Raw genomic sequence first — 193,585 nt, 5'->3', positions numbered from 1 at the left:
GATTGGCCCACGGCCGCGAGCGCCGCCGCGCCGGCGGCCAACAGCGCGGCGGCCGCCCCATACGCGAGGGCGCCGCCGCCGGCAATGCCGCCGCCGAGGCGGCCGGCCCGCGCATCCGTGCCGGCCGCCTTGGCCTCGTGACGCTCGCGCAGCTCCGCCAGCTCCAGCTCGCGCCACGCGTCCTCGAAGCCGCGCGCGGCATGGCGGAGCGCTTCGGCCGTCTGCGGCCGCAGCCGGAAGATCGCCGCGAGCGCTTCGCCGCCCGCTTCCGCGGACCAACCGCCGTCGGCTTCATTCGGCGAGAAGCCGGCAGCGTCATTGGATTCGCTCCGCGCCTCGTCCAACTGGGCGGCCGCTTCCTGCTCCCGTTCGGACGTCGCGCGGTGCTCGGCATCTGCCAGGCCGAGCGCCTTCTCCGCGGCCTGCAGCGCCGCCCGGTGGACGCGCACGGCTTCGCGCTCGGCGACGCCCGCCTGGAAGCCGATCAGCTCCGCCTCCGTCCACCACGGCGAGATCCGGCGCAGCAGCCCTCTGGCCGCGTCGCCGTGCTCGGCCGCTTCCGCCTGCAGTTCGGAAGCCGACTGCCGGGCGGCCGCGATCTGCTCGGCGGACAGCAGCAGCGACTCGATGTCCGTCTTCCGCGCCAGCAGCTCCGCATCGAAGACGAGCCGTTCCAGCCGGGCTTCGAGCATCGCGGCTTGCTTCTCCGCCTCGCGGCGCTCTTCGCCGGCGCGGCGCAGCTCGGCCGCCAGCGCTTCCCAGCGGATGCGCGCGTCGGCCGCGAATCGCGGCGTGTCAGCCAGCGTCTCCCGTTCGCGCTGCAGCGCCGAGCGCGTCAACCAGCGCTCCCGGAGCTCCGCGGCGCGCGCGAGCAGCACGCTCCGTTCCCGCAGCGGACCGATTGCCCGTTCCGCCTCGGCAAGCGCGGCCTCCGCCTCCGCGATGCCGGCCGTCGCCGCGTTGAACGCGTCGATCCCGTCCTCCAGCCGGCGCAGCTCGTTCTCCTTCTCCTCCAGCGCCTTCAGCAGTTTATTCATCCGCTGGTTGCTGCCGCGCGGCCTGAACAGCTCGTCCAGCTCGCCCTGCAGCCGCTTCTCCGCGCCCGCGATCGCGCCGCCCCCGCTCCAGCCTGCGTGATACAGCTGCCGGCCGAGCTCGTCGCCCTCCAGCATCCCGATCGCCTGCAGCTCCGTGAGCGTAATGGCGAACAGCTCGCGGAATATCCGCTCAGCGACGCCGCCCAAGTACTGCCGCTCCCATTGCGCCTGCGAGAGCGTGACATCCAGACCGCCTCCGACCGCTTCCTGTTCGCGCACGAGCACTTTGCCCGGCGCGCTGCCGTACCGTTCGGCGACGTACGTCCGGCCCGCGCCGTCGTCGAACGTCAGCCGGCCGCCGTGCCGGCCGCCGTTCACCGGCTCCTGACGTTCCGTCAGACTGCCCCGGTTGGCGAAGCCGTACAGCATGGCGCGCACGAACCCGAGCATCGTGCTTTTGCCGGCCTCGTTCGGCCCGTAAACGACCGTCATCGGCGCGTCCAAGTCGCAGGCCAGGCCGCTCAGCTTTCCGAACCCTTCGACGTGCAGCTCCCGCAGCTTCATCGCGCATTCCCTCCTTGCGCCGGCCGATCCAGCACCTGGGCCTCCGTCTCGCCCGCCAGCAGGCCCGCGGCCAGCTCCCTGGCCCGTACCAGCCAGTCAGGTCCCCGCCGCGCCATCGCTTCGCGGACCGCCCGGCGCAGCTTGGGATGGCCGATCAGCGGCTGAAGCGCCTCCTCCGCCAGGTCCTCGAGCGATTCCTCGCCGCGCTCGATCCGCAAGCTAGCTCTTATCAATTCCCCGGCGAAGCTGTCTTCTTCCGCCAGCGCGGCCGGGTCGGCAGCGGCGCCGGCCGCCGATTCCAGCGCCGCGACCCAGCACCAGGCCGACTCCCCTGCCTCGGCGGCGCGGGTCCCGTAATCGCTTTCGGACAGGCGGTCCCGAAGGCCAGCGAGCAGCTCGGCGAGCCGCTCCGCGTCCTCCAGCTGGCCGTGAAGCGGACCTCTGCCGGTCAGCTTCAGGCGCGCCATGAGCGAACGCCCTTCGCTCGCGGCGGCGGCTTCGAGCACGCTCCGCTCCATGGCGTCCAGCAGCGCCTGCTCCGATGCCAAGCCGTTGATCGGCGTATCCAGATTCGCCCAGCGGACCGTGTCGAGCGCCAGGAACCGCAGCGTCGTCTCGTGGTTCGCCGCTACATCGACGACGTAGCAGCCCTTCGCGCCCGTCTCTCTGGCATGCCTGCCCTGCGCGTTGCCCGGATAGACGACGTGCGGATAGGCATGCAGTACCGCCCGCTGGTGGATATGCCCGAGCGCCCAATAATGAAAGCCCGCCCCGGTCAGCTCGTCCAGCCGGCACGGCGCGTACGGATCGTGATCCGCATCGCCGTCAACGTTGCCGTGCAGCAGCGCGATCTCGTAGGTGCCGTCCCGCCGCGCTTCGTAACCCGCCGCCAAATTCACCGTCACCGAACGCGACGCGTACGAGACGCCCGTGACGTAAGCCGCCAGCTCGCCGCGCTTAGTATAGGCCGGAAACCGTTCGGCGCGCTCCGCCCCGAAGAACCGGACGGATGCCGGCCAGCGCAGCTTCGCCTGGCGGCCCGACAGCGGGTCGTGGTTGCCATGAATAATAAAGAGCTGCACGCCGTGGGCATGCAGCCGTTGCCATTCCTTCTGCAGCGCGAGCTGCGCGTGCAGCGAGCGGTCCGCGGCGTCGTACAGGTCGCCCGCGATCACGACGAAGTCGGCCGCCTCTTCGATCGCCGCGTCCGCGAGCCTTCGCGCCGCCCGGAACGTCGATTCCCGGAGCGCCTCGCGCACCGCGGGCGGCGCGTCCGTCAAGCCGCGGAACGGGCTGTCGACGTGCAGGTCGGCCGCGTGGATGAAGCGAAACGGCGCGCCCATGCTACTCTCCCCGCTCCGCCGCGTCCGCGGCCGGATTCAGCTCCGAGTAAACCTGCTTCAACTGCGCGATGACGCGCTGCAGCGAATACACCTTCTTCGCCTTGCTCCAAGCCGCGCGGGCCATATTGTAACGGTAGTCCTGATCCGACACGACCTTCTCGAGCGCGTTGCAGAGTGCCGCCGGATTGTCGGGCTCGACGAGCAGGCCGTTCACGCCGTCGTCGATCTGCTCGGAGATGCCGCCGACGTTCGTGCCAATGAGCGCGAGCCAGCACAGCGCCGCCTCGGCGAATACGGATCCGAACGCTTCCGCCCGCGACGGGAGCACGAACACGTCGAAGAACGGCATGAATTCCTCCGGGTGCAGCATGTACCCGTAGAATATGATGTCGTCGTACAAGTTCAGGCTCTGCGCCAGCCGCTCGAGCTCCTCGCGGCTCGGTCCGTCGCCGATGATGTGCAGGACGAAGGGATGCCCCTTGGCCTTCAGCAGCGCACATGCCCGAAGCAGAACGTCCAAGCCTTTCGCGGGCACCAGCCGGCACACGGTGATGAGCTGCACGACGGCGTTTTCGTGGGAAATCGGCTTGAAGCGCTTCTCGTCGAAGCCGTTCGGAATGACTTGGATCCGGTCCGCGTCGTTCATGTACGGGCGGAGATATTCCCGGAACGAAGCCGACGGCGTCAGGATCCGGTCGGCCTTCGCTTCCAGCTCCCGGTAGATCGAGGTCAGGAACCGATGCTCCGTCCCGCCTTCGATAATCCTGCCGTTCAGGATAAGCTCGCGCTCGAAACTGGAATGGATCGTCATGACAAGCGGCGTATCCGGAAACAGCTGCTTCATGACGAGCGCGGAAATCGGGTGGTGCGCATGGATGATGTCGTAGCTTTTCTTGATCCGCAGCTTCGTCCACCAGACGTAGTCGCGGTAGGTTTGCACGTATTTATCGACGATGGCGTTGCCCTCGTAATTCGTCAGTTCGATCGTCTCGAAGGCTACGGGCTCCTGACCCTTGCCCCGTACCCGCTTCGGCAGCGAGAACAATTCCATCGGCCAGCCGAGTTTGCTGAACCGTTCTTGAATGTATGGAACCATGGAGGACACGCCGCCCGGCTGTTCCGGGGGGAAAAACAGTGCCTGCAAAATGTTCATGTCAAGCCCTCCCAATCCGAGCCTGTTGCTTCTCGGCTCGTAAAAAACATGATATACTAGAACATATGTTTCTGTAAAGCTCACGGACAGCGGCCTTCCAGCCGATATCAACCCTATACATACTCTCATCCTAGGTGGTCAAAACATGACGTTCATTCATTGGCTTGCCGGCTTATCCGGCCAGATTTTCGCTTCCGCCTGCGCGATGACCATCCTTATGCTGATGCTCTTCATGGCGGTGAAGCTGTACAAGAGCTACCGGAGAAACCGAACCTACCTCCTGCTCGTCGTCATCCTCGCGGTCGCGCTGCTCCAGAACGCCGCCGCGCTCGGCATCGCCTGCTCCGCCTGGACGGTCGCGCCGTACTGGCAGCTCGCGCGGACGTTTTTGGATTTGCTTACGTTTATTATTATAAACTTTGTGTTCATGAAATTATATACCGGCCCGGCGGCCAGATTGCGGGGGTTTCCGTTCCTGCTCATGTTCGTCGGCCTCGCGCTCGTCACCGCGGCCCAGGTCGCGTTCACGCCTTCGATCGCGGATCCCGCGGCGGGCGCGGACGGCGCACAGGCACTGGCGGTAGATTTCTACGGTCTGGCGCTGACTCTCGTCGTGCTGCTGAACGTGCGCGGCATCGACCATCGCTTCAGTTATTCGGCCAGCTTGATCGTCTACTTCATGAGCCAGATCGCCGGGCTGGCGGACAACTACGTGTTCCACGGGGACGTGCCGATGCTCGTCATCCTGATCAGGCTGCTGCCGGTCGTCTATTATACGCTCTTGTTCCTGCTCTTGTTCGAATGGGTGCTGGAGCGGCTGCTATTGACGTTCCAGTCGTCCATCACGGACGGCCTGACCAGCCTGTACAACCGCCGCCATTTCACGAAGAAGGCGGAACAGCTGCTCCGGGCGAACAAGCGGGTCGCGATCATCTTTTGCGATATCGACAACTTCAAGAAGCTGAACGACGCGCAAGGCCATCATAAGGCGGACGGCGTCCTGAAGCAGGTCGCGGACATTTTGCGGGAAGAAACCGCGGGCATCGGCATGGCCGGGCGCTATGGCGGCGAGGAGCTGCTCGGGCTCGTGGCCGCCCCCGGGGTGAAGCCGGAAGCGGTCGCCGAGACGATCCGGAGCCGGGTGGAGAAGGAGACGATGGTGACGGTCAGCGTCGGCGTCAGCCTGACCCGCGACGGCTCCTCCATCGCCGAGGCCGTCCGGCAGGCCGACGAGGCCATGTACCAAGCCAAGACGACGGGCAAGAACAAAGTGACGCTGCACGCCTCCGTACGTGCGTCCAGATCGCGCCAGGCGGATCCGGCGACGAAGCAGAACGCGCAAGCCTGAATGCCGCGTACAGTCCCCCTTACTTCCCGATTGAAGTCATGCAAAAAAGACAGCTCCGTGCGGGCGATGCCCGCGGCGCTGCCTTTTTCGTCTCTGCTGGCCCGATTAACGCTGCTTGTACGGAATCGGGTCGGTCGTGCCGGCCTCGGCGAAGCCCTTCAGCCGCAACCGGCAGCTGTCGCATTCGCCGCACGCTTCCTTCTCCCCATTATAGCAGGACGTCGTCAGGTGGTACGGCACGTCCATGCGCAGCCCTTCCGCTACGATCCCCGCCTTCGTCAGATGGATGAGCGGCGTCTCGATGGAGATCGGCTTTCCCTCCACGCCGACCTTCGTCGCGAGGGCGATCACGTCCTGCACCTTCGCGATGAATTCAGGCCGGCAGTCCGGGTAGCCGCTGTAATCGAGCGCGTTCACGCCGATGTAGATCGCCTCCGCGCCGACCGTCTCCGCGTACGACGTCGCGATCGACAGGAACAGCAGATTGCGTCCCGGCACGTACGTGACCGGAATTTCGCCCGGCTCGTCCGGCACGGGCTCCGCGCCCGTCTTCGGCACATCGATGCTGTCATCGGTCAAAGCGCTGCCGCCGAACTCCCGCAGGAATCCGAGCTGCACGACCTTATACCGGTCGAGCGTGCCGTAATGCTCCGCCACGGCGCGGGCATTCTCGAGCTCGATGATATGGCGCTGCCCGTAGTTGAAGGAAATCGGATAAAGCTCGTAGCCCGCTTCTTTGGCATAGCCCATGCACGTCGTGCTGTCGAGCCCTCCGCTTAAAATGATGACTGCTTTTTTCGTCAACTCAAACACCTCTCTTGGCCGGATCCCAAATGATTTTGTGCAGCTGCATGTTCAGCTTAACGCCGGTCAACCCCGCGGCAAGCATCTTCTCAACCAGCCTAGCCGGCGGCATGCTCTCCCAGACCGGGCTGAACAGCGCCAGTGCCTCGGTCGGGTACTCGGCCAGCACATGCACCGCGAAGTCGAAGTCCGCGTCGCTCGCGATGACGAATTTAACTTCGTCTTGCGGGCGAAGCAATGCGAAATTGCCGTGCAGCATCGCCGCGTTCTCGCCGGAATCCGGCAGCTTGTAGTCCATAATGTACCGCGCCTTCGGCGAACGGACGTCGCGCAGAAACGGCGCCAGATCGATCGCGCCGTTCGTCTCGACGTGGACGTCCTTGATGCGTTCGATCGCGCACAGCGCTTCGAGCAGCGCCGCGGACCGGCTGCCGTACAGCAGCGGCTCGCCGCCCGTCATGCAGATATGCTCCGCTTTGTATTCGCGTTCCGCCTTTGCGGCAATCTCTTCGACCGTCATCGTAAATTCCGCTTCCGCCGGCGGATAGCTGTATGTGGTATCGCACCAGACGCAGCGGAGGTTGCAGCCGAACAGACGAACAAAAACGGTCGGGAACCCGGCACGCGTGCCTTCGCCTTCGACCGTTTCGAAAATTTCCACCATCGGCAGCCGAATGGCTCTCGGCTCCTTCTCGACCGGTTCAGTCTGCATGATCGTCCGCCTCCATGAAGGCCCTCGTGACCGCCGCGTAGCTCGACGGCGTCTCCCAGAGCCGGATTTCCTCGATGCGGACGTTCGGATAGTGGCCTTCCTCGACCAGCGCCGCATGGATTTGCTCGTACATCCAGACGACCATGTTCTCCGCCGTCGTGTTCATCGGCGGGAGCGCCTCGTTCAGGTAGCGGTGATCGATCACGTCGATCACCCGCTCTTTGGCGATCCGTTTCATATCGGCGAAATCGATCGTCAGTCCGCGCTTGTCGGTCGTTCCGGATAGGATCGTTTGAAGCTTATACGTATGGCCGTGGAGGCTCTTGCACTTGCCTTCGTACAGATGCAGATGATGCGCGCTGTCGAAAGTAAACTCTTTGGAAACGAGCACCCTTCGGTTATGATACCGAAGCTGCCGCTCCTCAATATCGGTACCGAGCTGCTGGATGCGCTTCGGAATCTCGTATGTCACGTTTACACCTTCCTCGTAGTACGACTGCAAGTTTCGATTATAGCACAAGGAGGCGTTCTAATCTAGCCTGGCGGCCGCCGCTCACACCTCTAGCCGGCCGTTCAGCACCGTGACGGCCCGGCCCGTCAAGCGTACGCGCTCCTCGCGAACGGATACGCGAAGCTCCCCTCCCCGCGCCGACGCTTGGTAGGCGCGAAGCTCGTCCTTCCGCAGCCGGCGCTGCCAATATGGCGCGAGGGCGCAATGGGCGGAGCCGGTCACGGGATCTTCGTCGATGCCGGCGGCCGGGTAGAAGGCGCGCGAGACGAAGTCGTATCGCGGCTCAGCGTCGTCCGAACCGCGGCTCGTCACGATGACGCCGCGAGCGTTCACCCGCGCGAGCAGGGCGAAATCCGGCCGCAGCTCGCGGACCGTCTCTTCGCTGTCCACCTCGACCAAGAAATCCATGCGGTTGCGGCCGGTGTAGCGCGGAATGAGACCCAAGCCTTGAATCAGCTCCTCCGGCGCCGTCGCGGGCAGGGCAGGCTCCGCCGGGAAATCGAGCGTGATGCCGTCAGCGGATCGGTCCGCCGTCAACATGCCGCTCAGCGTATGAAACCGCGCTTGCCGGTCCGGCGCCAGCAGGCCGTTAGTCCATAGGTAATGCGCGCTCGCCAGCGTTGCGTGTCCGCACAGCTCCACTTCCTGAACCGGCGTAAACCACCGCAGTCCGTAACCGTCCGCCCCGTCGCGCAGCAGAAACGCCGTCTCCGGCAAATTCATTTCCGCGGCGACCCGCTGCATCCATTCGGCGTCCCGCTTCTCCTCCAGCAGGCATACCGCCGCCGGATTGCCGCGAAACGGCTCGGATGCGAACGCATCGATGACCGCGATCGATATCGTCATGATTCATTTCCTCCTCGCAGAAATAAGGATTGCACGCAAATCGCATGCGTCGCAAGCCCGGCCATTCATCGCGCTCCGCCGGCGATTGCACCAAAAACACCCTGCCGCTCGGCTCGGTGGCCGACGGCAGGGCGTTCTCGTCCTGGCGTTATGGTTCGTCAATCGGAATCAGCAGCTCGACCTGCTCCTCTTCCAAATGCTCGTCAATGTAAAAGATTTCGAGGGAAACGGCATTCTCCCGCTTCGCCAGCTTCTGTTCGTTCATCCAGCCCGTCAGCTGCTCGTAGCCTTCGCCGATCCGTTTGTTCGTGCAGACGGACATGGCGTACGTCCGCTGCGGTATCGTGAATTGCACCATGCCCTTAGGCACTTGCTCCAAGTGGGGTACCTCGAAGCATGCCCAGTACGTCGCGAACACCTCGTTGCCGAAATACGGACTGTACAGGACGGTCGTCTTCACGTCGCCTTCGATTTCGTGCTTTCTGGAGAGAAACTCACTCTGCAGATGAATCGCTTCGTCCGGAAACGTCGAGTATGGACCGCAATAACTGATGCCGACCATATTCATCGCCGGCTTGGTAATCGTGGAGCAATTATTCATCGCGAATGACCCCCCGCACACAATTTCGCCGCTAAAAGGTTGACCCGATACCAGTGTACCATGTCTTTCCATCCGTTGGAATGGATTTGTTGCGAAGCGGCCGGATTTCTGGGAGGGGAGCGCGACAAGCCGCGGCACCCTTCGCGGGCGGCGCGGCTTGCGGATCGAAAGCGGATTATCGTCTGATCGAGCCGTGAGGGTCGATGACGAATTTCTTCGAAGCACCTTGGTCGAACGCCCCATAGGCTGCCGGAGCTTCTTCCAGCGAGATGAGCGTGGCGTTGACCGCCTTGGCGATTTGTGCCCGGCCGCTCAGAATCGCGCTCATCAGCTCGCGGTTATACTGCATGACCGGCGTCTGGCCCGTCACGAACGTATGGGACTTCGCCCAGCCGAGGCCGAAGCGGATCTTCAGCGTGCCGATCTTCGCCTCTTCGTCGACAGCGCCGGGGTCGCCCGTCACGTACAGGCCCGGAATGCCGAGCCGGCCGCCGGCGCGCGTCACTTCCATGATCGAGTTCAGCACCGTCGCCGGCGCTTCGCCGTGGCCTTTGCCGTGGCCGTGCGCCTCGAAGCCGACGCAGTCCACGGCGCAATCCACTTCCGGCACGCCGAGAATCTGTTCGATCTGCTCGCCCAGGTTCGGATGCTCTCGCAGATTGACGGTCTCGCAGCCGAAGCTTCTCGCTTGCGCCAGCCGCTCGGCATTCAAGTCGCCGACGATGACAACCGAAGCGCCCAGCAGCTGCGCGGAATGCGCGGCGGCCAGACCGACCGGGCCCGCGCCCGCGATATAGACCGTCGAGCCGGGTTTCACGCCCGCGCTGACCGCGCCGTGATAACCGGTCGGGAAGATGTCCGACAGCATCGTCAGATCGAGGATTTTTTCCATCGCCCGGTCTTTATCCGGGAACTTCAGCAGCTGGAAGTCCGCGTATGGAACCATCACATACTCGGATTGGCCGCCGACCCAACCGCCCATGTCCACGTAGCCGTACGCGGAGCCCGGACGGTCCGGATTGACGTTCAGGCAGACGTTCGTGTTGCGTTCCTTGCAGTTCCGGCACCGGCCGCAAGCGATATTGAACGGCACGGAGACGAGGTCGCCCTTCTTGATGAATTCCACGTCGCGGCCGACTTCGATGACCTCGCCCGTGATTTCATGCCCGAGCACCAGCCCGCTCGGCGCGGTCGTGCGGCCGCGGACCATGTGCTGGTCGCTGCCGCAAATATTCGTCGTAATGACTTTCAAAATAACGCCATGCTCGCATTTCCTGCCGACGTTGAGCGGATTCACGCCTGGACCGTCGCGCAAAATCAGCTCCGGGTACGAAATGTCGCGCACCTCGACCTTGCCGGTTTCCACGTAGACTACCGCACGATTTCCTGCCATTGGATCAGCCACTCCCTTAATCATGGATTAAATGAAGACGAGCAATCACCTCTTCATTGTAATCGCTTGCAGAACGAAATGCTATCCATGATTTGGGCCGGATACGCCAAGCGCCGGCGTGCTACAGGCCGAAATGGGACCGTATGGCAAACGCGGTCTCCTCAGGACTAAGCCCGGTATTGTCGATGCGCAAATAATTCGGGCGCACAATTTCGCCGGGATTCGAGTTAAGCCGATACAAGTCCAAGCTCCTGAGCAATTCCTGCTCCGACTTCGCGACGTCCCGCTTCGTCGGTTTGTGTGCCAATCGGTTCGGCGTTCGATTGCGCGCCAGCCTCGACGCGAGCGCCGCTTCAAGCTCGACGAAGAACATCTCGCCGCCGGCTTCTTCAACGATGCGGCAAATCATTTCCACGTAGTCCCAATCCTCCTGCTCGTTGAACGCCCAGACGTACGTGAAGATCATGCCCTCCATGCCGCTGATCGCCGCGGCTTGGAAGATTTCCATCCGAATCAGGTTCGTCAGCCGCCAAGCTTCCGCGCTGAAGCCGAAATACGGATAGACGAGCTCGATCGCCATATGATTATGAAACAGCTTTAAGCCGGTGATCTTCTCGAGCTCTTGGCCGACCGTCATTTTACCGACAGCCTGCGGGCCGAAGACGAGCACGAACTTCATCGGTATCCCCTCCTCCTAATTTGGAAGATTATTCCTCCGTTCGCACAGTTCGGACAAGAGGAAGCACCCAAAAAAACCAGCCGTGCGATCCGCGCGGCCGGCGATTCCGATCCGGTCTGAGTCTTCTCTATCGGCCGCAGTATTCGACAACGCCGGCGTACGGAAGCTCCCCGCCGAAAATATCGAGCGCACTGCCGACCGTGATGTCCAGCTTGCCCCGGGACAGCACGCGGAACTGCTCCAAATCCGCGAAAGAGCGGGCACCGCCCGCATACGTCGCCGGGATCGTGACGCCATCCGCCAGCTGCTCGACGAGGCTGCCGAGAATCCCGGTCCGCTTGCCCTCCACGTCGACGGCGTGCACGAGGTATTCGTCGCAGTACGCCTCCAGCTCGCGCAAATGTTCCCGGTTCACGACGAAGCTGCTGAACGTCTTCCATTGGTTCGTCACCACGCGCCATTCGCCGTCTTGCTGCTTGCAGCTGAGGTCGATGACGAGCCGCTCCTTGCCGACCTCGGAGACGATGCGCCGCAGGTTGTCCATGTCGAGCTCGCCGTCGCGGAAGATATACGAGGTAACGATGACGTGCGACGCGCCCGCCTCGAGATACCGCGCCGCGTTGTCCGCGCGGATGCCGCCGCCGATCTGCAGCCCGCCCGGGTATGCCCGAAGCGCCGCCAGCGCGGCTTCTTCATTGCCGGGACCAAGCATGATGACATGCCCGCCCGTCAGCCCGTCTCTTTGGAACATCTCGGCGTAATAAGCCGAATCGTGCGCGGAGACGAAGTTTTCCACTACCTGCTTATCGCTGTCGCCGAGCGTTTCGCCCACGATTTGTTTGACTTTGCCGTTGTGCAGGTCAATGCAAGGCCTGAATTTCATCGCTGTTCCTCTTCCCTTGATATGATCGCTTCCAGCTCGAAGAGCGCGTGAATCGTATAATCGGGCGTACTGTCGCCGTCCGCCGGCTTGCGGCCGGGATTGTAATAACAGAAGTCGATGCCCGCCGCGCGAGCGCCTTCGTAATCATCCTTCAGATTGTCGCCCACGAACAGAATATCCGCCTGCGGGACGCCAAGCGAGGCCACGGCCTGGTCGAAAATCAGCCTGTCCGGCTTCGCGGCCGGCACGCCGTCGTACCCGAGCTGCAGCAGCGTATCGCGGAACGAATATTCCAGTACCTGCGAGATATGGAGGTTCCGCCTCATTCGTTCGCTCCAATACGTCCAATTGATCGGAGCGAACGCCGCCCAGAACGCCTCCCACCGAAACCCTTCCCGATCCGGCAGTCCGAAACGGCGAATCGCGCGCCGCATGGATTCCCGTTCGCTGGCATCATAGCAGCGTGTTGTCTAGGTCGAATAAGATCGCCTTGTAAGCCTTCATGCGGACACCCGCTTCCGAATGAACCGCAGCGTCGCGTACCCGAGCAGCGCGCCCAGCGTATTCAGTAAAATATCGTCGATGTCGAAGCTGCCGCGCTGCAGCAGCAGCTGGAACGTCTCGAGCAGGAACAGCACGCAGACGAAGAACGCCGTGAACGAGAACAGCCGCATCCGGAACAAATACGGGATCGACAGGCCGAACGGCGCGAACACCGCGACGTTGCCGATGATGTTCACGGCCCAATAGGCCGGCCGGAAGCTGTCCGCATGGACGAAATAGAGCCGGATCGTATGAAGCGGCATGACGTTGTAATGATAACCGGGCAGCTGCGGATTCGTCCGTCCGAAGCCGATGAACATCCAATAGAAGAGCAGCAGGGCGTATGCCGCCGTAATAAGCGCGATCGCCTTTTTCATGTTTCCCGTCAGCCCCTCCGATCCTTGGCGGCCTCTGAATCAGGCGCGCGTGATAGATCGCTTCCAAGAGACCCGCCGCGTCCCGAACTCGCAAGCACCTGCATGCGCCGCGCGTCGCGTCGAACACGCCCGTCCCTCTTCCAACTATGGCTATTCCGCACGCAGCCGTTTCATGCTATTACCGCAGCGCGTTTCTTGCAAATGAATGCTAGGAATCAGTTCAATATCTTCTGCAGGCACACCAAATCCAGCCAGCGGCCGAATTTATAGGCGATTTCCACATAATGCGACACCTGCTTGTAGCCAAGCTTCGTGAAGAGCGCGACGCTGCTCTCGTTCTCCGTGCAGATGGTCGCGATGAGCGAATGGAAGCCGAGCTCCCGCGCCGTGTCTTCAAGGAACAACATCGCTTCCCGGCCGATCCCCTTGCCGGTGAACGCCGGTTCGAGATAGATCGTCATTTCCCCGGTGACGTTGAACGCGGGACGCTTCTTGTGCTGCGTCAGCATGATGTAGCCCGCGTATTCGCCATCGTAGAGGACGACATACGATCGGTAAATGTCGGCGAGCGGTTCGATCAAGGCTCTCATTTGTTCCGGGGTGTAAGGATGTAAATCGAACGATACGGTGGTATGGATCACAAAATGATTATACGTTCCGCGTACCTGCTCCAAATACCGTTCTTCGTACGGCACGAACGCCGTTCTGTTCGACATGGCTGCACCTCTTGATTCATAGGGTTGGCAAAACGGGCAGACGGCGCCCTTCTAGCGGCTCCGCCTGCCCGTCGCTTGGTTCGGATTGAACGCGCGCCCGCGCGGCTATTCCCAACGCTCGATGCTGAAAACCTTGAACGCGCTCGTGGCGGGATGCTGCGTGACGGTGTAGATCCACTGGTATTCGTTAACCGTCGATTTGCCTTCGGGGTAATAAATGCCGATTTTCTCGACAATGTAGAACTTGTATTGACCGTTGATCTTCTGGATGTTCATGATCTGAAAGTTGATTAGCTTCTCCTTGATATTCAGACCGCTCAGATGGCGGACGAGGTTTTCCTGCTCCTTGTACAGCGGCCCTTCCGGGTCGAGCAGGCCTGCCACCAGCGAGAAGCGGTTCTTGTTGATCGCTTCGACCATCGATTCTTCGTAGGCGTTCATGACGTCGGTCGCGCCTGTAGAATCTCTATAATCAATCTGTTCGCCGGCGACGGGATCCTGCGGTGGTGCATCCTCGCTCGCCGAACAGGCGTTCAACAGCACGGCCAGACATAGCAGCACGCCGAGCATCGCTATTCTGTACATTCGCCTAATCTCCCGTCTTTATGAAATGCAGTCGTCCCCGCCCCGGACAAAACGCTCGTAGATGACGATCGGCTTGCCGTCGGGCAGAACGGCGGGTTTGACTTCCGAGGCGCCTTGACTGCGCCAAAACGCGTGCGCGGGTGCATTGCCCGCCAGCACGCCGAGCCTATGCACGGCTACGCCGCGCTCGCGCATCAGAGCGTCGAACCAGGCGAGCGCCTGTTTGCCCAATCCTTGGCCGTGGCTCTGCGACCGGATGACGAGCAGTCCGATCCACGTGCGGGCATCGTTCGGATTAATCATTAGAAATTCAAGGATGCCGACGGGCTCCGCGTCCGCGAAGAGGACGTACCGCTCCGCGCCGGCGGCTTCGGCATCCCGCTGCTCCGCTTCGACGTCGGCGGCCGTCAGCCGCTCCTTATCCTTGGACAGGCGGTTGAAAAAAGGATTGGCGTTCAACACCGCCAGCTCCGCCGCAATCAGCTCGCGCGATGCGCGTCTGAAGGAAAGTTCCATGGGTTGCGCGCTTCCTTTCGCAGGCCGAATCCGGGATACGTCTTCTAAGCTAACGAACGTTGACTTTCCACCTTCTAGTGTACGCCTTCTATCTTACCATGAAACCCGAACGCGCATAAATGCCTGAGAAAAGGTTAATGATCCTCGAGGCGACGGCTATCGTTCCGACCAGGACGGATTCAGCAGCACCATGTGGACGTGATCCTCCCACACGCCGCGGATGCGCAGATATTGGCTCGCCACGCCTTCGCTGCGGAAGCCGAGCCGCTCGACCACCTTCAAGGAAGGCGCGTTCCGGGGCATAACGTTGGCCTCGACCCGGTGCAGGTTGAGCCGCTCGAACGCGAATGCCACGACATGCGCGAGAGCCTCGGTCATGTAGCCTTTGTTGCGATGCAGCACATCCATCCGGTAGCCGAGATGGCAGGACTGGAACGCCCCGCGCACGATATTGGATAGCGACGCCGTGCCGATGATGTCGCCGTCCGGATCTGCGGCAGCCGTCAGCCAAAACCGCACGCTGAGCCCATTGTCCATGCTCTGGCGTTCCTGTCGGATCAGCTGCCGCTGCGTCTCCAGCGTGTAATACGTCTCGTCGCGGCCGGGCTCCCATTCGGCCAGCGCTTCACGGTTCCGCAGCACGAACGCGAGCACCCGCTCGGCGTACGACTCGTCGATGACCTGCAGGACCAGCCGCTTCGTCCGCAGCTTGAGGCGGTGCAATTCATGGATTGGCAGCATGATTCGTGCCTCCGTTCGTGACTTGGTTCATTGCTTCCCCGTCCCTGCGGCGGCTTGACGAAGGAAGCGCAAGGGTTCGCAGAGCCGCCGCTTCGCAGTCAGACGCGGTCATGCGCGGATGGGCCGGATATCCCCCGTACTTGCCTCGCGTACGTCCATCCCATTTCCCGGACGTTTCGCCGGGAGCGAATGCCCAAATCTCGGGGAATCGGGCAGATGTCCAATCCGCGTCTACCGATTTTCATATAATACAGTATACCGGGTGCCGAGAACTACACGACAAACATGATGCCGGCGCCGGAAATACCTTTCAAGGGAGGCATTCGCATGTCCGGTGCATTGGGATTCGGAGGAAGTTTCGTTGGCGTGATTCTGGTACTGTTCATTCTGCTGGTCATCGTATCCCGCGGAGTTTTGATCTAACCTACACGCTCTACTAGCCGATAATGATAAAACCGTCGAGGGTTTTCCTTCGACGGTTTTTCATCTTGCCGCGGTCCGGCTTGCGGTCCGCGGCTCCGGGCGCGCGCATTCGGATGCTCCCAGGACGCGCTTTTCGCAAACGTTAAGCCAGCGCGAACTCGCGCAGGGCATGCGCGACGCCGTCTTCTTCGTTCGACCGGGTCAGCGCGTTCGCCGCCTCCTTCACCGCTTCGGGCGAGTTGGCGACCGCCACGCCCATGCCCGCGAACGTCAGCATGCCCACGTCGTTGAAATAGTTGCCGATCGCCATGACGCGGTCCCGGTCGATCCCTCTCAGGTTCGCCAGCTGCCGCAAGGCGTGGCCCTTGCTCGCATCCTTATGCTGCACGTCGATAAAATAATCGCCGCTGCGAATATGCTGCAGCCCGTGCGTCCAAGTACTCCATTCCGCCTCGACGGCGTCCAGCTGCGCAATGGCCCCGAATAGCGTGAACTTCACAAGCCCTTCCGGCAGCGGCGCGTTCGGATCGCGCAGGACGGGACGGGCGCCGTATAGGCCGTACATCTTCTCCGCGTCCGGCGTCAATCCCTCGATCCACATCTCGAACGGCGTGTTCAGGTCGAAATGCAGCTCTTTCTGCAGGCAGTAGTCCCGGAAACGCGCCACCTCCGCGGGATCGATGCTGTACTGGTGCAGCACGCGGCGGCTGGCCGAGTCGACCGTGGCGGCGCCGTTATGCGTAATCATTGTGCCGGCGAGGCCCAATTCCTCCAGGACGGGCAGCGCGTTCACCGGCCCTCTTCCCGTGCAGAGCACGATTTCCGCCCCGCGCCGATGCGCTTCGCGCACGGCGTCCCGAACGGCCGGGGTCAGAATGTGGCTGTCGTTGAGCAGCGTTCCGTCGATGTCGAGCGCGATCAAATCATAGTTGATGTTCCCCATGGCAGTAGGTCTCTCCCGTCTCCTGGTTGATCTCTTGTCTCTCTAATGGCCTGTCACGCGTTGCGTCCGGCTCCGGTTTGGACAGTCAGCAGCGCGTCCAGCTCCGCCTCCGTAAGCGGGCGGTATTCGCCGAGCTTCAGCGTCTCGTCCAGCCGAAGCGGTCCCATGGATACCCGCTTCAAGTAGACGACCTGCTTGCCGACCGCCTCGAACATCCGTTTCACTTGATGAAACTTGCCTTCGCGGATCGTGAGCAGGATCCGGCTGTGGATCCCCTCCGGCCGCGCTTCCTTGTCTCCGATCGTCAATTCGGCGGGCATCGTCTCGTAGCCGTCCTCGAGCGTCACGCCTTGCTTAAACGCCGCTTGATCCTCGGCGTCCACGTCGCCGCGCACGAGCGCCTCATACGTCTTCGGGACATGCTTGCGCGGCGACAACAGCTCGTGCGCGAGCTTGCCGTCGTTCGTGAGCAGCAGCAGTCCTTCCGTGTCCTTGTCGAGCCGTCCGACCGGGAACGGCTGCAGGATCCGGTCCTCAGGATCGAGCAGATCGATCACCGTGCGGTCCCGCGCGTCCTCCGTCGCCGAGACGACGCCCTGCGGCTTATTCAGCATGACGTAGATCGTCTCGCGGTACACGACCGCCTCACCGTCGAACCGAACGTCCGACGACTCCGGATCGAGCGTCATGCCGAAGTCCTTCACCACCGCGCCGTTCACCGTCACGCGGCCCTGCTTCACCGCGCGCTTCACTTCGCTGCGCGTGCCGAAGCCCATATTCGCCAGCAGCTTGTCCAGCCGCATCCTTTTCGCCATCCGTCGTTCAACTCCCTCCACCATTGTACCTTAAAGCCGCGGCCGGACCAACCTTTCGCCCTTCTGCCGTGCCAGCCGCATACGCGCCGCCATCTGACAAAAAAACGCCGACGGGAGCCGGTCTCTCGCGGAGACCCGGCTCCATCGGCGGCCGCCGCGCTGCGGCCCGGGGCCAGCGGCGATTCGTTACTCGTCGCGTCCGAGCCGCTCCGAAGCCGGCAGCGCGGCGAGCGCGTCCGTCAGCGACCGGAGGCGCTCGTCGGTCACGCGCAGGCGGAACGGCCGAAATGCCGGCGGCGCCGCTGCGTCCGTGCCGGCGCTTGCCGCGTACGGACGCAGCAGCGCCAGGCTGTCCGCGATATCGGCGCGAAGCTGCCCCAGGTCGAGGCCCGACGTCTCGTCCGGATAGGCCGCCAGCTTACTCTCCCCTTGGGCGAACAGCTTCGCCGCGCCTGAGAAGTTGTCGTTGCGCCAATGATGAAGGCCCACCGCGGCCTGCAGCAGCCCCTGATACAGGGTGCTCCGGCCTTCCTCGAGCCACAGCTCCTCCATGACTTCATGGCATTCGAAGTAATCCTCGTCGACGTTGAAAAGCACGATGAAACGGACGAATTTCTCGTCATACGGATGCGCCGCTGCCATTCAGTTCGCTCCGCCCTTCTTCGCGCGCTGGATCGCCGACTTGATCTCGTCGGACAGCATGCGGATCGCGAACGCGTCTTCCTTCTCCCACACTTCGTTGAACTTCAATTGAAACTGGACCGCCTCGCGGACGCGCCGGAAGAAGTACAGCTCCTGAATGTCGCTCAGCACGCTCGAATACATGTTGGACTTCTCTTCGAAATCCCGCTGCGCATCCAAAATCTCGTTGCGGATGCTCGACATCTCGGTATCGAGCTGCGCGGCCGCCTCGGCCGCTTTCTTCAGCCGGTCGCGCACGTCCTCCGGCAAGCTTTCTTTATACTTATAGTTCAGCGAGTGCTCGATCGTCGCCCAGAAATTCATCGCCAGCGTCCGGATTTGGATTTCCGCCAGCACGTGCTTGAGCCCGATGGCCGTCTGAACGGGATATTCGACGATCATATGATAGCTGCGGTACCCGCTGTCCTTGAAATTCGTAATATAGTCTTTCTCATAAACGAGCTTCAGATCCTTGCGCGAACGAATGAGCGCCGCGACCCGGTGGATGTCGTCGACGAATTGGCACATGATGCGGATGCCCGCGATGTCCTCGATGCCGGTATCGATCTTCTCCATAGGCACCGACAGCCGCTTGGCCTTCTCCAAAATGCTCGAAATCTTCTTGACCCGCCCCGTGACGAACTCGATCGGCGCGTACGCTTCCCGATTCTTCAGTTCGGCCCGGAGCGTCTTCAATTTGACCTTCAATTCTTCCACTGCCTGCTCATATGGCTGCAAAAATAGTCCCCAGTCTCTTCCGTCCATCCGGCCGCCTCCTGTCTAAGACCGATGATCTGCTCCTATGGCTTCCACGATCGATGTATATCCGTCTTTCTTCAATAAAGCTTTAAGTCCTTCCGTGAGCTCGCGGAGAAGCTCCGGCCCTCTGTAAATGAGCGCCGTATAAATTTCTACAAGACTTGCACCCGCGCGAATTTTATCGTATGCATCCGCCGCCGTAAAGATGCCGCCGGAGCCAATAATGGGCAGCCGTCCGCCCGTCAGCCGGTACACCTCGCGCACGATTTCCGTCGAACGTTCGCGAAGCGGCCTGCCGCTCAGGCCGCCGGTTTCTTTGGCGTTCGGATGGCGGAGTCCGTCGCGGCCGATGGTCGTGTTGGTGGCGATGATGCCGTTCACTCCGCTCGCGACGATCGTCTCCACGGTGTATCCGAGCTGTTCCGCGGTCATGTCCGGCGCGATCTTGACCAGTACCGGCTTGCGGGCCGCGCCGCTCTTCGCCGCCTGGGCGCCGGCCTCCTCCATCACCGCCGACAAGAGCAGCTTCAGTTCGTCGCCGTGCTGAAGCGCCCGCAGGTCCGGCGTGTTCGGCGAGCTGATGTTGACGACGAAGAAGTCGCCATATGTATAAAGCTGCCGTAAGCAGGCCCGGTAATCCTCGTGGGCGAGCTCGTTCGGCGTCGTTTTGTTCTTGCCGATATTGACGGCGATCGGAATGCGGTGCAGGCCCAACCGGCCGAGCCGCTCCGCCATCGCGGCGGCGCCGTCGTTATTGAACCCCATCCGGTTGACGAGCGCTTCGTCTGTCGGCAGGCGGAACAGCCGCGGCTGCTCGTTGCCGGCTTGTCCCTTCGGGGTCACCGTGCCGACCTCCGCGAAGCCGAAGCCGATGTTGGCGAACATGTCGACAGCCTTCGCGTTCTTGTCGAGTCCCGCCGCGAGGCCGATCGGGTGCGGGAAACGCAGCCCGAACAGGCTCGTCTCCAGCTCCTTCGCATCCGCGACCCCATACATGGCGCGCATCACGGCCTGAACGCCGGGCACCCGCCGGGCCGTGTGCAGCCCGTCGATGACCAGATGATGGGCTTTCTCGGCGTCCATGCGGAAGAAATAAGGCTTGGCAATTTTCGTGTATAACAAGTCGAAGTCACTCCGTTCTGCGTCTTTAGCTCTATCGAACAGTTTATCAAGTCGGGGGCGAAAAAGAAAGAGTACCGGCCGCCGCCCTCCCCGCCGCGGCGGCCGTTCGCTGCGCGCGAAGCAGTTGTTTCGGCGGCGGAAACCGATTACAATAAAGACATATCCCTATTTCCCGAGAAAGGTTGATCCGCATGAGCCACGCTAAAAAGAAACCGCCCATCATGAAAACGAAACAAAAGGAAGAGGTCAACAAAAAAGCGCTCATCTGGATCGGATCGGTCTTCGTCGTCATCGTCGCCGTCATGGCCGTTCTTCTTATTGTGGACCAGTAATCGGTCCAGTTAATCAAGCCATTCGTATACGACGGCGGGGTTCGTCTCGTCCTCGGCCGGCTGCAGGCGGAATAGCGCCACGGCCGGCCTGGAGGAAGCGAGAAGGACGCCGCTTTTTATCGTCACTCCCAAATCCAGGCTAATAGCCGATCTTCTATTCTAATAGATCTTTACCAGAATTGGCTCTGCCGAATTATCGAAGAAACAGGAAAAACCCCATCCCCTGTCGAAACAGGGAATGGGATCTCCGCCGCTACTATGCGATTGGATGTATTAGTTATTGAAAGGCGTGTCAGCGATTTTGATGGAGTCCGTCGGGCAGCCGTCCGCCGCATCTTGCAGATCGTCGTACAAATCTTCCGGAATTTCGGTATTGCCGTGGTTACCGTCGTTGCCGAAAATAACCTCAGCCAAGCCTTCGTCGTCGTAGTCGTAAATGTCCGGTGCCGTTGCTCCGCAAGCTCCGCAAGCAATGCATGTATCTTTCTCAACCCAAGTAAACTTCGACATCGTGGTTCCCTCCTATTAATGGTAAGTTTCAAAAACTTACGGAAGTGCTTTCATTTCCCAAGTATACAACCTTCAATCATCACTATATAACATATGCTCGTCCCTTTGCAAGGATGTCCCGCGAATTCGTTTATTGCGAATTAACGCCGACGGATCGTCCCCTAGCATGCCCGCGGTAAGCACCGCATCCTCGCCGAATTTGTCCCGCAGCATGTCCATCGCGCGCGTCAGCGCCTCCTTCTTCGGCTGCTCGCCGTAGCTGAACAAATCCAGCTGCACGGCCGTTTCCGCCTGCAGCGAGAGGTTCTGGAGGGTGATACCGAGCAAGCGCACCGGCTCTCCGCGCTTCCAATGCTTGTCGAACAGCTTGCACGCCTCGCGGTGGATATCGGAAGCGGCGTCCGTCGGGACCGGCAGCGTGACCGAACGGTTGATCGTCGTCATGTCCGGCCGCCGGATGACGATCTGAATGGTCGACGCCATCATCTTCTGATGGCGCATCCGCCTCCCGGTCTGGTCCGCTAGGTTGAGCAGGATGCGGTGGGCTTCCTCCGGATCCGTCACGTCCCTCGGCAGCGTCGTCGTATGGCCGATCGACTTGTTCCGCTCGCGCTCGGCATGGACCGGCGCGTAATCGTAGCCGTGCGACGCGGACTTCATCCAAGAGCCGACGACGCCGAAATGCTTGACGAGCATCGCCTCATCGGCCGAGGCAAGCTGCCCGATCGTGCGGATGTTCAGCTTCGTCAGCTTGTCCGCCGTCTTGCGCCCGATGCCGAAGAGCGTGTCGCACGGCTTGTGCCAGAGCAGCTCCGGCACGTCGCGGATGCGCAGCACGGTGAAGCCGTTCGGCTTCTGCATGTCGGACGCCATCTTGGCCAGCAGCTTGTTCGGGGCAATGCCGATGGAGCAAGGCAGGTTCCACTCGGTTCTGATCCGCTGCTGAATGTCCCGCGCGATCTGCAGCGGTTCGCCTAAGGCCGACGAGCCCGTTATGTCGAGGTAGCATTCGTCGATCGACACGGCCTCCACGAGCGGCGTATACTGCCGCGCGATCGACATGAAGCCGCGGGAATACGTCCGGTACAGGTTGAAATCCGGCTTGATCAGGATCAGTTCCGGACAGCGGCGTTGTCCTTCTCGCACTGTCATGCCCGTCTTGACTCCTTTCGCCCGCGCCGCGTACGAGGACGTCACGATGATCCCCCGCCGCTGCTCCACGCTTCCGGCGACCGCCGTCGCCTTTCCTTTATATAACTGCGGCTCCTCCGCTTCATGGACGGAGCAATAGAAGGCATTCATGTCCAAATGAAGAATGACCCGGCGTTTGGGAGGCGCCGTTTCCCGCTCCTTCGTCATCGCGGCATTCATCCTTCCCGGTTGGAATAAGGCGATCATATGATCGTATGACCAGCATACCAATCGCCCCGCCGGAACGTCAACCTGCCGCCTGGAAAGCTCGTTCTGCGATCGTTTACGCGCCCTGCTTCTAATGGTATAATGATAAAATTATGATTGCTTTAAAGGGATAAAGGAAGGGGGCTACCGCATTCATGGGAAACACGATCTCCATTTTCGACACGACGCTTCGTGACGGCACGCAGGGAGAGGGCATCAGTCTTTCCGCAGAGGATAAAATCAAAATCGCCCAAAAGCTCGACTTGTTAGGCGTTCATTATATTGAAGGCGGGAACCCGGGCAGCAACAGCAAGGACATCGAATTTTTCCAGAGGGCGAAAGGCTTGCGGCTGAACGCCAAGCTGACCGCGTTCGGCAGCACTCGGCGCAAGCACAGCACCGCTGAGCAGGACAACAGCCTCGTACGCATCGTGGAATCCGGCGTACCGGCCGCCACGCTCGTCGGCAAGTCGTGGGACTTCCACGTACATACGGCGCTGCAGACAACGCTCGAAGAGAATCTCGCGATGATCTACGATTCTTTCGCGTACTTGAAGCAGAAGGGCGTGGAAGCGATCTTCGACGCGGAGCATTTCTTCGACGGCTACAAGCATAATCAAGACTATGCACTGGCCGTGCTGCGCAAAGCCCAGGAGGCGGGCGCCGACTGGATCGTGCTGTGCGATACGAACGGCGGCACCCTTCCGTCGGAGATTCACGCGATCGTCTCCCGCGTCGCGGCGGAGATCGGCGCACCGATCGGCATCCATACCCACAACGACTGCGAGCTCGCGGTCGCCAATACGCTGGCCGCCGTGCAGGCGGGCGCGCGGCAGGTGCAGGGCACGATCAACGGCTACGGCGAACGGTGCGGCAACGCCAATCTCTGCTCGATCATCCCGACGCTTCAAATAAAAATGGATTACCGCTGCGTCAGCGACGGTCAGCTCCAATCGCTCACTCAGACGGCCCGGTATATCAGCGAAATCGCGAACGTGCACATGCCGGTCGCTCAGCCATACGTCGGGAATGCCGCGTTCGCCCATAAAGGCGGCATCCACGTGTCCGCGATCATGAAAGATTCCAAGACGTACGAGCATATCCGGCCGGAGCTCGTCGGCAACAAGCAGCGGGTGCTTGTCTCCGAGCTCGCGGGACAAAGCAACATCATCTCCAAAGCGCAGGAGCTCGGTCTCGACATCAACGCGAACAACGAGAAGACGAAGCGCATCATGGAACGCATCAAGGATCTCGAGCACCAAGGCTATCAATTCGAAGGCGCCGATGCCTCCCTCGAGCTGCTGCTGCGCGACGCGTTCGGTGAAATGAAGGAAATCTTCAAGCTGGAATCGCTTAAGATGCTCGTCGAAAAAACGAACGGCCACGCGATGAACGCCGAAGCCATCGTCAAAGTGAACGTCGACGGACACCCTGTCTACATGGCGGCCGAAGGCAACGGTCCGGTCAATGCGCTCAACAACGCACTGCGCAAGGCGCTGGAGCAATTTTACCCGAGCATCAACGACTTCCATCTGTCCGACTACAAGGTTCGCGTCATCGACGAGAAGGACGCGACGGCCGCCAAGGTCCGCGTATTGATGGAAACGACCGATTTCAAAAATACGTGGAGCACGGTCGGCGTCTCGAGCAACGTCATCGAAGCGAGCTGGGAAGCGCTCGTCGACAGTATTCGCTACGCCTTGCTCACCAAGAACAAAATCGAGATGCAAGACGAACCCCGGGAAGAGCTCGGGCTCATCAATCATTAACCGCATCCGCATGCAAAACGCCGGAGCCCCTAGGCTCCGGCTTTTATGGCATCGCGCGTCAGGTGCTCGAACCGGCTTTCTGCTCGCTTTCGGCGTCCAGCCACTTGTCGATGAAGCCCTGCCATTTCGCTTTCGTAATGACGCCTTCGATCCGCTCCCGGACGATGCCATTGCTGTCGATCAGCAGGCTGATCGGGAATGAATTGACCTTATACAGCTTCTGGGCGTCTCCGTCGCGGTCCATCAGAATCGGGAACGACAGCTTCTGCTGATCGACGAACTCGCGGGCTTGCCGCTCCTTGTCGGCGCTGGTCGCGTTAATGCCGAGAATCTGCAGCTTGCCCGCGTATTGCTTCGAGAGCGCCTGCAGATCGGGCGCCTCCATTTCGCACGGATAGCACCACGACGCCCAGAAATTAACGAGCGTGAGCTGCTCCTTCTTCCCGCCGATGGTGACCGGCTGCTCCTTGAGGTCGGGGAGACTGAGCGTCGGCGCCGTGTAGCCCGGCTTCGGGAGCATGTCGGACGAAGCGGCAAGCGCATCGTCGTGCTTGCCTTTATTTTGATAGACTGCGGCACCTGCCAAAATCAGCACGATGACGAGCAATACGATCGATCGTTTCATGATGCGCCTTCTTTCAACGAATTTTGTCGATAGCGATGCCTGGGCACGCTCCCTCCATGTTACCATGTTCAGGAATGGAAGCTCAAGTTAGGGGGAACATTAACCGTCGAGACCGGACGGTCATCCTCGATCGCTTGGAGGCATTCATCAATGAACGGTTCAACGAAATCACGCGGCGCGGGAAGCAAGCCCGGCAAGCTCCGCACGGCGTCGAATGGCGGCGGATCGGCAACCGCGAAGCGCCCGAGCAAGGAGAAAGGCGGCGGCAAATGGCTGGAATACGCCGCGCTCGCCACGGTGCCGCTCGTACTCGTGCTGGGCAATTCCATGTTGGTGCCTATACTTCCCGATATGGAGAAACAGATGCACATCTCGACGTTCCAAGCCAGCCTCGTCATTACGTTATTTTCCGTTGCCGCCGGCCTCATTATTCCGCTATCCGGCTACCTGTCCGACCGCTTCTCGCGGAAAGCCGTCATCTTGATCTCGCTGGCCGTGTACGGCATAGCGGGCATCGGCGCCGGTATCGCCGCGGTCGTGAATTCCTATGGCTTCCTGATCGCCGCCCGGGCGCTTCAGGGCATCGGCGCCGCGGGCACGTCGCCGATCGCGATGGCGCTCGTCGGCGACAAGTACAAGGACGGCGCGGAGAGCGAGGCGCTCGGGCTGATCGAAGCGTCCAACGGCGCCGGCAAGGTCGTAAGCCCGATCATCGGCTCGCTGCTTGCGCTCATCGCGTGGTACATGCCGCTGTTCGCATTCCCGATCTTCTGCGCCGGTTCGTTCTTCGCCATGATGTTCCTCATCCAAGAAGCGCCGAAGGAAGGAAAATCCGAACCGCTGCCGCTCGGGCAATACGTCAAGGACATTGGCAAGCTCTTCAAGGAGAAGGGGCGCTGGCTGATCGGCGCGTTCGTCTCGGGCTCCCTCGGCTTGTTCATCCTGTTCGGCGTGCTCTTCCGCCTCTCGGACTTGCTCGAGGAGGCGCCCTATCGCATCGACGGCGTCGCCAAAGGCGGCGTGCTGGCGATTCCGCTTCTATTCCTGGTCATCACCGCCTACGTTACGGGACGCCAAATCAAAAACAACGGCAAACTGATGCGCGCGCTCATGCTCATCGGCCTGGCCGTCATGAGCGTGGCCCTCGCTGCCGCCGCGCTATGGCACCGCAACCTTTACCTGCTGCTCGGGTTCGCCTCGCTCAGCAGCCTCGGAACCGGCCTGCTGCTCCCGTGCCTGAACACGCTCATCACCGGCGCGGTCGACCGGCAGCACCGCGGCATGGTCACATCGCTGTACAGCAGCCTGCGCTTCCTCGGCGTCGCCTTCGGCCCGCCTTTGTTCGGCTGGATCGCCGGCTACTCCGATGCGCTGCTCTACGGCATCGTCGCGGGCTTGTCCGCTTGTGCCCTGTTCATTATCTTCTTCCTCGTTCATCCGCCCAAGCAGGCGGGGGACGCGGCGAAGGCCGAGTGACCGCGCTTGCAGCGCGCCCCGGTGGTTCACGCCCTCGTTCTGCGCTATACTGAAGGCACGCGCTGCGCCAGCAGTCGAGATGCAAGAAGGGAAGGACCGACATGGACGACATGCCGATGAAGGCGGAACTGACTGCGGAAGCCTATCAGGCCCTGCTAACGCTGACGATGGACGCGCTGCCCTTTGAGACTTGCGGCGTCCTGACCGGTCAACGGCTTCGCATCGCCGGGAATGGCGCACGTGTAAGCGCACGTCCGGCGGACGTTCTGCGCGTCACCGGCGTCCTGCTCGTCAAGAACGCGGCCGCGCGGCCGGAGACGCAATTCGCGTTCGATCCGCATGACTGGGTCCGCGCGATTTACGACATGCAAAAAAACCGACAATCGCTTGTCGGTTTCTTTCATTCCCATCCCGGTTCGCCGCCCGTGCCCAGCAGGGCCGACCGTGACGGCTTCCCGTTCGGCACCGCCGATAACGGGAGCGGGACGTCTTATTGGATTCTGTCGCCGGACGCCCCCAATCGGACCCTCGTCATCCAGCCATACTGGGTGCGCGGCGAATCGTTTTTACCTTTAATGCTTGCTCAGATATGCGTATAAGTCCCCTAGCGTCACTACGTTCCGGTCCAGCATCCGGCGCAAATAATGCAGCCACAGCTTGGCCGTCATGCGGGAATCCTCGAGCGCGTGATGCCGCTGCGTGATCTCGATGCCGTTGCGTTCGAGCAAATCGTCCAGGCCGTACCCGGTAAGCTCGGGCTCCAGCCATTTCGCTACCATGATCGTGTCGAGCACGCGGTGCGTCAGATTCACCTTCGACGTGCGCCAGAGCGCGCTGTTCAAAAACTGCTTGTCGTGGCCGCTCGCGTGCGCGATCAGCAGCCGTTTGCCGACGAATTCCATGAAGTCGTGCAGCACCTGCATGAGATCGGGGGCGTCTGACACCATTTCGTTCGTGATCCCGGTCAATTCCGTAATATGCTTCGGCACTCTCCGCTTCGGGTTGACCAAGCTGTAAAACGACTGCTCCTCTACGATCCGCTCGCCTCGCAGCAGCACCGCTCCGAATGAAATGATTTCATCCCCGTTCGTCGGGTAAAATCCGGTCGTCTCCAGATCAAACACCACGACCTCCATTTCATCGAGCGGCTGATCCATGACGGAATCCTTCCGCTGCTCCTTGGACATGGAGCGGATGAACGCCATCTGCTGCGCGTTCTGCGCGCCCATCATAGAAGCCAGCGCCGGCGTGAGGCCGCCCATCTTGTACAGGTGCCACATCCGGCCTACGCCTTTTTGCTCCTTCATGCTACTCCCCTCCGGAATGCTCAGAACCTGCCGGACGCCCGTCTCCGCACGTACTTCTGCAGCTTCTTGACCGCGCGAAGCCCCGTCTTCAGTTCTTCGATGAGCTTTTTGGTCAGACGCGCTCCGGACAGTTTACCGTTATTCGTATAGAAGCCGCCTTCGAGCTTGGACGTCGTCATGAGACGCAAGCGTAGAAACAAGCGGAACGCCTCGGCGTACGCGCCGCCGTCCGCGGCCGAGAACACGCCGGCGCGCGTCAGCTCGCCGATTCGGGCCAGCGTCGACGTGTCCCGCACGTCCGCTTGGATCGCGAGCAGCCGAACGGCGTTCACCATCGGAATATAGGCGCCGTACTTCAAGTCCAGACTCCCCGCATCTTCCCCGTAATGTTCCTTAAACAGCTGCCCGAATACGCCGACGAGCACTTTATGCCGCATCGTATTGTTCAGCATGCGCTCGACGATGTCCGGACGAAGTGTCTTGTTCGCGAAAAAATAGTCCTTCAACGCCTCCCAAGGCGGCGCCGCGCCAGCGACGAGCCGGCAATCGGCGACGATGAGCAGGTAGCGCACCCGCTCCCAATCTGGTTCCCCGAACCAGAGGTCCAGCTTGGTCTTCCAAGTCGACAAGGACTGACACCACTGCGGATTGGCACTGACCACTTCACCTTCGCACCGCGGATAGCCCAGCTCCTGCAGCAGCACGACGACGGCGCGGGCGAATTCGCCGAAATAATCCGCCACGGCCTCCCGCTGTGAAGGGTCCGCCGGATCCTCGTAGACAAGCCCGCTGTCCTGATCACTTGTTAACGTTTGTTCCTCTCTGCCCCCGCTGCCGAACAGCAGATATGCGTAAGGCACGGGCGGTGGACCGTGTCCCATCTGTGCCATCCGCGCTTCGGAGAGGACGACCGCACGCCGAATGAAGGCGTCGTGAACCTCGTTCAGCTCCGTATTGAAAAGCTCAATCGGCTGTGCAGATGGCAGCTTCTCCATGTGCGCGTGGATGTGATCCCGCAAGCTGCGCAGCGCCGCCGCATCGTTCGCCGCCTCGATGCGCGCGAGCAGCGTCGCACGGACCGGGTCGCTCATGCTGCGTTCACCTCAATGTTCTGAATATCCGGATAACGTTCGCCCCGCCGGCTGTCGTCGGCGGGGCGAACATGCGATACTTCTATTTTACATTGTTTGCTGTGCTTTTTTCATTTGTTCCGGATAGCCGAACGTGCCGTGCTCGGACAGGTCGAGACCGATGATCTCTTGCTCTTCCGTAACGCGCAGGCCCATAACCACTTTCATGATGCCTAGCAGCAGGAAGGAAGCGATCAGAACGTAAGCGCCGCAGACGACGACGGATTCGAGTTGTACCCACAGCTGGTGCCAGTTGCCCGTATCGATGATGCCGCCTTGGCCGACGCCCAGCTTCTTGGCCAGCTCGTCGGTCGCGAAGATGCCGTTTGCGAGCGTTCCCCAGATGCCGGCCGCGCCGTGTACGGAGAGCGCGAAGATTGGATCGTCGACTTTGATCTTTTCGAAGAATTTAGCGCTGAAGTAGACGAGCACGCCTGCAAGCAAACCGATGACGACTGCCGCCCATGGCTCGACGAACGCGCAAGTCGCGGTGATAGCGACGAGACCGGCAAGAGCGCCGTTCAGCGTAGTCGTGATATCAGCTTTGCCGTTCATGAGCCAGGAGATGAGCAGCGCCGCTACCGCGCCGCCTGCCGCGCCCAGCTGGGTATTGAACGCCACGTAGCCGAAGAAGCCGTCGCCTACGCCGAGCGCGCTGCCCGCGTTGAAGCCGAACCAGCCAACCCACAGAATAAGAACCGACAAGGCTCCGAACACTTGGTTATGACCGAGAATTTCGTTGGCGGAACCGTCTTTGTTGAAGCGGCCGATCCGCGGTTTCAAGAGCACCGTGGCCGCGAACGCCGCGATGGCACCCGTCAAGTGAACGACCGTCGAACCTGCGTAGTCTTGCGCGCCTTTGGAGAACAGCCAGCCATCCGAGCTCCAGATCCAGTGCGCGATGACCGGATAGATCAGAGCCGTGAAGAGCACCGTAAAGACCAGGTAAGCGGAAAGCTTGGCTCGTTCCGCGAAGCCGCCCCATGCGATGGACAGCGATACGGCCGCGAACGCCAATTGGAAGGTGAAGAAGATTGCGGGAGGAAGACCTACGCCGTCGCCCGCTGCTTTATCCGGCGAGAAGAAAAAGTCGCCCGAACCGATGATGTTGCTGATCGCGGTGCCGGTGTTGTCGGCGCCAAAGGCGAACGCGTAACCGATCGCCCAGTAGATCAAGGTACAAAGACCCAGCGTGAAGACGGTTTTGCCGGCGATGTGACCGGCGTTCTTCATCCGCGTCGAACCCGATTCCAACAGGATGAACCCGCCTTGCATGAGGATGACCAGGATCGCCGCAACGAGCACCCAGATCGAGTTCAAGCCCATGTTCAGCGTTGCCGCGGACGGGTCGTCCGCGAAAGCCATTGCCGGGAACAACAGCAATAAAGCTCCTAACGAGACAATCAATTTTTTGACCACAACGACCACTCCCTAATGTAATGTTTCATGACATGATAGGAAAGACTTAATGCCATTATAGTCAGAAGTGCCTGATTTGACAATATGGTATTTTGATTTCTACGAAAAATATCTAACATTCAAGTCCGACTAAAGGACGAATGTTAAGTTTTTTCACGGTTTGCCCGATAAAACGGTCTATTCCCCTTCCCATCCTTCGCCTTTTTTACAGTTGGTTCCAAGCGCCATCTAGCAAATTGACCCTGCTCGCCCCCTCTTTTTCGCAGCCAATGTTTCCCATGTCAGCTTTCTTTCAAACAACAATTGTCAAAGCATTACGTTTGACTGTATGGTTCAGGATTTGTATCATAGTGACATAGGATCTTATGTACATACCCGTCTTATAATGAAAGAGGTGATTTCGATGACCGAACCCGTGTTGTACCGGATCGGCGAATTAGCCAAACTTGCTGGCGTCAGCCCGCGCACGATCGACTTTTATACCTCCTCGGGACTGATCGAGCCGGAACGCCGCTCGGCCAAAAATTATCGGTTGTACAGCGATGAAACCTTAGCGCGATTGAAACGTATCGTAGAGATGAAGAAAGACAAATATTCGCTGGATGAAATCAAGGCAAGTCTGTCCGGTTGGGGCAAACTATCCTCAAAAGAGGAAGTCTCCGGCCAGCTGATCGAGCTGGAGATTCATCTGGGGCAGCTGCAGCGCGAGGTCATGGCGATCGAACCCGTCATCAGCCAATTGAAGCCGGGACAGGCGAAACAGGTATTCAAACGGCTTATTCCCCAGACGGCCGCTTGCGTCGAGGCGTTGATGCTGCTGCTGAACAAAGGCGGATTCATGTAGCATTTCATGAAAACGGAGGGAATCAGTCATGTTTTTTCATCCCATGGACTTTCTGATCATCATCGCCTTCATTTTGTCGGTTTGGGCGCAATTTCGCGTACGCGGCACGTTTAACCGGTGGGCGGAAGTGCCTACGACCAGCGGGCTGACGGGCTATCAAGCCGCTCGGATGATGCTGGACCGGAACGGCCTCCATGACATCCCGGTCGAGCCGGTTCCGGGCACGCTCTCCGACCACTACGACCCGATTCACCGCGTTGTGCGCTTATCGGAGCACGTGTACTACGAAAACTCGATTTCGGCCGTCTCCGTGGCTTGCCACGAGGTCGGGCACGCAATCCAGCACAAAGTACATTACCCGATGCTGGCGCTGCGTCACCGCATCTTTCCGGTCGTCAATTTCGCTTCCGGCTTCGCGCCCCTGCTTCTTATCGCGGGCTTCCTGTTCCACGCGACGGGGCTGATCGGGCTTGGCATCGTCTTCTTCTCCTGCGCGGTTGCCTTCCAGCTCGTCACGCTGCCGGTCGAATTCAACGCCAGCAACCGGGCGCGCGACATCATGGTCGCCGAAGGCTTCATCACCAACGAAGAAGAACGCGGCGTGGGGAAAGTCTTGAATGCGGCGGCGCTGACATACGTAGCCGCGGCGTTGATCTCGCTCCTCGAGCTGATCAAGTACATCATGATTTTCAATCAAGAACGCGAATAATGATCGCGAGCATGCATTAAAGGCGGGCAGCCAATGCCCGCCTTTTTGTCGTTCTTTGCGCCGCCCGCTCCTTGCCACAGATACAAAATAGGCCCGGCACCTCGTATCGGTGCCGGACCGGAATTGCTTCTCGCCGAGCCTTACGTCCGGAAGCGGCTCAACGTTTCTTTCAAGCCGGTCGAGACGGTTTCCAACTGTTCGGACAGCCGGACAAGCCCTTCGCTGATGTTCGTCTGCTCGCTGCTGAGCGAAGCGACTTCTTCGGAGGTCGCCGAAGACTCTTCGGCCACGGCGCTGACATTGCTCATCGCCTCGGACAGCACGACCTGCGAGCTTTCGAGCATGCCGATGGCATCCGTCACAGTGCCGAGCCTGCCGACGAAATCGCCCATCTGACCTTGAACAGTCAGGAAGATTTGGTTCGCCTCCTTGACCGCTTGGATTTGCTCCTGGAAGATAGGATACGCGTCCGAAAGCACGCTGACCGTCTCGTCGATCTCCCGCTGGATCGTCTCCGTGATCTGACCGACGACGTCGATCGATTGACGGGACTGGTCAGCCAGCTTGCGGATTTCGTCCGCGACGACCATGAAGCCTTTACCGGCGGTTCCCGCGCGAGCCGCTTCGATGGTCGCGTTCAAGGACAAAATATTCGTCTGCTTCGTCATGTTGTTCAAGACGTCCAAGATTTTGCGGATCGAACGCGTCGATTCCTTCAAGCGGTCGACCTTCTCCACCATGGAGCGCGTCATTTCTTCCGTCATGCCGGTTTTTTCGATCAGCGTGTTCATATATGCGGTGCCTTGACGGCTCGCCTTCTCGACTTCGGCCGCGGCCTCGCCCATCTCTTGGTTCGCTTCCGTAACCTTCGCCATCTGTCCGCCGATCTCGCTCGTCAAGTCGCTGCCCTTCTCCGCTTCGACGGCGAGGCTCGTCGCCCCGTTCGCGATTTCTTCCGTCGCGACGGCAATCTCCTTGGCGGAGATCGCGGTTTTCTTGGATGCGTCGGACAGCTCCCCCGCCGTCGCCAAGACGTCCTGCGCCGACTGGTTGGTCTGGTTTACCAGCACCGTAATCTGCGTCATCATTTGATTAAAGCTTTGCGCCAGCTGACCGATTTCGTCCTTCTTGCTGATCGTGGAGCGTACAGTCAGGTTGCCGCGCTCGCCTTCGTTCATCAAATTGCGCAAACTAACGAGCGGCATCGCGACGATTCGAATGACGAGGAGCCCGATCCCTATGGCGAGCAGCGCGGCGATGCCCGCGATGATATACGTCGCATTGCGGATCTGCTTCGCGTCCTTGAACAGCTCGGATACCGGTACCGTGCCGACGAGCTCCCAGCCCGTGCTCTCGAACTCGTTGTACATGGCCAGCACCTGATCGCCGTCGGAATCGGTCGTCGTCTTCGACCCTCCTTCCGCCTGTTTGCCTTCGGACGGCAACGTGACCGGGGAGGCCTGTTCGAGCTGCGCGTTATTGGCACTGTAGATGACCTTGCCATTACCGTCTTGGATCAGCACTTCACTGCCGTTGCCGAGTTTCAGGTCTTTCAACTGGTCTCCAACTTCCTTCAGACGGATCTCGATCAGCAGCACGAAGCTGCCTTCGTTGCTGATCGTATTCTTCATGACGCGGCCCATCGCGAACGTCGGGTCGGTCGCCGCGGAGGAGCCGTATCCCTTCACTTTGGTTGGCAGCCACACCAAGCGGCCCGCGCCGTCGGTAATGCTCTTCAACCATTCGGACTTCTGCGCGTCCGCCGTCGTCATGCTCGTGCCGCCCATCGTGACGGTGGACGAATCGCCGGAGATCGGAACGATCGCCGCGCCGATGATCGACTGATTGCCGAGAATGTACGATTGGACGGTATCGCTCAGTTTTTTCATCAGATCGAATTTATCGTAGTCGTCCGTCGTCCCCTTATACTGCGTCAAATAATCCTGAATGTTCTTGTCGAGCAGGATCTGCATGGACAGCGCCTCGTAGTTTTTGAACATCAGGTCCAGCTTGCCGTTCGACTGCGCGATCGCGACGGAGCTCGATTGCGCGACTTTCTCCTTGATGATCGATTTCGACGTGGAATAGGAGAAGAGCCCGACGACGAGTACGCATACCACGATCGCGCTGAAAATAATCAAGAACAACATCAGGCCGACGGATTTGATCGGATTCTGAAACTTGACGTTCTTCAGTCCGTTGACGGATGATGCATACAGCGACTTTACGCTGCCGTTCAACCCGTTATCAGCTGTTTCCTTCCCTTGTTTGCCCCTCTTCAATTTCCCCATTGCTTGACACCGCCTGGTCTAGTGATAGATTTTCCGATTCGGATGCGTTGCGGGCTTGCGTCGCCGGCAGGCCAATCTAGATCGAAACTCCCGTGCCGATTGGCAGAAACCGTTCTCGCAAGATGTTGCAATACCCAATTTATCGGTCCGGGGAAATCGTTTTGTTAGCCAAAATGGAAAATCGCACACAAAAAAACACCTTGCCGCAAGCGGCGAAGGTGTCGAATAGGTCTATAGGCATTTAGCGGACTCGCTTGCGCATCATGTCCATCGGCTTCACCGGCGAATCGGTGCGCATGACGATGTGCTGCAGCGGGTGTCTGGCGGCATCGAGCGGATGGCCTTCCGTATCCGCGATTTCGCCGACCGTTTGCTTGAAGAACGTCCCGTTCGGGCCGAAAAACTCCACTTCCTGACCCGGCTTGAAATGGTTGCGCTGCTGCACGACGGCCATTCCCGTCGCTTCATCGTACGAGACGACGACGCCGGCGAAATCGTAAGGCGCGGCTTTCTCTTCCGGCTCGTAGATATGATCCTCCGCGCCCGGCGTGTCGTAGAAAAAGCCGGTATTGAGCGGACGGTTCGCGGCTTTCCGGATATCGTCGAGCCATTCCTGCCTCAGCTCGTAATGCTCCGGATCGGCCATATACGAATCGATGGCTTGACGATAGGCATTGACGACGGTGGCGACGTAATGCAGGCTCTTCATCCGGCCTTCGATTTTGAAGCTGTCGACGCCTACGTCGATCAGGTCCGGAATATGCTCCAGCATGCAGAGGTCTTTGGAGCCCATCGTGAATTTGTCGGCGTCCATGCCGACCATCGGCAGATCGTCCTCGTAGATGTCGTACTTCCACCGGCACGACTGGCAGCAGCCGCCGCGATTGGAGTCGCGGTCCGTGAAATGGTTCGACAGCACGCAGCGGCCGGAATACGACGAGCACATAGCGCCGTGAATGAACGCTTCGATTTCAATGTCGACATGCGCTTTGATCTGCTCGATCTCCTCGAGACTCGCTTCCCGGGCCAGCACGACGCGCGGCAATCCTTCTTCCTTCCAGAACTGCACGGCCTGCCAGTTCATCGTCGACTGCTGCGTGCTCAGATGCACTTCGAGCTTCGGCGCCACGCGCTGCGCGGTCTCGACGATGACCGGATCCGCGACGATGATCGCCGCGATGCCTGCCCGCTCCAGCTCGCGCAAATAGTCTTCCAAGCCGGCGATATCTTCGTTATGCGCGTAGATATTCGTCGCGACGAATACTTTGGCGCCGTACTGCTTGGCGAACTCGACGCCTTCTTTCATTTCCTCGAAGCTGAAATTGTCCGCGTTGGAACGCAGCCCGTATTTTTGACCGCCGATATACACGGCATCCGCGCCGTAATGAACGGCGAATTTCAATTTCTCCAAATTGCCTGCCGGAGCGAGCAATTCCGGCTTTGCCAGCCGATTGCGTTTCCCCCGATAACGCCGAGGGGCTGTTTCCGTGGTCGTCACCGCATTCACCTCCACTACCTTCAAGGGTGACCTTGTCACTTTAATACACTTGCTCTTTATAGAAAAACCCGTAGGACAGCTCCCGGTCCGGATCCTGCTGTTTCACGATGGAATCGAGCCAAGCTTCGTCGAACGCATACCCGAGCGGGTCCGCGATGTACGCGTCAATCGCCGCGCGATAGGCACGCACGACGGTTTCGTTATACGTACTTGATTTTAACAGTCCTTCGATCCGAAAGCTATCGATATTCGCTTCCATCAGCTCATGCAGATTCTCAATCATACATATATCGTCGGAGCTCATGATATGGGTACCGTAGACGTCTTCATAGATCGGAAACCGCTCGTTCGGTCGTTCCGCCTCGATCAAGTAAAGGCCGTCCTCGCGCTTGCCGTGCACCGGCACGTTCTCGACGGATCCGTCCTTGCGCTGATGCTCGAAGTAATTGTGCACGAGCGGCCGCTTAGAATGATAAATGTTCGTCATGCCGTGCACCTGAACCTGAACGGCCATATCCGTGTTCCGCTTCACGTCCAGGACTTGATCCATATTCAGCTCGCGCGCGAGCACGACGCGGGACGCGCCCCGCCGTCCCCAATAATTCGCGGTCGCGTAGTTCGTCGACGTCATCTCGGCGTTCCAGTGCAGCTTCATCTCCGGCGCCGCCGCGCGCGCAGCCATCAGCACGGCGGGGTCGCCGAACACGACGGCGTCGATGTTTGCCGCCGCGAGTTCCCGGAGATATTCCGGCAGCGACGCCACCGTCGCGTTATCCATGACGTTGTTCAGCGACGCGTATACGGCCGCGCCGTGCCGATGGGCCAGCTTTGCGGCTTCGGCCATTGCAGCGGCGTCGAATTCGCCGGGGAGCCGCATACCGTACCGGGAATCGCCGATAACGAACGCATCGGCGCCCGCTTCGATCAGCCGCTCCATATCGGCAAGAGAAGCTGCGTCGATGAGCAGCTCCGGCTTTGTTGCCATTTTTCAAATCCTCCTAAAAGTTTTGTGAGCGAAGCCTGGCTCCAGTTTACCGGCAAAGAAACCAAAACTGCTTCGAATGCATTATCTATTGCTTCGCGGTCTGATTGCTCTTCGCGATGTTCTCGTTGTGCTGCTTTAGCGTCTCGGCAAACAAATGCTCGTGACTGCCGTCTTTCTTCGTGACGTAATAATAATAGTCCGTCTTCTTCGGATACAGCGCCGCTTCGATCGACTTGAGACTCGGCGACGAGATCGGACCGGGCGGCAAGCCTTTAACCTTGTACGTATTGTACGGGCTCTCCACCTGGAGATCGGACTGCATGAGCCGCTCCTTCTGCTTGTCGAGCAAATATTGCACGGTCGCGTCGATCTGCAGCGGCATGCCTTTTTTCAACCGGTTGTAAATAATCCCCGCCACGATCGGCCGTTCTTCGTCGACGACGACTTCCCGTTCGACGAGCGAGGCGATCGTCAGCATGCCGTGAATATCGACGCCGTTCGCGGCGAGCTGATCTTCCCAGGTTTCCGGCAGGCTGTCGAGCTTGCGGTCCAGCTCCTGAAGCATCCGGTCGATGATCGCCTCCGGTGTGCTGTCCTTCGGCAGCTCGTACGTCTCCGGGAACATGTACCCTTCCAGCCGGTGGCGGAGCTTCGCGTTCTTCGGAATGTTCTTGGACGCGTCGGTATCCGGCCAAGCTTGATCCTTGTCGGCCAGCGCGAGGAACGCGGATTTGTCGGCGATGCCGTCTTTCGCGAGCGTGTCCGCGATCTGCTCGACCGTGAAGCCCTCCGGGATCGTGAATCGGATCGTCGGCGCTTTGACCGTCTCGCCCGCGTTGAGCTTTGCGATGATCGCCTGCTTGTCCATGCCCGGCTTCAGCTCGTACGTGCCGGCTTGAAAGCGGGGACCCTCGTCTTTGTAACGCAGGTAGTATTTGAACAGAAACGCGTTCCGGATAATGCCGTTCTCTTCGAGCGTCTCGGCGAATTGAAACGGGGAAGCCCCCTTCTTCAGCTCTACCTGCACGGTATCGCCGGCGCTCGTCGGACGCAAGCAGTTCCAAATATACAGATACGTGCCGCCCACGACCAAGATCATAAGGCCTAAAATCACGGTAATGACCCAAAACGTAATGCGTGCTCTTCCCGGTCCCGGCGGACGCTCTTCCTCGTCCGTCCACTCGCGACCCGGCAGCTGCTCTGATCGACTCAAACCATGCTCCTCCGTTTCTCGACTATCGACGCGAATCCGCGCGGAAAGGGGCGGTCATCGCCGCCCCCGTTCCGTGCCGTATGTCTTTCCGGGCGCAACCGCCTTTAAGGACGTTCGTCGCCTTCGAACAATAAATCGTCGTACGCTTCCGCGACGGCTTCCCATTCCTCGTCGGCTTCGATAGACTCGAGCTCGGGTTCTTCCTCGCCGTCGATCAGAATCCGGAAGAAGGCGATCTCATCGTCCTTCCGCATGCTCTGCGACTGCAAGCCCGCATAAGCCCGATCGCCCAGCTGAAACTCGGCCAAAATACGATAAGGCTCCGTCTCACCTTGCTCGCCGATCAAATCGACTTCCGTACCGAAAACGGGCTTCAATATGGCAATGCGCTTCACTTCGGACACGTCCAAGCTCCCTTCGGCCCGCCAGGCAAACCGTTAGTCGTTATCGTCAATCTCGGCGAGAAGCGTGTTGAAGGTCTCTTCGACCATGTTCCACTCTTCCTCGTCCTCGATCGTATACAATTTCAAATCGTCGCCGTCTTCCTCGTAGCGGAACGCGTATACTTCGTCCGCTTCCTCGTCCTGCTCGTCTTCGGCGTCGGCGTTCAGCGGAACGACCATCATATATTTCTGATCGGAGCCGTCTACCTCGAATTTCATGACTACCTCGAACTCTTCTTCGTTGCCTTCTTCATCCGGAATATAGATGATTTCCGGCTCTTCGAACGGCATGCTGTCCTTTGTCATCGTTACCCTCACCTTTTCGTTTTAGAATCGAGATAATTTTGCAAAATGAGCGTCGCCGCCATTTTGTCCACCACTAACTTTCGCTTCTTACGGCTAACATCCGCCTCGAGAAGCGTCCGCTCCGCGGCGACGGTCGTCAACCGTTCGTCCCAAAGGTGTACGGGTACATTTAGCTTTTGCTGTAAATGTTGCGCGAATGCGATGCAAATTTCGCCACGCGGCCCGATGGTGCCGTTCATGTTCTTCGGTAATCCGACTACGATCTCAGATACTTCATGCTCCTGCACAAGCTTGGCGATCGCTTCATCTTCGCCGTTGTCGCGCCTTCGCTCCACGACGCCGATTCCTTGCGCGGTCCAGCCGAATGCATCGCTGACGGCAACGCCGATTCTGCGGTCGCCGTAATCCAATCCCATAAGACGCATGCGACGGGAGCCTCATTTCTGTTTCCGATTATTTGCTGTGCTGACTTAAGTATGAGCGTACCAGCTCTTCGATCAATTCGTCGCGCTCTTTCCTGCGGATCAAGCTCCGTGCATTGTTATGCCGCGGAATGTAGGCCGGATCTCCCGACAACAAATACCCGACAATCTGGTTGATCGGATTGTAATCCTTCTCAAGCAGAGCGTCGTAAACGGAAAGCATGATCTCTCTCGAGGAAGCTTCCCCTTCCGCCTTCACGTCGAACTTCATTGTCTTGTCCATTGAAGTCATCGCCAGCACCTCGCTTTCCAAGCCGCTTGACAGCCTTTTAATAGCTATATCATATCACATTTGACTGCGCAAGAACCAGTTCCTCGGCAATTTGGAGCGCCGCGGCCAGCTTCGACGGGTCTTTGCCCCCGGCCTGCGCCATATCGGGACGTCCACCTCCGCCTCCGCCGCACACCGCCGCAGCTTCCTTCACGATCTTGCCGGCGTTGAAGCCCTGCTTGACCAGATCCGGCGACACGGATGCGACCAGATTGACTTTGCCTTCCGCCGCGGCGCCGAGCACGATGACGGCGCTCGCCAGCTTCGCCTTCAGCTCGTCGGCGATGCCGCGCAGGGCATCCATCGACGGCGCGTTCACTTCGGCCGCCAGCAGCGTCACGCCGCCCACGGTCTTGGCCTGCGTCTCCAGCGAGCCCGCTTCGATACGGCTCAATTTGCTCTGCAGCGACTCGTTATCGCGGGTCAAATCCTTCACCTGCGCGTGCAGCGCTTCGATGCGCTTCGGCACGTCGTGCAGGTTCGACTTCAGCAGCGAAGCCGACTGCTTGAGCAGGTCGAGCTGGCCTTCCATGTGCAGGTACGCGTGGCGTCCCGTCACCGCTTCGATCCGGCGCACGCCGGAGCCGATGCCGCTCTCGCTCACGAGCTTGAACAGACCGATCTGCGATGTGTTCGCCACGTGGCAGCCGCCGCAAAGCTCGAGGCTGTAATCGCCGACGCGCACGACGCGCACGACGTCGCCGTATTTCTCGCCGAACAGCGCCATCGCGCCCATCGCCTTCGCTTCGGCAAGCGATTTGTAGTCAATGTCCAGCGTCGTGCCGAGCCAGATCTGCTCGTTGACGCGGCGCTCGATGTCCGCCAGCTCTTCCGGGCTGATGCTGCCGAAGTGCGAGAAGTCGAAGCGCAGCCGCTCCGGCTCGACCAAGGATCCCGCCTGGTTGACGTGCTCGCCGAGCACGTCCTTCAGCGCGCGGTGCAGCAGATGCGTCGCCGTGTGGTTCTTGATCGTATCCTCTCGCGTCTTGGAGGTAACTGCGGCTTGCACGGCATCGCCGACTTTCAGCGTGCCGTGTTCGACGACCGCGTGATGAAGCGGCTGCCCGTGCGGCGCCTTCGTCACGTTGTCGACGGAAAGCGCAAAGCCGCTGCCGGCGATCGCGCCGTTGTCGCCGACCTGGCCGCCGCTTTCGGCATAGAACGGCGTGCGGTCGAGCACGACCAGCACATGGCTGCCGGCTCCGGCTTCCTGCACGAGCGCGTCTCCTTGAACGATCGCGATGACCTTTGCGGCGTCCACCGTCAAGTCCTGATACCCCACGAACTCGGACTTCTCCGTGAAGTCCGCGAGCGGGCCGCCCTGCACGTTCATGCCGCCCGTCTCCTGGCGCGCCGCGCGGGCGCGGGTGCGCTGCTCTTCCATGGAAGCGTCGAAGCCTTCGCGGTCGACCGTCAAGCCTTGTTCGGCCGCGTAATCTTCCGTCAGGTCAAACGGGAACCCGTACGTGTCGTACAGCTTAAACGCGTCCGAACCGCCGATGTGCTTGCCGCCCGCCGCTTTGGCCGCTTTCACCAGCTCGCCGAGTAAGGACAGCCCGTCGGACAGCGTCTCGTGGAAGCGCTCCTCCTCCGTCTTGATGACCTTCTCGATGAACTCGCGCTTCTCGACGATTTCGGTGTAGTGCGTGCCCATGATGTCGCCGACGACCCCGACGAGCTCGAACAGGAACGGACGGTCGACGCCGATCGTCTTCCCGTAACGGACGGCGCGGCGAAGGAGGCGGCGGATGACGTAGCCGCGGCCTTCGTTCGACGGCATGACGCCGTCGCCGACGGCGAACGCCACGGTGCGGATATGGTCGGCGATGACCTTCAGCGCGACGTCGTGATCCGCGTTGACATGATACGAAACGCCGGCGATCTCGCACGTCCGGTCGATGATCGGACGGAACAGGTCGGTATCGAAGTTGGAGTCGACGTTTTGCAGGATCGACGTGAACCGCTCGAGACCAGCGCCGGTATCGATATTTTTGTTCGGCAGCGGCGTGTAGCTGCCGTCTTTATTATGATTATATTGCGAAAAGACGAGGTTCCATACTTCGAGGAACCGTTCGTTCTCGCCGCCCGGCCAGCATTCCGGGTCGTTCAAATCGCCGAACGCGTCGCCGCGGTCGTAGAAGATTTCCGTGCACGGGCCGCAAGGGCCTTCGCCGATGTCCCAGAAGTTTTCCTCCAGCTTGTAGATGCGCTCCGCCGGCAGGCCGATCTTCTCGTTCCAGAAGCGGTACGCCTCTTCGTCCTCCGGGTACACCGTGACGGACAGCCGCTCCGGATCGAAGCCGATCCACTTCGGGCTCGTCAGGAATTCCCATGCCCATGTGATGACTTCTTCCTTGAAGTAATCGCCGATCGAGAAGTTGCCCAGCATTTCGAACATCGTGTGGTGACGGCGGGTTTTGCCGACGTTCTCGATGTCGTTGGTGCGAATGCACTTCTGCGAGTTCGCGATGCGGGGGTTGTCCGGTATGACGCGGCCGTCAAAATACGGCTTCAGCGGCGCCATGCCTGCGTTGATCCACAGCAGGGACGGATCGTTATGCGGCACGAGCGAGGCGCTCGGCTCGATTTTGTGGCCTTTGCTTTCAAAAAACGCGAGCCATTTGGAACGGATTTCACTAGCTTTCATTCGGTTCAGCCTCCACATTGTCAAATGAAAATAAAAAAACGCCCCTAAAAGCAGGGACGAATCGTTCGCGGTACCACCCTGGTTATCGTCCGCCCGCACTCGCTATCCGCCGAAACGGCGCAGCATGCGGCCAAACAATCTCCTTCTCAGAACGGTAACGGGTTCATCCGGCGAAGTTCGTTCGCACTCCGGAACCAGCGTTCGGCCATCCTTCGCCCTTAGAATTTTTTCAGCCGACGCGCTTCCCTTGCGAAGCGCGAAGAAATTCTTTCTCTGGGTGGCGGTCTATGGCGTACTTCGGTTCCATCCACGTTTTCATATCATGCGTTTGACCTAGATAGATTTAGAATATCAGGAAACTGCATGCGCTGTCAAATCGTCTTTCTCCGGACATAATACGCGAATATATGCTGCACGATGACTTTGAGCGCGGCGAAGATCGGAACGGCTAAAATCATCCCCACGATGCCCGCGAGCTCCCCGCCGACCAGCAGCGCGAAGATGATCGCCAGCGGATGCATGTGCAGCGTCCGGCCGACTACCTGCGGCGACACGACGTTGCCCTCGAGAATTTGGCAGACGGTGTTGACGATGACGACCATCAGCATCATTTTCACCGAAACGGTCGAGGCCATGACGAGCGCAGGGGCCGCCCCGAAGAACGGGCCCAAGTACGGGATGATGTTCGTCACTGCGACGACGCTGGCGAGCAGCAGCGGATACGGCATTCCGATAATGAGATAGCCGACGTAAGCGAGCGTGCCGACGATGACGCAGACGAGGAATTGTCCGCGGATGTAACTCCCGAGCGCGCTGTCGATGTCTTTCAGCAGGCGGACTGCATGCTTGCGGTGGGGCTTGGGGACATAGGTCAGCAGCGTCCGCTCGAACACGTCGAAATCCTTCAGGATGTAGAAGGCGAGGAACGGAATGATGAACGCGATGAACACGACGTTCAGCATCGCCCCGATATTGTTGATGAAGGCGAAGATTGCTTCTGAGCCCTGCTTCTCCAGCTTGTACAGCGACTTATTGATCCCCGAGCGGATGCTCTCCGGCAGTAACGACGAATTGTTGAAATCGTCGACGATGTTCTGGGCTTTCATCGTCAAGTCCGGCATATGGCGGCTCAGCTCCTGCAGCTGCTCCAGAAACATCGGGATGGCATTCATCAGAATGACGGTAAGCGCCGCGCAGAACACGGCATAAATCAGCAGCACGGCCATCGTGCGCGGCACTTTGCGTTCATGAAGCATGCTGACGATCGGATTAAGCACGTACGAAATGATCATGGCGATCAGGAAAGGCGCCAGTACCGCCCGCAGAAACACATAGATATGGATGAAGATCGGCTTGAGCAGCAGCAGCAAATACAAGGCGGCCAGTCCCATGATGAGATAGACGAGCCATGTAAATATCCGGTTGTTCGTAAACCGTTCCACGGCCGTGTCCCTCCCTTGAATCGGCTTGCGCGTTCCGCGGCGTCTCGCGCGAGCCGCGTCGATATCCCTAGTACTACAGTATATGTACAAGTCGCCGCAATCATCCCGCACCGAAGAAAGCTCTTGCTCCCAAAGGCTGTCTTCGCGCCGAACCCCTCCATTCAACCTTGCGCCCGATTCTGTGCGCTATCCGAGCGTTCCCTTGCCGCCCGCACGTTCCCGGCAAACACAAAAAAGACGGCCTTCATCAAGGCCGTCCTTCGCCAGCGGCGGTTAAGCGCGTCAATTCGCGTGAACCTGCGGCATTTCGTCTTCGAAGAACAAGTCGTCGAGCGAGCTCAGCGTTCCGTCTTCTTCCACTTGATACACTGACATTTTCTCGCCGTTCACCGTCAATTCGATGAAGCAGCCCCAGCAATAATACTGATGGGATCCGATTTTACCGATATCTTTAGAACTGCAGTTTGGGCATTTCATAGCTCATTTCTCCCTATATCCGTCTCTGAACCCGCGACCGGCGAGAGGTTGTCCTCGCTTCCGGCCGGTACGATGATTACATCGTTGCCAAGCATGACTTCATCAGCTTGCAGCGGAGCGGGAAGCCACTTGCGGCCTTCCATGATATCCGCTATGAAACCGTCGGTCAACTCATAGCCTATTATTTGTGTACCCTGTAAGTCGTTAAAATAAACATCCGATACGCGGCCAAGTTGTTCGCCATGAGCGGTAATGACGGGTAAATCCTTCAACCGTACGATTCCGGTCAAAAAAGAACGCTGTACGTCCGCTTGTTTGGTCCGCTTCACGGATGCTTCGTCCATAATGATCACGGCGTCTTCCCCGCAGACCAGAACTTCGTTCCACCGCACGGCTTTCATCGAAGTGAGAAAGCGCCGTCCGGCGTCCAAAATGATGCCGCCGAGCTGCCAATGCTCGTCGAACCACGCATCCTTCACGTGCCCGACATGCTTGCCGGCGTTCATTTCGATGACAGGCAGTCCAATCAGGTGCTGTAGTCGCAGCAAGGTTTGGGAGCCTCCTAGGCATTAGTACGAACGCGGCTCATAAAGGTTTCAACTTTTTTTGCCGCCAGTTCGAGTTCATCCATAGTATTTCCCAATCCGAAGCTAAACCGAACGGCCGAATTGCGCCGTTCTTCCGAAATGCCCATCGCCTGGAGCACGTGCGAAGGCTCGAGCGCGCCCGCCGTGCAGGCCGAGCCGCTGGAAGCCGCGATGCCCGCCAAGTCCAAATTCATCAGCATCGTCTCCGAACCGATTCCGAGAAAGCTGAGGTTGACGATATGCGGCGCATGCAGTTCGGGATGGCCGTTCAACACGACCCGGTCTTCGCCAGCGATGGCTTTCATCCGTTCTATCCAAGTATAACGAAGCTGATCAAGCAAAGGTTTCCGTTCCGCGGCCGATTTCACACAACGTTCATACGCGGCCGCGAAACCGGCGATGCCGGCCACGTTTTCGGTGCCCGGCCTTCTCTTCCGTTCCTGGGAACCGCCGTGGAGGAGCGGTTCGAGCTGCGCGCCCTTGCGCGCGTACAGCGCGCCGACGCCTTGCGGCCCGTTAATCTTATGCGCCGAGAAGCTCATCAGATCTACGGGCAGTTCGCGGAGATCGATCGGCAGCACGCCAAGCGCCTGAACGGCATCGACATGGAAAACAGCGCCGCGAGACCGGACGATCGCGCCGATCTCCTCGATCGGCTGAATCGTTCCGGTCTCGTTGTTGACGTACATGACGCTCACGAGCGCGGTATCGTCCGTCATCGCCCGTTCCACGTCCGCGGCCGTGACAAGTCCCTGCTCGTCCACCGACAGCACGGTGAGGGCGAAGCCCTCCCGCTGCAGGAACTCGCAGGCATGCAGCACCGCGTGATGCTCCGCCGCGTTCGTGATGATATGGGATTTGCCGCGCTTGCGGGCGGCCCGGGCGGCGCCGACCAGCGCCAGGTTGTCGCTTTCGGTTCCGCCGCTCGTGAAGACGAGCTCCGGCGGCGCGCAGCCGATGCCCGCGGAGATCGCGTCCCGCGCCTGGTTCAGCACCGCCCGCGCCTCACGGCCGAAGCCATGCGTGCTCGATGCGTTGCCGGCAGCGCCGGAATAGACGTCCATCATCGCCGCGGCGGCATCCGGATGCACCGGAGACGTGGCCGCGTGATCGTAATAAATGCGTACCATTAGGCAATCATCCTTAAATATAGAACATATAGGAGTCCTGCTGAACCTCTTCCTTGTACGTGACGAGGTCCGCAAGCGTCGTCGAATCCAAAACTTCCGCGATGCTGTTGCGAATGCGCAGCCACAGGTTGCGCTTGGCCGGATCGTCTTCCTCCGTGAAATCGACCGGCGAAATCGGCCCTTCCAAAATGCGGATAACGTCTCCGGACGTTATCTGCGCCGGGTCCTTCGACAGAATATAGCCGCCGTATGCGCCGCGGATGCTCTTGACGAGCCCCGCGTTCCGCAGCGGTGCGATCAGCTGCTCCAAGTAATGCTCCGACAATTGGTTGCGCTCCGCGATGCTCTTTAGCGACGTCGGTCCTTCGCCGAATTTGCCCGCGAGCTCCATCATAATCGTTAAGCCGTAACGGCCCTTAGTTGATATTTTCATTTCGAACACCTCTTCTCCGACGGGACGATCGTTTATTTAAAGGTTGCGATTGTAAAATGTTTACAATTCATGGTATTCCCATAACACATCTATGTTAACATACTCGCGGCCGAATATGTTGAAAATTCGTTGACACTTTCATGAAAATCATTCAAGAAGTGTGCTACAATAAAAACTTAAGCCCTGCCATGCCTTCAAACACGGATTAGGGCAGAAATCTTGAAGGTGGTGGATATGTACCCATGAGCAATTCCAATACGCGCGTCGTCGTCGGGATGTCCGGCGGCGTCGATTCGTCTGTGACCGCGCTGCTGCTGAAGCAGCAAGGCTACGACGTCATCGGCATTTTCATGAAAAACTGGGACGATACCGACGAATTCGGCCATTGCACGGCCGAAGAGGACGCGGAAGATGTGCGCCGCGTCTGCGACCAGATCGGCATCCCTTATTATACGGTCAACTTCGAGAAGCAGTATTACGACAAAGTCTTCGCGTACTTTCTCGCCGAATACCGCAACGGCCGCACGCCGAATCCGGACGTGATGTGCAACCGGGAGATCAAATTCGGCGACTTTCTGCAAAAAGCCCTGGAGCTCGGCGCCGATTACTTGGCAACCGGTCATTACGCCCGCCTCGAACGGACGGCGGACGGGGAATCCAAACTGCTGCGCGGGGTCGATGCCGGCAAGGACCAAACGTACTTCCTGCACGCGCTGCGTCAGGACCAACTGGCGAAAGCGATGTTTCCGATCGGCCATTTGCCGAAGCCGGAAGTCCGCCGCATCGCCGCCGAGTTCGGTCTCGCGACCGCCAAGAAGAAGGACAGCACCGGCGTTTGCTTCATCGGCGAACGCAATTTCAAGCAGTTCCTGAGCGGGTACCTACCGGCGCAGCCCGGCCCGATGATCGACATCGCGACCGGCGAGACCAAAGGCCGGCACGACGGTCTCATGTATTACACCCTCGGCCAGCGCCAAGGACTCGGCATCGGGGGATCCGGCAGCGGCGAGCCTTGGTTCGTGGCCGACAAGGACTTGAAGGAAAACATTCTGTACGTCGTGCAAGGCGACGCGCATCCGAGCCTGTATTCGACGGGCTTGATCGCGACCGGCATCAATTGGATCTCGCCGGTCCGGACGGACGGCGAATTCGCCTGCACCGCGAAATTCCGGTACCGCCAGCCCGACCAAGGCGTCAAGCTGACGTTCCGTCCGGACGGCACGACGGCGGACGTCGTCTTCGACGAACGGCAGAAGGCCATCACGCCCGGACAGGCGGTCGTATTCTACGACGGCGACATCTGCATCGGCGGCGGTACGATCGACGCCGTGAACAAAAGCTGAAACCCGCAAGCCGCGACAAGATGAAAAAAGAGGCATTCGACAATGTCGAACGCCTCTTTTCGCGTTTAGGTTGATGCTTACGCGTCGTCGTTACGCTTCCGGCGTAACGCGGCTTTGCGGGTTCAGCCCGTCTCGGCCTGTATTTGTTCTTCCATCAGCAGTTCTTCCTCGACTTCCTCGACCGTCCGCTTGCGGATGTGAATCCGCGAGATGCGCAAATGGTCGGTCTCTTCGATAATGAACTCGAACCCGACCGGATAGACGATCCGTTGGCCCGCCGAAGGCGGATTCTCGATCTGGGCGTACATCCACCCGCCGATCGTATCGTAGTCGTCGCTTTCTATCTCGGTGCCGAAGTAGCTGTTCACTTCCTCGATCAGCATCATTCCGTTGATGGAATGCGTGCCGTCTTCCTTCGGCTCGATGTCGGGACGCTCTTCGTCGAATTCATCCTGGATCTCGCCGACGATTTCTTCCATAATGTCTTCCAGCGTAACCAAGCCCGACGTGCCGCCGTATTCGTCGATCAGGATGGCGATCTGCGTCTTCTTCTTCTGCATCAGCTTCAGCAGCGAGCTGATATGCATGGAGTCAGGCACGGTCGTCATCGGACGAGCGATCTGACGGATGTCGTGAATCGTTTGATTCGTCACCTTGAGCAGGTCTTTTATATGAATGAATCCGATAATGTTGTCTTTGTCCTTGTCGCAGACGGGATAACGGGTATGCATTTCCTTGAGCGCGATCGCCCGATTCTCTTCGAACGACAGGTTGGCATACAGACAAATCATTTCGGTACGTGGAATCATGATTTCTCGGGCATGGGTTTCGGCGAACTCGAAAATGTTGTCCACGAGCGTCAGTTCCGTATTGTCGATCAATCCGGACTTATGGCTCTCCTTCATGAGAATGCGGATTTCCTCTTCCGTGTGGGCCGATTCATGCTCGGCGGCAGGCTCGATGCCGATGGTCTTCAGCATAAGGTTCGCCATGCCGTTCAGCAGAAAAATAAACGGGTACATGATTTTGTAAAACGCGATCAGCGGGATCGCCGTCCAGAGGGTGACCGGTTCCGCCTTGCGGATCGCGTACGTCTTCGGCGCAAGCTCGCCGAGCACGATATGAAATACGGTAATGAGCGAAAAGGCGATGATAAACGATACCGTCGAAATGGCGACGGGACTGAAATGCAGCTTCTCTAACAGCGGCTCCAGCACATGCGCGATGGTAGGTTCCCCTACCCAGCCCAATCCGAGCGAAGCCAGCGTGATGCCCAATTGACAGGCCGACAGATACGCATCCAAATTGTTCGTGAGCGCGGACGCGAAACGTGCCCGGCGGTTGCCGTCTTGGACGAGCGTGTCGATCCGGCTGCTTCTCACTTTGACCATGGCGAACTCGGCGGCGACGAAGAAGCCATTCAAAAACACGAGCGCCAAAATTAAGAGAAAGCTCAACAATATGGGTAACGGGTCACTACTCAACGATTCCCTGTTCGCCGTCCGCGCCTTAAGCCGCGATCACGACCAACAGGTGCACCTCCTTCAGGGAATGAAATTATAAACTTCTTTTATAATCTTACATTAGACGATTAGGTCTCTTTGCGTCAAATGCCGCCATCCCACCTTCTGGCCCGAAAATCGGGTTTTACTCATGTTTATTCTGTAAAGGTCGCCTTTTATGCGCCGTTTTCGCGCTCCTGCTACCGTTTATAAAGGCAGCGAGGCGGATTTGCCTATTTTCGCCGCTCCTGGTTTTGTCGAATTTTATCTTCCATGCCCTGTCGAGTCGCGCTATAGAATTTTTTGTGGACGATCCGTTCCGGGAGATACGCCTGCTTCACGTAATGGCCGGGATAATCGTGCGGATACAGGTAACCCACGTGGCCGAGCTTCGCGGCGCCGCTGTAATGGGCGTCGCGCAAATGCAGCGGCACCTCGGCGTTGCCGATGTTCTCGATCGTCGACATGACGTTGCCGATGGCTGCGGCTGCGGCGTTGGACTTGGGGCTCTCCACCGCGAACAAAATTGCCTGGGCAATATTGTACTTGGCTTCCGGCCAGCCGATCTTATGGTAGGCGTCCATCGCCGTGACGGCCTGCACCATTGCCTGTGGGTTGGCCAGGCCGATATCCTCGCTGCACGCCACGATCAGCCGGCGCAGGAATGTCATCGGGTCCATGCCCAGCCGCTCGACGGCGTAGAGGAACCAAAACAGCGCGGCGTCGCTGGATCCCCTCACGCTCTTATGGAACGCCGACAGCACGTCGTACTGCGTCGATTCGTCGGCGCGGATCGTCGGCTTGCGAATGGACTCTTCCGCGACCTCGAGCGTGATCGCCACGGTGCCGTCCGGCTGCGACGGCGTTGTCACCGCAGCCAGCTCCAGCGCATTCAGCGCCCGGCGGATGTCGCCGCCCGCCATGGACGCGATATGCTGCAGCGCCTCTTCGTCCGCCTGCAGCTTCATGAAGCCTAGCCCCTTGACGGAATCGGCGAGCGCGCGGCGCATCGCTTCGAGCGCGTCCTCGCGTGTCAAGGCTTCAAGCTGGAACAGCGTCGAGCGGGACAGCAATGCCCCGTTGACGTAATGAAACGGATTCTCGGTCGTCGCGCCGATAAACACGATGATGCCCTGCTCGACGGCCGGCAGCAGCGCGTCCTGGCGGGAAGCGTTAAAGCGGTGCACCTCGTCGAGAAACAGGATCGTTTTGCGGCCGTACATCGACTTGGTCAGCTTGGCGCGTTCGATGACCTCCCGGACGTCTTTCACGGAAGCGTCGACCGCGTTAAGCTTCACGAATTCGCCCTGCGTCCTTTGGGAGATAATATGCGCGAGCGTCGTCTTCCCGCAGCCCGGCGGGCCATAGAGCAGAATCGAGGATACCTGGTCGCCTTCGATCGCCCGGCGCAGCAGCTTGCCGGGACCGACGACTTCGCGTTGACCGATATAATCGTCGATCGTCTGGGGACGCATCCGGTCCGCGAGCAGCTTAGCCTGCGGCTGGCGCTCTTCCTCATGATAGGTAAACAAATCCATCCGAATCACGTTCCTTTCCGGTCCATCATACCATACAAGCACACACGTTCGCCATGGCTGACCGCAGCGTGGCGATGTGCCGTCCATAAAAGCAGACTCTATGAGAAAAAGCCCTCCCCCTGCGGGGACGGCTTCTCGGAATCGGTTACGGGTCGTTATCCCGTAAACGTCTGGTACAACAAGTAAATGTTCAGAGCAGCGATGACGATCGCCACGAACCAGGCCAGGATTTTCATCCATAACGGATTCGCGAAGCTGCCCATCTTCGCCTTGTCGCTCGTGAATTTCACGAGCGGAATGACCGCGAAGGACAGCTGCAGCGACAGGATGACCTGGCTCAGAATGAGCAGATCCGCCGTACCGCTCGCGCCGTACAGCCAAGTGACGATGACGGCCGGCACGACGGCGATCATCCGGGTGATCAGGCGGCGCAGCCATGGCTTCAGCCGGATGTTGAGGAAGCCTTCCATGACGATCTGGCCGGCCAGCGTGCCCGTCAGCGTGGAGTTCTGGCCGGAGGCGAGGAGCGCCACGCCGAACAGGATGCTCGCCGCGGTCGTGCCGAGCATCGGCGACAACAGGTGGAACGCATCGCCGATCTCGGCGACGTCCGTGTGGCCCGTCGTATGGAACGTCGATGCCGCGATGATCAGAATCGCCGCGTTGATGAACAGGGCGAAGAACAGCGCGATCGAGGAATCCCACGTGGCGTATTTGATCGCCTGCCGTTTGCCGAGCTCGGTCTGTTCGTACTGCCGCGTTTGAACAATGGAAGAGTGCAAATACAAATTATGCGGCATGACCGTCGCGCCCAGAATGCCGATCGCGATGTAGAGCATGGCAGGATCCGAAACGATTTCCGTGCTCGGTATGAACCCTTTCATGACTTCGCCTACTTGCGGCTGAGACCAGAACATCTCGATCAGGAAGCAGCCGCCGATCGTCACGATCAGCACGATCACGAGCGACTCGATGAACCGGAAGCCTTTATTTTGGAGCAGGAGCACGAGGAGGACGTCGAGCACCGTCAGAATGACCCCCGCGATCAATGGAATGCCGAACAGCAGGTTGAGCGCGATCGCCGAACCGATGACCTCGGCCAGGTCGCAAGCGGCGATGGCGAGCTCGCACAGCACCCACAGCCCCATGGCGACCGGCTTGCTGTAATGGTCTCTGCATGCCTGCGCCAGGTCGCGTCCCGTCACGATGCCCAGCTTGCCGGCCAGCGCCTGAAGCAGGATCGCCATCAGGTTCGACAGCAGGATGACGGCGAGCAGCGTATAACCGAATTGAGAGCCGCCGGCGATGTCCGTTGCCCAGTTGCCGGGGTCCATGTACCCGACGGCGACCAGATAGCCGGGACCCGCGAAAGCCAAAAATTTACGAAACCATGAGCCGTGCTTCGGGATCTTCATCGAACGGTAGACTTCCGGAAGCGAGTTCTGGGCTCTCTTCTGTCTCCAGCCGGTTTCTTGCGCCAGCGGTGCCGATTGATTGGTGCTCATTTGTCATTCACCTCTTCGTGTTCGTCATGCCACTACGTTATACCTAGAAGTATGCTAGGGGGAAACCATTGTTTCCTATTTTCATTGTACACCACCAAAAAAGTTTCATCAAGGAAACTTTTATTGATTGGGACAAAATACATGGCCCAGATAAAAAAAAGCAGGATTACCGTTTTTCCGGTAATCCTGCTTTTGCGATTGCTTTCGCGGGCTTCTTGGAAGCTGCGCTTGGCGCGATTCCGCTACGCCTGCGGCTTGTCCGACGGGCGCTTCAGCTGCTGTGCCAGCTTCGCCGTCATCTCGCCGATGCGCCTCGCGCGGGTGACTTCCTGCTTCGCTTCGTTGATCCAGCGCACGTATTCCTTGCGGTGCGACGGCGCGAGTCCCGCGAAGAACGCTTCGGCTTCGGGATGCGCGGCAAGCGCAGCCTTGACGTCATCCGGCACGACGAGCTCCTTCGAAGCGCCCGTGCCCGCTTCGCGGACGGCGTCCGCCGCCCGCTTCGCCCGCGCGCTCGTCTGTACCGCGCCGACGGGACGGAACCGCATCGCCGACCACGTGTCGTCGACCGATACAAGCGAGACGGCTTCCCAGCCTTCGTCGCGGACCGCTTTCCAGCCGCGGTCGCGGTTGATGTCGGTTTTGATCCTCGACGTGCCCTTCGGATAACAGATCCACAGCAGACCGTCTTTCTTCACGGCTTTGAGCACCTTCGGCGCGTGCTCGTTCAAGCTTGCGATGTCTTTCGCGAACAGCATGACGAAATCGTATGTGCCGGCGTCCATCTCGCTGAACGGCTCGGCGTTCTCGGCGCCGAGCGCCTCCTTGTACGACGCGTCCGGCGCTTCCAGCAGCGCGACGCGCATGTCGAGCGACAGCCGCAGCTTGTTCATCAGTTCCACGTTCATTCGGCCTGTCCTCCCGCTTCGAGCAAATCTTTGACCACCGCGCTGACCATGATGAGGCCGGCCGTCGGCGGCACGAACGCGTTGCTCGCCGGCGGCTGCTTCGCCTTGCGGATTTCCGGCGCGTTCTCCGGCACGATGCGCTGCGTGACGTCCTCGCGCGGCTTGATCGGTTCCTCCGTCGAGAAGACGACCTTCACGCCGCGCTTGATGCCTTCCTTCCGCAGCTTCTGGCGGACGACGCGCGCCACGGGGTCCATCGACGTCTGCGAGATGTCCGCGACGCGAAACCGCGACGGATCCATCTTATTGGCAGCCCCCATGCTGGAGATGACCCGAATGTTCCGCTTCAGGCATTCCATAATGAGATGCACCTTGTAAATGATCGTATCGGACGCGTCGACGACGTAATCGAGCTTGTACGCGAACAATTGCTCGTACGTCTCCTCCGTGTAAAACATGCGCAGCGCGATGGCGTCGCAATCCGGATTGATCAGCTTGATGCGGTCGCGCATCAGCTCCGCCTTCGGCTGCCCGACCGTCGTCGTAAGCGCGTGAATCTGACGGTTGACGTTCGTGATGTCCACGACGTCCTTATCGATCAAAATGATCCGGCCGACGCCCGTGCGCGCCAGCGCTTCCGCCGCCATTGCGCCGACGCCGCCGATGCCGAGCACCGCGACGGTACTGCCTTTCATAATAGCCAATCCCTCCGGGCCGAATGCCAGCTCCGTCCGGGAAAATTGATGAAGCATCCTTCCTTGCACCTCCAAAGGCGATAGATAACGAATCCGGCTTTCGCCGCGCGGAGCGGTCGAAAGCCGGGAAAGAGCTTAATTTTGGGCTGTTGGCGCCGAAGCCGCCGCCGCGGCCTCTTGCTGCTTCAAAGGCTTCTGGATCGTACGGATGTGCAGCTGCTGCAGCTGGGCGATGTCGACTTCGGACGGCGCGTCGCTGAGCAGGTCGGTCGCGCTCGCCGTTTTCGGGAACGCGATCGTCTCGCGCAGGTTCGTGCGGCCCGCAAGCAGCATCACGAGACGGTCGAAGCCGAACGCGATCCCGCCGTGCGGAGGCGTGCCGTAGTCGAACGCGTCCAGCAGGAACCCGAACTTCTCGCGGGCTTCCTCCAGCGTAAAGCCGAGCGCCTTGAACATCATCTCCTGCACGTCGCGCTTGTAGATTCGCATGGAGCCGCCGCCGACTTCGTAGCCGTTCAGCACGAGGTCGTACGCCTGCGCGCGAATCTCGCCCGGGTTCGTCTCGAACAGATGCAGGTCGTCTGCGTTCGGGCGCGTGAACGGATGATGCTCCGCCACGTACCGCTTCGCTTCCTCGTCGTAGCCGAGCAGCGGGAAGTCGACGACCCATTCCAGCTTGAACTGGGATTCGTCGATCAGGCCTAGCTGCTTGCCGATCTTAAGGCGCAGGTTGCCGAGAACGTCCGCCACGACCTTCTTCTTGTCCGCCGAGAACAGCAGCAGGTCGCCTTCCTCGACGCCGAGCCGCTCCGTCAGGGCAGAGATTTCCTCCGGCTTGAAGAACTTCACGATCGGTCCGCGCCATTCGCCTTCCTTCACCGTGACCCATGCCAGGCCTTTGCCGCCATAGCGCGCCGCGAACGGCTGCAGGTCATCAAGCTCCTTGCGGCTCCAGCTCGCGCAGCCCTTGGCGTTCAGTGCCTTGACGACGCCGCCGCCAGCCGATACGGCCGCGAACACCTTCACATCGCTCGATGCCACGATATCCGTGATGTCTTCCATCTCCATCCCGAACCGAAGGTCCGGCTTGTCGGAACCGTATTTGTTCATCGCGTCCGCGTATGTGATGCGCTGGAACGGACGCGCGATGTCCACGTTGATCGTTTCCTTGAACAGCTTCGCGACGAGCTCTTCCATCATCTCCAGCAGTTGGTCCTGGGACAAGAAGGACGTCTCGATGTCGACCTGCGTGAACTCCGGCTGACGGTCCGCGCGAAGGTCTTCGTCGCGGAAGCAGCGCGCGATCTGGTAATATCGCTCGAGACCGCCGACCATCAGCAGCTGCTTGAAGATTTGCGGCGACTGCGGCAGCGCGAAAAATTCACCCGGGTGCACGCGGCTCGGCACGAGGTAATCGCGCGCGCCTTCCGGCGTGCTCTTCGTTAAAATCGGCGTTTCTACGTCGATGAAGCCTTGTCCGTCGAGGAAGTCGCGGAACACCTTCGCCGCCTTGGAACGAAGAAGCAGCGTCTTCTGCATTTCCGGACGGCGCAGGTCAAGGTAGCGGTATTTCAGGCGAAGCGACTCGTCAACTTCGACGCCGTCTTCGATTGGGAACGGAGGCGTCTTCGCCGCGTTCATGATTTCGATCTCGGTAATGCGCACTTCGATCTCGCCGGTCTCGAGGTTCGGGTTGACCGTCTCGGCATCGCGTTCAACAACTTGGCCGCGGACGGCCAGGACGTACTCGCTGCGCGCGCGGTCGGCGATCGCCAGCGCGTCGCCGGAGAAGGTCGGGTTGAAGACGATTTGCACGATGCCCGTGCGGTCGCGCAGGTCGATGAACAGCACCCCGCCGAGGTCGCGGCGGCGCTGCACCCAGCCGTTCAGCGTCACGGTCCGGCCGATGTCCGCCTTCGTCAATGTTCCGCAAGCATGCGTTTTAAGCATCTCCATGTTCATGTCTCCTTTATGATCGTGAATGAATGAAACTACCCCTTGACTCCTTGCAAAATCGCTTCCGCCAGGGCATCTAGCGCGATGAACGTCTGCTCGCCCGTCGCCATGTTTTTCAAGGCGATTTCGCCGCGATCCAGCTCGTCGTCGCCGAGAATCGCCGTGAAGCGCGCCTGCAGGCGGTCGGCCGATTTCAGCTGCGCCTTCATTTTGCGGCTCTGATAATCCCGCTCCGCCGCGATGCCGCGCAGGCGCAGGCCGTGCAGCAGCCGCGTCGTCTCGCGCTCCGCCGCTTCGCCGAGCCCGACCAGGTACACGTCGACCCGGTGCAGATGATCGAGCTGCACGCCCTGGCTCTCCAGCAGCAGCACCGTGCGCTCCAGGCCGATGCCGAGGCCGACGCCGGGCTGGTCCGGGCCGCCGATGTCGGCGACCAGGCCGTTATAGCGCCCGCCGCCGCCGATCGTATCGATCGCGCCGATGCCTCCCGCCTTGTACTCGAACGCGGTGTGCGTGTAGTAATCGAGGCCACGCACGAGTCGAGGATTGATGAGGTACGGAATGTTCATGTCCGTCAAGTGGAACTGCAGCGCCTCGAAGTGCGTCCGGCACTCCTCGTCCAAACTCTCCAGAATCGACGGCGCGCCGTCGAACCGGTGCTGGTCGGTCTTGCAATCGAGGACGCGGAGCGGATTGCGGTCCATGCGCGCCTGGCAGTCCTTGCAAAGCGACTCGCGCATCGGCTCCAGGAACGCGAGCAGCCGCGAGCGGTAAGCCGCGCGCACGGCCGGCGTGCCCACGGAGTTGATTTCCACCCGGACGTCCTTCAGGCCGACCTCCGCGTAGAACGTATAGCCGAGGGCGATCACTTCCGCGTCCAGCGCCGGGTCGACCGCGCCGAGCGCTTCCACGCCGAATTGGTGGAATTGCCGGTACCGGCCCGCCTGCTGGCGCTCGTAACGGAACATCGGACCAATGTAATACAGCTTCGATACGTCCGGTTCGCCGTACAGCTTGTTCTCCACGTAAGCGCGGACGGCCCCGGCCGTGCCCTCCGGACGAAGGGTCAGACTGCGGTCCCCGCGGTCAGTGAACGTGTACATTTCTTTCTCGACGATGTCCGTCGTCTCGCCGACGCCCCGTTTGTACAGCTCCGTCATTTCGAAGAGCGGGGTGCGAATCTCGCGGAAATTAAACCGCCGGCAAATATCGCGCGCCACGCGTTCGACGTACTGCCATTTCTCTACGGCGCCCGGCAAAAAATCCTGCGTGCCCGGAGGCTTCTGAAAAGCCATGCCCATTCCCTCCCAATTGATAATGGTCCTTGAACCTGCTCCCGGTAACCGGGGATTAAAAAAGCTCCCGTCCTCCGCCTATACAGGCCAAAGGGACGAGAGCTTGTCGAAAACGAAGCTGTCGTGGTACCACCCACATTCCGGAACGTCCGCCGTGATCGGCCTTCGTCCCGCTTTATCCGGTTAACGCCCGGCTACGCAATACGGCTACTGAACCGGCTTCAATGACCGGCAGGTTCGCCGCATGTCCTCCAGGATGTCCTCTCGCTCAAGCACGCCAAGGATTCTTCCAGCCATGGAACCCCTCTCTGTATCGGTGCGGGTAGAACGAAATCTTCCTATCGACGGATCAACACTTTATCTCATCAATAATAGCATTCCGGTTTTGAGGTGTCAATATACCTCGAAGACTCAGGCGAAAGTCACAAAACAAAGAAAAAAACCTACAAACGAGTTGTAGGTCCATCAAATATATTCAAAAAAGGGGGTCGACTATCATTATAGGCACGCGATGTTAGAGGAACATTGAAAACAGGTTACAGTTCCGTTACAAAAAATGAAGCGGTTACGCTTCGTATGCGTGCACATGCCTCCCCTGCCGTGCCGTTAACACGCAGCCTTGCACAGCGCCGTGCCGCGAATCCGTTCGCGCTCAAGGCATTCTGGGCGGAAGGACCGCGGCCCGGCCCAATTCGCCGCCCGCCTCGATGCCGGACTCTTCCCGGGCCAGCATGATCGCTTCCCGGCGATCGGCGAACAGCAGCCGTTTGGCCGTTCTCTCGATGCCTTGTTCTTTGCGTGATTGATGCATTCCGTTCACCCTCCGCTGATTCGCGCCTGTCGATGGCGCATGGTCAGCCTTAGTGTGCCCGCCATCTCCGTTTTCAACACACGCCCCGGTCCCCCGTCGGCACGAAATTCGCGTCCTCATGAAGGCGGCTGCTTCGAATCTTCCGGGAAGCAACGACAACAAAAAAACGGCATGCCGTATGCCGCTTGTTTCGCTTATCCTGCCGTCAGCGATCCTTATGCTTTGCTGTCGACGATCAGCGTGACCGGTCCCCAGTTGGTGAACGTCACGTCCATCATAGCGCCGAACCGGCCGGTCTCGACCTTCAGTCCGGACGCGCGAAGCGCATCGTTGAACGCCTCGTACTGCGCCTCCGCCTGCTCCGGTCTCGCCGCGGCCATGAAGTTCGGCCTCCGGCCCTTGCGGCAGTCCCCGTACAGCGTGAACTGCGAGACGGACAGGATTTCGCCGCCGACGTCCGACACGGATAGGTTCATTTTCCCGCTCTCGTCCTCGAAGATCCGCAATCCCGCGATCTTGTCGGCCATCCACCGAATGTCCGCATCCGTATCCTCGTGCGTGAGGCCCACGAGCAGCACGAGCCCTTTCGCGATGGCGCCTACCGTCACGCCGTCCACGACGACGGACGCTTCCTTGCTTCGCTGCACGACTACCTTCATTTGTCCGCTTGCTCCTCCGACGCTTTAAGAATGATTACTGCATGATCCGCTGCACGGAATAAATGTCCTTCACCCGTTTGATACGCTCGACGACCGATTGCAAATGCTCGATATTGCGGATCATCACCGTCATATGAATCATGGCCAGCTTGTTTTTGTCCGATCGGCCGGATACGGCCGAAATGTTGGTCTTGCTCTCCGAGACCGCCTGCAGCACTTCGTTCAACAGCCCGGGCCGGTCGTGCCCCGTAATCTCGATGTCGACGCTGTAATTCGCCTCGACCGAGTCTTCCCACTCCACTTCGATCATGCGCGCCGCTTCTTCCCCGTCGACGCTCGTCGTTAAGTTCGTGCAGTCCGCGCGATGCACGGACACGCCGCGGCCCCGCGTGATATAGCCGACGATGGCGTCTCCCGGCACGGGATTGCAGCAGCGGGCGAAGCGCACGAGCAGATTGTCCACGCCTTTGACGGATACGCCGTGCGTCGGCCGTGTCTTGCGCATCGCGGGGGACGACTTCATTTCCTTCATTTCGTTCGTGAGCTCGATCTGGCTCGCCTCTTCGGCTTCCTTGCGCATTTTCTCCGACAGCTTTGTGCAGATCTGGGCTGCGGTGATGCCGCCGAAGCCGACGGCCGACAGCATGTCGTCGATGTCGTTGAACGTGAATTTATACGCCGCTTCCTGCAGCTGCGCGTCGGACGTGAAGCTGGACGGTTCGAGGCCGAGCCGCTTCAGCTCTCGCTCGATGGCGTCGCGGCCCTTGATGACGTTCTCCTCGCGGCGCTCCTTCTTGAACCATTGCTTGATCTTGCTGCGCGCGTGCGACGACTGCGCGATCTTGATCCAATCCTGGCTCGGTCCGTATGAGTGCTTCGACGTGAGAATCTCGACGATATCGCCCGTCTTCAGCTTATAATCGAGTGGCACGATCCGGCCGTTGACCTTGGAGCCGATCGTCCGGTTGCCGACCTCCGTGTGAACCCGGTACGCGAAATCGAGCGGCACCGCGCCGGCGGGAAGCTCGAACACTTCGCCCTTCGGCGTGAACACGAAGACGAGATCGGAGAAGAAATCCATCTTCAGCGACTCGACGAATTCCGACGCGTCGCTCGCTTCGTGCTGCAGCTCGATGATCTCGCGGAACAACGTCATCTTGTCCTCGAACGAACCGCCCGGCACGACGCCGCCTTCCTTGTATGCCCAGTGGGCCGCGATGCCGAACTCGGAGGTGCGGTGCATCTCCCACGTGCGGATCTGCACTTCCGTCGGTTCGCCGGTGGGACCGATGACGGTCGTGTGCAGCGACTGGTACATATTCGCCTTCGGCATGGCGATGTAATCCTTGAATCGGCCCGGCATCGGCTTCCACAGCGTGTGGATGATGCCGAGCGTCGCGTAGCAGTCTTTGATATTATCAACGATGATGCGAATCGCGAGCAGGTCGTAGATTTCGTTGAACTGCTTGCTCCGCGCGGTCATCTTCTTATAGATGCTGTATATATGCTTCGGCCGTCCGGAAATGTCCCCGTCGATACCCATGTCCTCGAGCTTCTCGCCAATGCGGCCGATGACGTCGGCGATATATTGTTCGCGCTCCGCGCGTTTCTTCTTCATGAGATTGGCGATCCGGTAATACTGCTGCGGATTCAAATACCGGAGGGCGATGTCCTCCATCTCCCACTTGATCGCCGAAATGCCGAGCCGGTGCGCGATGGGACAGAAAATCTCCAGCGTCTCGTACGCGATCCGCCGCTGCGCCTCCTCGGATTGATACTTCAGCGTGCGCATGTTGTGCAGCCGGTCCGCCAGCTTGATCAGGATAACGCGCATGTCCTGGGCCATGGCCACGAACATTTTGCGGTAATTCTCGTTCTGCTGCTCCTCCTTGGAGCGGAATTGGATCTTCTCCAGCTTGGTCAGTCCGTCCACGACGGCCGCGCATGCCTCGCCGAACCGGGAGCGGACTTCTTCCAGCGGGACGGTCGTATCCTCAACCACGTCATGAAGGAGCGCCGCGATGATCGACAATACGTCCATTTGCATATTGACGAGAATTTCCGCGACGGCGACCGGATGCAGAATATACGGCTCGCCCGATTTGCGGACCTGCCCGTGATGGGCCTGATCGGCAAATTCGTAAGCTTCTTTGATCCGGTTCAAATCTTGTTCCTTCAAATAGGTGGATGCTTTATCAAGTAGCTGCTCTATGCCCATGAATGTCCCTTTCCGGAAAAGCGCGCGTCCGATTGGCGCCTGCTTTCCAAATCAATGAAAATCCTGCCAGGTCCAGCGTGACCGTTCAGCCCGAGTTTTCCTACTATTATGCCTGTTTTCAAGCCTTTCCGTCAACTCCGCGATTGCAGAACGCCGGACGACGGCTGCTTTCGCTTCCGTGTCCGGCGCTGGTTGAAGCTATCTTCTAGTATGAGACGAGCGAGAATATATCGATGCCGTCCAGCTTGCTGCGGCCGTCCAGATAACCCAGCTCGATCAGGAATGCCGCCCCGACCACTTCGCCGCCGAGCTGGCGGATCAAGTTGACCGTCGTGGCGATCGTACCGCCCGTTGCGAGCAGGTCATCGGCGATCAGCACCTTCTGGCCGGGCTTGATCGCATCCTTGTGGATCGTCAGCTTGTCCTTGCCGTATTCCAGGTCGTAACTCGCTTCGACGACTTCGCCGGGCAGCTTGCCGCTCTTGCGAATCGGCACGAAGCCGAGGCCCATGGACACGGCGAGCGGCGCGCCAATGATGAAGCCGCGCGCTTCCGGCCCCGCGATCAGGTCGATCTGCTTGTGCTGCACCGCTTGGCGGATGTCGTTGATGGCCGACGCGTACACGGCGCCGTTGTTGGTGAGCGTCGTAATGTCCTTGAACCGGATGCCCGGCTGCGGGAAATCGGGAATGACGCGAATATGTTCTTTATAGTTCATGAGATACCTACTCCTTCGTTTTCTTGTTCGATGGTTCGATTGTGGATCAGGCCTGCCTGCACCGTCAGCCAATCCGTCAGCTGCTTGACCGGCAGCGCGAGGATCGCGTTCGATTCCGCGCTTCGCTGGCCGTCGCGGTAATGCCGCGACAAGGACAGCTCCTTCTTGCCCGACACCGCGCTGAGCGTCAGGCTGCCTTCCGACTCCTCGACGAAACGCAGTTCCTTGAAGACGTCCAGCATGAACGCCACGCGGTCAGCCGGCTGCCGGAGCTTGGCGGCCAGTCCGGCTGCGGCGCCGGCTTCCGGCAGCGGGCATTCGCGCCGCAGCAGCTGATAGAGCTGCCCGAACTGCTCCCGCGTCGGAAACTCGCCCGATTCCCGGTCCGCGGCGTACAGCAGATGCACGGCTTCCAAGTCCGAGCAGGAAGCGATCGCCGCGGCCAGCTTCTCGGCCGACGGCGGCTTGCCGAAGACCGCCAATCTGCGGCACGGCACGCGCTGTCCGGCAAGGGCTTCGTACGTCAGGAGCCGGAAACGTTCCGGCAGCTTCAGCTGATCCGGCGCCGTCGCAGCTTCCAGCCAAGCCTCGTTCGGCACAAGCAGGACACCCTGGCTCTGCCGCATGACGTCCGTCGCGAGCAGCCGCTCCGCCGTCCGAAGCGATTCGCAATCGGGCTCGCTTCGCAGGTCGAACAGCTGGATATGCGGCACGCGGAGATCGCTTACCATGAACTGGGCTTTGCGCTGGCCGTTCCACTCGTTCACGGCCAGTTCGCCGACGACCTCGACGGCCGCGCCGTTCGACAGGCGCTCCGCCAGATGGCCGCTGCCGAAGCCGACGGCGTCCAGCAGCTTGCCCTGGCCGGCGAGCGCCAGCTTCAGGTGATTCTTCTCCTTGCCCATCGTCTTGCGCTCGGCGAGCGTCACGCCGGTAAGCAGCAGCTTCGGCGCGACGTTCCCTGCGCCGAACGGCTCCAGCTTGGCGAGCTGCTCGCGTACCTTCAAGGTGGCGTCCTCCATCTTGCACGTCAGATCGATCGTCAGCTTCGGGATCCAATCCTCTTCCGTCAGCCATTCGTCCGCGAGACGGCACAGCCGCTCCTCGAAAGGAGCGAGCTTGTCGCGGTGCAGCGTCATTCCGGCGGCGGCTTGGTGCCCTCCGTAATGATCGAGCCATTCCTCGCACACCGTCAGTGCCGCGTGCAAATCGTAGCCGTCGATCGAGCGGGCCGAGCCCTTGCACGCGCCCGTCTCCGGGTCGATGCCGAGAACGATCGTCGGCTTGTAATGGCGCTCGATCAGCTTGGAAGCGACGATGCCGACGACGCCGGCGTTCCAGCCTTCGCCCGCGACGACGATGACGGACGGACGGCGCGTGCCGGCCTTGTCCGCGGCCTCGCATTTCGCCGTCCACTGCGCCTCGGCTTCCCGCAGGATATCCTCGACGATGCCCTGGCGCTCCTTGTTCAGCTCGTCGAGCCGGAACGCGCCGGCCGCCGCGGTTTCCTCGTCGACGGCCGTCAGCAGCTCCACCGCTGCGTTGGCATGGTCGAGGCGGCCGGCGGCATTGATGCGCGGCGCCATGCCGAACGCGATATGCGTCGCCAGGAGCGACGGCAGTTCGATTCCGCACACGTCGGCGAGCGCCCGGAAACCGGGCTTGTCCGTCGCGCGCAGCTGTTCCAGCCCGAGGCGCACGAGCACGCGGTTCTCGTCCGTGAGCGGCATGAGGTCGGCGATCGTCCCGAGCGCCACGACGTCGGTCCACTCGACCGGTGGTTCCCCGAGCAGCGCCGTCGCCAGCTTGAACGCGACGCCGACGCCCGCCAGTCCCTTGAACGGATAGCCGCAATCCTCCTGCTTCGGATTGACAATCGCGTACGCGGCTGGCAGCTCTTGCAGCGGCTCGTGGTGGTCGGTCACGACGACGTCGATTCCAAGTCCGGACGCGTAAGCGATTTCCCGGGCGGCGCTGATGCCCGTATCGACGGTGACGATCAGCGTGACGCCGGCCGCCGACGCCGCGTCGAGCGCTGCAATATTCAACCCGTAGCCCTCACGCGTGCGGTGAGGTATGTAATGGTCGAAGTCAAGCGCAAGCCGCTTGAATAAGTACGTCATCAAGGTCGTCGACGACACGCCGTCCGCGTCATAATCGCCGTAGATCCGGACGCGCTCGCCGCGCTCGCGGGCCAGCGCGATCCGGTCCGCGGCTTCCTTCATCCCTTTCAGCAGGAAAGGGTCGTGCAGACATTCGAGGCCGCCGGTCAAAAATTGCCTGGCCGCTTCGATGCGGTCGTAGCCGCGCTGTACGAGCAGCCGGGCGACGAGCGGCGGGAGCGACAACGCCCGCGCCAGCGCGGCCGCGCGCGCTTCCCCTTCGACGTCCAGCGCGGCGAGGCGCCAGCGTGTTTTCGATTGCAGCAACCCGTCACCTCTCTTCTCAAAAAAATGAACGCTGCTGCTATTGCAGTAGCGTTGTCACGTGTTCCGGATTGGACTCATGATTGGTTTTGTACGGATAACCGGGATCGTAAGGTTCGACGTGAACCGTAACCTCCGTCATGTGGTTGAACCGCTTCATTATGAATTCTCGGACCCGCTTGGCGATCTCGTTGCCTTCCAGCACCGAGATGCGCGGGTTGACGCTGATGACGACTTCCGCGACGGCGTAATGGCCATGCTCTCTCGCGCGCAGCAGCTCGACGCTGATGACGCCTTCCATGCGCAGGACGACGGCCTTCAGCTCCGATAGGTCCGCGGGCTCTACTTCCAGGAAACGGCTCCGCATCACGGATGCCGAAGCGACGCGATACCCGCTCGTGAACACAATGACGACGATAATGAGCGACGCCGCGGGATCCAAGTAATAGAGCAAGTGCAGGTTCAGCGGCCTGCCGAGCATCGAGCCGCCGGTTCCGACAAGCGCAGCGAGCGACGCGTAGAAGTCGGCGCCCCGCTCCTTGTTCGAGAAGCCCGCTTCCTTCAGAAGGAAGGCGGCCAGCACGACCGCGGCCGCCGGCCAGCTCGGACTGTCGTCGACGCCGTCCGCGATCGACTTGATCGCGGCGATGCCGATCTCGAGGCCGGCGATCATCAGCAGAATGGACGCCAGCACGCCCGTCGCGGCTTCCGAGCGCCCCCGGGCCGCCGGCACCGGCGCGTACGGCGAACCGAGCTGCCGGCACCGGCGGATGCCGGTCAGCGAAACGAACGAGGCGGCCGCTTCGGAGGCCGAACGGCAGGCATCGGCCAGCAGCGACTTGCTGCCCGTCATGACGCCGACGCCGCCTTTAACCGCTGCGATACAGACATTGCCGATAAGCCCGGTCCATGCTGCAGACTCCGCTCTGGCGTAACGATGGTTCGCTGTCATGGATGCCTCCTGTTATAGCGTTGTACTCCCTATCTTACTACGATGCGGGCGAAGAATTGACATTCGTCTTCGGTTTTTGTTTGCTCTTCAGCAGCAGCCACAGCGGGCTCGCGATGAAGATCGACGAATACGCGCCGCTGATTAGGCCGAATAAAATCGCGATCGAGAACAAGCGGATCGATTCGCTGCCGAAGATGAGCAGACAGACCGTCGCGAACAATACCGTCATGACCGTGTTGATGGAACGGGACATCGTCTGCCAAATGCTGTCGTTGACGACTTTGGCGATGTCCGTGATCGACTTGAGCTTCGCGAACCGGAGATTCTCGCGGATCCGGTCGAAAATAACGATCGTATCGTTTATGGAATAACCGATGATCGTCAATACCGCCACGATAAACGGCAGATTGACCTCGAGCCTGAATATCGAGAACAAGCTGATAACAATAAACGCGTCATGCAGCAGCGCGATGATCGCCGCCACGGCGAACCGCCATTCGAACCGGATGCTGACGTAGATCACGATACCGATGCTGGCGATCAGCACCGCCTTGATGGCGTTGCCCTGCAGCTCTTTCGCGATTTCGACGTCGACCGTGTTTACTTCCATCGAAGCGCCTTTGTCGAACTTGTCGGCGATCCCCGTTTTCAGCGCTTTTTCCTTCGCATCGGACAGGACATCGTCGAAGCGGAGCGTGACGCGCTTCGCGCCGAACGTCATGCCCGGCGTGCCGAAATCATTGTCCTTCAAGTACTGCTCGAACTCGGCCTTCTTGCTGCTGATATCCTGCTTAAACGTAATGTCGACGCTTGAGCCCGCTTTGAAATCGACGCCGTAATTCAACCCGAAAATGCTAAGCGTCAGAATCCCGACGAGCGTAATCACAATCGATAATATAAAGAAGTAACGGGCCGTCTTGACGAAGCTGAATTTCTTCTCGTCCACGTTGTCGAATGCCTTATAGTGCACGTACTTCACTCTCCTTCACACCGAAGTTGGTTTTCTTCTTGACCACACCGCTGCGGACGAGAAGCGAGAGGAGCAGACGCGAGAAGAATACGTTCGTAATGACGCTCATGACGATACTTAGCAATAGAATGACGGCAAAGCCTTTAACCGACCCCACGCCGATGAAGAACAGCACGAGCGCGGCGATAGCCGTCGTGACGTGCGAGTCGACGATCGTGCGGAAGGAGTGGCGCGAGCCGGCCTTCTGCGACGACATGATGCTCTTGCCGCTGCGGAGCTCTTCGCGGATCCGTTCCGCCATGATAATATTGGCGTCGACTGCGATCCCGATGCCGAGAATGAACGCGGCGATGCCCGGAAGCGTCAGCGTGGCGTGAATGAGATTGAACCCGAGCAGCAGCAGCCAGACGTACACGATGATGGAAATGCTCGCGATGACGCCCGGAAGCCGGTAGAAAATCATCATGAACAACAGGATGACGATCGTGGCGATGACGCCTGCTTCTACGGTTTCGTCCAGGGACTTCTTGCCGAGCGTCGCGCCGACGCTCTGCGTGTACTTCTCCGTCAGTTTCAGCGGCAGGGCGCCGAGGTTGATCGTGTTTTTGAGATCGTACGCTTCCGCGCGCGTGAAGCTGCCCGTGATGGAGGCGTCCGTGCTGTTGATTTCGCCCGATACGTTCGGAGCGGACAGCATTTTATCGTCCAGGTAAATGGCCAGCTGGTTGTTCGGGCTCAGCTTGGCCACTTCGCGGGTAATCTCGGCGAATTTGCTGGCGCTCTTCATCTTGATCGTGATTTCGTACTCGTTCAGCTGCGTTTGGCGAACGTCGGCGCCGTTCTGCTTAAAATCGCTGCCGTGCAGTTCGATCTTACAGTAGCCTTTGTCGGCCGCGCAGCCGCGAGCGCTGCGGAACGTCAGCTCGGCGGGCTTCTTCAGGATGTCCCGCACTTTGGCTTCGTCCGTTACGCCGGCGATTTTGACGCGGATGCGGTTGGTTCCCTCCGTCGTCACTTCCGGTTCGGCCACGCCTGTGGCATTGGCGCGGGCTTCGAGGCTCTTCGCCGTTTCCGTCAGGGACTCCTTCGTCACCTTGCCTCCGGCTTCGATCGGCTCGGCTTCGTACAGGATTTCGAAGCCGCCCTTCAGGTCCAGTCCAAGTTTGACGTCATCCACCACCCACTTGAACAAGCCTCCTACAACGCCGAACGATACGACGACGATGAGGATAAACGCTAACAGTCGACGATTCATGATTCCTACAGTTCCCCCTTAAGTGCAATGCTCAATAGTCCTATTATAACGATGGCTTAAAATCGAGTCAAAAAAAAGAGCCCATCCGTTAAAAATGGGTTCCTTTAAACGCGCTGAGCGTCATAAAGTTCATGAACTTCGTCACTTTTAACGATAATATGTCGTTGACGACCTGATGCCGCTGCGGCTGCCCCGTCTTGGCGTATTTCTCGCTGACGCACAGCCATATCTCTTCTCCCGTCACGTGCTCGTAGCCGAACAGGTGAAACTCCTCCGCTTTACTGTTGCACAAGTATTCGATGGTCGCGACCCACTCTTCCTCCGTCATCGGCTTGTCTTCCGTCTCCATTCCACGACCTCCTCGCCTGGCTGTTTGCTGTACTCATTCGCCGTCCCCTTCCGTCATTCCTGCAATTCCTGCAAAAACACCCGCTCGGCAAAAATTGACTGCATGGAAGCGGACATGCCGCGCATAAGCATGGAGATAGGACATGTTCACGGTAGAGGGAGAGGAACGCATTGACCAAGCAAACGTTCATTAAGGGCGCCTTGATTCTGCTTGCCGCCGGCATCGTTAACCGGATCCTCGCCTTCGTGCCGCGCATCGCGCTGCCCCGCATTATCGGACCCGAGGGCGTAGGCATCTACCAGCTCGGCTATCCGTTTCTGATCGTGCTGCTGACGCTAATTACGGGCGGCATCCCGCTCGCGGTTGCCAAATGGATCGCCGAGGCGGAATCCCAGGGCGATGCCAAGCGCGTGAAGCATATCTTCCGCTCGGCCATGGCGCTTACATTGATGCTCGCGGCCGCGCTGACCGCGCTGTTCGTCTGGCTGACGCCGTGGATCACGGTCCACCTGATGACCGACCCGCGCGTGCTTCAGACGTTCCGGATGATGAGCCCGCTGCTCTTGATCATCGGCGTTTCCGCCGTCTACCGCGGCTACTTCCAAGGCAAGCAGAACATGATTCCGACCGCGCTGTCGCAAACGGTGGAAACGGTCATCCGGATCATTTTCGCGCTGCTGTTCGCGAAATGGCTCCTGCCGCTCGGCCTCGCATGGGGCGCGGCGGGCGCGATGCTCGGCGTCGTCGCGGGCGAAGTAGCCGGCTTCGCGGTGCTGCTGCTCCAGTACGCCAGGGAGCGGAGAAGGCGGTCAGCGGCGTCTTCCGCGCCTGCGGACGAGCAGGCCTCCGATCAAGCGGCCCGCGTGCCCGCTTACGGCGGACAGGCGCCCACGGAACGCATCCCCGTCATGCGGCGTCTCGTCAGCCTGTCCGTTCCGGTGACGGCCAGCCGCATGATCGGTTCGTTTTCCTACTTGCTGGAATCCATCTTCACCGCCCGCGCGCTCTTGATGGCCGGCATCGCCACGGGCGCCGCGACGGCGCAATACGGCGCGCTGCAGGGGATGATCATTCCGATTCTGCTCCTGCCGACGGCGCTTACCTATTCCCTGGCCGTCTCCCTCGTGCCGTCGCTGTCGGAAGCCGCGGCCAAAGGGGACAAAAAAACGATCCACATCCGGCTGCACCAATCGATGCGGCTCTCGCTCGTGACCGGCGCCCCCTTCGTTGTGGTCATGCTCCTGTTCGCCGAGCCGATCTGCCGCGTGCTGTACGATCATGCCGAGATCGCGCCCATGCTGAAGTGGATCGCCCCGGTCGGGCTCTTCATCTATTTGCAGGCTCCGCTGCAAGCGGCGCTGCAAGCGCTCGACAAACCGGCGACCGCACTCACGAACACGTTCATCGGCGCCGTCGTCAAGCTCGTGCTGATCTTGAAGCTCGCCTCGATGCCGTCGCTCGGCATCTACGGCGCCTTGATCGCGATCAACATTAACATCGTGCTCGTTACCGTGCTTCACTGGATCAGCGTAATGCGCTTCGTCGGCTTCCGCATGCAGTGGCTCGATTTCGCGAAGGTCGGGGCAGCGATGATGATCATGGGCGCCGCGGCGCTCTGGGTCATGAATCTCCGGTCTCTCCCCGCCCTGTGGCTGAACCTCGCCGCCGCCTGCGCCGCCGGCGTCGTCGTCTATCTGATCCTGATGGTCGCGCTGCGCATCATCGACCGGTCCGACGCCGCGAGGCTGCCGGTCATCGGACGCTGGTTCCGGACATGACGACAGCACCGGCTCGCGCGCCGGTGCTGTCGCTCTTATTCGGATACGGGCTGAATTACGGCGTTGGTTTGCCGCGATGCTTCAGATCGATGAACAGCTTGCCCCGATGGTCGATCGTGCACAGAAACACCTGCTTCGAATCGACGATGCCGCGCTGCCGCAGCTGGTTGTTGAGCCAGAAGCGGTCTTTCTCGAGCATTTCCAGATTATGCTTCTGAATTTCGCCGTCCATGATCAACGGAACGGGCAAATTCTCGAACCGATAGTTGCGGGGAAACATCTTGGGCAGCGGCTCTTCCCGATTCCCCGTTTCCTCCTCTATGGCCGATGACGGATCCATCGCTTTGTCTTTCTGAATGATGGACAGCTTGCCCGTGGACTCGAGAATCGCAAATTCGACGTCGGCGATATTCGTTTTATTCTCCCGGAATTGCAGCAGCAGGTCGTCCAAATTGTACCGCTGCTTACGCATGGCCTCGCGATTCAGCTTGCCCCGCTCGACGATAATCGTCGGTTCGCCGTCGATCAAGGTGCGCATCCGGCGGAATTTGAGCGAGACGAGCGCGATTCCGATTTGGATCACGAGCAGGATCGCCATAGGAAAGACGCCGTCCATAATGGGCCGATTCGTATCCTCGATCACGAAAACGGCGATTTCCGCGATCATGACGGAGATGACCAGATCGAACACCGACAGCTTGCCGATTTCCCGCTTTCCCATCAGCCGCATGATGACGAACACGACCAAATAAATGAGAAGCGTACGGAACAACAGACTCCAGTATTCCATAAGGACTGCCCTCCCAGCGTAAGGTACAACTATTGTCACCGGATGGTCATCCCAACATACGAAGGGGACGATTCGAAATTATGGAATCCGCCGGCGCCGCCAATCGGTCCGAAAACGGCCCGTTCGCCTGTACTAATCCCGCCGGCTTGGCCATATGTTGTAGTAATTGGACAAGAAGCGAAGATGAAGGGAGATTACGGATGAAACCGATGAACGCGATGAAGAACGTTCCGAAAGTGCACATGTCCTCGCCGCTGCTGTCCGGCATCCTGTACGCGGCAATGTGGCTGGCCGCGGGGGCGCTGCTGCTGTCGATGATGCTGCGGTGGGGCAGCATGCAGGAGAGCGACCTGCCGACGTACAGCCTGTTCGTGCACGGCTGCTCCGCCTTGGCCGGCGGGTTCGTCTCGGGCCGGCGCTCCAGGCAGCGGGGCTGGTACTACGGCGGGGCGCTGGGCTTGGTCTACGGCCTCCTTATTTTGCTGATCGGCTTTCTGGCCAGCAATACCGGCTTCGGCGGCAAGACGCTCACGATGATGCTTGAAACGCTGCTGTGCGGCTCTTTCGGCGGCATGATCGGCGTCAATACGAAACGTTCCTGAGAGCCGCGCGCCTATCGCTTACGGTCCGCATCCCCGGTATATCGCAATTGTAATCATCCCTGCGAAATGTGTTATACTAGATCGGACCGAAACGACGCAACGCCTTAGGGGGATTATTCGAATCATGATCTTGTTCAACAATATGACGACGGTCGCCGTCTACACGGCGCTGACCGTCGTCGTTCTTATCTGGTATGGAGCCGCGGCCAATCCATTCAAAGTCGCCGGACTGTTCCTGAAAGAAAATCTCTTCAACCGTAAATATAACGCGCATTTCGTGCTTCTGATTCTCATCCTGTTCTGCAACAAGTTCGAGCTTCGCATCGAGAAAGGCATGTCGAACACGCATGATTTCGCCGGCTTCTTCCAATCCATCGAAGGCAGCTTCGTCGCGAACTTCCAGCATACGTTCCAGAGCGACTGGCTGACGCCGTTCCTCGCGTTCATGTACGTCGTCGTCTTCCAAGCGCTGCTGATCGCCTCCGTCGGCATCTATACCTTGCGGAGCCCGAACAAAACGATGTTCTACGCGACCTGCTACGCGATCATGATCAACTACGCGGTCGCGATTCCGTTCTACCTGTTCTTCCCGGTCAGCGAGGTCTGGTACCACGATCCGAACGTCAGCTTCCTGATGCTGCAGGCGTTCCCGAACTTCGAGCACCAATACCGCGCCTTATCGGGCTTGAACAATTGCTTCCCGAGCCTGCACACATCGATCTCCGTGACGCTTGCGATTCTAGCCGCGAAGTCCGGGATCAAGCGCTGGGCTTGGTTTTGCGGCATCTGCGCCGCGATCGTCATCTTCGCGATCTTCTATCTCGGCATCCACTGGCTCATCGACATGTGCGGCGGCCTCGCGCTCGCGACCTTCGCTTCGCTCATGGGCATCCGGCTCAGCAAGGCAACCTGGCCGCTGCGCGGACGCCGGGGCACGGTCGTCCCGCCAGCGCCAGCAGGTTATCTGCAGGAGGACGCCAAGTAAGCGAAGGGGCGGCAAAAGAAATCGGCCTCCATCTATTCAACCGATTCGACTGTTCGCCTCCGCGACAAAAGACCGCTGCGGCGGGGCTCACGCCCCGGGCAGCGGTCTTTTTTCGTGCGCGTCGGTCATTGATAAATGAGCGGCCGCACGTCGTCGATCAGCTTCTGCAGCTGTTTCGCGCATGCCGCGTACTGCACTTTCTCGCGCTCGTCCCCCGACAGCAGGCCGTACATCTCCATGTCGGCTTCGCATTTCTTGAGCGCCGCGAGCAGACCGGCTTGGCCGTTCGGATTTTTCGGCAGCTTCGCCTTGTCGTCGAAGAGATCGACGTACAGCGAGCCGTTGTCGTCGATCTGCGCCAGGAAGACGTCTTCGATTGAGACGTCCGACTTTTTCAATTCCTTCTTCAGCCAGTTCTCGTTGTAGCCGGTAGACCGGAGCGGATCCGGCAGAATCTTGCCGTCCATGATGACGACTTGCGGCTCATGCTCCGGCTGCACCCGAAGCCCGAGCGACTTCGGCGTGATCGGCTGGTTCTCCGCCTTCAGCATGACATTGATGGCGCCGCTCACTTCCATGACGGCAAATTCGACGTCGGCCGCCTTGAACACGTCCTTTCGGCGCAGGCTTTCCATCAGCTCGTCCGTCGTGACGCGTTCCTTCTTCAGGTTGCCCTCCAGGATTTTGCCGTTCTGGATCAGCACCGTCGGCTGGCCATCGATCCAATCGCGCGCTTTTTTGCTCTTCATTTGCAGCAATTCGATGGAGAGCGACACCGCTGCCCAGACCGCCAGCGAAATCATGCCCAAATACCACGTATTTTCCGCTTCCAAAGACACGTAGCCCGCGAGGTTACCGATCGTAATGCCGGTAATGTATTCGAAGACGGACAGCTCCGTCACCTGCCGTTTGCCGAGCACCTTCGTCAGCAGCAGCAGGAACACGACCGCGGACAGCGTGCGCAGGATGATCTCCACCCATAAGTACATGGATTACTTCACACCTCGATCCCGTTATCGTCGCTATAGTATTCGCCCGCTGGCTGGAAACTATGAGTTTCGGGACGGGACCGGCGCGCAACAAAAAAAGCGGCACTCGAAAGCGCCGCCCAGTCCTGCGTTCTAGCCTTTGATGTCTTCCGGCTTCTCTTCCTTCACCATCGCCGGTGCCGTCGCCGGCGCGGCGGTCACAGCCGCGCTGGAGGAGACGACCGTGTTGATCGCGCTGCGATCGAACGTAATCTTCGTGGCATCGTTCACACGAAGCACGACCGTGTCGTCGGTCAGCTCCACGATCGTGCCGTGCATGCCGCCGATCGTGACGATTTTATCGCCCTTTTTGATCCCGCCTAGCATGAGGTTCCGCTGCTTCGACTTGCGCTGTTGCGGACGAATCAGCAGGAAGTAGAACACCGCGAACATCAGAATAAACGGAATTAAGGATGCAGCTCCTGACATTTCATTTCACCCCTTTCGTTAAAATCCTTTGTCGTTCTCGTTCAAGCCGTATTTGTCGAAGAACGCGTTCCGGAAATCGAGCAGCCGGTCCTCCATGATCGCTTGGCGAACGCCCCGCATGAGTTCCAGCAGGAAATGCAGGTTGTGGATCGTCGTCAGGCGAATGCCGAACGTTTCGTCCGCCTTGATGAGGTGGCGCAGATAGGCGCGCGAGTAGTTCGTGCACGTGTAGCAGCTGCACTCGGGGTCGAGCGGACCGAAGTCTTCCGCGAACTTGGCGTTGCGGATCACGAGCCGGCCGGAGCTGGTCATCGTCGTGCCGTTGCGCGCGATGCGGGTCGGCAGCACGCAGTCGAACATGTCCACGCCGCGGATCGCGCCGTCCAGCAGCGCATCCGGCGATCCGACGCCCATCAAATAACGGGGCTTGTTCGCCGGCAGCAGCGGAACCGTGCATTCCAGCATGCGATACATCAAATCCTTCGGTTCGCCGACGCTCAGGCCTCCAATAGCATACCCCGGAAAATCCAGGGAAGTCAATTCGGTCGCGCTCTGGCGGCGCAAATCCTCGTACATGCCGCCCTGCACGATCGCGAACAGCGCCTGGTCGTGCGGCCGCGCGTGGGAGGCCAGACAGCGCTCCGCCCAGCGGGTCGTCCGTTCCATCGATTGCTTGACGTAATCGTACTCGGCCGGATAAGGCGCGCATTCGTCGAACGCCATCATGATGTCGGGACCGAGCGCGTTTTGGATTTCCATTGCTTTCTCGGGCGAGATGAACATTTTATCCCCGTTCAGATGGTTGCGGAATTCCACGCCTTCTTCCTTGATCTTGCGCATCTCGCTCAAGCTGAACACCTGAAAGCCGCCGCTGTCCGTCAGTATCGGGCGGTCCCAGTTCATGAACTTGTGGAGCCCGCCGGCTTTGCGGACGATCTCGTGTCCGGGCCGGACGAACAGGTGGTACGTGTTGCTGAGAATGATTTGGGCGTCGAGCGTCTTCAGCTCTTCCGGGCTGACCGTCTTGACGGTCGCCTGCGTGCCGACCGGCATGAACGTCGGCGTCTCGATGACGCCGTGCGGCGTATGGACGCGGCCGAGCCGGGCGCCTGTTTGCTTGCACGTCTTCAATAATTCGTAAGTAATTGCCACTATGTCTGCCTCTTTCCGCTAGTGCTAGTAAATAAACATGGCGTCGCCGAAGCTGAAGAACCGGTATTCCCGGTCGACCGCTTCCTTGTACGCCCGCTTGATCGCCGAACGTCCGGCCAAGGCGCTGACGAGCATCACGAGCGTCGACTTCGGCAGGTGGAAATTCGTCAGCAGCGCGTCCACGAGTTTGAATTCGTAGCCCGGAAAAATGAAGATATCGGTCCAGCCGCTGCAAGCCCGTAACTCTTCATACGCATATCGGGCTGCAACGGTTTCAAGCGTTCGCGCCGAAGTCGTGCCGACCGCGACGATACGCCCGCCGCCGGCTTTCGCTTCGCGCAGCAGCGCCGCCGTCTCTTCGCTCAGCTCGTAATATTCGGCATGCATCGTATGCTCCTCGACCGTATCGACCGACATCGGCCGGAACGTGCCGAGCCCGACGTGCAGCGTGATATAGCCGATCCGCACGCCTTTGCGCGCCAGCTCGTCCAGGAAATCCTTCGTGAAATGCAGGCCTGCGGTCGGCGCGGCGGCGGAGCCTTCGTGCTTCGCGTAAACCGTCTGGTAGCGCTCACGGTCGTCCAGCCGTTCCTTGATGTACGGCGGCAGCGGCATCTCCCCGAGCCGGTCGAGCAGCTCGTTAAAGATGCCCGCGTACCGGAATTCCACGATTCGCGCGCCCTGCTCGCCTTCGGCTACGATCTCGGCTTCCAACAGCGGCCGCCCCTCGCCGTCGTCCCCGAAGTTCAGCTTGGCGCCGGCTCTCAGCCGCTTGCCGGGCTTCGCCAGCGTCTCCCAGCGGTCGCCTTCGAGCTGCTTCAGGAGAAGCAGCTCGACCTTCGCGCCGGTGTCGGCCTTGACGCCGAGCAGCCGGGCCGGCATGACGCGGGTATCGTTCAAGATCAGCGTATCGCCGGCATTCAACAGCTCGGCCAGCTGGGTGAAGCGCTCGTGCCCGATATCGCCGGTCGCCTTGTTCAGCATCAGCAGCCGGGACGACGTGCGGTCGGCCAGCGGCGTTTGTGCGATCAGGCGTTCCGGCAGGTCGAAATCAAATTCGTTCACATTCATGGCGTTCTTGTCATTCCTTCACGATCTTCGCGTCTTTATAGTAGTATTGCATAATATATTTGTAGTCATACCCAAGTTCTGCCAATCCGCGGGCGCCGTACTGCGAAAGCCCGACGCCATGGCCGTTGCCGGAGCCGACGAACCGGAAGGACGGGTCCTTCGTCGCGGCCCGAACCGTGCCGGTGCCGTTCAGGATGAAGAAGTTGGCGGCCTTGAGCTCCTGCGTCCGACCGTCGGCGCCGACCGCGTAGATCGCGCCGCTGTCCGCGGGGCGTTCGCGGGTGGCGCCGCCGGCACCGGCGATCGTCATCCGCGCGGTCTCGTCGATCGTGAACAGCGTGCTCGGCAGCCCGCCGAAGGCGGAACGGAACGCGTCCGGCGTCTTGACGGAGACGGCTTGACCGTTGGCCAATATTTCGGTCGGGCGTCCGGACGGGCCTGCTTTGCTGATTTCCAGCGTCCGGATCGGGCCGCTGATTGGCTTGCTCAGCTTGCCTTGCGTCAGCTTGAGCAGCTCGGCCGCGGAATACGAGCCGCGCACCCACGACATCTCGTTGGACTGGGTCACCTTCTCCAGCTGAACGACGAGCGTGCCGCGGTTCACCGTGTCCACGACCGCCACGTTGTCTTGCACAAGCGGAATCGGGCGGACTTTCGTACCGTCGCCCTTCACGCGCAGCACGGCTTGTCCAGCCGCGGATTGTTGGCCCGTGTCCTCGAGCAGATCCTCGCGGATATAGCCGACGAGGCTGTTCGGCAGGACGACGCGGTACCATTTATACAAGCCCTTCTCCGAGGAGGCGTCCGGGCTCTCGACGCTCTTCAAATAATCGACGCCGCTGCCCCAAATCTCCTGCGCGTCCGCCGTGAAGCCGCCCGCGCTGGACGAGAAGACGGCATTGATCACATTGCCGTCGTACGTGGCCACCTCGCCCTTGGTCGCGTCGACGGCCGCGATCGTCGTCGGCTTCTCCGCGCCGATGCCGCCGTAGGCCTGGCTGAGCGTCGTATCCACGACGTGGGCGATTTGGAAGCCGAAGCCCTGGTACAGGGCGTATGTACGCGCGGCGACCGCTTGGGCTTTGAGCGCCTCCGCCGGCCAAGACGCCGGCATCTCGCCGCCGACGACGGAATAGATGTACTGCTCGAACGGCAGCTCGTTGATCACGGTCAGCTTGCCGCCTTGCCCGCTGACCTCGAACGACCCGCGATAGCTGCGGTTGTACCGCTCCGTCAGCTTAATGCCGCCCGCAGCCGAAGTATCCAGCCACAGCTTCGCGCCGGTCGCCGGCACGCCGATCAGCGGCACGGCCGGCTTGGAGGCCGATTCCGCCGTCGTGTAGTCGTCGCGGATGATGAAATACGATGACTTGGCATCCGTCGGGCCTAGCGTTCCCCCTGCGCCGGCTAGCAGTGCTTGCGCTTTAACCGCGGCCAGGGCGGTCTGGTCGGCCGCAGCGCCGACCAGCACAGTGTAGAAGCCGGCGGCGGTTCCCGTCTGCTTCAGCGCCGCATACGCGTCGACGCCCGCTTCGCTTAGCTTCTGCGCGGCCGCGGCCGCATCGCTCCGGGACGCGTACTTCGCCCCCGTGTCCAGATGCAGCGGACCGGTCAGCCCCAGTTTCTTGGACGTACCGGCGTAACCAGCGATCGCCCCGTCCTTCATCCACTTGTCGCCCGCGGCGCTGGCCAGCTCGGCCGTCGCGTAGGAGCCCTCCAGGATGCGGTACAGCTTGCCGCCGGGACCGGCCGCCGCCGTCATGAAGCCGGACGCGCCGAGTGCCTTGAGCCGTTTCATGACGTTCAGCGCCATCAGGTAATCTGTCGTTTCCAGCAGCAGCGGCTTATAATCGTCCAGCGTGAACCGGACGGATTCGCCGCTGCCCGTCTGGAACAGCGGCACGACGTCGGACGGGGTCCGAACGCCGACAGCGAGCGAACCGGCCGCGTCAAACGTGGCTGCGGCCGTGCTGAGGCTGTATTTGCTCGTATTGAGGAATATGCCGACTCGGATCGTATCCAGCGCCGGTACGGCAGCGCCTTGGGACGGGTGCGAAGTCCACACGGACAGCGCGATCGCGCCGGCCGCGATGACCGCCAGCGTCCGCTTCGCCCGCGGCATCGCCGTCAGCCTTCGTTTCCCGCTTCGCTTCCCGTCGTGTTGCACGTGTTCGCCTCTCATCGGCTTTCTATGTCCTCCTTATGGCTTAATCCCGCTTGGGCAGCGCGCAGAGGCCGTCATGGCAGCTCTCGTCGGACCTGCCAAACCACTCGTAGCGCCTGCCCGCGATGACCCGGTAAAGCAAATCGGCTACCCCGCGCAGCCCCGGTACCCGGTAGAGCGGCGCGAGCCATCTCCAGCCGCGCACCGTCCGCAGAATGCGTACGACGCCGGCCGCCCCGGCATGCACGGTGCCGTTCATTTCCACGACATGCATTTTCGTCAAAAGCTGTTCCTCGGTTACAGTTGAAAGCTCGGGAATCGTTTCATACGTGTCCTCGAGCGATTGGACCGGAATGAACCGCAAAATCGCGGTCGATTGAAGCTCCTTCAAACGGCGGACGCTGGCCAAGCACAGCTTGCACGTTCCGTCGTAGAGGACGATCAGCTTCTCCCGCCTCTCTTCTTCAGCCTGTTTCCTTCTAGAGCCCATTAGACGAAGCCGCCTCCTTCTTCCTCCGCTTCCGCCGCATCGCTTGGTACGGCGTTTTCCTGAGGGACCGGCAAGCCCAGATGGCGGTAAGCGGCCGGCGTCACCATCCGGCCGCGCGGCGTCCGCTGCAGGAATCCGATCTGCATCAAATACGGCTCGTAGACGTCCTCGATCGTCTGGCCCTCCTCGCCGATCGTCGCCGCGATCGTATCGAGCCCGACGGGGCCGCCCCGATAAATCGAGATCATCGCCCGCAGCATCTTATGGTCGATGCTGTCGAGACCGAGCGGATCCACTTGAATCAGTCCCATCGCGATGCGCGCCAGCTCATGCGTGACGATGCCGTCGCCGCGGACCTGGGCGAAATCCCGCACCCGCTTCAGCAGCCGGTTCGCGATACGCGGCGTTCCGCGGGAACGCATCGCGATCTCCTGGGCCGCCTCTCCGATGACGCGAACGCCGAGAATTTCCGACGCGCGCGACACGATGTACGCCAGCTCGTCGGTCGTATAGAACTCCAGCCGGCTGACGACGCCGAAGCGATCCCGCAGCGGCGCGGACAAGAGGCCCGCGCGCGTCGTCGCGCCAATCAGCGTGAACGGCGGCAGCTCCAGCCGTACGGACCGGGCGCTCGGCCCTTTGCCGATCATGATGTCGAGGGCGAAGTCCTCCATCGCGGGATACAGCACTTCCTCCACCGAGCGGTGAAGCCGGTGAATCTCGTCGATGAACAGCACGTCGCCTTCCTGCAGGTTCGTCAGCAGGGCGGCCAAATCGCCCGGCCGCTCAATCGCGGGGCCGCTCGTGGTGCGCAGGTTGACGCCGAGCTCGTTCGCGATGATGTTCGACAGCGTCGTCTTGCCAAGGCCCGGAGGACCGTACAGCAGCACGTGGTCGAGCGCCTCTTTGCGGAACTTCGCCGCCTCGATGAAAACTTTCAAATTGTCCTTCACTTGGGACTGACCGATATATTCGGACAAGTAGCGGGGACGCAAACTAAGCTCCACCGCTTGGTCATCCATCATGAGGTTGGCGGAAATAATCCTCTCGTCCATTCGCCTCGCCCCTCCTCCTAGCCCTTAAACAATTGCTGCAGCGCCCGTTTCATCAGCGCGTCGACCGATTCGTCCGGCGCGGCCGAGGACTGCATCGCCTGCCAGGCGCGGTCGAGCTCCGCCGCCGTATAGCCGAGCGTCATCAGCGCCTCGCGCGCTTCGCGCCAATTCTTGCCGCCCTGCGCCTCGGCTGGGCCGCTTCCGCCATCGTCGAGTGCGATGCCCGCCGCCGCGAAGCTGAAGCCGCCCGGAATCGCGTCCAGCTTATCCTTCAAATCCAGCACCATGCGCTGCGCGGTCTTCCGGCCGATGCCCGGCAGCTTCGTCAGGAAGGTCAAGTTCTCCTGCTGGATCGCCGCCGCGATCGTCTCCGGCTTCCCGCCGGCCAGGATGCCGAGCGCCACGCGCGGGCCGATGCCGGACACGTCCAGCAGCTTGCGGAACATCGCCTGCTCGTCGCGGGTCGCGAAACCGAACAACAGCGCCGCGTCCTCGCGGACGTGATGATGCGTATAAATCGTGATCGGCTCGTCGCTCTTCGCGAACGCGTACGGATTCGGCGTGAACACGCGATAGCCGATATCCCGCACGTCCACCACCACGAATTCCGTGTCCAAATGGACGACCCGCCCTTTAACGTAATCGATCATGAGCGGTTCACCTCGTTGATTTTGTTGACCAGAACCGCCGAATGCGCATGGCAAATGGCTACCGCCAGCGCGTCCGCGACGTCGTCCGGCTTCGGGATGGCGCTCAGCTTCAGAAACATCCGCACCATCTCCTGCACCTGCCGCTTCTCCGCTTTGCCGTAGCCGACGATGGCCTGCTTCACTTGCAGCGGCGTATATTCCGCCACCGGAAGGCCGCGCTGCGCCGCCGCCAAAATAATGACGCCCCTCGCCTGGCCGACCGAAAACGCCGTCGTGACGTTGCGGTTGAAGAACAGCTTCTCCACCGCGACGGTGTCCGGCTTGTAGCGGTCCATTAGCGCGCAGGCGGACTCGTACACCTGTTTCAGGCGCTCTTCCTGCGGCGTCTTCGCTTCCGTCGTAATGCAGCCGTATTGCACGGGAACGAGCCTGCTCCCGATTTTGTCGATGAATCCGAAGCCCACGATGGCGATTCCCGGATCAATGCCTAGCACCCGCAAAGGTTCTTCTCTCCCCGAGCCACCCGATATGATTGCCGCTAGTAGCGAATAATGGCTTCCTCTCATTATATCAAATCACGGGTCGAATGAGAACACGCGTTTTGTCCCGCCTGCGTTCGGCGGGCAAAACGAAAGACGGCCGCCCGGGGCGGCCGTCCTTCGATGTCGTGCGAGCGCCTGCGACGGCGCTAAAACGTGCGCTTCATGACTTTCTCGGTTCGCTCCACCGCATAGTCGCTGAAGGTCGACAGGACGCTGTTGAAGTCGTCCTTGTCCGTCACGCGGATGCCTTTGACCAGCTCGTCGATCCGCTCGCGCGGCAGGCTGCTCTCCATGTAGTTGACGTCCAGCTGGAAGAAGGTCCGCATCACCTTCTCCTTCTTCGGCTCGCCTTCGAACAGCGACAAGCGGCCCAGCTTGTCCAAGCCGAAATAAGCGCTGCGCTTGCATGCCTCCGACAGGTCGTCGATGCGCTGCTCCATCACGACGGCGCCCTGCTCGTCCAGCATTGCCGTCCATTCCGGATGCTCCTTCATCATGCGCAGCGCGTCGGCGGAGCTCAGGCTGCCGATCGTCTCCGATTCTTCGCCGCAAATGTACACGCGGCGAAGCTTGACCATGACCGTCGCCCGCATGTCGGACAGCGCCCCGATAACGCTTCGGCTGCCGTCGTCCGGTTCGCGGGACGGCCCGGCCGCCGCCGCGGAAGCGCCCGGACCCGCGGCCGCCGAACCGGCATGCGTACCGGACAGCGCGAACAGGCCGACCGCGAGCCAGAAGCAGGCCAACTGCCACATCGGCCGCCGGCCGCGCCGCAGCCTCTGTTTCACTTTGCGCCAAACGTTGAATGTCATCATATGGGTTCCCCCCATTTGCCTTTTTTGTTAGTTTGGCTCGCAGATTGGCGAAATATGCATGTACACCGGGCGCATAAGAAAAACCCCGCCCGGCATCGGCCATCGATGCGGACGGGGCGCGTCCCTCCGGTGTTACCGGTTAATCCAAGGCAGGCTGTCGCGGCGCTTCGGCTTCACCGCATTTCTCTGGCGGACGGCGGGTTTTTTGGAGGGTTTCCGGGCCGGCGCCTTGCTGACTTTGGCGTTCGCGGACTCGAACGGCTCATCCAGCGCTTCGATTCCGTCTTCGTCCCGCTTGTCGTGGCAGCCGCAGCTGCCCGTTTTATGGCCGCCCATGCTGACCGGCGATACCTGGCCGCCGCCCATGTAGCCGTAGCTGTACGGCGCCACGCCGGCAGGAGATACCATGGACGGATGGAAGGAACTGTAACCGGCCATCGGACCCATGCCGGCCGGCGAGACGACCGACGGATTAAAGCCGTAACTGCCCATCGGGCCCATGCTCTCCGGCGAGACCATCGACGGGCTCATGCCGTAGCCGCCCATCGGACCCATGCTCTCCGGCGAGAACATCGATGGGCTCATGCCGTAACCGCCCATCGGACCCATGCTCTCCGGCGAAACCATGTTCATACCGTAGTCCTGCGTGCTGGCCGGGCTGACCATCGGCGAACCCCAGTCATAGCTCGGCGCTCCCCAAGGCAAGCTGGATTCCGGCGACGTTTCCGCGGGGCTCACCGCCGTCGGCATGTAACCGCCCGTCGATGCCGGCGATACTGCCGTCGGCATGTAACCGCCCGTCGATGCCGGCGATACCGCCGTCGGCATGTAGCCGCCCGTCGATGCCGGCGATACCGCCGTCGGCATGTAGCCGCCCGTCGATGCCGGCGATACCGCCGTCGGCATGTAGCCGCCCGTCGATGCCGGCGATACCGCCGTCGGCATGCCGTAGCCACCCGTCATTGCCGGCGACACCGCCGTCGGCATGCCGTAACCGCCCGTCATTGCCGGCGACACCGCCGTCGGCATGGCGTAACCGCCCGTCATTGCCGGCGACACCGCCGTCGGCATGCCGTAACCGCCCGTCATCGCCGGCGACACCGCCATCGGCATGCCGTAGCCGCCCGTCATCGCCGGCGATACCGCCGTCGGCTGGCTGTAGCCGTAGCCGCTGTGTACCGGAGCGGCCGGCAGGTCGTGCAGCGAGATGACTTCGGTCGCGGGAATGCCGTATTGCTTGAACAGATCGACGTTATGTTCGTAAGTCGGATACGTCGGGTATTTTTTCTCTGCGACCGGAAGCTGCGTAGGTATCGGCATCGGCGCCGGCGTCGGTTCCGGCATTGGCACCGGTGTCGGCACGGGCGCCGTGATCGGCTTCTGACCGGTCGGTTTTTTGCCCGTCGGGATCTTTCCGGTCGGGATTTTGCCCATAAGTCCTTGCACGCCATGCATGACGGAAGACGGATGGAGCGGATGATGGCCCGTTCCCGACTTGTGGCCGTGATGGTGATGCCCCCCGTGCGTTTCCGGCATCGCGCCGGACATGCCCGGCTTCGGAATATTCACGACTTCACCCGTCAGCAGCACGTTCGGGTTCTTCAGCTGCGGATTCGCCTTGATCATATCGCCGAGCGGCACGCCCCATGCCTTGGACAGTTTCCACAGCGTATCGCCCTGCTGCACGACGTGCTGGTGCATGATGTCCATGTCGCCGCCCGTGCTCGCGGGAACTTTGATCTTCATGCCGACGTCGATTTCGTCCGGATTCGTAATCGAGGGGTTCAGCTTTAAAATCTCTTCAAGCGACACGTTGTACTTTTGCGCGATCATGTACAGCGAGTCGCCTTTTTTTACAATATGAATTTTCACCCGCCAAAAACCTCCTGTCACGTTTTTACGTCTGGGGCAGACGCGGCAAACGCCCGTTATCAATCCCTACATCCTATGCAGGAGATGGGCGAGTGTCACCCATGTTCACAAAAAAAAATTGAAGCTTCCCGCGGGCGGACGCCCTTGGAAAGCTTCAATAGATTCGGGTCGAAACGGCTTAGTCGTAGACTTTCACGCCGTCGATTTCGACCGTCTTGCGGAACTCCGCCAGCAGCTGCGACGTGATTGGACCCGCCTTCCCTTCGCCGATCGTGCGGCCGTCCACCTCGCGCACCGCGATGACTTCCGCCGCCGTACCCGTGAAGAACACCTCGTCCGCCACGTATACGTCGTGGAGCGTGAACGGTTCTTCTTTCAGCGCGTAGCCCAGCTTCGCGCACAGCTCGATGATCGTCGCGCGCGTGATGCCTTCCAAGGCGCCGACGTAGCAAGGCGGCGTGTAGACGACTCCGCGCTTGACGATGAAGATGTTGTCGCTGGAGCCCTCGGCGACGTAGCCTTGGGCGTTCAGCATGATCGCTTCGCCCACGCCGGCCAGGTTCGCCTGGATTTTCACCAGAACGTTGTTCAAGTAATTCAGCGATTTGATCTTCGGATTGAGGGCGTCCGGCAGGTTGCGGCGCTGCGAGACCGATACGGACACGAGGCCGTTACGGTACGCTTCCTCGGAGTAGATCGCCAGCTGCTCGACGATGATGATGACCCAGGCCGCCGGACAGCGCGTCGGATCCAGGCCGAGGTTGCCGGGACCGCGCGAGACGACGAGCCGGATGTAGCCGTCGCGCAGCTCGTTGCGGCGAATCGTCTCGACGAGCGCCGCTTCCATCTCCCCGTAGGAGAGCGGGATGTCCAGCATGATCGACTTCGCGGAATCGTACAGCCGGTCAAGATGCTCCTTGCATTTGAAAATATTGCCGTTGTAGATTCGGATGCCTTCGAATATGCCGTCGCCGTAAAGGAAGCCGTGATCGAACACCGACACCTTCGCATCCTCTTTGCTCACGTAGTTTCCATTGAGATAAATCACTTGTTCCGCCATGATGGTACGGTCACCTCCGAATATAGGTTCGTATTCATCGCCGCAAAGCTTCGAACGAAAAGCTGGGATAGCTGCCGAGCACGCGCACTTGGCATCCGATCGCTTCGATTTCGGCGATGGCGGACGGCAGCAGCACTGTGTCGGTCGACATTTCGATATCGATCAGAAAATAATAATTGCCAAGCTTCTTCTTGGTCGGCCGCGATTCGATGCGGGATAGGTTGATGCGGCGCCACGAGAATGCGGACAGCACCTGATGCAGCGCGCCCGGGTAGTCTTCTGGCAGCGTCACCAGAATGGTCGTCTTATGCTTCTCCGACGTGCGCAGCTCGAACGGCTTCGGGCCGACCAGCAGGAACCGCGTGTAATTGTTGTCATGGTCGGTGACGGCCGATTCCAGCACCTCGAGGCCGTTGTCGGCCGCGGCGGACACTTGGCCGATCGCCGCCCAGCCGCGTCCTGGGTTGTCGCGGACGATGCGGACCGCCTCCGAGGTGCTCCCGACATGCTCCAGCTCGGCATGCGGCAGATGGCGCTTCAAGTACTGCGTGCACTGGGCCATAGCCACCGGATGGCTCATGACCTTCACGATGCGCCCGTACGCCAGGCTGCCGTCTGCCTCGGTCAATTCGGCGGAGGCTCCGATCAAGTTCTGAATGGATGGATATACCCATTCGGCCTGAATCGGGAGGTTCACTTCGTCCACGAGCCAGTCGGTATGTAGACTGACGGAGCCGTCAATCGTATTCTCGATCGGAATGACGGCATAATCCGTCCGGCCTTCCGCCGTGGACAGGAAGACGTCCGCGATCATGCGGTGGTACTCGTACCGGATGTCGGCGCCGAGGCCGCTTAGCATCAGCCGCGCGGCTTCGTCCGAGGTCGATCCTTTGGTCAAACACGATGCGCTTATCATGCCCTGACTTCTCCTTTGATCCGTTCCATGAAGGAACCTTGGTTGGCGGCCGTTCCGACGGTCAGCTCTGGTCCGTTCGCGTCGGGCGTCAGCCACTTCGTCTCCGATTCGATGCCGTGCGCGCGCAACGTATCGACCAGGAACGCTTCGAGCTCCGCCTTCCGCGTGCTCTTGCGGTCGACGAGCGCGAGCAGCGTCGGACCCGCGCCGCTTAGGGCAGCCCCGAGCGCGCCGTGCTCCGTCGCCCGCTCCAGAATGACCGACATGCCCGGCACAAGCGGCGCGCGGTACGGCTGATGCAGCTTGTCCCGCATCGCGAACGGAATGAGGTCCAGCCGGCCGCTCGCGAACGCCGCCACGAGCAGCGAGCTGTTCGCGACGTTGTAGACCGCGTCCTTCAGATCCAGCTTCGCGGGCAGCGCGTGCCGCGCCTTCTCCGTCGGCAGCTGGAACGCTGGAATCGCGACCAGCACCTCCAGGTCGTCGTGCGGCGCGAAACGCACCTTTTCGGCGCGTTCGCCGTCCCAGGCGGAGACGACGATGCCCCCGAACAGGGACGCGCCGACGTTGTCCGGATGGCCTTCCAGCCGCGAGGCGATCTGGAACAGCGCGTCCTCGCTCAGCTTGCCGCCGGCCAGCGCGTTCGCCGCCACGAGCGCCCCGACGATTGCCGTGGCGCTGCTGCCGAGCCCGCGCGTCAGCGGGATGTCGCTGTACATCGCGATCCGCAGCTCCGGCATGTCGACGCCGGCTTCCGCGAAAACCATCTGCGCGACCTTGTAAATCAAATTCGTCTTGTCCGTCGGAATGCCGTCCAAATCGTCGCCGTACAGCTCGACGACGGTAACGCCTTCGACCGGCTCCATCTCGATCCACGAGTACAACGACAAGGCCATGCCAAGCGTGTCGAAGCCCGGGCCGAGATTCGCCGTGCTGGCCGGAACCTTCACCAAAACCTGGCCGTTTCTCATTACAGCACCCTCCATATTGACGGATGGCGTCCTTAACGCTGCTGCCCTGTCAGGTCTGTTCATCCGCTGCGTATTGTCCTGCTTGCGCGTGCAAGCCTCGCCGGTTAGCGAAGCCGCATTATCCTTCCACGCGGTACACGCTCTTCACCGTCTTCACGACGTCCATCCGTTCGAGCGACTTCAGCACGCGGTTTGCGGCCGCTTTGCTCGCGTCATGCGTGATGATGATGATTTCCGCCTCCGGAATGGTCGGATTCGGCTGCTGCACCACGGATTCCAGGCTGACTTCGTATTCCGCGAACGCCTGCGTGATCTGGGCGAGCACCCCCGCGCGGTCGGCGACATGCAGCAGGATGAAGTACTTCGAAGCGATCTGCTCGTCGGTTTTGAGCTTCTTTTCTTTATAAGCGAGCTGCTCCTGCTTGCCGTTCACGCCGAGCTTGAGGTTCTTGACTACCGCCACCAGGTCCGCCACGACGGACGTGGCCGTCGGCAGCTCCCCGGCGCCCGGACCGTAAAACATCGTCTCGCCCACGGCTTCGCCGTAGACGTATACCGCGTTGTACACGCCGTTCACCGAAGCGATCGGGTGCGACGTTTTTACCATCGTCGGCTGCACGCTAACGCTGATGTAATCGTCCTGGCGTTCCGCGATGCCAAGCAGCTTCACTTCGTAGCCGAGACGCTTCGCGTACAGGATATCTTCTCGGCTGATCGCCGAGATTCCTTTGACATCCACATCCTCCAGCGCCACGTTCGCGCGGAAGCCGAGCGTCGCCAGAATCGTCATTTTGCGCGCCGCGTCCAAGCCTTCCACGTCGGAGGTAGGATCGGCTTCGGCATAGCCGAGCTCCTGGGCTTCCTTCAGCACGTCGGCATACGCCGCGCCCTCCTGGCTCATCTTCGTCAAAATATAGTTCGTCGTCCCGTTCACGATGCCCATGATCTTCATGATCCGGTCGGACGAGAAGCCCTCGATCAGCGTGCGAATGATCGGTATGCCGCCGGCCACGCTCGCTTCGTACAGCACGTCGCAGCGGTTCTCCTGCGCGGCGGCCAGAATTTCCGGGCCGTGCAGCGCCATCAGGTCCTTGTTCGCCGTCACGACGTGCTTGCCGCGGGCCAGCGCTTCGAGAATGTACGTCCGGGTTATTTCGATCCCGCCCATGACTTCGACGATGACGTCGATGTCGGGATGATGAATGACGTCCCAGGCGTCATCGGTCAATTTCGCGGGATCAATGCTGACGGATCTCGCCTTGCTTTTGTTTTGCACGAGTACCTTCTCGATGATGATCGGGGAGCCGACCTGGCTTTGCAGGTCCGTCTGATGGCCCTCCACAATGCGCACGACGCCCGTTCCCACGGTGCCGAGTCCAAGCAATCCTACTTTAATCGGTTTCATTCCGTTACCCTCCAACGTTAAAATCTATCCTTGGCCGATGATGGACGCCTTGCGGACGCCGTCCTGCCTGCGGAGCGACTCCAGAACATCGGACAGCGCGCCGCGCATGAGCGAGGTATCAACGGAAATGATGACGGTAGCCAGTCCCTGAAGCGGGATCGTTTGATGGATCGTCAGGACGTTACCTTCGGAGCCGGCCACGAAGCCGAGCACTTTGGAGAGGACGCCCGAGCGATGGTCCAGATCCATCGAGATCGTGACAATCGTCTCGCGCGCGAGCTGGTTCTGCGCATAGACGCCGTCCTTGTACTTATAGAAGGCGCTTCGGCTGAGGCCGACCCGTTCGGCGGCTTCGTGAACGGTGGCTGCCTCGCCCCGGCGAAGCATTTCTTTGACCTGCATGGTCTTTACGATCGCTTCCGGCAGCATATCCTCGCGAACGACGAAATATCGCTCCTCCACTGGCCGTCCTCCCATCAGAGACATCTGTTCTTCCATAGAGGACATTATACGCAATAAACGGAGACGCGGCAATAGTCAGTTCTACACCATTACTTCCGTTCTCCGCGTTTATGCGAAAGGTTATGTAAAACCTTGATGTTGCGTTCAGGTAAAAAGATAACCGCCTCCTGAGGAGGACCGTTAATTGAGCCAACGTTCGATAGTTGCGACCACACCGGCTTACTATTGAGCCAATTTCAGGATAAACTCTTCCACTTCCTCGGCTCGTGAATTGGCGTACCCCTTGTCTTCCCCTTCTATCTCAAAGCCGCACTTTTCTAATACGCGAATGGAAGCAATGTTATCCTTCGCCGCACGAGCATAAAGAGGGCGAATAGGTATCCCCCTCAGAAACTGAGAGAGTGCTTCAGTCGCGACACCCTTCCCCCAGTATTCGCGTCCGATCCAATAGCTGACTTCCCGTTCACCGAACTGTTCGAAGCTCGAGACATGTCCCGCCACCTTTCCATGATATATGATGGTCTTTTTTATTATCGTCTCATTGTTTAAAATCTTTGCCCAATGCGCCTTAAAAGCGGCTTTATCCGACGGGTCCTTCGCAGTAAAGGCAGCCATGAAATTGGCAGTCGCGTCCAACTGCTGTTCAAAGAAAATCGATAGGTCGTCTTCGATTACGTCACGCAGCGTCAGCACTTCCATATTACACCTCATTCAGGTGAAAATTATAGCATCCGCTATTCCTTCTATTATAGAACATATGTTCGAAATAATCAAAACCGCACGAAAAAAGCCGCCGCGAGCCGCGCCTGCAGCAGGCAGACACGGCTCCGGCAGCCGGGCTCCGGACGCTATTCGTGGTAATAGAAGTCGCTTCCCTCGAAAAATTCGAACGAATAATCCCCGATGCGGACGATATCGCCGTCCTTCGCGCCGATCTTGCGAAGCGCCGCGTCGACGCCCATCATCCGCAGCGTCCGCGCGAAGCGCATGATAGCGTCGTACGAATTGTTCAGGTTGACGCGCTTCATGAACTTCTCGATGTAGAGGCTCTCCACGTAGAAGCCTTCATTCTCTTTGCCGACCTTGAAGGATCGGTCTTCTTCCCGGTCCAGCCGGAACACCTTGCGTTCGGCCACGTCCCGCACTTCCTCGATTTGACGGGTCTCCGGCACGGTCTCGAGCAGGTCCGCCGCCTTGTACAGCAGCTCCTGCACGCCTTGCTTCGTCAGCGAAGACATCGCCACGATCTGATGCTCGGTCTCGTCGCCGCGCGCCGCCAGCTGTTCGCGGAACCGAGCGAGCTGCTCCTCCGCTTCCGGCATGTCCATCTTGTTCGCGACGATGATCTGGGGCCGCGTAGCCAGCGCGGCGTTGTACAGCTCCAGCTCCTGGTTGATTGTGATCCAATCCTGATACGGATCGCGCCCCTCGGAGCCCGACATGTCCAGCACGTGCAGGATGATCCGCGTCCGCTCAACGTGGCGCAGAAAATCGTGGCCGAGGCCGACGCCTTCGTGCGCGCCCTCGATCAAACCCGGCAGGTCCGCCATGACGAAGCTGCGTCCGTCGCCGACGTCGACGACGCCGAGATTCGGCGAGATCGTCGTGAAGTGATAGGCGCCGATCTTCGGCTGCGCCGCCGAGACGATCGACAGCAGCGTCGACTTGCCCACGCTCGGAAACCCGACCAGCCCGACGTCGGCCATGACCTTCAGCTCCAGGATGATCCAGCGCTCTTCGCCTTCCTCGCCGTTCTCTGCGAAATCCGGCGCCGGGTTGCTCGCCGTCGCGAACCGCGTGTTGCCGCGTCCGCCGCGTCCGCCGCGGGCTACGACGAGTTCGGAGCCGTGCGTCGTCATGTCCGCGAGAATCTCGCCGGAATCGTCGTCGATAATGACCGTGCCCGGCGGAATCCGGACGACCATGTCCTCCGCGTTCGACCCATGCATCGTCTTCACTTTCCCGCGCTCGCCCCGCTCGCCCTTGAAATGCTTCTGGTAGCGGAAGTCCATCAACGTCCTAAGTCCGCTGTCCACGCGGAAGATGACGTCGCCGCCTTTGCCGCCGTCGCCGCCGGCCGGACCGCCCTGCGGCACGTATTTTTCCCGGCGGTACGAGACGATTCCGTTCCCGCCGTCGCCGCCTTTTACGAATATTTTCGCCTTATCGACAAACATGTCTTTGCTTCCTCCGTTTACTTCCCAAGCTGCGCCTCAAGCATGAGCGTCCCTTTGTCCGGGTCCCATTCCGTCGCCTTCAGCGGGGCACCCTTAAGCGCCAGCTCGCAATTCTTCTTCCATGCCTCGCCGGACTCCAGCTCGCCGTCGAAGTAAAACGCCAGCGTCAGAAGCTCTTCGTCCGCGGACAGATCCACCAGCAGCCTAGCCGGTTCTCCGCCGTTCGATACCGCAGCTTCCCGATAAGCCCGGATCAGTTCTATGACCGCCTGCGCCGCCCGTTCGCCTTCCGGGCCCATTTCGGCCAGGTTCACTTCGCCGTCGATGTCCATATCGATGACCATGGCACTGGTCGTCGTGCGGAACGATTGCAAGAACAGAACCAGCGCGGGAACCCCGAGCTTGGCGATTTTGCTTTCCGTCTGCATCCGTTCCCTTATCTGTTCCACGCACTGGATCGTCTTATCCGTCTTGCCCATCCGAATGTAGCCGTAGACGATCTGCAGGTCGTTCATCCAATCATGCCGGTGGTGATTGAGCGTCGCGATCGCGGTCCGCTGCATCGCGCGCTCCATATCCTTGCGCCGCTCTGCTTGCTCGGCCGAGAGAGAGCGGTTCCACATGACCGCCGCGCCCGCCGTCCACGCCAAAAAGATTGCCAAAAGCCATCGCTGCATGGGCCAAACCAGAACCGCAGCCGCCGGCAGAAGGACGGAAGCGGCCGCGTAATATCGGATGCGATTCATGACGACCGAGCCTACTTTCCTATTCTTTCCTAACCTTAACAGTATAGCATACCGCTACACGGCTGTCGCCGTTTAGCGGTGCCGGCTCTCCCGCAAAAATAAAGAAAACCCCGGCCTGCGAGCAGACCGGGGAGTGTTGCTTATTCCGCCGCAGCGATCGCTGCCGCTGCAACCGGGTAAACGCTGACTTTCTTACGGTCGCGTCCCCAACGTTCGTATTTCACGACGCCTTCCACTTTCGCGAAGAGCGTATCGTCTTTACCGATACCAACGTTGTTGCCCGGATGAACTTTCGTTCCGCGTTGACGAACAAGAATGCTTCCCGCCGTTACCGTCTGGCCGTCGGCACGCTTGGCGCCGAGACGCTTCGATTGGCTGTCGCGTCCGTTCTTCGTCGAACCTACGCCTTTCTTCGAAGCGAAGAGCTGAAGATTCAGTTTCAACATGGATGTTCCCTCCTTCATTGACGAAATTGTTGATGGATGACGACAAACTTGCCGTACGAGGCCGCGATGGATTCGAGCATCACGATCATGCCCTCCAGCAGCAGCTGCATCTTCGCGTCGGAATCCGCATCCGCTATGGCGGGAATTTCAGATCGAAGCCAGCCGCTCTTCATCGAAGCCGGGAGCTCGACGCCCGCCAGTTCTTCGATCGCGTTCACCGTGCCGACCGATACGGCCGACACCCCGGCACAAACGATGTCTTTGCCCGGATTGGCGAACTTGGCATGTCCCTCTATCGCGAACGATACGATCCGTCGATCGGCGGCGGACTGCCGCGCAATGGTGACCGTAATCATCGTGCTGCCTCTTACGCTTCGATCTTGCCAATCGTTACTTTGGAGTACGGTTGACGGTGACCTTGCTTACGACGGTAGTTTTTCTTCGCCTTGTATTTATAAACAACGATTTTTTGGCCTCTGCCGTGCTTCTCGACCGTTGCCGTTACTTTCGCACCGGAAACGACCGGCGTGCCCGTAACGAACTCTTCGCCTTTGGAAACAGCCAGTACGCGGTCGAACGTGACGCTCGTACCTTCTGCGGCATCCAGTTTCTCGATGTACAGTACGTCGCCCTCTTGTACTTTGTATTGCTTTCCGCCCGTTTCAATGATTGCAAACATGTGTTGCACCTCCTTATATCGAAGACTCGCCTGATTCAGGTGCCGCGTAAGCGGAGCTCGCGCGAGCTTCAAAACCTGTTCTGTGCGGTTAACGCGTATGCAATTCGCCCATCTCAATCGCAGACACCATAACATAATAACACACATCAAGTCCGATAGCAACGCATAAATCCTGCATTTGTCCGGCCATTCTTGGCGCGGCCGCGCCAAGAAGCGATCCGCCTCCAGCCGTTCCCCCGCATCATCGTGCGTTCGCGCGTCCCGTTACTCCTTGCTCCCCGCTGCTTCCTTCGCCGGCAGCGCCTTCTGCTCGCGGACCTTCTTGCGCGTCATCTCGAGCAGGCCGAGCCTTGTCCAGCCGACGACCTGGCACTTGGTCCGGTCGGAGCGGATGCTGCGCTCGAGCAGCCCCATGACCTGTTCCCGGTGCTGCTCCTGTTCCATGTCGATGAAATCCACGATGATGATGCCGCCGACGTCCCGGAGCCGCAGGAGCCGGGCGATCTGCTCGGCCGCCTCCAAATTCGTCCGGAATACCGTGTCCTCCAGGTCGGAGGTGCCGACGAAGCGGCCCGTGTTGACGTCGATGACGGTCAGCGCCTCGGTCGCGTCCCAGACGAGATCGCCCCCGGACTTGAGCCGGTAACGGCGCTGGCACGCTTCCTGCATCTGCTCGTGTATGTGCGCCTGCTGGAAGAGCGAAGCGCCGCCGATGACGGGCTCGAATAACCGAAGCCGCGGGAGCATAGCAGGCGCCAGCCGCTTCATCATGGACTTCGTCTTGCGGAAGACGGCGCCGTCGTCGATCCAGATCTCGTCGATCTCGGCCGTCAGCAGATCCCGGACCAGCCGGTGCACGAGATCGGCGTCGCGGTGGAGCAGCATCGGCGCCGAAGCCGCTTCGCCGCGGTGGCGAATCTCCTGCCAGAGCTCGCGCAGAAACCGCACGTCCCCCTCCAGCGACTCCACGCTCTCGCCTTCGGCGGCCGTCCGCATGATGACGCCTTCTCCGGACAGCCGGATGCGCTCCCCGATCGCGCGCATGCGCGAACGCTCCGCTTCCGTGCTGACTTTCTTCGAGACGCCTATGTAATCGGCGATCGGCATATAGACGAGGAATCGGCCCGGCAGGGAGAAGTGCGTGGTGACCCGCGCGCCCTTGCCGCCGAGCGGTTCCTTCATCACCTGCACGAGCAGTTCCTGGCCGGGCTGCAGCAGCCGATTGATCTGCGGCTTCTCCTTCGGCTGACGGTCCAGATGCGGATGCAGCACGTCGTCGATGTACAGAAACGCGTTCTTCGGCAGCCCGATGTCGACGAAGGCCGCCTGCATGCCGGGCAGCACGTTCACGACGCGCGCCTTATAGATGCTGCCGACGAGCTGGCCGGCGTGTTCGGTTTTTTCCATATAATATTCCTGCAGGACATGATCATCGACGATAGCGATTTGCAGCATGTCTTTCTGACCGTGAACGAGCATTTTTTTCATTCCATGACCTCCTGCCTCGGTCGGTCTCCACGGATACCTATTTTACATGAAAAGCTCCAAGACTGCACGGTCCGCTTTTCCGTCCGATAGAAATCCGGTCACGAGCCGCTGCTCCGGCAGCACGCCCAGCACGTCCCCCTGCTCTTCCATCACGACGATCAGATGGTAGGCGTCCCGCTTGAACAGCCGCAGCGCGCCGAACACCGTGTAGCCCTTCGGCACGATGATCGGAAACGCCCACGTCCCACGGGTCACCGATTGGGACGCCGATGCCGCGCGGCTTGTCAGAAAGCGGAGAAAGAGGAACGGGATGTTGCGGCGGGTCGTCCAATTGCTGAGCAGCAGGAAGACACCCACGGCGATCAGGTTCAGATGCAGATGAACCGCGTTGCCGCTCGTCGCGGCGGGCACGATCGCGCTTGCGATCATCAGCGCGCTGAAGAGCAGACTGATTCTCGTCCCCCAGACGAGCGTGGCATGAAACGTCAGCGTACGGCTGAGGGCCGCCTGCATGAGCTTCCCGCCGTCGAGCGGCAGGATCGGCAGCAGATTGAACAATCCGATCATCAGGTTGGCTTCGCACACATAAGCCGCCCAGGCCGGATCCCATAGGCCCGTATACCCGAGCAGCCAGGCGGCGCCCGCCATCCACGCGTTCTGGAGAGGGCCGGCGATCGCCACCAGCGCCTCCTCCCTGGCCGGAAGCCCGCTCCCGTCCTCGACCTCCGCCACCCCGCCGAAGGGCAGCAGCTTCACCTCGCGCACCGTCCAGCCGAACCCCTTCGCCGCAAACACATGGCCGAGCTCGTGAACGAGCACGATGGCGAACAGCGTCAGGAGCTCTGCGAAATAACCCGTAACGACGGAAGCGAGCATGACGAGCACGAAGAGCGGATGAACGGACCACCGGATGCCGCCAAGTTTAATCAATCGGAACGACGTCCGCGGGATCGACGTATCGGCCTTTCTCCTTCACGGCGAAATAGAGCAAGCTCTGTCCGCCTTCCTCATTAGCCTGCAGCTTGCCGAGCGTTTTGCCGGCTTCGACCCAGTCGTTGGCCGCGACGATCACGCCGCTCAAGTGACTGTACACCGTCACCCGTTCGTTGGCGTGCTGCACGACGACGGTGTCGCCGCCGTCCGCGTCCTTCGAGACGAGGATGACGCGGCCTGTCTCGGCCGCAACCACTGTCTGTTCCGGGCTGCCCGCGATATCGACGCCGCTCAGCGTCTCCGCGAACGAACGCACGAGAGTGCCGGCGGGCAGCGGGGAGACGATCGGCAGCTCCACGCCGCCTTCCGCGAGCCGCGATTCCTCGCCGCTGCCGTTCCCGAAGATGGGGATGAACGAAGGCGCTCCGGCGAACCATTTCTTGTATAAGGACGAGGCGGCGGCGTAATCCATGTTTTCCGTCAAGGCGGCGGTGACGGCTTCCTGGCCTTTCTTAGCGACGGGCAAGTCCGATTTGAACATCGCGAAGACGATCGCGAACACCGCCGCGGCGATGGCCGACTGAATGAAAAGCCCCCGAACGACGAAACGGTAGCCGCCCGGGCGCTCCGGCGGCGGGCCGCCCCGCTTGGCGGCCTTGACGTCTTTGCTCGGCAAAGGGGCGATGCTCCAGCCGGCGGTTTCCCACGGGTTCGGATTGGCTTTCCACACCCGCTCCGGATCTTGCTCGTCCCGCTGCCCGGCGGGCAAAGCGGGCAAGACGGGCAGCCTGTCCGGCATGCCGGCGCCGTTCCCGGGGTGCGGCGCTCCGGAAGGCAGCGCGAAAGGCGCGTCCGGCCGCGGCGGCCATTCCTGCCGCAGTTCCGCCGGCCGGTGCGCGGCCTGTCCGGCCTGTCCGGCGTGTTCTTCCAAAATACGGCGGATGCGCTCCTGCCGGCGTTCGCGAATGCTGTTGCGGCTCCTCATAACCGATCCCTCCACCTATACGGCTTGTTCATTCCAGTATATGAGCGGCCGGGACGGGTTATGAGTTGGGCCGAGGGCGATCGCCCGCTACAGGACGCCGAGGATCCAGCCTTCCAGCGGTACGATCTCCTCGCGCGTCTCGGGCGTCAGCGTCGGCAGCGCGAGATACAGCGGCAGCGTGCCGGCGGCGTCCTGCTCGCGCAGCCAGAGGGACACCGCGTACGCGTCGCGTTCGTCCCGCTTCGCCAGCTCCGCCGGATACCCGTACCGGTTGTAGAAGAGCGACGGGTACGCTTCGGCGAGCACGCTCTTGCCCGCTTCCGGCTGCAGCCCGTCGAACGGCCAGACGTGCAGTACGTCCGAGAAATCCCGGCGAAGCTCGTACAGCCACGGAAGGCCGGCATGCGTCGAAAACGCGACCGAGATGAGCCTCGGATCGAGATTCAGCACGCTCTTGGCCGAAGACGTGAATTTCTCCGTCAGCCGCAGCTCCGTCGGCCGGCCGTACGGCAGCGTCGGCGCGGCGACGGTCGAGACCGGCCGTTCCTTCGCCGCGCCCCACAGCGCGTGGAAATGCTGCAGGAAGTCATGCCACGAGGCGAAGGCGGGCTTGACCGGCGTCGCCTCCCGGAAATACGATAGCGGGAACGACAAGCCGTGGTCGATGACGACGATCATCGGCCCGCGTCCGCCGGCGCGCTGCTCCATTAGCCGCTCCGCCAAATACCGGTACGCGCCCTCCCGCGACCAGCTGCTCCTCTCCAAAGCCCGGACCGGCATGCCGGCCGGGTCCGACTCGAATATCTGAATGGCGGTATGCCGCTGCGTGGGCAATCCTTTGCCGGAATAATCGATGCCGACGTAATGCGCGAACATGGTCTTTCCTCCTTTGATTGCGAATCATGGCATCCGGCCGCGTTAATGCGAAAAAACCGCCCGGGGATGCCGGACGGTCACGCGTTCAATTCGTATTTCTCCTGGTGCACCTTCACGCTGAAGACGATGCCGATGCACAGCATGTTGAGCAGCAGCGACGTGCCGCCGTAGCTGATGAACGGCAGCGTGATACCGGTGATCGGCATTAGCCCGATCATCATGCCGATGTTCTGGAACACTTGGAAGACGTACATCGAGACGATGCCGATGATGATGAACGATCCTCGCATGTCGTAACATTGGAAGGCGATGATGATCATCCTGTAGATGAGCAGGAAATAGAGCATCAGCACGACCGCGGCGCCCTGGAACCCGAACTCTTCGCCGATGACGACGAAGATGGCGTCGGAGTACGGATACGGAATGAATTTACGGTTTTTGGACTCGCCCTTCATGTACCCGTCGCCGGTCAACCCGCCGGAACCGATCGCGATCTTGGCCTTCTGCGCCTGATAGACTTCCTTGTCCGAGGCCGTCTCCGGGTTAATGAAGCCGTTGATCCGCTCATACCAGTGCAGCTTGTGCTGGCTTTCCGCGTAATCGTGAATTTGCTGGTTATACGTATTGAACAGGAACATGAACACCATGAGGCTGCCGACGACGATCGTCAAGCCGAGCAGCACATGCGTGTACCGGACGTTGCCGATCCACAGCATGCCGAGCACGATGACCAAATAAATGATGGCATTGCCCAAGTCAGGCTGGATCATGACGAGCGCGAACGGCACGAACGAGAATGCCGCGATGACGAACAGATCCTGCCGTACCCGCAGCGGATCGCCCTGCCGCCTGCCCATCAGGTACGCGACGGTGATGATCAAGATGATCTTCACCATCTCGGCCGGTTGGAACTGCAGGCCGCCCGGCAGCTGAAACCAGCTCTTCGCGCCGTTGATCTCGGGCGCTGTCAAATAGACGACGACCAGCAAAATCAAGCCGAACCCGTACAGCACGAACCAGGCTTTCAAGTACAGCCGGTAATCGAACAGCGCCGCGACCAGCGCCACGAAAAAGCCAAGCACGTAGAAAATGACCGTCCGCAAGTCGTAGTTGGCGTAGTCCGGATTGCCATAGGTCGCGCTGTGCACGAGCAGCGTGCTGACGACCGCGAACGCGAGCAGGATGAGAATCATGCTCACGTCGATTTTTTTCAGTTTATTCAGCACTTCCGAATCATCCTATTCCAAGAAACTTGCGGAATCGCTTCATGACGCCCGTCTTCTCTTCGAGCGGCATGAGCGGCACCATGTCGCCGAGCATCCGTCTCGCGATGTTGCGGTAGGCGATGGCGGCGCGGGACGAAGGATCCATGACGGTCGGCTCGCCGGCGTTCGCCGCCTTGATGACCTTCTCGTCGTCCGGGACGATCCCCAGCAGATCGATGGCGAGCACCTGGCAAATCTCGTCGACGTCCAGCATTTCTCCCGAACGGACCATATTGGCTCGGATTCGGTTGATGATGAGCCGCGCGGGCACCTGCGACTGCTCCAGCAAGCCGATGACCCGGTCCGCGTCGCGGACGGCCGCGTTCTCCGGCGTCGTCACGATGATCGCGCGGTCGGCGCCGGCGATCGCGTTGCGGAAGCCCTGCTCGATCCCCGCCGGACAGTCGATGATGACGTAATCGAATTCCTTCTTCAGTTCCAGCACGATGTCCTTGACCTGGTCGGGCGTAATATCGCTCTTATCCTTCGTTTGCGCGGCCGGCAGCATGTACAGCTCTTCGAAACGTTTGTCCTTCACCAGCGCCTGGTTCAGCCTGCAGCGGCCTTCGGCAACGTCGATCAAATCGTAGATGATGCGGTTCTCGAGCCCCATGACCACGTCCAAATTGCGCAGGCCGATGTCGGTATCGACCATGCAAACCTTTTTGCCAAGCAAAGCGAGCGCCGTACCGATATTGGCCGAAGTCGTCGTCTTACCGACCCCGCCTTTACCCGACGTGACTACAATCGCTTCTCCCATGACTTTCACACTCCCCCGCTCAAGCTCTAAACACGACCGGCAGCCTCCGCAGGCGCTGCAGCTGCGCGATTTTATCGATTTTCATGACGCCTTCGCTCAAGAACGCATACTCCATCATCGCGTCTCCCGTGATCCACTCGTCCGGCGGACGGCTGATGACGTCGTCGATGCGCAGCTGCGTCGGCTTCAGCAACGAGGCCGCGATGACGGTATCCCTGCGACCCTTGTACCCGGCATGGGCGAGCCCGCGAAGAGCGCCCAGCACGTAGATATCGCCGGTGCAGAGGACCGTGCCCCCGGGATTGACGTCCCCCATGAGCAGCAGATTCCCGTCGTGCTCGACGGTCTGCCCGCTGCGGACGATGCCCGTCAGCAGCTTCAGGTTGTTGCCGTCCTCGGGCTGCGGCTGCGGCCGGGCTTCGCTCTCGATCGACTGCACGAGCAGGTTGCCCTGCTGGCGGATCGCGGCCTTGATCCGTTCCTTCTCGTCTTCGTTGATTTGACGGGTGCCGAGCTTCACTTGCACGTGGACGATGGGGCCAGTCAGCAGCTGTTGATGCGACTTTTCCAATTTGTATTGCAGCTCGTTCATCAGATCGGAAAATTCGCAATTGTCGTCGAGTAGGAAGATCAGCCCGTCCTTGACGCCTTTTATGGTAATATGCTGCTTCTCGGTCACGCTCGCCCCACCCCTCTCTGTATACGATTCTTGCAATGGCGCGCGTATTCCTGCTCGCGGGCGCGTCAATCTTCGTCTTCTTCCGTCTTCGGCTTGAGGCTGCCTTCGAACCACCGCCGAGCCGGTACGTACAGCGCGAGTGCGAACAGCAGCTGCAGGAACAGGCTCGGAATGATGTGCTGCGACAGCGCCCATTCATACGTTTGGTCCGTCAAGCGGAACACCTTGTAGACGAAATAGACGACCGTATCGTAGACGAGAGTGGACAGCCCGATCATCGACAGCGCCATGAGCAGCGTGCTGCGCTTGCGCTCAATGAGCAGGCCGGTCAGGTAACCGACGAGCCCCATCGAGAAGGAGTGGACGCCGAGAATCCGGCCGTAGAACGCCAGGTCCTGCAGCAGGCCGAACGACAGGCCGAGCAGCAGCGCGGAATGCCGGCCCCGGTAAAGGGCGGCGAACAGCACGAAGGCCAGCGTAAAATGCGGCACGATGCGGCCGACCATATCATCCGGCACGAGCCAATAGAAGAGCGTGCCTTCCGTCAGGAAGAACAGCAGCATGACCCCGATGATCCGCTGCAGGCTCATGGCGTCTCGTCTCCGAGATCAGGCGTCTGGACGACGAACACTTCCGTCAGGTGATCGAAATCGGCCGCCGGCGTGATCGTCGCCGTGTAGGTCAGGCCGAAATCGCCGACCTGGCTGCTGTCGACCGTGCCGATGACGACGCCGCGCGGGAACACGTTGCCTTTGCCGGACGTAATGACCGTGTCGCCCTTCTTGAGCGGGTCATGCTCGGAAATCTTCGACATCGACAGCTTGCCGGTCTCGGAATCGTAGTTGTCGACGATGCCGAACGACTCATTCTCCTTGCCCAGCACCGTGGCGGCGATCTGCTTCGTGTCGGTGGAGTTGACGTTGAGCTTCGTAATCGGCATGACGGACGAGAAGAACGGATCGACGCGGGTGGTCAAGCCCACCAGGCCTTTGTTCGTCACGACGACCATGTTCGGCTTGATGCCGTCCTTGGAGCCGAGATTGATGCGGATCGTCTCGTCGTACGGATCGTTGTTGACGGCCACCACTTGCGCGATGAGGTACTTGTAGTTGTTCAGCTTCTTCTGGTTTTCCGTGAAGTTCAGATCGTCCTGAAGCTGCTTCAATTCCGCTTCCATGAAGTTATACTTGATGCTATCCCGCGCATAGGCGGCGGCAGCGATGCGCAGCTGCTCGTTCTCCTTGTAAACCTCCCGCAGATGGGTGAGATCGTGCACCAGGTTCGACACGTAGCCGGCCGGCCGGTACAGCCATTGCTGGAAGAAGCCCGACGTGTCAAGCGCGAAATTCTCCGGCCAGGTCAGCTTCTTCCGGTCGCCGATGGAGAAGCCCATCACGGCGACGAATAAAATAAAAACGATCATGAGCACAAACATCCGTTTGTTGCGCATCCAATTAAACAATTTCGTTTCACCCGCCCATTTCGCTCATCCGTTTTCCCCGACTGCCATTACCGGATTACTTCTTGGAACGGGATACCGGGCCTCCGCGCGTCTTGAACAGGTCGATGTTGTCGAGCGCTCTGCCCGTTCCGATCGCCACGCAATCCAGCGGGTTCTCCGCCACGATGACCGGCATGCCCGTCTCCCGCGCGAGCAGCTTGTCCAAGTTCTTGAGCAGCGCGCCCCCGCCCGTGAGGACGATGCCGCGGTCCATGATGTCGGCGGACAGCTCCGGCGGACACTTCTCGAGCGTAATCTTGACGGCGTCCACGATCGCGTTGACCGTGTCGGCGAGCGCGTCGCAAATTTCGTCCGACGAAATCGGCAGCGTTTTCGGAAGGCCCGACACCAAGTCGCGGCCGCGGATTTCGATCGACTCCTGCTGCTCCAGGGCAAGCGCGGAACCGATTTCCATCTTCAGCTGCTCCGCCGTCCGTTCGCCGATCATGAGGTTGTACATCCGCTTGATGTATTGGATGATCGCTTCGTCCATCTCGTCGCCGGCGATCCGGATCGAACGGCTCGTCACGATGCCGCCGAGCGAGATGACGGCCACTTCCGTCGTGCCGCCGCCGATGTCGACGACCATGCTGCCCGTCGGCTCCCAGACCGGCAGATCCGCGCCGATCGCCGCCGCGAACGGCTCCTCGATCGTGAACGCTTCGCGCGCGCCCGCTTGGACCGTCGCGTCTTTAACGGCGCGCTGTTCGACTGCCGTAATGCCCGACGGCACGCATACCATCACGTTCGGATGGCGAGGGAACAGCGAACGGCTCTTCTGCGCTTGGCGAATAAAGTACTTGATCATCGTGGAAGTCGTGTCGAAGTCGGCGATAACGCCGTCCTTCATCGGGCGGATCGCGCGGATGTTGCCCGGCGTGCGGCCGATCATCTTTTTGGCGTGCTCGCCGACGGCTTCGATTTTTTTTGTATCGGTACGCAGAGCGACCACGGAAGGTTCTCTAACGACAATTCCTTTTCCTTTGACATAAACGAGCGTGTTGGCTGTGCCCAAATCGATTCCGAGATCTTTCGAAAACCCACCAAACATAAGCTGTATCTTCCTTTCTACGTAAGACAATCCCTCTTATTATATTACAGGTGACCTTGCTCCTTCAAACTGATAAAGCGATTGTCACCTATTACCAAATGATCGAGCACGTCGATGCCGACGAGCTCTCCGGCTTCGGCCAGGCGTCTGGTAAGGGCAATGTCTTCGGGGCTCGGCGTCGGATCGCCGCTGGGGTGATTGTGCAGGCAGATCAGCGAGGAGCTGCTGCACTTGATGGCCGCGCGAAACACTTCGCGAGGGTGGACGAGCGTCGCGTTGAGGGTGCCGACGGATAACGTTTCGGTTAGGATGACTTGATTTTTCGTATTGAGGTATAGACAGACGAAGTGCTCCTGTTTCAAGTAACGGAGCTCTTCCATCATAAGATTCGCGGCGTCCGCGGGCTTTCGGATCGTCGGCAGGTCTCCCTGCCGGCTGCGGGCGATACGGCGCCCGAGCTCGATCCCGGCGCGCAGCTGCGCCGCCTTCGCGGGACCGATCCCGCGGATCCGGGTGAGCTCGGCGACGCTCATGTCCACGAGCCCCCGCAGGCTGCCGCATTGTTGAAGGATGCGCGTCGCGAGAAGGACGGCGGATTCGTTGTTCGTTCCGGTGCGCAGCAGAATCGCGAGCAATTCCGCATGGCTGAGTGCGTCGGCCCCGACGGTCATCAGGCGTTCTCTAGGTCGGTCTTCGTTCGGGATGCCGCGAAGCACGTAGGGCTGTTCGGCTTCCATGGAGGTTCCCTGCTTTCTGAATGGGTGCGTAAGCGGTTTACTTAAATGACGCGGATGCCGAATTCGGACAGCATGTCCGCGAGCAGCGCGACCGGCAGGCCGACGACGTTGAAGTAGTCGCCGTCGATCCGATCAATGAGCACGGCGCCGCGGCCTTGAATCCCGTAGCTGCCGGCCTTGTCCATCGGCTCGCCGGAGTCGACGTAACGCTCGATCAGCGCGGCGCCGAGCGGCTTCATGACGACTTCCGTCCGGCGGTGGGCAACCCGCTCCGCGCCGGTGCGCGCGTCGACGCACGCGACGCCGGTATACACCTCGTGCGCGCGCCCCTGCAGCCGGCTCAGCATGCCGATCGCGTCAGCGCGGTCGCGGGGCTTGCCCAGCACCTCGCCGTCCAAGACGACGACGGTGTCGGCGCCGACGATCAGCGAAGACGCGGCATCATCGGCGGCCAGCATCGCGGCGGTCGCCCGCGCTTTGCGCAGGCCGAGCTGCTCGACGATGCGCGGCGGCGCCCAATCGGACGGCGTGCTCTCGTCCGCGTCGCTGGATAAAATGAGAACCGGCAAGGAAAGGCCGAGTGAAGCGACCAATTCCCGCCGGCGGGGAGAAGACGAAGCCAGCACCAGCTGGCGTAAATGTTCGGTTGGCTTGGTTGAGGATCGTTCCATGATGGCAATGCTCCTTTGGCCCTCTTGCGGCTGCCTATAGTTTGCGGTACAGCCAAATGGCGATCGCGAGGCCGATGATGCTCAGCAGACTGACATGGAGCCGCAGCGTAAAATCGTAGCTGAGCACGAGCAAGTCCGCGGCGGGCGTCCAAACGATCGGATAGGTTCTCGTCAGAAACGAAAGTCCGGGAACCGTGGCCAGCGAACGCGCGATAAGCGCTCCGGCCATCAGGCCGATTACGATGAACAGCAGCAATACCCAGAAATTTTTCTTCATCTTCCAACGTCCCTCGCCATTTTTTGACACGTACGTTTTATTATACGCGTCCCGGGAACGCTTTACAATGATTCGATCGATTCAAACCAGGCTTTCTGGATGAACACCGCGTTCATGAGCGCCGTCTGCATCGACCACAAATGCGCTTCCGCCGGTTTCTTGCCGTATTCGCCGGCGGAGACGGCCGCTGTGTTGACGGCTTGCACGAGCTTGTGCAGCGCGTCCTTGTTCGTGCCCGCCGGCATGCCGGACTCGACGCGCGAGGCGGACTCCGTCCATTGCTGGTGCAGCGCCGCCCAGTCGCCTCCCGAGGCGGGCTGGCCGCTCAGGCCGGCAACGGTCATGGCGTCCAGCTGGGTGAGCAGCTCCGCCGTATCCTTGAAGAACGTCTGCGCTTCCGCCGCTTTGCCGCCGTACGGGATCGCGCGCAGAGCGGGCAGATCGACCTGCTTCACGTACACGTCCATGCCGGTCAGCGTCTGGCCGAGCAGCTCCGCTTCGCTCCGGTTCGACGACATGCCGACGTAGATGCGGTAATCGTCCTGCGACGTCAGCGAAGCGGCGGCAAGCCCCTTCGCACGGAGCTCCGCCGCGGCCGCGTCGAGTCCCTCCTTGCTGCTGAAGACGCCGTACTGCAGCATGAAATACGATTCCGCGGGCACGTCGACCTTCACGGTCGCCGCGGACCCGGCATTCGCCGCACCGCCAGCCGTCTTGCCGGCGTCCTTTGCTCCTCCGGCGCTCGCTGCAGGCGGCGAGTCACCGTTCGCCGCGGACGACGCGCCCTTGCCGTCGCCGGCCAAGCCGCCGCTGACGGCCGGCACGGAACCGGCGTCCGTGCCTCCGGCATCGGTTCCCCCGCCGCTCGTGAACAGCGTCAGCACGAAATAGCCGAACAGCGCGCCCGTGGCGATCGCGCCCGCGACGGAAGCGAACACTTTGAACCAGGACGGGCCTTGGGCCGGCCGTCTGCCCGAGCCGAGCGGGTACGCGGCGGCGCCTTTCCCCTTGCCGTGCCGGCCGGCGTAAACGTCTTCGTCGATTTCGATCTGGGGATACAGATCGATCACCGGCGCCGGACCGCGCTTCGCATAAGCCGCAGGCGGTCGGTCGGCCAGTTCCCGCGCATCGTTCTCATCGCCGAGCAAAATCGCATCCTGACGCCCAAACGCGTCGTCCGGATGGAAAGCGGCCGGCTCCGGCATCGGCGGCAGCACGGCGTCATGCGCGAGCGGCGCGGCGCTCCGCAGCGGGGATGCGGCCGACTGCCCCGCGCGCCCCTGCGGCTGACGGAGCGCGAACTGCCCGTCGGCTTCGCGGATAAGCCGCTCCAGCGCCCCGGCATCGTCCTGGAAAGGACTGTTCCAGGCGCCGACGTCGGCGGCGAACGTCAGCTCTTCTTGGAAATAAGAAACGGCATCGTTTTCCGATGCGCGCGTTTTTTTCGGCTGGGCCGGCTCCACGAGAGCTCCCGTCCGTTGATCGAAACGATAGGTAATGCGTCCTTTCGTGCTCATGGCAATCTCTCCTTGTCCGCGTACTCTAGTACAAGTCTATGAGAGCGTTGAGAGAATTATGACGAGCCTGCCGCGAATCGTTTCCATTATATTCCTTTACAGGCATATTCCCTTTGGGGTATATTAAAAACATGAACGCTACTTTAAGCGCGCTTGCCGAGCCCAATCGGCTACACATCGTCGAGCTGCTGCGCGACGGCCCGCTGCCCGTCGGCGATATCGCCGATAAGCTCCAGCTTCAGCAGCCTCAAGTCTCGAAGCATCTGCGCGTGCTGCACGATGCCGGACTCGTCGGCGTCCAGCCTGCCGCCAACCGGCGGATTTACAAGCTGGAGACCCGTCCGCTTCAGGAGCTGGACGCCTGGCTCGGTTCGTTCCGCCGCGTCTGGGAGGACCGCTTCGACCAGCTCGACGACTATCTGCAGGAACTTCAAAACAAGCCCAAGCAGCCGGACGGCGATTAGGAGGGCCGGGCAGAACCAGCTGCGCCTTCCCGAGCAGCGGAACGGGCGGCGATTCCCCGCGCGGGGTTTTCCTCCGCTTCCGCGAACGCTCGCGAGCCTCTCTGCTCCGATGCGAACACGAATCGAAATATAATGGCTCTCTCTCGTCCGGCCGGATGATGGGAGGGCTTTTTTTGTATGACAAGCGGCAGCGGCCCGTTCATGCGGGCCGCTTCGGGGTTCTGTCCGCCGTGTGCCGTTATGCGTCCGCCATCGCAGGCGATATTCAAGGGAACTTCCGGTTTTTGTCTCTCTCTCGCGCGAACGTCCGGACATCACGAAAGCCGCCCCCCGGTCTCGGTACCAGGAAGCGGCTTTTGATCCGCATATCGGAATGTCCGCTGCACTTCAGCCCGCAGCCTCGCTCCTATCCGCCGGCGCTCGTCACGCTTTGCCGCGCAGCGTCTTCGCCAACGCGTCGGCGACCTTCCAGATGTCGCCGGCCCCCATCGTGATGACGAGATCGCCCGGCTTCACCCGTTCGGTCAGCACCGCGAGCACCTCTTCCTTCGTCGGATAATAGCGCGTGTTGGCGTTGCTGTTCTTGATGATCAGCTCCACGAGCCGCTTGGAATTGACGCCTTCGATCTGCTGCTCGCCGGCCGGCGAGTAGATGTCGGTGATCAGCACCTCGTCCGCCTCGGCGAACGCGCGGCTGAACTGCTCGAGCAGGAAGAACGTCCGCGTATAGCGCTGCGGCTGGAATACGGCCACGATCCGTTTACCGGTCGATTTGGCCGCGCTGATCGTCGCTTGAATCTCCGTCGGATGATGGGCGTAATCGTCGATCACGAGGATATCGTTGATTTCGCCCAGCACTTGGAACCGCCGCTTCGCGCCGCGGAAATCGACGATCGCCTCCGCGATGGCCGCGAACGGAATGCCCGCTTCCAGACACGTAATGACGGTCGCCATGGCGTTGTACACGTTGTGGAGGCCTGGCACTGAGAGCTCGATCCGGCCGAGCGGCTGCCCCTGCTTCGTCATGTCGAACGCGACCTTCCGGTCGCCGAGCTCGATGTTCGCGGCCCGGTATACGGCATCCCGATCGATGCCGTACGTCAATACGCCGCTCTCCCCGAGCGGTCCCGCTACGAGCTCCGGCAGCATCGCCTGGACGTTCTCGTCGTCCGCGCAGACAATGGCGCTGCCTCCGTGCTTCACCTGGCTCAGAAACTGGACGTACGCCGCCTTCAGCTTGTTGAAATCGCCGTCGTAATTCTCGAGATGATCCGGCTCGATGTTCGTTACGATGGCGATCGCCGGATGATACTGCAGGAACGAACCGTCGCTCTCGTCCGCCTCGGCGACGACGTACTCGCCCTTGCCGGCTTTGGCGTTCGTGCCGACATTGACGATTTCGCCGCCGATGATGAACGTCGGATCCTGTTTGCAGGTTTCCATGACGAGCGCGATCATCGACGAGGTAGTCGTCTTGCCGTGCGCGCCCGCTACCGCGACGCCTTTGCCGTTGTTCATCAGTCTGGCCAGCATTTGGGCGCGGTGCAGGATCGGGATGTTTTGCTCCTCCGCCGCCCTGCGCTCCACGTTGTCCCGCGACAGCGCCGTCGAATAGACGACGAGATCGGCACCCGCGACATGCCCCGGCTCATGGCCGATAAATATCCGCGCCCCTTTGGCCGCAAGCTTCTCCGTCAGCTCTTGTCTCGCAACGTCGGAGCCGCTCACCTTGTAGCCCATTTCCAGCATGACGCGCGCGATCGCGCTCATGCCGTAACCGCCAATTCCGATGAAATGAACGTGTTCTGCTGTATTCAAAGACGGTTCACCAACCTTTTTCAGAATCCTGATTATAGAGCAATTGGGAGCGGACGTCGGCAATCAAATAGAGCGTGCCCGTCACGACGGCCAGATCGCCTTCGGCGGCAGTCGATTTCAACCGTTCCAGCGCTGCTCTCCAGTCCGGTTCCACGATGAGCTCGAAGGCGTAGCCCGCCTCATCGCGAAGCTCCCGGACCAGCTCGGCAAGGTCGGCGGCCGGCAGCGCCTTGCGGAAATCCGCCTCTGTCACGACAAGCGTATTCACTAGAGGTAGTATATGCCGCAGTGTATCGCGATGATTCTTATTCGCGAGCATCGCGATCATCATGTGAAGACGCTCGTACGCGTACGTGTCCCGCAGCGCTGCAGCCAGCACCTGCGCGCCTTCGGGATTGTGGGCGCCGTCGACGAGCACGCGCGGCGATTCGCCGAGCATCTCCAGCCGTCCGGGCCACGCGGCGGCGCGCAGTCCTTCCCTCAAATCCTCGTCATCCACGATCAGTGCGTAGTATTGGCGCATCACTTCCAGCGTCATGACGGCCACGGCCGCGTTCGTCCGCTGATGCGCGCCGTTCAACGTGATGGTCAGCTCGTCGATGGAACGGAACAGCCCGTCGAAACGGAACGTCTGCGCGTTCTCGCCGACGTGCGACGCCGTCTCGCGGAATTGCTCCCCGAGCAGGTAGAGCGTGCTGTTTCTCGCTTGCGCGGTGTCGCGGATGACGGCCGTCGGCTCCGGCTGGTCGACCGCGCTGACGACCGGCACGCCAGGTTTGATGATACCGGCCTTCTCGCGCGCGATGGCCTCCAGCGAGTCGCCCAGGATGTCCATGTGATCGTGGCCGACGTTCGTAATGACCGAGACGAGCGGCGTGACGACGTTCGTCACGTCCAGCCGGCCGCCGAGTCCCGTCTCCCAAACGACGAAATCCGGATAGGCTACGGTACCGTAGTAGAGAATCGCAAGCGCGGTCGCCACTTCGAACATCGAAGGCGACCCAAGCTCCGTCCCCGCGATCTCCTCGACGAGCGGCTTCAGCCGGTTCGCGAGGGCGAGCAGCGTCTCTTCCGGAATGTCGGTGCCGTTATATTGAAAACGATTCGTAAACTTCGTGATGTATGGGGAGGTAAACGTCCCGACGTCGTAGCCGCAGCGCAGCAGCACGCTCGTCAGGTAGGCACAGACGGAGCCCTTGCCGTTCGTGCCGGCCACGTGAATGAACTTCAGCCGGCGCTCTGGATGGCCCGTCAGCTCCATCAGCTTCCCGATCCGTTCGAGACCGGGGCGGATGCCGAACGGCACCAGCCCTTCGATCCATTGCCGCGCTTCCTCGTAGGTTGCGAGCGTTCCCGCCGCGCGTGCGTCTTGATGTTCGCTCATGTCGCTCAGCCTCTCAATTCCGCGATCCGCGCCTTCACTTTGTCGCGCTTATCGGCATAGTCGGCCATTTTCGCCTTTTCTTCCTCGATGACTTTCGCCGGAGCCTTCGCCACGAAGCCGGCGTTCGCGAGCTTCTTCTCGACGCGCGACACTTCGCTGTCCAGGTGCTGGATTTCCTTCTCCAGCCGGGCGATTTCCTGCTCGATGTCGATCAGGCCGGCCAGCGGCAGGTACAGCTCGGCCCCTGTCACGATCGCCGTCATCGCCTTATCCGGCGCCGCCAGCTCGAGGCTGATGTCCAGCTTGGACGTGCCGCAGAAGCGGACGACGAACTCTTCGTTGCGGGTCAGGATGCCCGCTTCCGCCGGGCTCGACGGCTTGATTTGCAGCTCGATCTTCTTGCTCATCGGCACGTTCACTTCGGCGCGGATGTTGCGCACCGAGCGGATCAGGTCCATCAGCAGCTCCATCTCGGCGACAGCGTCCGGCGCTTCCAGGGCGGCGTCGTACACCGGCCACGGCGCGAGCGAGACCGTCTCGCCTTCATGCGGCAGATGCTGCCAGATTTCTTCGCTGATGAACGGCATGAACGGATGAATGAGCCGCTGCGTGCGGTCGAGCACGTAGGCGAGCACGGACTGCGTCGCGCGCTTCGCTTCCGCGTCTTGGCCGTACAGGCTCAGCTTCGCGAATTCGATGTACCAGTCGCACAGGTCATCCCAGATGAAGTTGTACAGCACGCGGCCCGTCTCGCCGAAATCGTAAGCGTCGATCAGGCGGGTCGCGTCGGCAACCGTCGCGTTCAGGCGGTGCAGGATCCACCGGTCGGCCGTGCCGAGCGTCACGTTGATGTCGATGTCCGACGCGGCGATGCCTTCCAGGTTCATGATCGCGAAGCGCGACGCGTTCCAGATCTTGTTGGCGAAGTTGCGCGCCTGCTCGACCCGTTCCCAGCGGAAGCGCAGATCGAGCCCCGGCGTGCTGCTCGTGGAGATCATGTAGCGCATCGCGTCGGCGCCGTACTTCTCGATGACATCGAGCGGATCGACGCCGTTGCCGAGCGATTTGGACATTTTCTTCCCGTTCTCGTCGCGGACGAGGCCGTGCATCAGGACGTCCTTGAACGGAATTTCGCCCGTGAACTCGAGCGCCGTGAAGATCATCCGCGCAACCCAGAAATAAATGATGTCGTAGCCCGTGACGAGCACGTCCGTCGGATAGAACCGCTTCAGGTCTTCCGTCTGGTCCGGCCAGCCAAGCGTGGAGAACGGCCACAGGGCCGAGCTGAACCACGTGTCCAGGACGTCCTCGTCCTGACGGAGCGATCCGCTGCCGCACGCGGAGCACGTCGTCTGATCCTCAAGCGCGACGTGCATCGCGCCGCAGGCGTCGCAATACCAGGCCGGGATGCGGTGGCCCCACCATAACTGGCGGGAAATGCACCAGTCGCGCACGTTCTCGATCCATTGCAAATAGGTGCGCTCGAACCGCTCCGGTACGAAGTTAACGCCCTTGCCGCCGCGCTGCGCTTCGATTGCCGCTTCGGCCAGCGGCTTCATGTCGACGAACCATTGCGTCGACAGGTACGGCTCGACGACGGCGCCGCTGCGCTCGCTGTGGCCGACCTGATGGACGTGGTCCTCGATCTTGACGCAGACGCCGCTCGCCTGCAGGTCGGCGACGATCCGCTTGCGGCATTCCGCGCGGTCAAGACCGTTGTACGGACCGGCTTCCGCGTTCATCGTCCCGCTTTCGTCCATGACGACGATTTGCGGCAGCTGATGGCGCTGGCCGACCTCGAAGTCGTTCGGGTCGTGCGCCGGGGTGATTTTGACCGCGCCGGAGCCGAAATCCTTCTCGACGTATTCGTCGGCGATGATCGGAATTTCGCGGCCGATGATCGGCAGCACGATCAGCTCGCCGATCAGGTGCTTGTAGCGTTCGTCTTCGGGATGGACCGCGACCGCCGTGTCGCCGAGCATCGTCTCCGGACGCGTCGTCGCGACGGTGATATGCCCCGAGCCGTTCTTCAGCGGGTACTGCAGATGGTACAGGTGCCCGTTCACTTCTTTATGTTCGACTTCGATGTCCGAGAGCGCCGTGCGGGCCGCCGGATCCCAGTTGATGATTTTTTTGCCGCGGTAGATCAGGCCCTTCTCGTAGAGCCGGACGAACACTTCGCGAACGGCGCGGGAGAGGCCTTCGTCGAGCGTGAAGCGCTCGCGCGAGTAGTCCAGGGAGAAGCCCATCTTCGCCCACTGCTCGTGAATCGTCGCGGCGTAGCTGTCCTTCCACTCCCATACCTTCTCGAGAAACTTCTCGCGGCCCAGGTCGTAGCGCGACTTCCCTTCCTCGCGCAGCTTCTGTTCGACCTTCGTCTGCGTCGCGATGCCGGCATGGTCCGCGCCCGGCAGCCAGAGCGCGTCGAAGCCCTGCATCCGCTTGGTACGGATCAAAATATCCTGCAGCGTGAAATCGAGCGCGTGCCCGATATGCAGCATGCCGGTAACGTTTGGCGGCGGAATCACGATCGTGTACGGCTTCGCGTCCGGGCGTTTGCCCGCTTCAAAATATTTGCCATCCATCCAGTACGGATACCACTTGGTTTCCGCAGCCTTCGGGTCATAGGTCGTCGGCATTTCAGTCGTCGTCAATTTTTGCGACATCTCAATTCCTACCTCCATCGTTATGTCCTCGTCCGGTTTCGGCGCGTTCCGCACCGCCGGTCGCGTTTCGCCCATCCTTAAGACAAAAAATAAACCTTCCGCCCTTATAGCAAAGGACGAAAGGTTTTGGCTTCCGCGGTACCACCTTTGTTCCGAAGCGGCGACTGGCGCCGGTTCGACAACTCGTTGCAGATAACGGCTGCGGCCGGCCGCAACTAGACGAATCGCTTCGCTTCGTTCCGGCGACTCCGGGGCGACCCGTCGCAGTCTCGTTCCTGCGGAACCTCGCAGCGCCAGCGGTTCCGCTCTCTGAAGGACTTCCTGCCACTCTTCCCCATCCCTGTCGTTTCATTTAAATCAATTATTGCCCTATTTTTTCTATCATACACGTTTTTCTTGGAAAACGTCAATCCCGGCAGGGCAATCCCGCCGCCCATTTGCTGGAGGGAGTTGGAGGCGCGGCCCGAAACGCCGAAAAGCCCGCCGGAAGCCTCGTAGAGGCTTTCGCTGCGGGCTTTGCGCATGCGCGGGTTATGGAATATAGAGGACTTGCCCTTCGCTGACGCTCTGGTCGCTCAGCCGGTTGTACAAGGCCAGCTCCCGGGGCTGCAGCTGATATCGGCCGGCGATGACGTCGAGCGTCTCCTCGCGCTGGACGATGCAGATGCGCACCTTGCGGAACGCGTTATCGTCGCTCGGACGGCCGAAAAACAGGTTTTGCCATTCGATTTCGTCGCCCGAGGATTTGCGGTTTTGTTCGGCTTCGCGCTCCGCGTGCTCCTCCGCGGCCGCCTTCGCTTCCTGCTCGCGCCGGCTGGACTGCAGCAGCGACCGGAAGCTGACGTTGCCGGCGCCCTGCTGGGCTGCTTCCTCCTCCGCAGGCTTGCCGGACAGCGCGACGCGAAGCGGCTTCGGCTCCGCGTCGGCCTCCGGCACGGACACTTCCCCGAACGGATCCGAGGCGGCGGACGGCGCAGACTGGCGAATCGCCGGTTCGGCTTCGGCATGAATGAAGACGGCCGGATCTTCCAGCGGAGCGGATGCTTCCGGAAATGAAGGCGTCTGCCACGGCGGAGGCGCGGCGGCTTCCACCGGTACCGCCGGCGCTTCCGGCTGGAATACCTCCGTGCGATCGGCCTCCTGGGCGATGTCCTGCTGTTCCGCCTCTTGCTGCGCGGCCTCCTGGGCGATGTCCTGCTGTTCCGCCTCTTGCTGCGCGGCTTCCTGGCGGGCAGCATCGAGCCGCGCGGCCTCCTGGCGGTCGGCTTCTTGGAGCGCTTCTTCCTGACGGGCTGCTTCCTGCCGGGATCCCTCTAAGCGGGCGGCTTCGAGCAGCTCCCGCTCTCTCGCGATCGCCGCGCGCGCCAGCGCTTCCCGGGCTTCCTCCGCCTCCGACTGGAACGACGCGTAGCGGAGCGCCTCATCCTCCGCCGTCTCGCGCTGCGGCTCCGGCTGCCAGAACTGCGGCTGCTGCGCGAAAAACGGCGCCGACGCGAACGGAACTTCCTCCTCCTCGCGGCTGTGCACGACCGTGTACGGTTCTTCCTGCTGCCATTCCCCCTGCGGGTTCGACTGCTCGATTTCGATGCCGTACAGCGACAGCACGCCCGTAATGTTGAGTGTCCGCGTGGACAACACGTCCACGTCGAAATTGTCTATTTCGACGGAGATGTCGTCCAGACGGTGAATGCGGTTCAGCGGCAGCGTGATTTCGACCGGGATCCAATGCTCCAGCGATTGTTCCGACAGCGGCTGCTCCTCCGACCGGTACACCCCCGAGAGCAGCAGATGGCCCTTCAATAGCACCTGCTCCTCCTGCTGTACGATGCCGATGCGGGGCACGAGCTCGATTTCGTCCAGCTCGTCGATCGCCGCCACTTCGTCGGGCAGGTGTACCCGCTCGTAAATATCGAATCGCAAACCGTTTGACTGGCTTGACACGCTAGTCGTCCTCCTTTCCCCTCCTACGCAAGCTAGGCTGCAGCTTTCTGCAAATACAAGAAAGCCTAAGTTTCCTTACGCTTTGCTTATATTTCGAATGGTTCTTGCCTATTTATCTATATGGCCGGAGGTGGGCAGGCATGACTATGATTTTCACGTAGCAGCCAAACGGCGGCGCGCCTCGGCGAACCACGGCGGCTCCGGCGAAGCCAGCGTGACGGCTTTGCCGCTCCACGGATGCGCGAAGCTCAGCCGTTCGCCGCGCAGCGCCTGATGCCGCAGCTTGACGTCGCGTCCGTCGTATAGCGCGTCGCCGACGAGCGGGTGGCCGAGATGGCTCATATGGACGCGGATTTGATGCGTGCGGCCCGTCTCCAGCCATAGCCGGAGGAGCGCGGCGTCCTTGTAGACCTCCAGCGTCTCGTAATGCGTGACCGCCGGGTCGCCGCCGGGCGCGACGCGCCGCCTGGACGGATGGTGGCGGTCCTTGCCGATCGGCGCGTCCACGGTGCCGCGCTTGCGCTTCGGTACGCCGTGTACGAGCGCGGCGTATTGCCGGCCGATCGCCTTGCCGCGCATCGCCGCGTCCAGCCGAAGCTGCGCCAGCTCGTTGCGCGCGTACAGCACCGGCCCGGCCGTGTCGTCGTCCAGCCGGTGAATGTGCTTCGCCGGCTGAAGCTCGCCGAGCGCCGAGCCCGCGCGGACGGCCGCCTCGTCGAGCGTGCCCCGCTGGCCCGGCGCGGACGCGTGCACCGGCATGCCGGCCGGCTTGTCCATGACGAGGCACCAGTCGTCGGCGTATAGCACGTGAGCCGCCTCCGAGTCCGGCCGTCCCGGTGCCGCGGCATCTGCCGGCGCCGTCTGCGCCAAGCGGTACGCCGCGTCCCGCGCCGGGTCGCCAGGCACGAACGTCCGCAGCAGGATGTGGTCGCCGTCCATGCGGATGCCGCCGGTCGAGAACAAACGGCCGAGCCATTTCTCCGGAAATAAACCAAGAGCCAGCAGCCATTGCCGCACATGATGCGGATGGCTCCCGGCTTCGATCGGGGAAATGGCGCCGCCTGCGGCTTGCGCGAACGCGAAGAGCCGCGCCGCGGACAGCGCCAGCCATTCTCCGTTCCGTTCGTAAGGCAGTGCGGGGTGATCCAAGTTCGGTCACGCTCCTTCTCCCGTTAAATGTTCGGTTGAGCTATTCTTCGGTCGGATGCGCGAAGCGCTACAGCCTGCGAAGCGCCTCGTCGTGCGCCTCGATCGTCGCGTCGATCGCCGCTTCGTCGTGCACGCCCGAGACGAACATGCCTTCGAATTGCGACGGCGCGACACTCACGCCCAGGTCGAGCATGGCGCCGAAATAAGCCTTGAACCGTTCCAAATCGGCGGTTTTGGCCGTCTCGTAGTTGATGACGTGCGTCTCCGTGAAGAACGGGCAGACCATCGAGCCGACGCGGTTGATCGTGCTCGCGATGCCATGGCGCTCGGCGTTCGCCTCGAAGCCGAGCTGCAGGCGGACGGACATCCGCTCCAGCCGTTCGTACGTCTCCGGCGTCAACAGGCTGAGCGTCGTGTAGCCGGCCGCCATCGCGAGCGGGTTGCCGGACAGCGTGCCCGCCTGGTAGATCGGACCGCTCGGCGCCATCATTTCCATGATTTCGCGCTTGCCGCCGTACGCGCCGACGGGCAGGCCGCCGCCGATGACTTTGCCGAGGCAGGTCAGGTCCGGCGTAATGCCGTACAAGCCCTGCGCGCAATGATAATGCACACGGAAGCCGGTCATGACTTCGTCGAAGATGAGCAGGCTGCCGTATTGCGTCGTGACTTCGCGCAGCCCCTCCAGGAAGCCGGGCAGCGGCGGCACGACGCCCATGTTCCCGGCGACAGGCTCGACGATGACGCAGGCGATCTCCTCGCCGAACCGTTCGAACGCGTACTTGACGGATTCCAGGTCGTTATACGGCACCGTGACCGTGTGGGAGGCGACGCTCTCCGGGACGCCCGGGCTGTCCGGCAGCCCCAGCGTCGCGACGCCGGAGCCGGCCTTGATCAGCAGGCTGTCGGCATGGCCGTGGTACGAACCTTCGAATTTCAAAATTTTGCTGCGTTTCGTATAGCCGCGCGCCAGCCGCAGCGCGCTCATGGTCGCTTCCGTGCCGGAGTTGACCATCCGCACCACTTCGACGGACGGCACGCGCTCGCAGACGAGCTCCGCCATGCGCGTCTCCAATTCCGTCGGCGCGCCGAAGCTCGTCCCTTTCTCCGCCGTCGTCTTCACCGCTTCGACGACCGCCGGGTGGGCATGCCCCATAATGAGCGGCCCCCACGACGCCACGTAGTCGATATAGCTGTTTCCGTCGATGTCGAAGACGCGGTACCCTTCCCCGCGCTCCATGTAGACGGGGGTGAGGCCGACCGACTTGAACGCGCGGACCGGGGAGTTGACGCCGCCGGGAATGACCGTCTTTGCCTGCGCGAACGCCGCCTTGGACCGGTCGTCGGACCGTTTGCGGTTTTTTTCCAACATGGTTGACACCTGCCTGTCTCGATAATTGTCGTCTGCCGGGCGGCCGTCCAGCCGCTTGACCGGCTTATTCGCCTTGCAGCCAGCGCGCGGCGTCCAGCGCGTGATAGGTGATGATCAGATCCGCGCCAGCGCGCTTCATGCCCGTCAGCGTCTCCAGCACGATCGCACGCTCATCGATCCAGCCGTTCGCCGCGGCCGCCTTGACCATCGAATACTCCGCGCTCACGTTGTACGCCACCAGCGGCAGGTCGTACTGCTCCTTCATGAGGCGGATGACGTCCATATACGCCAGCGCCGGCTTGACCATCAGCATGTCCGCGCCTTCGAGGACATCGGATTCCGCTTCGCGCAGCGCCTCGCGGACGTTCGCCGGATCCATCTGGTACGACTTGCGGTCGCCAAACTGCGGCGCGGATTGCGCGGCTTCGCGGAAGGGCCCGTAGAATGCCGACGCGTACTTCACGGAGTAGGACATGATCGGCACCATCTCAAAGCCCGCCGCGTCCAGTCCTTCGCGGATCGCTCCGACGAAGCCGTCCATCATGTTCGACGGCGCGATGATGTCCGCGCCAGCCTTCGCTTGCGAGACCGCCGTCCGAACGAGCAGCTCGAGCGAAGCGTCGTTGTCCACCTCGGCGTTGCCGGTGCGGGGATCGTGATGGATCATGCCGCAGTGGCCGTGATCCGTGAATTCGCACAAGCACGTATCCGCGACGACGAGCAGGTTCGGAGCCCATTCTTTGATCGCGCGCGTCGCCTGCTGCACGATGCCGTCGTCTTCGAACGCCGACGTTCCGATCGCGTCCTTGGTGGCCGGCAAGCCGAACAGCAGCACCGCTTTAATGCCGGAAGCGACGACGGCGTCGATCTCGGGCTTCAGCAGATCGATCGAGAGCTGATAGACGCCGGGCATCGACGAGATTTCGACTTTCACATTCTCGCCATGGGACACGAAGAGCGGATAGATGAAATCGTCGACGTTCAGATGCGTTTCGCGGACGAGGCTTCTCATGGCCGCGGTTCTGCGCAGCCGGCGATGTCTGGTAATTGGAAATGCCATGGGTCAAATGCCTCCTATATCTTAGCGCGAGCGATCCGGGACTCCGCGATGGCCGCGATGAGCCCGTCGATCGTCGCGTCTTCGGGTTGTATCGTAACGGTTAAGCCGGCTTCGGCCGCGGTCTTGGCCGTGACAGGGCCGATGCAGGCGATATCGACGCCGTTAAGCAGCTCGAGCGGCCGTTCGACGCCCATCCGCCGCAGCACCTCGAGCAGATTCGTCACCGTCGAGGAGCTGGCGAACGTAACGACGTGCACCTCGCCGCTTCGCAGGTACTCGAGCACTTCCTCGTCCTGGTCCTGCGCGAGAATCGTCTCGTAGACGTCGATCTCGACGGGGAGCAGGCCCTTGGCTTTCAGCTCGCGGGGCAGCACTTCGCGCGCCAGGTCGCCGCGCGGGAGCAGCACGCGCTGTCCCGGCCGCAGCCGGTCCTCCAGGCTGGCGAGCAGATCGTCCGCCTGAAACTTCACCGGCAGCGCGTCGACGAGCAGGCCGCGCCGCTCGAGCGCCTCCGCCGTCTTCGGCCCCACCGCCGCGACGCGCGCCCGATGAAACCGCCTGACGTCGATGCGCAAGGACTTCAGCCAGTCGAAGAAATAATCGACGCCGTTCACGCTCGTGAACATCAGCCAGTCATACTGCTCGGCTTCGCCGAGCGCCGCTTCGACAGCGGCGATCGTCTCAGGCTCCGAAGGCCGTCTCGTCTCGATGACGGGAAATTCGCACGGTTCGCCTCCGAGCTCCTCGATCCGCTCGCTCAGCTCGCTGCTCTGCGCACGCGCCCGCGTCACGAGCACGCGCGTTCCGAACAGCGGCTTGCGCTCGTACCAATTCAGCTTCTCGCGCTGCAGCACGACGTCGCCGACGACGATGACCGCCGGCGGCTTGAAATCCGCCGCCTTCACGACCGCCTCGATCGTCTCGAGCGTCCCGGTCACGGTCCGCTGTTCGACGCGCGTGCCCCAGCGGACGAGCGCGACCGGCGTATCGGCCGGCTTGCCGTGGTTCATCAGCTGCTCGGCGATATACCCGACCTTGGCTACGCCCATCAGGAAGACGAGCGTGCCCGTGGCGTGCGTCACCTTGTCCCAATGGATGGAATGGTCGAGCTTGTCCGGGCTTTCATGACCCGTCACGATCGACACGGACGAGGCCAAGTCGCGGTGCGTCACCGGAATGCCCGCATACGCGGGCACGGCGATCGCGGACGTAATGCCCGGTACGATCTCGAACTCGACGTCGTACTGCCGAAGCAGCTCCGCTTCCTCGCCGACGCGCCCGAAGATCGTCGGGTCGCCGCCCTTCAGGCGGGTGACGACTTTGCCCTCCAAGGCCAGATCGACGAGCAGCCGGTTGATGTCCTCCTGCTTCATCGTATGGCGGTCGGGCAGCTTGCCCACATAAACCTTCTCGGCTCCCGGCTTCAGATGGCGAAGCAGCCGCGGACTCGCGAGCCGGTCATACACGATCACGTCGCACGACCGGATGCATTCCAAGCCGCGAACCGTAATCAGCTTCGGGTCGCCGGGACCCGCTCCCACCAGGTAGACCTTTCCTTTGCTCTTCCCCGTCAGCAAATCGATCATCCCCTCACATCCGCCAGTATGCGGTCCGCTCCTTTGGCTTTCAATCGATTCGCGGCTTCGGCGCCGAGCGCGGCCGGATCTTCCCCGCGAACCGTCTCCTTCAGCAGCACGCTGCCGTCCGGCGAACCGACGATGCCCGTCAGCTCCAGTACGGGCGCGCCTTCGCCGCCCGGCTTCACCACGCGCGCATGCGCGCCGATCGGTATTTGACAGCCGCCGTTCAGCTCGCCGAGGAAGCTCCGCTCCGCGGCGACCGTCATGGCCGTCTCTTCATCATTCAACAGCGCCAGCAGCCCGCGTACGTCGGCGTCGTCTTCGCGGCACTCGATGCCGAGCGCGCCTTGGCCGACGGCCGGCACGCACAGCTCCTCGGACAGGAAGGACGAGATCTTGCCTTCCCAGCCCATCCGCTGCAAGCCGGCCGCCGCCAGCACGATGGCGTCGAAGCCTTCCGTCTCGAGCTTCTTGATGCGGGAATCGATATTGCCCCGGATGGACTCGATCACTAGATCCGGCCGCGCGTGCAGGAGCTGGCTGGAGCGCCGAAGGCTGCTCGTGCCGACCTTCGCGCCCGCCGGCAGTTCCTCGAACGACGCGCCGCCGCTCGCAATGAGGCAGTCGCGCGGATCGACGCGCTTCGGCACGGCGCCGTTGATCAAGCCTTCGGGCAGCTCGTACGGCATGTCCTTCATGCTATGTACGGCCAAGTCGATCTCGCCGTCGAACAGCGCCTGCTCGATCTCCTTGACGAACAGCCCTTTGCCGCCCACCTTGGACAGCGTCACGTCGAGAATCCGGTCGCCCTTAGTGACGATTTTGCGGATTTCGAACGCATACGGCAGCCCATGCTCCGCGCACAACGCTTTCAATTGGTCGATGACTTGCCCCGTCTGGGTCAGCGCGAGCGCGCTCTGCCGCGTGCCGACGACGATCACTCGGCGTCCGTCTACGATATATGCCATGTCCTACCGTCCCCTCTCGGCCGCATCCCGCAGCCTGCTCATCCATTGTTCGATTGATTCCATAGATTCGATCGCTTCGATTGTCCCGAGTGCAGCGAAGTCCTTTCCTTCCCGAGGCGCGGAAAGGCGTTCCGCCTCGCGCATCGCTTCCTCCGCCGCAAGCCCTAGAACGGCCGTCCGAAGCGCCGCGTCCGCGATGTCGGCCAGCGCCAGCTCGCGCAGCAAGCGCAAGCGGCCGACGCACGCTTCGTACGCCGGCCCGAACTGCCCGGCAAGCCGGCGCTTCAGCAGCGCCGCAAGCGCGGGGCTCGCGCCGCCCGTCGTCAGGGCGATCGCCAGCCCCCCCCGCCGGACGACGGCAGGCGTCGCGAAGTCGCCTTCGCCGCCGGCATCCGCCGTATTGACGAGCGCGCCGAAGCGCGTCGCGTCGGCCGCGATCCGGCCGTTCAGCCGCCGATCGCCGGTGGCCGCGAAGAGCAAAAACGCGCCGGCCGCGTCACTCTCCATATATTCCCTTCGTTCCAGCGCAATAGACCCGGATACAGCCAGCTCCGCGAGCTTGGCCGTCACCCGGGGGGCCACCACGATCAGCTCGCCGGCGCCGCCTTCCAGCAGACCGAGCGTTTTCCGTTCGGCCACGGGACCGCCGCCGATCACGACGCATCGCCGGCCCGTGAGATCCACCATCATCGGATAGTACGCCGCCATCGCCGGCTCCCCCCATCATATCGCCGCCGCGGCCGAATCACGACCAGCCGTGAAAATTCGACGCCTGATTCATGAAGACATTCAACAGCAGCACGGCGTAGCTGATCAAATTGAACCGCGCGAACTTCCAGCCCGTTCCGTCAAACCATTGATGCTTCATCACGTTCCAGATATAAAGGCCGAGCGCGATGAAAGACGTCAACACCTTCCAATCCAGCAGCAGCCCGTATCGGCCTTCGACCAGGATGGACGTCACCGCGATCGCGAGCGACAGCATCAGGAGCGGCGTGCCGATCAAGGATACGCGGAACATGAATCGGTCCGCCACGTCCAGGCTGGGCAGGCGCTGCATCCGCTTGGTCCACTGCTTGCCTTTCAACCGTGCGAACAGGAACAGATACATGCCGGAGAAGATCCCGCTGACCGTGAAGGCGGTATACGCGAGAATCATCAGCGCGATGTGCACGATCAGCATGTCGTTGGCCAGTTCCCACCGCGCCAGCGATGTCCCCGCCCCGATTCGGAACAAATTCAGTGTAAGAACCGCGAACCCGATGACGTTGACGAAGAAGACGATGAATTCCATTCGGAAAAACCGGCTCATCGCGAGCGATACCGTGACGAGCAGCCATGAAAAGACGAGCAAATATTCGAATAGCGTCATGAGCGTCATATCCAGATGGGAGATGATCCGATAGACGAGAAACCCCGTCTGGAGCACCCAGACGAAAATAAGCAGCCCTGTTCCCACTTGTTTCGCTTGCCGGTTTCGATCGACGAAATCCGAGAAGTAAAACAGGAGGCTCAGGGCGTAAACATAAAGTATACCATCATAGAACCAATTATGTGTAACCATAGCCGCCTCCGCAAACCGCCAGGCTGAACGAGGTCAAAATGCCGGTACCGGACCCGTGCCCAGCTTGGCCATGGATTCTTTGGCTTGCGCCGCTTCCGCCCGGACGGACGATTTCGCGGTCTCGCCTTTGCGCTCGGCCCGCTCGATTTCCTCCTCGAGCGCGAACAATTTGACGAACATGTCCATCGCTTGATCGGCCTGCTTCTCGCCGGCCATTTCCTTGATGCGCAGAATCGGATCGTGCATCATTTGGTTCACGATGCTTTTCGTCAATTTATGAATGATCTTGAGCTCACGGTCGCCGAGATCCGGCAGCTTGTTCGCGAGGCTGTCCATCGTTTCGGCGTGGATCGCCGACGCCTTCGTCTGCAGCGCCTGAATGAGCGGCGCGACGCCGAGCGTCTTGTACCATTGACGATACGCGTCGAGCTCGGCCGCGATCAGCGTTTCGATCTTGGCGGCTTCCTGACGGCGCTGTTCCAGATTGCTCTCGACGATGCCTTCCAGGTCGTCGATGTCGTACAGGAAGACGTTCTCGACGGCGGCGATAGCGGGATCAAGGTCCCGCGGAACCGCGATGTCGATCATGAACAGCGGACGCGATTTCCGTCTGCGCATCGCTGCTTCGACCTGCTCGCGCTTCAGCACGAAGCCTTCGGAACCCGTGGAGCTGATGATGATGTCCGCCTCGTGCAGACGCGCGACGGCATCCTGCATGTTAAGCGGTGTGCCGTTGAACTTGTCCGCGAGCTGTACCGCGCGGTCGTACGTCCGGTTCACGACGAACACGCGCTGCGCGCCGCTGGCGTACAGATGCTTGGCCGTCAGCTCGCTCATCTTGCCCGCGCCGACGATCATGACCGTCTTGCCCCCGAACTGCCCGAAGATCCGCTTGCCGAGCTCGACCGCCGCGTAGCTGACCGAGACGGCTGCCTCGCCGATTGCCGTGTCGGAGTGAGCTTTCTTCGCCAGCGTCACCGCCTGCTTGAAGAGAGAATTGAACAGGGTTCCCGTCGTCTTCTGTTCCTGCGCGAGCAGGAACGCGCTCTTCACTTGCCCGAGGATCTGGGTCTCGCCGATAACCATGGAATCCAATCCGCTGGTCACGCGGAACAGATGCTCGATCGCACGTTCGTCTTCGTACATATATAAATCCGAGGTAAACTGCTGCCTCGGCGTGCCGAACCATTTCTCCATAAAAGTGCGAATATAGTGGCCGCACAGATGCGGACGATCTACGACGGCGTATAATTCCGTACGGTTACAGGTCGCGACGATGACACATTCCATGATGCTCTTGGTCTGCTGCAGCTGCTTCAAGGCTTCGGGCAAATCCCGTTCCGCGAACGTAAACCGTTCCCTTACCTCAACTGGAGCCGTCCGATAATTCAGTCCGACAACGATAATGTGCATGTGCGTTCACCTGCCCTTCTTCTTGGTTTCCATCACTTAGTATAGCACAGTTCGACAAGCCATACCCCTGCAATTATGAAAATTGTTTGAAATAGCGCCAGACGTTTCGAGGCATACAAAAAGGCTGCGGACGCATCCGCAGCCTTGCATTTTTCATCGATGAATAAGTTAGTTACACAAGCTCCGCTTGCTTCATGTCGGCTTCCATGACTTGCAGTTCGCCCATGCCGCGAACGAGCTTCTTCGCATGCATGACTTTCGGCTTCAACACGGACATCATGTAGTCGATCGCGAGCTGTGGGTCAACCGTTTCTCCACAGGTATAACAATCAAGAGCAGCGAACCCTCTCTCAGGATACGTGTGAATGGAGAGATGACTTTCAGACAGCAGTACGAGCACTGTTGCGCCTTGTGGTTCAAATTGTTTGGCTTGCACGGACAATACGGTAGCGCCGCATGCTTCGGCTGCCTCTACCATTTGGGCTTGTAAAAACTCCGAGTTGTTCAGCAGGTCAAAATCCACACCCCAAGTATCAACCGCAACGTGTCTTCCGAAAGTTGAATATTCCATCTTTCGGTTCCCCCTTCCTAGGAACAAAATGTTTAGTAATTTCATCCGCTAGGACCTACGTCATTCACTGCCCGAGGGGACTTTCCTCTCGCAACATTACCATGTCCTGAGTGAATCCTGGTTCCTAATAGTTCATTGCAACGAAAATAAAAATAACATCTATCGCTGATAAATGCAACAGTTTTTTTTGGGCGAAAACCGAACGTTGGACGTGACGCGAACTCCAATTATAAACGTATGTCGCGCACCCCGATTCTGTGTTCGTCCACCCCGCCCGAAAGGACAAAAAAAGCCGCAATCGCTGCGGCTTTCGGGTGTGATGTCAGGCTGGCCGTTCACGCTTCCAGCATGAACAACTGCCTTGTATAAGAAGCTAAACGCTCGTCGATAAGGGCAATTTGCGCGCGGTCGCTGCATTGATTCCGCAAGTCCAAGAGCTGGTCGATCGCGCCTTGCGCGACTTGGATCTCATGTTCGATGTCCATGATCCGGAACGCCGCTTCCAGTTGGCCGACCGTGTCCTTGAACTCAAAGATCACTCTCGCTTCCTTGTTTTTATGTTCGACGATTTTGCGAACGTTGCCTTGCTCGTAGTGATAGGTCATCGTATAGGTCGGATAAATGCGGTTGACGATCGCGTCGCCTCGGAACGCCGCTACAGCCTTGCGCATGGCGTTCGTCAGTTTGGGATGCATGATGCGGCAGGAAAGCAAGCTTACAAACCGGTCTTGCTGACGCTCGAAAGTTAAGCGGACCTCTTCTCGTCCTGCGTCGTCCTCGAGAACCATCTCGTGATTGCCGTTATCCAGTACCCGCACTTGATGCTTGACATGCTGGTCTTCGAAAAACCGGACAAATCCCGCCATCTCTTCAGCCGTTAATTGCAGAGAAGCACTCACATACTCGGTGGCTATCCGCTGAGCCATAAAAATCTCCTCAATTCTTTAAAGTAACGCAATTGTAAATCCACTACTTAGGTATATTATAACCGATCGAGGTCTTTTATTCCTGCCGCCCAGCCGCGATATTCTCGCATATTTCAGAAAAATGAAGGAGATTCTACAATGAGTCCGCGCTTTTATGCGTAATCCTCGCTATTCGATCGAAACTTCTTCGGTTTCTGCCGCTTCTTCTTCGCTTTCCGCGATCCTCTCTTCCATAACGGCCCACAGCTCGTCGCGGCCGAGCCCCGTCTCGGACGAGAACAGCACGTGGCGGTCCGTCGGACGGAAGCCCAGCGCTTCCTTAATGATCTTGACGTGCTTCGGCCACTGGCTCTTCGGAATCTTGTCCGCCTTCGTCGTGACGACGCAAACCGGGATGTCGTAATGCTTCAGCCAATCGTACATCAGCACGTCGTCCTTCGACGGCGCGTGCCGGATATCGATGATGTGCAGCACCATCTTGAGCGGCTCCCGCTTGCTTAAGTACGTCTCGATCATCTCGCCGAACTGCTGCCGCTGTACCTTGGACACCTTGGCATAACCGTAGCCGGGAAAGTCGACCAAATACAAGCGGTCGTTGACGCGGTAGTAATTCAACTGCTGCGTCTTGCCCGGCTGCGAGCTAGTGCGGGCCAGAGCCTTGCGGTTGATTATGCGGTTGATGAGCGACGACTTGCCGACGTTGGAGCGCCCTGCCAGAGCGAACTCCGGCAAGGCGTCGTCGGGGTATTGATCAGGCCTTACGGCACTGATGACGAATTCCACGTTCGATATTTTCACGAATGAACAACCTGCTTTCTCTTGCTTGCTAATGCGTCTCGACCGGCGCTTGCGCTTCCCGGCCGGCCAGGGCATGGGTCAGCACTTCGTCCATCGTCCCGACCGGCACGAATTCCATGTCGGCCTTGATGCTGTCCGGGATGTCGCGAAGATCGCGCTCATTGTCCTTCGGCAGCAGTACTTTCTTGATGCCTGCGCGGTGCGCGGCCAGCGACTTCTCCTTCAGGCCGCCGATCGGCAGCACCCGGCCGCGCAGCGTGATTTCGCCGGTCATCGCCACTTCCTTGTACACGTAACGGTTCGTGAGGGCCGAGATGAGCGCCGTCGCCATCGTAATGCCCGCGGAAGGACCGTCCTTCGGAATGGCGCCTTCCGGGATGTGGATGTGAATGTCGTTCTTCTCGTGGAACAGCGGATCGATGCCGAGCTCGGCCGCGCGGGAACGCGTATAGCTGAAGGCGGCTTGCGCCGATTCCTTCATAACGTCGCCCAGCTTGCCCGTCAGGGTCAGCTTGCCGCTGCCCGGCAGCACGGTCACTTCGATGACCAGCGTGTCGCCGCCGACTTCCGTCCATGCGAGACCGGTCACCGCGCCGACCTGATTTTCGATCTCCGCCGTGCCGTACCGGAACTTCGCGGGTCCGAGCCATTCCTTGACCTTCGCTTCATCGACGTTGATCGGCCCCCCGCCGCTCTCGGATACGATCGCTCTCGCGGCCTTCCGGCAAATAGCCGCGATCTGCTGCTCCAGGTTGCGGACGCCCGCTTCGCGGGTATACTCGCGGATCACCTGCAGCAGACTGTCGTCGCCCATCCGCATCTGCTCCTCTTCGAGTCCGTGCTCCTTCTTCTGCTTCGGCAGGAGGTAGCGGGAGGCGATTTGCAGCTTCTCCAGCTCGGTGTAGCCCGGAATGTAGAGCACTTCCATCCGGTCGAGCAGCGGACGCGGAATGTTATGGATGGCGTTCGCCGTCGTGACGAACATGACCTTGGACAAGTCGAACGGCACTTCGATGAAGTGGTCGCTGAACGTGTTGTTCTGCTCCGGATCCAGCACCTCGAGCAGCGCGGAGGCCGGGTCGCCGCGAAAATCCATCGCCATCTTGTCGATTTCGTCCAGCAGGAACACCGGATTGAGCGAGCCCGCCGTCTTCATGCCCTGGATGATGCGGCCCGGCATCGCGCCGACGTAAGTACGGCGATGGCCGCGGATTTCCGCTTCGTCGCGCACGCCGCCGAGCGAGATGCGCACGAATTGCCGGCCGAGCGACTTGGCGATCGACCGCGCAATGGACGTCTTGCCGACGCCCGGAGGGCCCACGAGGCACAGAATCGGGCCTTTCAGCTTCTTGACCAGCTGCTGAACCGCCAAATATTCCAGCACGCGTTCCTTCGGCTTCTCAAGCCCGTAGTGATCCTCGTTCAAAATCTCCTCGGCTTTGTTCACGTCCAGATCGTCCTCGGTTTTCTTGTTCCAAGGAAGGGTAAGTAACCAATCGATATAATTGCGGATAACGCCGCCTTCGGCCGACGTGGACGGCATCTTCTCCAGCCGGTCGATTTCCTTCTCGACCTTCTCCCTGACCTTCTCCGGAATGCCGGATTCGGCCATTTGGGTGCGGAGCTCCTCGGCTTCGCCGGCTCGTCCTTCTTTCTCCCCGAGTTCCTTCTGGATGGCTTTCATTTGTTCGCGGAGATAGTATTCCTTCTGGGTCTTCTCCATCTGCTTCTTGACGCGCTGGCTGATCTTACGTTCCAGCTCCAGCACCTCGCGCTCGTTGTTCAAAATATCCAGCAGCCGTTCCAGCCGCTCGCGCACGTCGACCGTCTCCAGAATATCCTGCTTGTCTTTGATCTTGAGCGACAGATGGCTCGAAATGACGTCCGCGAGCCGGCCGGGCTCGTCGATGTCCGATACCGCGGCCAGCGTTTCGGGCGTCACTTTCTTCGAGAGGCTGATATAGTGCTCGAACTGGGTCAGCACCGTGCGCATAAGCGCGTCGATCTCGGGATCCGTCGACTCCGACTCCGGCAGCTCGCGGATCGTGACTTCATAGTAATCGTCGTTAGGCAAATAATCGACGATCTCGGCGCGCACGACGCCTTCCACCAGCACCCGAATCGTACCGTTCGGCAGCTTCAGCATCTGGCGCACTCTCGCCACCGTGCCGACGCGGTAGATGTCCTCTTGCGAAGGTTCCTCGATGTTCACTTCCGATTGGGAACAAAGCAGGATCATATGATCGTCCAGCATGGCGCGATCGAGCGCGCGCACGGATTTTTCCCGGCCTACGTCCAGATGCAGCACCATGCTCGGATATACAAGAAGCCCCCGTAAGGGAAGCAGGGGCAATCGACGACCTTTCCATTTAGCAGGTCCCATTCCAGCACCTCCGTCGTTGACGTTTCGCGTTCACCCTATCGTGACCGAAAACTTCGGGCTTCAGTCTTAAAGCCTTTCTCCATTTTATCACTCTACGGAATCCGCCTGCAAATAAGGCAGGCCGGTCGCGATGAACACGTCGGCCGATTGGACCGGCGCCGATGCCGGCGTCTCCATGTACTCGGCCCCGAACACATGCCGGAATACTTCTTCGACGTGGTCGACCGGAATGACCCGGACGCCCTGCAGATCCGCGAAAATCGCCTGCCAGTTCTCGCGCGGAATGATCACGGTATCGGCGCCTGCCTGGAACGCCGCTTCGACTTTCGCCAGCACGCCGCCGACCGGCTTCACATTGCCGTGGATGCCCATCTCGCCGGTCATGGCCAGCTTATTGTTGATCGGCTCGCCTTTGATCGCGGAGGCGATCGCCGTCGCCATCGCGATGCCCGCCGAAGGGCCGTCGATCGGCGTGCCGCCCGGAAAGTTGATATGCAGGTCGTAATTCTCCGGCTTCATGCCCATCCGCCGCAGCACGGTCAGCACGTTCTCGATCGAGCCTTTCGCCATGCTTTTGCGCCGCAGCGTCCGGCTGCTGCCGCCTCCGAGCTCCTCCTCGTCCACGACGCCCGTGATGGTATAGACGCCTTTGCCCGGACGCGCCGCGATGGCGCTGACTTCGATCTCCAGCAGCGTGCCCATATTAGGCCCATACACGGCAAGCCCGTTCACGAAACCGACCTGCGGCGTAGCCGGCACCTTCCGGTCCGGACGCGGCGGGATTTGGCTGCTGTTGACAACCCATTCCACATCCGACGCCGTGATCGAGTCCCGCTTCTCCGACAGCGCAAGGCCGGCGGCGAGCTGGATGACGTTGACCGCTTCGCGGCCGTTCGTCGCGTAACGCGTGACGACGTCGACCGCCTCCTGCGACGGCGGCAAGCCGATCTTCTTGAGCGCGTTGACGGCGATTTCCGAGATTTCGTCCGGTAGAAGCGGACGGAAATAAATCTCCATGCAGCGGGAGCGAAGCGCCGGTGGCAGCTCCTGCGGCGAACGCGTCGTAGCCCCGACCAGCCGGAAATCCGCGGGAAGCCCGTTCTGAAAAATATCGTGAATGTACATCGGAATGTTGGTGTCTTCCGAATTATAGTACGCGCTCTCCAAATACACCTTGCGATCTTCCAGCACTTTTAACAATTTATTCATCTGGATCGGATGCAATTCGCCGATCTCGTCGATGAACAGCATACCCCCGTGCGCTTTCGTCACGGCGCCCGGCTTCGGCTGCGGAATGCCCGCGACGCCCATGGCTCCGGCGCCTTGATAGATCGGATCGTGCACGGAGCCGATCAGCGGATCCGCGATGCCGCGTTCATCGAACCGGGCTGTCGTCGCGTCGATCTCGGTGAACTTAGCGTCCGCCAAAAACGGGGAGGCCGGATTTTTTTTCGCTTCTTCCAGGACGACGCGGGCCGCAGCCGTCTTGCCGACGCCCGGAGGTCCATATATGATGACATGCTGCGGGTTGGCGCTGCACAGCGCGGCTTTCAATGCCCGAAGGCCGTCCCGCTGGCCGACGATGTCGTTGATCGTCTGCGGGCGCGTCTTCTCAGACAGCGGCTTCGTCAGCGATACGGAGCGCAGCTTGCGCAGCTTATCCATCTCCTTGCGCGACTCCCGGTCGACCGCCGTCCGATTCGTCTTCTGATTGCGCAGCAAATTCCAGAAATACAAGCCGATCACGATCGCGAAAAACACTTGAATGAACATCAGAACCACACTTAAACTCATATGCGTTACTCCTCCCGTTACAGAAAGGACAGCTCTGCCGTTCTTCCCGTACCTAAAAAATCCGGCCTCTACAGGGCGTATACTGTTCAGTATTGCCCCGGGCCGGATGGAATAATCGCGCTATTGCACTAAAGTTTGATGGTTAAACGTTCGCGTGCGCCCCCGGCTGATGCTTGCGGCCGGGAATTTCGCCCGTCGCTTCGAAGACGCGGACGATTTCGTCGATTTCCTTCTTCAGCTCGGCCAGCAGCTCGGCTTCCGGCACTTTCCGGATCATTTCCCCGTACCGGAACAGCATGCCTTCGCCCCGCGCGCCCGCGATGCCAATGTCGGCCTCCCGCGCTTCGCCCGGTCCGTTGACCGCGCAGCCCAGCACCGATACTTTAATCGGTACCTTGATCTTGCTGATATAGTCTTCGACTTCGTTGGCAATCGAGAAGAGGTCGATGTCGAGACGTCCGCAGGTCGGGCAGGAGACGAGCGTCGCGGCGTTCGTGATCAGCCCGAACGTCTTCAGCAGCTCGCGTGCGACCTTCACTTCCTCGACCGGGTCGGCGCTCAGGCTGATGCGCACCGTGTTGCCGATCCCCATGGCAAGCAGGGCGCCGATGCCCGCGGAGCTCTTGATCGTGCCGGAATGCAGCGTACCCGCTTCCGTGATGCCCAGGTGCAGCGGATATCGGATCTGTTCGGCCGCCATGCGGTACGCCGCGATGGCCATCGGCACGTCGGACGCTTTCAGCGAGACGATGATGTCGCGGAAATCCAGCTCCTCCAAAATTCCGATATGAAAGAGCGCGCTCTCGACCATCGCTTCGGGCGTCGGATAACCGTACTTCTCGAGCAGATGGTTTTCCAGCGAGCCGGCATTGACGCCGATCCGGATCGGAATATTGCGCTCCTTGCACGCCTTCACGACCGCTTCGACTTTCTCGCGGCGGCCGATGTTGCCGGGATTGATCCGCACCTTGTCGACGCCGTTCTCGATGGCGGCCAGCGCCAGCCGGTAATCGAAATGAATGTCTGCGACGAGCGGAATATGAATCCGTTTCTTGATTTCCTTGATCGCTTCGGCCGCTTCCTTGTTGTTGACAGTGACGCGGACGATCTGGCAGCCGGCTTCCTCAAGACGCAAAATCTCGGCGACGGTCGCTTCGACGTCCGCCGTCTTCGTCGTGCACATGCTCTGAATGATGACCTCGTCGCTGCCGCCGATCGTCAGCGGACCGACTTTGACCGGAACCGTATCCTTGCGCAAAAACATATGGTAACCTCTCCCATGAACGTCAAAGTTCCACCCCTGCAAACCGCGAAAAACCGGCGGCAGGCAGAGGTGGAAACGTTTGAAGTGTTATTTAGTGGATCAGGCGCTTTCTTCTTTCTTCTTGCCCTTCTTGGAGACCAGTTCCGGCATGATCCGGTCCTGCACGACCTTCTCCGTGATCAGGCAGCTGCTCACGTCGTCGCGCGACGGCACTTCGTACATCACGTCGAGCATCAAGCCCTCGATGATCGCGCGCAGGCCGCGGGCGCCGGTGTTGCGCTTGATCGCTTCTTTGGCGATCGCTTCGAGCGCGCCCATTTCGAACTCCAGCTTCACGTTGTCCATCTCGAGCAGCTTCTGATACTGCTTCACGAGCGCGTTCTTCGGCTCGGAGAGAATGCGGACAAGCGCGCCTTCGTCAAGCGGCTCCAGCGTCGAGATGACCGGCAGACGGCCGACGAATTCCGGGATAAGCCCGAATTTCAGCAAGTCTTCCGGCAGCACCATCGACAGGTATTCCCCTGCTTTCAGGTCCTTCTGCCCGTCGCCGGACGCGTTGAAACCAATCACTTTTTTGCCGATGCGCCGTTTGATCAACTGCTCCAGCCCGTCGAACGCTCCGCCGCAAATGAACAGGATGTTCGTCGTGTCGATTTGGATGAACTCTTGGTGAGGATGCTTGCGCCCGCCTTGCGGCGGGACGGAAGCGACCGTGCCTTCGAGGATTTTGAGCAGCGCTTGCTGCACGCCTTCGCCCGACACGTCGCGCGTAATCGAAGGATTCTCCGATTTGCGCGCCACTTTATCGATCTCATCGATGTAGATAATGCCGCGTTCGGCTTTCTCCACGTCGTAATCGGCCGCTTGGATGAGCTTCAGCAGGATGTTCTCGACATCCTCGCCGACGTAGCCCGCTTCCGTGAGGGAAGTCGCGTCCGCGATCGCGAACGGAACGTTCAAGATCTTCGCCATCGTCTGCGCGAGCAGCGTCTTGCCGGAGCCCGTCGGGCCGACGAGCAAAATGTTGCTCTTCTGGAGCTCGACGTCTTCCAGCTTGTTCTGCGAATTCACGCGCTTGTAATGGTTATACACCGCGACGGAGAGCGATTTTTTCGCCTGCTCCTGGCCGATGACGTACGAATCCAAAATATTGCGGATGTCGCGCGGCTTCGGAATGTCCTTCAGATCGAGCTCTTCCTCGTGGCCGAGCTCTTCCTCGACGATTTCGGTGCACAGTTCGATGCATTCATCACATATATAAACGCCCGGTCCGGCCACAAGCTTGCGCACTTGATCCTGCGACTTGCCGCAGAACGAGCATTTCAATTGGCCTTTTTCGTCGTTGAATTTAAACATGGATTTCACCCCTTCTTGTTGGTTCGACTGTACGGAGAAGCTTACAGGGACGTAACGACTTTATCGATCAGGCCGTATTGCAATGCATCTTCGGCGCTCATGAAATTGTCGCGATCCGTATCGCGGTCGATACGTTCGTACGGCTGGCCCGTACGGTCCGCCAGAATCTGGTTCAGCTTCTTCTTCGTCTTCAAAATCCAGTCCGCATGGATGGCAATGTCGGAAGCTTGGCCGCGCACCCCGCCGAGCGGCTGATGAATCATGACTTCGCTGTTCGGCAGCGCGAAGCGCTTGCCTTTGGCGCCGGCCGTAAGCAGGAGCGAGCCCATGCTGGCGGCGAGTCCGACGCAAATCGTCGACACATCCGGCTTAATAAACTGCATCGTATCGTAAATACCCATTCCTGCAGTTACGGAACCGCCCGGTGAGTTAATGTACAGATGAATGTCCTTCTCCGGATCGTCAGCCGCGAGGAACAGCAGCTGCGCGATGACGGCATTGGCTACGTCGTCGTCGATCGCACTACCAAGAAAGATAATCCGATCCTTCAAAAGACGGGAGTAAATATCGTAAGAACGCTCTCCCCGATTCGTTTGCTCAACGACCATAGGTACCAGATTCATGCGACCAACCTTCTCTCGTTATCGACTTGTAAAGCACTTCTTATTCTAACATGTTCCGAATGCAATGTCATTTTTCTGAATACTACATTATACGATACGGGCAAATACATATGTACGCGACAGCGCGCCGAAAAACGCGCCGAGGATAAAATAAGGCACGTATGAACGTGCCTTATCCGTATATAGAGGTTCAGTTGTAATGCCGATTAGGCAACGACCGTCTCCGGCTTGCTGTTCTCGAGCAGGAACTTGATCGTCTTGCGAAGCACGAGGTCTTCCTTGATGTTGTCAAGGTTGCCGTTAGCTTCGAAGATGCCGCGCAGCTCGGCAGCCGGGCGGTTGTACTGCGTCGAGAGGTTCTCGAGCTCTTCGTTCAGGTCCTCGTCGCTCGCCTCGATGCCTTCGTTCTTCGCGATTTGCTCCAGCACGAGGTTATTGAGGACGCGCTTCTCGGCGTCGCCGCGCATTTGGCCGCGCAGAGCCGCTTCGTCTTGGCCGGAGAACTGGTAGTACAGCTCCAGGTTCATGCCCTGCATGCGCAGGCGGTTCTCGAAGTCGCGCAGCATAAACGTCGTTTCGGACTCGATCATCGCTTCCGGAATGTCGACGGTTGCCGCAGCGGCCGCTTTATCGACGACGGCCGCTTCGCGCGCGGATTCGTTTTCTTTCGCTTTGCGCTCAGCAAGCTTCGTCTTCAGGTCGGCTTTGTACTCATCAAGCGTATCGAACTCGCTAACGTCCTTCGCGAACTCGTCGTCCAGGGCCGGCAGGTTTTTGCGCTTGATCTCATGCAGCTTCACCTTGAACACAGCTTGCTTACCCGCGAGATTCTCGGCGTGGTAGCTTTCCGGGAACGTGACTTCGATATCCTTGAAGTCGCCCGTCTGCATGCCGACGACTTGCTCTTCGAAGCCCGGGATGAACGAGCCGGAGCCCAGTTCCAGGGAGTGGCGTTCGCTCTTGCCGCCTTCGAACGCTTCACCGTCCACGTAGCCGTCGAAATCGATGACCGCGATGTCGCCGTTCTCGGCCGCTCCCTCTTCGAGGACGGTCAGCTCGGCATGGCGCTGCTGCAGGCGGTTAAGCTCGGCCGCGACTTCTTCGTCCGTGACTTCCGCTTCGGCCGCAGGCACTTCCAGGCCTTTGTATTCGCCAAGCTCGACTTCCGGCTTGACGGTGACTTTGGCGGTGTACTTGAACGTTTCGCCTTTGGCGAACTGCTGTACGTCAATCTCCGGACGGTCGACTGGGAAGATGCCCGTCTCCTTCACGGCCGCCGAATAGGAATCCGGAAGCAGGATGTCGATCGCGTCTTGGTACAGGCTCTCGACGCCGAAGCGCTTCTCAAAGATGCCGCGCGGCACTTTGCCTTTGCGGAAGCCCGGAACGTTCACTTTTTGAACGACCTTTTTGAAGGCTTTGTCGATCGCTTCGTTAACTTGCTCCGCCTCGACCTCAACGCTGATCGAGACCAGATTCTTGTCTATCTTTTCCCAAGTTGCTGTCATGTTATGCTTTCCCCTCCAAATTAAATAACGCTTCTGCGTCAGATCTTACCCGTAATAAACCATTCTATTATACTCTACAATAAGCCGGATATCAAGACTTGTCCCCGCCGTCCTCCAGGCGCAGCTGGACCGTCTGGCGGAGGGTTCGGCACGCCTGCTCGTAGCGAAAGCGAAGCGCGTCCGTGATGCCGTAAGTTTCCCGGATATCGTCGTCGTCAGCCCGTCCGTAGAGCGACAGCTCCAGCACCTGATGCAGCGCCGCGGCGAAGCAGTCGACCGTCTCGTCGTCGTCGCTGCGCAGCCGCTCGTACGCCGTCGTGCCGTAAATGCACTGCAGGCATTCCTTCCACAGCTCGCGGGCGAAATGGGGCAGCGAAGCGTCGACGACCTCGGTCACGGACTCGACGCGCTCGGCGACGCGAACCGCCACCGGCGGAAATTCGTCCAGGGAAAGCGGCGTCTCCTCGATCTCCAGTTCCGCGAACTCGCCCATCCGCTCCAGGCCGACGGTGCCGGTCACGCCGCGCTTCTTTAAGCATTGCAGCGCCTTGAACTGCAGCTCCGGGTGCAGCTCGGTGCCCGTCAGCCAGGTCAGGATCTCTTCGTCCACGCCGGGATGCGTCAAGTACGCTGCGCGTTCGAGCGCGAGCAGCTGCTGGTCCGCGACGGGGTGGTGCTTCATGACGTAGAGCACCTGCTGCACGTAATCCTCGTCGTAATCGGCCGGGCTTAAGGCTTGCTCGCGTATGGTATCTTCGTTTTCTTCGTCTTCTATGTAAGATGGATTGCCGTTTCCTTTGCCCTCGTAACCGGGGAAAGCGACGTCGAGCCAATTGAGCAGGTTGCTCCACTCGTCGTAATGCCGCTTCTCCTCGCCCTGGCAGTGCAGCAGAAACCGCAGCAGCTCCTTGGCTTCGCCGTACTGCTCCGATTCCAGCAGCCGGGTCAGCTGATTTTGATACTCGTCGAGCATATTGGGAAATAAATACACGTTCTCTCTATTTTCATCGGGGGTAGAATTGGACGTCGTAATAGAATCACCGCCTTGTATGCCGCGCTTCCGGCCGGCCTGATGTTCGGGTAGAGCTCGATTATAACATTCCCTGCCGCCCATTTCCATTTTGGCCGAAGCCGTTTTTTTTGAAACGCCGCCGGCGGTAATTTACTAGAGTCAGGCGGCAAGCGGCATGCCGGGCAAAAAATAAACATTTACCTGTTGCATATCGGCCGTTCCCATGCTATGATATTTCCTACGTGTCCCAGTAGCTCAGTTGGATAGAGCACACGCCTTCTAAGCGTGTTGTCGGGGGTTCGAATCCCTCCTGGGACGCCATTTAGGAAGCCAGAGATCACGGTTATGTGAATATCGATACAGAAGACGCCTCGATCCCGGTCATGACCGGATTGAGGCGTTTTTGTCATGCTTTCAAAGCCGCCGGCTCAGAGCTTGACCGAGGTGTAGATTCGAGGGCGGCCTCCTGCCTGGCGGAAGCCGCCTGGCTCCCCGAGGGCGGCTAGCTTGTCCTCGAGCGCGGCCAACTTGACCATCAGCGCTTTAATTTGCCGGTCAAGCCGTCTCAAATCGTGCTTTAAGGAACGCAAATCGCAATTGTTATCCGATTGCTCCATTTTTGCGATAACCCCTTCTATGCAAAATCGCCTCGCCTCATTCCCGCTTCATTTGCGATACATATTGCACCATAAATTGGGAGGTTCATTCATTCATTCGTTAGCGCCGCGGACGCCCAAAGCCTGCCCGAACCGGCAGCCCTCTTCAGGGATCTCCGGGATTTTTTTCCTTATCGCGTGAACAATCCGGATGGGCGCGGTTAAATAAATAGGGATCGCCGCACTATATAGGCATACTGCATGGGTCCATTCGCGCGAAGCATGCTATTTCCGAAGGAGTGAGTCCAGTATGACGCAACAACCAGCCAACCGCCCGACGACGTTTCCGCCGCAGCACCAGAACCGGCAGCCCGGCTTGGAGAGCGACATGAATCCGCTGCCGCAGTTTCAAGCCGCCGGGTACAAGCCTGCCGGCAAATTGGCCGGCAAAGCCGCGGTCATCACGGGCGGGGACAGCGGCATCGGCCGCGCCGTCGCGCTCATGTTCGCCAGGGAAGGCGCGGACGTCGCGATCCTCTACCTGAACGAACACGACGACGCCGGCGAGATCAAAGGCCTCATCGAGGATCTCGGACGCAAGTGCGTGACGATCGCGGGCGACGTCGGCGATCCGGCGTTCTGCAAAGACGCGGTCGAGAAAGCCGCCGACAAGCTCGGCGGGCTGGATATCGTCGTCAACAACGCCGCGGAGCAGCATCCGCAGAATAAAATCGAACAGATTACTCCGCAGCAGCTGGAGCGGACGTTCAAAACGAACATTTTCGGCATGTTCTATATTACGCAGGCCGCCATGCCGCACCTGAAGGCCGGCTCGGCCATCGTCAACACGGCATCGATCACGGCGTATCACGGCAGCCCGACGCTGCTCGATTACTCGTCCACGAAGGGCGCCATCGTCGCGTTCACGCGTTCGCTGGCCATGAACCTCGCGGCGCAGGGCATCCGGGTCAACGCCGTCGCGCCCGGGCCGATCTGGACGCCGCTTATCCCGTCCACGTTCGACGCGCAGCAGGTCGCCCAGTTCGGCGCCGACACGCCGATGAAGCGCGCGGGCCAGCCGGAAGAGCTGGCGCCGGCTTACGTATACTTGGCGAGCGGCGACTCGTCGTACGTGAGCGGCCAAGTCATTCACGTGAACGGCGGCGAAATCGTCAACGGTTGACCGCGGCCGGACCCGAATAAAGCCGGGAACGCCCCATGCCTACGCGGCATGAGCTGGCATTCCCGGCTTTTCCCGTTCATGGCGGACGTTCAGATGCGCTTGAGCAGCCGGGCGATGGAACGATCGGCTTCGCGCAGCACGTTCCGCTTGTCGACCGTCTTCACCTTGCCCCGCTCCACGACCAGCTTGCCGTCGACCCAGACGTACGAGACGTTGCTCCGCGACGCCGCGTAGACGATCCGGGAGTATGGATCGGCGCCGTACGACGGGAACGTGTGAAAGTCCTCCAGGTCGAGCAGCACGAGATCCGCCTTCTTCCCCGGCTCGATGCTGCCGATCACATGATCCAGCCCGAGCGTCCGCGCCCCGCCGATCGTCGCCAGGCGAAGCACCTGCTGCGCCTTCATCGCTTCCGGCCCGAGGCGCACCTTATGCAGCATCGCGGTCAGGCGCATCTCGCCGAACATGTCGAGCGTATTGTTGCACGGCGCGCCATCGGCGCCGATGCCCATCTCGATGCCCTGCTCCAGCAGCTCCGGCACGAGCGCCACGCCCGACGCCAGCTTCAGGTTCGAGCCCGGGCAATGGGTCATGCGCGTCCCCGTCTTCCGCAAGATCTCCCGTTCCTCGTCGTCCAGCCAAATGCAGTGAGCCAGGATGAGCCGCGGCGACGTCAGGCCGATATGGTCCAGATAGGCGATATTGCGCATTCCCCGCTGGCGCCGGACGAGCTCGATCTCCTCCCGGTTCTCCGCCGCGTGCGTATGCACGAGTACATTATGCCAGGCCGAGAGGTCCCGCACCTCCTTGAGCAGCCGCTCCGAGCAGGAGACGACGAACCGCGGGCAGTACGCGTACTGCAGCCTGCCGTTGTCGTGGCCGTGCCATTTCTCGAGCAGCGCGGTGCTCTCGGCGATCGAGCGGTCCGTGTCCTCCCGCAGCCCCTTCGGCACGTCGCCGCCCGCGTCCATCATCACTTTGCCGGATATCGCCCGGATGCCGCCCGCCGCCATCGCCTGAAACGCGAAATCCGTATGGCTGACGGTTTCCATATCCAATATCGTCGTCGTCCCGCTGCGCAGCAGCTCGCCGATGCCGAGCATCGCGGAATAATAGATCGACTCCTCGTCGTGCGCCGCTTCGAGCGGCCAAATCCGCGTCCGGAGCCAATCCATGAGGGCCATGTCGTCGGCTTGCCCGCGAAAGAGCGTCTGGCAGAGGTGGATATGCGTCTGGACGAAGCCGGGCAGCAGCAGCTTGCCCTTCGCCTCCACGACGGTCGCCGTCGCCGGGTCGTACGCCGGAAGCGGTCCCCCGACGGCCACCAGCCGATCGTCCTCGAACAGGACATCCCCGGTCAGGATCTCGCCCTTGTCGTTCATCGTGACGATCGTCGCATTGCGCAATACAGTCGTTCCCATGGACTACCACGCCTCCTTCGTCAGTCGCCGTAAGCATCAGAACCGCTATGCTCATATTGTAGCATGGAGCCGCAGGCAATTGATTGAACATTCAAAAAAAAGAAACGGCTCGCCCCGCCTCCCGCCGAAGGGTTACGGTCGAACTCGTTTCCGCTGCGCGGCCGCGCGAACCGATCAATCAGGACCAGTCCATCAGCCGCCGGATGTCTGCGCGCACGCCGGGGTACGACAGCACCTGCTCCTTGAACGATTCCCGCTCGCCCCAGTCCGTCTTCATCGTCGGCGTATCGAACAGCTCGTCCGTGACGTCGGCGTAAGCCTGGTGCAGGCTGTTGCCGTACCAATCGCCGTCCGGACGGGCGCCGCTTTGCACGACCGCGATCATGTCGTAGTCGTTGTCCGCCGAAGGGCCGAAATACGCCAGCAAATCGGGATTGTGCGCGTCGCTCGTCCGCACCTCCACCTCCGCGCAGTGCAGGCCGTCCCGGTCCGCCGCTCCCTTGACATGCGCTTCCGTCACGATCACTGCAAGCTCCCTTCGGGAAACAGCCCCATCGTCGCCACGTGGCGCTTCGTTTCGTCGGTGCCCAGCTCGTAGAGCAGCCGGTATATATCTTCGAGGAGCCCGTCGGTGCCCGCATTGATCTGCTTGTCGGACGCGGAACGGAACGGGCTGAGCGCATATACGGACGCCTGCGCCTCGTCCATCGACGCATACTCTTCGAGCAGCTCCTGCAGGCGGTTCAATTCCTCTTCGTTCGCGGTGATCGCCAGCTCGTAGCCGGTGACCGTCGGATCTTCCACGATCGACCCGGCCTGGACGGAGACGTAATAGGGTTTGCGGTCGTAATAGGATGCTTCGTGCTCATTGGCCATGATGGACTACTCCCTCCTTCATATCGTTCTAGCCTCCCCCGGCGGACAGACATTTTATCCATTCCCGGGGCATAACCATGCTAGTATCGCTGTTTTTAACCCCGCATCAAGAAAGGAATGAGAACCATGTGTGGATTCACGGGCTGGATCGATTGGACCTCCGACCTGACGAAGCAATCCATCATTCTGGAGAAAATGACCGGCACGCTGGCGAACCGCGGCCCGGACGCCTCCGGTACCTGGATCTCGCCGCGCTGCGCGCTCGGCCATCGCAGGCTCTCCGTCATCGATCCCGCGAACGGAGCGCAGCCGATGGTTCGCACGTCCGACGACGACACGTACGTCCTCGTCTACAACGGGGAGCTCTATAACGCGCCCGAGCTGAAGCGCGAGCTCGAAGGCCGCGGCCGGCGGTTTACGACGACCTGCGACACCGAGGTGCTGCTGGTCGCTTATATGGAATGGGGACCGTCCTGCGTCGAACGGTTCAACGGCATCTTCGCCTTCGCGCTGTGGGATGCCCGGGAAGAGCAGCTGTTCATCGCCCGCGACCGGCTCGGCGTCAAGCCGTTCTTCTTCGCCCGCCAGCTCGGCCGGTTTATATTCGGTTCGGAGCCGAAGGCGCTGCTCGCGCATCCCGAAGTGAAGCCGGAGGTCGGACCGGAGGGCTTGGCGGAGATCTTCATCAACGGCCCCGCGCGCACGCCCGGCGTCGGCGTCTACCGCGACATCTCGGAACTGCTGCCCGGCCAATGCGCAACGGTGAACCGGGCGGGTCTGCACGTCTCGCATTATTGGAAGCTGCAGAGCCGGCCGCACGCCGAGAACGTCGAGCAGACCGCGCGCACCGTCGGCGGGCTGCTGAAGGATACCGTCGAGCGCCAGCTCGTGTCCGACGTGCCGCTCTGCACGCTGCTCTCGGGCGGGCTCGATTCCAGCGCGCTCACGACGCTCGCGGTCAATTACTATCAGGAAACGGGCCAGGGCACGGTCCACACGTTCTCGGTCGACTACTTGGACAACGACAAGCATTTCAAAACCCACGCGTACCAGCCGAATGCCGATACGCCGTGGATTCACCGGATGTCCTCGCATCTCGGCACGATTCACCACTCGGTGGTGGTCGATACGCCGGAGCTCGTCGGCGCGCTGCACGAGGCGATGACGGCGCGGGATATGCCCGGCATGGCCGACGTGGACTCCTCGCTGCTCCTGTTCTGCCGGGAGATCAAAAAGGAAGCGACCGTGGCAATCTCCGGCGAGGCGGCCGACGAAATTTTCGGCGGCTACCCGTGGTTCCACCGCGAGGACGCGCTGAACGCCGGCACCTTCCCGTGGGCGCTCGCCGCGGGCATGCGGGCGGAGCTGCTCTCGCAGGACGTCGCGGCCTGGATCCGGCCGCTCGAATATATCGGCGACCGCTACCTCGACGCCGTCGCGGAAGTGCCGCATCTCCCGGGCGAAGACGCGCAGACGCGCAAAATGCGGCAAATGTCGTACCTCAACATTACCCGGTTCATGCCGACGCTGCTCGACCGCAAGGACCGGATGAGCATGGCGGTCGGCCTCGAGGTGCGCGTGCCGTTCTGCGACCATCGCCTCGTCGAGTACGTCTTCAACATCCCGTGGGACATCAAGACGGCAGGCGACCGGGAGAAGGGCATCCTGCGCAAAGGACTCGAAGGCGTGCTGCCCCACGACGTGCTGTATCGCAAGAAGAGCCCCTATCCGAAGACGCATAACCCGAATTACCTGAACGCCGTGCGCACGCGGCTGCTCGACGTCATTAACGAAGGCAACTCCCCGCTGCTGCCGCTCATCAACGTCAAAAAAATCCGCCAGCTCGCGGAATCCGATGCGGCCAGCTCCAACCTGCCGTGGTTCGGCCAGCTCATGTCCGGGCCGCAGCTGTTCGCCTACCTGCTTCAAACGGATATGTGGCTGCGCGACTACAAGGTCGTCATCCGCTAACCGACGCTGCCGGCAGGACGCAAAAAGCCCCCGTCGCCTGAAGCGGCGCGAGTTCGACTCGCGATCGCTTCCGTGCGAACGGGGGTTTTGACGTACTGGTGCCGGCGCGCTATTCCGCGCCGAGCTTCCGCAGCAGCGACGCAAGCGCGCGCCCGCGGTGGCTGATCGCCTGCTTCTCTTCCACGGACATCTCCGCCATGCCCTTGCCTTCCGCGGTCACCCAGAACAGCGGATCGTAGCCGAATCCGCCGCCGCCCTTCGGCTCGTCCATGATCCAGCCCGCCACCTCGCCTTCGCTCTCCGTGAACGCGCCGGCTTCCGGATCGTACAGCGCCAGCGCGCACGCGAACCGCGCCTCGCTCAGCAGCTTCGTGCCGTCCGGCAGCCGCTCCGCCGCGGCGCCGCCGTCCGTGACGCGGGCCAGCTCCCGCAGCAGCTTCTCATTGTTGCGGGCGTCCGTCGCGCCTTCGCCGGAATACCGTGCCGAATAGACGCCCGGCTCGCCGCCAAGCGCGCGCACCTCCAGCCCAGAATCGTCCGCCATCACCGGCAGGTTCAGCGCTTCCGCCACCTCGCGCGCCTTCTTGCGCGCGTTCTCCGCGAACGTGGCGCCGTCCTCGACGACGTCCGGCAGGCCCGGATAATCGAACATGCTGACGACGTTCATGCCGAGCTTGCCGAAGGCGTGCGCGAATTCCCGCACTTTCCCGGCGTTCTTCGTCGCGACGACGACCGTATCGCCCCGCTTCATACAGCAGGCGTCCCGATGCGTCTGCCCGCTTCGCCGAGCGCGTCCCGCTGCTTCGCGATCAAGCCGGCGATGCCCGCTTCCGCGGCGGCGAGCAGGGTGCCCAGTTCCTCGCGCGAGAACGGCGACTCTTCGCCCGTGCCCTGCACCTCGACGAACTTGCGGGCGCCGGTCATGACGACGTTCATGTCGACCTTTGCCTTGGAGTCCTCCTCGTAATTCAGGTCGAGCAGCGTCCGCTCCCCGATGACGCCGACGCTGACCGAAGCCAGAAAGTCCGTGATCGGATATTTCGCGAAGGCATGGTTCTTGTTCAGCTTGTCCACCGCGAGCGCGAGCGCGACGAACGCGCCCGTGATCGACGTCGTCCGCGTGCCGCCGTCGGCTTGCAGCACGTCGCAGTCCAGCGTGATCGTGCGTTCGCCGAGCGCGTGCAGATCGACGACCGAGCGGAGCGCGCGGCCGATCAGCCGCTGGATTTCCATCGTGCGGCCCGTCAGCTTGCCTTTCGCGGATTCCCGCTGGTTGCGCACCTGCGTCGCGCGCGGCAGCATCGCGTATTCCGCATTGATCCAGCCTTTGCCCTGCCCTTTCATGAATGGCGGCACCCGCTCTTCGATCGAAGCGGTGCACAGCACCTTTGTATCGCCGAACGCGATGAGCACGGAGCCTTCCGCGTATTTGTTGGGTTGCAGCGTAATCGTGACCGGGCGAAGCTCGTCCGCCTGCCGTCCGTCGAATCTCATAATCGTAATCCTCCTGTCGATGAGTCCAGACTATTTTACCAAATGCGATTGGGAAAAACATCTATCGCCCCCCGGAACGGCCAAAAAAGATCCGCCCCGGAGGACGGATCCTGGATCCTGGCGCTTATCGTCAGGCGCGATTACGATTTGAAGGCGTTAACGTGCTCGGGGCGGCTGACCGGCTCGCTGTAGGATTGATTCATCGTGTCGACGAAGTCGGTTTTGCCGTTCAGCTTGATCTGCACCTTGGACAGGCCGGTGTTCTCGGTCAAGGAGAGAATGACCGCCTGCAGCATTTCGGCCGGCTCCTGCGTGCCCGGCTGGTAGCTGTCGTCCTGCAGCTCGACCGTCACGACGTCCTTCGCCTTGGACACGTTCTTGACGACGACGTCCGGCGTCACGACAGCCTTGAGCGGCTGGTTGCCGATCGGCCCGTTGATCAGCTGCTCGATCGCCGTCTTGGCGCGGTTGTTGCTGCGGTTTACAAGCCGCGTGACCGGCACATAATAAGGCTCGTTGTCCGGCGAGAGCGCGGAGAAGTAGATCGTCACGGGAACCGAAGTGCTGTAGTCGACGCCGTCCGCGGCTTCGAGGTTGATGCCCACGGCGCGCGTCAGCGGTTCGTCGATCGGCATGCCGTCCTGCGGCATTTCCGCCAGCTCCTTGCCTTCCATCCAGATTTTGACGTTTTTGACGTCAGGCAGGCTCGTCAGCGTCCACGTGACCGCTTCGACGATCTTCCGTTCCTCCGAGGCGGTATAGTCGCCGAATTCCTTCGAGAAGTCGACGACGGCCTGCTTCTGGTCGGGAATCAGGGTAAGCTGCTTGATCGTCGTGCCCTTCGGCAGCACCGCGTTGAAGCCGTCCGGCAGTTCATTCGCGTACGTGCCGCCGTCTACCATCATTTCGAGCGCTTTCTGGCCGGGCTTCTCGTCTTGTCCGAGCGCCGCCATGACCGTGACCGGGGCGAGCAGGCCGTTGCGGTCGCTTAAGTACAGGGTCATCTGCGATTGGTCGCCCTGCGCGGCCGTCGTGGCCGAGCCCGGATCGACGTTCGTGCTGACGTTTTGCGTGCCGTTTTGCGGCGGATCGATGGATTCGCTGGCGGGCTGGGAGAACAGGCCGCAGCCGGTCGTCAAGATGGGCAGAGCCAAAGCTCCGGCGAGCGCTGCCCGGCGAAACAGGCGATAATGAGTCATTGAACATTTCCTCCCCATTTTGGATACATAGTCGTTACGGCCTTCGAACCTGCGGACATGACGCCCTTTTGGTACAAGTCCTGCTTTGTAGTACTATGTATACGAGCCCTCCCGACCGATTAGACCAGTTTTGTCCACACAAACGAGACAAGGGGTGTACCGCCAATGACCAAATCCGAAACGTATGCCTTAAACAGCGCCAAAATCGCCGAAGCCACGAAAGAATGGCTTACGAAGCGCGGCGTGACGACGCCGCAAATCGCCGAGCTCGTCCTGTTCCTGCAGAAAGACTACTACCCGGACCTGACGCAGCAGGAATGCGAGCGGTATGTGGAAGCCGTGCTCACCAAACGCGAGGTGCAAAACGCGGTATTGACCGGCATTCAGCTCGACTTGCTGGCCGAGGAAGGCAAGCTGCTGTCCCCGCTGCAGGAAATGATCGAGAACGACGAAGGGCTCTACGGCTGCGACGAGGTACTCGCGCTGTCGATCGTCAACGTGTACGGCAGCATCGGCTTTACGAATTTCGGCTACGTCGACAAGCTGAAGCCCGGCATCCTGAAAAAGCTGAACGACAAGCACGACGCGGCGTGCCATACGTTCCTAGACGACATCGTTGGCGCGATCGCCGCGTCCGCCAGCAGCCGGATCGCGCACCGCAAGCAAGCCGAGCGCGAAGGCGTGGTCGGCCCGCCGATCGATTAGCGTGCACCGGCCGGCGGCGGCGCGCGGCGCGGGGCGGCTCCGCCGGCGATGCGGCGGCCTGCCTGCGGTGCCCACCTGCCGTGCCCGCAAAAAAAAGGACGAAGCAGCCTTCAAGCCGCTTCGTCCTTATTGCATTCAGCCCTCGACCGCGTCGTACACGATCGACGCCGCGTCCTTGCCTTGCCGGATGCAGTCCGGCAGGCCGACGCCTTCGAACGCCGCGCCCGCGAGCCAGACGCCCGGCATCTCCGCGCGCAATCGCGCCCGCAGCTTCGCCGTCGCCTCGAGATGCCCGACGGGATACTGCGGCATGGAACGGTGCAGCCGCGTGATCTCCGTGAACAGCGGCTCCGTCGTAATACCGAGCACGCTCTTGATGTCTCGGCGCACCGCGTCCGTCAGTGCGCCGTCGGGCAGGTCGACGACCTCCTCGTCGCCCGCGCGGCCGACGTAACAGCGCAGCAGCATCTTGTCGGACGGGCTGCTGTGCAGCCACTTGGCGGAGGTCCACGTGCACGCCGTGATCGTCATGCCCTCCGAGCGCGGCACGAGAAAGCCCGAGCCGTCGAAGTCGATGCCGATTGCCGCCTTATCGAACGCCATGACGACGTTCGCGACCGACACGTAATGAATGCTCCGCAGCGCGTCCACCGGCATGTGCGGCTCCAGCAGATCGGCCGCGTCGAACGCCGGCGCCGTGATGACGACGCCGTCCGCAGGCAGAATCTCGCCATTGCTCAGCAGCACGTCGTACGGCGCCGCCTCCGGGCCGGCCGCTTCCTCCGGCCCGTTCTTCCGGAAGGCGACGGCTTTGCAGCCGAACCGGCTGTCGCAGCCGGCGAGCGCCTCGGTCAGCGCCTCCAGCATCGTCGCGAGGCCATTCTGGAACGTCAGGAACATGCTGCCCTGCGCCCGCTTCGGCAGCCGGCTCGGCGCGGCCGGCGCCGCCGTCCCCTTGCCGCGGTTCGCCCGCGTTCCCCGGATGAGGCTGCCGTGCCGCCGCTCCGCTTCCCGGAATTGCGGGAATGTCGCCTGCAGGCTCAGCTTGCTCAAGTCGCCGGCGTAGATGCCGGCCAGCAGCGGCTCCGCGATCCGCTCCATCACTTCCGGACCGACGCGCCGGCTTAGGAACGAACCGAGCGATTCGTCGCCTTCCGCCTTGCTCGCCGGCAGGACGAAATCGAGCAGCGCCCGCGCCTTGCCGCCCCAGGACAGCAGTCCCGTCTTGGCGAAGGGCATGATTTCCGTCGGTATGCCGAGCACGAGTCCCGGCGGCATCGAATGCAGCTTCCCGCGATGCACGATGTACGTCTTTTTCGCGGCCGGATTCGTTCCCGTCAGCTCGTTCTCGATGCCCAGGTCGAAGGCCAAGTCGATGATCGGCGCCTTCCGGGCCAGGAAGGAATCCGGGCCTTTCTCGATGACGAAGCCTTCCTTCCGCAGGGTATTGATTTTGCCGCCGATCCTCTCCGAAGGGTCCACGACCGTAATATGCGCTTCGCGTCCTCGCAGCTCCGCTTCCTTCTTCAAATAAAAAGCGGAGGTGAGTCCGCTGATCCCGCCGCCGATGACGACGAATCGATCCAGCTTTCCGTTGCTCCGCATGTGCGAGTCATCTCCTTTGTCCATGTAAATCCGCGTCCCGCCGCAGCGCCGGTGCGCTTAGATAAAAGCGCCCCGGCTCGCCTGTTCGACGCAGTCCGCCAGCGTCTCCATGTAGAGCGGGTCCGTGCCCAGCATGTCGATGCGGACGAGCGCGATGCCGAGCGCCTTCGCTTCCGCCTGCGCCTCGATGTCGAGGTCGTAGAGCACCTCGAGATGCTCCGAGACGAAGCCGATCGGCGCCGACAGCACGCCCCTGTACCCCGCTTCCGCCGTTTCCTTCAGCGTCTCGAGGATATCCGGGCCGAGCCACGGCTCGCGCGTCCGCCCCGCGCTCTGCCACGTGAACGCCCAATCCTTCACGCCCGCGCCTTCCGCGACGCTCGCCGATGTGGCCAGCAGCTGCTCCTCGTACGGATCGCCGATCTCGCGGATGCGCACCGGCAGGCTGTGGGCGCTGAAGAGCGTCTTCAGCGGCCCTTCGCCGCCCGTCTTCGCCTCCAGCTCGGCATAGGCGGACTTGACGCGGTTCACGAGCGCCTCGATCAGCTTTGGATGCAGATGGTAGCTCTCGACGGCCTCGAACGCGACCCCCTTCGCTTCCGCTTCCGCGCGCGCGCGCTGCATGTAGCTGCCGACGCTCATCGTGGAGAAATGCGGCGCCAGCACGATGCCGACCGCCTGCTTCACCCCGTCCGCGGCCATCGCCGCGACGCCGTCCTCGATATACGGCCGCGCGTGCTTGAGCCCCTGGTACACGGCGTACCGGCCGGGCGCCGCGGCGTCGAGCGCCGCCTGCAGCCCGTCGGCTTGGCGGTTCGTGTTCTCGCGCAGCGGGAAGACGCCGCCGACGATCGCCTCGTAGCGCGCCGTCAGCTCCGCAAGCTGCTCCGGCGTCGGCGCGTGGCCGCGGCGGATATGCGTGTAGTACTCCGCGATGCCGTCCATGCCTTCCGGCGTGCCGTAGGACATGACGAGCACCCCGATCTTCGGATCAGCCATGGCTGGCAACCTCCTTCGGCTTCTCGCCGAGCGCGGCGATCGCCTCGGCAGAGTACGCGTGCACGTAGTCCGTCAGCTCGCGCAGCTTGTCGAGCGGCGCCTCGGGGAACAGCCCATGGCCGAGGTTGAAGATGAATTTCGGCGCCCGTATGCCTTCGTCGATGATCGTCTTCGCCTGCTCGCGGATAACGTCCATCGGCGCCGTCAGCACGTACGGGTCGAGATTGCCCTGCACCCCGAACGCGCCGCCCAGCCTGCGGCGGCCTTCCGCCACCGGCACGCGCCAGTCCAGCCCCACGATGTCGGCCCTCACCCCGCCGAGTGTCGCCAGCAGCTCGCCCGACGCCACGCCGGGATAGTAGATCTTCGGATGCGGCAGATCGGCCAGCTCGCGGAAGATCCGCTCGATCGTCGGCAGCACGTACGTCGCGAAGTCGCGCGGCGCCAGCGCCCCGACCCAGCTGTCGAACAGCTGGAGCGCCTTGCCGCCCGCCGCCATGTGCGCGCGCAAATAAGCGATGGCCATATCGCCGAGCTTGTCCATCAGCGAGAACCACAGCTTCGGCTCGGCATACATCAGCGTCTTCGTCTTGATGTACGACTTGGACGGGCGGCCTTCGATCAGGTAGCTCGCGATCGTGAACGGCGCGCCAGCGAACGTGATGAGCGGCACGTCGAGCTCGCGGTCCAGGATGCGGATCGTCTCCAGCACGTGGGAGAGGTCGCCCTCGACGTCGATCGGCTTCAACCGCGCGATGTCGTCCGCCGTCCGGATCGGGTTATGGATGACCGGGCCGACGTTCGCGACGATGTCGAAATCGATGCCGAGGGAGGCGACGGGATTCATGATATCGGAATAAAGAATCGCCGCGTCGACGCCCAGCTTCTTGACCGGCATCATCGTCACTTCCGCGGCGAGCTCGGGCTGCTTGCAGATTTCGAGCAGCGAGTAATGTTCTTTTATTTTACGGTAGTCGGGATCGTACCGTCCCGCTTGCCGCATATACCAAACGGGTAAGCGATCGACGTGTTCGCCCCGGCAGGCCCGGATGAATAAGTCGTTATAGCCCATTGAAGTTCCCCATTTCTATCGTTTTCCCTACGTTTCCATTATGCCCTTTTTGCCTAGCCGTAACAACCGCCCCCCTCGGCGCAACGATGACAATCGTATGACAATGCGAGGTTTGGGCCGCGCCGTTCTTGGACTTTGCTCCGGCTGTGGTATACTTGCCGTAGAGCTTCACAAGCAATACGGTCACCAAGTTAGGAGAACGAAATGGAACAATGGAAGAAAAACCTTGCCGTCCTGTGGATCGGACAATTTCTGGTCATGGGCGGCATGACGATGATTATGCCGTTTATGTCGCTCTATTTGCAAAGCCCGCGGATCGGCATGACCGATCAGCACGAGATCGCGACGTGGGCCGGCATCATTTTCGCGGGCAACTTCGTCACCGCCTTCCTCTTCCAGCCGCTGTGGGGCAAGCTCTCGGACAAGTACGGCCGCAAAATGATGCTGCTCCGCTCGGGCTACGGCATGGCGATCGTCATGGTGCTGATGGGCTTCGCCACATCGCCGTGGCATCTGCTCCTGCTCCGGATGGTGAACGGCACGATCTCGGGGTTTAACCCTGCAGCCGTCTCGCTCGTCTCCATTAACACGCCGAAGGAGAAAATGGGCTTCGCCATGGGCACGCTGCAGTCCGGCGGCATCGCGGGCACGATTCTCGGCCCGTTCCTCGGCGGGCTGCTCGCGGACGCGATCGGCTACAGGCCGATCTTCTACCTGACCGGCATCTCGCTGTTAGCCGCCTCAACGCTCGCCTACTTCGTCGTGAAGGAGCGGTTCGACCGCGCCCAGGCGGCCGCGAAGCCGTCCGTGTCCATCATCGCCGGCTTCAAGCAGCTGAGCGGCGTGCCGCAGCTCACGGCACTGTTCGCGGTGACGTTCCTGCTGCAATTCGCGATGATCGGCCCGAATCCGCTCATGCCGCTGTACGTCCAGCGGCTGCACGGCACGGATGTCAACCTCGCCTTCTGGGCGGGCTTCGTCAGCTCCGCGGCCGGCCTCACGAACATGATCGCCGCGCCGCTTCTCGGACGGCTGAGCGACCGGATCGGCCAAGCAAAGGTGCTCGGCATCTCGCTCGTCGGCGCCGCCGTCATGTTCATTCCGCAGGCGTTCGCGGCCACGGTCTGGCAGCTGCTGCTCTTCCGGCTGCTGCAGGGCTGCTTCCTCGGCGGGCTCATCCCGTCCGTCAATGCGCTGGTGCGCCGCTTCACGCCGGACGGCATGGAAGGCCGCGCCTTCAGCCTGAACAGCAGCATGCTCGCGCTCGGCAACATGGTCGGCCCGATCGTCGGCGGGGTCATCTCCGGCTGGACGGGCATCGGGGGCGTATTCCTCATCTCCTCCGCCCTGTTCCTCATCAACGCCGCCTGGGTCCGCAGGACACTGGTGTCGAAGCAGACGGCCTCGCGGGAGGCCTAGCCGAGGCGGCGCGCGGCCAGCGCGAAGCCGAATCGAAAAAGAGTGCCGGGCCTCCCCTCGGGGAAGCACCGGCACTCTTTTCCGTTGTGCCGCGATGATGTGGCTGCGCCGTTGAGTAAGCTGCTCCGCGCTATTGAGCCGCGCGGCAGCCATTGCGCTTGTCTCTTCGGCGCCTGCCGCTCGCGTGCCGCGCCGCCGCTCCGCTACTTGATCCGCGCGATCGCCAGACCGTCGTACGCCGGCAGCAGCGTGCCCGTCAGCCGCTCGTCGCGAACCATCGTCTCGTTGAAGCTGCGCATCGCGAGCACGGAAGGCCCGTTCTTCTCCGGATCAACCGTCCGGCCGTGCAGCAGGGCGTTGTCGCCCGTGATGACGGCGCCGGGATTTCCGAGCTTGATCGCCCATTCCAGATATTCCGGGTAGCTCTCCTTGTCCGCGTCGATGAAGAAGAAATCGAACTTGCGTCCTTCCTTCTCCAGCGCCGCGAGGCTCGCCTTGGCGTCGCCTACGATGTATTCCGCGCGGTCGCTGAGGCCGGCCGCCTCGAGATTGGCCCGGGCGGTGTTCGCGTAGCTCTGCACGAGCTCGAGCGACGTCAGCTTGCCGCCCTCCCGCAGCCCCCGCGCCAGGCAGATGCCGCTGTAGCCGCCGAGCGCGCCGATCTCCAGCACGTTCTCCGCCCCCGACATCGCGACGAGCATCGTCAGCAGCCGGCCGTAGCCGGACGCGATCGAAATTTGCGGCATGCCCTGCGCTTCGATGGCTGCGTGCACGCGCGCCAAATCGGCATCTTCGCCCAGCAGGCCGTCCACGTATAGCTCCGCCGCTTCTTGTTCCGTCGACATTTCCATTTCTCCTCTCGCCGTATCCCAGGATCGCGATTGTATTTAAATGCCATGATGTCCTATACTTGATTGTAAGATTTTCGAGGATCGAAAACAAGGCAAAAGCAAGACGGAGGATATGCACTTATGGACAACCTGCAGCTGATCGCCACGGCCCCGATGGGACTCGAGGCGGTCGTTTCGCGCGAATTAACGGAGCTCGGTTACACCGACCAGAAGGTCGAGAACGGCCGGGTCATTTTCAAAGGAGGACCTGCGGACATCTGCCGCGCCAATCTGTGGCTGCGGACGTCGGACCGCGTGCTGATCAAGATGGCGGAATATCCGGCCGCGACGTTCGAGGAACTATTCGAAGGGGCGAAAGCGATCGACTGGCCGGCCTGGATTCCGGAGAATGGGGAGTTTCCCGTGGAGGGCCGCTCGCACAAGTCGCAGCTGAGCAGCGTGCCGGCCTGCCAAAGCATCGTCAAGAAAGCGGTCGTCGAGAAGATGAAGACCGTCTACGGCACGGAATGGTTTCCGGAGGACGGCGCGCGGTTCGTCATCGAGGTGTGGCTGCTGAACGACGTCGCCATGATTACGCTCGACACGACCGGCCCGGGGCTGCACAAGCGCGGCTACCGCAAGCTCGTCACCGAAGCGCCGCTCAAGGAAACGATGGCGGCGGCCATGGTGCTGCTGAGCCGGTGGCGGCCCGAGCGCCCGCTCTACGATCCGTTCTGCGGTTCGGGCACGATACCGATCGAGGCGGCGATGATCGGATGGAACATCGCGCCGGGACTGCGGCGGACGTTCAACAGCGAAGGCTGGCCGCTCGTGCCGGACGAGCTGTGGGCGCGGGCGCGGGAGGAAGCGTTCGACGCCGTCCGGGACGACGTCCCGCTGCAGATCGCGGGCTCGGACATCGACCCGGCCGCGCTCGACGTGGCGGCCGCGGCCGTGAAGAAGGCCGGCTTCGCGAACGACATCAAGCTGACGCAGATGCCGGTGTCGCGCATCAAGCCGGACGGCGACTACGGCTGCATCGTGACGAACCCGCCGTACGGCTCGCGGCTCGGCGACGAGCAGGACGCGGAGAAGGCCGTTCGGCAGCTCGGGCTCAGCATGCTTTACCTGCCGACTTGGTCGACGTTCGCCCTGACCCAGTCGCGCACGTTCGAGGAGACGATCGGACGCAAGGCGGACAAGCGCCGCAAGCTGTTCAACGGGCGGCTCGAATGCACGTTTTACCAGTTCTTCGGCCCGCTGCCGCCGCGCGGCAAGGCTTGACGCCGGCCGCAGCTTTGTGTCCGCAGCCGAACGCGATTATAATGGGGAAAGATGGTATTGTTGCGTTTTCGTAAATTCGCTAACGCGCGAACGAAAGGATCCTTTCCCATGACCCTACCGGATCTCACCACGAAACGGCGCCGTCTGCGGGCGCCGTTTCGCATTGCCGCGGCGCTGCCGCGGCTCGCCCTGCCGCTGTTCGTGCTCGTCATGCTGTTCAAGCTGGCGCTGTTCGACCAGCTCGTGCATGTCCCCTACATGGCGATGAACGGGGACGATCGGCTGGTCGCTGCCGGCACGCTGGCGCTGCTGGCGTTCTGGACGCTCTGGCTGCCGCGGCGCGGCCAGCTGCTCGCGCTGATCGCGCTCGACGTCCTGCTGACGGCGCTCGTGTACGCCGACCTGCTCTACTTCCGTTACTTCCAGGACCTCATCACGATTCCCGTCCTGCTGCAGGCCGGCCAGGTCAGCGAACTCGGGGACAGCATCCACGCGCTGCTGTCCCCAAAGGATCTCTGGTTCGCCGCCGACTGGGCCCTGCTGCTCCCGCTCGCCATCGCCTTGCTCGGCTCGAAGCGGCTGCGGGACGCGCTCGCGGGAGGGCGCCCCGCCGGCTCCCGCGGCCCAAGCCGCGCGAAGCGCGCGGCGATCCGCCGGCTGGCAACCGGCGCCGCCGTCTTCGCGCTCGGCTTCGTACTCGTGTACGCGCCGGTTCACAAAGCCCGGACCACGTGGGCTGCAGATCTGTTCACGGGCAATTGGTGGAACCTGTCGCTGTACAACGTGACCGGCGTCCTCGGCTTCCACGGCTACGACCTGTACAGGTACGCGGACGAGCACTGGATGCGCGGCGGCGCGCCCGCGCCCGCGGAGGAGGCCGAAGCGAAGCAGTGGTTCCGCGCGCGCGGGGACGCACGCGACAAGTTGGATGCGACCGATCCGCTGTTCGGCCGGTACAAGGGCGCGAACGTCATTCTCGTACAGCTCGAAGCGTTCCAAAGCTTCGTCGTCGGGCAGCGGATCGGCGGCCAGCCGGTAACGCCGAATATCGACAAGCTGATGGCGGACTCTCTCTACTTCGACAATTTCTATCATCAGACCGCCCAAGGCCGCACCTCGGACGCGGATCTGGCCGCGAACGCTTCGCTGCAGCCGCTGCCGTCCGGCTCCGTGTTCACGCGGTTCGCCCAGCATACGTACGACAGCCTGGCGCTGACGCTGAAGGACGCCGGTTACGCGGCGGACGCGTTCCATGCCTATGACGGCGGCTTCTGGAACCGGAACATGATGTACGACACGCTCGGCTACGACAAGTTCTACAGCAAGAAGGCGTTCACCGTCGACGAACCGCTCGGCTGGTCGCTCGGGGACAAGTCGTTCTTCAAGCAGTCCGTCCGGCTCATGGCCGCGCAGCCGCAGCCGTTCTATTCGTTCCTGATCTCGCTGTCCAGCCATCATCCGTACACGATGCCCGCGAGCGTCCGAACGCTCGACGTCGGCGCCTTCGAAGGCACGATGTTCGGCGACTACCTGGAGGCGGTCCATTATGTGGACGCGGCGATCGGCGAGCTGGTCGGCGAGCTCCAGGCGGCCGGCCTGTGGGACCGCTCGATCTTCATGTTCTACGGCGACCACGACAACTCGATCGACGATTGGCAGCCGTTCGAGACGTTCCTCGGCCGTTCGCTCAACGACGCCGAGCGGTTCCGTATCCTGAAGGGCGTGCCATTCCTCGTCCACTTGCCGGACGGCGCCCGCGCGGGCATGTACCACCAGCCCGTCGGGCAGCTCGACGTCGCGCCGACCGCGCTGCATCTGCTCGGCATTCCGAGCGGCGGCAAGGCCATGCTCGGCACGCCGCTCGTCACCGCGCGGCCGCTCGCGGGCAAGCAAGTCGTCTTCCGCAGCGGCGCGTTCATCGACGGCAAGGTGCTGTACATGCCGCCCGAGGACGGCCTGCCGGAGCACAGCCGCTGCTACGACTTCGCGAGCGGCCGCCTGCTGCCCGACGCATCCCGCTGCTCGCCCGGCGCGCGGGATGCGGTCCGCGAGCTGCAGGCGTCGGATCTCGCCGTGACGCGCGACCTGGTGCCGGCGATGCGCCGCGAGCCCTGATCCGCCTGCAAGCGGGACGGGCACGCGCGCACGGCAGACGAAAAGACCCTTCGTCCGGGAATTCCGGTACGAAGGGTCTTTTCGTCTAGCGCTTTTTAATATATTTGCTTGCCTTCTCAATCGCTTCGTCTTCCGTCGGCGCCGTGATGTAGCGGCCGTTAATGAAGATGAAGGCGTACCGGGAGCAAGGCCCGCAGTACGATTTGCACGCGACTTGAATCTCCGCGTCCGGTGCCAGCTTCTGCAGCTTCGGCACCATCGTCTTCGGGCGGATATGTTTGCATTTGTCGCAAATGCGGATGTCGTTCGCCATGTTCCTCTCCCCAAGCCGAAAATCGTTTAGTGGTCGCCGCCGTTGCCTTTCGCCGGGTTCGAAATCATGAAGCCCTCCTCGGGCACGTAGAAGTAATCGATGCGCACGCCGTCGAGCCATTCGTTGCCCCGCTCGAGCACGACCTTGATATCCTTGTCCGTCTCGACGACTTCGTCCTTCTCAGTCGCGTCGTCCATCTTCATCCCGTAATGAGCGTGGTCGCCGTGGGCATGCGTGACGTACACGCGGAGGAATTTGCCTTCGTTCTCCGGATTGTCAATCTCCTCGCGAAGCATTTTGGCAGCGTTGCGCGAAATTTTCACTTTCATTGCTTCTTCAGCTCCTTTATGGATGAAGCCCGCCTTCCCGGCGGGCGTTCTCCAATTCTCGCGTGCGATGCGATCGATGCGACCTTGACTGGAATCGCGCGACAGCAAGCTTTATTTCATCCGTGTGCAAGCCTGACGAACCGGATTGCAAACTTTATTTACTCTATTGTATAGAAAGCTTGGCCATTGTTCAACCGCTACTTCAGCGCCTTGCCGTATTTCCGCTCCATGTACCGGGTATACAGCTCCGCGGCGATCATCGTCACGGCGATGTCGTCGATCGGGATGAACGGCATGACGTCCGGAAGCACCCAATACAGCAGCACCGGCACCAGATACAGCAGCTTGTCCATCAGCCGAACTTCCTTGGCGGCGAGCAGCCGGAAGATTCGGACGAACACGTTCCGCCAATGGCGGAGCGACCATAGTTTGCGCAAGCGGGCATCCGCCTCCTTCATGCGCTTATTATAGCACAAGCGAGCGGGCTTCCTCCAAAGCGGCGACGAGCAGCGCCCGCACTTCGTCGCTTAAGTCCGGGAACGCGTCCAGAGGCAGCGGATTGACGCCGCAGCCGACCTCGACGGTGTAGCCGGGCTTGCGGTATTGCATAATAAACCAGTCCTTGTACCCGGCGTCGCTGCCCGACAGCTTCACCGGCTTGTAGCCGCTTGCCTTGGCAAGGCTGCCGGCGATGCGCTCGGACTCCGGCGGCTCGTAGCCGCGGTAGTTCCAGTAGATCTCCTGGCCCTGCGTGTGCAGCGCCAAGACGAGATCGAACGCCTGCTCCGCCGTGAACGCGGCGAGCGCGGCCGACTCCGGCTCCGAGAACGGCGCAGGGCCGGGGTAATCCCGCGGACCCGGGCCGTCCGTATCCCGGCGGGCACTCTCTTCCTCCCAGAACGCCGGGAACTGGTCGTTCAGGTCGACGCCGCGGATATTGGCCTTCCACTTCCGGAAGCGGCGCGACCCGCGGTTCCACCGCAGCAGCTCCTGCGCGTGCGGATGGTCCGGCCGCAGGCCCTCCTGCGCGAGCTCCGCGCCGTCCGGGTTGACGAGCGGGACGGCCCACAGCGTCACCTGCTGCAGCAGCCCGCGCATGTCCGCGCCGCACAGCGTCTCCCCGGACGCCGCCGCCTTCGCAGCGTCTTCGAGGAACGTCATCAGGAGCGGCGTCGTGATCCATTCGTTAGCGTGCATGCCGGCATTGACGTGCACCTTGACCGGCCCTTCGCCGAGCCGGATGGCGATAAGCGGCTTGCCCATGACGCTCTCCCCGATCTTCTCCACCTGAAGGAACGGATACGCCTTGAGCAGCGCTTCGGCGTCCGCGGTCAGCTCGCGCTGGCCGTATTCGGCGCGGCCGTCCACGATCCTAGGGCCGTCGTCTGCGCGCGGTATCGTGAGCAGCAGGCCGGGCAGCAGCCGCTTCAGCTCCTGATGGCGGTTCGTCTGCACCAGCGCCTGCAGCGTCAAGCCGAACTTGCCCGCGATGCCGAGCAGCGTATCGCCCGGCTGGACACGATAACTAAACTCCGTCTGCGCGGGAACCGACAGCAGCAGACCTGGGAGCGGCGGAGCGGACGCTTCGAGCCCCGGGTTCGCCGCCAGCAGCGACTCCGGGTTCACGTTGAACGTACGGGCGATGCGCAACAGCGTATCGCCGGGCTGCACGACGTAAGGCAGCATGGGATCACCTCGGTCGGGAATAGTAACGCGGCATGGCATTCTGCTTACATGCTATGCCGGCACGCGACCGTGCATACCTCGGCACGCCAAAGGGCCGCCGACGAATGAACGTCGGCGGCCCGGTTGCGGGTTGCCCTGCGTGTTATACGATTTTTGGAACCTGCCAGACTACCGGCGTCAGTTCGATCTGTTCGCCGAGCCATTGCTGCGCGATCATGCGGAACATCCGCGGGTCGCCGCTGCAAAAGAACTGATGCACCGGCAGCTCGCCGTCGCGGGTCAGCCGGTTGCGGTCGTGCAGGATCGTGCTGATCTCCCGCGCCGTCTCGTTCGCGGAGCTGATCAGCTTCACGCCCTCGCCCATGACCGAGCCGATCGTCTCCGACAGGAACGGATAGTGGGTGCAGCCGAGGATTAGCGTGTCGATGTTGCGTCCCCCAAGCGGCCGAAGCGACGACTCCACGACTTCCTGCGTCTCCGGCGAGCGGAAGTTGCCCTGCTCGACGAGCGGCACGAATTTCGGACAAGCCAGGCTGATCACGTGGATCGCCGGCGACAGCTGCTTCAGCGCCGTCTCGTAAGCGCCGCTTCGAATGGTGCCTTCCGTGCCGATGACGCCGACGACGCCGGATTGGGTCCGTCCGTTGGCGGCGCGGGCGCCGGGGTGAATGACGCCGACGACGGGTATCGCGACCCGCGAGCGAATATCTTCAAGCGCGACGGCCGTTGCCGTATTGCAGGCGATGACGATCATCTTCGGGCGGTATTGAATCAGGTATTCCACGATTTGCCTCGTAAACCGAGTCACTTCTTCGGCCGGCCGAGGACCGTAAGGCGCACGGGCCGTATCGCCGAAATACATGATTTTCTCCCGGGGAAGCTGGCGCATGATCTCTTTCACGACGGTCAAGCCGCCTACGCCAGAATCCAAAATTGCGATCGGTTGTTGCACAGACACACCGCTTTCTTGAACGTTTTGACTGAACTTCAATAGAATATGAACACGTTGACGAAAAGGTACCTACATCTTAGCGTAAAACGGGACAAGGTTCAACACGCGGCTCCGTCCCGCGGAAAGCCCGGTTCACGCGAAAAAGCCGCCGGGCGGCGGGAGCTTCGCGGTATCGTTCGGCTCCGTCGGCCCGGGCGGCCAGGCATGCAAGCGAGGTGAATGAGACTGCTTAGTTGTAAGCGGGCAGCCAGTCGCCGTGTGCTTCGATCAGGTCATCGCACATTGCCTTGATATCGTCCATCGACAGCTCGGCGCTCGTGTGCGGATCCAGCATCGCGGCATGGTAGATATGCTCGCGCTTGCCGGTGATGGCCGCTTCGATCGTCAGCAGCTGCGTGTTGATGTTCGTGCGGTTAAGGGCGGCGCACTGCGGCGGCAGATCCCCGACGAACGTCGGCGTGACGCCGTTGCGGTCGACGAGGCAGGTTACCTCGACGCACGCCTCGCGCGGCAGGTTCGTGATCAGCCCCGTGTTCATGACGTTGCCGCCGATGCGGAACGGCACGTTCGTTTCGATCGCCTCGAAGATGTACGACGCGTACTCGTGCGTGCGCTTGTGGTGGAGCGTCGGGTTATTCACGAGCTCTTCCTTCAGCTTCTTCCAATTTCCGATCTGCTCGATGCAGCGGCGCGGATACTCGTCCAGCGGAATGTTGAACCGGTCGATCAGCTCCGGATAGTTGCGCTTGATGAAGTACGGGTGGTATTCGGCGTTATGCTCGGACGATTCCGTGATGTAGTAGCCGAAGTTCAGCATCATCTCGAAGCGGACCATGTCATGATGCTTCTCCTGCTGCTTCTCGCGGGCGCGGCGCTTGATCTCCGGATAGAGATCGACTCCGTCCTTCGAGACTTCGAGCAGCCAGGCCATATGGTTGATGCCGGCGATCTTGGACTTGACGCCCGTGTCGTCCATGCCGAGATTCTTGAACAGATCCCGCACGCACACCTGCACGCTGTGGCAGAGACCGACGGTCTTGATCCCGCCGTACGTGTTCATGACGTTCGTCAGCACGGCCATCGGGTTCGTGTAGTTCAGGAACAGCGCGTCCGGACACACCTCCTGCATGTCGCGGGCGAAATCGAGCATGACCGGAATTGTGCGCAGGTTGCGGAAGATGCCGCCGATGCCGACCGTATCCGCGATCGTTTGGCGCAGGCCGTATTTCTTCGGCACTTCGAAGTCCGTGATCGTGCACGGATCGTAGCCGCCGACCTGGATCGCGTTAACGACGTACTTCGCGCCGCGGAGCGCTTCCTTGCGGTCGGAATACGCCTTGATGACGGACGTGCTGCCGAACGTGTTCTTGATGTGGTTCAGCATCGTCTCGGATTCGGAGAGGCGCTCCGGATTGATGTCGAACAGCGCGATCTCGAAGCCTTGCAGCGATTCCGTGACGAGGCAGTCGCCCAGGACGTTCTTGGCGAACACGGTGCTGCCCGCACCAATGAAAGTAATTTTCGGCATATGAAATCCTCCTCGGATAAGTCCGCTTTGTAAGCGGATTAATGTCTTCTGCCAATCCCTACTATAGAGCAAGAAACCACGGCTTGAGTAGGAATTAAAGCATGATTTATATGTACATTTGTAGTTTCATCTCGTACACTAAGGAGAGCAGTCCACCCGAAAGGAAGGCGCTCTCATGAAACCGTCCGCAGCCGGCGCGCGCGCCGCGTCGTCGCGCAATCCCGACCATTCCGCGTTCACCGTCACGAACAATACGCAGCCGGCCCAAGGCGAGCTGTCCGTCATGTTCAGCGGCGAAGGCAAGCCCAATCCCGGACACGGCATCGGGCCGGCCGTCCATAATTACTACCTCATCCATACGGTGTTGGGCGGCCGGGGCAATTTCGAGATCGACGGCCGCCGCTATGCGTGCGCGCGCGGGGATACGTTCATCATCTTCCCGGACGAGCTGTTCACCTACTTCGCCGACGAGCGCGACCCGTGGCACTACGCGTGGGTGGCGTTCAAGGGCCATGCCGCTGAGCATCTGCTGCTCGGTCTCGGCTTCTCGCCGGCGAACCCGATCGTCCGCGCGCGCGACCTCCGTCCGCTGAGCTCGCTGTACCGCAAAATCCGCGGGACGCTCGAGCAAACGCCGTTCCCCGAGCTGGCCGACCTGGAGGCAGGCGGCTACCTGCGCGTGCTGCTTAAGGAGCTCGGGCTGCGGAACGAGGGCAAGCTCGTCTTCAATTCGCTTGCCATCCTGCCGGACATCGAACGCCAGATCAAGCGCGCGGTCCGCTGGCTGTCCTATCAGTACGCGCAGCCGATCTCGATCGAGGAGCTCTCGCGCAGCCTCGGCTATCACCGCACGCATCTCTCCAAAATGTTCAAGCAGGTGACCGGCGTCTCGCCGATGCAATTCCTGCTGAAGGTGCGGATGGAGCGGGCCAAGGAGCTGCTGAACGAGCAAAGCCACCTGTCGATCGACCAGGTGGCTTCATCCGTCGGCTATCCCGACGCGCTCTATTTCTCCAAGCAGTTCCGCAAGACGTTCGGCTGCTCGCCTTCCGAATACCGGGCGCAAGCCCGAGGCGGCTAGCGGCCGATACGTCAAACAGGCTTTGCTTCCGGTATCGCTGCCGGGAGCAAAGCCTGTTATCCGTCCATGACGTCATGCGTTCCTATCCGCGCCGCCCTCTCGACGGCCCTTCCAGCCTTCGCCGGGCCGCCGGCCGTTAGTTGTTGACCGTGTGCAGCTCTTCGCGGTGCTCGGCGATGAGCTCCTGGCCTTTGTCCGTCACGTCTTCCGCGACGTCCATGACCTGCTCGCCCGTATCTTCGAGCGTCTCCTTCGCGTCGCCGCGCCAGCCCCGCACGTTATCCACGACAGAAGCCGCCGTATCCCTTACCTTGACCGCGGCGGTGCTCGCCGTCGAGCTGACCTGCTTCGCTACTTGTACCGTCTTGTCGCCGACTTGGCCGGCGATGCGTGCCGTTTGCTCGGTGACGGTTTGCGTCTTGTCGGCGATGTCTCTCCGAAGTTCCCGGCCCGATTTCGGCGCCAGCAGCAACGCCGCCACGGAACCGACTACGCCGCCTGCGATCGCGCCATACATAAATGCTTTTTTCGCCATGATGAACACTCCTTTTTAGTTCGCCGCAGCCCGGACGAACGGTCCGTATGCCTCCGGCGTGATCGTTGACTGCACGGCCCGCCGGTTCGGCTTGCCGCGTTCGCAGTCGCTTATTACCTCATATCGTGCCCTCTTTCACGGTCTGGGCATGCACCCTTTCGGCAGCGGCGTCCTCTTTCCGTTTATCTTTCCAGAAATGGTACACCGCGTATCCGACTTCTGCCCAATTCATCGCGTCCGCGATTCCGCGCTTCACTTTGTCGCCGGATTTGCTCGCGTAGCGGTCGACCGCTTCGTTCAGCTCGCTGGAAATCCAGTTGATGGTGAAGGAAAGCTGGTTCGCCGATTCTCCGATGCGCTTCGTCGCTTCCGTCAGTTTCGTTATGCCGTCCACCGATTTTTGGACCGTCCGCACCGTCTCCGTTAACGGGTCGAGCAGATCGCTGACCTGCGCGACGGCGACCTCGGCGCGGCGTTCCAACGATTCGGCCAGCTGCATCATTCTACCGATTCGCTTATCCAGCGACCGCAGCCACAGCAGGATGCCGATGACCAGGACGACGAATGCGACTGCCGCAACGCCTTCAAACCAAATGGCCATTTACGGACCACCTCCATTCCAACTCTCTGTACGAGTGGGCGCGAGCCCATTACGTATTACTTATATACACAGCATGGGCTTGGCTTGACACTTCTTTCGACAATAAAAAAAGACGCCGGAGCTCGCTCCCGCGTCGTTCGATCCGATTCGATTCAGGCGCCGGCGATGCGGTAGCTGCATTTGCCGCCGCCCTTCGCCAAGCATTCCGTCCGTTCCACGTCCGTGCCGAGCAGCTGCCGGAACAGCGCCAGCTCGCATTGGCAAGCCTGCTGATACCGGTTCGCCACCTGCGCGATCGGACAGTTGTATTCGTGAAGCACCAGCCCTTCGCCGTCTTCCTCCACCTGCACCATATAGCCGCCGTCGTTCTGAATCGCGGCCAGCTCCGACACCTTCTCTTCCAGCGACTTGCCTTCCATCCGGTAGGCGTAGCGGTCCAGCAGCTTGCGCTTGCGGCCTTCGAACAGCCGGTCGATGATCGCGGCCGTCTCGGGGTCGTCCTCCAGCTCCTCCAGCAGATCCATCGCCAGGACGTGATAGTTTTTGGGAAACAGCAGCTCGGCTTGCTCCGTCAGACTGAACATATGCGTCGGCCGGCCCATGGCCTGGCGAACGACGGTCGGCGCGATCAAGCCGTCCCGCTCCAGCGTGCCGAGATGACGGCGCACAGCCATTTCCGTGATCTGCAGCTGTCTCGCCAGCTCGCCGGCGTTCATCTGGCCATTCGTCTTCAGCAGCGTAAGCACGGTCTGCCGCGTCGAGCCTTCCTGCCGGACCGCCTGCTCCTTGCGCATGAACGGCATTCCGCCCGGTTCCATTCCCATTCCATCCACCACCTTCGGCCTATGCAGGCTGCTGCGTTTTGAGGTCATTGTACCCCATTTCGGCCGATTCGTAAATCGACGCCCGCCGGGTCCGGGTCACGCGCCCAGCTCCTTAAGCAGGTAGGCTTCCACGGCTTCCTTGAACGCCGCGAGCGTGTCCGGCAGCTCCGCCGCGAACGGGTGAAGCTCCGACCGCTTCCAGTTGAAATAGTCCTGCGCGAGCGGCCGGCGCAGCTGCACGAGCTGAAGCAGCGGCGCGGTCAGCGCTTCCGGGAACACGCCTTCGCCCGCGATGATCGTCACGATATCCTCGTAGCTGCTGGCGTCGCGCATGATGAAGCCGTCGATCAGATAGCTCCCGACGTCGGTGACGATTTCGATTGCCAAGTACAGCGCGCGCTCCTGCGCCAAGCCTTGAAGGAGGCTGCCGTTCCACTCCGAGCGGAGCGCGCGGAGCGCCTCGCCCACCTCGGGCAGCGCCGCGAGACGCACCGCGATTTGTTCGCGATTCACATAATACATAGTTGCTTGTACCTCGAATTCCGGTTAAGACCGTTTGTTTTTGCGCGCCTTGCGCTTGAGCCAGATCGTCATCACGATGAGACTGACGATGACGACGATCAGGTAAGTCATCATTTCGAATACGTCACCCATTCGCTATGCCCCGTCCTTACGTTTCGTAATCCACGCTTGCGGAAGCTTCGCGGACTTCGGCCATATGCGCGATGACCTTTTGATGCTCCGGGTGCACCTGGTAGGCGCTCATCGCTTCCATCGAGTCGAACGTCGTCACGAGCGCGATATGGTACGAACGCTCGGAATGCAGCACGTCAGTGCCGACTTCGATGGAACGAAGCTCGTCGATCTTGCCTTCCATGTTCTTCAGCACTTGGACCGTCCGCGCTACGTTCTCCGGGCTGCCGTCCTTCAGTTTGAACAGTACGATATGCGTAATCATCAGTTCGCTCCTTCATAAATTGTGGTGGGGATGCGCTGCACCCTTTTGTCACATAATAACGCAAGGTGCCGGAACTCGGCAATCTTCCAGCAAAGGAGAGGCAGCTCATGCGTTATCCGGTTACGATCGCGGCCACGCTCATCGGCGTCGCGTTATGCTTGTACAATTCGACGGGGTACGATCCGCATAATATGGTCTTCTTCATGTTCAGCGTGCCCGCCTGGATCGCGGACATGGTCGTCGACATTCATCATGCCAACGTGTATCTGATGTACGTTCTGACGGTCGCCTCGTGGGCGCTGCTCGGCTATATCTGCGACTGGGCCATCGCCAGAGGACGCAGCCGCCGGCGCTCGTACGACTGAGCGGGCGCCGCGCCGCATGCCCGGATGATAAAAAAGGAGCCGCTTCGGGCTCCTTTTGTTTGCTTATTCGACGATGAGCACGGATTTCATATCCGCATGGCCGACGCCGCACATGACCGCGCAGTGCATTTCGAACGTGCCCGCTTTATCGAAGGTGACCTCCTGCGACAGCTTGTCGCCTGCCAATTCGATGCCGAGATCCGGGATCGAAAGACCGTGAATGCCGCTTTTGTTGATGAGCTCCAGCTTCACTTTATCGCCCTTTTTGACGTGGTATTCCTTTTGGTCGAAGACGAAGTCCTGCGAAGCTTCCACCTTCAGCAGCGATTCGCCCGGCGGCAGCGAAGCCGCTTCGTCGACCGGCTTGTCCGGAAGCTGGGTCGTAAGAAGAACAACGCCCAAAACGCAAGCCGCTGCGAAAACGACGAACATAATCCACTTATGCATTGTCACTTGCTCCCCTTTTCATCAAATGTCTACTCCTTATATTACCTAAGATCGTCCGTTATTCTCAACCTTAAACTAATCCGGCCGTCAAACTTTTTTCTTTTTTTGACAAATCGATGAACGTTTTTTGACAGCCTTTCCGCCTTGCCCTACACGCTCCGCCGCTTCAAATATCCCTTGAGCAGCCGCTCCGCTTCCGCCTTCACGAATGTCCACGGCATGGAGAACGACCGCTGGAAGCCCATGCACCGGTAGGTGGCCGTCAGCGATTCCTCCGTCCGCTTCTCGTCGAAGCCGCCGATCCCGCTCGCCTTGAACTGCCTGCGGATGCCGGCGAGGTCGAGCAGCACGCGGTCCTGCAGCCCGCGCATCATCGATTCGTACAGCCGCGGCAGCTTCGTCTTCGCCGCCTCGGCGATCCGGATGTCGTGCTCCAGAATCGCACACGCGATGCCGAGCAGCGCGTACCGTCTGACGAGCTCCATCTCCTTGCCTAGCAGCGTCCGCGAATCGCCCGTCTCCGGCTGCCCGCCCGCCTCCGCCGGCCGCGTCTCCATATCCAGCGCCATAGGCCCGTCCCTCCATATAATGATTAACACGAACATTTGTTCTCATTATATCAGATGGATGCCGATTGCGCAACGCGGCTTGACCCCGAAAAAAGAGAGGCCGTCCCGATTCAGGATGGCCTAGGCGATTGCGCGGTATGCGCGGGCTTATTTTTTATTTTTGAGCACTTCGATCAACTGGCGTAGCCGGTCCGGGATCGGCACGCCGATCCGTCCCAGGTTCTCGGTCACGGAGATCAGCTCGTTGGCCAAGTAGAAATAAATCGCTCCGCCCATTGCGATATTATCCAGCTCCATCAGGATGTCGACGCGATGCGCCAGCATGATGACAAGCAGCATGAGGCCTTTGCGCGCCAACCCCCAAGAGCCCACCGAACTGTTCAGGCTTCTCTCCTTCAAGGCGGCGGTAATGCCCGTCACGTAGTCGATTCCCATGGCGACCAGCAGCAACGTGAGGGATTCCGGCCAAATGCCGAAGGAGAAGACCAGCACCACGCCAAGCGCGGCCGACGCGCTGCAAGCAATCGTGTGCGGCACGTTTATCCACTCCCCTTTCAATATACGCTGCTTTACAGCATATGCATCGAGGGGGCGGGTTGTCCCTGCCGCAGCCCTGCCGCGCGAGTCATTCCGCGGGGTTCGGGCGCGCGCCGTCCCTTACTTCGCGATGAATCGGTACACGACGCTGTGATAGTCGCCGCGAACCCGTTCTTTAGCCACGCCGGCATACATCAATTCGTCGCCGCCGACGATCTCGCCCGTGCCGATCCACTCGTAGCGGAATTCCGGATCGAGCCCTTTCAGCTTGAGGCGACCGAGCGGCGCGTGCGCTTCGTTCAGCACGGTCACGTGCACGACCAGCGCCTCGCGCTTGTCCGGCGAGACGAACATCCATGCCGTTTCGTTGCCCTCGAACGGGCTGAGCAGGCGGTAGAAGGAGCCGTACTGCACGAGCCCCCGCACGTCCTTCACGAGCGCGACTTGCCGCTTCACTTCTTCCTTCTCCTCGTCCGTGAACGCCGTCAAATCCAGCTCGTAGCCGAAGTTGCCGGACATCGCTATATCGCCGCGCGTCTTGAGCGGGGTCAGGCGGCCGACCTGATGGTTCGGCACGGCGGAGACGTGTGCGCCCATGGCGCTGACCGGATAGACGATGCTCGTGCCGTACTGGATCTTAAGCCGGCTGATCGCGTCGGAGTTGTCGCTCGTCCACGTCTGCGGCATGTAGTACAGCATGCCGGGATCGAACCGTCCGCCTCCGCCGGAGCAGCTCTCGAACAGAACGTTCGGGAACGCCGACGTGATGCGCTCGAGCACGGCGTACAAACCGAGCATGTACCGGTGCGCCGTTTCGCGCTGGCGGTTCGGCGGCAGCAGCGCCGAGCCGATCTCGGACATGTTGCGGTTCATGTCCCACTTGACATAGGTGATCGGCGCGCTGCGCAGAATGCCGCTCACCGCTTCGACGATATAATCCTGCACGTCCGCGCGGGAGAGGTCGAGAATGAGCTGCTGGCGGCCTTCGGACCGGCGGCGTCCCGGCACGTGCAGGACCCAGTCCGGATGCGCGCGGTACAGGTCGCTGTCCGGCGAGACCATCTCGGGCTCGAACCACAGGCCGAATTCCAGGCCGTGGCTGCGTACCCGCTCCGCCAGGTCCTCAAGCCCGTTCGGCAGCTTCTTCTGGTCGACGACCCAATCGCCGAGCGAGCTGTTGTCGCTGTCGCGGTGCCCGAACCAGCCGTCGTCGAGCACGAACAGCTCGATGCCGAGCTCGCTCCCCGCCTTGGCGATCGCTTCGATTTTGTCGGCGTTGAATTCGAAGTAGGTCGCTTCCCAGTTATTGACCAGAATCGGACGGACCGCTTCGCGGAACGCGCCGCGGCACAGCCGCGTCCGGTACAGCTCGTGGTAGGTCCGGGACATGGTCCCGAGTCCCTCGTGCGAGAAGACCAGCACCGCCTCCGGCGTCTGGAACGATTCGCCCGCTTCCAGGCGCCACGAGAAATCGAACGGGTTGATGCCCATGTACGCGCGCGCCGTATGGAATTGATCCACCTCGACGCCGCCCGCGAAGCTGCCGCTGTAGACGAGGCTGAAGCCGTAGACGTCGCCGTGGTCTTCGGTCGCCCCTTCGGCGAGCAGCGCGAAGAACGGATTATTGTTATGGCTGCTGGAGCCGCGGCGGCTCTCGATCGCTTGGACGCCCGGCGTCAGCGCGCGCTTGTGGACGTAGCGTTCGCGCGCCCAGGAGCCGGACAGCTGCAGCAGCTCGAAGCGGTCGTGCGGCAGGTCGACGCTGAAGCTCAGCGCGCGCGTCAGCTGCACGGCCTCGGCGCCGGCGTTCGCGATGCGCGCGGAACGGATGACCGCGTCGAACGCTTCGAAGACGGTATAGGACAGCTCCGCCTTCAAGCCGGACAGCCGGTCCTCCAGGCGGACGATCAGCGTCTCCGCTTCGTCGGCCCGCTCGTCATACACGGCGGGCAGCCCTTCGAGCGCCGGCTTGCCGGCCTTGATCTCGTGCGAGACGTACAGCAGCTCCGTCACGGTCGTGCCGTTCGGCAGCTGGACGGCGTAGGCCGGGTTGCGGAAGTCGCTCGAGCCGTAGCCCGGGTATTCCTGCGGCAGCGTATCGAGCGAAATGGAACGGTCCTCCGGCACGGGATTCGGGCTGAACGAGGCGCGTTCGACGCGCTTCAGCAGCCGCTCCGCGGCGGCTTCGCTCAGCTTGCGTCCCCAGTAGACGTGGGCCGGGAAGCCCCGGAGCGATTGGAACATGTAGCTCATCGAGGGCGTCTGCAAATGGAACAGGCCGCTCTCGGCGTGAAAGGCGATCGGCATGGCGGAAAATCCTCCCTATGGAATAAACGATGCTGTACGAACGGCAATCCATTACGTCAGTCGTCTACAAGTATAGGTGGAACAAGCCGCGCATGACATGGAGGCTTGAAGCCTTCCTATGGATATTTGTAGGACGGTTCCCCGATTCCAGCTCGTATGCGCAGACGTATTTTCGGCAAAAAAATCCGGCCGTCCCCGAGTCGGTTCGGGAACGGCCGGATTCCGGCGCGCGATTATGGAACGATGACGCCCTTCTTCAGGATCAAATTCGCGTATTGCGCCCCTTCGCCCGTGGCGACGACAGCATGCGCGCCTCGCGCCCGCTCGTAGAACGCGAATCGCTCCAGCTTCTCGAACGGCGCCTCCAGCCCGGTCCGCTCGCGAACGATTCGGCCGTAGACGTCCCAGATCGGCGTCTCGACCTTGTCGCCCGGGACGACCTCCATGAGCGCGGCGGGCTTCGCCTCGTATTGGTCGAGCGGATAGAGCCGCAGCACCGCGTCCAGCAGCTCCGGAATGGCGTGCCCGTCGCACCGGACCAGCCGCCGCGCGTGGCTCGCGGCCGGAAAATTCGCGTCGGCCAGGACGAGCTCGTCGCCATGGCCCATTTCCATCATGATCTTGAGCAATTCGGGCGGGATGATCTTGGGAATGCCCAGCAGCATGATCGCATGCCTCCTGTCGGATTGGCGCGCGCGGACTTGCCCGCGCCGCCGGCTTCTTGTCTAGCGCGCCGTCAAGTCAAGGCGACAACGAATCGGCGAGGCCGATGTCGTCGAGCATGACCTTGCCCCGATCGCTCGTGAAGTAGAACGTCGCCCGGGACAGATGCTCGGGCTCGAACGCGGGATTGGCGGCCCGGAACCGCTCGAGCGGCAGGCTGTACGTCTGGAACACCGGCTCCGTCGGATCCTTGTACTTGCCGTTCATGGCGTTCTTCTCCATCCATGGGAACAAGGTAAAGTGCGTGTACGGCAGCGGCGTGACGGCCTTGAACGCGGAGAGCGGCATGCGGACGGCCGCGCCGTTGCGGCTTTCGAGCTCGACCTCGATCTGCGGCAGCGGAATGCCCGAGCCGCTGTTCTTGGCGCCGTCCCCGTCGAAGCCGGGCAGGTCTCGCTCTAGATTCGTCATGTTGAAGACGAAGTCCTGCCGCTCGCCGCTGGCATGCAGCGCGTCGAACGACGCCGGCAGCCGCAGCGAGTAGCTGCCGTCCCCCTGCTTCCACTCCAGCACCGCGCCGCGCGTGCCCTTGTCGTTGCCGTCGCGGTCCTCCGCCGCGGCCTCGGACCACTGGAGGCGCTCCGCCGACGCCGTCGCCCCGTTCGTCAGCTTCGTCTTGTTGTAATCCTCGTCGATGCGCGCGAGCGGCACGAAGCTGCCGTCCTCGTACCGGTTCAAATACGTCGCCTGCGGCAGCCACGCCTCGCCCGCGCGATAATCCTGGAAGAGCCGCCGGTAGTCGCCGCTGTCGTGCAGCGCCGTCTCGAGGAAGGCCGAGACGTACACCTTCGCGACTTGGCGCTGGTCGTCCGCTTCCATCATGTCGCCCTTCCGCAGCAGCAGGCCGCCCGGCAGGCTGTCGTCCATCGTCCCCCAGCTCGTGTTGAAGCGGCTGTGGTTCGCTTCGCCGATATAGAGCGTCGCCTTGAACCGGTTCGAGCCCGGCGAGAAGCTCGACCGGATATATTGGCGCTCGCCGCCGAACGTGTCGACGTCGCCGTCGCTCGCGCCTTGAAGGGACAAGTAGTACGTATCCTTCAGCTGCGCCTTCTTCTTATCAACCGTCGTATCGGTCGGCGCGATGGCGACGACCGCCTGGATACGGACGGCGTCCAGGCTCGCGAGCGTCTTGTCCGACGCGAACCACTTGCCGCGGTCCGCGGCCATCGCGACCGCCTGGCCGCCGCGGGAATGGCCGATCAGCGCCACCCGGGCCAGATCGACCTTCCCGGAGAACGGAGTGTCCGCTTGCCGATCGAACGCTTCGATCTGCTGCAGGTGCTTGAGCAGCATCCACGCCCGCACCTTCATGTCGTTATCGGGGATGTTGCCCCAGAAGGAATAATTGAGGAAGTTCTCGTCGACCGATACCGCGACGAAGCCGCGGCTGGCCAGCATCTCGCCCAAGTACGCGTAGCCGTCGTCCGAGAACTGCTCCATCAAGTGATTGCCGTGCACGATAAGCACGAGCGGGAACGGTCCGTCGCCCTCCGGCATCCACACCCGTCCGTTTAGGGGAAGCTGCGTCTCGTCGAAGCCCCAGAACAGGCTGCGCACCCACTTCCAGCGGTGAATGTACGCCGACGCGTCGACCGATTCCGACGTGAGCGCGGCGTCCGCGCCGAATTCGCTCCGCTTCTCGTCGGTGCCGCTGCCGTACGTGAACGACTTCACGGCGTACGTACCGTCCGCGGCCGGATTATCCGCCGCCAGCCGCGCGATGTCCGGCTCGCCCTCGATCAGCTGCGCGTCCGCCGGCACGTCGCCGTATACGTTGACGGGCCAGCTCTCGAAGGTCAGGCCCGACAGCGTGACCGCGACGATCAGCGCCGCCTTGAGCGCCATCGGCACCCGCTCGCTGGCCAGCGCTCCGATGAACAGGCCGCCGGCGAACCCGATGCCCGCGACGATGCCGGCCAGCACGATCGACATCCAGTCGCCGAGGTTCGCCTTATCCGCGATGAACCAGAGGGCGAACACGGCAAAGGCGAGCGCCCCCGCCGTCAGCCGCGGAACCGGCGCGTATGCGAGCGACAGCAGGTACGCGAGCGCCAAGCCCGCGGCCGCCATGCCGACGGTGCCGAGCAGCACCGCAGCCGCGGCGTCGAAGAGGACCCCGATGCCCGTCGGCATGCCGAGCGCCGTCACGACGAGCACCGCGCTAAGAACAAGCCATATGCCGGCGATGGCCGCGCGCCAGATCGCCGTATCGAAGCGGAGCGTCGCCCGGCCGCGGCGCAGCAGCCAAGCCCAGATCCGCTTGAAGGCCGGCTTCCGCCGCGGCGGAAGCGGCAGCGGCGCGAGCGGCGTATTCAGTTCGAGTTCCATCTGCGCTCAGCTCCTCTCCGTCCGCGCTTGATGCTTGGTGTACCGGAACTATTGATGCGCGCGGCATCTGGTGAAGCATGAAGAACTTGCATCCGGCGCATCTCTTTTCTCGAATTCTATAGAATCTATCTAATCTGAATCTATCGAATCGTTTCGCGAGCACGCAGCGAAGCGATGAGAATCGCGTCGCCGCGCGAATCTCGCCTGCTTCGATTATACGACGGTTCCCGGCCGTGACCAAGACGCAGTTGTTGTCACGATTGGGAATCGAACCGGACGGTGACGCACAGAATCTCGCTCCGGCTGCCGATCCGGATCGGCGGTCCCCACGTGCCGAAGCCGCAGGACACGAACGCGTGCAGCGAGCCGAACGCCCTATACCCCCAGTCCAGCTCGAAGATCCGCCGCGTGAACCAATGGTTCGGCGCCATCTGGCCGCGATGCGTGTGGCCGTGGAACGACACGTCGATGCCCGCGCCGGCGATTTCCCGGATCGCCGCCGGCTGGTGGTCCATCAGGATCCGCGGCTTGCCGTCGCGGAGGGGGGCCGTCAGCTCCGCGACGGATGCCCGCCCGCGGTCGGTCTTGTCCTTGCGGCCGATCAAATGGACGCTGCCGGCGATCGCGAAGGTCTCGTCGCGCAGCACGGGGATGCCGAGCCCGCGCATCGCTTCGACGTACGCGTCGATGCCGCCGCCGTGATATTCGTGGTTGCCAAGCACCGCGTACGTGCCGTACGTCGACCGGATCCGCGCCAGCCGGCTCCCGTCGTCGCGCCGCAGGAACGGCTCGACGTCGTCGTCGAGCACGTCGCCGACGAGCAGCATCACGTCGGGCCGCAGCCCGTTGACGCGCCGGACGAGCCGCTCCAAGTGGCGGCGCCCCACCGTCGTGCCGAGATGGAGATCGGATGCCGCCGCAATGCGCAGCTCTTGTAAAGCGCCGCCCGGTTTGGGAACCGTGACCGCGTATTCCTTCACGACCGGCGACCACGCGTTCCGCGAGCCGAGCAGCAGTATGCCGAGCAGCAGCAGCGTCACCGCGCTTCCGGTATAGAGGATCGCATGCGCGTTCGAGACGCCGAGCGCGCGCAGCGCCCAGGCGGCCAGATCCGCGGCCGGCAGCAGCAGGACGGCGTATTGGAAGACCGCGATCCAGTACGAGCCGGCCCACTTCAAGCCGAGCGCGGCGAAGGCCGGAAGCCGGCGGCGCAGCAGCCGGGCGAGCAGATAGCCGAACGCGAGGACGAGATACACGGGCCAGAACGTCAACCCATACGCAAGCCCGGACGCACCCGTCACCTCCCCGATAAACAACGCCGCGTGCCAGCCCGCATAGACCTGCAATCCCGCGAACAGCAGCAGCATAAGCAACATTCTGACCCTTGGTGGCAAATTGCGCATCGCCCGCTTCACAACCTTTCCCATTCGCTTGCTCGGTTCGTCACGTTCACTTCGTTTTCACTTGAAACTATCGATTCCGTCTAGCGCAGGAAGCCTATCCTATTAGTATAGCGACTCGGGGACGGAAATGCGACGCGCGCGCAAAAAAGCCGGCTGCGCATGATGCAGCCGGCCGGCAGCCGGAAGAATATTCGTGTCCGCGCGCCCGCTTCGGTCATCGCGTCTCCGCGCGGCAAGCCCGGGGCGTCGAGCCGAACCGCTTCTTGAACGCGCGTTCGAAATGCGGCAGCGTGCCGGAGCCGGAGGCGAAGCAGATCTCCGTCACGGGCAGCCGCGTCGTCATGAGCAGCGACTTGGCGAACTGCAGCCGCAATTCCTGGACGTATGTCTGGAAGGTGACGCCGGCCGCCTTGCGAAAGCATTCGCTGAAATAGTTCGGAGACAGACCGCAGCTGGCGGCGGCCTCCTCGAGCGGAAGCGGGTCGCGGAAATGATGCTGGATATGGATGAGCGCCTTGCGGACGGACGGCGCCATCGGCCCGTCGCCGTCCATAGGCCCGCCGGCTTCCCGCGGCCGGCTGCGCCGGGACAGCCCGATGAGCAGCCGCTCGACGCTCCCCTGCACGAGCAGCTCGCCGCCCGGCCTGCGCTCGGCGGACTCCTCCCCGATTAGCGCGAACTCCCGTTCCGCCGCCTCCGTCTCCTCCGGGCCGTAATCCGCGGCATGGCCGCCGCCCTGCTCGAACAGCAGCGCCAGCAGCGAGTCCCGGATGATCCGGTCGGTGAAGATGAGATCGTAGAGCTGCAGCGTTCCGCCGGGATCCGGCTCCAGGCTGTGGAAGTCGGCGGGGGTCAGCAGAAACGCCGAGCCGCGCGCGAGGCGCGAAGGGACGCCGTTCAGGACATGCGTGCCGCTGCCCGCGACCACGAAGCCCATTTCGAAAAATTCATGCCAATGCGTGCCGATGCGGCCGTCGACGTGATGCCGGAACAGCCGGACGGGCGCGGACAGCGTCATGTAGCTCTCGTTCATCAGCCTTTCGGGTCCGCCGCTTGCCTGCATGGCCTGCGCCTCCTTCCGCATTCGCCGCTTCGCTTCAGACGTTGACGAACGGATTGCCGGCGACGTCTCTGCCGCGCGCCAGCCATATTTTGAAGCCCGGGTTCTTCTCGGGAATGACCTTCGCCTCCGTGGAGAAATACCGCATCGTATAGCCGCAGCGGCGGAACGGGCTCTTGTTCGGCGTCGCGCCGTGGATGATCCGGGAATCGTGAATGGAGCACTGGCCGGGCTCCAATTCGAAATAGACCGCCCGCGATTCGTCGATATTTTTGATCTGCGAGGCGAATATATTCTCGTCTTCGCTGACCGCCTCGTAATCGGAGAAGCCGTTCTTGTGCGTGCCCGGAATGACGCGCATGCAGCCGTTCTCCTTCGTGCTGCGGTCGATGGCGAGCCAGACGGTGGCGATTTTGTCGAAGCGGTCGAGGCGGCCCTTCCAATATGCGGAATCCTCGTGCCACGGCGTCTGCTTGCCGATCAGCGGCTCCTTGCAGATGAAATGGCTGGACCACAGCCCGATGTTCGGCCCCAGAATCGGTTCGACGAGATCGAGCACTTCGTCGGCCAGCAGAAACTTCAGCAGCCGTTCGTCGCGGAAATGCGGCGTGTCCAGCTCGCTGTTGAGCCGGCGCCCGACCATCTCCCACTGCTCTTCGAATATCGCGGATAGCTCCGCCTGCTTCGCGGCGTCGAACAGCTGATTCCGGTACAGGACATAGCCCTGCGCACCGTACTGGTCCACGTCCGCCTGCGTCAACCTGCCGCCTAACGTGTTTGACATCTCTTCCGCCTCCCTAAGATTGCGGTTGCCCGCGACGCTACGGCGATGCCGCAGCAGTATGGCTTCATTATCGCGCGATCGCGGCGGAAGCGCTTCACATCTTCACCGATAAAGTATGCTTATCTTCGGACGCAGCCGAAAAACCCGCATTAGTGATACGTGAACTCGCCGACCTCCACGCCGCACGGACCGCCGTCGGGATTGCCCCTCAGCACGAGCTCCGTGCCGTCGGCCTTGTACAGCGGATTGTAGTGGACGTTGATCGTCGTCGCGGACGCGTTGGCGTAATGACAGATGAACGCGCGGCGGAACTGGTCCTTCGTCTTGTTGCGGTACGAGCCGTGAATGAGGTTGCCGTTGAAGAAGAGCACGTCCCCCTTGTCCATGATGACCGGCACGACGACACCGTCCTTCGGCGGCTTGACGTAATGGCTCGTGAACGATTCCCGCGTATCCGCTTCCTCCGGGCAGGCGATTTCGTGTGCCTGCGTCTTCGGCACGACGAGCAGCCCGCCGTTCTCCTCGTTCGCCGGATCGACCGACGTCCACGCCGCGATGCAGTTGCCCGGCTCCACCTTCAGGTAGAAATTGTCCTGGTGGAGCGCCTGTCCTCTCGAGCCGGGCGGCTTGTAATAGAACATGCTTTGCGCCGCGTAGGCTTCTTCGCCGTACAGATCGGCGAGCACCGCCATGACCGGCGGATGCAGCATGAATTTTTTCGCCGTCACGTTATAGCGATGCGGATGCATGACGCGCGGGTAACGCTTGAGCGGATCGCCGGCATCGCCTGTCAAGTCCGGCTCGAAATAGCCGGGAATCGTCTCGCGGCTCATTTTATCGAACGTCTCCGTGATTTCCGCCAGATCGTCCGGCGTGAACAGCCCTTTGACGATCAAATAACCTTCCGTGTCGAAGCGGCGCTTCTGCTCTTCCGTCAGCGCTCGCAGTGTGTCGGCCATTGCCCCATCCCTCCATGACAGATCTCGAAGTGATTGCGCTTCCCTTGCCTTCATTGTAGTCCCGCCGGCGGCGAAGCTGAAGTAACGATCATGCTAAAAACCCCATCGATCCTGCTATAATGAAAATTATCCTGCCTGAAGGCGAAAGGGGAAGAAGCATGGACGCCAAACGGACGCAGCCGCCGTCCATCATCAAGGAGCAAGGCGAATACGCCGTCATCGCCGGACATTTCAACCATCCCGACTCGTACGTCATCCGGCGGCCGGAAGGCATGGGCGATTGGCTGATGACGTACACCCTTGACGGAAGCGGCTGCTTCGAGATCGACGGAATCGAACGATTCTGCCAGGCCGGGGACGTCACGCTGATGCAGCCCGGCGTGCCCCACCAGTACGGCACGCGCAAGGGCGGCCGCTGGAACTTCATGTGGGCGCATTTTACCCCGCGCATTACGGAGACGAGCCTGCTTCCCGGCGACAAGCTCATCGTGCACGCGATGGACAACGAATCCGCGCGCCGGCGCGTCCGCTCGGCGTTCGACCGGATCTTGGCGGACGCCATCGAACGCGGCGCGTATTGGGGCGAGCTGTCCGAGAACGCGATCCGCGAGGTGATCCTGCTCCTCGCCCGGCGGTTCTCGAAGCCGTTCGACCCCCGGATCGAGGAAGTGCAGCATCTGCTCGTCTCCCGCATGCGCGAGGCAGTGCGGATCGAGGATCTCGCCCGGGAGGTCGGCTTGTCGGCGTCCCGGCTGGCGCATCTGTACAAAGCCTCGACCGGCGCGTCGATCATCGATTCGCTGAACGACATGCGGATCCGCCAGGCGGCGGTGCTGCTCGAGCATTCCGGGCGCCAGGCGGCGGAGGTTGCGGCCGAGGTCGGGTTCCAGAATTACAACCACTTTCTCAGCCAATTCCGCAAACGGTTCGGCGTGAACCCGCGCACGTACAAGCAGCAGGATCACACGTGAGCGGGCGCGGCGGCGGAAGCGATCTGCCGAAGCCGCCCCGGACGATACGCGAAAAGAGCGCCTCATCCGGACAAGGGGATTCCCTTGCCCGAAAAGAGGCGCTCTTTGGCTTACATGCCGGTATCAGGCAGCCGCGGACTCGGTTCTCGCGGCCAGCAGCTTCTTGCGAATCATCAGCGTGAACGGAATGGCCGCCACCGCGATGAAGGTCGCGATAAGGAAGACATCGTTGACGCTCATCGTGAAGGACAGCAGCGGGATCGTTTGCGCGGTCCCTCCGCCGCTCTGCGTCAATTCGGTCGCATGCGTCAGCGCATGCGACGCAAGCAGCGAGGTGAACAGCGCGATCGCGAACGATCCGCCGACGTTGCGCACCCAGTTCGTGACGGAGGACGCGTGGCCGACCATCGCTGGCCCGATCTCTTCCATGCCGGCCGTGCTCGTCGCGGCGGCCGCGAACGACACGCCGAGATTGCGGACGGCCATCCACAGAATAATATAGGTATGCGAGCTGCCGGTGTGGAGCTGCGTCATCTCGTAGCTGCCGAAGATGATGAGCACGAGGCCCGCGAACGTCATCCATTTCGCGCCGACGCGCGGATAGATTTTGCCGGCGATCGGCATCGCGAGCGCCATGATCAGCGAGGACGGCAGCAGGATGAGGCCGGTGTCCATCGCTGACGTCTGCTGCACGTTCTGCAGGAAGAGCGGCACGAGCAGCGTGCCGGAGTAGAGGCTGATCGTGATGATCGTATTCGCCACGAGCGTGATCGAGAAGCGGTAGTTGCCGAACACGCGCAGGTTCAGCAGCGGATTCTTCGACCGCAGCTCCAGCGCGATGAACGCGATCAGGAATACGACGCCGGCCGCGAACAACCCGATCGTCTTGCCGGAGCCCCAGCCCCATTCCCGCCCTTCGCTGAGAGCCACGAGCAGGGACGCGCTGCTGATCACGACGGTGAGCAAGCCGGGGATGTCGAGCTTGGACGGCGAGCCGATCCGGTAGCTCGGGATCATGATGCCGATGAACACGATGGCCAGGATGCCGATCGGCACGTTGATGAAGAACAGCCAATGCCAGCTGAACTGCTCGATGAGCCAGCCGCTGATCGTCGGGCCGAAGGCAGGCGCCAGCATGGCCGACAAGCCCCAAATGCTGACCGCGAACGGCTGCCGCTCGCGCGGGATCACTTGGAAGATGATCGTCATCGTCGCCGGCAGGATCAGTCCCGTGAAGATGCCCTGCAGGATGCGGAACACGATCAGCGATTCGATGTTCCACGCGAACCCGCACAGCAGCGAGAAAGCGACGAAGCCGACCATCGCGTACAAATAGACGTTTTTAAAGCCGAACTTATTGCCGAGATAGCCCGTCAGCGGGGCGATCGTGCCGAGCGACAGCATGAAGCCGGTGAGCGTCCATTGGACGGTGCTCAGGCTCGCATGGAAATCGCTCATGAAGATGGTCAGCGCGACGTTGATCGTGCTGATGCCGAGGATGCTGAGGAACGCGCCGAAAAAAATCGCGATCATAATCGGCCAGAAACGGACGCTAGCCGCGGATGGATTGCTCATAACGTATGGTTCTCTCCCTCGCTACATGGTAATGGCTCTGTAGATGCTGCGCCATTTTGTAGATTGATCATACACCAACGCCTAGATAAAGTAAACTCATTTAATCGATTTTAGTTTAGTTAGGATAGTTAGTTTATTTCAGCGGCCGGATTGTGTATACTTACACGTAAGGAAAGTGAGTGTGAGCGCTTATGGAAACGACCAACGACACGCAAAACTGCCGGTATACGGACGAAACGATCAGGAGCAAGTACGTGGCCAAGCTGCTCCATCCCGTGAAATCGAACGGCTTCCAGAGCCTTCGCATGGACGACATCGCGAGGACGATGGATCTGTCCAAAGCCACGTTGTACAAATATTTTCCGTCCCGCGATGAAATCATAGATCAATTGGTTCGGCTGTTCATCGGGTTCGTCGTCGGCTCCGAAGATCAATTCGAGACCGGCAGCTTGGACGCGTACGTCAAAGGCTTCAAGTCGTCGTTCGCCCAGACGCTGCTGATCGCCAACTACGGCACGGAGGCGTTCTTCGGCGACCTGCGCGAGGTTTATCCGCAGCTGATGGCCGCCATCGACGTCGCCGTGAGCGAACGGAACGACCGGCTTCGGCAGTTTTACGAGCGGGGCATGGCGGAAGGGTACGTGCACGAAGCCAACGCGACGCTGCTTATCCTGCAGGATGAGCTGATGTTCCGGCATTTGCTCGATCCCCATTATCTGATGCGCCATAACCTGACGCTCCGCGGCGCCATGAGCGATTATTACGCGATCAAGAAGCGGCAGCTGTTCAAGCCGGGCGTCTACGAGCAAGTCGACGACTCCGGCATGCAGGAGCGCATCGAGCAGCTGGTGCGCAAAGTGACATACGGCGTGTATTAGCCACTGCCGCCGTTCGGCGCGGCTAGCGGCGGCAAAAAAGCGGCAGCAAAAGCCTCCAATCCTTCGGCTGGATTGGAGGCTTTTTTACGCGCCGGCCGGGCTGCCGGCACGGACACCATGCAGGCGGCCTCGTCATCCTCTTGCGCCGATTCGACCCGCATGTTCTCTCATGAAGGTGATCTCTTCACCTTCTTGCGCCGAAGCGGCCCGCGTTTCCTCTCATGTAGGTGATCTCTTCACCCTCTTGCGCCGAACCGGCCGCGTTTCCTCTCATAATGCCGCGCGAAACGGCGAAACTAGTCATTGCGACAAAAAACCCGCCTAAGCGGGTTTTCGTCATGACGCGTATACCGGTACCGCCCGTTACCTGGCAGCAGCGGGTCGCCCGGGCCGCACGTCTTGCTTGACCTGGGCGCGGCCGTCACTTCTCGCAGGCGACGCCGTCCCCGTCGCCGTCCATTTTGGCGCTGTAGCCGGGGACGCCCCGGTGAAGCGGAGCCTTCCCCGCGGCCTTCGCTTCCGCGCAGCTGCGGAAGACGGCCGCGCCGCCGGAATCCGGCGCCGCCGCGCCGGCGGGTTCGTCTGCCGGCGGCGAATCGGCGGTGCCGCTTGCGATGCTCGGTGCGATCGGCGCGAACCCCGACGTATCCGTCCACATCGACTCGAATTGGCGTTCGAACGATGCCGCGACTTCTTCGTCGCGCAGCACCATCAGCACCTCGTCGTTATCCGTGCTAGCGGCTTTCGAATAATTGAACGAGCCTGTCGTCGCCGTTTTGCCGTCCGCGACCGTCATCTTCAGATGCATGAGCCCGCTGTGCGTGTTCAGCTTCATCGGGATGCCCGCGCTGCCGAGCAGCTTCAGCGCCTCCTTCTGGCTCTTGCCCTCGGCCTGAATCCGGTCGGTGATCAGGCGCACCGCGACGCCGCGGGTCTTCGCGCGCTTGATCGCGTCGACGATATCCGGCTTCGTCAAGCTGTAAATGGCGATGTCGAGCGTCCGCTCGGCGCCGTCGATGACGCCGATCAGCAGTGCCTCCGGCTTCTGGCCGGCCTGCGTAAACGCCCATTCCGCTTGGATTCCGTCCTCCGCGGCCGGAGCCGTCGCCGAAGGCGAAGCGGTCAGGGAACAGCCCGCGGCGAATACGGTCAACAGCGCCGTCAGTACGATTGCGATGCGTTTCATGGCGCTCCTCCTGCTTGCGGGTTTCCCTTAGTTTACCACGAAACGCCCGGGGATCAACCTCACTGCAGGCGGAACACAAGCACGTCGGGTTCCGTCGGCATGCGGCTGCCGCCCGCCGGCTCGACGGTCAGCGCGATATGGTGCGCCTTCGGCAGCAGCGCCTGCTTGACGAACAGATGCGCGCGGCTCGGGCGGTCGTGATGCAGCAGTCCCAGATTGATGCGTCCCGCCTCGTTCACGGCCCAGACCTGCACGTCATGCCCGGCGCTCGGCAGGAGCCCTTCGAGCATGACGTAGACTTCGCCCGACGCGTCGTTGAACCAGATATAACCCTTGCCCAGCTGCTCCAGCTCCGGCCGCACCGCGAAGCCCGCCGTCTGCGGGTCGTCGAGAAACGAAGCCGCGGCAGGCTCCAGCACGGCCGCGTCGACCTTGCGCTGCTCCTCGGCGCTCGGTTCGCGCCGGTACAGCCCCGTCACGCACAGCAGCAGCAGCACGGCGATCGCCGCGACGGCGGCGGCCGTCCGGCGGTGCGCGCGCAAGGCGCGGCGGATGCGCAGCACGGCCGCGCGCCGCCGGACGTAGAGCCGCAGCCGGCGGCGAAGCATCTCAGACGGACGCGCCGGCTCGGACGCGGCGGGCGCGCCCGGCTCAGGCGCCGAGCCCTCAAGCAGCGGCGCCCATGCCGCGCGGGCCGCCCGGCAGCGGTCGCAGCCCGCGAGATGCGCCGCCATCGCCTCCCGCTCGGCGTCCTGCTTGCCGCCGAGCAGCCAATCGACCCAATCCTCTTCCCGGTAATGCCGGCTGCTGGCGTCCCTCGAATAACGCGGCGTATCGCTCATTTGCGCACCTCCCCCATGCCGTCGTCTTTCTCGCCCGCCCAGCCGCGCTTCTCCAGCTGCTTGCGCATATTATTCAAGCCGTAGCGCACCCACGACTTCACGGTGCCGAGCGGCACGTTCCACGCGGAAGCCATCTCGCTGTGCGATTTCGCGCCGTAGTAGCTGCCGACCACGGCCTGCAGCTGTCCCGCGGGCAGCGTGCCGAGCGCGTCCCGTACCGCCTCCCGCTGGATCCGCGACAGCACCTTCTCCTCCGCGGCAGACGCCGCATCCGGCAGGGCCGCCTCGTCCCACGCTTCCTGCCGGACGAGCTTCTTGGCGCGCCGCAGACGGTCCAGGCAGCGGCTTCGGGTCATCACCGCCACCCACGCTTCGACGGAGCCGCGCCCCGGATCGTAGCGGTTCCCCCGCCGAAGCGCTTCCAGAAAGACGTCATGGCAAGCGTCCTCCGCCTCCATCCGGTCGCCCAGCATGCGCAGCGCGATGCTCATGATCAGCGGCGCGAACGCGGCGTAGAACCGGTCGAACGCCTCCACGGAACCTTCGCACATGTCGCGAAGAACGACGGACAAGTCTTCGCCGGACTGATTCACGACTGCCACCTCCTCGGATTGATCGCTGCTTCTCCCGCACCCTTCTTTATTTTCGTTGTAGCAGAAATCGCGCCGTTCGAAAACAAAAAAAATTTTGCGGCCGGATAAATCCAACCGGGCTTCCCGTTCGTACCGATGATGAAAAAGCTGCTCCGGGCAGCCATCATTTCCGTTCGAGGAGGGGATCGCATGCTTCGCGCATGCCGCAAACTCAGCATTCACGCACTGCTCGCACTCTGTCTCGTCTGGGGGCTTGCTTCGGCCGGCGCCGGGTCCGCCGCCGCCGCCGGCTCGGTCGAGCTCTACACGCCGTACCTCGAGCTGTCCGCGCCGCCGGGCGACTCGATCTCGTACGCGATCGACGTCATCAATCACGGCGGTTCCACGGCTTCCGTCTCCCTCGGCTTCGACGACAAAGGCAACAAGTGGAATTACGAGCTGACGGCCGGCGGCCGGACGGTCAGCCGCCTCGCCGTCAAGGCCGGGGAGACGCAGACCGTCAACCTGCAGCTCGACGTCCCGCTCGACGTGAACAAAGGCACGTACGGCTTCGCAGTGGACGCCGGCGGCGTCACGCTGCCGCTGGGCGTCCGGGTCTCGGAGCAGGGCACGTTTCGCACGGAGCTGACGACGGATCAGCCCAACATGCAGGGTCATGCCGACTCGACGTTCACGTTCAGCGCGACGCTGCGCAACCGCACGGCCGAGAAGCAGACCTACGCGCTGGCGGCGCAGGCGGAGCCGGGCTGGGACGTCACCTTCGCCGACGGCGCCAACAGCGTCACGTCCGTCGAGGTCGACCCGAACGGCGAGAAATCGATCAGTATCAGTGTCAAGCCGCCGGAGACGGTCAAGGCCGGCACCTACAAAATCCCGATTCGGGCCGGCAATAACGGCACCTCCGCGACCACGACCGTCGAGGCTGCCGTCACCGGCACGTACGACCTGAAGCTCGGTACCGCGAACGATGTGCTGAGCACGGACGTCACGGCGGGCTCGGAGCGTAAGCTGGACTTAGTCGTGACGAACGCGGGCTCGTCGGAGTTGAAGAACGTCGCCCTGTCGGCCCAGACCCCGTCCGGCTGGGAGGTCGCGTTCGAGCCGGCGACCGTCGACAGCATCGCGGCTGGCGGAACGACGCACGTCCAGGCGACGATCAAGGCGGATAAGAAATCGCTCGCCGGCGACTATGTCGTCGACATCACGGCGGCCGCGCCGGAAAAAAGCGCCGACGCCCAAATCCGCGTCGCGGTCAAGTCTTCGGTGCTGTGGGGCTGGATCGGCATTCTGATCATTCTCGCCGTCGCGGCCGGCCTATACTACTTGTTCCGCAAATACGGGAGGCGGTAACCATGACGTTGGCACGGCCCTTAACGCCGGCCCCGGCGGACGGCGGGCGCCCGATCGTCGAGCTCATCCGGCTGACCAAACGGTACGACGGCCAAACCGCCGTCAACGGCCTCAACCTGACGATCGCCAAAGGCGAAATTTTCGGCCTGCTCGGCCCGAACGGCGCCGGCAAAACGACGACGATCCTCATGATGCTCGGCCTGACCGAGCCGACGAGCGGACGCGTTCGGGTATGCGGACTCGACCCGGCCCGGCAGCCGCTGCAGGTGAAGCGCCGCGTCGGCTATATGCCGGACGACGTGGGCTTCTACGAAGACCGCACGGCGCTCGACAACCTCGTCTTCACCGCCCGGCTGAACCGGATTCCGGCCGCCTCGGCCCGCGCTCGGGCGCTAGAGCTGCTGGAGCGGGTCGGATTGTCCGAAGCGCTGAACAAGAAGGTCGGCGCGTTTTCCCGCGGCATGCGGCAGCGTCTCGGCATCGCGGACGTGCTCATCAAGCGGCCCGAGGTCATCATCCTCGACGAGCCCACGCTCGGCATCGACCCGGAGGGCGTCCGGGAGCTGCTCTCGCTCATCCGGGACCTCAGCCGCGTCGAGGGGCTGACGGTGCTGCTGTCTTCGCATCATCTGCACCAGGTGCAGCAGATTTGCGACCGGGTCGGGCTGTTCGTCCGCGGCGAACTGATCGCCTCCGGGGACGTCGCGTCGCTCGCGGAGCAGCTCGACGACGACCGCGCGGTAACAGTCGAGCTCGACGTCGCCGGCTGGACCGCGGAGCTCGGCGAACGGCTTGCCGGCCTCGACGGCGTGCGGACCGTCGCGAGCGAGCCGCTCGAGACGGCGGGCGGCACGATCCGCGTCTCGCTGCGCTGCGACCGCGACCTCGCGACGAACGCGGCCCGCGCCGTCATCGAGAGCGGCGCTGAGCTGCACGCCGTCCAGCGAAAGCAGTACGGCCTCGACGACATCTATCACCGGTACTTCGAAGGAGGCGGTCCGGTTGACCGAAACATCGGCTAATCCTAACGGCATCCTGCGCATACTCACTCGGCTGCGGGAATACGCGCGCCGGCCCGCCGAGACCGAGCTCGACCCGGCGGCGCGCGGCACGGCTTCCCCGTTCTGGGTCATCGTCCAGAAGGAATTCGGCGACCATATGCGCAGCTGGCGCTTCGGCATCCTGATCGGCATCATCGCGCTCGCGTGCATCGGCTCGATCTATGCGGCAGTCACGGCGCTCAAGGACGGCGCCCAGTCGCAGGACGCCGACACGTCGTTCTTGTTCTTGCAAATGTTCACGGCCTCCGACGGGACGCTGCCGGCCTTCTCGACGTTCGTCTCGTTCCTCGGGCCGCTCATGGGCATCGCGCTCGGGTTCGATGCCATCAACGCAGAACGGGGCAAGGGCACGCTCGGCCGGCTGCTGTCCCAGCCGATCTACCGCGACGATTTCATCCGCGCCAAGTTCACCGCGTCGCTCCTGCTCATCGCGGTCGTGCTGTTCGCGCTTGGCTTCCTCGTCATGGGCCTCGGCCTGTTCACGATCGGATACCCGCCCACGCCCGAGGAAGCGATCCGCGTCGTGCTGTTCCTCGTCGTCGGCGTCATCTACGTCGGCTTCTGGCTGAACCTGTCCATGCTGCTGTCGATCCGGTTCCGCCAAGCGGCGACGTCCGCGCTGTCGGGGATCGCGCTGTGGATCTTCTTCACGGTGTTCTACGGCATGATCACGGGCATCGTCGACAAGGCGACGACCCCGCCGGAGACCTCGGCGCTCAGCGTCCTGCTCCGCCATGCGAACAACATGCTGCTGCTGAACCGGCTGTCGCCGTCGTACCTGTTCACGGAGACGACCGGCACGCTGCTGACGCCGGGCATCCGCTCGCTGGGCCCGCTGACGACCGAGCAGGTCGTGGGCGCGATCGCCAGCCCGCTGCCGCTCGGCCAAAGCCTGCTGCTGTGCTGGCCGCAGCTCGTCGGCCTGCTCGCCGCGACCATGATCTGCTTCGGGCTGTCGTACGCCCTGTTCATGCGGCAGGAGATCCGCTCCCGCGCTTGAGCCGCTGCTCCGCCAATGGCGGGGGTCCGCCTCGGAATAGCCCGCATAGCTCAAAAAAAGAAGCCATTGCCGACCGGCTGCCGCCGGTAAGCAATGGCTTCTTTGCGCGATGGAACGAGCTTAGCCCTGGTTAACGGCGCTCTCGTCCATATAGATGACTTCCCACAGATGGCCGTCGACGTCCTGGAAGCTCCAGGCGTACATGAAGCCGTGATCCTGCGGATCGTTCGAGATTTTGCCGCCGGAGGACAGCGCCTTGTAGACGATTTCGTCCACTTTTTCCCGGCTTTCGGCGGAGATGGCCAGAATCACTTCCGTGCTCTTGCTCGCGTCGGCCACTTTTTTCTGCGTGAAGTTTTTGAAGTACGGCTCGGACAGCAGCATGACGAAAATATGCCCGCTGATGACCATGCAGGCCGCGTTCTCGTCGGAAAACTGCGAGTTGAAGCCGAAGCCGACCTCGTTGAAGAACGTCACGGACTTTTTCAAATCCTTGACCGGCAAATTAATAAAAATTTTATCTGCTTGAATACTCATCCACGATCACCTCTTCGTCAGGATAGAGGATTCATTCGGCCAAGTCAAACGCGGCGTTCGTGTCAATGCCGCTTGATCATTCGATTGTGTCGATGAAGGCCGGACGACCCAAGGAAGGGGCGGCACGAACGAAGCATGACTGCCAACGAATGCCTGCCATGCCGGCGATTACCGCTTTCCCTATTGATAACGGCTCCCGTTGCGAATATAATGATAATGAAAATCATTATCAATTAATTCACGGAGGACATCACGCTCATGAAGCAAGCCGTAGCCAAGGCCGTCGCGCTCGCCGTGCTCCTCTCGCTTGCCGCCGCCGGCGGCCCGGCTTGGGGCGGCGACGGCGCCGCGAACGGCTTTATCGGCTCCGGGCCGCATACAATAGCTTCCGGAGCGATATCCGCACCGCGAATCGTCCGGTCCGAGAGGCCAGCAATGCAGTGTCCGTTTTGTATCCCATACTGCCCCAACGAGAAAGAGAGGAATGCCCATGAAACCGCAAGATGACGAAGCGATCCGCTCGCAAATATCGAACTTCGCCGACAGTTTGAAAACGCTCGTGCTGAGCACCGTCGACGAACTCGGCAGCCCGCACGCCTCCTACGCCCCGTTCGTGCGGAAAGACGGGAAGTTTTACGTCTACCTCAGCCGTATCGCGGATCACTACCGCCATCTAGAGCGCAATCCGCTTGCCGACGTCCTGCTCATCGAGGACGAATCGCGGACGGCGAATCCGTTCGCCCGCAGGCGCGCGCGCTTCGCGTGCCGGGCCGAGAATCTCGGCAACGAAGGGCATGAGGCGATCTTCGCCCTGTTCGCGGAACGGTTCGGCCAGTCGACGATCGCGATGCTGCGCGATCTTGATTTTTCCCTGTTCGGGCTCGAGCCCCGAACGGGCCGTTATGTCGCCGGCTTCGGCCGCGCCTACGACATCATCGATTCCGCGGGCGGCGGCTTCGCGCACGTCGACCGCGGCGGCCACGGCGGGGCGGCGCAAGCGTAACGGCGCCGGCGTCCGCCCGCCATCCATTCCATACAGCTGAAGGAGCATGACGATGAGCCATTTCGATACCGTTCTGCCGATCTGGAGCGCCATCCAGTCCCGATTTTTCCGCACCGCATCCGAGCTGTCGCCGGACGACCTCGCGTTGTCCTTCGGTTCCGCCTCCATCGGCGGCATGCTGCGGCATAACGCGGAGGTGGAGTACATGTTCGCGGAGTGGTTTTTCCGCAGGCCGATGCCGGAGCATGTGAAGCTGGCGACGAGCGGCGGACCCGCGGGGTTCGCGGGCGACGCCGACCTGGGCGCGCTGCTGCAGCTACTCGGGGATTCCAACGAGCAGCTCCGCGGGGCGATGCGCGACCTGCCGGAGGCGGCGTGGACCGAGCCCGTCGTCCCGCCCATGGGCGGTCCCGCGTCGACGCCGCTCGAGGCGGTCGGCAGGCTGATGTACCATGCCGGCATTCACGCCGGACAGATCTCGATGATCCGCAAGCAGGCGAACCTTCGCCGGGCATGACGAAGCAAGGCGGTCCCGCGGCCGGCAGCCGGCAGCGCGGGACCGCCTTGCTTCTGTTTTTGCGCTCGAACGCGCCCTTGGGCGGCGCCCAATGCGGTTCAGAGCACGATCGGACCCGCAAGCAGCGCCGCCGCGATGAAGATCAGCTGCATCGCCGCGCGGACGGCCAGTCCGGGAACGGGCCTCCCGCCGATCGTCAGCCGTTCCCGCGCCGCTTTGACGTTGGCCGGGAAGAGCACGACGAAGAGCGCGATCAGACCGGCCGCGGCGTAGGACGACAGCGAGGGAACGTGCAGCGCCGCGGCGCCGGCCAGCTCGAGCAGACCCGTGGCCGTGACGGCCGCCTCCGCGAACGGCAGCCGGCGGGGAACCATCCGGACGAGATCCGCCCGGCGTTTGCCCCAATGCGCGGAAGCCGCCAGCAGCAGCATGGCCGAGACCGCGGCCTGCAGCGCATGCTGCCAGTCTGCGAAATAAGGCGCGCCCGCATACCCAAGCAGCCGAAACAACGCGAACGAAACGATCAAGACAATAAATGGAGCCATTGCCAATCCCTCCCGATCAGGTATGGTTTGAATCGCCGCAGCGCGCATAGACTGCCGAAACCGCGCCGCTTGATTGATGTCCGTCAAGCCTCCCGGATGCGCCTCGCCCTAGCTATTGCTTTCCCCGCGCAGACTGCCGCTGACGAACGAGGCGAAATGTCCCGCGCGGAACGCCTTTCCCGCACCCGGTATCGAAGTCCTGGCCCGCAGGCCGAGCGACAGGAGGACGAACAGCTCCGCCGTCTGCGCCGCGTCGACCGAGGCCGGAATCGCCCCGTGCCGTTGTCCCGTCTCGATCCACTGCCGCGAGAAGCGGACGGACCGCTCGTAATATTGCCGCAGCACGTCGGCGACGACCGGGTCGTCTTCCTTGCCGAGCAGGTACATAAGCACTTTGTTCGTGGGACTGCCGGCTTCCTCCAATTCGGCGAACTGCTTCGCCAGCGCCTCCATGGGCTGCTCGAACGCGCCGGGATGCCGTTCAACCTGCGCTTCGAACCGGTCGTTCGTCGCCGTCAAGCTTTCCTCCAGCACCCAGGCGAACAGCTCGTATTTGCTCCTCACGTAATGGAAGATCGCCCCCTTCGACAGCTCGGAACGTTCCATAATATCCTTCATCGTGATGACGTGGCAGCCTTTCTCCCCGATCAGTGCCTTCGTCGCCTCCAGCAGCTGCCGGGTCGTCTGCTGTCTTCGCTCTTCCTGCTTCATCGCGCGTTCCTCCGTTTTGCCGTTGTTGATTCCATTATACATACAGACCATCGGTTTGTAAATGTTTGGATATATAATTGGCGCTCTGATACGGAGACGCGCAAAACAAGAGCCGCGCTTCGCGGCCCCTGCCCTCTTCATGCGCCCCGCTCCTCCGCCCGCGCGAGCAGTCCCCGCACGTAATCGTCCAGCCGTTCCACGATCAGCGCTTTCGTCAAGCTGTGCGCGCCGTTTCCCCGCCGCCTCGCCATGCGCGCCGCTTCACCCGGCACTCTCCGCGACCGGCTCGTCCTCGTCCAGCCATACGTCCTTGAACTCGATCCAGCCGAGCGAATTCAAGCCGACGCCTTTGATATGCGGGTTGTGAAACGTGTATCGCTTCTTGTGCGTCAGGAAGAGGACATGCGCCTCTTCCCGCAGGCGCCGCTCGATCTCGGCCAGCCCGCGCGCGCGGTCCTCCGGCCGCCTGCAGCCGAGCGCGGCGTCGATCCGCTCCTCCGTCCACGCCAGCAGGTCCTCGTCCAGATTCTCCCGCATGAAATTGCCGTTCTGCGCGTACAGCTCGATGAGCGAAACGTCGTCTTCTTCGAAGACGACGCAGTACAGCAGGCCGTCGATCTCGTCCAGCATGCCCCGCTCGCGGATCGAATCGTGATCGCCGGCACGCACCTCGGCCGCGATGCCGGCTTCCCCCAGCTCCCGCTGCAGCCACCGGGCGTCCCGTTCGTGCAGCCCGTACGTGCCGATAACGATCGCGCGCCCGTCGTAGCCGCTATCCCTAACCAGTTCGGCGGCCCGGCCGGGATCGAACGGGACCGGTTCCAAGGCGATCCGCTCCTCCGGGTGGAAGCCGGCCGCCGGATACAGATGGTCTTCCCCGACCTCGCGGATGAGCCGGCCGCGGTCGACGAGCAGGTGGACGGCTTGCCGGAAGGCCGCGGAACGCTGCGGACCGTCCTTGCGCATGTTCCACGTGAGCATGGAGCAGCCGTTGCAGACGGACTCCACGCCCTCCCAGTCGCTCTCCGGCCGTGCCGAGGCGGCTTCGCCCTTCAGCAGCAGCTGCTCCCAGCTCTTGGAAAAGGCGATCGTGTCCGCCGGCATCGTCACGATCGCGACGCCGTCCAAATGGGCGCGCCCCTTGAAATAGCCGGGATTGGCGCGCAGTTCGAAGCGGTCGGCGGTCCAAGCCTCGAAGCGGAACGGCCCCGTGCCGGCGGGATGGCTCCAAAAGTCGTCGTCCTGCTCCGCCAAGTCGTGCGGAACGATGGACATCGCCGGCGAGCAGAGAAACCGCGGAAACAGCCAGTTGGGCTTCGCGAGCGCGATTCGGACAGTCCGCTGCCCGACTGCCTCGACGCGGTCGATAGACCGGACGAACCAGCCGGCCGCATAATCGCCCCGCAGCCGCTCCAGCGAATAGACGACGTCGGCGGCGCTCAGCTCCCTGCCGTGATGAAAATGCACGCCTTTGCGCAGATGGAACGTCCATTCCGAGCCGCGCTCGTCATGCGTCCAGGCATGCGCCAGCGAAGGCGCGAATTTGCCCATCTCGCGGTCATACAGCAGCAGCGTATCAAATATTTGCTTGACCATATGCGAGCTGATCGAGTAGTACAGGTTCCGCGGGTCGAGCGTCACGATCGGCCTATAGACCGGCAGGGACAGCATGTCCGCCCCTTCGTTCTCGCCGAAGCGCACCTTCCGGTAGCCGAAATGCCCGTTCAGCCACGCCACGAACGTCTCGCGCGCGCCCGTCCCGCCGCCGTGCTCGCCGAGCAGCTCGAACGCCTGCTTATATTCGCCGGCTGCGGCCAGCTGGCGCGCCGCCTCCAGCAGCTTCGCCTCATACCCGTGCAGGAACGTCAGCTGCGACCGGTTGCCCCGGCCGCGACCGGCCTGCCAATCAACGAAGCCCTCGTCGATCAGCTTGCGCAGGATGAGCTTCACGTTGCGCGGCGAACAGAACAGCGCTTCGGCCAGCTGATCGAGCGTGACTTCCACCGGATGCCCCGCTCCCGCCTCGCTGGCGAAGCGCGCGTACAACATCAAATACCGCTCATAGGTCAACATCGCTTCAACCTCCGTTCGGTTCCATGATGCAAAAAGGGGAACGTTTTGAGTATGATTCTACACTTTTTACGCCCATGTCGTCACGCGATAATAAGGAGGCAGTGCCCGCCAACGCAAAAAAGCCTGCCCCGGCGGGCAGGCTGTCTGATGCGCGACGCGGCGAACGGCGGCCGCTATGAACCGATACCGCCGAGGAACGCTGCCGTCGTCCGGAGCTTCCCGATGCGCGGGAATATGAACCGGCACGTCGCGTCATGCTCTTCGTCGCTCAGCGCCGCCATGGCGTCCGTGATGAACACTTGATCGTACCCGAGCTGGAACGCTTCCCGCGCCGTCGTCTCCACGCCGATATTCGTCGAGATGCCGAGGAGCACGATCGTCCCGATGCCGCGGCGGCGCAGCTGCAGATCGAGGTCCGTGCCGAAGAACGCGCCCCATTGGCGCTTCGTCACGACGTGGTCCCGGGGACCGACGCCGAGCTCCGGCGCGAATTCCGCCCAGTCCTCCGAGTAGCCGCCCGTCTGCGGCTGCTGATCCGTTGCAGGCTTCAAAGCGTCCTTCCCATCGAGGAAATCGACCTTCACGAACGACACGAAGCCGTTCCGCGCGCGGAATCGTTCGACCAGCTTCGCGGCGTTGGCCACGATCTCCGGTCCTTTCGGCGACAGGCCGACAATGCCTTTCTGCAAATCGATAAGGACGAGCGCCGTTTTAGAGAAATCCAGGTTCAATGCTTCCATGTTCGATAACCTCCGTGAATTTGGTTTAGGCGGCGCCGCGCCGCTTCATACGGCCGCCCGGCTGTATGCGGAGCACCATCCGCAGCAGCGGCGGGACGACGAAAAAGATGAAAAACATCCGGAACAGCTGGTATCCCGCCACGATCGACAGATCCGCGTGGATCTCGTGCGCGATGATGCCCATCTGGTCCATGCCGCCCGGCGCGAGGCTGAGCAGGCCCGTCGCCTCGGAGACCGGCTGCAGCGCGGACAGCAGCAGCGCCATGCCGAGCGCGCCGGCGATCAAGAGCACGCTGCTGCCGAGCGCGAGCGTCAGGTTCCTCAGCTTGTTCGGCAGCTGCCGCGGCCGCAGCATCAGCCCGACGTAGATGCCGATCATCAGCTGGGCGGCTTGGATCACGGTGCCGGGAAGCGCCGGGCCATGCAGCCCGGCGAGCTGCAGCGCCGCCGTCCCGAGGGCCGGGCCGAGCATATACGCGGTCGGCAGCTTGATCCGGTTGCCGGCAAGGGCGCACGCGACGGCGGCGACGGCGAAGATCAGGATGTTTGGGAACAATCCGCCCCAGGTCGGCAGCACGGCGGATGCGGCCGCCGCCGCCGTGGCCGCGGCGTCGTGCGCTTGGCCGAGGATCGGGCTGAAGACGATCAGCGGCACACAGATGACGATCATCATGAGCCGCGTCACCTGCGTGAACGTAACGGCCGTAATATTGATGCCCTTCGTCTCTTCCGCGAGCAGGATGACCTGCGACAGTCCGCCCGGAATGCTGCCCATCAGGGCGGTTTTGTACCCCATGCCGGAAAACTTCGAGACGATGTAAGCGATGCCCGCGCAGTAAGCCAGCAGCAGCACGGCCATCATCAGCATGTAAGGGAGCTGCTGCGCGATTTCCTTCAACGCGGCCGCGGTGAGGGACAAGCCGATCGTGTAGCCGACGATGATGAGCGCCGTATTGCGGAGCGGCTGCGGCCAGTGGAAGCGGTTCTCGACGGCGTTATTCGCGATCAGCATCGCGATCATCGGGCCGAGCAGCCACGGGACCGGGATGTGAAGCAGGTTGAACAGCAGCCCGCCGGCAACCGCAAGGACGACCGTCGCGACCAGGCTGCCGAGGCGGAGCGGTTTGCGCTCGCTCATGGCTAATCTCTCCTCGCTTTCTATTCAGAATGCCATATCGTACCGTTTTCTATGTGAAAAGCGGGAATATGAGCAATTAATTGCACAATTTAAGCAAAAAAAATTTCGTCTTATCGGCGGTTATTGCGCTATGGCAGATACGAACCGCAAGCTCCGGCCGTGTTCCGGGCTTCGCGTCCGATCTAATCCGGCGCGATCAAGTCCGCCACCGTATAATTGCCGAGCACCAGCGTCACCTGCGCGTTGATGTCGACCATGATCTTCCGGAACGCCTCGTTCGCCCGCAGCCCGAAGCCGTGGCTGCCGGTCGTGTCCAGCATCCGGTCCCACTGCGGCTGCTCGTCGTGCAGGGACGAATAGACCTCGTACAGCGTGATCACGCCGGGCGGACGCGTCAGCTCGTAGCCGCCGGAGCGGCCCTGCCGGACCTCGACGATGCCGGCGTCGGCGAGCTGCGCCAATATTTTGCGAAGCGCCGTCGGCTCGCATTGGATCTGCTCCGCAATCTCCGAGCTGGTGCAGAGCTCGTCGTTCGTCGCGAGCACGATGAGCGCTTGAAGGCCGAAGCCAAACCGTTTCAATTGAGCCATCGATGTTCGTGAACGCCCCTGTCTCTCTTATTGTGCCGATTTTAGCACAGTTTCCCCCGTACCGCAACTCCCAGCACATGCCTGCCGGTGCCGGGACGACCGCGGCCGCCGCCTTTCGTTGCGCCGCGCGGCGCTGCATGGCTAGGCCGGGCTGCCGGACGCGGCTTCGCCCGGGCTATCGCGCGTCGGCCGCGCAGCGGAAGCCGATGTTGCCGGTCGAGCTGTCCGGGGTGTTCGAGCTCCGGGCGGCGACGCGGTACCGGTTGCAGTACGACTGGTGGCACAAGTACGAGCCGCCGCGCATGACGCGGGCCGTGCCGGAAGCGGGACCGCGCGGATCCCGGCTGCCGGGCTTGGCATGGCGGACCGAGAACCAGTCGCCGCACCACTCCCAGACGTTGCCGACCATGTTGTGGAGGCCGTAGCCGTTTGGCCGGAACGCACGGACCGGCGCCGTACCGGCATAGCCGTCGGAAGCGTTGTTTTTGTCCGGGAACTTGCCCTGCCATATGTTGCAGCGATGCTCGCCGTCCGGCTTCAGCAGGTCGCCCCACGGATAGCGCTTCTGGATCAAGCCGCCGCGTGCGGCGAATTCCCATTCCGCTTCCGTCGGCAACCGTTTGCCCGCCCATTGCGCGTAGCTCGCGGCATCGTGCCACGAGACGTGAACGACGGGATGGTCCTCCCGCCCTTCGATGCCTGAGCCCTCGCCCTCCGGCCGGTGCCAGCAGGCGCCGTCGACGGCGAGCCACCACGGCACGCCGGGCGCGGGACGGGCTGCGGCCTTCGCCGCTTCCGGGACGAAGAGATGGAAGACGAACGACCAGCCGAACCGTTCCGCTTCCGTCACGTAGCCGGTCTCGGCCGCGAAGGCGGCGAACGCCGAATTGGTCACGGCGCAGGCATCCATATAGAACGGCGACAGGTTCACCTTCCGCACCGGCCCTTCCCCGTCCTGCGGGAACCCTTCCGCGTCGTTCGTGCCCATCAGAAATTCGCCTCCGGGCAGCAGCACCATGTCCCGCAGGCGATCCGGCGCATGCGGCGCTTCCGCCGCGGCTGCCGTTTCCCCGTCCGTCCGCGCTTCCGGGACCGCCCGGTCCGCACCCGGCACTTCCATGGCCTGTCTTGCCGTCCCGCAGCAGCAGGCCGGCTTGTCTTCCATCGTCATATTCGTCCTCTCCTTCTCCGCACAGTACCAGCTGCGCGAATGCGGCGCCTGGTACGCGATAATTGGCGGCGTTCCGGTCCGCGGCGGCTTCGGATCCTTCGTGCCGAAAGCCGATTAACGCGCTTGGATCTAATCGTTGTGCTGAATGATACCCTTGCCGCCGGAGCTTGTCAACGGCCGCTCGAACCCGTCAACCCCTCGTTTGCCCTGCTGGCGGAGGCCTCGACGCTCCGCTTCCATCCGTGGCTGGCGGCCGGGGTGGGTGCTGCTCGGCGGCTTGGCCGCGGGGCTGTACGGCTTCGCCCGCAATCGGAGGCCGCGCCCGGCAGGGGAACGGTAACCGCCCGATATACCTGCTTCCGCCGCATGTCCGTACGCCTTCCGCCGCACGACGCGCCTTGCCGCATCTGGTATACTGGGGCGTAGACATCCCCCGCCAGACGCACCGAAGGAGGCATGCCGTTTTGTTTCAAATCATGCTCGCGGAAGACGACGCGGACATCCGGGCCATCGTGGCCGCCACGCTGCGCAAATGGCAGTACGACGTCTTCGAGCTGACCGCGTTCGAGGACGTGAAGGGCGAGTTCGAAGCCCGGCGCCCGCATCTGATCCTGCTCGACATCAACCTGCCGGTGTACGACGGCTTTTACTGGTGCCGGCAAATTCGCGGCGTGTCCAACGTGCCGATCATCTTCCTCTCGTCCCGCGGCGGCAACATGGACATCGTCATGGCGATCAACATGGGCGGCGACGATTTCGTGCAGAAGCCGTTCGATCTCGAAATTCTCGTGGCGAAGGTGAGCGCCCTGCTGCGCCGCAATTATACGTACCAGGAAGAGAGCCTGCAGCTCGTTCACCGCGGATTGCGGCTCAATCTGTCCAATTCCTCCGTCGATTACGAGGGCAGGACGGCGGAGCTCTCCCGCAACGAATTCATCGTCCTCGGCGCGCTGATGCGGAAGGCCGGATCGATCGTGTCCCGCGACGACCTCATGCAGGCGCTGTGGCGCGACGATCAGTTCATCGACGACAACACGCTGACCGTCAACGTCAACCGCCTCCGGCGCAAAATCGCCGAGCTCGGCTTGGACGCCTTCATTGCCACCCGCAAAGGAATGGGGTATATCGCGGAATGAATATGCTGCGCTTCCTCCGTTACGAACGGCCGTACATCCTGCTCTGCGCCGCGACGTTCGGGCTCGCCATGCTGATCGGGTACGCGGAGCCGGGCAGCGGGCTGCGGTCCGAAAGCCTCGTCTACGCCATCGTCCTGCAGCTGCTCCTCATGGCCGCCTTCTTCGTCTACCGGTACTGCCGCAGCGCTCAGGCCATCCGCACCCGGAGCAGCGAAGACGGCGAGCCGCTCTCGCTCGAGGCCGAAGCGTACAGGCGCGTCATCGAAGACATGGAGCGCGATCACATCCGGGCGCTGAACGAGGTGCACGCCAGGCAGAAGGAATCCTATGATTTCATCGTATCTTGGTTCCACGAGGTGAAATCGCCGATCTCCGTCCTGCGGCTCATGCAGCAGACCGAAGTGGAGCCGCGCACGCTCGAAGAACAGCTGACCCGCATCGAGCAATACGTCGACCAGGCGCTCTACTACGCCAAGCTGGACAGCTTCAACCAGGATTACGAGCTGGTCAATTGCGACTTGGAGCCGCTCGTCAAGGACGTCGTCAAGAGCAGCGCCAAGGCGTTCATCGCCAAACGGATCCGCCTGTCCCTCGACGTCGGTGCGGAAGCCGTGCAGAGCGATCCCAAGTGGCTGCATTACATACTCGGCCAGCTGCTGTCGAACAGTCTGAAATACACGCCGGCCAGCGGCGAAGTCCGCATCGCGGCGGAAGCAGACGACATGGAGAAGCGGCTCGTCGTCCGCGACAGCGGCATCGGCATCGAGCCGCGCGACCTGCCGCGCATCTTCAACCGCGGCTTCACCGGCACGAACGGACGCATCCATATGAAGTCGACGGGGATGGGCCTCTATCTCGCCCAAGAGCTGTCGAAGAAGCTGGGCCACTATATCACGTGCGTCTCGGAGCCCGGACGGTACACGGAGATGACCGTCCATTTCCCGCGCAGCCACGACCCGTACCGGGAGCTTCTGCGGCCCTCGTCGGCAGGCGGCGCGTAGGCGGCGGCGCAGCTTCGGGGCGCCGTACGCGGCGGCATCGGCGATACGCCGCCGTAAGCCGCCGGCAGGACCTTCGCCGGCGGCGAACCTTGTAAGCAGCGATCGAGTAGGAGGAGGCGGCTAGCCTCCGTCCTCTCACACCACCGTACATGCGGGTCCGCATACGGCGGTTCCAAAAGGTTAACAAAGCTCCAAATAACGTGAAAGCATACTCTTGAGCCCTTTCGCTTCCCAGTAGGAAGTCGGAAGGGCATTGTTTGTGTTTCGGGACATTTCCCAGGGGCCACGTCTTGAGTTGCCCATTACCAGACTGAACCACTTCGGAACTCCAAGTGCCCGGAGCTCCCTGACTCG

Annotated in this window: 190 protein-coding genes, 1 tRNA gene and 1 pseudogene; 29 read left to right on the top strand and 163 right to left on the bottom strand. The window is 61.5% G+C overall.

Features of this window, described 5'->3' with window-relative positions:
• From ACFPB1_RS07360 to ACFPB1_RS07350, 3 genes are all read right to left on the bottom strand, one after another.
• Positions 1-1,601, bottom strand: a 1,601-nt coding sequence (locus ACFPB1_RS07360; protein ID WP_379223530.1) for an AAA family ATPase, incomplete at its 3' end; no start/stop codon positions are given.
• Positions 1,598-2,944 carry a metallophosphoesterase family protein gene (locus tag ACFPB1_RS07355; RefSeq protein WP_379223528.1) on the bottom strand — a complete coding sequence of 449 codons (1,347 nt, stop codon included), beginning with the start codon at positions 2,942-2,944 and terminating at the stop codon, positions 1,598-1,600. The genes ACFPB1_RS07355 and ACFPB1_RS07360, both read right to left, overlap by 4 nt.
• Before the next feature lies 1 nt (position 2,945).
• Positions 2,946-4,097, bottom strand: a complete 1,152-nt coding sequence (locus ACFPB1_RS07350) for a glycosyltransferase family 4 protein (RefSeq protein ID WP_379223526.1) — start codon at positions 4,095-4,097, stop codon at positions 2,946-2,948.
• Positions 4,098-4,242: 145 nt separating this feature from the next.
• Here ACFPB1_RS07350 and ACFPB1_RS07345 point away from each other — a divergent pair, with 145 nt between their 5' ends.
• The gene (locus tag ACFPB1_RS07345; RefSeq protein WP_379223524.1) at positions 4,243-5,445 is read left to right on the top strand and encodes a sensor domain-containing diguanylate cyclase; all 1,203 of its coding nucleotides are present in this window, start codon (positions 4,243-4,245) and stop codon (positions 5,443-5,445) included.
• Positions 5,446-5,550: 105 nt separating this feature from the next.
• Here the strand turns inward: ACFPB1_RS07345 and queC are convergent, their stop codons facing one another.
• The 21 genes from queC to ACFPB1_RS07240 form a co-directional block, all read right to left on the bottom strand.
• Positions 5,551-6,249, bottom strand: coding sequence for a 7-cyano-7-deazaguanine synthase QueC (gene queC / locus ACFPB1_RS07340; protein WP_379223521.1), 699 nt, complete (start codon positions 6,247-6,249; stop codon positions 5,551-5,553).
• 1 nt (position 6,250) lies between these two features.
• Positions 6,251-6,961 (bottom strand): 7-carboxy-7-deazaguanine synthase QueE, encoded by a 711-nt coding sequence (locus ACFPB1_RS07335; RefSeq protein WP_379223519.1) that lies wholly within the window; start codon positions 6,959-6,961, stop codon positions 6,251-6,253.
• Positions 6,951-7,433, bottom strand: coding sequence for a 6-carboxytetrahydropterin synthase QueD (gene queD / locus ACFPB1_RS07330; RefSeq protein WP_379223517.1), 483 nt, complete (start codon positions 7,431-7,433; stop codon positions 6,951-6,953). Before queD ends, ACFPB1_RS07335 begins: the two co-directional genes overlap by 11 nt.
• Before the next feature lie 81 nt (positions 7,434-7,514).
• Positions 7,515-8,318 (bottom strand): PhzF family phenazine biosynthesis protein, encoded by an 804-nt coding sequence (locus ACFPB1_RS07325; protein WP_379223515.1) that lies wholly within the window; start codon positions 8,316-8,318, stop codon positions 7,515-7,517.
• Positions 8,319-8,466: 148 nt separating this feature from the next.
• Complete coding sequence (locus tag ACFPB1_RS07320) at positions 8,467-8,919, bottom strand: GyrI-like domain-containing protein (protein WP_379223512.1); 453 nt, start codon at positions 8,917-8,919, stop codon at positions 8,467-8,469.
• A 175-nt stretch (positions 8,920-9,094) separates the two neighbouring features.
• The gene (gene fdhA / locus ACFPB1_RS07315) at positions 9,095-10,312 is read right to left on the bottom strand and encodes a formaldehyde dehydrogenase, glutathione-independent (RefSeq protein ID WP_379223510.1); all 1,218 of its coding nucleotides are present in this window, start codon (positions 10,310-10,312) and stop codon (positions 9,095-9,097) included.
• A 121-nt stretch (positions 10,313-10,433) separates the two neighbouring features.
• Positions 10,434-10,991 (bottom strand): shikimate kinase, encoded by a 558-nt coding sequence (locus ACFPB1_RS07310; RefSeq protein ID WP_379223508.1) that lies wholly within the window; start codon positions 10,989-10,991, stop codon positions 10,434-10,436.
• A 127-nt stretch (positions 10,992-11,118) separates the two neighbouring features.
• Positions 11,119-11,874 carry a phosphoribosylformimino-5-aminoimidazole carboxamide ribotide isomerase gene (hisA, locus tag ACFPB1_RS07305; protein ID WP_379223505.1) on the bottom strand — a complete coding sequence of 252 codons (756 nt, stop codon included), beginning with the start codon at positions 11,872-11,874 and terminating at the stop codon, positions 11,119-11,121.
• On the bottom strand, positions 11,871-12,200 hold the full coding sequence (locus ACFPB1_RS07300) for an HAD family hydrolase (RefSeq protein WP_379223502.1): 330 nt from the start codon (positions 12,198-12,200) through the stop codon (positions 11,871-11,873). Before ACFPB1_RS07300 ends, hisA begins: the two co-directional genes overlap by 4 nt.
• A gap of 174 nt (positions 12,201-12,374) precedes the next feature.
• Positions 12,375-12,794: a VanZ family protein gene (locus tag ACFPB1_RS07295; RefSeq protein WP_379223500.1), complete on the bottom strand. Its 420-nt coding sequence runs from the start codon at positions 12,792-12,794 to the stop codon at positions 12,375-12,377.
• A gap of 215 nt (positions 12,795-13,009) precedes the next feature.
• On the bottom strand, positions 13,010-13,510 hold the full coding sequence (locus ACFPB1_RS07290) for a GNAT family N-acetyltransferase (protein ID WP_379223498.1): 501 nt from the start codon (positions 13,508-13,510) through the stop codon (positions 13,010-13,012).
• Between the two features lie 105 nt (positions 13,511-13,615).
• Positions 13,616-14,095, bottom strand: a complete 480-nt coding sequence (locus tag ACFPB1_RS07285; protein WP_379223495.1) for a TcaA NTF2-like domain-containing protein — start codon at positions 14,093-14,095, stop codon at positions 13,616-13,618.
• An 18-nt stretch (positions 14,096-14,113) separates the two neighbouring features.
• Positions 14,114-14,611 carry a GNAT family N-acetyltransferase gene (locus ACFPB1_RS07280; protein ID WP_379223493.1) on the bottom strand — a complete coding sequence of 166 codons (498 nt, stop codon included), beginning with the start codon at positions 14,609-14,611 and terminating at the stop codon, positions 14,114-14,116.
• A 156-nt stretch (positions 14,612-14,767) separates the two neighbouring features.
• Positions 14,768-15,352, bottom strand: coding sequence for a GNAT family N-acetyltransferase (locus ACFPB1_RS07275; RefSeq protein ID WP_379223491.1), 585 nt, complete (start codon positions 15,350-15,352; stop codon positions 14,768-14,770).
• Between the two features lie 565 nt (positions 15,353-15,917).
• Positions 15,918-16,718, bottom strand: coding sequence for a Cof-type HAD-IIB family hydrolase (locus ACFPB1_RS07270; RefSeq protein ID WP_379223489.1), 801 nt, complete (start codon positions 16,716-16,718; stop codon positions 15,918-15,920).
• A gap of 53 nt (positions 16,719-16,771) precedes the next feature.
• Positions 16,772-17,533 (bottom strand): pseudouridine synthase, encoded by a 762-nt coding sequence (locus ACFPB1_RS07265; RefSeq protein ID WP_379223487.1) that lies wholly within the window; start codon positions 17,531-17,533, stop codon positions 16,772-16,774.
• 186 nt (positions 17,534-17,719) lie between these two features.
• Positions 17,720-18,175 carry a DUF309 domain-containing protein gene (locus tag ACFPB1_RS07260; protein WP_379223485.1) on the bottom strand — a complete coding sequence of 152 codons (456 nt, stop codon included), beginning with the start codon at positions 18,173-18,175 and terminating at the stop codon, positions 17,720-17,722.
• Positions 18,176-18,979, bottom strand: a complete 804-nt coding sequence (locus ACFPB1_RS07255; RefSeq protein ID WP_379223483.1) for a GTP pyrophosphokinase — start codon at positions 18,977-18,979, stop codon at positions 18,176-18,178. It lies immediately after the preceding gene.
• A 15-nt stretch (positions 18,980-18,994) separates the two neighbouring features.
• Complete coding sequence (locus ACFPB1_RS07250) at positions 18,995-20,095, bottom strand: quinone-dependent dihydroorotate dehydrogenase (protein WP_379223481.1); 1,101 nt, start codon at positions 20,093-20,095, stop codon at positions 18,995-18,997.
• A 605-nt stretch (positions 20,096-20,700) separates the two neighbouring features.
• Positions 20,701-20,937, bottom strand: a complete 237-nt coding sequence (locus tag ACFPB1_RS07245; RefSeq protein ID WP_379223479.1) for a ferredoxin — start codon at positions 20,935-20,937, stop codon at positions 20,701-20,703.
• 72 nt (positions 20,938-21,009) lie between these two features.
• On the bottom strand, positions 21,010-22,296 hold the full coding sequence (locus ACFPB1_RS07240; RefSeq protein WP_379223477.1) for a DNA polymerase IV: 1,287 nt from the start codon (positions 22,294-22,296) through the stop codon (positions 21,010-21,012).
• Between the two features lie 194 nt (positions 22,297-22,490).
• Here ACFPB1_RS07240 and cimA point away from each other — a divergent pair, with 194 nt between their 5' ends.
• Positions 22,491-24,104 (top strand): citramalate synthase, encoded by a 1,614-nt coding sequence (gene cimA / locus ACFPB1_RS07235; protein WP_379223475.1) that lies wholly within the window; start codon positions 22,491-22,493, stop codon positions 24,102-24,104.
• Between the two features lie 58 nt (positions 24,105-24,162).
• On the opposite strand, the gene ACFPB1_RS07230 is transcribed toward cimA, so the two are convergent.
• A complete protein-coding gene (locus tag ACFPB1_RS07230; RefSeq protein WP_379223473.1) occupies positions 24,163-24,729 on the bottom strand; it encodes a TlpA family protein disulfide reductase in 567 nt (188 codons plus the stop codon).
• A gap of 150 nt (positions 24,730-24,879) precedes the next feature.
• Here ACFPB1_RS07230 and ACFPB1_RS07225 point away from each other — a divergent pair, with 150 nt between their 5' ends.
• Entirely contained in the window at positions 24,880-26,205 is a 1,326-nt protein-coding gene (locus ACFPB1_RS07225) for an MFS transporter (protein WP_379223471.1), read from the top strand.
• A 101-nt stretch (positions 26,206-26,306) separates the two neighbouring features.
• Positions 26,307-26,804 (top strand): Mov34/MPN/PAD-1 family protein, encoded by a 498-nt coding sequence (locus ACFPB1_RS07220; RefSeq protein ID WP_379223468.1) that lies wholly within the window; start codon positions 26,307-26,309, stop codon positions 26,802-26,804.
• Here the strand turns inward: ACFPB1_RS07220 and ACFPB1_RS07215 are convergent.
• From ACFPB1_RS07215 to ACFPB1_RS07205, 3 genes are all read right to left on the bottom strand, one after another.
• Positions 26,778-27,512: a 3'-5' exonuclease gene (locus tag ACFPB1_RS07215; protein WP_379223465.1), complete on the bottom strand. Its 735-nt coding sequence runs from the start codon at positions 27,510-27,512 to the stop codon at positions 26,778-26,780. The genes ACFPB1_RS07220 and ACFPB1_RS07215 overlap by 27 nt on opposite strands.
• Positions 27,513-27,532: 20 nt before the next feature.
• Entirely contained in the window at positions 27,533-28,603 is a 1,071-nt protein-coding gene (locus tag ACFPB1_RS07210; protein ID WP_379223463.1) for a DUF294 nucleotidyltransferase-like domain-containing protein, read from the bottom strand.
• An 87-nt stretch (positions 28,604-28,690) separates the two neighbouring features.
• Positions 28,691-30,007 carry an ammonium transporter gene (locus tag ACFPB1_RS07205; protein ID WP_379223549.1) on the bottom strand — a complete coding sequence of 439 codons (1,317 nt, stop codon included), beginning with the start codon at positions 30,005-30,007 and terminating at the stop codon, positions 28,691-28,693.
• 457 nt (positions 30,008-30,464) lie between these two features.
• Between ACFPB1_RS07205 and ACFPB1_RS07200 the strand changes: the two genes are divergently transcribed.
• Both ACFPB1_RS07200 and ACFPB1_RS07195 read left to right on the top strand, forming a co-directional pair.
• Positions 30,465-30,905, top strand: coding sequence for a MerR family transcriptional regulator (locus tag ACFPB1_RS07200; protein ID WP_379223461.1), 441 nt, complete (start codon positions 30,465-30,467; stop codon positions 30,903-30,905).
• A 28-nt stretch (positions 30,906-30,933) separates the two neighbouring features.
• Positions 30,934-31,614, top strand: coding sequence for a zinc metallopeptidase (locus tag ACFPB1_RS07195; protein ID WP_379223459.1), 681 nt, complete (start codon positions 30,934-30,936; stop codon positions 31,612-31,614).
• 140 nt (positions 31,615-31,754) lie between these two features.
• Here ACFPB1_RS07195 and ACFPB1_RS07190 read toward each other — a convergent pair whose 3' ends face one another.
• The 14 genes from ACFPB1_RS07190 to cymR form a co-directional block, all read right to left on the bottom strand.
• Complete coding sequence (locus ACFPB1_RS07190; RefSeq protein ID WP_379223457.1) at positions 31,755-33,905, bottom strand: methyl-accepting chemotaxis protein; 2,151 nt, start codon at positions 33,903-33,905, stop codon at positions 31,755-31,757.
• A gap of 241 nt (positions 33,906-34,146) precedes the next feature.
• Positions 34,147-35,403, bottom strand: coding sequence for a peptidase U32 family protein (locus ACFPB1_RS07185; RefSeq protein ID WP_379223455.1), 1,257 nt, complete (start codon positions 35,401-35,403; stop codon positions 34,147-34,149).
• Between the two features lie 40 nt (positions 35,404-35,443).
• On the bottom strand, positions 35,444-36,388 hold the full coding sequence (locus ACFPB1_RS07180; protein WP_379223452.1) for a peptidase U32 family protein: 945 nt from the start codon (positions 36,386-36,388) through the stop codon (positions 35,444-35,446).
• An 85-nt stretch (positions 36,389-36,473) separates the two neighbouring features.
• Entirely contained in the window at positions 36,474-37,601 is a 1,128-nt protein-coding gene (gene mltG / locus ACFPB1_RS07175) for an endolytic transglycosylase MltG (protein WP_379223450.1), read from the bottom strand.
• A gap of 104 nt (positions 37,602-37,705) precedes the next feature.
• Positions 37,706-38,005, bottom strand: coding sequence for a DUF1292 domain-containing protein (locus ACFPB1_RS07170; RefSeq protein ID WP_379223448.1), 300 nt, complete (start codon positions 38,003-38,005; stop codon positions 37,706-37,708).
• A 33-nt stretch (positions 38,006-38,038) separates the two neighbouring features.
• A complete protein-coding gene (locus ACFPB1_RS07165) occupies positions 38,039-38,350 on the bottom strand; it encodes a DUF1292 domain-containing protein (RefSeq protein ID WP_379223446.1) in 312 nt (103 codons plus the stop codon).
• 8 nt (positions 38,351-38,358) lie between these two features.
• The gene (gene ruvX / locus ACFPB1_RS07160) at positions 38,359-38,775 is read right to left on the bottom strand and encodes a Holliday junction resolvase RuvX (protein WP_090641626.1); all 417 of its coding nucleotides are present in this window, start codon (positions 38,773-38,775) and stop codon (positions 38,359-38,361) included.
• 28 nt (positions 38,776-38,803) lie between these two features.
• Positions 38,804-39,064 (bottom strand): IreB family regulatory phosphoprotein, encoded by a 261-nt coding sequence (locus tag ACFPB1_RS07155; protein WP_379223547.1) that lies wholly within the window; start codon positions 39,062-39,064, stop codon positions 38,804-38,806.
• A 49-nt stretch (positions 39,065-39,113) separates the two neighbouring features.
• Positions 39,114-41,750: an alanine--tRNA ligase gene (gene alaS / locus ACFPB1_RS07150; protein WP_379223443.1), complete on the bottom strand. Its 2,637-nt coding sequence runs from the start codon at positions 41,748-41,750 to the stop codon at positions 39,114-39,116.
• 371 nt (positions 41,751-42,121) lie between these two features.
• Complete coding sequence (locus ACFPB1_RS07145; protein ID WP_379223441.1) at positions 42,122-43,192, bottom strand: AI-2E family transporter; 1,071 nt, start codon at positions 43,190-43,192, stop codon at positions 42,122-42,124.
• 282 nt (positions 43,193-43,474) lie between these two features.
• Complete coding sequence (locus tag ACFPB1_RS07140; RefSeq protein WP_090641631.1) at positions 43,475-43,669, bottom strand: hypothetical protein; 195 nt, start codon at positions 43,667-43,669, stop codon at positions 43,475-43,477.
• Positions 43,666-44,217, bottom strand: coding sequence for a PRC-barrel domain-containing protein (locus ACFPB1_RS07135; RefSeq protein ID WP_379223438.1), 552 nt, complete (start codon positions 44,215-44,217; stop codon positions 43,666-43,668). The genes ACFPB1_RS07140 and ACFPB1_RS07135 overlap by 4 nt, the downstream gene beginning before the upstream one ends.
• A 14-nt stretch (positions 44,218-44,231) precedes the next feature.
• Entirely contained in the window at positions 44,232-45,386 is a 1,155-nt protein-coding gene (locus tag ACFPB1_RS07130) for a cysteine desulfurase family protein (protein ID WP_379223436.1), read from the bottom strand.
• Positions 45,387-45,399: 13 nt separating this feature from the next.
• Positions 45,400-45,819 (bottom strand): cysteine metabolism transcriptional regulator CymR, encoded by a 420-nt coding sequence (gene cymR, locus ACFPB1_RS07125; protein WP_090642135.1) that lies wholly within the window; start codon positions 45,817-45,819, stop codon positions 45,400-45,402.
• A gap of 242 nt (positions 45,820-46,061) precedes the next feature.
• Between cymR and mnmA the strand changes: the two genes are divergently transcribed.
• Positions 46,062-47,162 (top strand): tRNA 2-thiouridine(34) synthase MnmA, encoded by a 1,101-nt coding sequence (mnmA, locus tag ACFPB1_RS07120; RefSeq protein WP_379223433.1) that lies wholly within the window; start codon positions 46,062-46,064, stop codon positions 47,160-47,162.
• Positions 47,163-47,284: 122 nt separating this feature from the next.
• Here the strand turns inward: mnmA and ACFPB1_RS07115 are convergent, their stop codons facing one another.
• The 16 genes from ACFPB1_RS07115 to ACFPB1_RS07040 form a co-directional block, all read right to left on the bottom strand.
• Positions 47,285-48,646: a hemolysin family protein gene (locus ACFPB1_RS07115; RefSeq protein WP_379223431.1), complete on the bottom strand. Its 1,362-nt coding sequence runs from the start codon at positions 48,644-48,646 to the stop codon at positions 47,285-47,287.
• Positions 48,647-48,897: 251 nt separating this feature from the next.
• Complete coding sequence (locus tag ACFPB1_RS07110) at positions 48,898-50,202, bottom strand: replication-associated recombination protein A (RefSeq protein ID WP_379223429.1); 1,305 nt, start codon at positions 50,200-50,202, stop codon at positions 48,898-48,900.
• Between the two features lie 155 nt (positions 50,203-50,357).
• The gene (locus tag ACFPB1_RS07105) at positions 50,358-51,707 is read right to left on the bottom strand and encodes an Nramp family divalent metal transporter (protein ID WP_379223427.1); all 1,350 of its coding nucleotides are present in this window, start codon (positions 51,705-51,707) and stop codon (positions 50,358-50,360) included.
• 242 nt (positions 51,708-51,949) lie between these two features.
• Positions 51,950-52,615 (bottom strand): YdeI/OmpD-associated family protein, encoded by a 666-nt coding sequence (locus ACFPB1_RS07100; RefSeq protein WP_379223425.1) that lies wholly within the window; start codon positions 52,613-52,615, stop codon positions 51,950-51,952.
• On the bottom strand, positions 52,612-53,367 hold the full coding sequence (locus ACFPB1_RS07095) for a tRNA threonylcarbamoyladenosine dehydratase (RefSeq protein ID WP_379223423.1): 756 nt from the start codon (positions 53,365-53,367) through the stop codon (positions 52,612-52,614). The genes ACFPB1_RS07100 and ACFPB1_RS07095 overlap by 4 nt, the downstream gene beginning before the upstream one ends.
• Before the next feature lie 78 nt (positions 53,368-53,445).
• Entirely contained in the window at positions 53,446-55,260 is a 1,815-nt protein-coding gene (gene aspS / locus ACFPB1_RS07090; RefSeq protein WP_379223545.1) for an aspartate--tRNA ligase, read from the bottom strand.
• 41 nt (positions 55,261-55,301) lie between these two features.
• Positions 55,302-56,561 (bottom strand): histidine--tRNA ligase, encoded by a 1,260-nt coding sequence (gene hisS, locus ACFPB1_RS07085; RefSeq protein WP_379223421.1) that lies wholly within the window; start codon positions 56,559-56,561, stop codon positions 55,302-55,304.
• Between the two features lie 652 nt (positions 56,562-57,213).
• Positions 57,214-57,372 carry a hypothetical protein gene (locus tag ACFPB1_RS07080; RefSeq protein ID WP_379223419.1) on the bottom strand — a complete coding sequence of 53 codons (159 nt, stop codon included), beginning with the start codon at positions 57,370-57,372 and terminating at the stop codon, positions 57,214-57,216.
• Positions 57,373-57,587: 215 nt separating this feature from the next.
• On the bottom strand, positions 57,588-58,031 hold the full coding sequence (gene dtd, locus ACFPB1_RS07075) for a D-aminoacyl-tRNA deacylase (RefSeq protein ID WP_379223417.1): 444 nt from the start codon (positions 58,029-58,031) through the stop codon (positions 57,588-57,590).
• A 34-nt stretch (positions 58,032-58,065) separates the two neighbouring features.
• On the bottom strand, positions 58,066-60,249 hold the full coding sequence (locus ACFPB1_RS07070; protein ID WP_379223416.1) for a RelA/SpoT family protein: 2,184 nt from the start codon (positions 60,247-60,249) through the stop codon (positions 58,066-58,068).
• 205 nt (positions 60,250-60,454) lie between these two features.
• Positions 60,455-60,967: an adenine phosphoribosyltransferase gene (locus ACFPB1_RS07065; RefSeq protein WP_379223414.1), complete on the bottom strand. Its 513-nt coding sequence runs from the start codon at positions 60,965-60,967 to the stop codon at positions 60,455-60,457.
• Positions 60,964-63,396, bottom strand: coding sequence for a single-stranded-DNA-specific exonuclease RecJ (gene recJ, locus ACFPB1_RS07060; RefSeq protein WP_379223412.1), 2,433 nt, complete (start codon positions 63,394-63,396; stop codon positions 60,964-60,966). The genes ACFPB1_RS07065 and recJ overlap by 4 nt, the downstream gene beginning before the upstream one ends.
• A gap of 37 nt (positions 63,397-63,433) precedes the next feature.
• On the bottom strand, positions 63,434-64,345 hold the full coding sequence (locus ACFPB1_RS07055) for a cation diffusion facilitator family transporter (RefSeq protein ID WP_379223410.1): 912 nt from the start codon (positions 64,343-64,345) through the stop codon (positions 63,434-63,436).
• Between the two features lie 37 nt (positions 64,346-64,382).
• Complete coding sequence (gene secF / locus ACFPB1_RS07050) at positions 64,383-65,315, bottom strand: protein translocase subunit SecF (RefSeq protein WP_379223408.1); 933 nt, start codon at positions 65,313-65,315, stop codon at positions 64,383-64,385.
• Positions 65,305-66,570, bottom strand: a complete 1,266-nt coding sequence (gene secD, locus ACFPB1_RS07045) for a protein translocase subunit SecD (RefSeq protein WP_379223406.1) — start codon at positions 66,568-66,570, stop codon at positions 65,305-65,307. Before secD ends, secF begins: the two co-directional genes overlap by 11 nt.
• Before the next feature lie 88 nt (positions 66,571-66,658).
• The gene (locus ACFPB1_RS07040; protein ID WP_379223404.1) at positions 66,659-66,919 is read right to left on the bottom strand and encodes a post-transcriptional regulator; all 261 of its coding nucleotides are present in this window, start codon (positions 66,917-66,919) and stop codon (positions 66,659-66,661) included.
• A gap of 170 nt (positions 66,920-67,089) precedes the next feature.
• Here ACFPB1_RS07040 and spoVB point away from each other — a divergent pair, with 170 nt between their 5' ends.
• Positions 67,090-68,697, top strand: a complete 1,608-nt coding sequence (gene spoVB / locus ACFPB1_RS07035) for a stage V sporulation protein B (RefSeq protein WP_379223402.1) — start codon at positions 67,090-67,092, stop codon at positions 68,695-68,697.
• Between the two features lie 55 nt (positions 68,698-68,752).
• Here the strand turns inward: spoVB and ACFPB1_RS07030 are convergent, their stop codons facing one another.
• The gene (locus ACFPB1_RS07030; protein ID WP_379223399.1) at positions 68,753-69,487 is read right to left on the bottom strand and encodes a DUF421 domain-containing protein; all 735 of its coding nucleotides are present in this window, start codon (positions 69,485-69,487) and stop codon (positions 68,753-68,755) included.
• Positions 69,488-69,687: 200 nt separating this feature from the next.
• Between ACFPB1_RS07030 and ACFPB1_RS07025 the strand changes: the two genes are divergently transcribed.
• Together ACFPB1_RS07025 and ACFPB1_RS07020 are read left to right on the top strand one after the other, a co-directional pair.
• Positions 69,688-70,089: a TIGR04086 family membrane protein gene (locus ACFPB1_RS07025; RefSeq protein WP_379223397.1), complete on the top strand. Its 402-nt coding sequence runs from the start codon at positions 69,688-69,690 to the stop codon at positions 70,087-70,089.
• A gap of 124 nt (positions 70,090-70,213) precedes the next feature.
• Positions 70,214-71,074 (top strand): phosphatase PAP2 family protein, encoded by an 861-nt coding sequence (locus ACFPB1_RS07020; RefSeq protein WP_379223395.1) that lies wholly within the window; start codon positions 70,214-70,216, stop codon positions 71,072-71,074.
• A 125-nt stretch (positions 71,075-71,199) separates the two neighbouring features.
• On the opposite strand, the gene ACFPB1_RS07015 is transcribed toward ACFPB1_RS07020, so the two are convergent.
• The 36 genes from ACFPB1_RS07015 to ACFPB1_RS06840 form a co-directional block, all read right to left on the bottom strand.
• Complete coding sequence (locus tag ACFPB1_RS07015) at positions 71,200-72,063, bottom strand: DUF421 domain-containing protein (protein WP_379223393.1); 864 nt, start codon at positions 72,061-72,063, stop codon at positions 71,200-71,202.
• 132 nt (positions 72,064-72,195) lie between these two features.
• Positions 72,196-72,531: a preprotein translocase subunit YajC gene (gene yajC, locus ACFPB1_RS07010; RefSeq protein WP_379223390.1), complete on the bottom strand. Its 336-nt coding sequence runs from the start codon at positions 72,529-72,531 to the stop codon at positions 72,196-72,198.
• 18 nt (positions 72,532-72,549) lie between these two features.
• Positions 72,550-73,686 (bottom strand): tRNA guanosine(34) transglycosylase Tgt, encoded by a 1,137-nt coding sequence (gene tgt / locus ACFPB1_RS07005; protein WP_379223542.1) that lies wholly within the window; start codon positions 73,684-73,686, stop codon positions 72,550-72,552.
• 21 nt (positions 73,687-73,707) lie between these two features.
• Positions 73,708-74,754 carry a tRNA preQ1(34) S-adenosylmethionine ribosyltransferase-isomerase QueA gene (gene queA / locus ACFPB1_RS07000; protein WP_379223388.1) on the bottom strand — a complete coding sequence of 349 codons (1,047 nt, stop codon included), beginning with the start codon at positions 74,752-74,754 and terminating at the stop codon, positions 73,708-73,710.
• A 10-nt stretch (positions 74,755-74,764) separates the two neighbouring features.
• Positions 74,765-76,936 (bottom strand): SpoIID/LytB domain-containing protein, encoded by a 2,172-nt coding sequence (locus ACFPB1_RS06995; RefSeq protein WP_379223386.1) that lies wholly within the window; start codon positions 76,934-76,936, stop codon positions 74,765-74,767.
• A 25-nt stretch (positions 76,937-76,961) separates the two neighbouring features.
• Positions 76,962-77,408, bottom strand: coding sequence for a thiol-disulfide oxidoreductase DCC family protein (locus ACFPB1_RS06990; RefSeq protein WP_379223384.1), 447 nt, complete (start codon positions 77,406-77,408; stop codon positions 76,962-76,964).
• A complete protein-coding gene (gene ruvB / locus ACFPB1_RS06985; RefSeq protein ID WP_379223382.1) occupies positions 77,408-78,463 on the bottom strand; it encodes a Holliday junction branch migration DNA helicase RuvB in 1,056 nt (351 codons plus the stop codon). Before ruvB ends, ACFPB1_RS06990 begins: the two co-directional genes overlap by 1 nt.
• Positions 78,464-78,480: 17 nt before the next feature.
• The gene (ruvA, locus tag ACFPB1_RS06980) at positions 78,481-79,113 is read right to left on the bottom strand and encodes a Holliday junction branch migration protein RuvA (RefSeq protein WP_379223380.1); all 633 of its coding nucleotides are present in this window, start codon (positions 79,111-79,113) and stop codon (positions 78,481-78,483) included.
• A complete protein-coding gene (gene ruvC / locus ACFPB1_RS06975) occupies positions 79,110-79,613 on the bottom strand; it encodes a crossover junction endodeoxyribonuclease RuvC (RefSeq protein ID WP_379223378.1) in 504 nt (167 codons plus the stop codon). The genes ruvA and ruvC overlap by 4 nt, the downstream gene beginning before the upstream one ends.
• 188 nt (positions 79,614-79,801) lie before the next feature.
• Complete coding sequence (locus ACFPB1_RS06970; protein WP_379223376.1) at positions 79,802-80,470, bottom strand: BofC C-terminal domain-containing protein; 669 nt, start codon at positions 80,468-80,470, stop codon at positions 79,802-79,804.
• A 132-nt stretch (positions 80,471-80,602) separates the two neighbouring features.
• Positions 80,603-82,342: a LysM peptidoglycan-binding domain-containing protein gene (locus ACFPB1_RS06965; RefSeq protein WP_379223374.1), complete on the bottom strand. Its 1,740-nt coding sequence runs from the start codon at positions 82,340-82,342 to the stop codon at positions 80,603-80,605.
• Between the two features lie 178 nt (positions 82,343-82,520).
• The gene (gene ilvE / locus ACFPB1_RS06960) at positions 82,521-83,402 is read right to left on the bottom strand and encodes a branched-chain-amino-acid transaminase (protein ID WP_379223372.1); all 882 of its coding nucleotides are present in this window, start codon (positions 83,400-83,402) and stop codon (positions 82,521-82,523) included.
• 34 nt (positions 83,403-83,436) lie between these two features.
• The gene (gene pheA, locus ACFPB1_RS06955) at positions 83,437-84,318 is read right to left on the bottom strand and encodes a prephenate dehydratase (protein ID WP_379223369.1); all 882 of its coding nucleotides are present in this window, start codon (positions 84,316-84,318) and stop codon (positions 83,437-83,439) included.
• A complete protein-coding gene (gene thrB, locus ACFPB1_RS06950; RefSeq protein ID WP_379223367.1) occupies positions 84,315-85,289 on the bottom strand; it encodes a homoserine kinase in 975 nt (324 codons plus the stop codon). Before thrB ends, pheA begins: the two co-directional genes overlap by 4 nt.
• 118 nt (positions 85,290-85,407) lie before the next feature.
• Positions 85,408-86,694 carry a homoserine dehydrogenase gene (locus tag ACFPB1_RS06945; RefSeq protein WP_379223365.1) on the bottom strand — a complete coding sequence of 429 codons (1,287 nt, stop codon included), beginning with the start codon at positions 86,692-86,694 and terminating at the stop codon, positions 85,408-85,410.
• 24 nt (positions 86,695-86,718) lie between these two features.
• Positions 86,719-87,156 (bottom strand): ACT domain-containing protein, encoded by a 438-nt coding sequence (locus tag ACFPB1_RS06940; RefSeq protein ID WP_379223363.1) that lies wholly within the window; start codon positions 87,154-87,156, stop codon positions 86,719-86,721.
• 222 nt (positions 87,157-87,378) lie between these two features.
• A complete protein-coding gene (locus ACFPB1_RS06935; RefSeq protein ID WP_379223361.1) occupies positions 87,379-87,855 on the bottom strand; it encodes a GNAT family N-acetyltransferase in 477 nt (158 codons plus the stop codon).
• A gap of 149 nt (positions 87,856-88,004) precedes the next feature.
• The gene (obgE, locus tag ACFPB1_RS06930) at positions 88,005-89,333 is read right to left on the bottom strand and encodes a GTPase ObgE (RefSeq protein ID WP_379223359.1); all 1,329 of its coding nucleotides are present in this window, start codon (positions 89,331-89,333) and stop codon (positions 88,005-88,007) included.
• Positions 89,334-89,350: 17 nt separating this feature from the next.
• Positions 89,351-89,995 (bottom strand): Spo0B domain-containing protein, encoded by a 645-nt coding sequence (locus tag ACFPB1_RS06925; protein WP_379223356.1) that lies wholly within the window; start codon positions 89,993-89,995, stop codon positions 89,351-89,353.
• 224 nt (positions 89,996-90,219) lie between these two features.
• Entirely contained in the window at positions 90,220-90,525 is a 306-nt protein-coding gene (gene rpmA, locus ACFPB1_RS06920) for a 50S ribosomal protein L27 (protein ID WP_379223354.1), read from the bottom strand.
• A 14-nt stretch (positions 90,526-90,539) separates the two neighbouring features.
• Complete coding sequence (locus ACFPB1_RS06915; protein ID WP_379223352.1) at positions 90,540-90,881, bottom strand: ribosomal-processing cysteine protease Prp; 342 nt, start codon at positions 90,879-90,881, stop codon at positions 90,540-90,542.
• Between the two features lie 11 nt (positions 90,882-90,892).
• Positions 90,893-91,204 carry a 50S ribosomal protein L21 gene (gene rplU / locus ACFPB1_RS06910; protein WP_379223349.1) on the bottom strand — a complete coding sequence of 104 codons (312 nt, stop codon included), beginning with the start codon at positions 91,202-91,204 and terminating at the stop codon, positions 90,893-90,895.
• Between the two features lie 264 nt (positions 91,205-91,468).
• Positions 91,469-92,692 carry an Rne/Rng family ribonuclease gene (locus ACFPB1_RS06905; RefSeq protein WP_379223347.1) on the bottom strand — a complete coding sequence of 408 codons (1,224 nt, stop codon included), beginning with the start codon at positions 92,690-92,692 and terminating at the stop codon, positions 91,469-91,471.
• Between the two features lie 42 nt (positions 92,693-92,734).
• Positions 92,735-93,622 (bottom strand): site-2 protease family protein, encoded by an 888-nt coding sequence (locus tag ACFPB1_RS06900; RefSeq protein ID WP_379223345.1) that lies wholly within the window; start codon positions 93,620-93,622, stop codon positions 92,735-92,737.
• A complete protein-coding gene (locus ACFPB1_RS06895) occupies positions 93,615-94,610 on the bottom strand; it encodes a peptidoglycan DD-metalloendopeptidase family protein (protein ID WP_379223343.1) in 996 nt (331 codons plus the stop codon). Before ACFPB1_RS06895 ends, ACFPB1_RS06900 begins: the two co-directional genes overlap by 8 nt.
• 87 nt (positions 94,611-94,697) lie before the next feature.
• Entirely contained in the window at positions 94,698-95,486 is a 789-nt protein-coding gene (locus ACFPB1_RS06890; RefSeq protein ID WP_379223341.1) for a hypothetical protein, read from the bottom strand.
• A gap of 77 nt (positions 95,487-95,563) precedes the next feature.
• Positions 95,564-96,712 (bottom strand): FtsW/RodA/SpoVE family cell cycle protein, encoded by a 1,149-nt coding sequence (locus ACFPB1_RS06885; RefSeq protein ID WP_379223339.1) that lies wholly within the window; start codon positions 96,710-96,712, stop codon positions 95,564-95,566.
• Positions 96,713-96,719: 7 nt separating this feature from the next.
• On the bottom strand, positions 96,720-97,511 hold the full coding sequence (gene minD, locus ACFPB1_RS06880; RefSeq protein WP_379223336.1) for a septum site-determining protein MinD: 792 nt from the start codon (positions 97,509-97,511) through the stop codon (positions 96,720-96,722).
• Positions 97,512-97,530: 19 nt separating this feature from the next.
• A complete protein-coding gene (locus ACFPB1_RS06875) occupies positions 97,531-98,190 on the bottom strand; it encodes a septum site-determining protein MinC (RefSeq protein WP_379223334.1) in 660 nt (219 codons plus the stop codon).
• Positions 98,191-98,255: 65 nt separating this feature from the next.
• Positions 98,256-98,780, bottom strand: a complete 525-nt coding sequence (mreD, locus tag ACFPB1_RS06870; protein ID WP_379223332.1) for a rod shape-determining protein MreD — start codon at positions 98,778-98,780, stop codon at positions 98,256-98,258.
• On the bottom strand, positions 98,777-99,625 hold the full coding sequence (mreC, locus tag ACFPB1_RS06865; protein ID WP_379223540.1) for a rod shape-determining protein MreC: 849 nt from the start codon (positions 99,623-99,625) through the stop codon (positions 98,777-98,779). Before mreC ends, mreD begins: the two co-directional genes overlap by 4 nt.
• 82 nt (positions 99,626-99,707) lie before the next feature.
• A complete protein-coding gene (locus ACFPB1_RS06860; protein ID WP_379223330.1) occupies positions 99,708-100,742 on the bottom strand; it encodes a rod shape-determining protein in 1,035 nt (344 codons plus the stop codon).
• 44 nt (positions 100,743-100,786) lie between these two features.
• The gene (gene radC, locus ACFPB1_RS06855; RefSeq protein WP_379223328.1) at positions 100,787-101,479 is read right to left on the bottom strand and encodes a RadC family protein; all 693 of its coding nucleotides are present in this window, start codon (positions 101,477-101,479) and stop codon (positions 100,787-100,789) included.
• Positions 101,480-101,520: 41 nt separating this feature from the next.
• Positions 101,521-102,150, bottom strand: a complete 630-nt coding sequence (locus tag ACFPB1_RS06850) for a Maf family protein (protein WP_379223326.1) — start codon at positions 102,148-102,150, stop codon at positions 101,521-101,523.
• 34 nt (positions 102,151-102,184) lie between these two features.
• Positions 102,185-102,427: a DUF4321 domain-containing protein gene (locus tag ACFPB1_RS06845; protein ID WP_379223324.1), complete on the bottom strand. Its 243-nt coding sequence runs from the start codon at positions 102,425-102,427 to the stop codon at positions 102,185-102,187.
• Positions 102,428-102,489: 62 nt separating this feature from the next.
• A complete protein-coding gene (locus ACFPB1_RS06840; protein ID WP_379223322.1) occupies positions 102,490-103,944 on the bottom strand; it encodes an SPOR domain-containing protein in 1,455 nt (484 codons plus the stop codon).
• Positions 103,945-104,075: 131 nt separating this feature from the next.
• Between ACFPB1_RS06840 and ACFPB1_RS06835 the strand changes: the two genes are divergently transcribed.
• On the top strand, positions 104,076-104,408 hold the full coding sequence (locus tag ACFPB1_RS06835) for an ArsR/SmtB family transcription factor (protein WP_379223320.1): 333 nt from the start codon (positions 104,076-104,078) through the stop codon (positions 104,406-104,408).
• A gap of 423 nt (positions 104,409-104,831) precedes the next feature.
• Here the strand turns inward: ACFPB1_RS06835 and murC are convergent, their stop codons facing one another.
• The 22 genes from murC to ACFPB1_RS06725 all read right to left on the bottom strand — a co-directional run bounded on the left by murC (position 104,832) and on the right by ACFPB1_RS06725 (position 133,534).
• Positions 104,832-106,226, bottom strand: coding sequence for a UDP-N-acetylmuramate--L-alanine ligase (gene murC / locus ACFPB1_RS06830; protein WP_379223318.1), 1,395 nt, complete (start codon positions 106,224-106,226; stop codon positions 104,832-104,834).
• A 7-nt stretch (positions 106,227-106,233) separates the two neighbouring features.
• Positions 106,234-107,610, bottom strand: a complete 1,377-nt coding sequence (locus ACFPB1_RS06825; protein WP_379223316.1) for a bifunctional folylpolyglutamate synthase/dihydrofolate synthase — start codon at positions 107,608-107,610, stop codon at positions 106,234-106,236.
• A gap of 5 nt (positions 107,611-107,615) precedes the next feature.
• Positions 107,616-110,294, bottom strand: a complete 2,679-nt coding sequence (locus ACFPB1_RS06820) for a valine--tRNA ligase (RefSeq protein WP_379223314.1) — start codon at positions 110,292-110,294, stop codon at positions 107,616-107,618.
• A gap of 513 nt (positions 110,295-110,807) precedes the next feature.
• The gene (locus ACFPB1_RS06815) at positions 110,808-112,217 is read right to left on the bottom strand and encodes a LysM peptidoglycan-binding domain-containing protein (RefSeq protein WP_379223312.1); all 1,410 of its coding nucleotides are present in this window, start codon (positions 112,215-112,217) and stop codon (positions 110,808-110,810) included.
• Positions 112,218-112,370: 153 nt separating this feature from the next.
• Complete coding sequence (locus tag ACFPB1_RS06810; RefSeq protein WP_379223309.1) at positions 112,371-113,366, bottom strand: RluA family pseudouridine synthase; 996 nt, start codon at positions 113,364-113,366, stop codon at positions 112,371-112,373.
• A gap of 67 nt (positions 113,367-113,433) precedes the next feature.
• Positions 113,434-114,735 (bottom strand): glutamate-1-semialdehyde 2,1-aminomutase, encoded by a 1,302-nt coding sequence (hemL, locus tag ACFPB1_RS06805; protein WP_379223307.1) that lies wholly within the window; start codon positions 114,733-114,735, stop codon positions 113,434-113,436.
• A 64-nt stretch (positions 114,736-114,799) separates the two neighbouring features.
• Positions 114,800-115,795 carry a porphobilinogen synthase gene (gene hemB, locus ACFPB1_RS06800; RefSeq protein WP_379223305.1) on the bottom strand — a complete coding sequence of 332 codons (996 nt, stop codon included), beginning with the start codon at positions 115,793-115,795 and terminating at the stop codon, positions 114,800-114,802.
• A gap of 14 nt (positions 115,796-115,809) precedes the next feature.
• Positions 115,810-117,381, bottom strand: coding sequence for a uroporphyrinogen-III C-methyltransferase (cobA, locus tag ACFPB1_RS06795; RefSeq protein ID WP_379223302.1), 1,572 nt, complete (start codon positions 117,379-117,381; stop codon positions 115,810-115,812).
• Positions 117,378-118,343, bottom strand: a complete 966-nt coding sequence (gene hemC / locus ACFPB1_RS06790; RefSeq protein WP_379223300.1) for a hydroxymethylbilane synthase — start codon at positions 118,341-118,343, stop codon at positions 117,378-117,380. The genes cobA and hemC overlap by 4 nt, the downstream gene beginning before the upstream one ends.
• Before the next feature lie 3 nt (positions 118,344-118,346).
• Positions 118,347-119,051: a precorrin-2 dehydrogenase/sirohydrochlorin ferrochelatase family protein gene (locus ACFPB1_RS06785; RefSeq protein ID WP_379223297.1), complete on the bottom strand. Its 705-nt coding sequence runs from the start codon at positions 119,049-119,051 to the stop codon at positions 118,347-118,349.
• A gap of 37 nt (positions 119,052-119,088) precedes the next feature.
• Positions 119,089-119,907, bottom strand: a complete 819-nt coding sequence (gene ccsA, locus ACFPB1_RS06780; RefSeq protein WP_379223295.1) for a cytochrome c biogenesis protein CcsA — start codon at positions 119,905-119,907, stop codon at positions 119,089-119,091.
• Between the two features lie 33 nt (positions 119,908-119,940).
• Positions 119,941-121,320 (bottom strand): glutamyl-tRNA reductase, encoded by a 1,380-nt coding sequence (gene hemA / locus ACFPB1_RS06775; protein WP_379223292.1) that lies wholly within the window; start codon positions 121,318-121,320, stop codon positions 119,941-119,943.
• A gap of 172 nt (positions 121,321-121,492) precedes the next feature.
• Complete coding sequence (gene speD, locus ACFPB1_RS06770) at positions 121,493-121,891, bottom strand: adenosylmethionine decarboxylase (RefSeq protein WP_090641719.1); 399 nt, start codon at positions 121,889-121,891, stop codon at positions 121,493-121,495.
• Between the two features lie 335 nt (positions 121,892-122,226).
• Positions 122,227-122,817, bottom strand: a complete 591-nt coding sequence (locus ACFPB1_RS06765) for a non-ribosomal peptide synthetase module (RefSeq protein WP_379223289.1) — start codon at positions 122,815-122,817, stop codon at positions 122,227-122,229.
• Positions 122,818-122,985: 168 nt separating this feature from the next.
• Positions 122,986-123,615 (bottom strand): ribosome biogenesis GTP-binding protein YihA/YsxC, encoded by a 630-nt coding sequence (yihA, locus tag ACFPB1_RS06760; RefSeq protein WP_379223287.1) that lies wholly within the window; start codon positions 123,613-123,615, stop codon positions 122,986-122,988.
• A 28-nt stretch (positions 123,616-123,643) separates the two neighbouring features.
• Positions 123,644-125,998: an endopeptidase La gene (lon, locus tag ACFPB1_RS06755; RefSeq protein ID WP_379223285.1), complete on the bottom strand. Its 2,355-nt coding sequence runs from the start codon at positions 125,996-125,998 to the stop codon at positions 123,644-123,646.
• Positions 125,999-126,085: 87 nt separating this feature from the next.
• Positions 126,086-127,792 (bottom strand): ATP-dependent protease LonB, encoded by a 1,707-nt coding sequence (gene lonB, locus ACFPB1_RS06750; protein WP_379223283.1) that lies wholly within the window; start codon positions 127,790-127,792, stop codon positions 126,086-126,088.
• Positions 127,793-127,934: 142 nt separating this feature from the next.
• The gene (ispG, locus tag ACFPB1_RS06745) at positions 127,935-129,056 is read right to left on the bottom strand and encodes a flavodoxin-dependent (E)-4-hydroxy-3-methylbut-2-enyl-diphosphate synthase (RefSeq protein WP_379223280.1); all 1,122 of its coding nucleotides are present in this window, start codon (positions 129,054-129,056) and stop codon (positions 127,935-127,937) included.
• Between the two features lie 99 nt (positions 129,057-129,155).
• Positions 129,156-130,412: an ATP-dependent protease ATP-binding subunit ClpX gene (clpX, locus tag ACFPB1_RS06740; protein ID WP_379223278.1), complete on the bottom strand. Its 1,257-nt coding sequence runs from the start codon at positions 130,410-130,412 to the stop codon at positions 129,156-129,158.
• A gap of 41 nt (positions 130,413-130,453) precedes the next feature.
• Positions 130,454-131,035: an ATP-dependent Clp endopeptidase proteolytic subunit ClpP gene (clpP, locus tag ACFPB1_RS06735; protein ID WP_090641728.1), complete on the bottom strand. Its 582-nt coding sequence runs from the start codon at positions 131,033-131,035 to the stop codon at positions 130,454-130,456.
• 206 nt (positions 131,036-131,241) lie between these two features.
• The gene (tig, locus tag ACFPB1_RS06730) at positions 131,242-132,543 is read right to left on the bottom strand and encodes a trigger factor (RefSeq protein WP_379223275.1); all 1,302 of its coding nucleotides are present in this window, start codon (positions 132,541-132,543) and stop codon (positions 131,242-131,244) included.
• Positions 132,544-132,634: 91 nt separating this feature from the next.
• Positions 132,635-133,534, bottom strand: coding sequence for a hypothetical protein (locus ACFPB1_RS06725; protein WP_379223273.1), 900 nt, complete (start codon positions 133,532-133,534; stop codon positions 132,635-132,637).
• 265 nt (positions 133,535-133,799) lie between these two features.
• Here ACFPB1_RS06725 and ACFPB1_RS06720 point away from each other — a divergent pair.
• Positions 133,800-133,876 (top strand) — tRNA-Arg (locus tag ACFPB1_RS06720).
• 107 nt (positions 133,877-133,983) lie between these two features.
• On the opposite strand, the gene ACFPB1_RS06715 is transcribed toward ACFPB1_RS06720, so the two are convergent.
• Positions 133,984-134,172, bottom strand: a complete 189-nt coding sequence (locus ACFPB1_RS06715) for a hypothetical protein (RefSeq protein ID WP_379223271.1) — start codon at positions 134,170-134,172, stop codon at positions 133,984-133,986.
• 289 nt (positions 134,173-134,461) lie between these two features.
• On the opposite strand from ACFPB1_RS06715, the gene ACFPB1_RS06710 reads away from it, so the two are divergent.
• Positions 134,462-135,334: an SDR family oxidoreductase gene (locus tag ACFPB1_RS06710; protein WP_379223268.1), complete on the top strand. Its 873-nt coding sequence runs from the start codon at positions 134,462-134,464 to the stop codon at positions 135,332-135,334.
• 89 nt (positions 135,335-135,423) lie between these two features.
• On the opposite strand, the gene ACFPB1_RS06705 is transcribed toward ACFPB1_RS06710, so the two are convergent.
• The 3 genes from ACFPB1_RS06705 to ACFPB1_RS06695 all read right to left on the bottom strand — a co-directional run bounded on the left by ACFPB1_RS06705 (position 135,424) and on the right by ACFPB1_RS06695 (position 137,631).
• Positions 135,424-136,755 (bottom strand): 5'-deoxyadenosine deaminase, encoded by a 1,332-nt coding sequence (locus ACFPB1_RS06705; protein WP_379223266.1) that lies wholly within the window; start codon positions 136,753-136,755, stop codon positions 135,424-135,426.
• Positions 136,756-136,933: 178 nt separating this feature from the next.
• Positions 136,934-137,275, bottom strand: a complete 342-nt coding sequence (locus tag ACFPB1_RS06700; protein WP_379223264.1) for a hypothetical protein — start codon at positions 137,273-137,275, stop codon at positions 136,934-136,936.
• 2 nt (positions 137,276-137,277) lie between these two features.
• Entirely contained in the window at positions 137,278-137,631 is a 354-nt protein-coding gene (locus tag ACFPB1_RS06695) for a hypothetical protein (RefSeq protein ID WP_379223261.1), read from the bottom strand.
• A 126-nt stretch (positions 137,632-137,757) separates the two neighbouring features.
• Here ACFPB1_RS06695 and asnB point away from each other — a divergent pair, with 126 nt between their 5' ends.
• Positions 137,758-139,602 (top strand): asparagine synthase (glutamine-hydrolyzing), encoded by a 1,845-nt coding sequence (asnB, locus tag ACFPB1_RS06690; RefSeq protein WP_379223259.1) that lies wholly within the window; start codon positions 137,758-137,760, stop codon positions 139,600-139,602.
• Between the two features lie 109 nt (positions 139,603-139,711).
• Here asnB and rdgB read toward each other — a convergent pair whose 3' ends face one another.
• The 3 genes from rdgB to ACFPB1_RS06675 form a co-directional block, all read right to left on the bottom strand.
• Positions 139,712-140,353, bottom strand: a complete 642-nt coding sequence (rdgB, locus tag ACFPB1_RS06685) for an RdgB/HAM1 family non-canonical purine NTP pyrophosphatase (protein ID WP_379223256.1) — start codon at positions 140,351-140,353, stop codon at positions 139,712-139,714.
• Entirely contained in the window at positions 140,350-141,096 is a 747-nt protein-coding gene (rph, locus tag ACFPB1_RS06680) for a ribonuclease PH (RefSeq protein WP_379223254.1), read from the bottom strand. The genes rdgB and rph overlap by 4 nt, the downstream gene beginning before the upstream one ends.
• Before the next feature lie 140 nt (positions 141,097-141,236).
• Complete coding sequence (locus ACFPB1_RS06675) at positions 141,237-142,295, bottom strand: GerMN domain-containing protein (RefSeq protein WP_379223252.1); 1,059 nt, start codon at positions 142,293-142,295, stop codon at positions 141,237-141,239.
• A 165-nt stretch (positions 142,296-142,460) separates the two neighbouring features.
• Here ACFPB1_RS06675 and ACFPB1_RS06670 point away from each other — a divergent pair, with 165 nt between their 5' ends.
• Positions 142,461-143,000 carry a phosphatidylglycerophosphatase A gene (locus ACFPB1_RS06670; RefSeq protein WP_379223250.1) on the top strand — a complete coding sequence of 180 codons (540 nt, stop codon included), beginning with the start codon at positions 142,461-142,463 and terminating at the stop codon, positions 142,998-143,000.
• A 135-nt stretch (positions 143,001-143,135) separates the two neighbouring features.
• Here the strand turns inward: ACFPB1_RS06670 and hemG are convergent, their stop codons facing one another.
• From hemG to hemE, 3 genes are read right to left on the bottom strand one after another with little or no spacing between them, the layout of a single operon-like run.
• The gene (gene hemG, locus ACFPB1_RS06665; protein WP_379223247.1) at positions 143,136-144,605 is read right to left on the bottom strand and encodes a protoporphyrinogen oxidase; all 1,470 of its coding nucleotides are present in this window, start codon (positions 144,603-144,605) and stop codon (positions 143,136-143,138) included.
• Positions 144,606-144,662: 57 nt separating this feature from the next.
• Positions 144,663-145,604, bottom strand: coding sequence for a ferrochelatase (gene hemH, locus ACFPB1_RS06660; RefSeq protein ID WP_379223245.1), 942 nt, complete (start codon positions 145,602-145,604; stop codon positions 144,663-144,665).
• Positions 145,597-146,676 carry a uroporphyrinogen decarboxylase gene (gene hemE, locus ACFPB1_RS06655; protein WP_379223242.1) on the bottom strand — a complete coding sequence of 360 codons (1,080 nt, stop codon included), beginning with the start codon at positions 146,674-146,676 and terminating at the stop codon, positions 145,597-145,599. Before hemE ends, hemH begins: the two co-directional genes overlap by 8 nt.
• A 204-nt stretch (positions 146,677-146,880) precedes the next feature.
• Here hemE and ACFPB1_RS06650 point away from each other — a divergent pair, with 204 nt between their 5' ends.
• Positions 146,881-148,095 (top strand): MFS transporter, encoded by a 1,215-nt coding sequence (locus tag ACFPB1_RS06650; protein WP_379223240.1) that lies wholly within the window; start codon positions 146,881-146,883, stop codon positions 148,093-148,095.
• Positions 148,096-148,298: 203 nt separating this feature from the next.
• On the opposite strand, the gene ACFPB1_RS06645 is transcribed toward ACFPB1_RS06650, so the two are convergent.
• On the bottom strand, positions 148,299-148,940 hold the full coding sequence (locus ACFPB1_RS06645) for an O-methyltransferase (protein ID WP_379223238.1): 642 nt from the start codon (positions 148,938-148,940) through the stop codon (positions 148,299-148,301).
• A gap of 126 nt (positions 148,941-149,066) precedes the next feature.
• Here ACFPB1_RS06645 and ACFPB1_RS06640 point away from each other — a divergent pair, with 126 nt between their 5' ends.
• Positions 149,067-150,209 carry a THUMP domain-containing class I SAM-dependent RNA methyltransferase gene (locus ACFPB1_RS06640; RefSeq protein WP_379223236.1) on the top strand — a complete coding sequence of 381 codons (1,143 nt, stop codon included), beginning with the start codon at positions 149,067-149,069 and terminating at the stop codon, positions 150,207-150,209.
• Positions 150,210-150,317: 108 nt separating this feature from the next.
• A complete protein-coding gene (locus ACFPB1_RS06635; RefSeq protein WP_379223234.1) occupies positions 150,318-152,324 on the top strand; it encodes an LTA synthase family protein in 2,007 nt (668 codons plus the stop codon).
• An 85-nt stretch (positions 152,325-152,409) separates the two neighbouring features.
• Here ACFPB1_RS06635 and ACFPB1_RS06630 read toward each other — a convergent pair whose 3' ends face one another.
• From ACFPB1_RS06630 to ACFPB1_RS06605, 6 genes are all read right to left on the bottom strand, one after another.
• Complete coding sequence (locus ACFPB1_RS06630) at positions 152,410-152,637, bottom strand: DUF1450 domain-containing protein (RefSeq protein WP_379223232.1); 228 nt, start codon at positions 152,635-152,637, stop codon at positions 152,410-152,412.
• 26 nt (positions 152,638-152,663) lie between these two features.
• On the bottom strand, positions 152,664-152,966 hold the full coding sequence (locus ACFPB1_RS06625) for an iron-sulfur cluster assembly accessory protein (protein WP_379223230.1): 303 nt from the start codon (positions 152,964-152,966) through the stop codon (positions 152,664-152,666).
• 197 nt (positions 152,967-153,163) lie between these two features.
• A complete protein-coding gene (locus tag ACFPB1_RS06620) occupies positions 153,164-153,424 on the bottom strand; it encodes a hypothetical protein (protein ID WP_379223538.1) in 261 nt (86 codons plus the stop codon).
• Positions 153,425-153,431: 7 nt separating this feature from the next.
• The gene (locus ACFPB1_RS06615) at positions 153,432-154,652 is read right to left on the bottom strand and encodes a M14 family zinc carboxypeptidase (RefSeq protein WP_379223229.1); all 1,221 of its coding nucleotides are present in this window, start codon (positions 154,650-154,652) and stop codon (positions 153,432-153,434) included.
• A 142-nt stretch (positions 154,653-154,794) separates the two neighbouring features.
• On the bottom strand, positions 154,795-155,604 hold the full coding sequence (racE, locus tag ACFPB1_RS06610) for a glutamate racemase (RefSeq protein ID WP_379223227.1): 810 nt from the start codon (positions 155,602-155,604) through the stop codon (positions 154,795-154,797).
• A 229-nt stretch (positions 155,605-155,833) separates the two neighbouring features.
• Entirely contained in the window at positions 155,834-157,132 is a 1,299-nt protein-coding gene (locus tag ACFPB1_RS06605; protein ID WP_379223225.1) for an alpha-glucosidase/alpha-galactosidase, read from the bottom strand.
• Positions 157,133-157,307: 175 nt separating this feature from the next.
• Here ACFPB1_RS06605 and ACFPB1_RS06600 point away from each other — a divergent pair, with 175 nt between their 5' ends.
• Complete coding sequence (locus ACFPB1_RS06600) at positions 157,308-158,213, top strand: helix-turn-helix transcriptional regulator (protein WP_379223224.1); 906 nt, start codon at positions 157,308-157,310, stop codon at positions 158,211-158,213.
• 136 nt (positions 158,214-158,349) lie between these two features.
• Here the strand turns inward: ACFPB1_RS06600 and ACFPB1_RS06595 are convergent, their stop codons facing one another.
• The 5 genes from ACFPB1_RS06595 to ACFPB1_RS06575 form a co-directional block, all read right to left on the bottom strand.
• Entirely contained in the window at positions 158,350-158,748 is a 399-nt protein-coding gene (locus ACFPB1_RS06595; RefSeq protein ID WP_379223222.1) for a YtxH domain-containing protein, read from the bottom strand.
• Positions 158,749-158,866: 118 nt separating this feature from the next.
• Positions 158,867-159,349 carry a DUF948 domain-containing protein gene (locus tag ACFPB1_RS06590; protein WP_379223220.1) on the bottom strand — a complete coding sequence of 161 codons (483 nt, stop codon included), beginning with the start codon at positions 159,347-159,349 and terminating at the stop codon, positions 158,867-158,869.
• 152 nt (positions 159,350-159,501) lie between these two features.
• Positions 159,502-160,167, bottom strand: a complete 666-nt coding sequence (locus ACFPB1_RS06585; protein WP_379223536.1) for a helix-turn-helix transcriptional regulator — start codon at positions 160,165-160,167, stop codon at positions 159,502-159,504.
• Positions 160,168-160,269: 102 nt separating this feature from the next.
• Positions 160,270-160,695 carry a DUF86 domain-containing protein gene (locus tag ACFPB1_RS06580; RefSeq protein WP_379223219.1) on the bottom strand — a complete coding sequence of 142 codons (426 nt, stop codon included), beginning with the start codon at positions 160,693-160,695 and terminating at the stop codon, positions 160,270-160,272.
• 148 nt (positions 160,696-160,843) lie between these two features.
• Entirely contained in the window at positions 160,844-161,131 is a 288-nt protein-coding gene (locus tag ACFPB1_RS06575) for a Dabb family protein (protein WP_379223218.1), read from the bottom strand.
• Positions 161,132-161,238: 107 nt separating this feature from the next.
• Between ACFPB1_RS06575 and ACFPB1_RS06570 the strand changes: the two genes are divergently transcribed.
• Complete coding sequence (locus ACFPB1_RS06570; protein WP_379223216.1) at positions 161,239-161,496, top strand: hypothetical protein; 258 nt, start codon at positions 161,239-161,241, stop codon at positions 161,494-161,496.
• A gap of 63 nt (positions 161,497-161,559) precedes the next feature.
• On the opposite strand, the gene ACFPB1_RS06565 is transcribed toward ACFPB1_RS06570, so the two are convergent.
• From ACFPB1_RS06565 to ACFPB1_RS06520, 10 genes are all read right to left on the bottom strand, one after another.
• Complete coding sequence (locus tag ACFPB1_RS06565) at positions 161,560-161,943, bottom strand: cytochrome C oxidase subunit II (protein ID WP_379223214.1); 384 nt, start codon at positions 161,941-161,943, stop codon at positions 161,560-161,562.
• A 149-nt stretch (positions 161,944-162,092) separates the two neighbouring features.
• A complete protein-coding gene (locus ACFPB1_RS06560; protein ID WP_379223212.1) occupies positions 162,093-162,512 on the bottom strand; it encodes a hypothetical protein in 420 nt (139 codons plus the stop codon).
• A 147-nt stretch (positions 162,513-162,659) separates the two neighbouring features.
• Positions 162,660-163,049: a phage holin family protein gene (locus tag ACFPB1_RS06555; RefSeq protein WP_379223210.1), complete on the bottom strand. Its 390-nt coding sequence runs from the start codon at positions 163,047-163,049 to the stop codon at positions 162,660-162,662.
• A 120-nt stretch (positions 163,050-163,169) separates the two neighbouring features.
• On the bottom strand, positions 163,170-165,356 hold the full coding sequence (locus tag ACFPB1_RS06550; RefSeq protein ID WP_379223208.1) for an alpha-galactosidase: 2,187 nt from the start codon (positions 165,354-165,356) through the stop codon (positions 163,170-163,172).
• Between the two features lie 233 nt (positions 165,357-165,589).
• The gene (locus ACFPB1_RS06545) at positions 165,590-166,021 is read right to left on the bottom strand and encodes an RbsD/FucU family protein (RefSeq protein WP_379223206.1); all 432 of its coding nucleotides are present in this window, start codon (positions 166,019-166,021) and stop codon (positions 165,590-165,592) included.
• Between the two features lie 76 nt (positions 166,022-166,097).
• A complete protein-coding gene (locus tag ACFPB1_RS06540; protein ID WP_379223204.1) occupies positions 166,098-168,407 on the bottom strand; it encodes an alpha/beta hydrolase family protein in 2,310 nt (769 codons plus the stop codon).
• Between the two features lie 254 nt (positions 168,408-168,661).
• Entirely contained in the window at positions 168,662-169,774 is a 1,113-nt protein-coding gene (locus tag ACFPB1_RS06535; protein ID WP_379223202.1) for a metallophosphoesterase, read from the bottom strand.
• Positions 169,775-170,024: 250 nt separating this feature from the next.
• Positions 170,025-170,873 (bottom strand): helix-turn-helix domain-containing protein, encoded by an 849-nt coding sequence (locus tag ACFPB1_RS06530; protein WP_379223200.1) that lies wholly within the window; start codon positions 170,871-170,873, stop codon positions 170,025-170,027.
• A gap of 34 nt (positions 170,874-170,907) precedes the next feature.
• A complete protein-coding gene (locus ACFPB1_RS06525; RefSeq protein ID WP_379223198.1) occupies positions 170,908-171,654 on the bottom strand; it encodes a phytanoyl-CoA dioxygenase family protein in 747 nt (248 codons plus the stop codon).
• Positions 171,655-171,803: 149 nt separating this feature from the next.
• The gene (locus tag ACFPB1_RS06520; protein ID WP_379223196.1) at positions 171,804-172,613 is read right to left on the bottom strand and encodes a phytanoyl-CoA dioxygenase family protein; all 810 of its coding nucleotides are present in this window, start codon (positions 172,611-172,613) and stop codon (positions 171,804-171,806) included.
• A 158-nt stretch (positions 172,614-172,771) separates the two neighbouring features.
• On the opposite strand from ACFPB1_RS06520, the gene ACFPB1_RS06515 reads away from it, so the two are divergent.
• Entirely contained in the window at positions 172,772-173,584 is an 813-nt protein-coding gene (locus tag ACFPB1_RS06515) for a helix-turn-helix domain-containing protein (RefSeq protein WP_379223194.1), read from the top strand.
• 123 nt (positions 173,585-173,707) lie between these two features.
• On the opposite strand, the gene ACFPB1_RS06510 is transcribed toward ACFPB1_RS06515, so the two are convergent.
• Positions 173,708-175,159, bottom strand: coding sequence for a DHA2 family efflux MFS transporter permease subunit (locus ACFPB1_RS06510; protein WP_379223192.1), 1,452 nt, complete (start codon positions 175,157-175,159; stop codon positions 173,708-173,710).
• A gap of 191 nt (positions 175,160-175,350) precedes the next feature.
• Between ACFPB1_RS06510 and ACFPB1_RS06505 the strand changes: the two genes are divergently transcribed.
• Positions 175,351-176,037, top strand: a complete 687-nt coding sequence (locus tag ACFPB1_RS06505) for a TetR/AcrR family transcriptional regulator (protein ID WP_379223190.1) — start codon at positions 175,351-175,353, stop codon at positions 176,035-176,037.
• A gap of 421 nt (positions 176,038-176,458) precedes the next feature.
• Here ACFPB1_RS06505 and ACFPB1_RS06500 read toward each other — a convergent pair whose 3' ends face one another.
• From ACFPB1_RS06500 to ACFPB1_RS06490, 3 genes are read right to left on the bottom strand one after another with little or no spacing between them, the layout of a single operon-like run.
• Positions 176,459-177,223 carry a phospholipase D-like domain-containing protein gene (locus ACFPB1_RS06500; protein ID WP_379223187.1) on the bottom strand — a complete coding sequence of 255 codons (765 nt, stop codon included), beginning with the start codon at positions 177,221-177,223 and terminating at the stop codon, positions 176,459-176,461.
• Positions 177,224-177,282: 59 nt separating this feature from the next.
• The gene (locus ACFPB1_RS06495) at positions 177,283-178,065 is read right to left on the bottom strand and encodes an anti-sigma factor (protein ID WP_379223185.1); all 783 of its coding nucleotides are present in this window, start codon (positions 178,063-178,065) and stop codon (positions 177,283-177,285) included.
• Entirely contained in the window at positions 178,062-178,658 is a 597-nt protein-coding gene (locus ACFPB1_RS06490; RefSeq protein ID WP_379223183.1) for an RNA polymerase sigma factor, read from the bottom strand. The genes ACFPB1_RS06495 and ACFPB1_RS06490 overlap by 4 nt, the downstream gene beginning before the upstream one ends.
• A gap of 189 nt (positions 178,659-178,847) precedes the next feature.
• Here ACFPB1_RS06490 and ACFPB1_RS06485 point away from each other — a divergent pair, with 189 nt between their 5' ends.
• The 3 genes from ACFPB1_RS06485 to ACFPB1_RS06475 are packed head-to-tail and all read left to right on the top strand — an operon-like array spanning position 178,848 to position 182,069.
• The gene (locus tag ACFPB1_RS06485) at positions 178,848-180,008 is read left to right on the top strand and encodes an NEW3 domain-containing protein (RefSeq protein WP_379223181.1); all 1,161 of its coding nucleotides are present in this window, start codon (positions 178,848-178,850) and stop codon (positions 180,006-180,008) included.
• 2 nt (positions 180,009-180,010) lie between these two features.
• Positions 180,011-181,030 carry an ABC transporter ATP-binding protein gene (locus tag ACFPB1_RS06480; RefSeq protein WP_379223179.1) on the top strand — a complete coding sequence of 340 codons (1,020 nt, stop codon included), beginning with the start codon at positions 180,011-180,013 and terminating at the stop codon, positions 181,028-181,030.
• On the top strand, positions 181,011-182,069 hold the full coding sequence (locus tag ACFPB1_RS06475; RefSeq protein WP_379223177.1) for an ABC transporter permease: 1,059 nt from the start codon (positions 181,011-181,013) through the stop codon (positions 182,067-182,069). The genes ACFPB1_RS06480 and ACFPB1_RS06475 overlap by 20 nt, the downstream gene beginning before the upstream one ends.
• A gap of 120 nt (positions 182,070-182,189) precedes the next feature.
• Here ACFPB1_RS06475 and ACFPB1_RS06470 read toward each other — a convergent pair whose 3' ends face one another.
• Positions 182,190-182,606, bottom strand: a complete 417-nt coding sequence (locus tag ACFPB1_RS06470) for a VOC family protein (protein ID WP_379223175.1) — start codon at positions 182,604-182,606, stop codon at positions 182,190-182,192.
• A gap of 180 nt (positions 182,607-182,786) precedes the next feature.
• Complete coding sequence (locus tag ACFPB1_RS06465) at positions 182,787-182,984, bottom strand: hypothetical protein (protein WP_379223173.1); 198 nt, start codon at positions 182,982-182,984, stop codon at positions 182,787-182,789.
• A 112-nt stretch (positions 182,985-183,096) separates the two neighbouring features.
• On the opposite strand from ACFPB1_RS06465, the gene ACFPB1_RS06460 reads away from it, so the two are divergent.
• Together ACFPB1_RS06460 and ACFPB1_RS06455 are read left to right on the top strand one after the other, a co-directional pair.
• Positions 183,097-183,609 carry a HugZ family protein gene (locus ACFPB1_RS06460; protein WP_379223171.1) on the top strand — a complete coding sequence of 171 codons (513 nt, stop codon included), beginning with the start codon at positions 183,097-183,099 and terminating at the stop codon, positions 183,607-183,609.
• A gap of 52 nt (positions 183,610-183,661) precedes the next feature.
• Positions 183,662-184,126 carry a DinB family protein gene (locus ACFPB1_RS06455; RefSeq protein WP_379223169.1) on the top strand — a complete coding sequence of 155 codons (465 nt, stop codon included), beginning with the start codon at positions 183,662-183,664 and terminating at the stop codon, positions 184,124-184,126.
• A 98-nt stretch (positions 184,127-184,224) separates the two neighbouring features.
• On the opposite strand, the gene ACFPB1_RS06450 is transcribed toward ACFPB1_RS06455, so the two are convergent.
• From ACFPB1_RS06450 to ACFPB1_RS06420, 7 genes are all read right to left on the bottom strand, one after another.
• Positions 184,225-184,671: a hypothetical protein gene (locus ACFPB1_RS06450; RefSeq protein WP_379223167.1), complete on the bottom strand. Its 447-nt coding sequence runs from the start codon at positions 184,669-184,671 to the stop codon at positions 184,225-184,227.
• A 108-nt stretch (positions 184,672-184,779) separates the two neighbouring features.
• Positions 184,780-185,382 (bottom strand): TetR/AcrR family transcriptional regulator, encoded by a 603-nt coding sequence (locus tag ACFPB1_RS06445; RefSeq protein WP_379223164.1) that lies wholly within the window; start codon positions 185,380-185,382, stop codon positions 184,780-184,782.
• 261 nt (positions 185,383-185,643) lie between these two features.
• Positions 185,644-187,455: an ABC transporter substrate-binding protein gene (locus ACFPB1_RS06440; protein WP_379223162.1), complete on the bottom strand. Its 1,812-nt coding sequence runs from the start codon at positions 187,453-187,455 to the stop codon at positions 185,644-185,646.
• A 173-nt stretch (positions 187,456-187,628) separates the two neighbouring features.
• Positions 187,629-188,195 (bottom strand): isochorismatase family protein, encoded by a 567-nt coding sequence (locus tag ACFPB1_RS06435; protein WP_379223160.1) that lies wholly within the window; start codon positions 188,193-188,195, stop codon positions 187,629-187,631.
• Between the two features lie 25 nt (positions 188,196-188,220).
• Positions 188,221-189,333, bottom strand: coding sequence for an AbrB family transcriptional regulator (locus ACFPB1_RS06430; RefSeq protein ID WP_379223158.1), 1,113 nt, complete (start codon positions 189,331-189,333; stop codon positions 188,221-188,223).
• A 182-nt stretch (positions 189,334-189,515) separates the two neighbouring features.
• The gene (locus ACFPB1_RS06425) at positions 189,516-189,923 is read right to left on the bottom strand and encodes an Rrf2 family transcriptional regulator (protein ID WP_379223156.1); all 408 of its coding nucleotides are present in this window, start codon (positions 189,921-189,923) and stop codon (positions 189,516-189,518) included.
• 175 nt (positions 189,924-190,098) lie between these two features.
• Positions 190,099-191,088 carry a formylglycine-generating enzyme family protein gene (locus ACFPB1_RS06420; RefSeq protein WP_379223534.1) on the bottom strand — a complete coding sequence of 330 codons (990 nt, stop codon included), beginning with the start codon at positions 191,086-191,088 and terminating at the stop codon, positions 190,099-190,101.
• Positions 191,089-191,570: 482 nt separating this feature from the next.
• On the opposite strand from ACFPB1_RS06420, the gene ACFPB1_RS06415 reads away from it, so the two are divergent.
• Together ACFPB1_RS06415 and ACFPB1_RS06410 are read left to right on the top strand one after the other, a co-directional pair.
• Positions 191,571-192,230: a response regulator gene (locus tag ACFPB1_RS06415; protein WP_379223532.1), complete on the top strand. Its 660-nt coding sequence runs from the start codon at positions 191,571-191,573 to the stop codon at positions 192,228-192,230.
• Positions 192,227-193,231, top strand: a complete 1,005-nt coding sequence (locus tag ACFPB1_RS06410; RefSeq protein WP_379223154.1) for a sensor histidine kinase — start codon at positions 192,227-192,229, stop codon at positions 193,229-193,231. The genes ACFPB1_RS06415 and ACFPB1_RS06410 overlap by 4 nt, the downstream gene beginning before the upstream one ends.
• 180 nt (positions 193,232-193,411) lie before the next feature.
• On the opposite strand, the pseudogene ACFPB1_RS06405 reads toward ACFPB1_RS06410, so the two are convergent.
• Positions 193,412-193,585, bottom strand: a pseudogene (locus tag ACFPB1_RS06405) (group II intron reverse transcriptase/maturase); the annotation flags it as partial.

Origin of the sequence: Paenibacillus sp. GCM10023250, from assembly GCF_042653205.1 — a bacterium.
Lineage (GTDB): Bacteria > Bacillota > Bacilli > Paenibacillales > Paenibacillaceae > Paenibacillus_Z.
Note: the sequence above shows the minus strand (reverse complement) of the source record. Positions and strands in the feature narration are given on the sequence as shown.

Excerpts from the sequence above, each read along its gene's own strand:
- ACFPB1_RS07355 (WP_379223528.1), bottom strand. The coding sequence starts at position 2,944 with ATGGGCGCGCCGTTTCGCTTCATCCACGCGGCCGACCTGCACGTCGAC.
- ACFPB1_RS07350 (WP_379223526.1), bottom strand. The coding sequence starts at position 4,097 with ATGAACATTTTGCAGGCACTGTTTTTCCCCCCGGAACAGCCGGGCGGC.
- ACFPB1_RS07345 (WP_379223524.1), top strand. The coding sequence starts at position 4,243 with ATGACGTTCATTCATTGGCTTGCCGGCTTATCCGGCCAGATTTTCGCT.
- ACFPB1_RS07335 (WP_379223519.1), bottom strand. The coding sequence starts at position 6,961 with ATGCAGACTGAACCGGTCGAGAAGGAGCCGAGAGCCATTCGGCTGCCG.
- ACFPB1_RS07325 (WP_379223515.1), bottom strand. The coding sequence starts at position 8,318 with ATGACGATATCGATCGCGGTCATCGATGCGTTCGCATCCGAGCCGTTT.
- ACFPB1_RS07320 (WP_379223512.1), bottom strand. The coding sequence starts at position 8,919 with ATGAATAATTGCTCCACGATTACCAAGCCGGCGATGAATATGGTCGGC.
- fdhA (WP_379223510.1), bottom strand. The coding sequence starts at position 10,312 with ATGGCAGGAAATCGTGCGGTAGTCTACGTGGAAACCGGCAAGGTCGAG.
- ACFPB1_RS07310 (WP_379223508.1), bottom strand. The coding sequence starts at position 10,991 with ATGAAGTTCGTGCTCGTCTTCGGCCCGCAGGCTGTCGGTAAAATGACG.
- hisA (WP_379223505.1), bottom strand. The coding sequence starts at position 11,874 with ATGAAATTCAGGCCTTGCATTGACCTGCACAACGGCAAAGTCAAACAA.
- ACFPB1_RS07300 (WP_379223502.1), bottom strand. The coding sequence starts at position 12,200 with ATGAGGCGGAACCTCCATATCTCGCAGGTACTGGAATATTCGTTCCGC.
- ACFPB1_RS07295 (WP_379223500.1), bottom strand. The coding sequence starts at position 12,794 with ATGAAAAAGGCGATCGCGCTTATTACGGCGGCATACGCCCTGCTGCTC.
- ACFPB1_RS07290 (WP_379223498.1), bottom strand. The coding sequence starts at position 13,510 with ATGTCGAACAGAACGGCGTTCGTGCCGTACGAAGAACGGTATTTGGAG.
- ACFPB1_RS07285 (WP_379223495.1), bottom strand. The coding sequence starts at position 14,095 with ATGTACAGAATAGCGATGCTCGGCGTGCTGCTATGTCTGGCCGTGCTG.
- ACFPB1_RS07280 (WP_379223493.1), bottom strand. The coding sequence starts at position 14,611 with ATGGAACTTTCCTTCAGACGCGCATCGCGCGAGCTGATTGCGGCGGAG.
- ACFPB1_RS07275 (WP_379223491.1), bottom strand. The coding sequence starts at position 15,352 with ATGCTGCCAATCCATGAATTGCACCGCCTCAAGCTGCGGACGAAGCGG.
- ACFPB1_RS07270 (WP_379223489.1), bottom strand. The coding sequence starts at position 16,718 with ATGGGGAACATCAACTATGATTTGATCGCGCTCGACATCGACGGAACG.
- ACFPB1_RS07265 (WP_379223487.1), bottom strand. The coding sequence starts at position 17,533 with ATGGCGAAAAGGATGCGGCTGGACAAGCTGCTGGCGAATATGGGCTTC.
- ACFPB1_RS07260 (WP_379223485.1), bottom strand. The coding sequence starts at position 18,175 with ATGGCAGCGGCGCATCCGTATGACGAGAAATTCGTCCGTTTCATCGTG.
- ACFPB1_RS07255 (WP_379223483.1), bottom strand. The coding sequence starts at position 18,979 with ATGGACGGAAGAGACTGGGGACTATTTTTGCAGCCATATGAGCAGGCA.
- ACFPB1_RS07245 (WP_379223479.1), bottom strand. The coding sequence starts at position 20,937 with ATGTCGAAGTTTACTTGGGTTGAGAAAGATACATGCATTGCTTGCGGA.
- ACFPB1_RS07240 (WP_379223477.1), bottom strand. The coding sequence starts at position 22,296 with ATGACGAAGGAGCGGGAAACGGCGCCTCCCAAACGCCGGGTCATTCTT.
- cimA (WP_379223475.1), top strand. The coding sequence starts at position 22,491 with ATGGGAAACACGATCTCCATTTTCGACACGACGCTTCGTGACGGCACG.
- ACFPB1_RS07230 (WP_379223473.1), bottom strand. The coding sequence starts at position 24,729 with ATGAAACGATCGATCGTATTGCTCGTCATCGTGCTGATTTTGGCAGGT.
- ACFPB1_RS07225 (WP_379223471.1), top strand. The coding sequence starts at position 24,880 with ATGAACGGTTCAACGAAATCACGCGGCGCGGGAAGCAAGCCCGGCAAG.
- ACFPB1_RS07220 (WP_379223468.1), top strand. The coding sequence starts at position 26,307 with ATGGACGACATGCCGATGAAGGCGGAACTGACTGCGGAAGCCTATCAG.
- ACFPB1_RS07215 (WP_379223465.1), bottom strand. The coding sequence starts at position 27,512 with ATGAAGGAGCAAAAAGGCGTAGGCCGGATGTGGCACCTGTACAAGATG.
- ACFPB1_RS07210 (WP_379223463.1), bottom strand. The coding sequence starts at position 28,603 with ATGAGCGACCCGGTCCGTGCGACGCTGCTCGCGCGCATCGAGGCGGCG.
- ACFPB1_RS07205 (WP_379223549.1), bottom strand. The coding sequence starts at position 30,007 with ATGGCTTTCGCGGACGACCCGTCCGCGGCAACGCTGAACATGGGCTTG.
- ACFPB1_RS07200 (WP_379223461.1), top strand. The coding sequence starts at position 30,465 with ATGACCGAACCCGTGTTGTACCGGATCGGCGAATTAGCCAAACTTGCT.
- ACFPB1_RS07195 (WP_379223459.1), top strand. The coding sequence starts at position 30,934 with ATGTTTTTTCATCCCATGGACTTTCTGATCATCATCGCCTTCATTTTG.
- ACFPB1_RS07190 (WP_379223457.1), bottom strand. The coding sequence starts at position 33,905 with ATGGGGAAATTGAAGAGGGGCAAACAAGGGAAGGAAACAGCTGATAAC.
- ACFPB1_RS07180 (WP_379223452.1), bottom strand. The coding sequence starts at position 36,388 with ATGGCAACAAAGCCGGAGCTGCTCATCGACGCAGCTTCTCTTGCCGAT.
- ACFPB1_RS07165 (WP_379223446.1), bottom strand. The coding sequence starts at position 38,350 with ATGACAAAGGACAGCATGCCGTTCGAAGAGCCGGAAATCATCTATATT.
- ruvX (WP_090641626.1), bottom strand. The coding sequence starts at position 38,775 with ATGCGTCTTATGGGATTGGATTACGGCGACCGCAGAATCGGCGTTGCC.
- ACFPB1_RS07155 (WP_379223547.1), bottom strand. The coding sequence starts at position 39,064 with ATGACTTCAATGGACAAGACAATGAAGTTCGACGTGAAGGCGGAAGGG.
- alaS (WP_379223443.1), bottom strand. The coding sequence starts at position 41,750 with ATGAAAGCTAGTGAAATCCGTTCCAAATGGCTCGCGTTTTTTGAAAGC.
- ACFPB1_RS07140 (WP_090641631.1), bottom strand. The coding sequence starts at position 43,669 with ATGAAATGCCCAAACTGCAGTTCTAAAGATATCGGTAAAATCGGATCC.
- ACFPB1_RS07130 (WP_379223436.1), bottom strand. The coding sequence starts at position 45,386 with ATGGTACGCATTTATTACGATCACGCGGCCACGTCTCCGGTGCATCCG.
- cymR (WP_090642135.1), bottom strand. The coding sequence starts at position 45,819 with ATGAAAATATCAACTAAGGGCCGTTACGGCTTAACGATTATGATGGAG.
- mnmA (WP_379223433.1), top strand. The coding sequence starts at position 46,062 with ATGAGCAATTCCAATACGCGCGTCGTCGTCGGGATGTCCGGCGGCGTC.
- ACFPB1_RS07110 (WP_379223429.1), bottom strand. The coding sequence starts at position 50,202 with ATGGATTTGTTTACCTATCATGAGGAAGAGCGCCAGCCGCAGGCTAAG.
- ACFPB1_RS07105 (WP_379223427.1), bottom strand. The coding sequence starts at position 51,707 with ATGAGCACCAATCAATCGGCACCGCTGGCGCAAGAAACCGGCTGGAGA.
- ACFPB1_RS07100 (WP_379223425.1), bottom strand. The coding sequence starts at position 52,615 with ATGAACGTGGAACTGATGAACAAGCTGCGGCTGTCGCTCGACATGCGC.
- ACFPB1_RS07095 (WP_379223423.1), bottom strand. The coding sequence starts at position 53,367 with ATGCTTCATCAATTTTCCCGGACGGAGCTGGCATTCGGCCCGGAGGGA.
- aspS (WP_379223545.1), bottom strand. The coding sequence starts at position 55,260 with ATGCTTAAAACGCATGCTTGCGGAACATTGACGAAGGCGGACATCGGC.
- hisS (WP_379223421.1), bottom strand. The coding sequence starts at position 56,561 with ATGGCTTTTCAGAAGCCTCCGGGCACGCAGGATTTTTTGCCGGGCGCC.
- ACFPB1_RS07080 (WP_379223419.1), bottom strand. The coding sequence starts at position 57,372 with ATGCATCAATCACGCAAAGAACAAGGCATCGAGAGAACGGCCAAACGG.
- dtd (WP_379223417.1), bottom strand. The coding sequence starts at position 58,031 with ATGAAGGTAGTCGTGCAGCGAAGCAAGGAAGCGTCCGTCGTCGTGGAC.
- ACFPB1_RS07070 (WP_379223416.1), bottom strand. The coding sequence starts at position 60,249 with ATGGGCATAGAGCAGCTACTTGATAAAGCATCCACCTATTTGAAGGAA.
- ACFPB1_RS07065 (WP_379223414.1), bottom strand. The coding sequence starts at position 60,967 with ATGAACTATAAAGAACATATTCGCGTCATTCCCGATTTCCCGCAGCCG.
- ACFPB1_RS07055 (WP_379223410.1), bottom strand. The coding sequence starts at position 64,345 with ATGACAGCGAACCATCGTTACGCCAGAGCGGAGTCTGCAGCATGGACC.
- secD (WP_379223406.1), bottom strand. The coding sequence starts at position 66,570 with ATGAATCGTCGACTGTTAGCGTTTATCCTCATCGTCGTCGTATCGTTC.
- ACFPB1_RS07040 (WP_379223404.1), bottom strand. The coding sequence starts at position 66,919 with ATGGAGACGGAAGACAAGCCGATGACGGAGGAAGAGTGGGTCGCGACC.
- ACFPB1_RS07030 (WP_379223399.1), bottom strand. The coding sequence starts at position 69,487 with ATGGAATACTGGAGTCTGTTGTTCCGTACGCTTCTCATTTATTTGGTC.
- ACFPB1_RS07025 (WP_379223397.1), top strand. The coding sequence starts at position 69,688 with ATGAAACCGATGAACGCGATGAAGAACGTTCCGAAAGTGCACATGTCC.
- ACFPB1_RS07020 (WP_379223395.1), top strand. The coding sequence starts at position 70,214 with ATGATCTTGTTCAACAATATGACGACGGTCGCCGTCTACACGGCGCTG.
- ACFPB1_RS07015 (WP_379223393.1), bottom strand. The coding sequence starts at position 72,063 with ATGTACTTATGGGTGGAGATCATCCTGCGCACGCTGTCCGCGGTCGTG.
- yajC (WP_379223390.1), bottom strand. The coding sequence starts at position 72,531 with ATGTCAGGAGCTGCATCCTTAATTCCGTTTATTCTGATGTTCGCGGTG.
- queA (WP_379223388.1), bottom strand. The coding sequence starts at position 74,754 with ATGAATGTGAACGAATTTGATTTCGACCTGCCGGAACGCCTGATCGCA.
- ACFPB1_RS06995 (WP_379223386.1), bottom strand. The coding sequence starts at position 76,936 with ATGAGAGGCGAACACGTGCAACACGACGGGAAGCGAAGCGGGAAACGA.
- ACFPB1_RS06990 (WP_379223384.1), bottom strand. The coding sequence starts at position 77,408 with ATGGGCTCTAGAAGGAAACAGGCTGAAGAAGAGAGGCGGGAGAAGCTG.
- ruvB (WP_379223382.1), bottom strand. The coding sequence starts at position 78,463 with ATGGACGAGAGGATTATTTCCGCCAACCTCATGATGGATGACCAAGCG.
- ruvA (WP_379223380.1), bottom strand. The coding sequence starts at position 79,113 with ATGATCGATTACGTTAAAGGGCGGGTCGTCCATTTGGACACGGAATTC.
- ACFPB1_RS06970 (WP_379223376.1), bottom strand. The coding sequence starts at position 80,470 with ATGATGACATTCAACGTTTGGCGCAAAGTGAAACAGAGGCTGCGGCGC.
- ilvE (WP_379223372.1), bottom strand. The coding sequence starts at position 83,402 with ATGGCGGAACAAGTGATTTATCTCAATGGAAACTACGTGAGCAAAGAG.
- pheA (WP_379223369.1), bottom strand. The coding sequence starts at position 84,318 with ATGATAAGCGCATCGTGTTTGACCAAAGGATCGACCTCGGACGAAGCC.
- thrB (WP_379223367.1), bottom strand. The coding sequence starts at position 85,289 with ATGAGAAACGGCCAGGTTTTGGTGAAGGTTCCGGCCAGCACGGCGAAT.
- ACFPB1_RS06945 (WP_379223365.1), bottom strand. The coding sequence starts at position 86,694 with ATGAAACCGATTAAAGTAGGATTGCTTGGACTCGGCACCGTGGGAACG.
- ACFPB1_RS06935 (WP_379223361.1), bottom strand. The coding sequence starts at position 87,855 with ATGGAAGTGCTGACGCTGCGTGACGTAATCGAAGACGACCTATCGATT.
- obgE (WP_379223359.1), bottom strand. The coding sequence starts at position 89,333 with ATGTTTGTCGATAAGGCGAAAATATTCGTAAAAGGCGGCGACGGCGGG.
- rpmA (WP_379223354.1), bottom strand. The coding sequence starts at position 90,525 with ATGTTGAAACTGAATCTTCAGCTCTTCGCTTCGAAGAAAGGCGTAGGT.
- ACFPB1_RS06915 (WP_379223352.1), bottom strand. The coding sequence starts at position 90,881 with ATGATTACGGTCACCATTGCGCGGCAGTCCGCCGCCGATCGACGGATC.
- rplU (WP_379223349.1), bottom strand. The coding sequence starts at position 91,204 with ATGTTTGCAATCATTGAAACGGGCGGAAAGCAATACAAAGTACAAGAG.
- ACFPB1_RS06905 (WP_379223347.1), bottom strand. The coding sequence starts at position 92,692 with ATGAAAAAAATGCTCGTTCACGGTCAGAAAGACATGCTGCAAATCGCT.
- ACFPB1_RS06895 (WP_379223343.1), bottom strand. The coding sequence starts at position 94,610 with ATGAGGAGCCGCAACAGCATTCGCGAACGCCGGCAGGAGCGCATCCGC.
- ACFPB1_RS06890 (WP_379223341.1), bottom strand. The coding sequence starts at position 95,486 with ATGTTCGCGCATTACGTCGGCATCGATTATTCCGGCAAAGGATTGCCC.
- minD (WP_379223336.1), bottom strand. The coding sequence starts at position 97,511 with ATGGGAGAAGCGATTGTAGTCACGTCGGGTAAAGGCGGGGTCGGTAAG.
- mreD (WP_379223332.1), bottom strand. The coding sequence starts at position 98,780 with ATGAGCCTGCAGCGGATCATCGGGGTCATGCTGCTGTTCTTCCTGACG.
- mreC (WP_379223540.1), bottom strand. The coding sequence starts at position 99,625 with ATGTTTGTGCTCATGATCGTTTTTATTTTATTCGTCGCCGTGATGGGC.
- ACFPB1_RS06860 (WP_379223330.1), bottom strand. The coding sequence starts at position 100,742 with ATGTTTGGTGGGTTTTCGAAAGATCTCGGAATCGATTTGGGCACAGCC.
- radC (WP_379223328.1), bottom strand. The coding sequence starts at position 101,479 with ATGGAAGCCGAACAGCCCTACGTGCTTCGCGGCATCCCGAACGAAGAC.
- ACFPB1_RS06850 (WP_379223326.1), bottom strand. The coding sequence starts at position 102,150 with ATGGAACGATCCTCAACCAAGCCAACCGAACATTTACGCCAGCTGGTG.
- ACFPB1_RS06845 (WP_379223324.1), bottom strand. The coding sequence starts at position 102,427 with ATGAAGAAAAATTTCTGGGTATTGCTGCTGTTCATCGTAATCGGCCTG.
- ACFPB1_RS06840 (WP_379223322.1), bottom strand. The coding sequence starts at position 103,944 with ATGAGCACGAAAGGACGCATTACCTATCGTTTCGATCAACGGACGGGA.
- ACFPB1_RS06835 (WP_379223320.1), top strand. The coding sequence starts at position 104,076 with ATGAACGCTACTTTAAGCGCGCTTGCCGAGCCCAATCGGCTACACATC.
- ACFPB1_RS06825 (WP_379223316.1), bottom strand. The coding sequence starts at position 107,610 with ATGAGCGAACATCAAGACGCACGCGCGGCGGGAACGCTCGCAACCTAC.
- ACFPB1_RS06820 (WP_379223314.1), bottom strand. The coding sequence starts at position 110,294 with ATGGAGGTAGGAATTGAGATGTCGCAAAAATTGACGACGACTGAAATG.
- hemL (WP_379223307.1), bottom strand. The coding sequence starts at position 114,735 with ATGTTGGAAAAAAACCGCAAACGGTCCGACGACCGGTCCAAGGCGGCG.
- hemB (WP_379223305.1), bottom strand. The coding sequence starts at position 115,795 with ATGGCATTTCCAATTACCAGACATCGCCGGCTGCGCAGAACCGCGGCC.
- cobA (WP_379223302.1), bottom strand. The coding sequence starts at position 117,381 with ATGATCGATTTGCTGACGGGGAAGAGCAAAGGAAAGGTCTACCTGGTG.
- hemC (WP_379223300.1), bottom strand. The coding sequence starts at position 118,343 with ATGGCATATATCGTAGACGGACGCCGAGTGATCGTCGTCGGCACGCGG.
- ACFPB1_RS06785 (WP_379223297.1), bottom strand. The coding sequence starts at position 119,051 with ATGGCGGCGTACTATCCGATGATGGTGGATCTCACGGGCCGGCGATGC.
- ccsA (WP_379223295.1), bottom strand. The coding sequence starts at position 119,907 with ATGGTTACACATAATTGGTTCTATGATGGTATACTTTATGTTTACGCC.
- hemA (WP_379223292.1), bottom strand. The coding sequence starts at position 121,320 with ATGCACATTATCGTTGTCGGACTGAATTATCGGACGGCTCCAGTTGAG.
- speD (WP_090641719.1), bottom strand. The coding sequence starts at position 121,891 with ATGGAATATTCAACTTTCGGAAGACACGTTGCGGTTGATACTTGGGGT.
- ACFPB1_RS06765 (WP_379223289.1), bottom strand. The coding sequence starts at position 122,817 with ATGGCTCAGCGGATAGCCACCGAGTATGTGAGTGCTTCTCTGCAATTA.
- lon (WP_379223285.1), bottom strand. The coding sequence starts at position 125,998 with ATGGGACCTGCTAAATGGAAAGGTCGTCGATTGCCCCTGCTTCCCTTA.
- lonB (WP_379223283.1), bottom strand. The coding sequence starts at position 127,792 with ATGAGTTTAAGTGTGGTTCTGATGTTCATTCAAGTGTTTTTCGCGATC.
- ispG (WP_379223280.1), bottom strand. The coding sequence starts at position 129,056 with ATGTTTTTGCGCAAGGATACGGTTCCGGTCAAAGTCGGTCCGCTGACG.
- clpX (WP_379223278.1), bottom strand. The coding sequence starts at position 130,412 with ATGTTTAAATTCAACGACGAAAAAGGCCAATTGAAATGCTCGTTCTGC.
- clpP (WP_090641728.1), bottom strand. The coding sequence starts at position 131,035 with ATGAATCTGGTACCTATGGTCGTTGAGCAAACGAATCGGGGAGAGCGT.
- tig (WP_379223275.1), bottom strand. The coding sequence starts at position 132,543 with ATGACAGCAACTTGGGAAAAGATAGACAAGAATCTGGTCTCGATCAGC.
- ACFPB1_RS06715 (WP_379223271.1), bottom strand. The coding sequence starts at position 134,172 with ATGGAGCAATCGGATAACAATTGCGATTTGCGTTCCTTAAAGCACGAT.
- ACFPB1_RS06710 (WP_379223268.1), top strand. The coding sequence starts at position 134,462 with ATGACGCAACAACCAGCCAACCGCCCGACGACGTTTCCGCCGCAGCAC.
- ACFPB1_RS06705 (WP_379223266.1), bottom strand. The coding sequence starts at position 136,755 with ATGGGAACGACTGTATTGCGCAATGCGACGATCGTCACGATGAACGAC.
- ACFPB1_RS06695 (WP_379223261.1), bottom strand. The coding sequence starts at position 137,631 with ATGGCCAATGAGCACGAAGCATCCTATTACGACCGCAAACCCTATTAC.
- asnB (WP_379223259.1), top strand. The coding sequence starts at position 137,758 with ATGTGTGGATTCACGGGCTGGATCGATTGGACCTCCGACCTGACGAAG.
- rdgB (WP_379223256.1), bottom strand. The coding sequence starts at position 140,353 with ATGAAGCGGGGCGATACGGTCGTCGTCGCGACGAAGAACGCCGGGAAA.
- rph (WP_379223254.1), bottom strand. The coding sequence starts at position 141,096 with ATGAGATTCGACGGACGGCAGGCGGACGAGCTTCGCCCGGTCACGATT.
- ACFPB1_RS06675 (WP_379223252.1), bottom strand. The coding sequence starts at position 142,295 with ATGACTCATTATCGCCTGTTTCGCCGGGCAGCGCTCGCCGGAGCTTTG.
- ACFPB1_RS06670 (WP_379223250.1), top strand. The coding sequence starts at position 142,461 with ATGACCAAATCCGAAACGTATGCCTTAAACAGCGCCAAAATCGCCGAA.
- hemG (WP_379223247.1), bottom strand. The coding sequence starts at position 144,605 with ATGCGGAGCAACGGAAAGCTGGATCGATTCGTCGTCATCGGCGGCGGG.
- hemH (WP_379223245.1), bottom strand. The coding sequence starts at position 145,604 with ATGGCTGATCCGAAGATCGGGGTGCTCGTCATGTCCTACGGCACGCCG.
- hemE (WP_379223242.1), bottom strand. The coding sequence starts at position 146,676 with ATGGGCTATAACGACTTATTCATCCGGGCCTGCCGGGGCGAACACGTC.
- ACFPB1_RS06650 (WP_379223240.1), top strand. The coding sequence starts at position 146,881 with ATGGAACAATGGAAGAAAAACCTTGCCGTCCTGTGGATCGGACAATTT.
- ACFPB1_RS06645 (WP_379223238.1), bottom strand. The coding sequence starts at position 148,940 with ATGTCGACGGAACAAGAAGCGGCGGAGCTATACGTGGACGGCCTGCTG.
- ACFPB1_RS06640 (WP_379223236.1), top strand. The coding sequence starts at position 149,067 with ATGGACAACCTGCAGCTGATCGCCACGGCCCCGATGGGACTCGAGGCG.
- ACFPB1_RS06635 (WP_379223234.1), top strand. The coding sequence starts at position 150,318 with ATGACCCTACCGGATCTCACCACGAAACGGCGCCGTCTGCGGGCGCCG.
- ACFPB1_RS06630 (WP_379223232.1), bottom strand. The coding sequence starts at position 152,637 with ATGGCGAACGACATCCGCATTTGCGACAAATGCAAACATATCCGCCCG.
- ACFPB1_RS06625 (WP_379223230.1), bottom strand. The coding sequence starts at position 152,966 with ATGAAAGTGAAAATTTCGCGCAACGCTGCCAAAATGCTTCGCGAGGAG.
- ACFPB1_RS06620 (WP_379223538.1), bottom strand. The coding sequence starts at position 153,424 with ATGAAGGAGGCGGATGCCCGCTTGCGCAAACTATGGTCGCTCCGCCAT.
- ACFPB1_RS06615 (WP_379223229.1), bottom strand. The coding sequence starts at position 154,652 with ATGCTGCCTTACGTCGTGCAGCCCGGCGATACGCTGTTGCGCATCGCC.
- ACFPB1_RS06605 (WP_379223225.1), bottom strand. The coding sequence starts at position 157,132 with ATGCCGAAAATTACTTTCATTGGTGCGGGCAGCACCGTGTTCGCCAAG.
- ACFPB1_RS06600 (WP_379223224.1), top strand. The coding sequence starts at position 157,308 with ATGAAACCGTCCGCAGCCGGCGCGCGCGCCGCGTCGTCGCGCAATCCC.
- ACFPB1_RS06595 (WP_379223222.1), bottom strand. The coding sequence starts at position 158,748 with ATGGCGAAAAAAGCATTTATGTATGGCGCGATCGCAGGCGGCGTAGTC.
- ACFPB1_RS06590 (WP_379223220.1), bottom strand. The coding sequence starts at position 159,349 with ATGGCCATTTGGTTTGAAGGCGTTGCGGCAGTCGCATTCGTCGTCCTG.
- ACFPB1_RS06585 (WP_379223536.1), bottom strand. The coding sequence starts at position 160,167 with ATGGAACCGGGCGGAATGCCGTTCATGCGCAAGGAGCAGGCGGTCCGG.
- ACFPB1_RS06580 (WP_379223219.1), bottom strand. The coding sequence starts at position 160,695 with ATGTATTATGTGAATCGCGAACAAATCGCGGTGCGTCTCGCGGCGCTG.
- ACFPB1_RS06575 (WP_379223218.1), bottom strand. The coding sequence starts at position 161,131 with ATGATTACGCATATCGTACTGTTCAAACTGAAGGACGGCAGCCCGGAG.
- ACFPB1_RS06570 (WP_379223216.1), top strand. The coding sequence starts at position 161,239 with ATGCGTTATCCGGTTACGATCGCGGCCACGCTCATCGGCGTCGCGTTA.
- ACFPB1_RS06565 (WP_379223214.1), bottom strand. The coding sequence starts at position 161,943 with ATGCATAAGTGGATTATGTTCGTCGTTTTCGCAGCGGCTTGCGTTTTG.
- ACFPB1_RS06560 (WP_379223212.1), bottom strand. The coding sequence starts at position 162,512 with ATGGCGCTGGATATGGAGACGCGGCCGGCGGAGGCGGGCGGGCAGCCG.
- ACFPB1_RS06550 (WP_379223208.1), bottom strand. The coding sequence starts at position 165,356 with ATGCCGATCGCCTTTCACGCCGAGAGCGGCCTGTTCCATTTGCAGACG.
- ACFPB1_RS06545 (WP_379223206.1), bottom strand. The coding sequence starts at position 166,021 with ATGCTGCTGGGCATTCCCAAGATCATCCCGCCCGAATTGCTCAAGATC.
- ACFPB1_RS06540 (WP_379223204.1), bottom strand. The coding sequence starts at position 168,407 with ATGGAACTCGAACTGAATACGCCGCTCGCGCCGCTGCCGCTTCCGCCG.
- ACFPB1_RS06535 (WP_379223202.1), bottom strand. The coding sequence starts at position 169,774 with ATGCTGCTGCTGTTCGCGGGATTGCAGGTCTATGCGGGCTGGCACGCG.
- ACFPB1_RS06530 (WP_379223200.1), bottom strand. The coding sequence starts at position 170,873 with ATGCAGGCAAGCGGCGGACCCGAAAGGCTGATGAACGAGAGCTACATG.
- ACFPB1_RS06525 (WP_379223198.1), bottom strand. The coding sequence starts at position 171,654 with ATGTCAAACACGTTAGGCGGCAGGTTGACGCAGGCGGACGTGGACCAG.
- ACFPB1_RS06520 (WP_379223196.1), bottom strand. The coding sequence starts at position 172,613 with ATGGCCGACACACTGCGAGCGCTGACGGAAGAGCAGAAGCGCCGCTTC.
- ACFPB1_RS06515 (WP_379223194.1), top strand. The coding sequence starts at position 172,772 with ATGGACGCCAAACGGACGCAGCCGCCGTCCATCATCAAGGAGCAAGGC.
- ACFPB1_RS06510 (WP_379223192.1), bottom strand. The coding sequence starts at position 175,159 with ATGAGCAATCCATCCGCGGCTAGCGTCCGTTTCTGGCCGATTATGATC.
- ACFPB1_RS06505 (WP_379223190.1), top strand. The coding sequence starts at position 175,351 with ATGGAAACGACCAACGACACGCAAAACTGCCGGTATACGGACGAAACG.
- ACFPB1_RS06500 (WP_379223187.1), bottom strand. The coding sequence starts at position 177,223 with ATGAAACGCATCGCAATCGTACTGACGGCGCTGTTGACCGTATTCGCC.
- ACFPB1_RS06495 (WP_379223185.1), bottom strand. The coding sequence starts at position 178,065 with ATGAGCGATACGCCGCGTTATTCGAGGGACGCCAGCAGCCGGCATTAC.
- ACFPB1_RS06485 (WP_379223181.1), top strand. The coding sequence starts at position 178,848 with ATGCTTCGCGCATGCCGCAAACTCAGCATTCACGCACTGCTCGCACTC.
- ACFPB1_RS06480 (WP_379223179.1), top strand. The coding sequence starts at position 180,011 with ATGACGTTGGCACGGCCCTTAACGCCGGCCCCGGCGGACGGCGGGCGC.
- ACFPB1_RS06470 (WP_379223175.1), bottom strand. The coding sequence starts at position 182,606 with ATGAGTATTCAAGCAGATAAAATTTTTATTAATTTGCCGGTCAAGGAT.
- ACFPB1_RS06465 (WP_379223173.1), bottom strand. The coding sequence starts at position 182,984 with ATGCGGCCCGGAGCCGATAAAGCCGTTCGCGGCGCCGTCGCCGCCCCA.
- ACFPB1_RS06460 (WP_379223171.1), top strand. The coding sequence starts at position 183,097 with ATGAAACCGCAAGATGACGAAGCGATCCGCTCGCAAATATCGAACTTC.
- ACFPB1_RS06455 (WP_379223169.1), top strand. The coding sequence starts at position 183,662 with ATGAGCCATTTCGATACCGTTCTGCCGATCTGGAGCGCCATCCAGTCC.
- ACFPB1_RS06450 (WP_379223167.1), bottom strand. The coding sequence starts at position 184,671 with ATGGCTCCATTTATTGTCTTGATCGTTTCGTTCGCGTTGTTTCGGCTG.
- ACFPB1_RS06445 (WP_379223164.1), bottom strand. The coding sequence starts at position 185,382 with ATGAAGCAGGAAGAGCGAAGACAGCAGACGACCCGGCAGCTGCTGGAG.
- ACFPB1_RS06440 (WP_379223162.1), bottom strand. The coding sequence starts at position 187,455 with ATGTTGACCTATGAGCGGTATTTGATGTTGTACGCGCGCTTCGCCAGC.
- ACFPB1_RS06435 (WP_379223160.1), bottom strand. The coding sequence starts at position 188,195 with ATGGAAGCATTGAACCTGGATTTCTCTAAAACGGCGCTCGTCCTTATC.
- ACFPB1_RS06430 (WP_379223158.1), bottom strand. The coding sequence starts at position 189,333 with ATGAGCGAGCGCAAACCGCTCCGCCTCGGCAGCCTGGTCGCGACGGTC.
- ACFPB1_RS06425 (WP_379223156.1), bottom strand. The coding sequence starts at position 189,923 with ATGGCTCAATTGAAACGGTTTGGCTTCGGCCTTCAAGCGCTCATCGTG.
- ACFPB1_RS06420 (WP_379223534.1), bottom strand. The coding sequence starts at position 191,088 with ATGGAAGACAAGCCGGCCTGCTGCTGCGGGACGGCAAGACAGGCCATG.
- ACFPB1_RS06415 (WP_379223532.1), top strand. The coding sequence starts at position 191,571 with ATGCTCGCGGAAGACGACGCGGACATCCGGGCCATCGTGGCCGCCACG.
- ACFPB1_RS06410 (WP_379223154.1), top strand. The coding sequence starts at position 192,227 with ATGAATATGCTGCGCTTCCTCCGTTACGAACGGCCGTACATCCTGCTC.